The organism is Streptococcus cristatus, from assembly GCF_003943505.1.
Classification (GTDB): Bacteria; Bacillota; Bacilli; order Lactobacillales; family Streptococcaceae; genus Streptococcus; species Streptococcus cristatus_E.
In genome coordinates this window covers 1-166,424 of the sequence record NZ_RJPS01000006.1, presented here as the reverse complement: position 1 = coordinate 166,424, position 166,424 = coordinate 1, and the positions used below count along the sequence as shown (strand labels likewise).

The following is a 166,424-nucleotide window of genomic DNA, read 5'->3' as shown; positions in this document are numbered from 1 at the left end:
GGACTAATACTAATAGCTCGAGGACTTATCCAATTTTCATTGAGCGCAGCGTTTTTTAAGTATTGTGAGCTTTGAGTAGTTATTCAATTTTGAGTTGACAAGGCAATAAGATATTGTAAGTTAATTCAGCAAGTTAAGTGACGATAGCCTAGGAGATACACCTGTACCCATGCCGAACACAGAAGTTAAGCCCTAGAACGCCGGAAGTAGTTGGGGGTTGCCCCCTGTGAGATATGGTAGTCGCTTAGCTATTATCCGCCATAGCTCAGTTGGTAGTAGCGCATGACTGTTAATCATGATGTCGTAGGTTCGAGTCCTACTGGCGGAGTAAATGAGCATATGAGAAAAGAGCAGTTAGCTCTTTTTTCTTTCTCTCTATCGATGCTTTTGCATTGTTTTAGAATCAGGGTGTTACTATAGTTGGAGCTTGACTCTTTTCTTTTTTGTGGTATAATTAACCGGTAAAGTTTCAACTGGTTAAGAAAGGGAGCGAAGAATGAATCATTTAGCAGAAAAAATTAATCATTTTTTGAATGAGGTCATATTGACAGCTGAGAATCAACATGAAATTTTGATCGGTTCTTGTACGAGTCATGTACGGCTAACGAATACGCAGGAGCATATTTTGATGCTCTTGTCTCAGGAATCTTTGACAAATTCTGATTTAGCAAAAAAACTGAATGTGAGTCAAGCTGCTGTGACTAAGGCTGTGAAATCTTTGGTTCGGCAAGAGATGCTGCAAGCTTTTAAAGATAAGAGAGATGCACGGGTTACCTTTTACCGTTTGACTGACTTAGCGCAGCCGATTGCGGAAGAGCATCAGCACCATCATGTGCACACCTTAGACACCTACCAGAAATTGGCAGAACAATTTTCTTCTGATGAGCAGGAGGTAATTGTGAAATTTTTGGATGGTTTGATTGGAGAAATTGGGAAATGAGATATATCACAGTGGAAAATCTGTCCTTTTACTATGACAAGGAGCCTGTGTTGGAGCATATACACTATTTTCTGGATAGTGGCGAGTTTGTAACCTTGACGGGGGAGAATGGGGCTGCTAAGACGACACTTGTCAAGGCTAGTCTGGGAATTTTGCAGCCTAAGCATGGTGAGGTTAAGATTTCCAAGACCAATGAGCGAGGTAAGAAACTGCGGATTGCTTATCTTCCTCAGCAGATTGCTAGTTTTAATGCAGGTTTTCCTAGCACGGTTTACGAGTTTGTTAAGTCGGGACGTTATCCACGTAAGGGCTGGTTTCGTCGTTTGAATGAACACGATGAGGAGCATATCAAGGCTAGCCTTGAGTCGGTTGGAATGTGGGAACATCGAGATAAGCGGATTGGTTCACTTTCGGGTGGCCAGAAGCAGCGGGCTGTAATTGCGCGGATGTTTGCTTCAGATCCGGATATTTTTGTACTAGATGAGCCGACAACAGGGATGGATGCCGGAAGTAAGGATGAATTTTACAAGCTCATGCACCATAGTGCTCATAAGCATGGGAAAGCTGTCTTGATGATTACGCACGATCCGGAGGAAGTCCGCAAATATGCTGACCGCAACATTCATCTGGTCCGTAATCAGGACTCGCCTTGGCGCTGCTTCAATGTGCATGAAAGCGACAGCGGGCAGGAGGTGGGCCATGCTTAATTTATTTTCCTATGATTTTATGCAGCGAGCCTTTCTGGCAGTGATTGCCATGAGTCTCTTCTCACCGATTTTGGGAACTTTTTTGATTTTACGGCGCCAGAGTCTCATGAGTGACACCCTTAGTCACGTTTCACTGGCAGGTGTGGCCTTTGGCCTAGTTCTAGGTTTGTCACCGACCTTCACAACAGTGGTGGTGGTTATAATCGCAGCAGTCTTTTTAGAGTACTTGCGGACTATCTATAAAAATTTCATGGAAATCGGGACGGCCATTCTCATGTCAACTGGCTTAGCTATTTCCTTGATTGTTATGAGTAAGGGAAAGAGTTCCAGCGCCATGAGTCTGGACCAGTATCTATTTGGTTCCATTGTGACTATCAGTAGGGAGCAGGTGATTTCTCTTTTTGTCATTGCGGCAGTGGTACTCGTCCTGACCTTCCTCTTCATTCGCCCCATGTATATCTTGACCTTTGATGAGGATACGGCCTTTGTGGACGGGCTGCCAGTGCGGACCATGTCTATTCTCTTTAATATTGTGACGGGTGTTGCGATTGCCCTCATGATTCCAGCTGCGGGAGCCTTGCTGGTTTCGACCATTATGGTCTTGCCGGCCAGTATTGCCCTGCGGATTGGGAAAAATTTCAAGTCAGTTATTCTACTGGCAAACGTCATCGGCTTCTTTGGTATGATTGCCGGACTTTATATTTCTTACTATGCAGAGACACCAGCGAGCGCCAGCATTACGATTATCTTCGTCAGCTTGTTCTTACTGGTCAATCTGGTCAAAAAATTTATGAAATAGGAGCATAAAATGAAAAAAATTAGTTTACTATTAGCAGGCTTACTGAGTATTTTCTTAGTAGCTTGTTCCAATCAAAAAAATGCAGATGGCAAGCTCAATATTGTCACGACTTTTTATCCGGTTTACGAGTTTACTAAGCAGGTGACTGGAGACGGAGCTAATGTTGAACTTCTAATCGGGGCTGGTACAGAGCCGCATGATTATGAGCCTTCAGCTAAGGCAGTTGCGACGATTCAGGATGCAGATGCCTTTGTCTATGAAAATGAAAATATGGAGACTTGGGTTCCTGATTTGCTAAAAACCTTGAAAAATAAGGAAGAAAAGGTTATCAAAGCGACTGGAAATATGCTTTTGCTGCCTGGTGGTGAAGAGGAAGAAGACCACGACCATGGTGAGGAGGGGCATCATCATGAATACGACCCCCATGTTTGGCTGTCTCCGAAGCGAGCTATTAAAATGGTGGAGCACATTCGAGATAGTCTGAGCAAGGCCTATCCTGACAAGAAAGCTGCTTTTGAAAAAAATGCAGCGGCTTATATCAAGAAGCTGGAAGCCTTGGACAAAGAGTTTGAAGATGGTTTAGCCAACGCCAAGCAAAAGAGCTTTGTTACTCAACACGCTGCCTTTAACTATCTAGCATTGGACTATGGCTTGAAGCAGGTGCCAATTTCTGGACTTTCACCAGACAGTGAGCCATCCGCTTCACGCTTGGCTGAATTGACGGAGTACATCAAGAAGAATAAAATCAAATATATCTACTTTGAAGAGAATGCTTCTCAAGCATTGGCTTCTACTTTGGCTAAGGAAACAGGAGTAGAATTAGATGTCTTGAATCCACTGGAAAGCTTGACCGAAGAGCAGACCAAGGATGGGGCAGACTATATTTCGATCATGCAGGCTAATCTAAAGGCTCTTAAGAAAACGACGGACCAAGAGGGAGCAGAGATTGCAGCTGAGAAAGAAGAAGATACTAAGACTGTTCAAAATGGCTACTTTGAAGACAGTGCCGTCAAGGATCGGACTTTGTCTGACTATGCTGGCGAGTGGCAGTCTGTTTACCCTTATCTGCAGGACGGTACCTTGGATCAAGTCTTTGACTACAAGGCTAAGCTGACTGGTAAGATGACGGCAACTGAATACAAGGACTACTATGACAAGGGCTACAAGACAGATGTTTCCAATATCAATATCACAGACAAGACCATGGAATTTGTGGTAGATGGAAAATCCAAGAAATATACTTATAAATACGTTGGTAAGCACACTCTGACCTACTCTAAGGGAAATCGTGGAGTACGATTTATGTTTGAAGCGACAGACGCAGATGCAGGTCAGTACAAGTATGTTCAGTTTAGTGATCACAATATTGCACCGACTAAGGCAGCTCATTTCCACATCTTCTATGGTGGTGAGAGCCAGGAAGCACTCTTTAATGAGTTAGAAAATTGGCCGACCTACTATCCAAGTAAGTTGACAGGTCAAGAAATTGCCCAAGAGATGTTGGCGCACTAATAGAATAAAGTAAGAAGACGGGACTATCCCGCCTTCTTTTTTACATTTTGAAAATTAGCGATAAAAATACTTGACAAATTACGATTACAAATGTAAACTAATAATAAGTTGGATTACAAATGTAAATATTAAGGAAGTGTTAAACAATGGAACAGCAAAATATGAGCCAAGCAGAATGGCAAGTGATGCGTGTGCTGTGGGCCTATCCCCATAGTCGCAGTACAGAGATTATAGCGCGGTTGGAAGCCGATTTTTCCTGGAAACCGGCGACAATCAAGACTCTTTTGAATCGTCTGAAAACCAAAGAATTTATCGCTATGGAAAAAATCGAGGGCAAGTTTTACTACGATGCTCGGATTTTAGAAGCAGACCATCTAGAAAGTACATGGCAGGCTCTTTTTGACAATATCTGTAATACTAAACACGGAGATCTTTTGATTTCAATGATTGAGGGCAATCAGTTTAGTCAGGGGGACTTGGAGCGGCTCAGTCATGTTATAGACAAAAAAAGAGCTTCGGCTCCGCTAGAAATTAAATGTCACTGCCCACAAGGCCAGTGTCGCTGCGGGCACGGAAAGGAGGCGCATTGATGAGTGAGAAAAAAGAATACAAGCTATCAGGTATGACCTGTGCTGCCTGTGCTATGACGGTAGAGATGGCGGTCAAGGACTTGGAAACGGTTGAGGAGGTCAGTGTCAATCTGGCAACAGAACGTCTCAGTTTGCTTCCTAAGGCGGGATTTGACAGTCAGCAAGTGCTGGATGCTGTAGCCGAGGCTGGTTATCAGGCAGAAGAAAAAGGGAAAGACCGACCGTCCGATGTGAGCGAAGAGGCTGCAATGAAAGCGCAGGAATTGCAAAAAAAGAAACAGCAATTACTGATTCTTTTGCTTACGGCTCTGCCCTTGCTTTATATCTCTATGGGCAGTATGATTGGCCTTCCTCTGCCTAACTTCTTGGAACATGTGGCGCATCCCTTGGTCTTCGTTCTGTCACAACTGCTTTTGACTCTGCCTGCTGTGTGGATCGGTCGTGGCTTTTATCAGAGAGGATTTCGCAATCTTATCAAGCGACATCCCAATATGGATAGTTTGATTGCGGTGGGGACCAGCGCAGCATTTTTCTACAGCCTCTACTCGGTCAGTCAGGTTTTTCTAGGTCATCATGCCTTTGTTCATCAGCTTTATTTTGAGTCTGTTGCAGTGATTATTGCCTTAGTTCTTCTGGGTAAATATCTGGAAAGTTCAGCCAAGGGAAGAACGTCTCAGGCGATTCAGTCTCTGCTTGAGCTAGTACCTAGTCAGGCGACAGTGATTCGCTATGGAGAGGCTGTGACCATTGATACAGAGGACATCCGAGTTGGAGATATTATCCGTATCAAGCCAGGAGAGCGTATGCCGGTAGATGGTCTTGTGACGGAGGGGCAGACCTTTGTGGATGAGTCCATGATGACAGGTGAAAGTGTCCCGATTGAAAAGAAGGTCGGCGATACTATTACCAGTGCAACAATCAATCAAAATGGTAGTATTGACTACCAAGCAACTAGGGTGGGTTCGGATACGACCTTAGCCCAGATTGTTAGATTGGTGGAAGAAGCGCAGGGGTCTAAGGCACCGATTGCGGCCTTAGCCGATAGAATTTCGCTCTATTTTGTCCCAATCGTGCTGGGCTTGGCTACTTTGTCCGCGCTGGGCTGGTATTTTCTAGCTGGTGAGAGTCTTAGCTTTTCCCTGTCAATCTTTATCGCAGTGCTGGTCATTGCCTGCCCTTGTGCGCTGGGGTTAGCCACTCCGACAGCTATTATGGTTGGGACTGGCAAAGGGGCTGAAAATGGAATTCTGATTAAGTCTGGTCAAGCTTTGGAGGCTGCTTATCAACTGGATACTATTGTTCTTGATAAGACGGGGACGATTACAGTTGGTAAGCCCAGTCTGACGGATCTGCTGCCCTTGAGTGATTTGAATCGGTCTGACTTGTTACGACTAATAGCCAGTGCTGAGCAGCATTCTGAACATCCTTTGGCTCAGGCTATCTTGGAAGCAGCTGAAGAGGAGGAGTTTGACTTGCTGCCTGTCAGTCATTTTGAGGCCATTGTTGGACGAGGTTTGTCAGCTCAGGTTGAGGGCAGATGGCTTCTGGTGGGAAATGAGTCATTGATGAAAGAAAAGAACATTGACAGCAGTGCCTTTCAAGAACAGTTGTTGGAGCTATCCCAGGAAGGAAAAACAGCCATGTTTGTCGCAGTAGATGGACAGCTGGCTGGTATTTTAGCGGTAGCAGATGAGATGAAGTCCAGCAGCCTGAAGGCGGTGCAGGAGCTCCAGTCTATGGGACTAGAAGTCATCATGCTGACAGGGGATCGTGAAGAAACCGCGGCAGCCATTGCTCAGAAAGCTGGAATCAAAAAAGTTATCGCAGGAGTATTGCCAGATGGTAAGGCGGCAGCTATCAAGAACTTACAAGAAGCTGGGAAAAAACTGGCTATGGTAGGGGACGGTATCAATGATGCACCAGCTCTGGTCCAGGCAGATGTGGGAATTGCCATCGGATCAGGAGCTGATGTGGCTATTGAGTCGGCAGATGTAGTGCTCATGCATAGTGATTTGCAGGATGTAGTCAAGGCCATCAAGCTCAGTCAGGCGACCATCCGCAATATTAAGGAAAATCTCTTCTGGGCCTTTGCCTACAATACACTAGGTATCCCGATTGCTATGGGGCTATTGCATCTTTTCGGCGGTCCCTTGCTCAATCCGATGTTGGCTGGTCTGGCTATGAGTTTGAGCTCAGTATCGGTTGTCGTCAATGCTCTGCGTCTAGGACGTTTTAAAATGAACTAAATATATGGAGGAATAAAACTATGAAACAAACAGTCCAATTAGAAAACTTATCTTGTCAAAATTGTGTCAAACACGTCACCCAGCATTTCCTGTCTATGGAGGGAGTGTCAGATGTGACAGTAGATTTGGACAAGCAGACTGCGGAAATTATTACAGAGAGCCCCCTGACTGTAGAGGATTATCAGGCGGCTTTGAGCAAAACCATCTATAAGGTCTTAGCGGTGCAGGATAACTGAGCTAACTTGTAAAATAGACCGAAAAAGTCTATAATACTAGTAATCATTTAATGGATAAGGAGAAAGCCATGAAGCAGAAAATAGTCTATCCTTTGTTATGTTGTCTCGCTCTATCGACTTTGGCAGCCTGCTCTAGTAAGTCAGTTAATTCTACTCAGACAAGTTCGAGTACTACTCAGGAATCTTCTCAAGTAGCTTCTAGCCAGAGTGTTGTAGAATCGTCTTCTTCTGCAACAAGCAGTCAAAGCTCAGCAGAAGTTAGTCCAGAAAAGACGCAAGAGGAGAAAAAAGCAATGGATATTTCGGCCTTGGCCAATGGAGACTACTCTAGTGTAAAAGGAACCTGGCAGAATGCTGCTGGTCACCAGCTGGTGTTCAATGATAAAGGGTTAGTTTCTGATAGCTATGAGCTGTATGGAGCATCGTTAACGGATTATGGAACAGCTTCTGGCGGTGTATACGGCGGTGAAACTGGTGGTTTCTTGCTAGAATTCATTCCAAAAGGTATCAAGCTTGCGAATAAAGAAAATTTCCAAGATAGCTCAGATGCCAGCCAAGATCGTCTGTGGACGGGAGTTGGGATGAATAGCTTTGATGAACAAGGTCAATTTTATTATCGTGTTACTAACTAGTCGTGTAGGATAGAAATTTTCTATCCTCTTTTTTTATTTTGAAAGAAGGATTTTTCAAGAAATGATAAAAAATTGTGCAAACGTTTGAATAAATGCTTGAAATAATAATTAAAAAAGGATATAATATTTTTATGAAAGCGCTTTGAAATTTTTAGGGGTTTCAAAGGCAATTATTTTCACATAAAGTAAAGGGGAACTTATGGTTGAATTAAATCTAAAAAATATTTATAAGAAGTATCCAAATAGTGAGCACTATTCTGTTGAAGACTTTAATTTGGACATTAAGGACAAGGAATTTATCGTTTTCGTCGGTCCGTCAGGATGCGGTAAATCCACAACGCTTCGTATGATTGCGGGACTTGAGGATATCACAGAAGGAACAGCGTCAATCGACGGTAAAGTGGTCAATGACGTGGCACCGAAAGACCGTGATATTGCCATGGTCTTCCAGAACTATGCCCTCTATCCACACATGACAGTCTATGACAATATGGCTTTCGGATTGAAATTGCGTAAGTACAGCAAGGAAGATATTGATAAACGGGTGCAAGAAGCGGCTGAAATCCTTGGTTTGAAGGAATTCTTGGATCGTAAGCCAGCGGACTTGTCAGGTGGTCAACGTCAGCGTGTTGCTATGGGTCGGGCTATCGTGCGTGATGCAAAGGTTTTCCTAATGGACGAGCCTTTGTCAAACTTAGATGCGAAGCTGCGTGTGTCCATGCGTGCTGAGATTGCCAAAATCCACCGCCGTATCGGAGCAACAACCATTTACGTTACCCACGACCAGACAGAGGCCATGACGCTTGCAGACCGGATTGTTATCATGTCAGCAACCAAGAATCCTGCTGGCACTGGAACCATTGGTCGAGTGGAGCAAATCGGTAGTCCACAGGAAGTTTATAGAAATCCAGTTAACAAGTTTGTGGCAGGCTTCATCGGTAGCCCGGCGATGAACTTTATCACTGTGACACTCGAGGGAAATCAAATTGTTGCCAATGGCTTGCGTTTGACAGTGCCAGAAGGAACACTGAAGGTGCTGCGTGAGAAGGGCTATGACGGTAAGAAATTGATCTTCGGTATTCGTCCAGAAGACATCAATACAGAGCCTGCTTTCTTAGAGACCTTCCCAGACTCTGTGGTTCATGCGACCATCTCTGTCTCTGAGCTTTTGGGATCTGAGTCTCACCTTTACTGCCAAGTTGGCGACAGCGAGTTCATCGCACGTGTAGATGCTCGTGACCACTTGGAGACAGGTGCTGGTATTGACCTTGGCTTTGACTTGAACAAGGCGCATTTCTTTGATTTCGAAACAGAGAAAACAGTTTATTAAAATATGAGTTTAAAAAAGATAGTCAGCAAGCTAAACGGAATACATTTGGTCTGCGGACTATCTTTTCTTTATTTTGCTTTTCCGATAAGAATGGTAGCTGCAATGGTCACTTGGGTGAGGTCAGTCCAGTCGATATGGTCTTGCTTGACATGAAAGAGCAGGGGTGTCATTGCTAAAAGAGCTGCTCGGCTTTCGGCAGTCAAGGACTGGCTGGACTCGACAGTAATCTCGGAGATTATATCGAAGTGCTCTTGGAAATGCTGAATGACTTCTTGGTTAGAGTAATCCTTGTTGCTGAGCTGTCTAGCGGCTTTTTGGCGAATTTCCTGAAGGTGGCGCTCGGTGGGGATGACCTTGATGAGGAGGGCATTGTCAGACATGACTCTCCGAAATTCCTGATAATTGGCTGGAGAAAAGATGTCTAAAATGATGTCCATGCTGGCATCTTGTAGCGGTAGCTTGGCCAAATCACCGACGAACCAATTGACTGCGAAACTGCCGTCGCTCTTGGCTGCTAGCTGGATAGAATCTTTTGAAATATCGAAGGCATAGAAGGTTTTTTGGGGATGAATTTCTTGGAGTTTGCGAGAATAGAAGCCCTCGCCACAGCCAATATCTAAGACTGTTTTGGCAGTTTCTGAGCTAGCAAGTAAGTTCGAGACAGCTTCTAAGATAGCTTGGTAGAATCCAGCTTCTAAAATCAACTGCCGATTCTGAAAGCTTATCTTATCGTAGTCTTTGGGCTGCTTGATTTGAGGTGCTAGATTGACATAGCCAAACTTGGCCAAGTCATAAGAATGCCGATGGGGGCATTTGAGGCTATTTTCCATCAGCTGTAGTTCTTCCTTGCAGATGGGACAGGCAAAGGCGGTCGCTGTGGCAAAGCGAGCGAGTTTTGGTTTCAAGTTTGTATTCATAGTTTTAAGTCTAGCAAAAGTGAATCTTGAAATCAAGATTTGCTTCAATTTTCTTGATACAAAATGAAGAAATATAAAGGGATACCCTGTAGGAGTATTTATGATTGCTTTTGAACTTAATTTTATATATAATGATTACAAAGGAGGAAATAAATATGTTAAAAGAAGTATTAACCGTCGCAAAAGTTGCGAAAAAATCATCTCTCTTCTTAGGAGGGGTAGCATTTGGGACACTTGGCTTGAAGGTCTTGGCAAGTAAAGAAGCTAAAAAAGCCTATTCTAAGGCCTTGGCTAAAGGTTACAAATTGAAAGATGGACTGGATGCATCTGTTTCTGTTGTAAAACAACACGGTGATGATGTTTTACAAGACGCTAAATATTTATACGAACAGGAAAAGAAAGAAGAACAACTAGATAGCCTGACAGGTGAATAATATGTCTTTTAAAGTGCTACATAGAGGATACCAACATATCCGATTATCATCCTCTTTTTCACTGACCTTGGATATTCAAGATTATCTTCGTTCCTTGGCTAGAGATGAAAAAGGGATCGACTCTATTCAGTTTTATATAGATCAGCAGCACTTTACTCTACGTATGAAAGAGGGCTTCTCTGTATTAGAAAATGCAGAGGCCTTTTTAAAAAGAATTGATAAGGGGAAAGTTTCGGACTTGATGACTCTTCCCATTCGTAGAGAAGAGAGTGCTTATTCTATTGTTTCAGGTGCAGCGGTTAAGCGTGTACTTTTTCGTAGTTTTGTGCCGTATCCTATTCGCTATATATGGACTTGTTATCAGGCTTTTGGCTATATTAGAGAAGCCTATCAAACACTAGCGCGTAAGGAACTAACGATGGAAGTCTTGGACTGTTCGGCGATTTTATTGTCCTTGTTTATGAACCAATCCAAGACAGCTAGCAATATCATGTTTATGCTTGATTTGGGGAATCATTTAGATCAGTGGTCCTTGAAAAAAACTGCAACAGATTTAGAACAGAGTCTTCTTGCAAAAGAAAGTGATGTCTTCTTAGTGCAGGGTGACATGGTCATCAGCATCAAGAGCTCTGATGTTCAAGTAGACGATGTATTAGTTGTCTCCCAAGGGAATGAAATCTTGTTTGATGGCCAAGTGGTTTCAGGATTAGGAATGGTCAATGAAAGTTCCTTGACCGGCGAGAGCTTTCCAGTTGAAAAAAGAGAAGCCGATCTCGTTTGTGCTAATACTGTCTTAGAGACTGGCGAATTGCTCATTCGTGTAACGGACAACCAAATGAATAGTCGGATTTTGCAACTGATTGAGTTGATGAAGAAATCCGAAGAGAACAAGAAGACCAAACAACGCTATTTCATCAAGATGGCGGACAAGGTTGTCAAATATAACTTTTTAGGTGCTGCCTTGACTTATCTGTTAACAGGTTCGTTCTCAAAAGCCATTTCTTTTCTATTGGTGGATTTTTCATGCGCTTTGAAAATCTCCACGCCTGTAGCCTACCTGACAGCTATCAAGGAGGGATTGAACCGTGAAATGGTTATTAAGGATGGGGATGTTCTAGAAAAATATCTAGAAGTTGATACTTTCCTCTTTGACAAGACAGGCACCATCACAACTAGCTATCCTCTAGTTGAAAAGGTTCTACCTTTTGGTGATTATAACGAGGAAGATGTTTTAAGAATTAGTGCTTGTCTAGAGGAGCATATCTATCATCCAATCGCTAATGCAATTGTCAAGCAAGCTGAAATAGAAGGAATTGAACATGAGGAAATGCATGGGAAACTCCAATATATCGCAAGCAAGGGAATTAAATCTCAAATTGATGGTGAATCGGTTGTCATCGGAAATTTTGTCCTGATGCAAGACGAGCAAATCAATATTAGTCCTGAACAAAATGCCCTGATCGAAGAATATAAGAATCACTACAATCTACTGTTCTTGGGCTATCGCAATGATCTTATTGGGATGTTCTGTATCCATACTCCTTTGAGAAAAGAAGCAAAAGTTGCCTTAGAAAAGCTCAAAGCTCAAGGAAAGAAACTGATTTTAGCAACAGGTGATACCTTGGTTAGAACGGAAGAACTTGTAAAAGATTTGCCGTTTGATCAAGTTTATACAGATTTGAAACCTAATGGAAAATTTGAATTGGTGCAGGAGTTACAGCAATCTGGTCATACTGTCTTAATGGTCGGAGACGGCCTGAATGACTCGGCAGCTCTAACCCTTGCGGATATTGGTGTTGTGATGAATGAAAGTGCAGATATTTCTAAGCAAATGAGCGATATATTATTATTAGATAATCGCTTGGATTTTTTTGAAGAATTAGACTCTCTTTCATCGTCTTTGCAAAAACTGATTCAGAAGAATATCCAAGAAACTGTCGTCGTAAACAGTAGTCTGATTGGCTTTGGTTTATTTAACTGGCTTAGTCCTTCCAATCTTTCTATCTTACATAACCTCACAACTTTGCGAATTGTACTTCGTAGTCTTTCTGTTAAGAATAGATATGTAAGAAGATTTTAATCAACCATAAGCAAAAGGAGTTATCTCAGGGAAGAGTAACTCCTTTTGTTTGTGTGGATAAGTTTTGAATGTTTTAGTATGTAAGGACGAAGTATTTCTTCTTACCACGGCGGATAACGGTGAGTTCATTTTCAAGTTTGTCTGCGTCACCCAAAACATAGTCCAGGTTTTGAATGCGTTCGCCGTTGACATAGATAGCTCCGTTTTGAACATCTTCGCGGGCTTGGCGTTTTGAGTTGACCACACCAGCTGACACGAGGATTTCGATAATGTTAAGATTTTCGTCAGCTTGTACTTGGTAGTTTGGCACGCCACGAAGTCCTTGTTTGAGTTCTTTGACAGAAAGGTTTTTGATGTTTCCAGCAAAGAGTTGCTCGGTAATATTGAGGGCTTCCTTATAGGCTTCTTCACCGTGGACAAGAGTCACGACTTCACGAGCGAGGATTTTTTGAGCCAAGCGTTCGTGTGGAGCTGCTTCGAATTGTTTGCGGATGTCTTCAATCTCATCCATCGACAAGAAAGTAAAGATTTTCAAGAAGCGAACGGCGTCAGCATCCATGACATTCATCCAGAATTGGTACATTTCGTATGGAGAAGTTTTGTCAGCATTGAGCCAAACAGCATTTCCTTCTGATTTACCAAATTTCTTACCAGTCGCATCGGTGATAAGGGGAACGGTGATAACGTGACCAGTCTTGTCGGCCTTACGACGAAGCAATTCAGTACCAGCAGTCATATTGCCCCACTGGTCAGAACCACCGATTTGCAGGGTTACGTTATGTTCTTTGTTAAGAACAAAGAAGTCGTAACCTTGCATGATTTGGTAAGCAAACTCTGTGTAAGAAATCCCTGTTTCAATCCGTTTTTTTACGGATTCCTTGCTCATCATGTAGTTGACAGTGAAGTATTTACCAACATCACGGAGGAAGTCAATGAAGCTGATGCTGCCAAACCAGTCGTAGTTGTTGACCATGACAGCCTTGTTTTCGCCGTTTTCAAAGTCAAGAAAGCGTGACAGTTGCCCTTGGATAGACTGAACCCAGCCATCAACGGTTTCCTTGGTTTGCAGGCTACGCTCTGCATCTTTAAAGGATGGGTCGCCAATCAAACCTGTTGCACCACCGACGAGGGCATAAGGCTTATGCCCAGCTAACTGTAAGCGGCGGCTGGTCAAAATAGCTACTAAGTGACCTAAGTGAAGACTGTCCGCTGTTGGATCGTATCCAGTATAATAAGAGACCTGCCCTTCTTCTAAGGCTTTACGCAAAGCTTCTTCATCAGTCGTTTGAAAAATCAAACCACGCTCTTTTAGCTCATCAAAAATGTGCATAGTTGTCTCTCCTTTTCTAAGATAGCAAAGGATTTTGCCCTTGCTCAAGTATTTTTTTGTTTTATCCCTCTATTGTATCATAAACGCGACAAATAGCAATGAGTAGCCAGAAAATAATTCCTGTAAAAGCGCTAGAATTAGCTCTTTCTTGATATAATCTGCTGATGTTTGTTATAATAGTTGATAAGGAGAATCTATGTTGAAACCATTTATAAAAAAGTTAAGGCAGTTTGGTAAGGGGGAACCCTCACCTGCTAAGAAGTCTAAGCCAAAAGGAGAGACATGGTCGGTACTGGATATTGTTTCCGTTATTTTCCGGACAGTAAAACTACTCTTAAATGTCGCTTTTGTATTTATCTTTTTTGGAATAGTATTGGGGGCTGGACTCGGATTGGGCTATGCCGCCAGCCTTTTTAGTGATGTCTCCGTGCCGAAGCAGGAGGAGCTGGTAAGTCAGGTCAATAAGATTTCTGGGATTTCGAAGCTGACCTATGCTAACGGAGAGTTGATTTCTGAAATCGATAATGATTTGTTGCGGATCCCAGTTGCCAGCGATGCGATTTCTGATAATGTCAAAAATGCTATCATTGCGACGGAAGATGAGAATTTTGAAACTCACAATGGTGTTGTGCCCAAGGCGGTTCTGCGGGCAACCTTGGGTTCTGTAGTTGGAGTTGGTTCATCCAGCGGGGGCTCTACCTTAACTCAGCAGTTGATCAAGCAGCAGGTTGTGGGAGATGCTCCGACTTTCAAGCGGAAGGCGGTAGAGATTGTTGATGCTTTGGCTCTGGAACGCTATATATCCAAGGATGAGATTCTGACTGCTTATTTGAATGTGGCACCTTTTGGTCGGAATAACAAAGGACAAAATATTGCTGGAGTGGAAGAAGCAGCCCAAGGGATTTTTGGTGTATCAGCCAAAGATTTGACTATTCCACAGGCTGCCTTTATTGCAGGACTGCCTCAGAGTCCGATTGTCTATTCGCCTTATGCCTCTGATGGTAGCATGAAGAGTCCAGATGACATGGCTTTAGGTCTAGAGCGGGCTCGGCATGTTTTATATAATATGTACCGCACAGGCCGACTGAGCGAGGCCGACTATCAGCAATATAAAGACCATGATCTGACGCAGGATTTCAAGCAGACGGAGAGTCTGCAAAAGAGCTCACATAGTTACCTCTACCATACAGCCTTTTCAGAAGCGCAGACGGCCATGTATCAGTACTTGATCCAGCGGGATAATGTATCCCAGCAAGAATTAAAAAATAATGCAACGGTTGAAGCTTATCAGGAGTTGGCTCGAAAAGAGCTGAGCGAGGGTGGCTATACGGTTACGACAACCATCAATCATTCTATTCATCAGGCGATGCAGAACGCTGTTGCCAACTACGGTGGTCTCTTGGATGATGGGACAGGAATGGTCGAGGTTGGGAATGTCCTTCAGGACAATAAAACAGGAGCTATCATTGGTTTTGTCGGTGGTAGAGACTATAGTTCCAACCAAAACAACCATGCTTTTGACACGGAAAGATCTCCGGGTTCGACTATCAAGCCGATTTTAGCTTATGGGATTGCCATTGACCAAGGTCTGATGGGAAGTGCAAGTGTCCTTTCCAATTATCCGACGAATTTCTCTAGTGGTGAGCCGATTATGCACGTGGACAGTCGCGGGACAGGCATGATGGATCTGCAGGAAGCCCTCAATACTTCTTGGAATATTCCAGCTTATTGGACCTATCGTGCACTTCGCGAGAAGGGTGTGAATGTCCGAGATTATATGGAAAAAATGGGCTATCATATTGACAACTATGACATTGAAAGTCTACCAATGGGTGGGGGGATCGAGGTTTCGGTTGCCCAGCATACCAACGGCTTCCAGACCTTGGCTAATAATGGCTCTTACCAAGAAAAATATATGATTGAAAAGATCACAGCTCCAGACGGTAAGATAGTTTATGAGCATAAGGCCAAACCAGTTCAGGTTTACTCACCTGCTGCTGCGACGATTATGCAGCACCTGATGCGAGGCGTGCTCAATTCTGGCGCAACTACGACCTTTAAATCAAGAATTAGCCAAGTCAATGGCACTTTGGCAGGTGCAGATTGGATTGGCAAGACTGGTACAACCAACAGCAATGGTGATATGTGGCTCATGCTTTCCACTCCTCGGATGACCCTTGGAGGTTGGATCGGTCATGATGACAATACCTCTATGGCTGCCTTAACAGGCTACAATAATAATGCAGCCTATATGGCTTATCTGGCCAATGCCATTTATGAAGTGGATCCAGAGGCCTGGGGAATCGGAGAGAAGTTCAATCTTGATTCGAGCGTTATCAAGTCTGATGTTCTCAAGTCTACTGGAGAAAGACCAGGAACCGTCACAATCAATGGTCGCTCCATCAATCTAAGCGGTCCGACCGTTCCTAGCTACTGGGCTAAGAATGGCGCGCCTACGACGAGCTACCGCTTTAGTATTGGTGCATCAGATGCGGATTATCAGAGAGCTTGGGGAGCAATTTTGGGAATCTATACCTCTAATTTTAGCTCTAATTCCAACTCCAGTTCCAATAATGGGACTAATTCTAGCAGTAACCGGCAGGGAAACTAGGACATCAAGAACGGCTTTTCAACTTTTCAGAAAGCAGAGGAAAGCCTTGCAATTTCTAGATAAATACGGTATAATAGTATCAATAATTTGTCGTGTGCTTTAATTGAAATATTGTCCGATTAAAGCTTGCAGCAGTTAAATCAAACTTTTTATAAGTCAGATTTAGCTGCTCTTTTTGTGTCTATTTTTCAGAATTCTAAGATTTGTAACGCAAATTTAAAGATTCTAAAAACTTAGCAAAAGGGACTGATTGTAGCTGTTTTGACGAGAGTCAATGGCGTAGAAAGGGGTCTCCCCTTGGTAAGAGTGAAGAAGAGTGTGATATGAGAGGTAGGTGGTTATTATTTCAATAATCGGTAAATCTCAATTCTCTCCGATTCCTCCCTCTGTACTTTATAAAAAAGGAGTTAGAAACTTGGCAGGACATGACGTTCAATACGGGAAACATCGGACCCGTCGTAGTTTTTCAAGAATTAAAGAAGTTCTTGATTTACCAAACTTGATTGAAATTCAAACAGACTCGTTTAAAGATTTCTTGGACCATGGGTTGAAGGAAGTCTTTGAGGATGTGCTTCCTATTTCAAACTTTACCGACACCATGGAATTGGAATTTGTCGGCTATGAAATCCGTGAGCCTAAATATACGCTGGAAGAAGCTCGTATCCACGATGCTAGCTACTCAGCGCCAATCTTTGTGACCTTCCGCCTGATTAACAAGGAAACTGGTGAAATCAAGACGCAGGAAGTCTTCTTTGGTGACTTCCCAATCATGACTGAAATGGGAACCTTCATCATCAACGGTGGTGAGCGGATTATCGTGTCTCAGTTGGTGCGTTCGCCAGGGGTTTACTTCAACGATAAAGTTGATAAAAATGGTAAAGTTGGCTACGGTTCAACTGTTATTCCTAACCGCGGAGCTTGGTTGGAGTTAGAAACAGACTCAAAAGATATCGCCTATACTCGTATTGACCGGACTCGTAAAATTCCGTTTACTACTTTGGTGCGTGCGCTTGGTTTCTCAGGTGATGATGAGATCTTGGACATCTTTGGTGACAGCGACTTGGTGCGCAACACCATCGAAAAAGACATCCACAAGAACCCAATGGACTCTCGTACGGATGAAGCTCTGAAAGAAATCTACGAGCGTCTTCGTCCAGGTGAGCCTAAGACGGCTGAAAGCTCACGTAGCTTGCTTGTGGCACGTTTCTTTGATCCACATCGTTATGATTTGGCAGCAGTTGGTCGTTACAAGATTAACAAGAAGCTCAACATCAAGAACCGCCTGCTCAATCAAACATTAGCAGAACATCTAGTAGATGCTGAAACTGGTGAAATCCTTGTCGAAGCTGGTACGGTTATGACTCGCAGTGTGATCGACAGCATTTCAGAGCAGTTGGACAATGGTTTGAACAAAATCACTTATATTCCAAACGACTCAGCTGTCTTGACAGAGCCTGTAGAATTGCAGAAGTTCAAGGTCGTCGCACCAAGCGATCCAGATCGTGTTGTGACCATCATTGGCAATGCGAACCCATCTGACAAGGTTCGGACTGTAACACCAGCTGATATCTTGGCTGAAATGAGCTATTTTCTCAACTTGGCAGAAGGTGTCGGCCGTGTGGATGATATTGACCACTTAGGGAACCGTCGTATTCGTGCGGTTGGTGAACTTTTGGCCAACCAAGTTCGACTTGGCCTTTCTCGGATGGAGCGTAATGTTCGTGAACGGATGTCTGTTCAGGACAATGAAGTGCTGACTCCACAACAAATCATCAACATCCGTCCAGTAACTGCTGCTATTAAAGAATTCTTTGGTTCTTCTCAGTTGTCTCAGTTCATGGACCAACACAATCCGCTGTCTGAGCTTTCTCACAAGCGTCGTCTCTCTGCCTTAGGACCTGGTGGTTTGACACGTGACCGCGCTGGTTATGAAGTGCGAGACGTGCACTATACTCACTATGGTCGTATGTGTCCGATTGAAACGCCTGAAGGACCAAACATCGGTTTGATCAATAACTTGTCTTCTTACGGGCACCTTAACAAATACGGATTTATTCAAACACCTTACCGTAAGGTAGACCGTGAAGCTGGTGTGGTAACCAACGAAATCGTTTGGCTGACAGCTGACGAGGAAGATGAATTTATCGTAGCTCAGGCCAACTCTAAGCTGAATGAAAAAGGTGGCTTTGCTGAGCCTATCGTTATGGGACGCCACCAAGGTAATAACCAAGAATTCCCTTCAGACCAAGTAGACTACATGGATGTATCGCCTAAGCAGGTAGTTGCCGTGGCGACAGCGTGTATTCCTTTCTTGGAAAATGACGACTCCAACCGTGCCCTCATGGGTGCCAACATGCAACGTCAGGCTGTGCCTTTGATTGATCCAAAAGCGCCTTACGTTGGTACTGGTATGGAATACCAAGCAGCCCACGACTCTGGAGCAGCTGTTATTGCTCAGTATGATGGGAAAGTTACCTATGCGGATGCGGATAAGGTAGAAGTTCGTCGTGAAGACGGTTCACTAGATGTGTACCACATTCAAAAATTCCGCCGTTCTAACTCAGGAACTGCCTACAACCAACGCACTCTTGTAAAAGTTGGCGATGTTGTTGAAAAAGGTGATTTTATCGCAGACGGACCTTCTATGGAAAATGGAGAAATGGCGCTGGGACAAAACCCAATCGTTGCCTACATGACATGGGAAGGTTACAACTTCGAGGATGCGGTTATCATGAGTGAGCGTCTGGTGAAAGACGATGTCTATACATCTGTCCACCTCGAAGAATACGAATCAGAAACACGTGATACAAAGCTTGGGCCTGAAGAAATCACTCGTGAAATTCCAAACGTTGGTGAAGATGCCCTTAAAGACCTTGACGAAATGGGTATTATCCGTATCGGTGCGGAAGTTAAGGAAGGCGACATCCTTGTAGGTAAAGTAACCCCTAAGGGTGAAAAAGACCTTTCAGCTGAAGAACGTCTCTTGCATGCTATCTTTGGTGATAAGTCTCGTGAAGTACGTGACACTTCTCTTCGTGTACCACACGGTGCCGATGGTGTTGTTCGTGATGTCAAGATCTTTACCCGTGCTAACGGTGATGAGCTACAATCAGGTGTTAACATGTTGGTGCGTGTCTACATCGCTCAAAAACGTAAGATCAAGGTCGGAGATAAGATGGCCGGACGTCACGGAAACAAAGGGGTTGTATCCCGTATCGTTCCTGTGGAAGACATGCCATACTTGCCAGACGGAACCCCAGTTGATATCATGTTGAACCCACTTGGGGTGCCATCCCGTATGAATATCGGTCAGGTTATGGAACTCCACCTTGGTATGGCAGCTCGTAACTTGGGCATCCACATTGCGACACCGGTCTTTGACGGAGCAAGCTCAGAAGATCTCTGGTCTACAGTTCGTGAAGCTGGTATGGATAGCGATGCTAAGACAATTCTTTATGATGGTCGTACTGGTGAGCCATTTGACAACCGCGTTTCTGTCGGTGTCATGTACATGATCAAGCTCCACCACATGGTTGACGATAAGCTCCACGCCCGTTCAGTTGGTCCATACTCAACCGTTACCCAACAGCCACTCGGAGGTAAAGCTCAGTTTGGTGGACAACGTTTCGGGGAAATGGAAGTTTGGGCCCTAGAGGCTTACGGTGCGTCAAATGTACTTCAAGAAATCTTGACTTACAAGTCTGACGATATCAACGGACGTTTGAAAGCTTATGAAGCGATTACTAAAGGGAAACCAATTCCAAAACCAGGTGTTCCAGAATCCTTCCGAGTTCTTGTGAAAGAATTGCAATCTCTTGGTCTTGACATGCGTGTCCTTGACGAAGATGACCAAGAAGTGGAACTTCGTGACTTGGATGAAGACATGGATGAAGATGTGATCCATGTGGACGATCTGGAAAAAGCACGTCAAAAACAGGCTCAAGAAGCTAAAGCAGCTTTTGATGCTGAAGGAAATGAAGAAAAATAATTCGTCGCTGATTAGATAAATAAGAAAGGTAAGAAATAGTGGTTGATGTAAATCGATTTAAAAGTATGCAAATCACCCTAGCTTCTCCAAGTAAGGTCCGCTCGTGGTCTTACGGAGAAGTGAAGAAGCCTGAGACAATCAATTACCGGACCTTGAAGCCAGAACGTGAAGGCCTCTTTGACGAGGTGATCTTCGGGCCAACCAAGGATTGGGAGTGTGCCTGCGGTAAATACAAACGGATTCGTTACAAAGGGATTATTTGTGACCGCTGTGGTGTTGAAGTAACACGGACTAAGGTTCGTCGTGAGCGTATGGGGCACATCGAGCTTAAAGCACCGGTTTCTCACATTTGGTACTTCAAGGGAATCCCAAGCCGTATGGGCTTGACTCTGGATATGAGTCCGCGCGCCCTAGAAGAAGTCATTTATTTTGCGGCTTATGTGGTGATTGATCCTAAGGAAACACCACTGGAGCACAAGTCTATCATGACTGAGCGCGAGTATCGTGAGCGCCTCCGTGAATATGGTGCAGGTTCATTCGTTGCCAAGATGGGAGCAGAAGCGATCCAAGACTTGCTGAAACAAGTGGATTTGGAAACAGAAATTGCGGCTCTTAAAGAAGAATTGAAAACAGCTTCTGGTCAAAAACGAATCAAGGCTATTCGTCGTTTGGACGTTTTGGATGCCTTCTATCGTTCTGGCAATAAGCCAGAATGGATGATTCTCAACATCCTGCCAGTCATTCCACCAGATCTACGTCCAATGCTTCAATTGGATGGTGGCCGCTTTGCCTCATCTGACTTGAACGACCTCTACCGCCGCGTTATCAACCGGAACAACCGTTTAGCTCGTTTGCTCGAGTTGAATGCACCAGGTATCATCGTTCAAAATGAGAAGCGGATGCTGCAAGAAGCGGTGGATGCTTTGATTGACAACGGTCGTCGTGGTCGTCCGATCACAGGTCCAGGTAGCCGTCCACTTAAGTCTTTGAGTCACATGCTCAAAGGGAAACAAGGACGTTTCCGTCAAAACTTGCTGGGTAAACGGGTTGACTTCTCAGGCCGTTCCGTTATCGCTGTTGGTCCGACATTGAAGATGTATCAATGTGGTGTGCCACGTGAAATGGCGATCGAGCTCTTCAAGCCGTTTGTCATGCGGGAAATTGTTGCCCGTGACTATGCACAGAATGTGAAAGCTGCTAAACGCATGGTAGAGCGTGGCGATGAGCGTATCTGGGATGTCTTGGAAGATGTTATCAAAGAACACCCGGTGCTCCTTAACCGCGCACCGACCCTTCACCGTTTGGGTATTCAAGCCTTTGAGCCAGTTCTGATTGACGGTAAAGCTCTTCGCTTGCACCCATTGGTCTGTGAAGCCTACAATGCCGACTTTGACGGTGACCAAATGGCCATTCACGTTCCATTGTCTGAAGAAGCTCAAGCTGAAGCTCGTATCCTCATGCTGGCTGCTGAGCACATCTTGAATCCGAAAGACGGAAAACCGGTTGTAACACCATCTCAGGATATGGTCTTGGGTAACTACTACCTGACCATGGAAGAAGCAGGTCGTGAAGGCGAAGGCATGGTCTTTAAAGACCGTGATGAAGCCGTGATGGCCTTGCGTAATGGCTATGTCCACTTGCACACTCGTGTGGGTATCGCGACAGATAGTCTCAATAAGCCATGGACAGAAGATCAAAAACACAAGATCCTCATGACTACAGTAGGTAAGATTCTCTTCAACGATATCATGCCAGAAGAGCTGCCTTACCTACAAGAGCCAACGAATGCTAACTTGACAGAAGGTGTTCCAGCTAAATACTTCTTGGAGCCTGGTAAAGACATTAAGTCTGCCATTGAAGCTCTAGAGTTAAATATTCCGTTCAAGAAGAAAAATCTAGGAAATATCATCGCTGAAATCTTCAAACGCTTCCGCACTACAGAAACATCTGCCCTGCTGGACCGCTTGAAAGACCTAGGTTACCACCATTCTACTCTGGCTGGTTTGACAGTGGGTATTGCCGACATTCCAGTCGTAGAAGACAAGGCAGAGATTATCGAAGAGTCTCACAAGCGCGTGGACCAAATCACCAAGCAATTCCGTCGCGGTATGATTACCGATGATGAGCGCTATAATGCAGTTACTGCTGAGTGGCGGGCAGCTCGTGAGAAATTGGAAAAACGTTTGGTTGCCAACCAGGATCCGAAGAACCCTATCGTTATGATGATGGACTCTGGAGCCCGGGGTAACATCTCTAACTTCTCCCAGTTGGCCGGTATGCGTGGTCTGATGGCTGCGCCAAATGGACGTATCATGGAATTGCCAATTTTGTCTAACTTCCGTGAAGGTCTGTCCGTTCTGGAAATGTTCTTCTCTACTCACGGTGCCCGTAAGGGTATGACGGATACGGCCCTCAAGACAGCCGACTCAGGTTACTTGACTCGCCGTCTGGTTGACGTTGCTCAAGATGTGATTATCCGTGAGGACGACTGTGGTACAGACCGCGGCTTGCTCATCACTTCTATCACAGAAGGCAAGGAAATGATCGAGTCTCTGGAAGAGCGTCTCAATGGTCGTTACACTAAGAAGACGGTTAAACATCCAGAAACTGGCGCAGTTATCATCGGTCCAAATGAATTGATTACAGAAGACAAGGCGCGTGAGATTGTCAATGCTGGTGTGGAAGAAGTTACTATCCGTTCCGTATTTACATGTAACACTCGCCACGGTGTCTGCCGTCATTGTTACGGTATCAACTTGGCGACTGGTGATGCTGTTGAAGTCGGTGAAGCAGTCGGAACTATCGCTGCCCAATCTATCGGGGAACCTGGTACACAGCTGACCATGCGTACCTTCCACACGGGTGGGGTTGCCTCTAATACCGATATCACTCAGGGTCTTCCTCGTGTCCAAGAAATCTTTGAAGCCCGCAATCCGAAAGGGGAAGCGGTCATCACTGAAGTCAAGGGTGAAGTTACTGCCATCGAAGAAGATGCATCTACTCGTACTAAGAAAGTCTTTGTTACAGGTGCAACTGGTGAAGGCGAATACGTAGTGCCATTTACAGCCCGCATGAAGGTAGAAGTGGGCGATCAAGTTTCCCGCGGTGCTGCCTTGACCGAAGGTTCTATCCAGCCTAAGCACTTGCTGGCTGTCCGCGATGTCTTGTCTGTTGAAACTTACCTGCTTGCTGAAGTACAAAAAGTTTACCGCAGCCAAGGGGTAGAAATCGGCGACAAACACATCGAAGTAATGGTTCGTCAGATGATTCGCAAGGTGCGCGTCATGGATCCAGGTGACACAGATCTTCTTATGGGAACTCTCATGGATATCACAGACTTTACAGATGCTAACCGTGATGTGGTTATCTCAGGCGGTGTGCCTGCGACAGCTCGTCCAGTCCTCATGGGAATCACCAAGGCTTCCCTTGAGACAAACAGCTTCTTGTCTGCAGCTTCCTTCCAGGAAACAACTCGTGTCCTGACAGATGCTGCGATCCGTGGTAAGAAAGACCATCTCCTTGGCCTTAAGGAAAATGTTATCATCGGTAAGATTATCCCAGCTGGTACTGGTATGGCTCGTTACCGTAACTTGGAACCACAAGCAATCAATGAAGTTGAAATCATTGACGAAGTTGTGGAAACAGCAGAGACTGAAGAAGTTGAAACAAGCGTAGAATCATAAAAACTTGCTTGAGTTTACATATAAAAGTCTATCAGGAAGAGAATCTTGTATTCTCTTCTTTTTTGTTAGCTTGCACGGAGGGGCGCAGTTAGAATATAACTGGAGGTTTCAGATATCCATTTTGTTGCCATATCGAATCAAAAGCTTAGGAAAGGAGCTTCCTAGTAAGCATGATGGCGTATTTTTTGATTTTATATGGCTCTTAGCTGTACAGGAAGGGAAAAATTCGATATACTAAGTAAAAGGAGGAAGAAATGAAAATTTTTTTGCAAAAAGTGGAATATAGTTTACTGGCTTTGTTTTTAGCCGTACAGACTCAAGTTCCTTTTGTACTGATCCAGTTTTACAAAGGTCGAGATCAAAGTTTTTCAATGGGATACACCTTGCTTATCCTGATGATTTATTTGCTGATCATTTTTTATGCCCTGCGAATGGCTAAAAAAGAAGGCTTACTGACCCTTGATTTTAGTTTTTTTAATTTAAAATCAGTGATCTGGCTAGTATTATCCTATCTGATAACTTTCGGAGTTAGTATTTTTGCTGCGATTATTATGGTTCTAGAGGGCCAACTTTCAGGAACGACAGCCAATCAAACTGCTTTGCAAAACTTGTTTCAGAGTACGCCCGTTGTTTTGCTTATTGTGGGAGCTGTTTTTTCAGCGCCAATTTTGGAAGAGATTCTTTTCCGTGGTTTGATTCCCCAAAAGCTATTTCCCCAGCATGAGTTGATTGGTTTGGTGGTTGGTTCTATCCTTTTTGGTTTTTTCCATGGTCCGACCAATATCGGTAGTTTTGTCCTTTATGCTGGTATGGGGGCGTTCTAGCTTTGGTGGTTCACCAGACTAAGCGTTTGGAAATGGGAATTTTAGCCCATATGTTGCGTAATGGAATTGCTATTCTGGTGATGATTGCCGCACAAGGCTAAGCATAGGTGATTAATGGATGAAGAGGTCAGCTTGACCTCTTTTTTGACATTTCAGGGATAAAAAGTGACTTTTTAGGGCATAGAGCCAACAGGGCGAATCTTTTGCTTTATAATGAGAATTGTATCTTAGCTTTAGGGAGTGAAAAATATGCGTCTCAAATTTCAAAAATCTATCCAAATCTTATTAGTAGTTATGCTACTTCAATCGGGTTTGTTGCTTTTGCTTCAGCCAATGACCAACCGCTTGGTTTTATCAAGGCCTAGTCTGCTCTTTATCTCTCTGTTTTTGATCATTCTTTTTGGGTACGCCTCTTACTTTTCTCGTGAGTGGCGGGATTTTNAGATAGAGCTACGGGCTTCCAAGCGGTTTCAGCACTTACGTTGCCTTTATTTTTTAATGATTGCAAGCAATGCAGCGAGTCTTGTTCTCCTTTGTGGGCAGTCGAGTTCGGAGCTAACGCCTTTGCAGCAGCTTATCTCAAACAGTTTTTCCGCTTCCTCCTTGCTATTGATTGGCATGGATTTATTTGGTATATCATCACAGGCTAAGCAAAACAGGCAGATGAAATACAGGAAGAGTTGGCGTATTGCCTTTGGAATCGCTCTCTTTGCTTTTCTGAGAAATCCTGAAGAATTATCCTGTTTTTTGATTTATCTAAGCTTAGGCATGGCTTTTGTCCAGCTCTTAAAAGCTTGGGTTGGATCTCTAGAATTGTCCTTACTGGCTCATCTTCTTCGGAATTTGATTCTGATCCTCCTTTTGCCCTTCTGTTTGTAAAAAGTGTTTTCTTAAATAGGGGAATTGTGGTAAAATGGTAAATGAAACAAGGGGCAGATGAGGTCTTCTTGTGAAGTCGAGTGCAGTTCATAGGACTGGATGCTGCATCTGCTGTTGGCTTTGCGGTACACTAGATGAGTGTGCCTTTTTTGTTGAAAGGCAGAAGTAGCAAGAGGAAAGGAAATACGATGAATCTAAGACAGCTTGCCCCAGAGGGTAAGACAGCCCTTTGCGGGATTCTCAATGTTACCCCAGATTCCTTTTCGGATGGGGGCAGATATGACACGGTGGAAAAGGCTCTGGAGCAGGCGCGCAAGATGATAGCTCAGGGAGCTCACCTGCTGGATATCGGTGGAGAGTCGACTCGTCCGGGCAGCCATTTTGTGGACATTGAGGCGGAAATAGGGCGTGTGGTGCCGGTCATTGAGGCTCTTCGTCGGGAAAGTGATATCCTCATTTCTGTGGATACTTGGAAAGCACCAGTTGCCGAAGCAGCTTTGGCCGCTGGAGCCAATATCATCAATGATATCACGGGACTCTTAGGTGATGAGAGAATGGCAGTTGTGGCTGCCAAGACTGGAGCACCAGTTATCGCCATGTTCAACCCAGTCATGGCTCGGCCCCAACATGCTAGCTCGAAAATCTTTCCGACTTTCGGCTTTGGACCTACTTTTACCGAGTCAGAATTAGCAAATTTTGAGCAGCTGGATATTCAGGCGCTCATGTGGGCATTTTTTGAAAAAACACTGGCAAGAGCTGAGCAAGCTGGGTTGGAGCGGGAGCAAATCATGCTGGATCCAGGGATTGGTTTTGGCTTGACCAAGCGGGAAAATCTCTTGCTCTTACAGGAACTGAATAGTATTCATCGGTCTGGCTTTCCCATTTTTCTGGGGGTTTCTCGCAAGCGCTTTTTGGTCAATATCTTGGAGGAAAGTGGTTTTGAGACCGACCCAGAGACGGAAGCTGGTTTTCAAAACAGAGACATGGCTTCAGCTCATTTGACCAGCATTGCAGCTAGTCAGGGTGTCGAGGCTGTCCGAGTGCATGATGTGGAGGTCCACCGAATGGCAGCCGAGATTGGCGATGCTATTCGACTGGCTCAGAAAATGGAAGATCTAAATTTACGGCAGTATAAGTGAGTATGATGAAAGAAGAATTGCCAGATTTAAGCTGGCTGGAAGCCTATCGGACGGATAGTCCTAATTTTGGCTTGGAGCGGATAGAGCGGATGCTGGCGCTGCGGGGAAATCCTCATTTGCAGCTGTCAGTGATTCATATAGGAGGGACCAACGGGAAGGGCTCAACCATTGCCCACCTGCGTCACCTATTGGAAATGCGAGGTCTGCGTGTGGGAACCTTTACCTCCCCCTATCTGATCAGCTACAATGAACAAATCGCCATCAATGGTCGTCCAATTCCCAATCAAGATTTGGAACGGCTCCTAGATACTTATCGAGCTCTCTTTGAGGAGCAAGCGAATGATGAGGTTTTGCAGGGGGTGACGGAGTTTGAGATCATGACGGCTTTGGCCTATGATTATTTGGCTCAGGAGCGGGTCGATGTGGCCATTATGGAGGTCGGCATGGGCGGCCTCTTGGATAGTACCAATGTCTGCCGCCCTGATTTGACAGCCATTACGACCATTGGCTTAGATCATGTGGCTCTGCTGGGACATTCTCTGGCAGCAATTGCCGAGCAGAAAGCTGGGATTATCAAGCCAAATGTGCCCTTGGTGACTGGGCGGATTGAGCCAGAAGCTCTGGCGGTCATAGAGGGTAAGGCTCATCAAATGCAAGCGCCTCACTATGTTTATGGGCAGTCTTATCAAGTTCAGAGCTTGGGCGGGACTGACTCAGGAGAGCATTTTAGCTTTTCCAATGCCCATCGGGAGGTGGAACATTACCAGACGCCTCTGTTGGGGCAGCATCAGGTAGATAATGCTGGTTTGGCGATTGAGCTCTGTGACCTCTATTGTCAGAGCAAGCAACTACCGCTGTTAACAAAAGAGCAAATAGCCGCCGCTTTAGTAGCTACAAACTGGCCGGGTCGGATGGAGCAGATTTCGCACCAGCCTCGTATTTTGCTTGATGGCGCCCACAATCCTCACGCTATGGATAGATTGACGGGGACTTTGAACCAACATTATCCAGACTTGGATAAGAAAATCCTTTTTAGCTGTATCCAGACCAAGTCTCTGGAGGAAATGGTAGATCAACTCAAGCAAGTACCTAAGAGTCAGCTGATTTTGACCAGTTTTGCAGATCCACGGAGCTTTTCCAAAGAAAAAATGGAGGCGCTGTCTTGCGAGCAGGGCTTGAACTATGCTGATTGGCAGGACTTTTTAGAGGCTTATTTGAAAGCTGAGCATAGGGACGATGAGCTCTTGCTGATTACGGGCTCCCTTTATTTCCTGGCTCAGGTTAGAGCCTATATCATTGACAAAGAAAAAGAATCTAGGAGTGAATATGGACACGAAGAAAATTGAAGCAGCTGTTGCCCAGATTATTGAGGCGGTTGGAGAAGACGGAAGCCGTGAGGGCTTGCAGGAGACACCTCACCGCATTGCCAAGATGTACCAGGAAATTTTTGCTGGGCTGGGCGAGACGGCTGAGGAGCATCTATCCAAGTCTTTTGAAATCATTGACAATAATATGGTGGTGGAGAAGGATATTTTCTTCCATTCCATGTGTGAGCATCACTTCCTGCCATTTTACGGGAAGGTTCACATCGCCTATGTGCCAAATGGTCGGGTAGCAGGTCTGTCCAAGCTGGCCCGGACGGTTGAGGTTTATGCCAAGAAACCGCAGATTCAAGAGCGATTGACCGTAGAGATTGCTGAGGCCTTGATGGACTATCTGGGTGCTCAAGGAGCCTTGGTCTGGGTGGAAGCTGAGCATATGTGTATGAATATGCGCGGAGTCAGAAAGCCTGGCACTGCAACGGTTACTACGGCGGCGCGTGGTGTTTTAGCGACGGACAAGGATCTAAAAAATGAAGCTTACAAACTGATGGGACATTAAGGACTTGACAATAAGGAGAGGAGAGTCATGGATCAGCTACGGATTAAGGATTTGGAAGTGTACGCCTATCATGGTGTTTTTGGAGCAGAGAAGGAACTGGGCCAGCGTTTTGTGCTGGATCTGATTTTGGACTATGATATGACTCGGGCTGCCAAAACAGGCGACCTGACAGCTTCTATCCACTATGGAGAATTGGCTCAGGATCTGACCCACTGGTGTCAGGAAAGCAAGGAAGACTTGATTGAGACGCTGGCTTACAAACTGATTGATCGGATTTTTCTGAATCATCCTTTGGTACAGAAAGTCAGCTTGGAGGTCAAAAAGCCTTGGGCGCCAGTGCCGCTGCCTCTAGAGACCTGCTCAGTCAAGCTAGTGCGTCAAAAGCGGAAAGCCTTTATCGCTCTGGGCAGCAATCAAGGCAGCCCATCTGCCAATCTGGGTGCGGCTTTGGAAAAAATAGCAGAGCAAAATATAAGAGTTTTGCAGGCATCAAGCCGTATCGAGACAGAGCCTTGGGGCGGCGTTGAGCAGGATCCGTTTCTCAATCAAGTTGTTGAAGTTGAAACCTGGCTCAATCCTGAGGAATTAATGCAGACGCTGCTAGCTATTGAAGCGGATTTAGGTCGCGTGCGGGAAATCAAATGGGGGCCTCGTGTGATTGATCTGGATATTCTTTACATAGGACAGGAGGAGGTATACAGTCCAAACTTGATTGTTCCTCATCCTTATGTGGCTGAGCGAGCTTTTGTCTTGCAATCTCTGGTGGAAATCGCTCCACACTTTGTCGATCCGGTGCAGAAAAAAAGCATCCGCCAACTCTGGGATGCAGTCGAAAAATGAGAAAAGAAACTTGTCGCAAGGCAAGTTTTTTTCATTATCTGAACTTTCTCTGAACTTGCCCCTGTATACTAAAGAAAAAGCAAAAGGAGTTCAGTATGGAACATATGGTGAAAATAGAAGGAGTCTGCAAAAAGCATGGCAGCAAGCAGATTTTAGAAGATATTTCTTTTACAGCTAGAAGCGGTCGGATTACAGCCTTTCTGGGTCCAAATGGTGCTGGTAAAAGCTCGACCTTGAGGATTCTCTTGGGGTTAGATTGGGCGACAGCAGGAACTGCGACTTTTGATGGGCAAGCCTATCAGTCAATGACTTATCCGCTCAGAACGGTAGGTGCAGCCTTTGACGGCATTGGCGGTCTGCCAAATCGAAAGGTCTATGACCACTTGAGGATTATTGCGGCTAGCAATGCTATTTCCAAGTCTCGGATCGATGAGGTTTTGGAGATGACTGGAATCGCTCATAAGAGGAAGGACCTTTTGTCAAGCCTGTCTCTGGGGGAAGGTCAACGCTTGGGTTTGGCAGCAGCTTTGCTGGGTGATCCTCAGTTTCTTATATTAGATGAGCCGACTAATGGACTAGATCCAAGTGGGATTAAGTGGTTTAGAAAGTTCATCCGTCAGCAGGCTGATTTAGGGAAAACGGTACTTCTATCCTCTCATATTCTGTCAGAGGTGCAAATGGTGACAGATGATGTTGTCTTGATTCATCATGGGCGAATTATTGAGCAGGGACCATTGGAAGAGGTGCTGCAAGATTCAGACAGTCTAGAAGATCTCTTCTTTGATTTGACAGAGGAGGTTTAAAATGAAAGAAACGATGTCCTTATTGCATTCAGAATGGTTGAAAATTCGCTCAACCAAGGCTTTCAGAGTGAGTATAGCCTTCATGCTGCTCTTGGTGCCTGCCGTATCCTGGCTGGAGGGCCGACAGTATTTATCTGTCGGCTTAGATGCCACACCTGAGACGGTTCCCGGCCTGGCAGAAGCCATTGATCCGCTGGAATATCTGGGTCTCAACGGGGCCTCTATGGCGGGCATGGTTTTGGTCATTTTAGCTGGAATTTTGGGGGCTATGGAATTTCAGTCTCATAGCTTGAGAACTAGCCTCTTGACCTGTAATAACCGCCTGAAGCTGCTTGTGGGGAAACTTATGACCTTTGCTTGCTTTTCTCTTGCCAGTAGCTTTTTATCAATCTACTGTAGTTATATGGTCATGCATCTGGCTTTAGGAAAGGAAGGGCTTGATCCGATTCTGCTCAATCAGGCAGCTTGGAGTTTGATTTTGTGGAAAATCTTATCTCTGACCTTATTGGGAATCCTTTCATTTTTGTTAGGTTTATTGGCTCGGACCATGCTAGTTCCTCTGCTTTTTCTCGTGCCACAGATATATAATCTGGGAAATTACCTGGCAGCTCACACGAGTTGGGGAGCTTATCTGCCACAGCCAGCAGGAGAGTTGTTTGCTGCAACGCCAACTTCCCAATATGTCAACAATCCCTTGCAAGGGCTGTTGATACTTGGCGCATGGATACTAATCATCGGCGGCATGACTTCTCTGCGCTTTTTGAAGACAGATTTAGGAGGGCGCTACTGATGATAAAAGCTCTGCTTAGAAGTGAATGGATTAAGTTCCGTTCTTACTATCTCGCTCTTGGTGCAGCCTTGGTAGCTCTGGTAGCTGTTCCATTTTTTCTAATGAATCTTGACTATAGTCAGACAGCAGTTGGCCAGACGAAAGCTCTGAGCGAGACTTTGCATTCCCTCTATCTGGCGCAGCCTGTCATCGTCATCTTTACTTCGCTCTATTTTGCTCAGGAGTTTGTCAAGTCTGGGATGAGAACGAATTTTCTAACCGTATCAAATAGAAGGGCTTGGTTGGTTGGGAAAATCCTTTTTCTGTTCTTGCTGCTCTTGGTTCTCTATAGTGTTATGATAGGCGGCTGTTTCTTTGTGATGCTGGCTCGATTTGACCTAGATTTTAGCTGGATTTTACTGGGGAAATTCCTTTATTACAGCTCTTTTGGTCTTCTCAGCAATCTTTTTCTGGCTTTTTTAACTGCCGGCCTAGCTCTGCTATTTCAATCTTGGGTTGTGCCGGTGTCGGTGCTCTTTCCTCTCTTGATTGGTCTCAGTCGTTTATTGGTAACTTTTATCAAGGAAGCAAGATACCTGCCCGATCTAGCTACCCTAAATCTTTTTGAGTATGAAGGGCTTCAGCATTCAATAGATTTATCAGGTCTGGGGATACAGCTGTTCTGGCTAGCTTTGGTTTGGAGTTCTGCTATATTCTTAAGCTTGAAACGAGATGTTCGCTAGAGGTATGCTATAATGGAAATCATGAGACAGTATCGTATTTTGGTGGTTGATGACGACCAGAGCATTTTGAAGCTGGTGAAAAACGTCCTAGAGATCGACGCTTATGATGTGACGACGCTTGATCGGATAGAAGAGCTAGAGCTGCTGCATTTTGTCGGATATGACTTGATTCTACTGGATGTGATGATGGAGCCTGTTAATGGTTTTGAGCTGTGTTCCTACATTCGTCCTCATCTTTCGTGTCCAATCATCTTTCTGACGGCCAAGGAGTTGGAGGCGGACAAAGTGGAAGGGCTCTTTCGTGGTGCAGATGACTATATTGTCAAGCCTTTTGGGACCAAAGAATTGCTGGCGCGTGTCAGAGCTCATCTTCGGCGGGAGGAGAGGCGGGAGGAGCGATATTCTGAAATTGCTTCTTGTCAATTTTATCCAGAGCGCTATGAAGTTGCCTGTTTTGGTAAAGTCTTGAAATTTTCAGAGCGAGAGTTTAAGTTACTGCATTTACTTGCTAGCAATCCCAAGCAGACCTTTTCAGCTGAACGCCTGCATACCTTGCTTTACCCAGAAAGCTCAGAAACACAGCTTCGCTCCATCTCAGAATACGTGTATCAGATTCGTCAAAAATGCAAACAAGAAGGGCTGCAAGCAATCGCAACAGTGAGAGGAGTAGGCTATAGATGGCAATTAGAACCCGAAATTTCAAAAGCCTAGTCTGGACAACCAGTTTAAAAATCGTCTTTTTTCATGTTTTGATTTTTGTGCTTATAGGCTATGAATTTACGCAAGGAAGTAATCACGTTCTTTTCACCTTGTTCTTTTGGGCAGGGAGCTTGCTACTGATTACTTTTTATCATATTTTGAAATTGCTCCGAAAAATCGACAGAGAAATAAAAATGCTAACGAGCGAGAAGCTTTTAGAAGAAAATCAAAGCCAGCTTTTTCGGATCGAGGAAATGCTCGAAGTTTATAGCGATTTACGAAGCAGCCACCAAGAAAATGCTCGTCTTCTAGAAAAAGAGCAGCAGCATAATCAGGAGTTGATTTTACAGCTATCAGCGACATCGCACGATTTGAAGACGCCCCTAACTGTGATTAAGGGGAATGCTGAGCTCTTGGAATTGGCGCAGTTGAGCCAGCCGCAGGCAGACTATGCTGCTGAGATTTTGCAGGCCAGCCACAAGATGGAAGAGTATTGTGGTTCTTTGATTGATTACGCTAAGACTTTTCAGATTGATTCTAATCAGTTTAGTCAGCTTTCCTTGGAGGACTTTTTGGCCTCTCTACAGGACGACTGGGCACTATTCAGCAAACAGGAAAGCTATCGTTTTTATCTCCAAGAAGATTGTGATCTTAGTCTGATTTTGTCGATTCACTTGGACTATCTCAAACGGGCTTTGCTCAATATTTTACTGAATGCGCTTGAACATGCAGACCAGGGTCAAAAGAAAGTGAAGCTAACGGTATCAGTGCAGCAGGATCAGTTGGTTTTTGCTATCTGGAACAACGGCCCTTCATTTTCAGAGGAGATGCTGCTGGGAGCGGAACAGCTCTTCTACCAGAGTGATCAAAGTCGCAATTCAGCTAATCCCCATCATGGAATCGGCTTAGCCTTTTCTAAGCAGGTCGCTCTCTTGCATGGTGGTCGTCTGACCCTGCTCAATCCAGACCAAGGAGGAGCTTGTGTCGAATTGACTGTAGCTTTAAAAGGCAAATAACAAAGGAAATCAATAAAAATACTAAACGGACTGAAATGTTTAAAGTTTCAGTCCGTTTTTGCCGCTTTCTTCTTGACAAAAGATGTAAAGGAAGCTATACTACACTTGAAAAGTAAAGTTTGTTTTACATTGTGGAAAGGAGGCGGCCTTGGAAAATCGAATTCAAGAATTGCGGAAAAGAAAAAAACTCAGCCAGGAGGAGCTGGCTGAGAAGCTAGACGTCACGAGACAAACGATTATTTCTTTGGAAAAGGGCCGCTACAATGCCTCGCTGCTTTTGGCTCATAGAATTGCATCCTTTTTCAATTTAAGGATTGAAGAAGTGTTTCTCTTTGAGGAGGATGAAGCATGAAATGGACTTATTTGTCTAAATGGCTATTGGCTATTTTGGTGGTGGTTGGCTTATCTTATCTGCATTTGCAAGCCAATTTTATCCCTAAGGAAATCCTGCCTTTTGTGGGAATGTTCCTGATTGTGGTGATGTTGAAAATTTTTCAAGCGTATGAAAAATAGGAGGATGATATGGAAGCATTAACTAAACAAGAATTTCGGAAAAAAATTCAAAAGAAAGTGATCATAGGTCGCATCCTAATCCTAGTCCTCTGGCTGGGACTGGGATGGAGCTACATTCATTCTCTGGATGATTTACAGGAAGGCATCATGGTGGGTCTGCTTTTAGGGATTTCTTTGATGGTTCTGCGTTATAATCTTGCCTTGAAACAGGAGGAAGTCTTTAATAGGCTCTACATTCAGGTGACGGATGAGCGCAATCGGATGATTGACGAAAAGACTCGCACCCTGCTTTTTGATATCCTTTTACTGTTAGCAGCAGGGCTAAGCCTTCTGTCTATGATTTTTCCTATCATTTTAAATCTCAATCAGTTTCTGACTTTGACTATTATTCTGATTTTGGCTCTTTACTATCTCTTGCATTTTCTCCTGTCCAAGCGTTATTAAAAAGAGGCTGGGACAAAAGTCCTAGCCTCTCAATTGTCTTTGGATCGTCGAGCAAGACGCAGTGGTTGAGTGGGCTCTATTACGCTGATTTCATCAGCTTTTACAGCCCTACCCAACTGTGCGGAGGTGGGACGACGAAATCGAATTCTAACGAATTACCGATTTCTGTCCCACTCTCTCTCAACAAGCTTTTAACAGAGCTTGTTTTTATTTTCTATAAAGTCGATCATACTGATGAACAGGATCCATGGTTACATGGATGCCGAGTTTGCGTAGGACATTTTTGTCTTCATCTGTCAGCATTACGGTTGAATGAGCTTCGCTGCCCTTGAGATTTCCAAGCTCTTGCATGGCTTGTGCAGCGTCTTGATTTTCCATGGCTGTGATCGCCAGAGCCATCAAAATTTCATTTGAGTGAAGGCGCGGATTGCGGCTGCCCAAATGATTGATTTTCAGACCTTGGATTGGTTTAACGTACTCGGGCTCAATCAGCTTGGTTTCTTTGGCAATGTTGGCTAACTTCTTAATGGCATTAATCAATACAGCAGCCGTAGGGCCAAAGAGCTCAGAGGTCTTACCGGTTACGATTTCGCCGTTTGGCAATTCCAAAGCCAGAGCTGGTTCGCCAGTGCTTTCAGCCTTGGCACGCGCAGCAACGGTTACTTTACGATCCAGCGGTGTGATGCCCAAGTCATTCATCAAGAGTTCGATTTTCTTGATAGCAGATTCAGAGACCCGCTCTGCCTTGAAGTCCAGAATAGTTTGGTAGTAGCGACGGATGATTTCCTGTTGAGAAGCCTCGATAGCCGCATCATTATCTACAATGGCAAAGCCGACCATGTTGACGCCCATGTCTGTTGGAGAAGCATAAGGTGATTTGCCTAGGATGCGCTCCAGCATACGCTTGAGGACTGGGAAAATTTCGATATCACGGTTGTAGTTGACAGTGGTTTCGCCGTAGGTTTGCAGGTGGAAAGGGTCAATCATGTTGACATCGTCCAAGTCCGCTGTTGCTGCCTCATAAGCTAGATTGACCGGATGGTGCAGGGGCAGATTCCAAACTGGGAAGGTCTCAAACTTGGCATAGCCTGACTTGATGCCATTGATTTGGTCGTGGTACATATTGGACAAGCAAGTAGCTAATTTACCAGAACCAGGACCAGGTGCGGTCACTACGACTAGATTACGACTGGTCTTGATGTAGTCGTTCTTGCCCATTCCCTCAGGTGAGATGATATGGTCCATATCAGTAGGATAGCCCTTGATTGGATAGTGGATATAGGAGTCAATCCCGTTCTTTTCTAGCTGAGCGCGGAAGAGATCAGCTGCTGGCTGACCAGAATATTGGGTAATGACTACGGATCCTACATAAATATCCAGCTCGTTAAAGGTATCGATTAGGCGCAGCACTTCTTGGTCATAGGAAATGCCCAAGTCCCCACGTGCTTTAGAGTGCTCAATATTATTGGCATTGATAGCAATGACAATCTCTACTTGGTCCTTGAGCTCTTTGAGCAGTCTAATTTTATTGTCCGGCTCATATCCTGGTAGGACACGGGCAGCATGGAAGTCTTCCAGCATTTTACCGCCGAATTCCATGTACAATTTGCCCTCAAATTGATTAATGCGCTCCAAGATATGGTCGCGCTGCAGGTTTAAGTATTTCTCTGAATCAAAAGCAATTTTTTTCATGTATAGTTTCACCTCTGCTAAGCATTATAACAAAATTTTCTTCAAATTGGAAAATTAAAAGAAAGTATATTAGATAAAATAGATAGCAGCCCGAATGAAGAACGGGCTGCTTTTCGAAATTAGTAGTTGGTAATCGTGTCCACGGTTGAGCGATCCAGCTTTTTGACCAGCGCTTGCAGGAAGGCTTGGGCTTGCAGGAAATCGTCCATGGCATAGAGAGTTTGGTGGGAATGAATGTAGCGAGCACAGACGCCAATGGTGGTAGATGGTACGCCACCGCTTTGGAGATGGGCAGCACCAGCATCCGTTCCGCCCTTGCCGCAGTAGTATTGATACTTGATGCCAGCTTCTTCTGCGGTTGTTAGGAGGAAGTCCTTCATGGCTGGTAGCATGAGATGACCGGGGTCAAAGAAACGAATCAACGTTCCATCACCGATGGCACCTTGGCCGCCATAGATGTCACCTGCTGGGGAGCAGTCCACAGCTAGGAAGACCTCAGGGGCAAATTTTGTCGTTGAAGCATGGGCACCACGCAGGCCAACCTCTTCTTGAACATTGGCGCCGACATAGAGTTGGTTGCCTAGTTCTTGACCAGACAAGGCTTGAGCCAATTCGCTGACCATAAGGACGCCGTAGCGGTTATCCCAGGCTTTAGAGATGACATTTTTACCGTTAGCTGTGAGAATAGCAGAGCTGTCTGGCACGATCGTGTCTCCTGGCCGGATGCCGTAGCTTTCAGCTTCTGCCTTGTCCGCAAAGCCGCCGTCAAAGACAATGTCCGCAATCTGTGGCATGACTGGTCCTCCAGCACCGCGTGTCAGATGAGGAGGGACAGAGCCTGAGATGACAGGGATTTCCCGACCTTGACGGGTGAAGAGTTTGAAGCGTTGACTGCTCACGACCAACGGATTCCAGCCACCGATTTCCACTACACGGAAAGTCCCGTCGGGCTTGATCTCGCTGACCATGAAGCCAACCTCGTCCATGTGAGCCGCAACCAGAACTCGGGGAGCATTTTCAGCTTGGGAATGCCGAACCCCAAAGATGCCGCCTAGACCGTCGGTAACAACCTCATCAACGTGAGGAGTGATTTTTTCTCGCAGATAGCTGCGGACAGGTGCCTCGTGACCAGAGATTGCTGAAAGCTCGGTCACTTCCTTGATTTTTGAAAATAAGTCAGACATAAATTTACCTTCTTTCTGCCTCTATTTTATCACTTTTTTAGAGGGAATAACAGGATGAACTAAAAGAAGCTTAGAAATCTGTAATATTGTTTGTCGCCTCTGCGCTTTTGTGTTAAAATATTCTACATGAAAGCTAAAAAAATCATTTTAACCACAACAGCTCTTTTGGGAGCAGGAGCCGTGGCCTTTGGAGCTGCCAAGCTTGTGCAGGAGCAGAAAAGACTGCGTAATAGAGAAGAAATTGTTCAAATCGTGCGGGAGTTTTTTTCCAGCCGAGGACCGATTGCAACGGTTTATGTGGAACTTTATGAATCAACTGACAGCCGTACAGTTGGAGGGGTTGTCCTAGAAGACGACCGTCATTTCACCTTCGTCTATGAGAATGGTCAGTTGACCTACGAGGAAGAGTGATGATTCGGCCGCAAAGTATGGAGGAGCTGGCTTCTTATGTGGATCATAAGGGGAAGACTGTCTTCTTTTTCACAGCAGATTGGTGCGGAGACTGTCGCTTTATCAGGCCTTTTCTGCCAGAGATAGAAGCTGAAAATCCTGACTTTACCTTTGTCGAGGTGGATCGGGATCAGTATATGGCTGTAGCCCAAAAATGGGATGTTTATGGGATACCTAGTCTGGTTGTTGTGGAAGATGGACGAGAGCTTGGTCGCTATGTTAATCGCGACCGTAAGACCAAGAGTCAAATCAATGATTTTTTAGCGAGTTTATAAGAAGATTTAAAAGTATTTTTGGAGGAAGAAATGATTTTTACATACAACAAAGAGCATGTCGGAGATGTCCTCATGGTGATCGCTGCCGATGATCAGGGAGCTAAGCTAAGCGCTGAGCGCAAAGGAAATGTAGCGCGTGTTTACCGCGAAGATAATGGACAGACAGTAGCTTGGAACATTTTTGAACTGTCAGACCTTTTTGAAATTGCAGAGCGCGGACAAGTTGAGCTGACGGATGAGCAAGTTGCGGCTCTCAACCAAGAATTGACCAAAGAAGGCTTCCCAGCTGAGCTGGTTAAGGACTCAGAACCTAAGTTTGTTGTGGGAGAAATCCTTGAGATGGTAGCCCACCCTGACAGTGACCACCTCAATATTTGTCAGGTGCAGGTGGCAGCCGACAAGATAGTTCAAATCGTGGCTGGTGCTCCGAATGCACATGTCGGCCTCAAGACGATTGTGGCCTTGCCTGGTGCTATGATGCCGAAGGGCAATCTCATCTTTCCAGGAGAACTCCGTGGCGAAAAGAGTTTTGGTATGATGTGCAGCCCACGGGAGCTACAGTTGCCAAATGCGCCACAAAAACGTGGTATCATTGAATTGGCGGATAGCGAAACGGTCGGAACGGCCTTTGATCCAGCTAAACACTGGCAGTCTTAAGACTTACTAAAGGAAATCGTGATTTTCACGATTTTTTTGTCTTTTCTCGCGAATAAATAGATAGGAGGAAAGAATATGTATAATAAAGTCATCATCATTGGCCGGCTGACGGCTACACCTGAACTGCACAAGACTGCAAACGACAAGTCGGTCGCGCGTGCGACAGTGGCTGTGAATCGCCGGTATAAGAGCCAAAATGGAGAGCGTGAAGCGGATTTTATCAACCTTGTTGTCTGGGGGCGCTTGGCTGAAACCTTGGCAAGTTACGCTAGTAAGGGGAGTCTGATTTCTCTGGATGGAGAATTGCGGAGCCGCCGCTATGAAAAGGATGGAACCACTCATTATGTGACAGAAGTTCTTTGCAGTGGTTTTCAGCTTTTAGAAAGCCGAGCTCAGAGAGCACTCCGTGAGAATAATACTGGAGCCGATCTGGCAGATTTGGTACTGGAAGAAGAAGAGCTCCCTTTTTAAGAACGAACTGACTGATCTGAGAGTTCCTTGATAAAAAAGAAAGTTAGGAAAGTATTCCTAGCTTTTTTGATTAAAGAGTAGGTGGAGAAATGGACAACTGAAGCAGATCATTTGCTTCATCAAGCCTGAAAAAGTATTTTTATAAAGGGATTTTCATTGTTTTCCTTTCTTAAATTTGGTATAATAAAGGTGAATCCAGAGGCAGGCTAGAAAGGAAAAAATCGGGAACGAAACAGCCGCTAATGGTCGCTTTGCACATTGCAGTTTGAAATAAGGAGAGGAGGTTTATCATGTCTTTGTCTACCTTATTTGAAGTATCAATAGCTATTTTGGGTGTGGTCTCTGCTGGTTACCTCATCTATGCCTATTATGAGTTTCTAAAAGATATAGCTCATATGGAGAAAGTACATCATTTTCATCACGGAGGTTGAGACAAAAGTGTCTCGACCTCGCTTTTTATTAGAAAGAGATCCTTGACGCTGTAGCCGCTTGCTCAATAGCCATGGATTGTTGTGCAGCTTTGCAGGGCTGGGACTGTTTATCGCTCTAGGAAAGTTTTTAATACTGAGCTCAGCAACAGGGAGCCAAGCTGGATGTTTGAAACTTTAGTGCTATCCTAGAGCCTCCCTGATATTCTAGTCCTCTTGGTTTTCATATTGATTTAAAAATGTTAAAATAGTAGGCAAGAAAGCGGAGAGAATGCATGCCAAAAGAAGAAAATTTAACGGGTAATCAGGTTGTAGCCCTAACAAAAAAATATTTAGCTGCAGAGGATGTGGCTTTTGTTCAAAAAGCGTTGATCTATGCGATGGAATGCCATAGCGGGCAAACTCGTAAGTCGGGAGAGCCCTATATCGTCCATCCGATTCAAGTGGCAGGAATTTTAGCTAAGCTCAAGCTGGATGCTGTTTCAGTAGCCTGTGGTTTTTTGCATGATGTTGTAGAGGATACGGCGGCGACCTTGGACGATCTGGAGCGGGAATTCGGCCATGATGTGCGCGTGATTGTGGATGGTGTAACCAAGCTTGGGAAAGTCAAATACAAGTCTCACGAAGAACAGTTGGCGGAAAATCATCGCAAGATGCTCATGGCCATGTCAGAAGACCTTCGGGTTATCTTGGTCAAGCTGGCTGACCGTCTGCATAATATGCGTACTCTGAATCATTTACGGCCAGACAAACAAGAGCGGATCTCGCAGGAAACTATGGAAATCTATGCTCCTCTGGCTCATCGTTTGGGGATTTCCAGTGTCAAATGGGAATTGGAAGACTTGTCTTTCCGTTATCTCAATCCAACGGAGTTTTATAAAATCTCCCACATGATGAAGGAGAAGCGTCGAGAGCGGGAGGCTCTGGTAGAGGAAGTTGTCCACAAGATTGAAACCTACGCGGGAGAGCGCAATCTTCATGGGAAGATCTATGGTCGTCCCAAGCATATTTACTCCATCTACCGTAAAATGCAGGACAAGAAGAAGCGGTTTGATGAGATCTACGATCTGATTGCCATTCGTTGCATTTTGAGCACTCACAGTGATGTCTATGCCATGCTGGGCTACATCCATGAGCTTTGGAAACCCATGCCTGGGCGTTTCAAGGATTATATTGCCAACCGCAAGGCTAACGGCTACCAGTCCATCCATACGACCGTTTACGGACCTAAAGGTCCGATTGAGTTTCAGATTCGGACCAAGGAAATGCACGAAGTGGCAGAATACGGGGTTGCTGCTCACTGGGCCTATAAAAAAGGAATGAAGGGTCAGGTTGACAGCAAGGAATCTGCCATCGGGATGAATTGGATCAAGGAACTGATGGAGTTGCAGAACCAGTCTGGTGATGCTAAGGAATTTGTTGATTCGGTTAAGGAAAGCTATCTGGCGGAGGAAATCTATGTCTTCACACCGGATGGAGCAGTGCGTTCTTTGCCTAAGGACTCAGGTCCCATTGATTTTGCCTATGAGATCCATACCAAGGTCGGGGAGAAGGCGACAGGAGCCAAGGTTAATGGTCGCATGGTGCCGCTCAATACCAAGCTGAAGACTGGGGATCAGGTGGAAATCATCACCAATGCTAACTCCTTCGGACCAAGCCGCGACTGGCTCAATATCGTCAAGACCAGCAAGGCCAGAAATAAAATCCGTCAGTTCTTTAAAAATCAAGACAAGGAGCTGTCTATCTCTAAAGGACGGGAGCTCTTGCAGGCTCAATTCCAGGAAAATGGCTATGTAGCCAACAAGTACATGGACAAGAAGCACATGGAAGAAGTGCTGCAAAAGACCAGCTACAAGACTGAAGAAGCGCTTTTTGCGGCGATTGGCTTTGGTGAGATTGGGGCCATTAGTATTTTCAACCGTCTGACAGAAAAAGAGCGCCGTGAGGAAGAGCGAGCTAAGGCTAGAGCAGAAGCAGAGGAATTGGTCAAGGGCGGCGAAGTCAAGGTCGAGAACAAAAAAGACACCCTCAAGGTCAAGCATGAAGGCGGCGTGGTCATTCAGGGGGCGTCTGGTCTCCTCATTCGGATTGCTAAATGCTGTAATCCTGTACCGGGTGACGATATTGTCGGCTATATTACTAAGGGGCGCGGTGTGGCCATCCACCGGCAGGACTGCATGAATCTCAAGGCTCAGGAAAATTACGAGCAGCGCTTGCTTGATGTGGAATGGGAAGAAAATAACTCGACCAAAGAGTACACGGCCCACATTGATATTTATGGTCTCAATCGGTCTGGCCTCCTTAACGATGTACTGCAGGTGCTGTCCAATACCACCAAAAATATCTCAACGGTTAATGCCCAGCCAACTAAGGATATGAAATTTGCTAATATCCATGTTTCTTTTGGTATTGCTAATCTGTCCATGCTGACGACAGTGGTGGACAAGATCAAGAGTGTGCCAGAGGTCTACTCGGTCAAACGGACCAATGGCTAAGTTGGAGCTTGTCAGAGTGGATGTTCGTCAGAAAATAAAGGAAAAAATATGAAAATCGTCATTCAGTGCGTCAAACATGCCCAGGTCAGTATCGACCAACAACTGTACAGTAGGATTGAACAGGGTCTCCTGCTCTTAGTAGGTGTCGGGCCTGATGATAGTCAGGAAGATATGGACTATGCAGTCAGGAAAATTGTCAATATGCGGATTTTTTCAGATGCTGAGGATAAGATGAATCTTTCTGTTCAAGATATCGGAGGGGAAATTCTTTCCATTTCCCAATTTACACTCCATGCAGATACCAAAAAGGGCAATCGGCCAGCCTTTACAGGTGCAGCTAAGCCGGATATGGCTAGTCCCTTCTATGACAAGTTTAACCAGCTATTAGCTGAGCAAGTACCAGTCAAGACGGGCGTATTCGGAGCAGATATGCAGGTGGAATTGGTAAATGATGGACCAGTAACCATTCTGCTAGACACTAAAAATCGATGAAAGAATTGCGCGCCTTCTAAAGGTCAGTAGTTTAAGGCTAGGCAAAAAATAGCTTACTTCTTTCCTAGAGACAAGGAGCATTTCATAGGCTTCATAAGTAACTTTTAATAAACCAGATGCTGGTTTCTTTAAAAGTTCTTATGAGGCTTTTTGTGTGGTTTAAAAAAGATATTATTCTTAGGCGGCTTTGGAATTGACAAAGCGGAATGGCAGACAGGCGTTACTCCTTGTCAGATGCGACAGATGTGTAGGGCTTATTGAGAAAGAGCTTTACGACTTATGGTATAATGATATATAAAAGTTTGAGGAATCTCTTGATTTTTTAGACTGATCTTCATAAAAAGAATAGGAAATAAGTATGCGCTCGATTCTTGCCTTATATATTACCCTGATGCCGGTCATTCTGGCTGGGGTTCTCAATATGATCTTTTGTAAGTCTTCACTTCTAGAGGCGGCATACCGACCCATGGATGCTGGACTGGTTTTAAAGGATGGGAAGAGGCTGTTTGGGGCTAACAAGACCTGGAAAGGTTTCTTTGGCATGATTGTCTGGGGAGCTTTGGCTCAGATACTTTGGGGCTTGCTCTTGAAGAGTATTCCCACCCTAGAGAAGCTGCACTTGGTCTATGCCTTCTACGAAAATACCGTGCTGTTTAATCTGGTACTTGGGGCTCTTTTGGGGCTGGCCTATGTTTTGTTTGAGCTGCCCAATAGCTTTATCAAACGCCGTTTGAAAATCAAAGAGGGCAAGACGGCGGAAAATGGCTGGAAATGGACATTTATCTGGATTGACCAGATTGATTCCCTGATTGGCTGTATTATTTTCTTGCTTTTCTATATCCCTCTGTCTTGGCAACAGATGCTGGGCATTCTAATCCTAGGGGCGGGCACGCATCTAGGAGTCAATCGTCTGCTCTACTGGGCTAAGCTTAGAAAAAATCGTATGTGAAATGGGAGTTTTTGATGAAAGAACTATGGTTGGAAAAAGAGCCTTCGGCCGTCTATGGCGGTAAAATCAATCAGTTAATAAACCTCTGTCAGTTGGGACTTTCGGTTCCTAAGGGTTTGATTTTGCCCGCGGATCAAGTAATGGCTTGGCTAAGAGCGGCTCTGCCAGAATACTCAAAAGAGGGACTTAAAGAATTCATTGAACTGGGCAAGGAGGAAATTGCAGAGCTCTTGCAGCAATGTCCCTTGGACCCAACTTGGCAGGAGGAGTTGGCAAACTTTTGTCAAGAAAACGAAACCTATATCGTTCGCAGCAGTGCCCTTTTAGAAGACGGACAGGACATGTCGTTTGCCGGTCAATATGACTCGATTGGCAATTGCCGAACACTGTCAGAAATTGAGCAGGGCATTCGTTCTTGTCTGCTTTCTCTCTTTAATCCAGAAGCCTTGGCTTACTGGCAGCGTCAGGGTCTGGCTGAGAAGGATTTTGCTATGGCGGTACTTATTCAGGAGCAGATAGAGCCTGATTTCAGCGGTGTCTGCTTTTCTCTAGATGTGGCGACTAATCAGGACCAGACCATGCTGTTGGAATATGTAAAAGGATCGGCTGAGAGCTTGGTTAGCGGTCAAGTCAATCCTGAGCAGCTGGCTCTTTCTTGGTACAAGCCGGACTGGAGCCAGTTTGAAGAGCTTGAAGTCCCTCTGGCAGTCTTGCAGAAACTTCATGCGCAGGTTTTGGAGATTGTGGCGTATTTTGGCCGGCCCATGGATATCGAGTGGTGTGCTGTCCAAGAGCAAGTCTATCTACTACAGGCTCGGCCCATTACAACAGTACCAACTAAAATCGACAGTGGCCGCTGGACGACAGCAAATTTTCGGGACGGTGGCGTCGCGGCCCAGCCCTGTCCAAATCTGATGTGGAGCCTTTATCGTCATTCTTGGCAAAAGGCACTCTCCAGCTTTTTGCTGGCTATTGGACTAGAGCCTGAAGGAGTGATGCCGCCACTGATGCGCCTGCACTATGCTCGGCCTTTCTGGAACTTAGGCGTAGTCAAGCAAGGTATGGAGCAGATTCCAGGCTATATTGAGCGAGACTTTGATGATGAGCTGGGAGTCAATAAAGACTACCAAGGTCAAGGTTTTACCAGCAAATTAAGTCCAGCCTTGCTCTTGAATTTCCTGCGGGTGGCTTGGAAAACGCAAAAAGTAACCAAGGATTTTCTTCGTCAGGCGCCAGACAAGCTGCAAGAGCTGTGCCAGCAATTTACCCGCATGAATCAAGAAATACGAGAACTGAACGACCAAAGCCCGCTGCAGCAGGTCGAGAGTCTTTGGCAGTTAGTGCTAAATCAGGCTTATTTAGACAGTGAGGGAACTTATTTCTGGCAGGCCTACATCAATACGGTCCAGCTGTCTATGAAAAAGACCAGTCTCCTCAAATGGCTGACTGTGGATGAATTTTTCCAACTAATAGCTAAGTTAGGAAATGTTTCTCATACCAAGCCTTTGGCTCGAATGCTGGAAGCTGCGGATCTTATTTTGGCAGAGGAGAAACTGACAGGCGATTGGTTGAAGCTATCGTTGGAAGAGTTGCAGGAACTGGCTGCACAATATCCTGAGCGAGCAGATTTCATCAAGATTCAGGATTTCCAAAAGGATTTAGGCTATCACTCGGCACGAGAGCTGGACTTGCGAGTAGCTAGTTATGAAGAAGATGCTCATCAGGTTATGACAGCTGTCCAGCAGTTGGTTGCTGATTCAGCGTATTACCAAGCGGCCAAAGCTTCGTTCAGTCCTGTCTCAGAGTCTGAGCTGGATCTGGCTCATCTATCTCGAGCCAAGCAGAAAAAGATAGAAAAAATCAGTCAAGACCTTCGGAACTTGCTCTGGTGGCGAGAGGAGTTCAAGGATATTTCCACGCGCTATTACCACCTCATTCGTCAGATTAGTCTTAAACTCGGCCGATCCTATGAAAAGCGAGGCTTTCTGAAAGATTCTCAAGATGTTTTTTACATTAAGAAAGAGAGTCTGATTTCCTTTATGGAGGGGCAACAGACTGCTGACCAGCTGCAAGAAGAGGCGGCAGATAATCGGCATTATTGCCAGTCCTATCGGAATTTTGAGCCAGTGGGTGATTTGACCGACAAAGAGATGAGCTTGGAAGAGGTAGCTCATGCCAGTCGGGCTCTGCTGACAGGAATGCCAGCCAGCAGCGGTCAGGTGACCGGTCGGGTTCGAGTCCTCTTGGATTTGGCTGATATTGAGACGATTGAGCCGGGAGAAATCCTTGTCACTCGCTATACAGATACGGGCTGGAGTTATGTTTTCGGTATTCTAGGCGGTCTTGTGACAGAGTATGGCGGGGTTCTTTGCCATGCCTCCATTGTCGCTCGGGAATGCGGGATTCCAGCTCTGGTTTGCGCTAAGAATGCAACTCGGCTGTTAGAAACTGGCATGCTGGTAACCTTAGATGGAAGAAGAGGAGAAATAAGAATTCATGAAGAAGAATGAACCTTTGTTTATCGGTGAATACGACAAATCTGTTATCCTGACCTATATGGGCGCTGCTTTTGCACTGTTGGCAGTCTATGCCGTCATTCAGTCCCAGCTGCGACTAGCCATGATGGCCTTTATCGTTAGCGGTATCTGTGACCTCTTTGATGGTGTGGTTGCGCGGCGGATGAAGCGGACTGAAAGTCAGAAGCGCTTCGGCATTGAGATTGATTCGCTCTGTGACATGATTAGCTTTGCGGCACTTCCAGCTGTGCTCCTCATGACTCAGCTACCTTTGGGAGCAGCTAATATTATTTTGGCTGTCCTCTATGTCTTAGCTGCGGTTACGCGCTTGGCTCATTTTAATCGCTTGGCTAAGCATGATGAGGGATCGGGTTCATATTTTACCGGCTTGCCCGTGACTTACAGCGCCCTCTTTTTCCCGTTGACCTATCTGGTCTGTCAATGGCTGGCGCCTGCTCTCTTTGCTTGGGTATGGCTGGGCCTGTCTCTTTTGCTGCCCTTCCTATTTGTCTACAACTGCCGGATTCCCAAGCCAAATAAACTGGCTTATCTGGTCTTTGCGATTCTAGCTGTTGCAAGTCTGATTGGTCTGGGGGTTCTCCCGCATGGTTAAGGTCTATCAAAGAAGGACTGGCCAAGTAGTTGAACCGACAGAATACAAGGCGGGTCTGTTAGACAAGCTTTATGGGACTACTTGGGGTCGCTTCTTGTTGCCTATCTTGACCCGACCTAGCCTGTCTTATCTTCTGACTTTGAAAGACTACACTCCTTGTTCTCGCAAGAAAATAGCAGCTTTTGTAGAAAATTATCAGCTGAATCTGGCTGACTATGAAGATGGCGCCTATCCTAGCTTCGCGGCTTTCTTCCAGCGAAAAATCAAGCCCGATCTGCGTCCAGTCTGTCCTGACAGTCAAGTACTGGCTGTGGCGGATGCCAAGCTAGAGGCTTTTACCATTAGTCAGGACTTGCAGCTGACGATAAAGGGGCAGACATACAGGTTAGCTGACTTACTGCTGGATGATGACTTAGCTCAGCTGTTTATTGGTGGAACAGTGCTAGTTTATCGCTTGGGAGTGGAAGACCTGCACCGCTATCTGGCTGCTGAATCCGGCAGAATTACCCAAAGACGAAAAATCAAGGGCCGCCTGCATACGGTCAGGCAGGTAGCCCAGAAGCGGCGCTTGATTTACAAGGAAAATAAAAGAGAATACTGTCTTTTAGATACCGATCTAGGACCTGTCCTGCAGATGGAAGTAGGGGCTCTCTTGGTCGGAAGAATATACAATCACAGTCAGGACAGTTTGGTCAGAGGACAGGAGAAGGGCTGCTTTGGTCTGGGTGGATCAACCATTCTTGTCCTCTATCCAGCAGGCACGATTCGCTTGGATCAGGATATCCTGACTTACTCAGACCTCGGAATAGAAACCCAGATTCAAATGGGTGAAAAGATTGGAGAGAAGCTATGTTTAAACGATTAGCTATTTATTATAAGGAAATGTTTCCTTTGCTGCCACGTTTTTTTGTGGCTGCCATCATGTTTTTTGAGATTTATTTTGTCCTTCTGCTCAATGACGGAGTGACCACCTTTCACTTTGACCATCAGGAGTTGATCGGAATTTTTACCATTTTCGTCTTTCTGATGATTCTGCGAATCGCAGATGATTTCAAGGACTACGAGACCGATAGACGGCTCTTTCCTCATCGGGCTCTGCCATCTGGCCGGGTGAAAAAGAAGGACTTGGCTATTGCTCTCAGCTTTATCGTAGCTGTGTCTGTACTTCTCAATGTTCTCTTTATGAACAATATCGGCTGGTTCCTCTTTCTCTATATCTACGGAACCCTCATGTCCTTCTGGTTCTTCAAACGTGACAAGATTCAAAATTCTCTGCCACTGGCTCTAGTAACCCATAATCCAGTCATGATGATTTTGAATCTCTATACGATTTCTTTCGTCTGCTACAAGTACAATCTGCCTCTCTTGTCCCTGCCGACCGTCTTGCTGGCCTTTACTATGTATTTCCCAAGTCTGATCTGGGAAGTCTGCCGCAAGATTCGGGCACCAAAAGACGAGACAGAGTATGTGACCTATTCTAAGCTTTTTGGCTACAAAAAAGCCACTCGCTTTATCGAGGTGGTGACTCTGCTGGATATCTTGACCAATTTTGTCCTCCTCTGGAATATTTCCCATGTCGGAGTGATAGTCTTGGTGCTGAATGTCATCTGGATGACCGTCCAGTTTGAGCAGTTTATCAAGGATCCGACTCGCTTTAATATCCGGGAGCGGGTGGAGCGTTATACTTATATCACGGAGACGACCATGGTTCTGTCCGTTGCTGTTTATCTCTTGATGGGGGTACTTTAATGAAAAGAATCAAGCAGACAGGGCTTGACCAGGTTGGAGGCAAGGCCTATCATTTGCTGAAAATGCAGGCTGCTGGTTTGCCGGTTCCTGACTTTGCTGTGTTTGCTTTTGACTTTTTTCAAACATCTGCAAGCTCTGTTGACTTGGAGCGGATGGAAGCAGCCTATCGGTCTGGAGAGTTGGACTTGTCCCAGCTCAGCCAGCAGCTGCAGGACTGGGCCAGAGAGCAGTTTAGTCAAGAAGATCTGACGGCAGCAGAAAACTGGATTCATCAAGAGTTTTCTCAGACAGACTGTTGCTTTGCAGTCCGCTCATCAGCTACCATTGAGGATGGGAAGGATTCATCCTTTGCCGGTCAGTTTGAGAGTCAGCTCAATGTAAAGCCAGAGGGACTTAAAGAAGCCATCCAAGCGACCTTACTTTCTCTTTATCAGGAGTCAGCTCTTAGTTATCTGTTTGAGCAGGGGCTATCGTTGAAGCAGGCACAGATGATTTGTATTATCCAGGTTATGCAGGAGGGAGACTTGTCTGGGATTTACTTCACAGCTAATCCCAAGGGCATTCTGAACGAGCACATCATTGTCATCGGTCGAGGCTTGGGCAACAAGGTTGTCGAGGATAAGATTCCTACAACAATGGTGACCCTCCATCCCAAGGACCAGCTCTTTTATACAGAGCAGACTGAGGATTCACCAGACTTATCACAGGAACAACTTGAGGAGTTACAAGGCTTGGCGAGTCAGGTGAGTCAGCTTTTCGGACCTTATATGGATATGGAGTTTACCTTCGCAAATGGTCAGCTCTATCTCTTGCAGGCACGACCTATTACCACCTTACCAGAGGGAGGGCAGATTATTCTGGATAACAGCAACATTGTCGAGAGCTATCCGGGCGTTTCTAGTCCTTTGACCATTAGCTTTATTCAAGAGGCTTATGCCAGCATTTTCCGAAGTCTGGCTCAGCGCTTGGTTGGCAAGGATGCTCCAGAGTTGGCTGCCTATGAAGCCACTTTTCAAAATATGCTGCAGCCGGTCAATAGCCGAGTCTATTACCAGATTCAGAGCTGGTATCAGCTCTTGCAGCTTCTGCCTTTTTCAAAGAAAATCATTCCAATCTGGCAGGATATGCTGGGAGTGCGAGAGACAGAGGTGCCTCAGATGCCGGTGCACCTGTCTGCTTTCAAACGCCTGCAAATCATGTTTCGGATAATTCGAGAGTTTTGGACGGCCCCCAAGCAAATGCGGCAATTGGAAGAACAGTTTGCCCAGATTCAGCTAGAATACGAAGCGAGATTTTCTACTGACGCAGATGCAGAGACCTTGATTACCTTGGTCAGCAAGCTAAAAGAGGATATTCTGGCTCACTGGGACATTACGCTGGTCAATGACCTCTATGCTTTTGTTTATACTGGTCTCCTGAAGAAATCGCGTCGCGGTGGAGCAGTTCAGGCTGAGATTGCGGGAATTGAGCAGATTGAAAGTATGCGGCCGGCTTTGGCTCTGCAGGCTTTAACAGCTCAGCTGAAAGCAGAAGAAAATGCAGAGATTAGACAAGCCATGGCAAGTGAAAGTCTCGCAGTCTTTCTGACTCGCCAGCATCCTTTGGTTCAAGAAATTACTCATTTTATCCATGAATTTGGTGATCGGGCTCCGGAAGAGTTGAAGTTAGAAACTCCCACCTTTCGAACGCACCCAGAGCGTCTGCTCAAGCTCCTGCTGCAAATGTGCCAGCAAGAGGAGAAGAAGTTGGCTCCTCAGAAACTTGAAGAAGAGGTGCAAAAATCAGGCTGGTGGACGAATTTTCTTCGCCAGCGAGCCATGACTGGTGTTAAATATCGGGAAAGCTCCCGCTTAAACCGCACACGGATCTACGGCATGATGCGGCAGATTTTCCGAACACTTGGGCAGCAATTAGCCGAGCAAGGGCTGCTAGCTACGCCTGACGATGTTTTTTACCTGACAAAAGAAGAGTTGTTTGAGCTGACCAGAAAGCCCAGAGACGTTAGTGACCTGATAACCGAGCGTCGGGAGAAATTGGAGGCGGATAAGGAACTCCCAACTTTTAGTCGCTATGTTTTTGTTGGACAGGTCTTTGAGAAATACCTGAAGCCGCAAAACCGCACCAGCAGTCATAATACGGGTAATCAAGTCTTACAAGGGATTGGCTGCTCACCTGGCTGCGTTAAGGCTCAGGTTTTGGTCGTAGAAGATGTGCAGGAAATTGAGTCTGCTCATGACCGAATTATTGTGACCAAGATGACCGATCCGGGCTGGGTCTATCTTCTGACCCAAGCCAAGGGTGTCATTGCCGAGCAGGGGTCTTTGCTCTCCCACACGGCCATTATTTCCCGCGAGTTAGGTATTCCTTCCATTGTCAATGTCAGAGGCGCCTGCAGCCAGCTGCGAAACGGTGATTGGATTGAGATGGATGGCCTTACTGGCAAGATTCGACTAATCAAGGAGGAAGGTTATGCTTGAAATTAAACCAGTCAAACCCAATACTGCAGAGCTGGACGATTTTCTAGCTCTTCCCAAGCGGATTTACCAGCCAGACCACCTCATGCAGTCGGAAGAGGAAGAGCTGGCTTTGATTGAGGGCAGTCACCCGCTGAGTTCTGATTTAGAAACCTATGCTTTTATTGGCTATGAAGACAGTCTGCCTTGTATTCGAGGCCTTCTGACCTTCTATCCAGATGATGAGGCTGCTTACTTGGGATTTTTTGAGTCAATCAATGACCAGCAGATTTCATCTGCTTTTATCGAGCATTTAGCTGGATTTGCCCGCAGTCTCGGAGCTAGCAGGATTATCGGTCCCGTACAGGCAAGTTTTTGGCTGGGCTATCGAATGCAACTGACTGGAACAGAGGAGCTCCCTTTTACTGGGGAACCTCATAATCCAGACTATTATCCCCAGCTGTGGCAGGCTGCTGGTTTTGAGCTCAAGGAGCGCTATCTGTCCAATTTTTATCCCAAGGTCAGCAATCAAATTCATCAGGACAAGCTAGCTCATCGCTTTGAGTCTTTTGAAGAAGCGGGATTCACTATTTGCTCTCCAAAGAAGCAGGAGTGGGATCAAGCTTCGCTGCAGGTTTTTGAGCTCCTCAATCGCCTCTATCAAAATTTTCCAATTTATCGGTCTATTTCCAGTCAGCAGTTCAGTCAGATTTTTCAAAAATACCAGTATATTCTTGATTTTTCTATGGTTAAGCTGGCCTATAAAGAGGGCAAGCTTGCTGGTTTTCTGATTGCCATGCCAGACTATGGCTCTTTGGTTTATCAAAAGCTGACTCCTCTCAACCTAGCCAAGCTTTTTTGGACCAAGCGCTTTGCCAAACGTTATACGATTATGTATCTGGGAGTGGATGAAGAGTTCCTGGGCTTGGGCTCTGCCTTGGCCTATCCGATTTTTAAAGAAGCACAGAAGCGACAGGCTTCAGCTATTGGAGCCCTGATTCACCAAAATACCATCACGCGCCATTATGCGGCAGAATTGCAAGGGGACAAGCATGAGTACGGCCTCTTTGAGTTGGATTTGGGGCTTAGATAATCTGTAAACAGTAGGTTCTCACCCAGGGAATCTGCTTTTTACTTTTCGCTAAAATGGAGCCCTTTTCGATAGCTGAAAGAAAAGTATTTTATAAGGCTAAGGGATTGCAATTTTGAGTAAAATTCAGTAAAATTTTTATTAGCTTATTATATGAAGAAAAGGGAATTTTATGAAAAAAAGAGTCACTGGTGACATATACCAGCGCTATTCTTTTAGAAAGCTGTCTGTAGGTCTAGTTTCCGCTACTATCGGAAGCTTCTTTTTGTGTACCACAATGGGAGGAGCTGTCAGCTCTGTTGAGGCAGCGGAAGTGTCTGCCAATCAGCCTACCCTCGTTCAGTATCACTATGTGGTGGAGAGCGATCTGACTGAGGCTGAAAAAGCTGCTATCGTGAAGGAACTACCCAAATTTGCGGAAGAAAATTCGGACGCTTATTATTTGGTTTACCGTCCGACAAGGCAGGAAAGCTTGTTAGGAAAGCTCCCTAAGACAGGCGAGTCAGGCCTTTTGGGAGCGGATTTTGCAGCTACAGGACTGGCCTTGGTTGTTTTAGTGCTGGCGCGAGGGAAAAATGGCAAGAGATATCTGTCTTCTATTTTGCTTGTGACAGGCTTGGGTTCTGTGCTTTTGCCAGTGTCTGTTTTGGCAGTCAGTAGTACGGATTTGGCTGCCTATAATCAAAGTCTGACTTTGGCCGTTGGCGATCAGTTGCCAGAACCTTTGAAAATTGCTGGCTACCAGTATATTGGTTACCTTAAAAAAGAAGCGCAGCATCAACTGGCTCAAAGAGGAAATTCTCAGCTTCCAGCTCCGCAAAAGGAAGCCTCATCCAGTCAGCCTGATCAACAGTTGAAAGATTTAGCAGGTCGCCCTAAGCATACTGAAGCTCCGAAAGAGGCGCAGCCTGCTGGCGGAGACCATCTCTCCGAGAAGGAGGAAATTGCTGCTAAAGAAGGACAATTTGCTCGTCAAACGCCAGTTCATGAGCGACCAGAACTGCAATTTACAAGTCAAGCAGCGACCCAGACCCAAGAAATTCCCTATAAAACGGAGTATCAGTATTCAGATGACTTAGCCGAAGGACAATCTCGAGTGATCCGCGCGGGCATTCCAGGGATTCGCAAGATCGTAACACGTTACTATAGTGTTGAAGGAAAAATCGTAGAGAGCAAGCAGATTTCCGATCAAGTAACCACTGAGCCTGTTTCAGAAGTTGTTTTAGTCGGGACTGCAGCAGATAAGGCTGTTCCTAAAGAAGCTCCAATCCATGAAGTTCCCGAGCTCACTAGTTATGGCACCGTTCCAGATAGCGCTCCTGTGCACGAGAAGCCTGAGTTAACTGGTTATGGTACAGTACCTGATAATGCTCCCGTTCACGAGAAACCAGTGTTGTCTGCCTATGGCACCGTTCCAAATAGCGCTCCTGTGCATGAGAAACCTGAGCTCACTGATTATGGCACCGTTCCAGACAGCGCTCCCGAGCACGAAGTTCCTGAGTTCACTGCGTATGGTGCGGTACCTGATAATGCCCCCGTGCATGAGAAGCCTGAATTGTCTGGCTATGGCACGGTCCCAGATAGTGCTCCTGTGCATGAGAAACCTGAGCTCACTGATTATGGCACCGTTCCAGATAGCGCTCCCGAGCACGAAGTTCCCGAGCTCACTAATTATGGCACAGTCCCTGCTAGCGCCCCCGTGCATGAAGTCCCCGAGTTAACGGAGTATGGTACAGTTCCCGATACCGCTCCTGTGCACGAGAAGCCTGCGTTAACTGGTCATGGTACGGTACCCGATACCGCTCCTGTGCAAGAGGTTCCCGAGCTTACTAGTTATGGCACCGTTCCAAATAGTGCTCCCGTGCATGAAGTCCCCGAGTTAACTGACTATGGCACAGTCCCTACTAGCGCCCCCGTGCACGAGAAACCCGAGTTGCCTGGCTATGGCACGGTTCCGGATAGCGCTCCTGTACACGAAGTTCCTGAGCTCACTAATTATGGCGCCGTTCCTGATAATGCTCCTGTACACGAAGTTCCCGAGTTCACTGGCTATGGCACCGTTCCCGACACTGCTCCCGTGCACGAGGTTCCTGAATTAACTGATTATGGTACAGTTCCAGATAGCGCTCCTGTGCACGAGGTTCCTGAGCTAACTGATTATGGCACTGTTCCGGATAGCGCTCCGGTTCATGAGGTACCCGAGTTGCCTGGATATGGCACGGTTCCGGATAGCGCTCCTGTACACGAAGTTCCTGAGCTCACTAATTATGGCGCCGTTCCTGATAATGCTCCTGTACACGAAGTTCCCGAGTTAACTGCGTATGGCACGGTCCCAGATAGTGCTCCTGTGCATGAGAAACCTGAGCTCACTGCGTATGGCACCGTTCCAGATAGCGCTCCCGAGCACGAAGTTTCCGAGCTCACTAATTATGGCACCGTTCCTGATAATGCTCCTGTGCAAGAGGTTTCCGAGCTCACTAGTTATGGCACCGTTCCCGATAATGCCCCCGTGCATGAAGTCCCCGAGTTAACGGAGTATGGTACAGTTCCCGATACCGCTCCTGTGCACGAGAAGCCAGAGTTAACTGGTCATGGTACGGTACCCGATACCGCTCCTGTGCAAGAGGTTCCCGAGCTTACTAGTTATGGCACAGTCCCTGCTAGCTCCCCCGTGCATGAAGTCCCCGAGCTCACTAATTATGGTACCGTTCCTGCTAGTGCCCCCGTGCAAGAGGTTCCCGAGTTAACTAGCTATGGCGTTGTTCCAGATCGTGCTCCCGTGCATGAAGTTCCAGCGTTGCCTGGTTATGGCATGGTTCCCGATACTGCTCCTGTGCATGAGAAACCTGAGTTAACTAGCTATGGCGTTGTTCCAGATCGTGCCCCCGTGCACGAGAAACCTGAGCTCACTGATTATGGCACTGTTCCTGCTAATGCTCCTGTGCACGAAGTTCCCGAGTTAAATGAGTATGGTATAGTTCCCGCTAGCGCTCCCGTACAAGAGAAATCGGAGTTAACTAGCTATGGCACGGTTCCAGATACCGCTCCTGTGCACGAGGTTCCTGAGTTGCCTGGTTATGGTACAGTCCCAGATAGCGCTCCCGTTCATGAAGTTCCCGAGTTAACTGGTTATGGTACAGTCCCTACTAGCGCTCCCGTGCACGAGGTTCCCGAGCTAACTGCCTATGGTACAGTTCCAGATAACGCTCCCGTGCATAAGGTTCCCGAGTTGTCTGGTTATGGCACGGTTCCAGATACTGCCCCCGTACATGAAGTCCCAGCGTTGTCTGGTTATGGCACGGTACCTGCTAGCGCTCCCGTGCATGAGCAACCAGAGCTGTCTGCCTATGGCACCGTTCCAGATACAGCCCCCGTGCACGAGCAACCCGAGTTGTCTGCCTATGGCACGGTTCCAGATAGCGCTCCTGTGCATGAAGTTCTCGAGTTAGAGTTGGTTACAAAGGATGAAACTCGTGTGGAGAAGATTGCTTTTAACATCGAGGAACAATATACTGATGAGTTACCTCAGAACGCTCGTCAAATCGTCACTCCAGGAGTGCAGGGTGAGCGTACCATCAAGACTCGAGTTTATACTTCCAACGGTCAGGAAATTGCCCGTCAAGAATTGTCCAATGAGGAAACGCTAGTCCCAGTTACGCAAGTTGTCAAAATTGGCACAGGCAAGCCACATATGGTACCGAGCACTGCGCCGCAAGAGCCCGCTTTACCAGAGTACCCACTGACCTATAAGGATGAAACGCGAGTGGAGAAAATTGATTTCACCACGCGAGAGGAAGAAACGGATGAGCTAGTCCAAGGCACTCGTCAAATCGTCACTCCAGGAGTGCAGGGTGAGCGTACCATCAAGACTCGAGTTTATACCTCCAACGGTCAGGAAATTGACCGCCAAGAAGTGTCCAACGAGGAAACTTTAGCTCCGGTCACACAGCTTGTCAAAATTGGTACAGCCAAGCCATATATGGTACCGAGCACTGCTCCGCAAGAATCTGCCCTTCCAGAGTATCCGCTGACCTATAAGGATGAAACGCGAGTAGAGAAAATCGACTTCACCACACGTGAAGACGAGACGGATGAGCTTGTGCAAGGTGCTCGCCAAATCGTCACTCCAGGTGTTCATGGCGAACGTACCATCAAGACTCGTATCTATACCTCTAACGGCCAAGAACTTGCCCGCCAAGAATTGTCCAACGAGGAAACTCTAGCTCCAGCCACACAGGTTGTCAAAATTGGCGCAGGCAAGCCACATATGGTACCGAGCACTGCGCCGCAAGCATCTGCCCTTCCAGAATATCCGCTGACTTATAAGGATGAAACGCGAGTAGAGAAAATCGATTTCACTACGCGAGAGGAAGAAACGGATGAGCTTGTCCAAGGCGCTCGTCAAGTCGCCACTCCAGGAGTGCAGGGCGAACGTACCATCAAGACTCGAGTTTATACTTCCAACGGCCAAGAACTTGCTCGCCAAGAATTATCCAACGAGGAAACTCTAGATCCAGTCACACAAGTTGTCAAAATTGGCACCGCCAAGCCACATATGGTACCGAGCACTGCGCCGCAAGCATCTGCCCTACCAGAGTACCCGCTGACTTATAAGGATGAAACGCGAGTAGAGAAAATCGACTTCACCACGCGAGAGGAAGAAACGGATGAACTTGTCCAAGGTGCTCGTCAAATCGTCACTCCAGGTGTTCAGGGTGAACGTACGATCAAGACTCGTATCTATAGTTCCAACGGTCAAGAACTTGCCCGTCAGGAGTTGTCCAACGAGGAAACTTTAGCTCCAGTCATGCAGGTTGTCAAAGTCGGCACGGCCAAGCCACATATGGTACCGAGCACTGCGCCGCAAGCATCTGCCCTCCCAGAGTATCCGCTGACCTATAAGGATGAAACGCAAGTAGAGAAAATCGACTTTACCACACGTGAAGAAGAGACGGATGAGCTTGTACAAGGTGCCCGCCACATCGTCACTCCAGGAGTGCAAGGCGAACGGACCATCAAGACTCGAGTTTATACTTCTAACGGTCAGGAAATTGACCGTCAAGAGTTGTCCAATGAGGAAACGCGGGCAGCAGTTGCTCAGCTTGTCAAAGTTGGCACAATAAAACCGCACATGGTACCAAGCGATGCACCGCAAGTGGAAGCCTTGAAAGAGTTCGATCTGATTTCGCTTCACAATCTACTGACAGAAGCGGAGCAAATCAAGGCTCAGGCTCGTTATTTCAACGATAGTCAAAGTCGCCAAGCAGCTTATGATACTGCTTTGGCGGCAGGTCATACGCTTCTCAATCAGTCACAAGCCAGCCAAGCGGAAGTCGACCAGCTGGTGGACCAAATCAATCAAGCCAAGGCTCAGTTACAGGGTCTTGAAGTAGACAAAACACGCTTGCAAAATGAACATGCTTTGGGCAGAACTGTGCAGGCGACTGTCCAATATAAGAATGCGGATGCAGATAAGAAAACAGCTTATACAAACGAATTGACCAAGGCAGAAGGAATTCTGAATAATCAAACCGCCACACAAGTGCAGCTCAATCAAGCTTTTGCCAGCCTGACAGCAAGCAAGGCCGCTCTAAATGGTGTGCCTAAGGTCAAGCCGACAGTTTCGATTTTAAGTCTGACAGAAAATCCAGAGGACAAGTCGGTTACGGTTCAATATAGCTTGGAAGACAAGACAAAATCCTTCCGTTCAGCGACTGCTGAATTGTACAAGGGAGATCAGCTTGTTCGCACTCTTCCGATTGACAATGTGGCAGGAAGTCTGAAAATCGATGATTTGGACTATTATACAGGCTATACCCTGAAAACCAAGCTGACTTATGAGCTGGATGCTGGCAGCCTGACTGATCTTGAAAAAGATACCCGCAACTTTGAGTTGCAATACAAAAAGATTGCCTTCCGCGATATTGATTCGGCTGAGTTTTACAGAAAAGAAAAGGACCAGTTCAAGCGTGTCGTTTCCATGAGTGCTATACCTACGGACCTGTCTAACTACTTTGTTAAAGTCAAATCAAGTGAAGCTAAGGACATGCTCCTTCCGGTTCACAGCATGGCAGAAGGTCAGAAAGATGGCAAGGCTGTCTATAAGGTAAGGGTTTCTCTGCCTGAGCTGGTGCAAGAGGGCGAAACAGGCTACAAGTCTGGCTATGACTTCTATATCAGCAGGGCAGTCCCTAGTCAGCAAAATGTCTACACGAGCTTTGCTGGTTTGGTAGACGCCATGAAGAAAAATATGGCTGGCAACTATGTTCTGGGAGCCGATTTGGATGCTAGCGAGGTCAGTCTGGCTCCTGCGGATTATGTCTATCTCCGAGGAAACTTCACAGGCAGTCTGACTGGTAATCACAATGGCAAGCAGTATGCGATTTATAATCTAGCCAAGCCTTTGTTTGAAAACCTTAAGAGCGGTTCTTCTATTTCTAATCTGGACCTGAAAGAGGTCAATATTGTCGGAACCTATGACTCTGCTGCCTTGGCTCGCAGTGCAGATAATGCGCAAATCACAGATGTTTCTGCTCAGGGTAGAGTGTCAGTAGTGGGCAATGCTTCGCAAGTAGCTGGTTTGGTCGTTGTTGCAAGCAATAGCCAAATCACCAACAGCTCCTTTACTGGAACTATCCAGACCAATGACAAGCAGTACAAGGCCTATAATGTCGGCGGTTTGGTTGCCAACCTCAAGGGAGGAAATTCCTTGCTGAGTCAGAGCAGGGCAGATGTGACCATTCTAGCAGGTGCTCGAACAAACGAACAGCGCTTCGGCGGTTTGGTCGGTCGCTTGGAAGACAATGCGCGCATCAGCCGTTCTTATGTGACTGGAAAGATCCAAAATTCTACCAAGAACGGTCAAATTGGTGGAGTAGTCGGCTCCAATTACTTCAATGGCTTGATTGACAATGTTATCAGCAATGTCAGCGGTACAAATGTTTACAGCATTTCTGGCGATCAAGATTACAAGAATGATCGCATCAGAGAAGCCTATGCCGTTGAAGGAAACGAAACTTTAGGAAATGATCAGTTTGTCACGTCTACTCTAAGCTTGGACGAGGCAGAAGAGAAGCTGGTGAGCCTAGATATTAGGACCACGCTAGAAGACAGCAATCTCAATCTCCATACTGTTGACTACAGCAAGGAAAAAAATGCTCGTGAAGACCGTCTGATAGCCTATGCCAATATGGAAAAACTCCTGCCATTCTACAATAAGGAAACCATCGTTGCCTACGGAAATAAACTTCCAGATCATCACAAGCTCAATAGAGATTATCTGCTAGATGTGGTTCCGATGAAGGGTGACCAGATGATCACTGATATCCATAGCAACAAGACAGTGATTAACCGCCTGATGTTGCACTTTGAGGATAAGTCGGTTGACTACCTAAATCTGACCTATAAGGGAGACTTCAAACATCAAGCTATCGCAGAATACACTGTAAATGGCTTAGACCTCCTTTATACACCAGAAGCCTTCCTATCAGACTATAGCAGGATTCTCAATCAAGTGCTGCCAGAGTTGAACAAGGTTGTCCTTGATTCGCCAGCTATGCGGACTGTTTTAGGCGTAAATGCTGACACTTCTTTGGATGAGCTCTATCTGGATACGGCTTTTGACCAAGTCAAGACCAAGCTGTCACAAGAGTTACGCAAGGTACTGGCTATGGACAAGTCTATTAATACGGAAGGCAATGTTGTAGCAGACTATATAGCTCAGCAAATTAAAGACAATAAAGAAGCCTTCTTACTTGGTCTAACCTATCTCAACCGTTGGTATAATATCAACTATGACAAGACCAATGTCAAGGATTTGTCAGCCTATAAATTTGACTTCTTTGGAAATCATAATGCTTCAACCTTAGATACCATTATTTCACTTGGTAAGTCAGGCATGAACAATCTTAAAGCTAAGAACAACTATATGGCTTATGATGCCTCGCTTTCTGAAGCGACTGGTAAACGAGGGCTCTTCAATTATCTAGAAGGTTATCGTCAGCTCTTCCTGCCGGACAAGTCCAATAATGAATGGCTCAAGACCAATACAAAAGCCTACATCGTTGAGGCTAAGTCGGATATAGCAGAAGCGAGACAGCTTCAGGATGCAGCCGAGGACAAGAGTAAGTATTCTGTCGGCGTTTACGACAAGATTACTGCTGATAACTGGGAACATAAGGGCATGCTTCTGCCACTCTTGACCATGACTGAGAAGGGTGTCTATGTCATTTCCAATATGTCCACCGTCTCTATGGGAGCTTATGATCGCTACCGTGATCAGGTTGATGGCAAGGTACGGACAGATGCAGAATTGGCTGAGTATGTCGAAGACCGAGTGAGAAAGTCAGCTGAATGGCAGCGTGACCACTATGACTTCTGGTATAAGATTCTAAGCGATGAAAGCAAGGACAAGCTCTTCCGTTCTGTTCTGGTTTATGATGGTTTCTTATTGAAAGATAAGACTGGGCAAACTTACTGGGCTTCGGCTAATGACAAGAGATCACTGGCTATGCAGGAATTCTTTGGACCGGCTGGCAAGTGGTACCCAAGCAAGGGCTACAATGCCTATGCTACGGGAAGTGTCACTCACTTTGATAGGGCACGCTTACTAGAAGACTATGGGAACTCTGTCTATACCCATGAGATGACGCATAACTCCGATGGATCTATCTACTTTGAAGGTTATGGTCGCCGCGAAGGACTGGGAGCTGAGCTTTATGCGCGTGGTCTCTTGCAGTCCACGCCAAGTCCAAATGAGCCTACCATTACCCTCAATACCCTCTTCAAGACGGACAAGGATTCTAAGACACGGATGCATACCTACAACTTCAAGGAACGTGTCCAAAATGCAGCAGATTTGCAGCACTATGTCCATGGTATGTTTGACATGATCTACACCCTAGATTACCTAGAGGGGACTTCGATGGTCAAGCAGAGCGATGCAGCCAAGCTCCAGTGGTTCAGAAAGATGGAGAATTATTATATCACAGATAAATATGGTAAGCAGACCCATGCTGGTAACCAGACGCGCAGCTTTACTGCTGAGGAAATCAAGCAGCTGACCAGCTTTGAGTCCCTGATTGACAATGACGTCATCACCCGTCGGGAGAATAAGGATAGCGGCCAGTATCCGCGTAATGGCTACCTCAGTCTCAGCCTCTTCTCGCCAATCTACTCAGCCTTAAGCAATCCAAATGGGGCGCCAGGCGATGTCATGTTCCGTCGCACAGCCTATGAATTGCTGGCAGCTAAGGGCTACCATGAAGGTTTTGTCCCTTATGTTTCAGGGAAATTCTCCGAAGAGGCTGCTGCAGAAGGTAAGACAACTTGGGATGGCTGGCTCAGGAGAGACGTTGGTCTGGTGACAGACCAGAAGGTCTTGGAAAATGTATTCAAGGGTGAGTATGCTTCATGGGCAGCCTTCAAGAAGGCCATGTACCAAGAGCGGATTGACCAGCTAACCAAGCTCAAACCAATCACCATCGAGTACGAACTCAGAAATCCAAACAGTACCAAGCAAGTAACCATTCGCTCTTATGCAGAGATGCAGAAGCTGATGGACGAAGCGGTCGCAGAGGATGTGCGCAACATTACCAATGCGACAAATCGTGTTGAAGCTAGCTGGGTCAACCTGCTCAAGAAGAAGATTTACAATGCCTATCTTCGTGAGACAGACGACTTCAGGCAGTCAATCTTTAACAAATAAGCCTTAGGTCGCTTGTCGAAAATAGAAAAAAGCTCATGAATCAGCTGAAAAACTGACTTCATGGGTTTTTTATCTGTTGAAATTCTAAATAGATGCTTCAATCAAGTGCTTAAGATTGTCTAGGAGGCTATCCAAGGCTAGGACCGCTTTCTGTTGCTGGTCTGGCTGGTAGAGATGTTGGAAGTAGTCTTGGATATTGGCTTCAAAATCCTGAGGCAGGCGAGCGCAATTTTCTTTGGCATACTGGAGCATGCGCTTTTCGCCTGGATGGAGCTGCTCATTGAGGGCAAAGAGGGCATCAAAGTAGGAGGCGAAAAACTCGCTACTGCGATGATTGATACTGAGCAGGTCTTGGCGCTTGAGAGCTTTTTTGATCTGTCTTGAAAAAGCTGGCATAGCTTGGTCAAGGAGCAGGAGCTGCTTACTGATAATATTCTTTTTCAGTTTAGCTGGATAGGGTAGGCTGTACTTGCTCTGGAGGGCAGCATAGCGGCCGTCTCGATCGTAGAGAATCTTGCTGTGGATCAGATTGTACCACATACAGGTAGTGTAAGAATTCTGGGCTTGGTGCTCTAAAACGACAGTCCGCAGGTCTTGGTCAAAGTCGTCCAGCGAGCGGTAAATCAGCTCAATCTCGATACCATTATTGAGGACGCAGTCGTCTTCCAGTTCCCAAAATTGATTGCCAATTTCCATATAGGAGCAGTACTTGCTGAGGATTTCCTGGCGGATGGCTGGCTCGAGAGGAGCACTCAGGTAAACATAGACATCATAGTCTGAGTCTTGGTCAAAATGTTGGCCGGCCCGTGAGCCTCCGAGAGCCAGTGCTTCCACTTGCTCCAGTTGAGCCAATTCTTTAAAGAGATTTTGTGGCATAATCTTGTCCTTCTTATATTTTTCGACATCATTCTAGCAAAAAGTGAAAAGGTTTGCAAGGGGGGAAATAGGATCTTTTCTTTCTTTTAAAAAAACTTGATGAAGTGGAAGTGTCTAGAGTATTATTTTGATCAGAAAAGCCTTGGTCTTTCTAGGAGGTTTGTGATGTGATTTGGTTGTTTTCTATACATCTTTCTATTGATTTAATTTATTCTTTTCAGTAAGGTAGATAGGATTTTTTCATTGAAAAGACTCCATAATTCCTGCCAAAACAATTATAGAGCATATGACATCGGATACGAAAAAATAGGAGGTCGGGATGTCCCAGCCTCCTATTCTTCCTTCATCTGTTCAAAGATATAGAGAAAAAATTCTTTTGAAACTTCGAAATGTCCATATCTTATCTGAGAAGCGTATTGACGCCACTGAGGATGTTGCCGAACTTGCTCAATTGGGCAGTCTTTGACTGGCTGGTAGTAGCTGACATCTCGTCGAAATGGGACAAAGCCTTCAAACATCTCTACTTGATAAGCTGTGTCATCTAGAATTTTGCCAATTGCTGTAAAGGCCTGCAGCTTTTCCTGACCATTCAGCTGATACTTTGGGCTGTAGTACAGAAGATAGTCCCCCTTTTTCATTCGGTTTAATGGTGCTTTCTTTCCATGGCAGACTTGGCAAAAGCCTCCCTCTACACCTCTTAGGACGTGTTCTTTTGATACGACACCAATCCAAAATCTAGTCATTTTCTGCCTCCAGTGCTATTAAAAGTTGATTGAATACTTCCGTTTTGTTTTCTAATTTTCCAAAGAATGCCTGATCAATGCTTTCTACTAGAGGAAGGGCTTGGTTGACCTTTTGAAGCCCCGTATCCGTTAGAAGTATGATGTTGGCACGGCTGTCCTTGGGATGGACTTCCCGCATGATCAAACCTTTCTTGACCAAGAGGCGGATGATTTGGGATACGGTCATAACATCCATGTCAGAAAATCGGGCAATATCGGTCTGACTCACCCATTCTTGCTGACGCAGAAGCGCTGCAAGAGTGGTCAGAACGACAAACTGAGGATGGGTCAAATCGATCGTTTTCAGTTCGTTTTTTATCAGCCCATGCCACTTGTGGTAGGCACGGATAAAGAGCAGACCGGTTGATCTTTTGTATTCATCCCTATAGATGGAGTTAAACTGAGATTTTTCCATTAGCTTTTCCTCTGGATATTTTGTAAGTATGCTTATTATAATCTGACATCTTATTTTTGTCAATAAAAACCCAGTTTAGACTAAAAAGTCCGAACTGGGTTCTGTTTATAGTTTTTCTACATAAATCTGTTGGGCAATCATAGGGCTAACTTGGATTGCTTGGCCGTCTACTTCTAGTTGATAGAGCTGGCTGTAGTCGTCATACTGGAGGAAACGGATTTCTTGGTTTATGTTCAGATTGTGCTTTTCCAAATAAGCCAAAAGCTCAAAGTCGTCGTGGACACGGCGGATGAGGTAGCTACCAGGCTCCTGAGCGGAGGCCAAAGTTTGATGGTATTTTTCTTTTAGCAGCTGGTGTTTGGCTGGGATTGTGCCACCGTGAGGGCAGGTCTCAGGGAAATCCAGCATTTTTTCCAAGCCTGCGACAAAGCGTTCAGAAACGGTATGTTCCAGAATTTCGGCTTCCTGATGGATTTCGTCCGTGGTGTAGCCCAGCTTTTGGACCAAGAACACCTCAATCAATCGGTGCTTGCGGTAGAGGTCAGAGACCAGTTGCAGGCCTAGGTCGGTTAGCAGATAGCCCGCCTTTTTGTCCTTGATTAGAAGTTCTTCAGCCAGCATTTTCTTCATCATCTCCGTCACGGCTGGCGGAGAAACCTGCATGTGCTGGGCGATTTCTTTATTGGTGATTTTTTCCTGGCGCGTGCCAATTTCGTAAATACATTTTAAATAGTCTTCTTTATTTGGCGTCATCTTTTGTCCTCGTTGTTTTCCTAAGACTAGTATAGCAAAAAATGCTGAAAGAATACAATTCGAGGCCGAAAGTTCCTTTGTACGTTGACTTTTACATGAAATTTTGGCATATTTAGAGATAAATAGGAGAGGTCTCAAGGCTGCATGAACCTGCTAGCGGAGTACTAAACGGTGCTGAAGAAATTTCAACGGTGCTGAAGAAATTTCATATGATGGATGTGGATGGTGATGGAAGTAGAAATCGAGCAATACTGCCTAGAATTACAAGCACTCGGCTGGTCTCAAGCTGCCCTTGATACAGTTTTTCTGACAGAAATAGCGTCATTACTGTATGAATCTGATCGCCAGAGTCTTTTTGAGGAGGCCCTTATATTTGGCAGTCCGCTCTTTCAGAAGCTATGGTCTTTTGAATGTCGAGCAGTCCAGCCCCAGCAAGCTGAGAAGTTGTTAGAGCTAGCTATGTTCTATATGGACATGCCTGACGAATTGAGAGGAGAAGCAGCAGAAATCGACAAACTGCTCTCGCGTATGCATCCAGACTTATCGCCACATGCTTCCTTTTGGCATCAGTTTTCTCAAACGATTCGGCAGGCTTTTTCTCCAGCAGACTTTATTGCAGACAGTGGCAATCAAAGGTTAAAAGGTCAGTTGCACCAGTTTCGCTACCTTATTTCCAGTCAGCAAGCCCAGTGGGTCAGACAGCATTTTCGTAAGCCGGGGATGACAGACGGCCAGGCTCTTGTAGCCTATTTTCAGGCGTATCCAGATCTAGACTGCCAGCTCTGGGAATCTTCGCGGTTGCACAATAAAGCCTTTGTCTCTAAAGGTAAGGTGATCTATCCAGACCAGCAGCCCTATCAGGCCAATATCAAGATTCTCCATCGTTTCCATACCGAGTTTATTCTGGATAGGGAAGGGCGATTCCTTAATGTTTTGGATCCGGAAAGTAGCAGTCAAAATGGGCTAGTCAATGGAGCTAGTTTTAATTATGGGAAGAAACCTTCGTTTTTCAATCACAGTTCTCATTATTACTACGATGTCAAAAGTCCAGCCCAGTGGGATCCCCAGTTTCGCAGACTGGCGATCCGAAATGGCGGGCAAGCCTTCAAAGCCCCTCAGAATAATCGCGGTTTGGCTGGTTACCACACGGCTAAGAGTTGTTATGCGATTGCGGGGAAGAGCGCTAAAAGTCAAGTTGATGCCCAAGTAAAAAACTTTGAAAAATCATTAGTCGAAAAGTTAAAAGGGAAAGATTATCTCAAATATTTATGGAATAAAGTAAAAAATAAATATCTGAGATTATAGAAATGAGGTGGAAAGATGCCAATTAAAATGATCGCTACGGATATGGACGGCACCCTTTTGGATCCGAAAGGAGAGCTGGATTTGCCACGCCTGACAGCAGTTTTAGACCAGCTGGAAGAGCGGGACATCAAGTTTGTCATTGCGACGGGCAATGAAATCCAACGAATGCGCTTATTGTTGGGCGATTTGACAGAGCGTATGACCCTGATTGTCGCCAACGGCGCTAGAATCTTTGAAAAGAATGAAATGTTGCTGGGCACTTTCTGGCAGCCTGATTTGATTGCGGATACGCTGGCTTATTTTCAGGGTCAAGAACGAGAGGTGCATCTGGTGGTCACTTCTACTAAAGGCGGCTTTGTTCAGGACGGTACGGATTTTCCGATGATTAGCAAGATTATGACAGAAGAAATGGCGGTTCATTTCTACAAACGAATGAATTTCGTGCCTAATCTGCAAGATCATCCGTTGGAAGAAGTGCTGAAGATGAGCATTATGGTAGATGAAGCGCAAGCGGCAGAGATTACGCAGCAGATCAATACAGCATTTGCTGGAAGATTGAGTGCTGTGACCAGCGGTTATGGCGCGATTGATATTATCCAAGAAGGTCTTCATAAGGCTTGGGGACTTCGTCAGCTCATGGATCGGTGGCAAATCAAAAGCAAGGAAATCATGGCTTTTGGCGACAGTGAAAACGACTTGGAAATGCTGGAACTAGCGGATTTCTCCTATGCTATGGAAAATGGGGACGAGAAGATTAAGCGCATTGCCAGTCGCTTGGCACCAGCCAATTCAGAGGCCGGTGTTTTGCAAGTGATTGAGCAATACTTAGAAAAAGGAGTCTAAATGGCAGTTCAACTATTAGAACAGTGGCTTTTAAATGAGCAGGCAAAGATCCAGAAAAATTATCGGGATCTGAATCAGCTTGCAGTAAACGAGCCAGCGATTATTTTTATCGGTGATTCGATTGTGGAATATTTCCCACTGCATGAGCTATTGCAAAGTCCTAAAACCTTAGTCAATCGTGGTATTCGTGGCTACAAGACTGATTTGCTTTTAGAAAACTTGGATGCCCATCTCTTTGGGCAGGCTCTGGACAAGGTCTTTCTCCTAATTGGAACCAACGACATTGGCAAGGAGATGGCTCAGGCTGAAACGCTGGCCAATCTGGAAGCGGTTATTCAGGAAATTTCCCGCGACTATCCTCTGGCTCAGATCCAGTTGCTGTCCGTCCTGCCTGTGAATGAGCAGGAGCAGTACAAAGGGACAGTTTATATCCGAACGAACAAGAAAATCCAAGCCCTTAATCGTGCCTACCAAGAATTGGCCCAAGCCTACTACCAGGTCAGCTATGTCGATGTGTATTCGTCTTTATTGGATGAAGTGGGGCAGTTAGCAGAAGCCTATACGACAGATGGCCTCCATCTAAGTGTGGCCGGGTATCGCATCCTAGCCCAAGCTCTGCAGGAAACGTTATAGAGATAAAAATAGGGAGTGAAAAAAGCCCAACCAGACAAATCTTCAAAGGAAGATTTGTTTTTTTTTTTAACTTTTGGTTGACAAATGTAAATCTTAGGAGTAGAATAACATCACAAGGTTTACAAATGTAGATTTAGAAAGGAGAGGTCATGCAAATTTCCAATGCGGAATGGCGCATCATGAAGATTATCTGGATGGAAGGCAAGCAGACCAGCACGGATTTGATCGCAGTCTTGTCCGAGCGCTTTGACTGGTCGAAGTCGACGATCAAGACTCTCTTGACCCGCTTGGTGGAGAAAGGATGTTTGACTAGAGAAAAATCAGGCAAAGCCTTTGTTTACTCGGCTTTGTTGAAGCAGGACCAGAGTTTAGACTTGGTCGTTGAGGATGTGAAAGACAAGGTTTGCTCCAAAAGGATTGTCCAGGTGCTTGAAAACTTGATTCAGGCGAGTGACTTTACGCTTGCAGATCTTAATCAGCTGCAGCAGGTCCTGGAAGAAAAGAAAGCAGAGGCTGTCGAAACAGTCCCTTGCAATTGTATGTAATAGAAAGAAGGAAATTCCATGTTTGGATTGTTGATTAGTATTGTTTGTTTACTTGTGGTTGCTTTTATTGCTTGGTGGTTCTTTGCAGAGCATGAAAAGGTAAGCGGCCACGCTCGTCAGAAATCAGGTTATCAAGAAATTGAAGTCGAAGTCATGGGGGGCTATTCGCCTGAAACCATTGTCCTGAAAAAGAATGTTCCAGCCCGGATCATCTTTCATCGCAAGGATCCATCTTCATGTCTGGCTCAAGTGATCTTTCCAGATTTTGGCGTTCATGAAGATTTGCCTTTAGGTGAAAAACATGTCATTGAAATTACGCCAGAAAAAGCGGGCGAATATGGGTATTCATGTGGAATGAACATGATGCATGGTCACATGATTGTGGAATAAAGGAGTAGGTATGGTAGAAAAACAAAAAGCAGTTGTGGAAAACGGAGTGCAAAAGATCCGTATTACAGCAGAAAAAGGCTATAGTCCAAAGGAATTTCAACTTCAAAAAGGGATCCCTGCTGAAATCACCTTCCATCGGGTCAATCCTTCCGGCTGTTACAAGGAAATTCTGTTTGAAGATCAGGGGATTTTAGAGCCTTTGGAAGTCGGTGTGGATAAGGTGATATCCTTTACCCCGACAGAAACAGGGGACTTCGAGTTTTCATGTGGAATGAAGATGCAAAAGGGTTCTTACACGGTTGTGGAAAAACGCCGTCGTGTCTTAAGTTTACTGGGTCGCTTTTGGATTACTAGTATCTTTACTCTTCCCTTATTGATCTTGATGATCGGGATGATGGCAGGATTTGTATCCCATCCAGTCAGTCGCTGGGGGACTTTTCTAGCGACAACGCCGATCATGTTGGTAGCAGGAGTTCCTTTTATCAAGAGTGCCTGGGCCTCATTTAAGAAGCACCATTCCAATATGGATACCTTGGTAGCTCTTGGAACCCTGGTAGCCTATGTCTATAGTGTATTTGCCCTTTTTACTGGTCAGCCAGTATACTTTGAGGCTGCGGGTTTTATCATCTTCTTTATCCTCTTAGGGCAAATCTTTGAAGAACGGATGCGTAACAATGCCTCCGAGGCTGTGGAAAAGTTGTTGGATTTGCAGGCAAAAACGGCTCAAGTTCTCCGTGATGGGAACTATGTCGAGGTGGCGGCAGAAGATATCCAAATTGATGACTTGATTCGGGTCCGTCCTGGGGAAAAGATCGCGGTTGATGGGACGATTGTAGAAGGAAGTACGACCATTGATGAGTCGATGGTGACAGGTGAAAGCTTGCCTGTGGAAAAATCAGTTGGTGATGCAGTTATCGGCTCCACTATCAACAGCAATGGGACCATTCTCTTTAAGGCTGAAAAAGTCGGTAGTGAGACCCTCTTATCTCAAATTGTGGACTTTGTCAAAATGGCCCAATCCAGTCGTGCTCCTATTCAAGATTTGACGGATAAGATTTCAGGTATCTTTGTTCCAGTGGTGACGATTTTGGCCATTACGACTTTCTGGGTTTGGTCCGTGCTTCTGGGCGCGTCGCTTCAAGAGGCCATGCTCTATGCAGTCTCTGTCCTCATTATTGCCTGTCCTTGTGCCCTTGGTTTAGCAACCCCAACAGCCCTGATGGTCGGAACCGGCCGTAGTGCCAAGATGGGGGTTCTGATTAAAAATGGAACAGTTCTTCAAGAAGTGCAAAAGATTCAAACCGTTGTGTTTGATAAGACAGGGACTATTACCATTGGCCAACCACTTGTAACCGATGTTGTAGGAGATGAAGCGCGTGTCTTGACACTGGCTGCTAGTCTTGAAACTTTTTCAGAACATCCACTAGCCCAAGCGGTGTTATCCCAAGCAGAAGAAAAAGGTTTGGTGTTATCCCCTGTGGAAAACTTCCAAGCGATTGAAGGAAAAGGGGTCCAAGGTCAGATCGACCAGCAGTTGGTGACCTTGGGAAATGGCAAACTTCATGACGGGACAGCGATGGATCCGGAGCTTGAAAAACGGATGGTAGAGTTGCAAGAGCAGGCCAAAACAGTGATCAGTTTGTCTGTGGATGGGCAAGTGATTGGCTTGATTGCCATTCAAGATGCTCCGAAGGCCAGCTCAAAAGAAGCGATCAAAAAGCTCAAAGAACGGGGCTTGAAAACGGTCATGTTAACGGGGGATAATGAACGGGTGGCCCAAGCTATTGCTAAGCAAGTGGGAATTGACACCGTCATTGCTGATGTCCTTCCTCAAGAAAAAGCTAGCGCCATCCAAAAACTGCAAGAAGCTAGCAAGGTCGCCTTTGTTGGAGATGGGATTAATGATGCTCCAGCTCTCTCGATCGCGGATGTGGGGATCGCTATGGGATCTGGAACGGATATTGCGATCGAGTCCGGTGGCATCGTGCTCACGCAAAATGATTTACTTGGCGTTGTGCGCGCCTTTGACATGAGCCAAAAGACCTTCCGCAGGATCTTACTCAATCTCTTCTGGGCCTCTATCTACAATATCCTTGGGATTCCAATTGCTGCTGGAGTCTTTGTAGGACTGGGATTGACCCTCAATCCAGAACTAGCAGGTCTTGCTATGGCCCTTAGTTCTTTGTCTGTTTTGACTAGCTCGCTGCTTCTCAATGTTGAGAAAATTGATTAAATGAAATAAAAAGTGATACAGAATTTTGTATCGCTTTTTGTTTAATTTCCTACAGCTACAAGTCTTAGAGGTGCATGCAAATTATAATAAAATATCCTATTCTACTATAGTTTGTGAAATTTTCTCAAAAAGAGCATCTGTTATGTAATAGGGATTGAGTATCTCTGAGCAGATTCTTATACATGTGAATCTCTTTGTGATAAATTAATACTGTAATCGTTTTGTAAATCGTTTTCATGAGAAATGTCAGAAAAAACTCATTTTCAAAACGAAACCTGATCGCAAAGATGGAGTAGAAGCGCTATGCTACATTTTTAAAGGATCAATATAGATTTAAAGGAGAGTTATCATTATGACTCAAGGGAAAATTACTGCATCTGCAGCAATGCTCAACGTATTGAAGACATGGGGCGTAGATACTATCTACGGTATCCCATCAGGAACACTCAGCTCACTCATGGATGCTTTGGCTGAAGACAAAGATATCCGCTTCTTGCAAGTTCGCCACGAAGAAACAGGTGCTCTTGCAGCGGTGATGCAAGCTAAATTCGGCGGCTCAATCGGAGTTGCAGTTGGTTCAGGTGGTCCAGGTGCAACTCACTTGATTAACGGTGTTTACGATGCAGCTATGGACAACACTCCATTCCTTGCTATCCTTGGATCACGTCCAGTCAACGAACTCAACATGGATGCCTTCCAAGAATTGAACCAAAACCCAATGTACAACGGTATCGCTGTTTACAACAAACGTGTAGCTTACGCTGAGCAATTGCCAAAAGTGATTGACGAAGCTTGCCGTGCTGCAGTTTCTAAAAAAGGTCCAGCTGTTGTTGAAATCCCAGTAAACTTCGGTTTCCAAGAAATCGACGAAAATTCATACTACGGTTCAGGTTCATACGAACGTTCATTTATCGCTCCTGCTTTGAACGAAGTTGAAATCGACAAAGCGGTTGAAATCTTGAACAATGCGGAACGCCCTGTGATCTACGCTGGTTACGGTGGTGTCAAAGCTGGTGAAGTGATTACAGAATTGTCACGTAAAATCAAAGCACCAATCATCACAACTGGTAAAAACTTTGAAGCTTTCGAATGGAACTACGAAGGGTTGACAGGTTCTGCTTACCGTGTTGGTTGGAAACCAGCCAACGAAGTGGTCTTTGAAGCAGACACAGTTCTTTTCCTTGGTTCAAACTTCCCATTTGCTGAAGTTTACGAAGCATTCAAAAACACTGAAAAATTCATCCAAGTGGATATCGACCCTTACAAACTTGGTAAACGTCACGCCCTTGATGCTTCAATCCTTGGTGATGCAGGTCAAGCAGCTAAAGCTATCCTTGATAAAGTAAACCCAGTTGAGTCTACTCCATGGTGGCGTGCAAACGCGAAGAACAACCAAAACTGGCGCGATTACATGAACAAACTCGAAGGTAAAACTGAGGGTGAATTGCAATTGTATCAAGTTTACAATGCAATCAACAAACATGCTGATCAAGACGCTATCTACTCAATCGATGTAGGTGACACTACTCAAACATCTACTCGTCACCTTCACATGACACCTAAGAACATGTGGCGTACATCTCCACTCTTTGCGACAATGGGTATTGCCCTTCCTGGTGGTATCGCTGCTAAGAAAGACAATCCAGATCGCCAAGTATGGAACATCATGGGTGACGGTGCATTCAACATGTGCTACCCAGACGTGATCACAAACGTTCAATACGACCTTCCAGTTATCAACGTTGTCTTCTCAAATGGTAAATATGCCTTCATCAAGGACAAATACGAAGACACAAACAAACACTTGTTTGGTTGTGACTTCCCTAATGCTGACTATGCGAAAATCGCTGAAGCTCAAGGAGCTGTTGGATTTACAGTTGACCGTATCGAAGACATCGATGCAGTTGTTGCAGAAGCCGTGAAACTCAACAAAGAAGGTAAAACTGTTGTCATCGATGCTCACATTACTCAACACCGTCCACTTCCAGTAGAAGTACTTGAATTGGATCCAAAACTTCACTCAGAAGAAGCAATCAAAGCCTTCAAGGAAAAATACGAAGCAGAAGAACTCGTACCATTCCGTCTCTTCTTGGAAGAAGAAGGGTTGCAATCACGCGCAATTAAATAATTCCTTTGTGGAACTTAAAAAGATCGGAGCAGTCCGGTCTTTTTCTTTGTCCTCTTACTTATCACAAGATTGTGATAGTTTACATCTTCATAACAAAGGGATAAAAGGGCTTGATTGTTTTGGACTATCATTATAAAATATAACCGAAAAATGAAAGAGGTATCGAAAATGTCTGAAAAACAAATGAAAATTTTGGGATGGGTTGCAACCTTTATGTCCGTAATGATGTATGTGTCCTATTTTCCACAAATCATGAACAACCTAGCGGGGCAAAAAGGGAATTTTATCCAGCCGCTCGTTGCAGCAATCAACTGTAGCCTTTGGGTCTACTACGGACTTTTCAAAAAAGAAAGAGATATTCCGCTTGCAGCAGCAAATGCACCGGGAATCATTTTTGGACTGGTGACGGCCATCACGGCTTTGATTTAAAAAGTCGCAAATAGTTAGTATTCTTGTATCCTTTTTTATATTTTGTTAAAATAGAAGCCTAACGAAGGTTTAGGAGTGAGTGAATCAAGGTGTCGACGAGTTTCTTTTTATTATTTGGCTGTATGATGCTAGCGTTTGCTGCCTTTACCTATTTTATGTACAGTAAGTTGGTTTTTAGTGGTTATTTAGATGATAAAAAATGTACTGAAAAGACTGAAGGAAAAATCATAAGATACTCAAATGTTCTTTATAATAATGTTAGTCTCCCAGTTGTAGAATATACTGTTGACGGGAATCAGTACAAGGTAGTAGGGCCAAGATTTCTTTCTAGCGTATCAAAAACGGTTGCTACACCGCTTAACTCTGTTGTTTCTGAAGTAAAGTTGGAAGGTTTCGATAATGGAGAAATTCCACAAGTGTTAAGGTATCAGGTACGGCGAAATAGTTTCATTTCTGTAACAAAATCACCACTTATGGAGCGCTTCCCAATCGGTGGAAAGGTCACTGTTTACTATGATCCGAACAAACCTAAACTTTCTTACGTGGAAAGGCCATTAAAGCCAGGTCGCTTTTTATGGCTGACTAAATTATCAGTCTATCTTCTTATCCTAATGATGCTTGCTTCAGCCGTCTTCATCATGTTTATTCTTCCAAATCTTGTCAAATAGAAGTTGATTGCTTTGTTCTCAAGCTCAGCTTTTCATCATGAGAGTGGGACAGAAATCATTAATTCGTTAGAATTCGATTTCGTCGTCCCACCTCCGCACAGTTGAGTAGTGCTGTAGAAGCTGATGAAATCAGCGTAATAGAGCCCACTCAACCACTGCGTCTGCTCGACAATCCAAAGACAATTGAGAGGCTAGGACTTTTGTCCCGGCCTCTTTTTGCTGAAGAAATCTTTGAAGACGATCTCTTTAAAAAACCGAACCCTGAAAATTTGTCGAATAAAACAAAATAGTAGAATAGTATCATTATTTAGCAGTATTTCACAAGTAAAGGTCTGGATATTGGAGTATAATATAAGTAAATGAAGTAGTAAAATAAGAAAGTGGGTAGAGATATGACCGAAAAACTGACTTTTCCTGATGGTTTCTTGTGGGGCGGAGCGACAGCTGCCAACCAGTGTGAGGGCGCTTATGATGCAGATGGTCGTGGGCTGGCTAATGTAGATGTGGTGCCGATTGGTGAGGATCGTCTGGCCATCATCACGGGTAAGAAAAAGATGTTTGACTTTGAGGAAGGCTATTTCTACCCAGCCAAGGAAGCCATTGATATGTACCATCGCTTCAAGGAGGACATTGCCCTCTTTGGTGAGATGGGCTTTAAGACCTATCGACTGTCCATTGCTTGGAGCCGGATTTTCCCTAAAGGGGATGAGCTGGAGCCCAATGAAACTGGCCTGAAGTTTTACGAAGACCTCTTTAAGGAATGCCACAAGTACGGCATTGAGCCCTTGGTGACCATTACCCACTTTGACTGCCCTATGCACTTGATTGAGCAATATGGTGGTTGGCGGAATCGTCTTATGCTGGAATTTTACGAGCGTCTCTGCCGCACTCTCTTTACACGCTACAAGGGCTTGGTCAAATACTGGCTGACCTTCAATGAGATTAACATGATCCTCCATGCACCCTTTATGGGGGCGGGGCTCTGCTTTGAAGAAGGCGAAAATGAGGAGCAGGTCAAGTATCAAGCAGCCCATCATGAGTTGATCGCGTCAGCCATTGCCACCAAGCTGGCTCATGAGATTGATCCAGAAAATAAGGTCGGCTGTATGCTGGCGGCGGGGCAAAATTATCCTAATACCTGTCATCCACGCGATGTGTGGGCTGGTATGGAGGAAGACAGGAAAAACTATTTCTTCATCGACGTACAGGCGCGTGGCGAATATCCTAACTATGCTAAGAAAGCTTGGGAGCGCGAGGGCATCACTGTCGAAATGACAGAAGAAGACCTGCAGCTGCTCAAGGAACATACGGTGGACTTCATTTCCTTCTCTTACTACTCTAGCCGGGTAGCTTCGGGCGATCCTAAGGTCAATGAGCTGACGGAGGGAAATATCTTTGCTTCTCTCAAGAACCCTTATTTGGAAAGCTCTGAGTGGGGCTGGCAGATTGATCCTCTGGGCTTGCGCATTACGCTAAATACCATCTGGGATCGTTATCAAAAGCCTATGTTTATCGTGGAAAATGGTCTGGGTGCAGTAGATACTCCAGATGAAAATGGCTATGTGGCTGATGATTACCGGATTGACTATCTGGCGGCCCATGTCAAGGCTATGCGGGAAGCTATCAATGAAGACGGCGTAGTTCTGTGGGGCTACACGACCTGGGGCTGTATCGACCTAGTATCCGCTGGCACTGGTGAGATGAAGAAGCGCTATGGCTTTATCTATGTGGACCGGGACAATGAAGGCAAGGGAACACTCAAACGCTCCAAGAAGAAATCCTTTGACTGGTATAAGGAAGTCATCGCGACTAACGGAGCATCTGTCAAATAAGATCAAGGAGGCTGGGACAAAAGTCCTAGCCTCTCAATTGTCTTTGGATTTTCGAGCAAGACGCAGTGGTTGAGTGGGCTCTACTAGGCTGATTTCATCAGCTTTTATAGCCCTACTCAACTGTGCGGAGGTGGGACGACGAAATCGAATTCTAACCAATTACCGATTTCTGTCCCACTCTCTTTCTTTTGTATCGTTTATATTTGATTGACTTGCTGGCTCATCCTTGCTACACTAGTTTTATCAAGCTATTGGAGAATGAGAATGGCCAATCTTTTACTAATTGAAGACAACAATGATATTCATGAGATTTTGAAAAATCTCTTTACGCAGGAGCATGTCGTGTTTTCAGCTTATTCTGGAACCGAGGGACTGCGGATTTTTGCGGAAGAAGAGATTCATCTAGTCCTGCTAGATATTATGCTGCCGGGAAAAAATGGCGATGAGGTGCTGAGGGAAATTCGCAAGACCAGTCAGGTGCCAGTAGTCATGCTGACCGCTCTGGGTGAAAAGAGTCTCGTAAGCCAGTATCTGCTGGACGGTGCCAATGATTACATTGTCAAGCCTTTTAATCTAGACGAAGTGGCGGCGCGTGTCACTGTCCAACTGCGAGGCAGTCAGCAGTCCCAGCCTAAGCCTGCTGGGGAGACCACAATCAAAAATATCCGCCTTCTGCCAGATACCTTTGAAATTGCTTCTGGTGACCAGTCCATGCGGCTAGGGAAGAAGGAATTTCAGATCTTCCAGACCTTGCTGGCTCATCCTAAAAAGATTTTTACCAAGGAGGAGCTGTATGAGTCGGTCTGGGAGGAGACCTATCTGCCAGGCGATAATACGCTCAATGCCCATCTCAGCAATCTTCGTAAGAAATTAGCCCAGTTGGATAGTTCGACAGACTATATCGAGACCATTTGGGGTCTGGGCGTGCGGCTCAAGGAGGATTAGCTATGTGGTGGATTGCATGTGTATTGATAATCCTGTTCTTACTAGTCTTTCTCGTTCGCTATCATCTGACGATTCGTAGTCTGACCAGCCAGATCCGTGACAAACATCGTACAGGAAGTCAGGTTCGCTTGACCTTGAGAGATCAAGCTCCTAGTCTAGTGGCTCTGACTGACGAGGTGGAGCAGCTTTTTCAGGAAATTGATAAGATGTCCTTTGTAACCCAGCAGGAAAAGAAAACCTTGGACATGGCTATTAGTAATATTGCTCACGATATCCGAACGCCACTGACCATTGCTAGTGGCTACACGCAACAGCTACTCAAAGACGCTGATAAGGAGCAGATGGATCAACAGCTACAAAAGATTGCAGATAATCTAAGTATGGTATCCAGACGCTTGGAGGCTCTGATGGAATACCGTCGCTTGATGGAGGGAGCCATTCGACCGAAGTTGCAGCGGGTAGACCTATCCCAGCTGGTCACCCAGCAGCTCTTTGCTTACTACGATGCCTTTCAGCAAGCAGAGATTGATTTAGATGTGGATCTCTCTGAAAATCTGCTTCTGGAAACGGACAGTGACATCTTTGATCGAATTGCCCAGAACATGCTCAGCAATGTCCTCAAACATGGTCGAGAAGCAGCCAGCATCAGTCTGAAAAATGAAGGGCAAAAGGTTATTTTCCAGGTCAAAAATAAGGTTCAGAAGCCTATTTTGCATCTGGATAAACTGACCAATCGCTTCTATTCTGAAAATCTTTCCAGTAGTGAGGAGTCGTCTGGGCTGGGCCTTTATATCACCCAGCAGCTGGTCGAAATCTTGGGTGGTGATTTGACCATTCAAGCAGAGGACGATTGGTTTGAATTGATTGTGGCCTTATAAAAAAGAATCAGCTAGTCAGAAGATTAGCTGATTCTTTGGTTTTAGAGATCTTTTTTCTTAAAAATGAGGAGGCTGTTGCCTAGGAAGAAGACTGCTATGCCAATTGCTACTAAACTAGCTTGTAAAACAACAGCAGGATCCGTAGCCATCTCTATTCCAAATCGTAAGGTTAAATAGCGGTACAACTCTATATGGGGATAGAGTAAGACTGGAAAGGCAAGCAGGGCGCTTCCGATAAAATAGGTAACAAAGACCGCAGCAATGGAATGGCTGATATAAAGGACGAAAGACACAATACTAATCCAAGCGATGGTTATCATGAGCTGGACGAGAATAGTTATGAAAAATTGACCAAAGAAACCTGCCGGAGCTGTCCCAATTCCGTTGATAGAGCTAGCGATGATGAAGGATAGCCCTAGCAAGAGGATGAATTGGAAGATGGCGACAACAAAGGAGACCAAAGTTTTAGATAAGAAGAACTCTGTACGTGAAATACCGTGAGCGAGGCTGTTTTTATAAAGCTTACGGGACAAGTCCACACCTAATAAGAGGCAGACGACAATGAGAGTGAAAAATATAACATTGTCAGAATTTCCAGAGAAATGGGCAAGAGCCTTGATACCCGTCATTTTTACTGGTGCTTGCAGAGCGACGTTATGTCCATCCGTCTCAATGGATGTTCCAAATCTGCTGGTAACCTTATAGAGGACGCCGATCAGGATATTGGCTAGTAAAACGAACTCAGTAATCCAAAAGCCCTTGGAGTGGAAGAGACGGTAAAAGTCAGCGCGAATGGTTTGAATCATGATAGACCTCCCTGGTTTTGATCAAGTAAATCTGTAAAGAAATTTTCGAGATTTTGCCGTGCATAGTAGATTTCTTGAATGACTAAGTCAGCTGTGGCTAGCTCTTTTACGATATTGTTGATGTTGTGCGAATGGGTAAAGACATGGATCTCATTGAGAGCATTGACCACCTTGATTCGGTAGCCTAATTGGTCTTGGAGCAGCTGGCTGGCTTCCTCCAAATGATCCGTTTTCAAGACGATATAATCTTCACTTTGCTCTTCAAATTCAGCCTTGGAAATTTCCTTGATCATATGACCTTGGTCGATGATGCCAAAGCGCGTAGCGACTAGATAGAGCTCGGATAGGATATGGCTGGAAATAACAAAGGTCATGCCCAGCTCTTCATTGAGCTTTTGGACAAGCTGGCGGAATTCCTTGATACCGACAGGATCTAGTCCGTTGATAGGCTCATCTAAAATCATCAGATCTGGCTTGGATAGGAGGGCGATAGCGATGCCCAAACGTTGCTTCATCCCAAGGGAGAAGTCACGAAATTTCTTTTTGCCAGTGTCAGTCAGGTCTACATAGTTGAGCGTTTCTTGGATGGCCTTATCGGCATTAGGTATCTGGCGGAGTTTGCAGTAGTAGCTGAGATTTTCGTAGGCGGTCAAGTGGTTGTGGGCAACGGGCGTTTCAATGACCGAGCCGACCCGCTTGAGGGCTTGTGTCCATTCGGCCTGGTTGCTGGAACCAAAGAGAGACACGGTTCCGTTGCTGGCATGCATCAGCTGGGTCATGATTTTGATCAGAGTGGTTTTACCAGCCCCGTTTTTACCGATGAGACCGTAGATATCTCCTTTTTTGATGGTCAGATTGACATCGCTCAGAGCTTGCTGCTGGCCGAACTTTTTGCTGACCCCTTGTAAAACTAAAATATTTTCCATGGTTTTACTTCTCCTTTTTGAATTATCTTTGGAAATCCTTTCCTCACTACCTAGTATATCGGACACTTATTAAGTATTCATCAAGCATTTCTAAAATATTTCTAAAATCTTGAAATAGCAGGCATACTTCTTGTCTCAGTGGACTGCAACCTATAGAAAAGAGAGTGGGACAGAAATCGGTAATTGGTTAGAATTCGATTTCGTCGTCCCACCTCCGCACAGTTGAGTAGGGCTGTAAAAGCTGATGAAATCAGCGTAGTAGAGCCCAGTCAACCACTGTGTCTTGCTCGACAATCCAAAGACAATTGAGAGGCTAGGACTTTTGTCCCAGCCTCAATCATCTATTTCCAATTCATATAGGCCTCGTAGCGCGTTGCAGGCGTAGATTTTTTCTGCTGATTGTAAGTCGTCTAGGCTGAGAATCTTTTCTGTGGCCTGACCTGTTGTCAAGAGATGCTGGCGGTAGATGCCATTCAAAAGGCCTAGCTCGACTGGTGGCGTGTAGAGGTGACCATCCAGCTGGAGAACTAGGTTGCCGATGGAGCTTTCTAGTAGCTGCCCTTGGGCATTGTAGTAGATTTGCTCTTGCTGGCCTAGGTCCAAATGTGGCCGATAGCTGGTTTTAAAGTAGGTAAAAGGTCGTTGCAAGTTGGCATTTTGTGGAACGAGAATAGCCTTGCAGAAAGCTTCTGGGAGTGCTTGCAGCTTTTCTAGCTGGCAGGTCACTTTTCCAGATTTGGCGATGGAAATCCGCAGGCGGTAGTCCGTACTTGGATCCAGTTTTGCTAGACTTTGGTTCAATTCTGCCTTCAGTTTTTCCTCATCAAATGGATAAGCAAAGTAACGGGCAGATTCTCGTAGACGCTTCAGATGTTGGGCTTGGAAGGTCAGGCGACCTTGCTCAATCTTCCCTGTCGTAATCAGGTCAAACTGCGGATTTTTCCGATAAAGAACAGCGGATTTTTGCTGGGTTTCGATATACTCGGATTCCCATGTGCTATCCCAAGTGATGCCACCGCCAACACCATAGATAGCCTTGCCAGCTTCTAGCTGAATGGTGCGGATGGCCACATTGAAAATCCGTCTCTGGTCTGGCAAACAGATACCAACTGTACCGCAGTAGACACCGCGGGCGGCTTTTTCTGTCGCCTTGATGATAGCCATGGTCGAAATCTTTGGAGCGCCTGTGATAGAGCCGCACGGAAAGAGAGCATCAAAAATTTCTCCTAGGCCAATCTCAGGTCGCAGCTGGCTTTTGATGGTAGAGGTCATTTGCCAGACTGTAGAGTACTGCTCGACCTGACACAGTTGCTCGACTCGCTCGCTGCCAATCTCTGAAATGCGGTTCATGTCGTTGCGTAGCAGATCAACGATCATCATATTTTCCGCTCGATTTTTAGGATCCTGACGCAGCCAGTCCGCCTGCTCCAAGTCTGCAGTGACTGTCAGACCGCGATTGGTAGTGCCTTTCATCGGCCGTGTTGTCAGCTCACCCCGGTGCTCCTCGAAAAAGAGCTCAGGACTGATGGATAAGATTGCCTGATTATCGTGCTCTATATAGGCATTATAGGCTGCGTTTTGCTCAACGACCAGACGATTGTAAATAGCCCAGCTGTCCTGCGGATTAAGCTCTGCGCCCAGCTGCACCGTGTAGTTGACCTGATAAGTATCGCCTTGACGGATATGATGGTGAATGGTTCCGATGGCCTTTTCATACTCTTGCTCAGTCGTCAGGCTCTGCCATTGCGCCGGCATTTCGACCTCGTCGTAAGCCAAAGGGAATGGGACTGCATCAGCTCTGTCATGAATGGTAAAGTAAATCAGGTACTCGCCCAGCAGAGGGGCTTTGTGGACCTGGAGTTTTTCCTCAAAAGCAGGAGCGGCTTCGTAGCTGACATAGCCAACTGCATAAAATCCCTTTTTCTGCCAGTCTTCGACCTCTTGCAGAATCTCTCTGACTTCGGCCAACTCGCGTGTTTTGAGCTCTTTGACGGGCTGGCTGAAAATCAAGCGCCGACCCAGTTCTTTAAAATCAATAATCGTTTTCTTGTGCATGAGTTTATTGTATCATAAGATAATTTGAATGAAAACGGATTTATCGGATGAGACACTCATTCTTTTACAATAGTTGACAGATTAGAGAGTGGCTCGGTATACTATTTTAAAAAAGAAAGAGTGAGATGCTTATGAAATCAAACAAATTGCTGTGGATAAATGGAATTGTTGGCATTTTAGGAGGCCTTCAGATCATTTACGCTTCTTTAAATAGATGGCACTGGGAAATTATTTATTCGGTTCCCACACTAGTTGAAAACGCTGGCTGGGGCGATATGATTACATTGACCAGCTGGCTGCTTTTGGGACTTTCTATAGTCGGAATGTATCACTATAGCAACGACCCAAGAGTCAATAAGACGAGTCATGAGCTTCTATTCTGCGCCTCTGTCATGGGATTTATTCCTTTTCTAGCTATATTTGCAGGCCTTCTATCCATAGGAGCTGGGGTTCTCTATCTTCAAGATTTTTAAAAATTTAAGAGTGATGGCAAAGTTGACTGACCCATGTTTCCTCCTGCTCGAAAGGCCTTGAAAATTATGATAAAATAAGGAAATGACAAAACTGTAAAGGAAGCTTTATGAAAAAAATAAATGAATCCTATAAACTCATCGTCTTTGCGGCGCTTGCTCTGGCTCTGGTTCTCTATATTGGGAACATCTGGTCTGGTCTGCAGAGTCTGACTTCGGTTTTTTCGCCTATTATACTGGGTGGAGTCCTAGCCTTTATCTTTAATGTTCCGATGAAAAAGCTAGAAGACTTCTTGGACAAATGCCGAGTCCCTCAGAAGTTGCAGCGCGGTTTGGCCTTGGCTTTAGAGGTGCTGATTTTAGCTCTCATTATGACGGGGATTGTCTCTATCGTCGTGCCAACTCTGACCACAGCGGTCAATCAGCTGAGTGAAACAATCGGCAAGGTAGCACCTCAGGTAGCTAAGTGGCTGCAGCAGTCTGGCTTGCTTTCCTCTAGCCAGCTGAAAGATTTGACCAAGCAACTGCAAAACAGCGATATTGTCAACCGAGCCATCTCTCTTCTGGGCAGTCTGACAGGCAATATCTCTGCTATTTTTGGTAATTTCTTCTCTGTCATCATGTCTATCTTTCTTATGTTTGCCTTCTTGAGCAGCAAGGAGCATTTGCAGACAATTACTAGCCGTCTCTTACAGGTTCTGCTTCCTGAGAAGGCTGTGAAGCGCCTATCCTATGTCGGTTCTGTCATTGTTGAGACCTATGATAAGTTCCTGATGGGGCAGATGATTGAGGCCGTCATTGTCGGTGTCTTGGTCTTTATCGCCTACTCTTTGACAGGTCTGCCTTATGCAGCCCTGACAGGGGTTTTGGCTGGAGTGCTCTCTTTCATTCCCTACATAGGGCCTTTCTCTGCTTGTGCTTTGGGTGCTATCTTTATCTTCACCGACAGCCCTTGGAAAGCCCTTCTTTCTATCGCAGTCTTTCAGATTGTGCAGCTGATTGAGGGCAATATCATCTATCCGCGCGTGGTCGGCCAGTCCGTTGGTCTCCCAACTCTCTTTACCCTTGCCGCAGCCCTGATTGGGGGTAATCTCTTTGGCTTGGTAGGCATGATTTTCTTCACGCCTATCTTTGCAGTTATCTACCGCTTGGTCAGAGAGTTTGTTGTGGAGAAGGAGGAGAGGAATGAAAGTGGAGAAGTTGCCTAATTATTTAGACGATAAATGTGCAAAATAGGAGCTTAATTATGAAATGGAGTAAAACAAAGAGTCTTATTACACTGCTAGTATTAGCAGGTTTATCTTTGGTATCTTGGACTTTCTACCTCTACTGCAATAAACAATATTACGGACAATTCCATAAGTATACGGGTAAAGCAAAGATTGATGATTATGAAATGATTGCGGATGGTGCAGGTGTCATTGTCCATTGGGTTTCAACAACCCCAGAAGAAGACAAAAAAATGGAAGAGTTTGGGAGTTACGGATTTGTACAAAATACTCGTGTAGGTTCTCGATATATATTGCGTCAGAATATGAAATTAAAAGATACTCCTTATTATTTACAGGAGCGGCCAATTGATGGAGCTTACTGGACTTTGAGTATTTACCAAGTTAAGGGCATGAAGCTTGAGGAGGAGACGGAGTTGGATCTTTACAAGGTGGTAGAAGATTACAATGTGGATTATATACCAGCAGAGCTAGGGGATATTTATACTTGGAAAGGACAAGAGTATTTAAAGATTCAGATACGGGATTTAAAGAATTATCAAAATACTAAACCACTTTTTCTTAATTTGCGCAATAAGAAGATTGAAGAAAATGAAATTCTAGCTCATGACTTTAACAGAAAGTTGGGAGTAACAATATCAACATCTTGGGATGATAAAGCTAATGGTATTAAAACTGTTTCTGTTGGCGAGGAGTTCTCAATAGATAAAGCTTTTTTGGAACAGACTCAGTTTGAGAAGAGTTCAAAGCCCCATAAGCTCTTAGAAAAAGGAAATACGATTGTATTTATTTTAAATTCTAAAAATAGCGCAGTGCAATTTGAGCGTGAGGCCACCGTCTATAGCTTATTTATGCCGGCCACAGTGAATGTATATGAAGCTGTAACCATTCCCTCAGAACTTTCTATTGACAGTCAAAAACATATCGTCAACTCCAAAGAAGAGTTTGACAGATACTATGATATTGAAAAGGCTAGAAAGCTGTATCATGAAATAGAATAAGTAAGACAAGATATTATGGGAACCAACGAGATTTTATTCTCGTTGGTTTTTCTTTTTACAAGGTCATAATTTCTACCTATAGCAAACAATAATTTTGTTCAATAGCAGTTGAAAAATAAGGTTTTCTGACCTAGAAGATGACGAGGTATAGTTTTAAACTATATCAAAGTCTGGGAAATTCCAATTATACAGAGGGCGAATTTTCTGTTAAGATAGTTTCAACAACAATTTTTGGAGGACGTTTATGTCAACGACTATCATTGGTTTCCCTCGTTTGGGTGAATTCCGCGAATTAAAATTTACAACTGAAAAATACTTTAGAAATGAAATCTCAGCAGACGAACTTTTGGCAGCAGCGAAAGACTTGCGTGCGAAACACTGGAACATTGTCAAAGAAAAAGGCATCACTGAAATCCCATCAAATGACTTCTCTCACTATGACAACTTCCTAGATGCAGCCTTCCTCTTCAACGTGGTGCCTGCTTCAGTTCAAAACTTGGACTTGACTGACCTTGAGCGCTACTTTGCTTTAGCGCGTGGTTACCAAGGAGAAAAAGGGGATGTGCGTGCCCTTCCGATGAAGAAATGGTTCAACACCAACTACCACTACATCGTTCCTAAATTTGAAAAAGACACTCAAGTCAAACTTGCAGGTCACAAGATCTTTGATGAGTTCCAAGAAGCAAAAGAACTTGGATTGAACACTCGTCCTGTTCTTGTAGGTCCATTCACCTTCCTTCAATTGTCAGACTTTGAAGAAGGCGTGAAAGCAGAAGACTTCGTAGACAGCTTTGTAGCTGCTTACCAAGAAGTTTTTGCTAAATTAGCTGAACTTGGTGCGACTCGCATCCAACTCGACGAAGCTGCTCTTGTTAAAGACTTGACAGCTGAAGAAAAAGCTCTCTTCTTGAACATTTACAATAAGCTTTTGGCTGATAAAAAAGGCCTTGAAGTCTTGCTTCAAACTTACTTTGGTGATGTTCGTGACGTTTACACTGACCTTGTGAACTTGCCAGTAGATGCGATTGGTTTGGACTTCGTTGAAGGTAAGAAAACTCTTGAACTCGTTAAAGGTGGTTTCCCAGCTGACAAGACTCTTTATGCAGGTATTGTCAATGGTAAGAATATCTGGCGTAACAACTACGAAAAGAGCTTGGCTGTTCTTGAGCAAGTCCCAGCTGAAAACATCGTATTGACAAGCTCATGCTCACTTCTTCATGTGCCATTTACAACTGCTAATGAAGAATTTGAACCAGCAATCTTGAACCACTTTGCCTTTGCAGTTGAAAAATTGGAAGAACTTCGTGATTTGGATGCTATCCGCAATGGTCAAGGTGCAGAAGCACTTGCAGCTAATAAAGAACTCTTTGCGACTGAACGTGTTGGTGAAAATGCAGAACTTCGTGCACGCATCGCTGGATTGACAGACGCAGACTACACTCGTTTGCCAGCTTTTGCTGAACGTGAAGCCATCCAAGAAGATGCCTTCAAACTTCCAGCTCTTCCAACAACAACGATCGGTTCATTCCCTCAAACTAAGGAAGTCCGTGCCAAACGCTTGGCCTTCCGTAAGGGTGAGTTATCAGCAGAAGACTATGACAAGTTCTTGGCAGAGCAAATCGACGAATGGATTAAATGGCAAGAAGAAGTTGGATTTGACGTGCTGGTGCACGGTGAGTTCGAGCGTAATGACATGGTTGAGTACTTCGGTCAAAACTTGTCAGGTTACCTCTTCTCTAAAAACGGTTGGGTACAATCATACGGTATGCGTGGGGTGAAACCACCAATCATCTGGGGTGATGTGACTCGTCTCAACCCAATCACTGTGAAATGGTCTAGCTACGCACAAAGCCGTACTGACAAACCTGTTAAAGGGATGTTGACTGGACCTGTTACCATTCTTAACTGGTCATTCCCACGTGAAGACATCTCTATCAAGGATTCTACTCTTCAAATCGCTCTTGCGATCAAGGATGAAGTTCTTGACCTTGAAGCTGCTGGCGTGAAGATCATCCAAATCGACGAGGCCGCTCTCCGTGAGAAATTGCCACTTCGTCGTAGCGACTGGTATGAAGACTACCTTGACTGGGCTATTCCTGCCTTCCGCTTGGTACACTCTACAGTTGCGCCAGATACGCAAATCCACACTCACATGTGTTACTCAGAATTTACCGATATCATCCCAGCTATCGACAACATGGATGCGGACGTGATTTCCTTTGAAGCCAGCCGTTCAAACCTTGAAATCTTGGACGAACTCAAAGCGAAAAACTTCCAAACAGAAGTGGGACCTGGGGTTTACGATATCCACTCTCCTCGTGTGCCAAATGAAGGCGAAATCGACCACACGATCGATGCTATTCTTGCCAAAGTTCCAAGCAAGAAAGTTTGGATCAACCCTGACTGTGGTTTGAAAACACGTGGTATTCCAGAAACAAAAGAAAGCTTGATCCGCCTTGTAGAAGCGGCCAAAGCAGCTAGACAAAAACTGAATTAATATTATTTCTACATTTAAACTCAGCTCTGATAAACCTGCAACAAAGCTGTTTGCAGGTTTGTTATAGGATGCTAGTTAGTAGATTGAAAGGAATTTTATCTCTATGGTGAATCGCCAAACTCCTAGTCTCTCATTTGAAGTATTTCCTCCTAATCCGGCAGTAGGCAATGATAAGATTTTTCAGGCGTTGAGGGAGATGCAAGATCTGGCTCCCCACTTTATCAGTGTGACTGCCAGCAATAATAAATTTGATATTGAGGAGACAACGGTTCGTTTGGCTGAGTTCATCTCCAATGACCTTGAGATTCCGACGATTGCCCATTTGCCAGCTGTTTATCTAACCCAGGAAATGGTATCCAATATCTTGCAGGCTTTGGATCGTGTTGGGGTCAATCAGATTTTGGCTTTGCGAGGCGATATTTTTCCAGATGTGGCTCCTAAGGATGATTTTAAATATGCGACTGATTTGATTGAGTATATCAAGACAGAAGCACCACATTTTGACATCATCGGTGCTTGCTATCCAGAGGGTCACCCAGACTCACCAAACCAGATCTCAGATATTCAGAATCTCAAGAAGAAAGTGGATGCAGGCTGCTCTAGTCTTGTCACTCAGCTCTTCTTTGACAATGAACGCTTCTATGATTTCCAAGATAAGTGTACCTTGGCTGGGATCGATGTTCCGATTCATGCAGGGATCATGCCTATTCTTAACCGAAACCAAGCGCTTCGCCTTTTGAAAACGTGTGAGAATATTCATCTTCCGCGCAAATTCAAGGCTATTCTGGATAAGTATGAACATGATCCAGAATCCCTGCGGACAGCTGGTTTAGCCTATGCGGTGGATCAAATTGTCGATTTGGTGACCCATGATGTAGCAGGGATCCATCTCTATACGATGAATAACGCGGCAACAGCTTACCATATCTATAAGGCGACCCATGCGCTTTTTAACCATACCCCATCCGTTCAATCTTTTTAAGATGAATGAAGAGACCGCTAATCAGATTCATTTGCTGTTTAGTGGTTTTTGTTTATAGATTTTGATCATTTAGAAGCTGATAAATGATAGAGTCGTTTTTTCTTGCTTGCTAAAATGTCTTATTTTGTTTATATTAGTTTTATAAGCTTTCTTGGAGGCGTTTACATGACCGAAGATCGTTTGAAGTTAAAATTGCTGGGAAGCCCGAGTGTCTTTCTCAATCAAGAGGAGGTCTTTTTTCCTTTTGCCAAAATCAATGCTCTGCTCTATTATCTCCATATCAATGGAGCAGTCAATCGGGAGGAGATTGCGGGGATCCTCTGGGAAAATAAGGACAATCAGACCGCCAAAAAGAATCTGCGGAATACCATTTATCAGGCTAACAAGCTATTGGGGGGAGAATGGATTATTGCTCCTAACCGGACTGTGCTGTCGCTTAATCCCGAGTGTGCGATTGAAAGTGATGTAGAAATTTTCACGGACCATCCAGCGGAGCGTCTGTCGCTCTATCAGGGTGATTTTCTGCAGGGCTTCTATCTCAAGGACAGTGAAGCCTTTGACTATTGGGGGTCCAAAATGCGGACGCGATATGAGCAGCTCTATATCCAGGCTTGCTACCAAAAGTTGGAAAAAGATCCGTCGAATTTGGAGGAATCAGAGCGAAATCTGCATCGTATGATCAGCATCGATGAGTTTGATGAAAAGAATTATCATTTGCTGATGAAGCTCTATCAGGAGAATGATCGACCTGGTAAGGTAATTGAGACTTATTATAAATTGGTCAATCTCTTGGACAAGGAATTGGGGATTAGTCCGAATGAAGCAATCCAACAGCTGTACCATGAAGTGATGGCCAAGGATCGCAGTGAGCGTAAAATCAAGCAATTTTTACGTAATACAGCCCACTTCTTTGGCCGAGTGGATGAAATCAAGCATTTGGAATCTTATTTTTCTAAGATTTTAGAGAGGCAAGAACCTCGTGCGCTGCTCTTAGTCGGTGGTACTGGTATCGGTAAACGGACAGTGACTCGACAGGTACTGGCTAATCAGACTAAGTATTTCCAGATTGTTATGGCAGAGTGCTTCAAGGAAGAAATGACGGTCGGATTGCAGCCTTGGCGTAGTCTGCTAGATGGCTTGGGTGACCTAGTTATTCAGCATCAGATCCTTTCGACTAGCCAGTGGCAGGTTATTTTGGATAGTTATTTTCCGATGATGGCAGGTGAAGCTTCGGATTTTGAGCTGAATACGGATCGTCTGGCTCGGTTTGTGCTGGATATTTTGCAAAAGATTTCTAAGAAAAAGGCCCTGGTGATCTTAGTTGAGGACTGTCACTGGATGGATGAGGCTAGTGTGGCTGTTTTAGAGCAGGTTATGAACCATTTGAGGGATTATCCAGTAGCCTTTGTGTTGACCAAGCATCTGAGTACGCCACCCTATCTTGGCCGCTTTTTCAATCACTTGTTGCTTCGTAGCCAGTTAGACTGCATTGAGTTGCAGCCACTGGATTTTAAAGCAAGTGTGGCTTATTTACAGGCCCAGACTGGACAGTTGGCCATATCTGAAGAACGGCTTGAGGCTATTTATCGGGTCAGTCAGGGCATTCCTTTCTTTCTGTCGGAGTATGCGGAACAGCTTCTTCGGGGTGAGAAATTCCAACCATTGACCTCAGCTATTAAAGCAAAGCTATCTCTGAAATTAGGCTATTTGAGCAGCCAGGAGGAGGAATTGGTTGACTATCTGGCTTGCTTTAGTTCCCCTGCTTCGGTAGCATTCTTAGCTAAGTTACTAGGCCTATCTGTGGAAGAAGTGGTCGAAATTGCTGAAGGATTTGGGCAAAAACAGCTTTTAATAGAAGAGGAGCAGGAGGAATTGGTTTTACGGTTCAGCCAGGAGCTTTTGCGGATTTATGCTTATGAGCGCTTGCCGCTTGCCAAGAAGCGGATGCTGCATCACCAGATTGCCCAAGGCATGGAAGACCAGCTGGGAGACTCTCTCTATCATGCTCGGTTGCTCAATGAAATCGCCTATCACTACAAGCTGTCCAAGCAGCCGATTAAGTCTCTGGAGTATGAGTTGCATTATCTCGAGGCTACCTTGCAGTTTCATCATGAGCTCTTTCCGATTTATTCGCGGGAGTTTGGCTTTATCGAAAAGACGGATGATAGCAATCAATCAGCGGTTTTGGACCAATTTGATCGTATCCGTCGGGAAATAGAAGGATTAGAGAGAAAACACCAGAATCACAAAGATTTTCAGCTATTGGTTCTCCGCTTTCTCTATCTGGAAGGGCGCTATGCTATCCGGACGGGGAATTACCAGCAGGGAATGGACAACATCCAGCAGGTGATTGCTTCTGCTAAAGAGCTGCAGCAGATGGAGTTTCTCCTAGAAGGCTATCGGCAGATGATTTACTATTGCATCCAGACGGAGAATATTCCTGAGATGCGCTACTATACGGAGTTAGCCCTGGATGCTTCAGTTCAGGCCAATAATCACGAAGCTATTGCAATGAATCTTCGACTCAAGGGACTTTATCATCTCATGATTGGAGATGAGGAGCAATCACTCCGCCATCTTTACCAGTCTATCGATTGCTTTAGTTTGACGGCTTCGTTGCGCTCAAAGTATTCGATTCAGATTGCGGCGGCTCTAGATTATCTGGCAGAGATTGAGCAGATTCGTGGGAATTTCACGACAGCGCTGGCTCATCAGAAAGAGGCGATTGAGTTGACGGAAAATAAAACAGCAGAGCCTTCGATTTTTGCTTTCTACATAGGCTTGGGACTGACTTATTATCAGCTGAAAGATTATGAGCAGGCGGAGCGAATCTTGCTGAAAGCGAAAGCAGCCTTGAAGTCGCTCAGCTTTCCTTGGAAGGAGACCCAGCTGGAAGTTTATTTGGCTTTGATTGGCTGCGAGAAGGGAGATTATCAGCCGGTGCTTGATCTGCTGCGGAAAAAGGATAGTCTCATTAGTCGCTATGGCAATCCGCGAGACAAGGGCTTGATCTACTATCTGATGGCTGTGATCAAGTATCGCCAGCTGGCTGGCAGCTTGCAAGAAGCTGGTTTTGAAAATTTACTAGATCAGGACTTTGAAACTTATTATGAAACAGCCAAAAGTCAGCTCAATCCCTACCGGGATCGTCATCAACTAAAGGAATTAGAAAACTTACGCCAAGGGCTATCTTAGGCATTAAACTCACAATAAAAGAGGATGAAAGCAATGTTCATCCTCTTTTGATGTTTGTAATGAAGTTTTTAAATCCCCATTAGTCATGTACTTGTGCCCAGACTTGGGTCAGGTAAAAGACAAAACTTGCCGCTAGGTTGGCCGTGTGGTTATCTATATCGTGAGGGGGAGAGACTTCGACGATATCAAAGCCGATCAACTTGCCTGATGCTGCGATATGCTGGAAGACCAGTACAGCCAGATTGGGATCTACCCCCAGTGACTGGATGGCACTGACACCAGGAGCGGCGCCAGCTGCAAAGCAGTCAATATCAATGGTTAAATAGACCTGCTCTTTATCGGCTAGAAAAGCATCAACTACCTTGCAGACTTCCTTGTGACCCATTTGGTAAATGTCCATTCCAGTTAGGAACTGGATAGCCTTGGATTTGGCTACAAAGTCAAAGAGAAAGAGATTATTATTGTGCTCCTGAATCCCTAGGATGAGGTAGTTAAAGATCTGTTTCTGAGCTAAGGTATCATCAAACATTTGACGAAAACCGGTACCGGAGTTGGGGCCCGTCTGATCGTAGGGGCGTAGGTCAAAATGGGCATCCATATTGATCACAGCTAAGTTTTGATCAGGATTTAGTGACGACTTGAGACCTAGATAGTTGCCGTAGGCGGTTTCGTGGCCGCCACCTAGGACAATGGGCCGGAGATTGAGCTCTCGCAGGCGTTTGACTGCTCGAGCCAAGCTTTGTTGCAGCTGCTCCAGAGAGCGGTTAGGCCCGTCAATATCGCCAACATCAAAGACGCGGACGTTTCTGCCAAGATGCCAAGGAAGCTTGGCCAGCTGAGTTCGGATAGCTTGTGGTCCTTCGACAGCCCCCACTCGACCGTGGTTGATATAGACCCCTTTATCACTCTTGAAGCCAATCAAGGCAAAGTTGACGCCGTCAAAGGGTTTTAAGTTAGGGTCATTTAAGTCCAAAAACTCAATAACCATACCCCATTTGGCAGCATATAAATCATCATCCAGTCTCTTATGATAATAGCTGTTATCTAGCTGATAGTAATCTTCTAACATGATTTTGTCCTTTTCCATAACGATACTTGCGACTTTATTATAAGAGTTTCCGCTAAGCCTGTCAATGGCTTTTGGCGGGAAAAGAAGCCCAGCTGAACGAGAGCGGGCTTCTTAGGTTAGCTTTTTTACAGAGTCATCAGCTTTAGAACTGAATGCTCAAGTCTACAGCCTTTTCAACGGCTGCTAGGAATTCTTCGTTTTCAATCAGCTCAGAAGCTTTGTTGAGCTCTTCATAGATTTCGATGTCCTTGTCAAACTCGATAAAGCGGACATGCTGACGGAAGAGGTCGTAGGCTGGCTTGGTTCCTTTACCAAGTTCATGGTTTTCTGGTTTCAGATCCAGAGCTTGGCAGGCTGCCATGATTTCTGTTGCCACGATGCGGCGAGAATTCTTGAGAATTTCAGCTGCCTTGCGTGCTGCAGTAGTTCCCATGCTGACAAAGTCTTCTTGATTTTCACAAGATGGGATAGAGTCTACGCTGGCTGGATGAGCTAGGACTTTGTTTTCAGAAGCAAGCGAAGCACAAGCATACTGGGTAATCATAAAGCCAGAGTTGAGTCCTGGATGTTTGACCAAGAAGGATGGGAGCTTGCTCAGTTGGCTGTTGACCAGACGTTCTACACGACGCTCGGATACATTACCGATTTCAGAAATAGCGATACCGAGGAAGTCAAATGGCTGAGCCATTGGTTCACCGTGGAAGTTACCGCCTGAGATAACATGGCCTTCTTTGGTGATGATAGGGTTGTCTGTAACAGAGTTGATTTCAATCTCAACCTTGGCCTTGACATAAGCGATAGAGTCCTTGCTGGCACCATGAATCTGTGGAATACAACGCAGGGTGTAAGGGTCTTGGACCCGTTGTTGAGTAGCTACGGTTGTGTTGCCACTGCCTTCTAGAAGGTTGCGGATATTGCGGGCTGTAGCCAGCTGTCCGCTTTGAGGACGAATGGTATGCAGGTCTTCTTCGAAAGGACTGGTAATACCATTGTGGACCTCCATGGAAAGGGCACCAGCGACATCTGACAATTTAAGCAGCTGGATGGCATCGTAGGTAGCCAGAGCTCCGATACCTGTCAGGACAGTCGTTCCGTTAATCAGTGCCAGCCCTTCCTTGGCTGCTAGAGCAATTTTCTCGATGCCGGCCTTGTCCAAAGCTTCTTGTCCAGAGAGCAATTGGCCTTGATAGTATGCGTGGCCCAGTCCCAGCATAGGCAGAACCATGTGAGCCAGCGGTGCTAAGTCACCAGAAGCTCCCAAAGAGCCTTTTTCCGGAATGTAAGGCACGACGCCTTTATTGAGCAATTCTAGAAGTTTTTCGACGGTAGAGAGACGGATACCAGAATAGCCCTTGACCAGAGAATTAATCCGGATTAACATGATAGCACGAACTGCATCTTCAGGAAGAGGATCGCCAAATCCTGAAGCATGGGTGCGAATCAAGTTTTCCTGCAGTTGAGTTGTATCTTCTGGCGAGATGCTGACATTGCAGAGGGAGCCAAAGCCAGTCGTAACACCGTAGACTACCCGCTTTTCGCGGACGATGTCATCTACGATTTTACGGGAAGCTTCTACAGCTTTCTTAGATTCTTGGTCGATTTCACAGGTGGCTCCATGACGAGCTACTGCAATGACATCTTCTAAAGTAAGGTGTTCGCCATCCAAATTGATTACATGTGTCATAAGATTCATTCTCCTTTTTGTTCAAGAACTTTATTTTTACAAATCAGTACTATATAGATATAGTAGACTGCGCTGGCGACAAGGACACCGATGAGACCATAGACATAGTTCATTGGATTTTCACCCCAAATCATGACGAGGCTGACTAGAACTGCCAAAATTGGAATGACTGGACCAAATGGAACGCGGAAGACCACCTTTTTATCTGGATATTTCTTTCTCAAAACCAATACGGCTAGAGCAGTTGGGATGTATTGGAAGAAGCGGAAGACTACGCTGAGAGCCGCTAATACTTCAAATGTTCCTGTAAAGAGTAGGGCGATGGACAAAAGTCCAGAGATAATAATGGCAATTACAGGGGCGTTTTTAGCATTGGTTTCAGCGATTTTTTTAGGTAACAAGCCTTCATCTGCAATGGCTGCACCATAACGTGGGACCATGATAGATTCCCCGATGTTAAGTCCAGCAATAGAGATCAGCGCTCCGATAGAAACAATCCATGCTCCAGCAGGGCCAATCATTTCGACAAAGGCGTCTTGCACAGAGGCATCTGTTTGTAGGATTCGGCTACCTAGCATGGCGATAGTTCCTGCGATAATCAGCATATAGAGAACAGATACAATACTGATAGAGCCCAAAATAGCCCTAGGCACATTCTTTTCTGGGTTGCGCATTTCACCAGCAACGATAGACATGGTTTCAAAACCGATGAAACCGTAGAAGATATAGATAGCTGTACTAGAGATGGCTTTCATGATATCCACGCCAGGTTCTAGCTGAAGAAACGGAGTGAAGTTTCCTTTGTCAATTCCTCCTTTGATGAAGAAAATCGCACATAGACTGAAAGCGACAATTGGGATGAGCTTGGCTACGGTTGCGGTCAAGGTGAACATTTTGGAGGTCTTAAGACCTGAGATATTCATCAGACTGAGTAGGATAATCAGGCTCACACTGAGTAAAAGTTCATAGGGGGCAAAGGATTTAAAAGTAATGACAAAAAGTCTCGCAAATCCTGCTGCCATTGCTGACCAAGCGATGATGGTAACCGCCCAGCCTAGGAAGCCAACATTAAATCCGACAAAGTCTCCAAAGGCTGCTTTGGAATATTGGAAGGCTCCGCCATTTTTATTAAAATAACCAGCAGTTTCTGCCAAGCAGACGGCTAAGAGAATAACGAGGAGGGCAGTTCCCAGCATGACAGCTAGAGAAGCAGGGCCCAGTCCTTTATAAATTTTTTGAGGTAGGAGGAAAATTCCTGAACCGATAACAGCATTGATACCATAGAGAGTAGCGCCAGAAAAGCTGAATTTCGCATTTTCTCGCTCTTGTTCTTGTGCAGTGAGTTTAGTCGCATTCATAATAATGTTTCTCCTTTAGAGATATGGGATCCTTTCCAAGTAAAGATAGAACGATGATAGGACATCCTTGTATCTTTACTTAGTAGGGATATGGGTCAAACCAGCCCATATAGCAAGGGGCGTTCCCTGTGGCTGGTTACTCGAAAACATTATTTGCAGCTCAGTTTCCTGAGCCTCTTTTTCCACTATCAGAAGTTGCCCTGTCTCTAGGTTAAGCGATGGCAGGCCTGTTCCTGTCACCATCAAATCACTCAAGGCATAGATAAATTGAATTGCTTCATCTTGACTAAGCTCTTCTCTATCTGAGATGGCAAGCATCTGTCCCTGATAATGGTCGCTGTAGATTAAGTTAAAGTCGGTACAAGTCCCACGACTTGTGATAGAATCACTCCCTTCGAAAAAATAGGGGGTAAAGGGAGCTAGAACCGTTTCCTCCTGCCGGCTGGCATTGTGGAGATGAAGTGTCTGGTCCAGGCTCATGAGAATGCGGTGAAAGCCGCTGAGGTCAGAAAACTGACTTTCAGCCAACTCCACAGTCGCTGTTGAGAGCCGATAGTCAAATTCCCGCTTGCCATAGTGGCCAGTTGGCGGGGAAAGATAAAGTTGCTTCGTCTTTCCCCCTGACCAATCGGAAACTTGAAAATCGTTTGATTTTAGAAGGGTTACATTTGTCATTTTTGGTATTTATTAGAACAAACCGCTGATATTGCCGTCTTTGTCAACATCAATCTTTTCGCTGGCTGGCACTTTAGGCAATCCTGGCATGGTCATGATTGCACCAGTTAGAGCAACGATGAAGCCTGCGCCAGCAGAAACTTTAAGCTGGCTGATCGTCACGACAAAGTCTTTAGGAGCCCCCAGTTTCTTAGCGTCGTCTGAGAAAGAATACTGCGTCTTAGCCATGCAGATAGGATAGTTGGAGAAGCCTAGCTCTTCCAGTTGTTTGAGCTCACGCTTAGCAGCAGGAGTCAGGCGAACGCCCTTACCTCCATAAACCTTAGTAACAATTTTGTTGAGCTTGGTTTCAATGGAGTCCTCTTCATTATATACAAATTGGAAGTGATTGTCTCCTTCGGTCAGTTCAACGACTTTTTCAGCCAACTCTTTACCGCCGGCTCCGCCATTCGCCCAGACATCAGAAATCACTACGTCAACCCCGCGTTTTTGGCAGGCGTCATAAACTGCTTGCAATTCTGCTTCGGTATCCAGCGGGAATTTATTGATGGCAACGACTGCTGGCAGGCCATAAACATCTTGAATGTTTTCCAGATGTTTTTCCAAGTTTGGCAGTCCATCTACAACAGCTTGGACATTTTCTTCAGCCAAGTCACTCTTAGCCACACCACCGTGCATCTTGAGAGCGCGGATAGTAGCAACCAGAACTACAGCTGATGGGCGAAGACCAGATGTACGGCATTTGATATCGATGAATTTTTCAGCACCGAGGTCAGCACCGAAACCAGCTTCTGTGACTGCATAGTCGGCATATTTGAGAGCTAGCTTGGTAGCTAGGATACTGTTACAGCCATGGGCAATATTGGCGAAAGGTCCGCCGTGAATCAAGGCTGGCGTGTGTTCCAGGGTTTGAACCAAGTTTGGATGGATGGCGTCTTTGAGGACAGCCGCCATAGCGCCACCAGCTTTCAGATCCTTAGCAGTTACTGGCTTACCTTCAAAGCTGTAGCCAATGATAATCTTTTCCAAACGGTTCTTGAGGTCAGTGATATTTTCGGACAGACAGAGAATAGCCATAACCTCAGAAGCAACTGTAATGTCAAAACCGTCTTCACGCGGAACACCGTTGACCTTGCCCTGCAAGCCATCCACAATGTGGCGCAACTGCCGGTCATTCATATCCACTGCCCGCTTCCAAGTGATGCGGCGAGAGTCGATGCCTAAGGCATTGCCATGGTGGATGTGGTTGTCAATGAGGGCTGCCAGCAGGTTGTTGGCAACACCGATGGCATGAAAGTCACCAGTGAAGTGGAGGTTGATGTCTTCCATGGGCACAACTTGAGCGTGCCCACCGCCAGCAGCTCCACCTTTGATACCAAAGACAGGTCCGAGTGAAGGTTCCCGCAGAGCGATAACGGCTTTTTTACCGATAGCAGCCAAAGCATCGACTAATCCGACAGAAGTCGTGGTCTTACCTTCTCCAGCTGGTGTCGGAGAAATAGCTGTCACGAGAATCAGTTTGCCGTCTGGCTTGTCTTTGAGGGCTTCCAGCTGGCCGGCACTTATTTTTGCCTTGTAATTTCCATAAAGAGACAAGGCGTCTTCAGCAATTCCTAGCTTTTCTGCCACCTCTTTGATGGGCTTCATTTGAACCGAATTCGCAATTTCAATATCTGATAAAACCATATTGTTACCTCTTGAGAAGAGGAAGTCCATTCACAGGAAAGAGTGAGCTTCTCTTCCGTTTATCTATTAGACAACTTTCAAAATTTCTTGATAAATTTCATCTGCTAGAGCGCAGCCTTTTTGTAGGAGCTCTTCACCCTTGCTGCGGTAATCTGCGACGAATGCTTCATCCTTGACGCCTGACAGGTTGATGAGGACATTGAGCCAAGCACCTTGCAGGCCAGCCTTAAGGTTGAGAGCTGCTACCCCCAAGTCGCTGGCAGCATTGGTATTGGACTTGCCGACAGCCTTTTGAGTTGTTTTCAGTGCAGCCAAGATGTCTTCCATCATGCCATAAGGTGACTTGGTCGCTTCCTTGAGGGCTTGCTGCATAGCTTCTCGACGAGCAGCCTTGTCCTCCTCTGTTTCCTTAGGCATATCAAAGACGGCGGAGACTAGATTGAAGGCTTCAGTGTCCTTGTCAATAGCTGCGAGCAAGCTTTCTTGCAAGTGGGCGCTTTCTGCGTGTACTTGAGCAATTTCTGCTTCAAATTCTGCGTATTTTTTCTTGCCAAGGGTCAATTCACAGACCATCTTAGTCAGGGAAATACCGTTGGCTGCTGAAAGAGCAGCGGCAGAGCCGCCTCCTGGTGCAGGAGCATCTGAGCCTAGGACTTGGGCAAATGCTGTCAAGCTTAAATCTACTAATTTCATAGGTTTTTGTCCTCCTAGCCCAGCAAATGGTTTTCCAGAACTTGCTTGCCGTAGTCAAAGTCTTCGATTTGCAGATAGTATTCTGCTGCGTCAATCAAAGCCTTGGCTGGAGCCAAACCGATGACTTCTGAGCCGAGGATTCCAACTCCATAGCGTTTGGCTTCAAAGCGAACAGTTTCAAAGACACGATAGAGTGGGAATTTTTCCAGATTGACCATGTTAATAGAAACCTGAGCAATGTTGCGGTCTTCCAGCATAACGCCGATAGCTTTACAGTACTTGTAACCACCGCTTGAACCACGGATAACTTTAGCAATGTTATTGGCAATTTCCAAATTGTCTGTATCCAAGTTGATGTTGTAGGCGATGAGCGGCATTCTGGCACCGACAGCAGTGACACCAGCAGTTGGGTGAATCTTTCTTTCACCGTAGTCAGGAGCCCAGTCAGCTTCCAAGAGTTTTTCTGGCATGCCTTCGAACTGCCCTTTACGAACCTTAGCCAAGTTCTTGCGCTCAGGACGAGTCGCTGCATCTTCATAGAGGAAGATTGGAATACCGAGCTCACGGTTGATCCGCTCAGATACAGTCTTCGCAATTTCTACGCATTCCTCACTTGTGATGTCCTTGATCGGTACAAAAGGCAGGACATCAGTTGCGCCCATACGAGGGTGTTCACCCTGGTGCTTGGTCAAGTCAATATTTTCAGAAGCGTATTTAACTAAACGGAAGGCAACTTCCTGAATGTTTTGATCATCACCGACCAAGGTAAAGACACTGCGGTTGTGGCTGGCATCAGAAGAGTGGTCCAAAAGTGTCACTCCTGGCACGCTCTTAGCTGTTTCCACTAGACCGTCGATGACCGCTTGGTTGCGGCCTTCAGAAAAGTTAGGAATACATTCAACAATTTTTGCCATAAGATATTACCTCGTGATATCAATAATTTTAATTTATAATATGAACTTAATGAAGCAGAACCTCCTCCTGAGCTAGGCTGATACCCAGCTCAGGTCGGAAGTTGGGGGACAAGTTTTTCCTATTCGAACAATTTCTTAACAGATTCTTTGACCAAATCTTCGTCAGTTAAGTACGGAATGGTAATGTGGTCTGTTCCTTGGTGGAGGCGGTTGTACTCGATAGCTGTCTCAATAGCATGCTCATTACGTGCCCAGTTACGACGTGCAACTCCGCCGATTGTATCCCAAGCGATAGCAGATTTGATGATTTCATCAATGCGTTCGCTACCGTCCAGTACCAAGCCAAAGCCACCGTTGATTGCTTTACCGATACCAGTTCCGCCACCGTTGTGGAGAGCTACCAGACTCATACCCCGAGCTGCGTTACCAGCATAACATTGCACAGCCATGTCGCAGGTAACATTAGAACCATCCTTAATATTAGAAGTTTCACGGAATGGAGAATCGGTACCAGATACGTCGTGGTGGTCACGGCCGATCATGACAGGACCAATCTTGCCTTCGCGTACTAATTCATTGAACTTGAGGGCGATATTGACACGACCCATACAGTCTTGGTAGAGAATCCGAGCCTGAGTTCCAACAACCAGCTGGTTCTTTTCTGCATCTCGGATCCAGTTGTAGTTGTCGCGGTCTTGGTAGCGGCGGTTAGGGTCGATCACTTCCATAGCTGCATGGTCAGTAGCGACTAGGTCTTCGTGCTTACCGCTCAGACATACCCAACGGAAAGGACCATAACCATAGTCAAAGAGCATTGGCCCCATGATATCTTCTACATAAGATGGCCAGATAAAGCCGTCTTTGTCATCAAAGCCATTCTTAGAAATTTCCTTGATGCCAGAGTCATAGACGGCCTTCATAAAGGCGTTACCGTAGTCAAAGAAGTAGGTGCCGTTGTTAGTCAAGGTCTTGATTGCCTTGAAGTGACGTTCCAAGGTTTGGTCAACCAACTTAGTAAAGGTTTCCTTGTCTTCAGCTAGGAGGCGTGTCCGCTCTTCAAAGCTGATACCAGCTGGACAGTAGCCGCCGTCGTAAACATTGTGGCAAGAAGTTTGGTCAGACAGCAAATCTACATGGATATTGTTCTCGTTGACGTATTCCAAGAGGTCTACGATGTTACCATGATAGGCGATAGAAGTTGATTCACCAGCTTCCAGAGCTTTCTGAGCTAGCTCGATAGCTTCTTTCGGACTTTCAGCCAATTGGCTAATCCAGCCTTGGGAGTGACGAGTTTCAATCCGAGATTGGTCTACTTCAGCTATGATTGCTACCGCTTTAGCAATTTCAGCTGCTTTCCCTTGAGCTCCACTCATGCCGCCCAGACCAGAAGAGATGAAGAGTTTACCAGTCAGGTCGCCATCATCAGCTACACCCAGTTTCAAGCGTCCAGCATTGAGGAGGGTGTTGAAAGTACCATGGACGATACCTTGAGGGCCAATGTACATCCAGCCGCCAGCTGTCATTTGACCGTAGTTGGTCACGCCCATTTCTTCCGCAATTTCCCAGTCCTTCATATTGTCGTATTCACCAACCAAGAGACCATTGGTGATGATAACGCGAGGTGCTTCTGGTTTAGATTTGAAAAGTCCGAGCGGGTGGCCAGATTCCACGACCAAGGTTTGATGGTCTGTCATGACTTCCAAGTATTTCTTGATCAGGTTGTACTGCATCCAGTTGGCGCAGACAGATCCAGTTTCTCCGTAAGTAACCAATTCATAAGGATAAAGGGCGATTTCAAAGCTCAGGTTGTTGTCAATCATGACCTGCATAGCCTTAGCTGCGGTACAGTTTCCTTTATACTCGTCAATTGGTTTGCCGTAAATGCGTTCTTTTGGACGCCAGCGGTAGCCATAAATCCGTCCGCGAGTTTTCAGTTCTTCCAAGAATTCTGGAATCACTTCCTCATGGAATCTCTTTGGAATATAGCGAAGGGCATTTTTAAGAGCAATTTCGGTTTGAGCTTGAGTCAAACGGAAGCCCCGGTCGGGTGCTCGACGGATGCCTTCTTGGAAAACCGTTTTTTCAGGTAATACATCGTCTAATTTGACGGTCATTGCTGCTGCAATATCTTGTTCGCTGTAGAATGACATGTTTATTTCCTCCTTGTAAAATAACTTAAGATTTGACCTTATTTTATAACAGCGCCGTCAGTACAAAGTCAAGAAAATATTTCTAAAGATAAAAAATATCAATATATACAATATATAATGGTTTTTGACTATAATTTGACGATAGTGTATTATGATGAAAAGCAAATAAGTTGGAAAATGAAATGGAGGAACAAGCATGACTGCTGATTTACTATTAACTCACTTTAATCAAGTCTTCTGTCCCAAGGATCTCGGTCATCCCCTTTTTGGTGAGGAGATGAAGGAAGCTCAGGTCTTGGAGGACGGCTACATTGCAGTCAAAGACGGCAAAATCCTAGCAGTTGGCAGTGGAGAGCCGGATGCCAGTCTGGTTGGACCTGATACTAAGATTCAGTCTTATGAGGGCAAGATTGCCACACCTGGCTTGATCGACTGTCACACTCACTTGGTCTACGGTGGCAGCCGAGAGCATGAATTTGCTAAGAAATTAGCCGGTGTCCCTTATCTGGAAATTCTTGCCCAAGGTGGCGGTATTCTTAGCACAGTTCGGGCGACAAGAGAAGCTTCTTTTGCCACTCTCTATGATAAGTCCAAGAGACTGCTGGACTACATGCTGCTACATGGGGTGACGACTGTCGAGGCCAAGAGTGGCTACGGTCTGGACTGGGAAACTGAGAAGCGCCAGCTGGATGTCGTTGGGGCTTTGGACCGTGATCATGACATTGACCTCGTTTCTACCTTTATGGCTGCCCACGCCGTTCCGCCAGAATACAAGGGACGCTCTCAGGAATATCTGGAGCTCATCGTCGAGGAAATGCTGCCTCGGGTAAAAGCAGAAAATCTAGCTGAGTTCTGTGATATTTTCTGTGAAAAAGGCGTCTTTACAGCTGACGAGTCGCGCTACCTGCTTTCTAAGGCTAAGAAAATGGGCTTCAAGCTTCGTATCCATGCGGATGAAATCGAATCGATCGGTGGAGTAGATGTAGCAGCTGAGCTAGGAGCAACGAGTGCAGAGCACTTGATGGTAGCGACCGATGAAGGTATTCGCAAGATGGCGGAAGCTAAAGTTATCGGTAATCTCCTGCCGGCAACTACCTTCAGTCTGATGGAAGATACTTATGCACCAGCCCGCAAGATGTTGGAAGCTGGGATGGCTATCACTCTGACTACCGACAGCAATCCAGGCTCCTGTCCGACAGCTAACCTGCAGTTCGTTATGCAGCTGGGCTGCTTTATGATGCGTCTGACGCCAGTAGAAGTACTCAACGCTGTAACTATCAATGCGGCCTATTCAGTTAACCGTCAAGATAAGATTGGTAGCTTTGACACTGGCAAGCAGGCGGACATTACTATCCTAGACGCTAAGAATATCGACTATCCACTTTATTTCTTTGCGACTAACCTTACCCATCAGGTTTATAAGGCAGGCAAGTTGGTTGTTGATCAAGGAAGAATCGTCTAATTTTACAAGTTGGTCTCATTTCCACTTGATGGCAAAGATTTTCTTAGAAGTTCTATCGTTGATCATAGAAAAAGCAGATTTGTGTTCAATAAAGGTCGTGGCTTAAATACCACGACCTTTATTTTTTTATGAGATTAAGACATTGAGCTGGTCTCTTTCTTTACCCACACACTGCGCGTAAAGACCATGGAGAGTAGAGCTAGAGCCGCAAAGCCTGCTCCTACGTACCAGTAGGGCATATCTAGCGTCGTTGAGCGTCCAGAGAGATTGACAATACCACGGAAGAGCATACCGGCTGTCATAGTGGCTACAGCTGAGTTCCAGAGGTTGAGGCTGAGCCGAGAGAGATTGGGAATCATTTTCATGAAGAGCAGGAGGAGGATGCCGCCTGCTAGAGGAAGGGCAAAGAGATAGTGCATGTGGACAGATGTTTCCCCGAAGCTGAAGGATTCATAGATTCTGCTGAAAGCAAAGAAGAAAAGCGTTAGCAGCATGTAGGAAAGAGCTATTTTTTTGAAACGTTTTTTGCTGGGATTAGTAACCGATGTAGACAATGTCACTCACCGCCCTTTCTGAAATATTTCCGTTGGTGGTAGGTTTGTTGATGACCTGACCGTTTAAGTACATAGTGGACGAGCCGCCGCCGTCAAGGTTGTAGGCAGTCTTGACGCCATAAGATTTCATGACTTCAGCCATTTCATAGAGGGAAAGTCCCTGACTTTCTGAAGTTCGTCCGTCTGAAACGATGATGATATAGTGGTTTTCGTCAATGATACCGATAGCTGTCCGTGGATTGGAAGCCATAGACTGGCCAACTTCGGACTTGGTATTCACGACAATTTCGCCATTTTCTACAAGAGCTGGGCCGAAGGCTAGGAGATTGACCACACCGTCTTTGACCAGCTGGTCGGCAGAGATTTCATTTTCATAAATGATTTTAAAGGAGCCGTCTTTGTAAATAGCTAAATCGCCATTGCTGGAGTCTTCGCGGACAGTATCGCGGTAAACGACGCCATTGCGGATGACATAGCCAGTTGTGTTGGCTCCATAGTAGTCGCCGTTAACCGCTAGGATAGCATTGTTGTTGGCGGCCGTTTCTGAAGTTTTGGCTGTGACGTTGGTTCCGTAGGTGTTGTTGGCGAGAGCGGTTTTCAAATATTCAGCGGAGCTGACGGTCACATCGGCAACGTAGACTTGAGTATTATTGACGGTCTTTTCAGTCAGCGTGACCGAGATGTTATCGTCTGAATAGCTGGTATCTGTCACTGTTGCTGTTTCGGCAGCCTCGGCATTGGACGTCGAAGCGGTATTGGAGACTGTGGAAATAGTCTCTGCGATGACAAAGGTTTTCAGCATGGAGTAGCTGAAGGAAGCTGTCAGAAGCAGCCCGAAAATCGAGGCGTAGGCATAGCCTTTCTTTAAAAATTTCATGATGCGGTGTGTGTCCTTTCCTTAAAAATAAATCTCTTCTGTACCATCCAAGAGACGGTGAAGAGCAACAATCCGACGATGATTTTGACAATCAGAAGATTAATACCAAAGACAGCGTAGAAGAGGCGAATCAGCAGTGTATCTAGGATAAAGAGCACCATAGCTAGACTGAAATAGCCAGTTCCTGTCTTGAGAATGCTGTCGTCGTTCTTAAAGACCAGTTTTTTATTGGTCGAGTAGTTGAAGACCGAGCTGGTCACGCGGGCACTTCCGTTAGCTAGGAGAATTCTCAGGCTGGTCGGCACAGCAGCTAAAAACAAGAGAGCCAGTGCGTAGACGATATAGTCGACGACGAAGCTGCTGAGAGAGGTCAGGGCAAATTTAAAGATATTTTTATAAATCATGAGGCCATCTCTAACAGGTCGGAAGTGCGATCCTTCATTATCATTGATATAGACCGTCTCAATGGGCACCTCCAAAATGGGATATTCCTTACTGGCCTCTAGGAGCATGTTCATTTCGTACTCATAGCGCTGACCTTCTATCTTCAGCATAAAGGGAATCATGTTAGTCGTAAAGGCTCGTAAACCAGTCTGCGTATCGGAGACCCCCATCCCAGTCTGGAGCTTGAAGAGAGACCGAGTCAGGCTGTTGCCGAAGCGGCTACGCAGAGGCACCTTGCCAGTAAAGGCGCGTGCGCCCAAAATCAGCTGGTTGGGATTTTCAGCAGCCTTGGTTGCTACACGGAAAATATCCCATACCTTGTGTTGGCCATCCGCATCTGCTGTGATGACCGTTCCGTATTGACCCAGAGACTGGATGTAGGTGAAAGCAGTTTTCAGCGCCTGCCCCTTGCCTTGATTGTTCTCGTGATGGAGGACAGTCGCATATTGTTCAGCCTTCTCAAAGACTGTCTGGCGCTTGGCTGAGCTACCGTCATCGATGACAATGATATGAAAATCGCTCTTACTCTGAATTTTTTGAATCAGTTTAATCAAATTATAATCGGGCTCGTAAGCCGGAATCACTAGATAGTCCATATCCATACCTCTTTCTTAGATGATGTGTAGAAAGTATACAGATTGCGGCTTAAAGCTAGCTGATATCAGTTATCTTTAAGAAAAGATTAAATCTTCTTTAAGGAAAGGGCAGGGAAAGTGTCTCGTAGGACAAAATAAAAAACTGAGAGTGGGACAGAAATCGGTAATTCGTTAGAATTCGATTTCGTCGTCCCACCTCCGCACAGTTGAGTAGGGCTGTAAAAGCTGATGAAATCAGCATAGTAGGCCCACTCAACCACTGCATCTTGCTCGACAATCCAAAGACAATTGAGAGGCTAGGACTTTTGTCCCAGCCTCAGCGCTTTGTTTAATAACGTTTTTCCTTGGGCCAGGTGCTCATTTCAGCAACAGCTGTAAAAAGCACGTCTGTGGATGAGTTGAGGGCAGTTTCGCAAGAGTCTTGGATGACGCCGATGACAAAACCAACGCTGACGACTTGCATAGCCAGATCATTTGGAATACCAAAGAGGCTACAAGCCACAGGAATCAGGAGAAGCGAGCCTCCAGCCACTCCAGAAGCCCCGCAGGCGGAAATAGCCGCAACGATGCTGAGCACCAAGGCTGTTCCGAAGTCTACCTGAATGCCAAGAGTATTGGCTGCTGCAAGGGTAAGCGTATTGATTGTCACCGCTACTCCTGCCATGTTGATAGTGGAACCGAGAGGGATAGAGACCGAGTAGGTTTCAGGATTGAGGCCTAAATCTCGACACAGTTTCATATTAACAGGGATATTGGCAGCCGAACTGCGAGTGAAAAAGGCAGTGACACCACTGACTTTTAAGCAGCGCCAAACCAGTGGATAAGGATTTTTCCGAAGCATAATGAAGACAATCAAGGGATTGACGACCAGCGCAACAAGAGCCATAGAACCCAGTAATAGGAGAAGCAGCATGCCGTAGCTTTTGAGTGTTTCAAATCCTTTGCCAGAAATGGTCGTGTAGACCAGTCCTAAAATACCAAAGGGGGCTAGATTGATAATCCATTCGACAATCTTCGAAGTGATATCTGCCAGTGTTCTTAAGAGTTCTTTACTTTGCTGACTGGCTTCTCGCATTGCCACACCAAAGACGACTGCCCAAGACAGAATCCCGATATAATTGGCCTTGATCAGGGCGTTGATTGGATTATCAACAAGGTTGAGGAGGAGATTGCTCAAAACCTGGCCGATGCCTTCTGGGGGACGGACCTCCGAGCTGGCTGCAGTCAGCTCGATGCGATAGCTTTTAAGCCACCGACAAAGATTTGGCCGAGGAGGCTAATGGCGCTGGCTTGTGGGAAGATGAGGGCCAGCAGGGCGCCTGTGACAATCCCGATAGAAATCCGTTTGATAAGATTGGCGCGATTCCAAGCAGAAAGAATTCGATGAAACATAGGAGAACCCTTTCTAAAATAAACTGCTTTCCATTATACGCTAGAGGTCGTATAAAATGAATGTTTTTTAGTATTCGCTATGCGGAATAAGGCTGCTTTGATGCCTATCTGTCGCCCTTTGTGGTATAATGAATAAGATTTTTGTATCTCATAGGAGGAAAGAATGACAGCTAATGGGAATGTCTTTACGCGCTATTTCCAGCAATTTGACTGGTCAGCTATTTTGGATGATGTGTTTTCGAAATTCGTCTCCTTGGTCTTTTTGTGTTTACTATTTTGGGTAGCTAAGAAAATTCTACATCTCTTTGTGACTAGACTGATTGCGCCATCTTTGAAATTATCTCGGCAGGATGAGGCTCGGCAAAAGACCATTACACGTCTGATTGAGAATTTGCTCAATTATGCCCTTTATTTTCTTTTGTTCTACTGGATTTTATCTATTTTGGGCATGCCGGTCTCAAGTCTTTTGGCTGGGGCAGGGATTGCTGGTGTAGCCATTGGGATGGGGGCGCAGGGCTTTCTGTCCGACTTGGTCAATGGTTTCTTTATTCTCTTAGAGCGTCAGTTGGATGTAGGGGACAATGTTCGCTTGACCAATGGTGCTATCAAGATTGCAGGTATAGTTGTCAGTGTCGGGATTCGGACTACGCAGGTACGCGATGCGGACGGAACTCTTCACTTTGTGCCTAATCGAAATATCACCGTTGTCAGCAATCTTTCTCGTGGCGATATGCGGGTTTTGATTGATATTCCTATCTATGCCGAGACGGATTTAGATGAGATTTATCGGATTATTGCTGCTGTCAATCAGGAAGCTGTGCCAGAGCATCCAGAGATCATGAAGGAGCCTGATATTCTAGGCCCGCAGATGGCCGCTAATGGCCAGTTTAATTTTCGGGTCAGCTTGACAGTAGAGGGTGGTATGCAGACCAGTATCTACCATATTTTTTACAGGCTCTACCATGAAGCTCTGCTAAAAGAAGGAGTGGCTCTGCCAACATTTGCCCCTGTCGCAGGAAATAATGGTAAAGCTTAGTAGTAGTCGGGGAAACAAAGACAAGCAACATCTATCGGAAATAAGGTTTCTAATCACTAAAAGAGGCTGGGACGAAAGTCCTAGCCTCTCAATTGTCTTTGGATTGTCGAGCAAGACGCAGTGGTTGAGTGGGCTCTACTAGGCTGATTTCATCAGCTTTTACAGCCCTACTCAACTGTGCGGAGGTGGGACGACGAAATCGAATTCTAACGAATTACCGTTTTCTGTCCCACTCTCTTTTTCATTTCAGCTTATCCTAGGTCTAACCTGCCTAAATATGACATGCTATGGCAAGTATTGTATAATAGGAAGAGGAGAAGGAGCAAGCATGCAGAATAATCGACTATTTCAGATATTGTACTATATTTTGGAGAGAGGGAAAGTGACTGCAACGGATCTAGCGGAGAAATTTGAAGTTTCGGTTCGGACTATTTATCGAGATGTGGACTCTCTAAGCAGCGCTGGGATTCCGATTTATACCACGCAAGGCAAGGGTGGCGGCATAGAAATCGCAGAGGATTTTGTCTTGCGGAAGTCCTTACTGACAGCGGAGGAGAAAGAGCAGATCATGGCTGCCCTGCAAGGTCTGGATAGTACCAGTCAGCTTTACCAGAGTGACCTGCTTACAAAGCTTTCGGCGCTATTTCAAGTCAAAAAATCCAACTGGATCGAAATCGATTTTAATCACTGGCAAAATGATAAAGTATATGAAGATACCTTTCATCAATTAAAGACTGCAATTCTAGGCAAGCACCTTGTTTCTTTTTCTTACTTGGCTAGTGATGGTCAGGAGACAAGCCGTCGAGTCAAGCCTGTCCGTTTGTTCTTTAAAAGTCAGAATTGGTATCTTTATGCTTTTTGCCTCTTGCGACAGGAATTCAGGTATTTTAAGCTATCTCGACTGAAAAATATGGAGAAGCTGGAGGAAAGGTTTGAGGACAGCTTTGAAGATGTCGTCTTGGAAAAAGAACTAGCCTACGAAAATACCATTAAGCTGGCAGTCAAGTTTGATCGCAAAGTGGCCTTCAGGGTTTATGATGAACTAAGCGGAGACATTCGGACAGATGCCGAAGGAAATTTATATACAGAAATCGAAATTCCCAATGACCAGCGTCTATATAGTTACATCCTGTCCTTTGGAGACGCTGTGGAGGTCTTAAATCCGCCCGAAATCCGAGTGAAAATGAAAGAAATGATTCATCAGCTGGCAGAAAAATATAAAACCTGACATAGGGTGTCAGGTATCTTCTTGTATACTAATAGATAAGAAGAGAAAAGGAGGCAGCAAGATGAAATATGAATGGAGAAAGAGCGAGAAAGGCCCTTATGGAGCCAAGCAAAAGCCAGAGCTGGTAGAGGTGCCAAGTCAACAATTCATTGTGATCGAAGGAGCGGGTGACCCCAATGCAGCGGATTTTTCCGAGCGGGTATCTGCCCTTTATTCACTGGCCTATTCCATAAAAATGCTCTTTAAATCCATGATGAAAGATGAGGCGGAGGACAAGGTGACGGATTTTACGGTTTATCCTTTGGAAGGGATTTGGGAAAAAGCTGCTGGGGAAGGCTTCGATAAAAGTCAACTTCGCTATCAGCTCATGATTCAGCAGCCCACTGTCATCACTCAGGACATGTTTGCGGCGGCGCTTGAGAATGTCCATAAGAAAAAGCCCAATCCCCTCTACGACGACATCCGTTTGCAGAGATTGCCAGAGGAGCGAGCCATTCAGGTCTTACACATAGGAAGTTATGACAGTGAGCCGGCCTCTTTTGAGAAAATGGACGAGCTGGCAAGCAGCTTGAGACTGGAGAGATGCGACCAAGTTCACAGGGAGATTTACTTGAGCAACAAAAATAGGACAGCTGAAGAAAAGTTGAAAACCATCTTAAGGTATTCCGTCAGATAGGAGGAATTTGTCATGCCAAGACCTGCAACAAAAAACGATTTGCTGGCTGCAGCTACAGAAAATTTCGAAAAACTCAATCTGCTCATTTCGAACATGACAGCAGAAGAGTTGGCGAGGCCCTTTGATTTTTCAAAGGATGAGAAAAAGAAAGGAGCTCACTGGAAGCGTGATCGGAATCTGAGAGATGTCTTAATCCATCTTTATGAGTGGCACCAGCTGCTACTTAACTGGGTGCAGGCCAATCAAAGGGGAGAAGAGAAGTCCTTCCTGCCTGCTCCCTACAATTGGAGAACCTATGGTGATATGAATGTCGCATTTTGGGAAAAGCACCAGCAGACCTCTCTTGAGGAGGCGAGTTCTTTACTGGCTAGTTCGCATAGAGCTGTCCTAGACCTAGCCGCAACCTTAACCAATGAAGAATTGTTTTCCAAGGGAGTTTATAAATGGACGGGCGGAACGACCTTGGGTTCTTACTTTGTCAGCGCCACATCTAGCCACTATGATTGGGCTATGAAAAAGCTTAAAGCTCACCAAAAGAATTGTAAAATGAATCCTATCTAATTAAAGATTTCTAGGACTTGAGACTGATTTTTAGCACTCTTGCAAAAAGAGTGCTAATTTTTTGAGTTTTTATCTTGACTTTCATTTTCAAGAGTGTATAATAGAATCATGGTTTAGCACTCGAGGTGTTAGAGTGCTAAATATAAAAAATAAAATCTCGCCAGTGGCTGGAATTTTCTAAAGAGAGGTGAGGTCCTTGGTAACAGAACGCCAAAATGAGATTTTAAATCTAATTATTGATATCTTTACCAAGACGCAGGAGCCTGTTGGTTCTAAAGCCTTGCAAGAGTCTATCCAGTCTTCGAGTGCCACCATCCGAAATGACATGGCAGCCTTGGAAAAGGAAGGACTGCTGGAAAAGGCCCATACATCAAGTGGTCGCAAGCCTAGTGTCGCTGGTTTCCAGTATTTCGTCCGACATTCCTTGGCCTTTGACCAGCTGGCGGAAAATGAGCTCTACGAGGTCGTCAAGGCCTTCGATCAAGAGTTTTTCAAGCTGGAGGATATCCTGCAGCGGGCGGCAAATGTGTTGGCAGAGTTGAGTGATTGCACGGTTGTAGCCCTTGATGTCGAGCCGAGTCGGCAGCGACTGACAGCTTTTGATATCGTGGTTCTCAGTCAGCATGCAGCCTTAGCGGTCTTTACTCTGGATGAGTCCAATACCCTGACCAGTCAATTCATGATTCCTAGGAATTTTCTCCAGGAAGACCTACTGCGTTTGAGGGATATGATTCAGGAGCGCTTTCTGGGACAGACGGTCTTAGATATTCACTATAAGATTCGGACGGAGATCCCGCAGATTATCCAGCGTTACTTTACGACGACGGACAATGTTCTCGATCTTTTTGAGCATATTTTTGCTCAGATGTTTTCGGAAAAAGTAGCTGTCGCTGGTAAGGTTCAGTTGCTACGTTTTGCGGATCTTGAGGCCTATCAGTTCTTTGATGATCGGCAGAAGGTCGCCTTTGAAATCCGTGATAGTCTAGCTGAGGATCAGATGCAAAATGTCCGAGTTGCAGCTAGTCAAGAGGACTGTCTGGCCAATCTAACCTTGATTTCCAGCAAGTTCCTGATTCCCTATCGGGGCTTTGGTATGCTGGCAGTGGTCGGTCCAGTCAATCTGGATTACCAAAAGGTGGTTAGTCAACTCAATGTTGTCAATCGAGTCCTAACTATGAAACTCATCGATTTCTACAGATATTTGAGTAGCAATCATTATGAGGTGAGTTAAACATGAAATTACATAAATTCCTAAAAAGGAGGCGAAAAATGTCTGAGGAAATAAAAAACGAAGAAGTAAAAGAAGAGGAAGTGGTAGAAACTGCTGAAGAGGCTGTAGAAACTGCTCCTGAAAAATCAGAATTAGAATTAGCCAATGAGCGGGCAGAAGATTTTGAAAATAAATATCTTCGCGCTCATGCAGAAATGCAAAACATCCAACGTCGTGCCAATGAGGAACGCCAACTCTTGCAACGCTATCGTAGCCAAGACTTAGGAAAGGCTATCCTTCCTTCACTCGACAACCTGGAGCGTGCGCTTGATGTTGAAGGTTTGACAGACGATGTTAAAAAAGGTCTGGAAATGGTACAAGAAAGCTTGATTCATGCCCTTAAAGAAGAAGGAATTGAAGAAGTTCCAACAGACGGTGAGTTTGATCACAACTTCCATATGGCTATTCAGACGGTGCCGGCAGATGATGATTACCCAGCTGGAAGCATCGCACAAGTCTTCCAAAAGGGCTATAAACTCCATGAACGTCTCCTAAGACCAGCTATGGTAGTGGTAGCAGAATAAAAAGATCTCGTCCGAAACGACGGTAAACTATGAAGAAAGAAAATATATTTTCGCTCTACTAAACCGTGAGCGAAGTGAACAATTGGCGACACTCTTCACCGTGGTGCTCTCTGCGCAAACTTTAATAAAGAGATTGACATAGTCAAGCTCTGATGGCGCCGCCACTTAAGAAGAGTATCAAAAAAGAATTCTTAAATAAAGGGGAAAAAATAATGAGCAAAATTATCGGTATTGACTTAGGTACAACAAACTCAGCAGTTGCAGTTCTTGAAGGAACTGAAAGCAAAATTATCGCAAATCCAGAAGGAAATCGCACAACTCCGTCTGTCGTATCATTTAAAAATGGTGAAATCATCGTTGGTGACGCTGCAAAACGTCAAGCAGTTACAAACCCAGATACAGTGATCTCTATCAAATCTAAGATGGGTACTTCTGAAAAAGTTTCTGCAAACGGTAAAGAATACACTCCACAAGAAATCTCAGCTATGATTCTTCAATACTTGAAAGGTTACGCTGAAGAATACCTTGGTGAAAAAGTAACCAAGGCTGTTATCACAGTTCCAGCCTACTTTAACGATGCCCAACGTCAAGCAACTAAAGACGCTGGTAAAATCGCTGGCCTTGAAGTAGAACGTATCGTTAACGAACCAACTGCAGCAGCACTTGCTTACGGTTTGGACAAGACTGACAAAGAAGAAAAAATCTTGGTATTCGACCTTGGTGGTGGTACATTCGACGTGTCTATCCTTGAATTGGGTGATGGGGTCTTCGACGTATTGGCAACTGCAGGGGACAACAAACTCGGTGGTGACGACTTTGACCAAAAGATTATCGATCACTTGGTAGCAGAATTCAAGAAAGAAAATGGTATCGACTTGTCAAACGACAAGATGGCTCTTCAACGTTTGAAAGATGCAGCTGAAAAAGCTAAGAAAGACCTTTCGGGTGTGACTTCAACACAAATCAGCTTGCCATTTATCACTGCGGGTGAAGCTGGCCCTCTTCACTTGGAAATGACCTTGACTCGTGCCAAATTTGACGATTTGACTCGTGACCTTGTAGAACGTACAAAAGTTCCAGTTCGTCAAGCCCTTTCAGATGCAGGTTTGAGCTTGTCAGATATTGATGAAGTGATCCTTGTTGGTGGTTCAACTCGTATTCCAGCTGTTGTAGAAGCTGTTAAAGCTGAAACTGGTAAAGAGCCAAACAAATCAGTGAACCCTGACGAAGTAGTTGCTATGGGTGCTGCGATCCAAGGTGGTGTGATCACTGGTGATGTGAAAGACGTTGTCCTTCTTGACGTAACGCCATTATCACTTGGTATCGAAACAATGGGTGGCGTCTTCACAAAACTGATCGATCGCAATACTACGATTCCAACATCTAAATCACAAGTCTTCTCAACAGCAGCAGACAACCAACCAGCCGTTGATATCCACGTTCTTCAAGGTGAACGCCCAATGGCAGCAGATAACAAGACTCTTGGACGCTTCCAATTGACAGACATTCCAGCCGCTCCTCGTGGAATTCCTCAAATCGAAGTAACATTTGATATCGACAAGAATGGTATTGTATCTGTCAAGGCTAAAGATCTTGGAACTCAAAAAGAACAAACAATTGTTATCCAATCAAACTCAGGTTTGACTGATGAAGAAATCGACCGCATGATGAAAGATGCAGAAGCTAACGCTGAAGCAGATAAGAAACGTAAAGAAGAAGTTGACCTTCGTAATGAAGTAGACCAAGCAATCTTCGCGACTGAAAAGACTATCAAGGAAACTGAAGGCAAAGGCTTTGATGCAGAACGTGATGCTGCTCAAGCTGCCCTTGATGACCTTAAGAAAGCCCAAGAAGACAACAACTTGGACGACATGAAAGCAAAACTCGAAGCTCTTAACGAAAAAGCGCAAGCATTGGCTGTTAAACTCTACGAACAAGCCGCTGCAGCGCAACAAGCTCAAGCACAAGCAGGAGCAGAAGGCGCACAAGCAACAGGAAATGCAGGCGATGATGTCGTAGACGGAGAGTTTACGGAAAAATAGGCGGTGAGACAGAACTAAAAATTGAAAGTTTTTAGTTCGTAGTCGAACCCCCGCGAGGATGATTAGGATTTTTGGGAGTCTGAGAGACGAACCCAAAATCCAATCAGCTACCGCGTCAAAAATTTTTCGAAAAATATTGTTTTGAAAATTTCAAGTCGTAATGATAAGAAGAAATCCAGAGGTTGCAACCCAGCCTCTGTTTTTCGGTAAAATAGAGGGTGTCGCTTATGAAAAAAGTACTTTGTGTCATTTATCCTAATTTTTCTCTTTATGAGATAGCCTCTTTAACTAGTACTTTAGCTTTATCTTTTGACATCACGATTGATTATGTAGCTTCAGGTCATTCGATAGTTGTCTCTGAGGAGGGTTTGTCTTGTAAACCTACGAAAACATTGGAGCAAATACGTATAGAAGATTATTCTTGTATTATTTTGCCAGGAATGGTAAACATAGGACCTGCTCTACAGGATGAAAAATTAAATTCGTTTTTGAAGGGACTCGGTAAGCAGGATATCTTAATTGCAGCCATTTCTTCAGCGCCTATTTTGTTGGCAAAGGCAGGTTTATTGAACGATACGAAATTTACAGGTGGGATTTGGCAAAACTTCTTTGACTATTTTGAATTTCTTCCACGTGAGAATTTCCAACCCAAACTGGTTGTGCAAGATAAAAATATCATTACGGCTATAGGCTTTGCACATCAAGAGTTTGCAAGAAGAGTGATTCTTAGTCTAGGTTTGGCAGAAAATACTGACAACTATTTTAAAGAACAGAACGAATATTCAGAAGAGGACTTGATTTTTACTCTATCGGACAAAGAGTTTGATGAAGTGAAGCAGAGTATAGAAAATACCCTCTAATGATTTACTTATAAATTATAGAAAGGAACAAGGGTGTTCGTAATTGAACCCGAGCGGAAAGCTTGGAAATTAGATAAACCTCTTAAGAAATCAGGATTTCTTGTCGGTTTCCTAAATTTCAGTCGCTTTCTGTTCGCTCTTGGTATCTTAAATGAATAATACTGAATTTTATGATCGTTTAGGTGTCTCTAAGAATGCTTCTCAGGATGAGATCAAGAGAGCCTATCGGAAATTATCTAAAAAATATCACCCAGATATCAATAAGGAGCCTGGGGCGGAAGATAAATATAAGGAAGTCCAGGAGGCTTATGAAACGCTGAGCGATGAGCAAAAGCGGGCAGCCTATGACCAATATGGCGCTGCGGGTGCCAATGGTGGCTTTGGCGGCGGTGCAGGCGGCTTCGGTGGCTTTGATGGCTCTGGTTTTGGTGGCTTCGAAGATATCTTTTCTAGCTTCTTTGGCGGTGGCGCGACTCGTAATCCAAACGCTCCACGCCAAGGGGATGATCTCCAGTATCGGGTAAATCTCCGCTTTGAAGAGGCTATTTTCGGGGCCGAAAAAGAAGTGAAATACAATCGTGAGGCGAGTTGCCATACTTGTCACGGTTCAGGTGCTAAGCCAGGAACTAGCCCGGTAACTTGTGGCCGCTGTCATGGTTCTGGTGTCATCAATGTTGATACTCAGACACCGCTGGGCATGATGCGTCGACAAGTGACTTGTGATGTCTGTCATGGTCGCGGACAAGAAATCAAAAGTCCATGTGAAACCTGCCATGGAACAGGGCATGAAAAGCAAGCGCATAGCGTTCATGTAAAAATCCCTGCTGGTGTGGAAACAGGTCAACGAGTTCGCTTGGCGGGTCAAGGTGAGGCAGGCTTTAATGGTGGTCCTTACGGCGACTTGTATGTAGTGGTGAACGTTGAGCCAAGCGATAAGTTTGAGCGAGACGGCTCTACTATTTACTATAAGCTCAACCTCAACTTTGTGCAAGCAGCGCTGGGTGATAGCGTGGAAATTCCGACTGTCCATGGAAATGTTGAATTGACAATTCCGGAAGGAACCCAGACTGGCAAACGTTTCCGTCTGCGTGGTAAGGGAGCTCCGAGTCTGCGTGGTGGCAGTGTAGGAGACCAGTATGTCACTGTCAATGTCGTGACACCAACTGGCCTCAACGACCGTCAAAAAGCAGCTCTCAAGGACTTTGCGGCAGCTGGGAATATCACAGTAAACCCTAAGAAAAAAGGCTTTTTCGATAAAATGAAAGACGCCTTTGAAGGAGAATAAAGAAGGAAAAGGCAGAGTTGATATTCTGCTTTTTCGTTAGGAGCAAGAAATGACAGAATTTCAAGACTTTATCGAGCAAGTTTTCAAGGAGCAATATGAGGCTTCTTTTGGGCCAGCTAGGCTTGAAAAACTTGAGCCTCAGGATTATTATCTGACACGGGAGGAAGAAGGGCACTTAATCGCCTTGCTCCATGCCCAGCAGGTGTTGGAAAACATCCATATCAAAGCCTTAGTGGTAGATAAGGAACACCAGAAAAAGGGCTTGGGAGCTAGTCTGCTGGCAGAATTAGAAGAAAAGGCTGAGAAAACGGGAGTCAGCAGCATCACCTTGTCCACCAAATCTTATCGAGCCAAGGATTTTTACGTCAAGCAAGGCTATGAAATCTACGCCAGTCTGGAAGATGTACCTCAAAAAGGTGTGACCAAATATCATTTCATCAAGTGGTTAAAGTGAGCTATTCTCAAATAGATAGAAGTCAATTGCCAATTACCATTAAAGTTTACAAAAAATAAGCTTTGCTAGNCTAGCAAAGCTTATTTTTTAGTTGTCTTCATCTGGTGTAAGCACCATCGGAATGATAATCGGTTCGCGCTCGGTGCTTTCGTAGAGGAAAGGCCGCAAGGCGTTGACGATAGCGCCGCTGACAGATTGGACGCTGGCATCTTTATTCTTAAGGGCAATGCGAATAGCATTGAAGAGGATGCGCTGGCTTTGGCGAATGAGATCACCTGATTCGCGCATGTAGATAAAGCCACGGCTGAGAATATCTGGGCCAGCCAAAATCATCTGGGACTCGAAGTCAACCGTTGCGACAGCCAGTACCACACCGTCTTCTGACAGGTCTTTACGATCGCGCAGGACAGCGGCTCCGATTTCACCAATGCGGTTCCCATCAACATAAATATCCTGAGCGTTGAAGCTGCCGGCAATACGAGCTGAGTCAGCTGTCAGAGCCAGCACATCACCATTGCTCATGATGAAGATATTGTCTTTTGGTACTCCAGTATCAACGGCTAGACCTGCATGGACTTTCTGCATACGGTATTCACCATGGACTGGCATGAAATATTTAGGCTTGATCAAGCGGAGCATGAGTTTCTGCTCTTGCTGACCACCGTGTCCAGAGGTGTGGATGTTGTTAATCTTACCGTGAATCACTTCTACACCAGCTTCGGAAATGATGTTAATCAGCTTGTTCACGCTGGTCGTATTACCAGGGATAGGGCTAGATGAGAAGATGACTGTATCTCCAGGCTGGAGCTGAACCTGACGGTGGGTACCATTGGCAATCCGAGACAGGGCTGCCATCGGCTCACCCTGACTTCCGGTACACATAATCAGCACTTCGCCAGCTGGATAGTCCTTGAGTTCATTTGGCTCGATAAAGGTATCTTTGGGAACCTTGATGTAGCCCAGCTCAATCCCGTTGACAATAGCCTTTTCCATAGAGCGGCCAAAGACCGCAATCTTACGTCCAGTCTTGACAGCAGCCTCAGCAGCTTGCTGGAGGCGGAAGATGTTTGAAGCAAAGGAAGCGAAAATAATCCGTCCATGAATGCCTTCGATGATCTTCATGATAGACTGCCCAACTACTTTTTCGGAATTGGTGAAGGTCGGAACTTCAGCATTGGTCGAGTCAGACAGGAGGCAGAGGACGCCTTCCTCGCCCAGAGCGGCCATGCGGTGCAAATCAGCTGGCTCACCGACTGGTGTAAAGTCAAATTTGAAGTCACCGGTACAGACAATCTTGCCTTGTGGCGTATGAATGACAATCCCCAAAGGTTCTGGAATAGAGTGGGTTGTGCGGAAGAAGGTCGCCTTCAGATTTTTAAAGGTCAACTCTGTATTTTGATTGATTTCATAGAGCTTGGCATCACGCAAAAGTCCATGCTCTTCTAGCTTGCCCCGAATGAGAGCCAGAGCCAAAGGGCCAGCATAGATGGGAACATTGGCTTGCTTGAGCAGGAAAGGAATGCCGCCGATATGGTCCTCGTGCCCGTGGGTGATGAGGACAGCTTTCACGCGGTCAATATTTTCTACGATATAAGAGTAGTCGGGAATGACATAGTCAATTCCTAACAGGTCGTCTTCTGGGAACTTGATGCCGGCATCCACGATAATGATTTCATCTTGATACTCAATTCCGTAGGTGTTTTTACCGATTTCGCCCAGACCGCCGATGGCGAAAACACCAACTTCTTCTTTCTTTAAGTTATATGCCATAGGTTACAACTCCGTCAATTCGAAGGCGCCTGACTCTTTTTCGTACTCCAAATGTTTGTCAGACAAGAGTTCGATAAATTCAATATTGTAAGGAGTCTTTTCTTCGACCAATTTGCGGGCTTTGATGCGACCTTCTAATTCATCGGTTGCTTCTATATCTAAGTAAAGGGCACGTGTTTGTTCACGGCGTGGGCTGCGTTCTTTTGTTTCTTGATAAAAAATTTTGTAAATCATTTTATTTCCTTCCATTTTTCACGATCAAGCTACAGAAAACGACAGCTAATCAGCTGTTTTCTTTTATTCAGTTTTATGAGTAGTAGATTGACCTTGATTCGATATAATTCTAACCAATTATATCATAAAACCAGCTTTTAGTAAAAGACATAGCCGAGAAAATCTTGTGGAGATTTTCAGAAAAGCCTTTGAGGACAATCTGGGTCATCAAATGACTGCCTCTCTCTACCCTTGTCGCTGCTTTTGTAGTATAATAAAAAGCAAACACTCGAGTAAGGAAGAAAATGATGAACATTTTAGCGATGGATACGTCAAATAAGGCTCTGTCTCTAGCGATTTTAGAGAATGAGGAGCTCTTGGGGCAGGTGACGCTCAATATCAAGAAAAATCATAGCATTACCCTTATGCCGGCTATCGATTTTCTGATGAATAGTCTGGATATGAAGCCGACGGATTTAGATCGGATCGTGGTGGCGCAGGGGCCGGGCAGCTACACAGGTCTGAGAATTGCGGTGGCGACAGCCAAGACTCTGGCGCATACCCTCAAGATTGAGCTGGTCGGTGTGTCTAGTCTGCTGGCTTTAGTCCCAGAGCAGGTGGAAGGCTTGGTCATTCCCATCATGGATGCCCGCCGCAATAATGTCTATGCTGGCTTTTACCGGTCTGGTCAGGCTGTGCGGTCGGAGGCTCATCTGCCTTTGGCAGAGGTGTTGGAAATAGCTGGCGCTGCTAACCAGCCAGTCACCTTTGTCGGAGAAACGACAGCTTTTGCGGAGCAAATTGAAGCGGCTCTTCCTCAGGCTGCCATTCTGCCGACCTTACCAGATGCAGCAGCTCTTGGTCGTCTCGGTTTAGAGCTGCCAGCCCAGTCCATTCATGACTTTGTTCCTAACTATCTAAAGCGGGTAGAAGCCGAGGAAAATTGGCTCAAGAACCATCAGGCGTCCAGCGATTCTTACATTCAGCGCCTATGATTGAGATGAGAAAATGGAGCGCCAGCTCGGATGTGGACACGGCAGTTTTGGCAGAAGAGCTTGAACAGCTCTTACTTGCAGTCTATGAGGTCAGCCCTTGGACGGCGGATCAAGTGGCAGAGGTTCTGCGCTCGGATGTGAATAGTTGTGCGCTAGCAGAAGATGGAAGTCAACTTGTCGGCTTTTTAGTCTGGCAGGAGACAGACTTTGAAGCAGAAGTCCTGCAGATTGCTGTATTGCCTAGCTATCAGGGGCAGAAAATAGCGACAGCCTTGTTTGACTTTTTGCCAGCAGACAAAGAAATCTTCCTTGAAGTGAGGGAGTCGAACAGGCCAGCTCTGCTATTTTACAAAAAAGAAAGATTTGAAGAAATCGCACATCGGAAGGCCTACTACCATGCTCCGGTGGAAGATGCGATTGTCATGAAAAGAGAGATCCATGGAAGATAGATATATTTTAGCTTTTGAGACGTCTTGTGACGAGACCAGTGTGGCGGTTCTGAAGAATGAAACTGAGCTTTTGAGCAATGTCATTGCCAGCCAGATCGAGAGCCACAAGCGTTTTGGCGGAGTGGTACCGGAAGTTGCCAGCCGCCACCATGTGGAGGTCATTACGGTTTGCATTGAGGAGGCCTTGGCAGAAGCAGGGATTAGCGAGGAGCAAGTCACAGCAGTGGCCGTTACCTATGGTCCTGGTCTGGTTGGGGCGCTTTTGGTCGGCTTGGCAGCGGCCAAGTCCTTTGCTTGGGCTCATCATATTCCCTTGATTCCGGTCAATCATATGGCTGGACACCTGATGGCAGCCCAGAGCGTGGAGCCCTTGGAATTTCCCTTGCTGGCTCTCTTGGTCAGTGGCGGTCATACTGAATTGGTCTATGTCAGTCAGGCTGGTGATTATAAGATTGTGGGGGAAACTCGTGATGATGCGGTCGGTGAAGCCTATGACAAGGTCGGTCGAGTCATGGGGCTGACCTATCCAGCAGGTCGAGAGATTGATCAGTTAGCTCATGAGGGACAGGATATTTACGATTTTCCGCGGGCCATGATCAAGGAAGACAATCTGGAATTTTCTTTTTCCGGTCTCAAGTCAGCCTTTATCAACCTGCATCACAATGCCCAGCAAAAAGGAGAAGCCTTGTCTAATCAAGACCTGTCGGCTAGCTTTCAGGCGGCGGTCATGGATATTCTCATGGCCAAGACTAAGAATGCGCTGGAAAAATATCCAGTCAAGACTCTGGTCGTGGCGGGCGGTGTTGCGGCCAATCAAGGCCTGAGAGAACGCTTGGCAGCTGAGATTCAGGATGTTAAGGTGATTATTCCGCCTCTGCGCCTCTGCGGTGACAATGCTGGTATGATTGCCTATGCCAGCGTCAGTGAGTGGAATAAGAAGAATTTTGCCAGTTTGGGCCTCAATGCGAAACCAAGTCTGGCTTTTGAAACAATGGAGTAAAGGAGAAGAATGCGCGGACAGACATTTAAACAAGGGGCACAAGCAGCAGTGCCAACGGCTCTGGGCTATATTGGGATTGGCCTAGCCTGCGGCATCATGGCGGCGCCTTATATGAATCCCTTGGAGATGGGGCTGATGAGTATTTTGGTTTATGCTGGCAGTGCCCAGTTTGCCATGATTGGCTTATATGCCCAGCAGGCGCCGGTCTTGGCTATCGCACTGACCGTTTTTCTGATAAATATTCGGCATCTTTTGCTCTGTCTGCATGCCTCAACCCTTTTTCGTAAGTCTAGCTTAGCTCAGAATATTGTCATTGGCTCTTTTTTGACAGATGAATCTTATGGAGTCTTGATGGGAGAGCAGGTGTATACAGAAGAGATTGCTGCTAGCTGGATGATGGGTAACAATTTCATGAGTTATACTTCTTGGATTTTGGGTACAATTTTGGGAACAGCTCTAGGTGGCCTTCTGCCCAATCCTGAGAGTTTTGGCCTGGACTTCGCCCTAGTAGCTATGTTTATTGGCATTTTCTCTTCTCAGTTTACAATCATGCTGCGACGGGTCAAGATAAAGAAGCTCTTTTTGGTCTTAGGTGTGGTGGGCATTGCCTACTTAGTCCTAACTATGCTACTTCAAAATTCGCTGGCTGTGCTTTTTGCAACCTTGCTAGGGTGTACAGTGGGGGTGATTTTAGATGATAAGTAAGTATATTTTGCTGGTTATTCTTTTGTCAGCTCTAGTCACTTGGATTCCACGGGTTTTGCCCTTTATCCTAGTCAAGTACAAGGGACTTCCGCCTATTGTTGAGCGCTTTCTGAAATTTTTGCCAGTGTCTATTATCTTTGCCTTGATTTTGTCCAGCGTTACTAGTTCCCAGTCTGGGCATCTCCCTAACTTTAAATGGCTGGATTTAATGGCTGTTTTTCCAACTAGCTATGTGGCTTTTAAGTATAAGAACTTGATTGCAACTGTTCTATTTGGTGTAGTCTTGGTGGCCTTGCTGCGCTATTTGGCCGGATCTCTTGGGCTATAAAGAAGGTAAAAGACAGATTGAATCAGTCGATTCGGTCTGTTTTTTTGCTAAATTCTAAGAATTATCTGAAAATATAATCTTTTATGCTATAATAGAACCAATCAAAATTATGGAGGTTCTTAAATGGCAGAAGCAGGTCATAAATTTTTAGCAAAATTAGGAAAGAAACGTCTTCGTCCCGGTGGCAAGTTGGCAACGGACTGGCTGATTGAGCAGGGACAGTTTTCCAGCGATAAGAAGGTTCTAGAAGTCGCCTGCAATATGGGAACCACAACGATCGAGCTGGCTAAAAAATATGGCTGCCAGATTACTGCAGTTGATTTAGATAAGGCTGCACTGGCTCAGGCTAAGCTTAATGGAAACAAGGCTGGTGTTGGTGAGCTCGTCACATTTGAGCTGGCGAATGCTATGAAGCTGCCTTATGATGACAATTCTTTTGATATTGTTATCAATGAAGCCATGCTGACCATGCAGACGGATAAGGGAAAGGCCAAATGTATGGATGAGTACTACCGGATGCTGAAGCCAGGCGGAGTGCTCCTCACACATGACGTCATGCTCAAGCAAAGAGATGAGAATGTCCGAGAAGAGCTATCTCGTGCGATTAACGTCAATGTTGGTCCGCTGACAGAAGGCTCTTGGATTCAGCTGGCGCGTTCTCACGCCTTTGACCGTGTAGACACCTTTGTCGGCGAAATGACCTTGATGAGCCTTCGAGGGATGATATATGACGAAGGGCTGGGTGGCACTCTGAAAATCTGCCTCAATGCCCTTAAAAAAGAAAACTACAGTCAATTTATGAAGATGTTTAAGATGTTCCAAAAGAATCAAGAAAAACTGGGCTTTATCGCCATGGTTTCTCACAAATAACTGCTAGATACTTTTGAAAATTTAAAGTGACTTAAAAAATTTCATAAAAAGCTTGACTCTGCCCTAAGGTCAGGGCTTATACTATAAGGGCAAGGAGGTTTTTTTATGTATCATATCAAAGAAGCTGCGCAGCTTTCAGGTGTCTCTGTCAAAACCCTGCATCACTACGACAAAATCGGACTTTTGGTTCCTACCAAATCAGAAAACGGCTATCGAACTTACAGCCAAGCTGATTTAGAGCGCCTGCAGGTTATCCTATACTATAAGTATCTGGGCTTTTCCTTGGAGAAAATAGCAGAGCTGCTGAGTCAGGATGATCAGGCCTTATTGCCGCATTTGGTGAGGCAGTTGGAATATTTGCAGCAGGAAAGAGACCGCTTGGATACCTTGATTTCCACCTTGCAAAAAACCATCCAAGAGGAAAAAGGAGAAAGAAAGATGACAATGAAAGAAAAATTCGCAGGCTTTACCTACGAAGACAATCAAAAATACCACCAAAAGGCTGTAGAAGAATATGGTCAAGAAGTCATGTCGGAAGCACTGGCTCGTCAAAATGGACGGGAAGAAGAATCTGCCGCAGCCTTCAATCAAGTTTTTCAAAGTCTGGCAGAGAATATGCAGCAAGGCTTGCCAGTTGACGTAGCAGAAAATCAAGAGCAGGCAGCGCAACTCTTGCAAGCTATCCGTACTTACGGATTTGACTGCTCTATAGAAGTCTTCGGTCATATCGGTAAAGGCTATGTCTATAACCCAGAGTTTAAGGAAAATATCGACAAATTCGGTCCAGGCACAGCTCAGTACACAGCAGATGTGATTGCAGCTTACGTTCGGGCAAATGTAGAAAGATGAGGCTGGGACAAGAGTCCTAGCCTCTCAATTGTCTTTGGATTTTCGAGCAAGACGCAGTGGTTGAGTGGGCTCTACTACGCTGATTTCATCAGCTTTTACAGCCCTACTCAACTGTGCGGAGGTGAGACGACGAAATCGAATTCTAACGAATTACCGATTTCTGTCCTACTCTCATTTTTTACTTCAAGTCATAAAGCCAGTCGTCACCGTCTTTATAGTAAAAGAATTCACTTAAATCGTCTTCTAGAAAAACACGCAGCATATCTGACATATCCTCAGTTGCAAGTTTCATATGAGAGAGATTTTCCAAATCTTCCCACCAAACCTTTCCTTCATCAGAAGATTGCAGCACACCGGAATAGTGCTTTGTTTTGTAGAGCAGGACGACATAACGAAAATCCTTGTCATCATACCAATCCTTGATGCCGCAAAGTTGAGGTTTGGATATGGTCAGACCAGTCTCTTCTTTGACTTCTCTGATAACGGCCTCGGTAAAAGACTCTCCGCGCTCTACATGCCCGCCAGGAAAAGTGATGCCAGGCCAGTCAGACTTCACTCGGTCCTGAACAAGAACTTTTTCTCCGTCATAAATCATGCACATGTTGACGAATTCGACTGTTTCGCATCTGTTCATCTTGTTCTCCTATTTTGTTAGTAACTTTTCTACGACGTTTAACTTTCGCATGGTCAAATCCACGCCAAACAATTTTTCAAGATAGTTGGTATTGAGCTTTTTTTGTTTTGCAGTTTTAGGGAGATAGAGGTAGAGACAGTGATCACCTACACAGATTTCTTCCTCGCCATAGTCAGCTTTCAATTTTTCTAGTGGTAGACTTTGGATAAAACCTTGATAAAGAATCACATGCACACGATCATGAAGATAGTCTTCTTTAAATGGATTCTCATGAACAATCTTTTCAAAATCGTTCTTATTCTTGATAACCATTTTTAAGTCGGCCCCAATTTTTTCCTTTATCAGAGTATGAACGCGTTCCCGTATTTCTTCTAAACCCAAGTCACTTTCAAGAATGATATTCCCACTTTGAATATAGGTTCGGACGTGTTGAAACCCAGCTTCTGTCAAAATATCTACCAAATATGACATTTTCGGGATAGCATTTTTTCCATTAGGAGTAACACCTCTTAGTAAAATAATATGTTCCAAAGGACTTCCTTTCTTATTTGGTACTTATTGGATTTGAGCCTGCCACCCAGCCGGTGCAAAGGGCGGAAGTGATATTGAAGCCACCCGTATGGGCATTGATGTCCAGTACCTCGCCAGCAAAGTGGAGTCTAGGTACTAGCTTACTTTCCAGAGTTTTAGGATTGATTTCCTTGAGGCTGACGCCTCCTTTGGTAACAAAGGACTTGGCAAGGGACATTTTGCCAGTCACAGGGATTTCGAGTACTTTGATAGACTGGAGAAGTTGTTCTCGTTCCTTTTCAGTTAGTTGTTTGACTTTTTCAGGATAGCCTTGCACAAAAAAATCTGCCAAGCGTTCTGGTAGCAAGGTTTTCAAAGTATTTTTCAAGGATTTTTCCCGATTTTCTTCTAGAAAGTCCGCTAAATCCTGCTGACTCATCTGAGGCAAGACATCTAGATAGATGGTTTCACCGCCCTTGACAAAGCTAGACAAGCGCAGAGATGCCGGACCGGATAGGCCAAAGTGGGTAAAGAGCAGATCGTGGGTGATGACATGTTTGCCGTAGCTGAGGGTCACATCGTCCAGCGAAATCCCCTGAAGCGCTTTGTGAGGAAAGTCAGTCAGAAGCGGACTTTCAGCAGCCTCAAGTTCGGTCACAGTATGCTTAAAATGGCGGGCAATATCGTGACCGAAGCCTGTCGATCCAGTTGAAGGGTAGGACTTGCCGCCAGTCGTTACAATCAATTTCTGGCAGGTCCAAGTCTGGTCACTGGATCTGACAGTGAAAAGATCATCAGTTTTTTTGGCAGAGACGATTTCGGTATTGGTGACGACAGTGCCGCCCAGCTCTGCAATTTTCTTTTCCAAAGCTTCGATAATAGTGCGGGACTTGTCTGTCGCTGGGAAAACACGTCCGTGGTCTTCAACCTTGAGTTTGACGCCATTCTCGCTAAAAAAGTTGATGATATCATGGTTGTCAAACTGGGAAAAGACGCTATAAAGGAAGCGCCCGTTGCCAGGAATGCCAGCCATGAGGTCATCTAGGTTTCCGTTGTTGGTCACATTGCAACGCCCGCCGCCCGTACCGGCTAGTTTCTTGCCCAGTCGTTTATTTTTCTCAAGGAGCAGGGTCTTCTGCCCGTAGAAAGAACTGGAAATGGCAGCCATCATGCCGGCCGGTCCTCCGCCGATGATGATTGTGTCGAAATGGTTCATATATCTTTTCCTTTCGTGAAATAGGAATTTTATGTGCTAGTTAAGCTTGTGCAAGGTAATTTTACCTTCTCGGCTATACAGTGGACATGCCTTGGTCAGATTTTTAAACAGTTCTTCAGCTAACACTAGGTAGAAAATTAATCGGATTTTAGGCTCATTTTTTAAGGAAGATCTTTTCCAGAGGCCCAATAGATTTCGTACCATTCTTTTCTAGTCAGTTCAATATCTGCGGCCTTAGCTGATTCGATGATGCGGCTAGCCTTGGTCGTGCCGATGACCGCTTGCATGTGAGCTGGATAGCGTAGTACCCAAGCAATAGCCACTGCGGATGGTGATATTTGGTATTTGTTGGCCAGTCGGTTCAGGACGGCATTGAGTTTGGGATATTTATCCGAACCGACAAAAACGCCTTCAAAATAGCCGTGCTGGAGGACAGACCAGGCTTGAATCACGATGCCGTTGAGGCGGCAGTATTCGAAAATGCTACCGTCGCGCATATTTGCGGCTGTTCCCTCCATGTTGACGTGGAAGCTGGACTCAAAGGCAGGTGAAAAAGCTGCGCTCAATTGGAGCTGATTTGCCACCAAGGGTTGCTTGACCTCTTTTTTGAGAAGTTCCATTATCATAGGATTCTGGTTGGACACTCCAAAATCAAGAACCTTTCCTTGAGATTTGAGCAGATCGAAAGCTTCAGCGATTTCACTAGGCTCCATCAGAGCATCAGGTCGATGCAGGAGCAGAGAGTCCAGATGGTCTACACCTAGACGCTGTAAAATACCATCCGTTGCTTCGAGGATATGGTCTTTGGAAAAGTCGAAGTAGGTGAATTCTTCTATGCGGATTCCCACTTTGGACTGAATCCACATCTTAGCCCGCAGGTCAGGCCGATTTTTGAGCACTTGTCCCAGAATTTCTTCGCACTTGCCTCCACCGTAGATATCGGCTAAGTCAAAAGCATTAATTCCGACTGACAAGGCTGTTTCGACCAGTTCTTCCACCTCTTTGGGGGTCATTTGGGCAATTCGCATCAGCCCTATAATAATCTGGGAAATTTCTCGCTTGCTTTCTCCAAATTCAAGGTATTTCATAAGCTCTTCTCCTCGTATCATTTTAATCTCAGTATAAGCTAAAGCCGCTCCAAAGTCAAAAAGCGACTAGCTAGATCGAGCCTTGGAGCAAATGTGTAGAAAATTTTTGTTTTGGCTAGTGAAATTTGGCTGACTTTGTTGGAAAAGTAGAAGATTTGACAAAAACTTGCCTTCCTGATAAAATAAGAATGTCTTAAAGACAAATAACTTCTTCTTGGTTGCAGGAATTGCCAAGCCTGCCACTCGGATGAAGCGTAAAGAAAAGGAGCTTATCATGGCAATCTCAAAAGAGAAAAAAAATGAAATCATTGCACAATATGCACGTCACGAAGGTGATACAGGTTCAGTAGAGGTTCAAGTTGCTGTCCTTACTTGGGAAATCAACCACCTTAACGAACACATCAAACAACACAAAAAAGACCACGCTACTTACCGTGGTTTGATGAAGAAAATCGGTCGCCGTCGTAACTTGCTTGCATACTTGCGTAAAAACGACGTTAACCGTTACCGTGAGTTGATCAACTCTCTAGGACTTCGTCGTTAATCTTGCGTCTAAAACGTTTCTATACTTCGTTGGCTTCGGCTCGATGTACCATTAGTACAATCTTCGCCTAGTCGCCTAGTCTATAAACGTTTTATCCAGCAAGAATAAAGCTCTCTGATCTCAGAGGGCTTTTTATGTTGTCACCTTACCTCGATATACTCAAGTATGATCTTCGGTTACGGTTCCTAGCACTGTAAGGTGAAATAAACCAGCTCTTCTCCCTTCGGGGAGATTTTTTGTTTCACTAATATTTTAGGTCGAGTTCAGATTAGCTTTCTTCTTTGTCAAACTATACCAATTTTATGTTGACAAATATCAAATCGGTGTGTATAATGTCTTTGTCTCTCGATAAAAAGATAAATAAGACTATACCAATTTTCGATAAAGGAGGAACTAGCTTTTTGCCAGTAAAAGGCTAGAAATAAATCTATGTGTGGAATCGTCGGAGTTGTGGGAAACCGCAATGCAACAGATATTTTGATGCAAGGACTTGAAAAGTTAGAATACCGAGGCTATGATTCGGCTGGAATTTTTGTGACAACAGGAGAAAAATCTAGTCTGGTCAAGTCTGTTGGTCGGATTGCAGATCTTCGTGCTAAGATTGGCATGGATGTAGCAGGTTCAACAGGTATTGGTCATACCCGCTGGGCAACCCACGGAAAACCAAGTGAGAATAACGCCCATCCTCACACTTCTCAGACAGGCCGTTTTGTTTTGGTTCACAACGGTGTGATTGAAAATTACCTGGATATCAAAAATAACTATCTTGCTGGCCATGATTTTAAAGGGCAGACAGATACAGAAATTACAGTTCATTTGATTGGGAAATTCGCGGAAGAAGACGGTCTATCTGTTCTTGACGCTTTCCGCAAGGCTCTTCACATTATCGAAGGTTCCTACGCTTTTGCCTTAGTAGATGCCCAAGATCCTTCTATGATCTATGTTGCCAAAAACAAATCTCCGCTTTTGATCGGCTTGGGCGAAGGCTACAATATGGTCTGCTCCGATGCTATGGCTATGATTCGTGAGACCAGCGAATATATGGAAATCCATGATAAAGAGTTGGTTATCGTGACGGCTAATGGCGTAGAAGTGCAAGACTACGAAGGCAATGTTCTTGAACGTGGTAGCTATACTGCTGAGCTGGACTTGTCCGATATCGGCAAAGGCACTTATCCTTACTACATGCTGAAGGAAATTGATGAGCAGCCGACCGTGATGCGTAAGCTGATCAGCACTTATGCGGATGAAAATAATAAGATGCTGATTGATCCTGCCATCATCAAGACAGTCCAAGAAGCGGATCGCATTTATATCATTGCTGCTGGAACTTCTTATCATGCTGGTTACGCTTCTAAACGAATGCTGGAAGAGTTGACGGATACGCCAGTTGAGCTGGGCATTTCTTCAGAATGGGGCTATGCTATGCCTCTTCTGAGCAAGAAGCCACTTTTCATCTTTATCAGCCAATCTGGTGAGACAGCTGATAGTCGTCAAGTCTTGGTCAAGGCCAATGAATTGGGCATTCCTAGCTTGACAGTAACCAATGTGCCAGGTTCAACCTTGTCTCGTGAAGCCAAGCATACCTTGCTTCTCCATGCTGGACCAGAAATTGCCGTGGCTTCAACCAAGGCCTACACTGCACAAATCGCTGCCCTAGCTTTCTTGGCCAAGGCGGTTGGTGATGCCAATGGCAACGAAAAAGCCAAGAATTTTGATTTGGTTCATGAGCTGTCTATCGTAGCTCAGTCTATCGAGTCTACTCTTTCTGAAAAAGAACTGATCGAAAGCAAGGTTCGTGACTTGTTGGAAGAAACTCGCAGCGCCTTTTATATCGGTCGTGGTCAGGATTATTATGTGGCGATGGAAGCCAGCCTTAAGCTTAAGGAGATTTCCTACATTCAGTGTGAAGGCTTTGCGGCAGGAGAGCTTAAGCATGGTACTATTTCTCTGATTGAAGAGGGAACCCCTGTTCTAGCTTTGCTTTCAGACGAGGTTTTGGCTAGCCATACTCGCGGAAATGTTTCTGAAGTTGTGGCGCGTGGAGCCAAGGTGTTGACCATTGCGGAGGAAAATGTGGCTAAGGATGGAGACGATATTGTCCTGAGCCAAGTTCACCCTTACCTGTCACCAATCTCTATGGTAGTACCGACTCAATTGATTGCCTATTTTGCAACTCTGCACCGCGGTTTGGATGTAGATAAACCGCGCAATCTCGCTAAATCTGTAACGGTAGAATAACCATCTTAATGAATCTCGATAAGAATACCAAGCCTCAGATTTTTCTGGGGCTTTTGGTGTGGTATTTTGGTGATGGTGCTCTTTGGAAGTCTCTTTCTATCATGATAAAACCATGTTATTCTATGCAGATGGACAATAGGTTGAGCATCATTTTTGTATATATCACTAATTAGCGATAAAATATTTTTATCTTAAATGTCAGGAGGACAAAACATGGTGGAATTAGGTATTTCTACTTTTGGAGAGACAACGCTGCTAGAGGGGACTGGGCAGATCTATACTCATGATGAACGCATTCGGCAACTGATAGCAGAGATTGAGCTGGCAGACAAGGTGGGACTGGACGTGTATGGCATTGGAGAGCATCATCGAGAGGACTTTGCCGTCTCTGCACCGGAGATTGTGCTGGCGGCTGGTGCGGTCAAGACAGAGAAGATTCGCTTGACCAGTGCTGTCAGTGTCTTGTCGAGCTTGGATCCTATCCGAGTCTACCAGCAGTATGCGACGATTGATGCTTTGTCAAATGGCAGAGCAGAGGTCATGGCTGGCCGTGGATCTTTTATCGAGTCCTTTCCGCTCTTTGGCTATGACTTGAAGGATTATGAAGAGCTTTTTGATGAAAAATTGGATCTGCTCCTCTATGCCAGTGCCGAGACGCGGTTAAATTGGAAGGGAAAGCTGACGCAAACTATTGATAATCGGGAAGTCTACCCACGGGCTGTGCAAGAAACATTGCCAGTTTGGGTAGCGACGGGAGGCAATGTCGAGTCCACCATTAAGGTCGCCCAGAAAGGCCTGCCAATTGCGTATGCCATTATCGGTGGACAGCCTAAGCGCTTCAAGCCCTTGCTGGATGCGTATCGCCGGATTGGACGGGAAAGTGGCCACTCAGATGAAAAGTTGAAGATCGCTGCCCACTCTTGGGGCTGGGTCATGGAGGACAATGAGGAGGCAGTCCGGACTTACTTCCATCCGACCAAGCAGGTAGTGGACGCTATCTCTAAAGACCGCCCTCACTGGCGGGAGATGACCTATGAGCAATATCTAGATCAGGTAGGGCCAGAGGGGGCCATGTTTGTCGGTAGCCCTGAAAAGGTCGCTCAGAAATTGATCAAGATGATAGAGGAGCTGGGATTGGACCGCTTCATGCTGCATCTGCCGTTGGGATCGCTTCCGCATGAGCAGGTTCTCCAGTCTATCGAACTCTTTGGCACCAAGGTTGCACCGCTTGTGCGGGAGTATTTTGCGGCTAAGGGTAAGTAAGATCGAAGTAGAGGTCTTTTGATAAAGATTGTTTATCTATCCCATAGAAAATATATATCTTGACTTTCTAAAAATGGTGAGGAAACAGTTTTTTCATCGAAAGCTGAAAAACCTTGGTAAGTCTAGTTCGAGCTAGCTTTTTTAATTTACTCTTATAAATATTTTTAATCGGGCTGATAGGAAATATATATTTGGAAAGCTTACTTTTCAGTGATATGATAATAGCAATCAAATTGAAAAGGAGCAAGATATGTCTAAAAGAGAGTTGGTTTTAAAAGCCTTTAAGGGGGAAAAAGTTGATCGAGTGCCAGTTGGTTTCTGGCATCATTTTACCAGCGAGGATGAGTGGCTGGCTGGTTTTGGCAATCAGACTATTATTGAGAAAAATCTGGCAGGCCATGAAACATTTCTAACAGAAGTCAAGCCAGACTTTGTCAAACTGATGAGCGATGGTTATTTTGCCTATCCGAACGAGCGCTTGAAAAAAGTTCAATCCATCAAGGACTTGGCAGATATCGAGCCTTTAGGCGCCGACCATCCTTGGATTAGTGAGCAGGTGGAGCTGGTTCAGAAGATTAGGGCTAGCTTCACAGAGGACTTGGTCGCTATTTACAATATTTTTGCGCCGGTAACCTACTTTAAATGGCTGGTTGGCAAGGTTGCTGGAGGAGATGACATCATTGCAGATTTTCTAGCAGAGGATGCGGAAGTGACAAAGCGGGTGCTGGATGTGATTGCTCAAGATATCGCGGCTCTGACAGAACGCATTATCAAGGAAGCTGATGCGGATGGAATTTACCTCAGCGTTCAGAGTATTCAGGATGCGAGAGTGTCGGTCGAAGATTACAAGGCTTACATTGCTCCTAGTGAATTAGCGGTGCTGGAAGCAGCCAATGCGGCTGGCGGAGTGAATATTCTGCATATTTGTGGCTACGAAGGCGCACGAAACGACGTTCATCTTTTCACAGATTATCCAGCTCAGGTCATCAACTGGGCAGTTGGACCAGAAGGTATCAGTTTGGCAGAAGGTCGCAAATTATTCAGTGGTCGCACTGTTCTCGGTGGCTTTGAAAATGGCAAGACTGGTTTGCTCTACACAGGTAGCCAAGAAGCTATTCAAAATGAAACCAAGCGCTTGATAGCAGAGGCTGGCAAGGATGCTTTGATTATCGGGGCTGACTGCACCATCCCAAGCGATATTGATCCAGAGCGGATTGAGTGGGTTCGCCAAGCAGCGAGTTTAGCATAAAAAGGAGACGAAAGAATGAGCAAGAAAAAATGGATTATCGGTGGAGTAGCTGTGATTGCTATTGTCGCTGCGACTTATTTGGGACGGACCTTGACGGGGGCTTCATCCAGCAAGACGAGCAGCTCTGCATCAGGCAGTGACAAGGTCACGACTTTAAAAGTAGCTCATACGCAAAACTACGTTCCTTACGACTTTTTGGACGAAAAAGGCCAGTCAGATGGGTATGAAGTAGCAGTACTCAAGGCCATTGATGAAAAATTGCCAGATTATCAGTTCGAATATACTGGCACCAGTGACGAAGATCTTTTGATTGGTTTGGAATCTGGGAAATATGATATCGGAACCAAGGGAGCTTGGTACACTGAAGAGCGGGCGAAGAAGTTCATCATTCCAGAAAGTCCTATCGGAGCTAGTATCATCGGCTTCACCATTCGAAAAGCAGATGCAAATAAATTTAAAAATATTGATGATTTTGCCAAAGAAAAAGGGAAATTGGTGCCGATTTCACCACAGAATGCTCAATGGACAGTGATTGAAGAGTACAACAAAAAGCACAGCGCTAGCCCAATTGAGTTGACCGCAGCAGAGTCTTTTCAGATAGCGGATGCCTATGCTTGGGTCTTGGAAGGTCGCTATGATTCCTTCTTTGATATCAAATTGTCCTTTGAAAAAGCTGTCACAGACAAGGCAGGTTCCTACCATCAGTATGCGGATCAGCTGAGTTGGTTCCCTTACAAGGGTATCCCTACCTATCCACTCATTCATAAAGATAAAAAGAATGAGGAGTTTGCCAAAGCCTATGAAAAGGCTATTAAAGAGCTGGAGAAAGATGGGACACTCTCTAAATTATCGGAAAAATACTTTGGTGAAGATGTCTTTTCTTATGTAGATAAAGACTAAAAGCTGGAGAAAGGAGACCGTATGGTCGCTTATGATTTGTCCCGTGTTTTTGGCCTACTGCCTGGTTTGTTACAGGCCTTGCCGACTACTTTATGGATTATGTTCGTGACGGTTTTAATTGGCTCCTTGCTAGGCGGCCTGTTGGCCTGGGCTCAAGTTGCGGAGGAGCCGACTTTTGCTGGTCTGGCTAGAGGGTATATATTTATCCTTAGGTGTACACCGCCTATTGTCTTGCTCTTCTTGGTCTTCTATGGCATTCCAGAGTTTTTAAAGTGGTGGCTGGGACTGGATATCAACAATTGGTCACGGACCGTATTTGTCATCATCACCATGATTTTGCTCTTTGCGGCCATGATTGCAGAAGTCTTCAAGGCAGCCTATCTTGCTGTTCCCAAGGGACAGACCGAGGCAGGACTCAGTATTGGCTTGACACCAGTGCAGACTTTTCTTCGGATTATTCTGCCACAGGCTTTTCGCATCGCCCTGCCCAATTTGACTACCGCCTTTCTTAATCTCATGCGGGATGCTGCGCTGGCCTATACGATTGGAGCAGTTGATGTCATGGGAGCGGGGCAAAATCTTATCAGTCGTAATCTAGGCAATTATTCCCTTGAAACCTATACAGCGGTGGCCTTGATTTACTGGGGGATTGCTCTAGTGGTTTCGCTGGCTTCCCAGTTTCTGGAAAAAAGTCTGACAGTCAAGGAGAGGTAGAGCATGGATTTGAATTATATTGTAAATACCTTTCTGGTTACTTTGAAAGGCATACCGGTAACCCTGATCATTATGGTAGTGGCTATTCTGCTCAGCTTTCTTCCGGCTCTGCTTCTAGCTCTGGGACAGATTTATAAAGTTCGAGGTGTGCGGACCTTTTCGGTGATTTATCTGGCCTTCATTCGGGCAACGCCGCCCATTTTGCTCATTCTCTTTTTCTACAGTCTTTTTCCTAGCTTACTGAATCAAATTTTTAAAAGTCTGGGCAGTCAGGTAGACGTCTTTAAGTTTAATCCGCTTTACTATGCTTTCATCATCTATAGCTTAATGACAACAGGGAGTTTATCGGAAATCCTGCGCTCTGCCATTTTGACGGTGGATAAAGGACAGTTGGAGGCGGCTCAGGCGATTGGGTTAACCAATTTTCAAGCTTATCGGAGGATTGTTTTTCCCCAGGCATTGCGCTCTGCCCTGCCCAATCTGGCCAATCTGGTTATCAATCTAGTCAAGGGAACTTCGCTGGTGTTTGTCATGACGGTCAAGGATATCACAGCTTTGGCTAAGATAGAGGCATCCCATTCTTACCAGTATTCAGACTCTTACTTGGTGATTTTTGTTATTTATCTCATTATTTGTGGCTTGATTCAGTGGATGTTTAGGGGCTTGGAAAAGCGCTACGCTCTTGCTTAGGAAGGAAAGATTATGTTAGAAGTAAAACATATCTCCAAACGATTTGGAGAGCACCAGGTGCTGGCAGATGTCAGTCTCAAGGTCAATCAAGGTGACGTTGTAGTTATTCTGGGTCCCTCAGGCTCTGGGAAAACAACATTTCTGCGCTGTCTGAATCACTTAGAAAAAGCGGATAGTGGTCAGTTGACTTTGGCTAGTAAGGACTATGATTTGGCCAAACTCAGCAAAAAGGAGATTTTGGAAATACGCAGAAAGACGGCCTTTGTCTTCCAGCATTATAACCTCTTTGCCAATAAAACTGCCCTTGAAAATATCTTAGAGGGCTTAGTGATCGCTCGTAAGATACCGAGGGAAGAAGCGCTTGAGATTGCGGAAGAGTCCTTGAAGCACGTGGGACTTTTAGCCTACAAAGACTACTATCCTTCTCAGCTATCAGGCGGTCAGCAGCAACGGATTGGGATTGCCCGCGCCATTGCTGTCAAGCCAGATGTCATCCTGCTGGATGAGCCAACTTCGGCTCTAGATCCGGAACTGGTCGGCGAAGTGCTCAGTGTCATGAAACAGCTGGCTCAGGAGGGAGTGACCATGGTCGTTGTGACCCACGAGATGAGCTTTGCCCGCGATGTGGCCAATCATGTCATCTTTATGGACGGAGGTCACATCATCGAAGAAAATCCTCCGCAGGAATTCTTCACCAGTCCCAAAGAAGAGCGAACTAAGCAGTTTCTATCTCGCATTCTGTCGGATGCCAGCTATAGTGTAGAATATATGATTTAACTTGTATCAAAATAGAGAAGCTTTCTTCATATTTTTATGTGGAGGAAGTTTTTTGATTTTAAAAAAATTATGTAATTTTTTTGCTCAAACCTATTGACAAGAGGTAAAAAAGGATGTATAATTACAACTGTAAACAAAAAAGTTTACGTGAATTTAATCAGAAGATATGAATACAGCCGGAAGGCAATTATTTTTGGGAGGATTAAAAGTTATGTAAAATCATCTTCTTCTGAAAGAAATCTAATTCACTCATAAAAACAAAGACTAAATTAGTCTTGATTTTTGGGAATCGAATAAGTTATGTAAAATAACAGATAGGAGAAAATCTTCCAAATGAATATTTATAGTAGATAAGGACAAGATTTCTTATCTGAAATTTTGGAAAACAAAAAATTATGTAAAACGAAATATGAAAAAAGTGAGGCAATGCTATGAACAACAACTACAACAATTTTAACAATATGGACGACCTTTTCAACCAACTCATGGGGCGCATGGGTGGCTACAACAGCGAACACCGTCGCTACCTGATCAATGGTAGAGAGGTCACACCAGAAGAGTTTGCTCAGTATCGGGCTACTGGCAAGCTCCCTGGTCAAGGAACAGGTGAACAGACTGGTCAGACTGTTGCTCAAGGACCTAAGCAAGATGGCATTCTGGCTAAGCTAGGTCGCAATCTGACCCAGGAAGCTCGTGATGGTAAGTTGGATCCAGTCATTGGGCGCAATAAGGAAATCCAAGAAACAGCTGAAATTCTTTCTCGTCGGACTAAGAATAATCCGGTTCTGGTCGGAGATGCTGGAGTTGGTAAGACAGCTGTCGTAGAAGGATTGGCTCAGGCTATCGTCAATGGTGACGTGCCAGCGGCCATCAAGAACAAGGAAATTATTTCTGTTGATATTTCTGGCTTAGAAGCTGGTACCCAGTATCGTGGTAGCTTTGAAGAAAATATCCAAAACTTAGTCAATGAAGTCAAGGAAGCCGGCAATGTTATCCTCTTCTTTGATGAAATCCATCAAATCCTAGGAGCAGGTTCTACTGGCGGAGACAGCGGGTCTAAGGGCTTGGCAGATATTCTCAAACCAGCGCTTTCTCGTGGTGAATTGACCGTTATCGGGGCGACTACTCAGGATGAGTACCGCAATACCATTCTCAAAAATGCAGCTTTAGCTCGTCGTTTCAATGAAGTTAAGGTCAATGCACCGTCTGCCGAAGATACCTATCAGATTCTTCGAGGTATTCGGGACTTATACGAAAAGCACCACAATGTCATCCTGCCGGATGAAGTGCTGAAAGCGGCTGTAGATTATTCTGTTCAGTATATTCCACAACGGAGCTTGCCAGATAAGGCCATTGACCTGGTCGATGTGACTGCTGCCCATTTGGCTGCTCAACATCCAGTAACCGATGTGCACACGGTTGAGCGGGAAATCGCAGAGCAAAAAGACAAGCAGGAAGCGGCTGTTGAAAAAGAAGATTATGAAGCAGCTCTGAATGCCAAGACCCGCATTGAAGAGCTGGAAAAGAAAATTCAAAACCACACCGAGGACATGAAGGTGACGGCAACAGTCAACGATGTAGCAGAGTCTGTTGAGCGGATGACGGGAGTACCGGTATCTCAAATGGGCGCTAGCGACATTGAGCGCCTTAAGGGCATGAATGATCGTCTTAAAGCCAAGGTTATTGGCCAAGACAAGGCTGTAGAAGCTGTGGCTAGGGCTATCCGCCGAAACCGTGCAGGCTTTGATGAAGGCAACCGTCCAATCGGAAGCTTCCTCTTCGTTGGTCCGACAGGGGTTGGTAAGACTGAGTTGGCTAAGCAACTAGCTCTGGATATGTTCGGTACCAAGGAAGCCATCATCCGTCTGGATATGTCTGAATACTCTGACCGCACAGCGGTTTCCAAGCTGATTGGTACGACTGCTGGTTATGTCGGCTATGATGATAACAACAATACTCTGACAGAGCGCGTGCGCCGCAATCCTTATTCTATCATTCTCTTGGATGAGATTGAAAAGGCGGATCCACAAGTGATTACCCTTCTCCTTCAAGTTCTGGATGATGGTCGCTTGACGGATGGTCAAGGAAACACAGTCAACTTCAAGAACACGGTCATCATTGCGACTTCCAATGCAGGCTTTGGCTATGAAGCAGGTCTGGAAGAGGATGCAGAAAAGCCTGAGCTGATGGATCGACTCAAACATTATTTCCGCCCAGAGTTCCTCAATCGTTTTAATGCGGTGATTGAGTTCTCTCATCTCAAGAAAGAAGATCTGATGGAAATTGTGAATCTCATGCTGGTTGAAGTAAATCAAACCTTGAGCAAGAAGGAAATTGATCTGGCAGTATCTGATGCAGCTAAGGAATTCCTACGTGATGCTGGTTATGACCAAGTCATGGGCGTTCGTCCGCTCCGTCGTGTCATTGAGCAACAAATTCGTGACAAGGTGACTGACTTCCACTTGGATAATCTAGATGCTAAGCACTTAACTGCAGATATGGAAGATGGAACTTTGGTGATTCGTGAAAAATCAGCAGAATAAGGACCGAGCAATCTCAAAATGCCAAAAAGAGGCTGGGACAAAAGTCCTAGCCTCTCAATTGTCTTTGGATTGTCGAGCAAGACGCAGTGGTTGAGTGAGCTCTACTACGCTGATTTCATCAGCTTTTACAGCCCTACTTAACTGTGCGGAGGTGGGACGACGAAATCGAATTCTAACGAATTACCGATTTCTGTCCCAGCCTCTTTTTTAGTCAATCCTGTCAAAGTCTTAGCTTTGTTAGCAGGAGCATTTTTGGTCTTGGTGTTCAGATAAAAAAACTCCAATCAGCTGACTGGAGATTTTCTTACTTTCTTCGATATTGACTTGGTGTCATTTGATAGTATTTTTTAAATTGCCGATTGAAATTAGAAAGGTTATTAAAACCAGACTGGCTCGAGATTTCTAGAACCGACAGAGTGGAGTGCTGGAGGAGCTCGGCAGCCTTGCGCAGGCGGAATTGAATCAGATATTCAATGCAAGAAACGCCCAGATGTTTTTTGAAGAAATTCATGAAGTGCGTCGGACTGTAGCCGCAAATACTAGACAGCTGATCAATAGAAAGTTCTTCCTGATAATGCTCATTGATATAGTCGATGATAGACCGGATTTTCTCTTCCTTGCGGTAGCCCTCGGCAGACAGCTCCTTGGAGACGATATAGTCGTTCTCAAAGAGCAAGTAGAAGAGCTGGTTAAGCTGGGCCTTGAGTTGGAATTCATAGTATTTCTTTTGGCAATAACCAGTTTCCATAGCGGCCAGCAGGCATTGACGAATTTCATCATAGGCTTGGTCAGTCGGTTTGATGACGTGGATAAAGTCCAGTTGTCCGTTGTAGAGAGGCTGGAGGTAGTGGATACTAGCATGATCCATGGCCGAATAGCCCATTAAATCCAAATGAAAGTTAATGGCATCCATATAGTGGCGCTGCTGCTCAATCGGATGAATGGAGTGGAGGGCATTGGGACGAATCAGGACAATATCGCCCTTGTTACTATTAAAATAATGATAGTCGATATGAAATTGGGCGCTTCCTTCGTGGACATAAATGATTTCAACATCTGTGTGCCAGTGGAAAAGGATGTCAGGCTGGCCGTTTTCCGTAATCGTCCGCGTCAGAGAATAGGGGGTCCCTTGATTCTTATATTCAGTAGTTTTGTGCAATTGGCCCAAATCCATCATGGTACCCTCCTTCGTAGAATACTATCATTTCTTAAAGAAATTAGGTTGGAAAATATGTTTGCCAACTATTATAATATAATTAAAAAGAAAATGAAAGTAGGAAAATAAAGAGAAGAAAATTTTCTGAAAGTCTAGTTTGGACCGGCAGCTTGAACGAACCATTTAAGAATATTTGGCTACCATCCAGCTCCTTATAGAATAAGAAAAGTGTGGAATCCATGGCTTTTTCGAGCTCATGTTGTTTCCACACTTTTTGTGCTGTGTTATCTAGCAGCCTTTTGTTCTTTATGTCTGTGAAGGATAAAAGAGTTTGAAAAACTCAGGCTTGCTAGTACAAAAAGAAGAAGGGTTGTTGCTGGATAGCTAAGGGAGATATGATTGGTTTTGATGATAAAGAGAAGGGCAAAGGCAAGAATGGCAAAGAAGATGCTGAGGCTCCAAGTCATTCGGCGACTGAATAAGTGCTGCTCAAAGAGCAGAGGAATGAGGAGACAGCCTAGAAGAAGGCTCGTTGGGAAAACAACATACTCGGCAGAAAAAATCGTCAAAATGCTCAGGGTGACAAAAAGGCAGCTAAGTACATGATGGGTATAGTTGAGCCAATTTATTTTCATTGGAAAACCTCCTTTTGATAATGATTTTTTGGATACGGTTGATGGTGTAAATACCACACTTTTACACCTTTATTATAAGTCTTTAAAAGCAAAAAGCAAGCGTTTACAATCGTATTTACTCAGTCCATCAATCTTTTTCATTACTCTGAATTATCAGATATTTTCAAGCTTTCTGGGACTTCTTTTTCTTTCAAAAAATAGATTTTTTCGGTATAATAGTCAAAGATAGTCAATGTTAGAGAAGACTTGAATGCTTATTTTTAGATATAACAGATAGAAAGGTATATCATGGGCATCAAAAATACCTCGGATAGTATAGAAGAATACATCAAAAGAATTTTGGCGCAGGCGGGCATGGTCGAGCTGAAGCGCAGTGAGTTAGCTGATATTTTTCAGGTGGTTCCGAGTCAGATCAATTATGTGATTAAGACACGCTTTACGGAGAGTCGGGGCTATATCGTCGAAAGCAAGCGCGGTGGCGGTGGCTATATCAGGATTGGTAAGATTGAATTTTCTGATCGGCACCAGATGCTGTCTGATTTGTTGACCAATGTCGGTGAGTCGCTCAGCCAGCCAGTTTTTTCAGATATTTTGCAGCTGCTCTTTGCTGAAAAAATTATCAGCCAGCGTGAGGGAGATCTGCTCCTAGCGAGTGCCAGCGATGCTATCTTAGGAGCAGAGGCTCCGAGGATTCGAGCTAGGATGTTACGGAAAATTTTGCAGCAATTAGATAGAAAAGGAAATTAAGAATATGAATTATTCAAAAGCTTTAGTAGAAAGCTTAGAGGCGGCTCAACTTTTAGCCGGTCATTTTGCTACTGATTATTTAGAATCGTGGCAAGTGTTGATGGCTCTGGCTAATAATCCCTACAGCGTGGCAGGCTCGGCTCTAAATGAATTCCCTATTGAAGTGGATAAACTGGAAGAAGCAGCCTTTGACATTACTGGAAAAGAGTATCAAAAACAAGGCGGTTTTGACTCATTGCCTTTCTCTCACCGTTTGGAGGAGCTCTTTGCTCAAGCAGGGCAGATTGCAGAAGCCGTCCATGCTAAAAGCCTAGGGACAGAACATCTTCTCTTAACCATGCTATTTGACCGTGGGACCTTGGCAGCTCGTGTGCTAGAAGCTGCAGGTTTTAGCTATGATGATAAAAGTTCAGCTCCTCGATTCAGTGATTTGCGAAAGATTTTAGAGCAGCGTGCTGGCTGGGGCAGAGAGGAAATCAAGTCGATCCGTTCACTGAATAAAAACACGGCCTCTGCCAAGCAAACCATGGCAAATATGATGGGCATGCCTCCTTCAACCAGCGGTGGTCTGGAAGACTATACTCGGGATTTGACAGAACTGGCCCGGGCTGGTCGTCTGGAACCAGTTATCGGGCGGGATGAGGAAATTTCTCGGATGCTTCAGATCCTCAGCCGCAAGACAAAGAATAATCCAGTACTAGTTGGTGATGCGGGGGTTGGTAAAACTGCTTTGGCACTAGGATTGGCTCAACGCGTGGCAGCTGGTCAGGTTCCAGCAGAACTTGCCAAGATGCGCGTCTTGGAATTAGATTTGATGAATGTCGTTGCTGGGACTCGTTTCCGCGGAGACTTTGAAGAGCGGATGAACAACATTATCAATGACATCGAAGAAGACGGTTATGTCATCCTCTTTATCGATGAGCTGCATACCATTATGGGCTCTGGTAGCGGGATTGACTCGACTTTGGATGCGGCCAATATCCTGAAACCTGCTCTGGCTCGGGGAACCTTGCGGACAGTTGGTGCTACGACGCAGGAAGAGTATCAGAAACATATCGAAAAAGATGCGGCTCTGTCTCGGCGTTTTGCCAAAGTAACCATTGAAGAGCCTACCGTGGCCGACAGCATTGCTATTTTACAAGGCTTAAGAAAGAGCTATGAAGATCACCACAAGGTGCAGATTAGTGATCAGGCCATTGAAACAGCGGTCAAGTATGCTCATCGCTATCTGACCAGCAAGCATTTGCCAGACTCTGCTATTGACCTTTTGGATGAGGCCAGTGCAACTGTGCAGAATAAAGGACCGCAGAATTATAAACAGTCGGATTTGACGGCTGTGGATCAGGCTTTGATGGCTGGAAAGTTGAAAAAAGTCGGTCAGCTACTGGCAAAAGAGCAGGAGCCAACTGTTTACAAGTTGAAGGTGGAAGAAGGGGATATCCTAGAGACTCTCAGTCGCTTGTCTGGTATTCCTGTGCAGAGATTGACTCAGACAGATGCTAAAAAATATCTCAATTTGGAAAAAGAACTGCACAAGCGGGTCATCGGACAGGATGCGGCAGTTTCGGCTGTCAGCCGAGCTATTCGTCGCAATCAATCAGGCATTCGCACTGGCAAACGCCCAATTGGTTCCTTTATGTTCTTAGGGCCAACGGGTGTCGGGAAGACAGAGCTGGCTAAGGCCTTGGCAGAAGTTCTCTTTGATGATGAATCAGCCCTGATTCGCTTCGACATGAGTGAATATATGGAGAAATTCGCAGCGAGTCGTCTCAACGGGGCGCCCCCAGGCTATGTAGGCTATGAGGAAGGCGGCGAGTTGACGGAGAAGGTGCGCAACCGTCCATATTCTGTTCTTCTCTTTGACGAAGTAGAAAAGGCTCATCCAGATATTTTCAATGTCCTCTTGCAGGTCTTGGATGACGGCCAGTTGACCGATAGCAAGGGCCGCAAGGTGGACTTCTCCAATACCATCATTATCATGACCAGCAATCTGGGGGCAACGGCTCTGCGGGATGATAAGACGGTTGGTTTTGGCGCGCGAGATATCCGCTTTGATCAGGCCAATATGGAAAAACGCATTCTGGAAGAATTGAAAAAGACCTACCGCCCTGAATTTATCAACCGGATTGACGAAAAGGTGGTCTTCCACAGTCTGTCTGCTGAGGATATGCAGGAAGTGGTCAAGATTATGGTGCAACCGTTGATTAGGAGTCTGGCAGAGCAAGGCATCGTGCTTAAATTCCAAGCTAGTGCTCTGAAATTGCTGGCTCAGGAAGGTTATGATCCAGAAATGGGCGCGCGGCCACTGCGCCGCACCCTGCAGACGCAGGTGGAGGACAAGCTGTCTGAGTTGCTCCTGACTGGAGATTTAGCAGCTGGTCAAACGCTTAAAGTTGGCGTCAAAGGCGGTCAACTCAAATTTGAAATGGCTTAGGGAGGATGTGTGCAATGGAAATTCGTGTGATGACAGAAAAGGATTATGCCTCTGTTTACCAGCTGTGGCTCTCTTGCGCTGGTATGGGGCTCAATAACTTAGATGACTCTGAAGAAGGGATTGCCCGCTTTTTGAAGCGCAATCCTGAGACCTGTCTGGTTGCCTTGGAAGGGGAGAGCTTTATAGGTGCTATTCTAGTTGGCACAGATGGACGTAGAGCGTACATTTATCATACAGCTGTCCATCCATATTTTCGTAGAAAAGGAGTAGGCAGAGCTCTGGTCGAACAGGCCTTGTCAGCAGTGAAAAGACTTGGTATCCATAAAGTATCGCTGGTCGTTTTTGAAAGAAATGAACTGGGCAACCGTTTTTGGCAGGAGCTGGGATTTTCAGTTAGAAATGATCTGCTTTACCGAGATCAAGGACTAACGGAGATGATTCGACAGGATACATAAAAAGCTGATTTACTTAGCATTCTTGCTAGGCTAATCAGAACCGTGTTATCATACTGAAGAATATCGTTTAGAAAGGCAGAAACTGTGTCTCTTCGTTATCTTGCTCGAATCGCTCTTCTGGCGGCTGTCTGCGTCGTGCTTCGTTATGCCTTTGCTGGCCTGCCCAATATCAAGCCGATTACAGCGCTGTATTTTCTCTTGGTAGATTTTGAGGACTTGAAGGGCTCTCTTCTAGTCATGTCTATCAGTATCTTTGTATCTTCATTCCTCTTCGGAATGGGGCCGTGGGTACTTTTCCAAATCTTATCCTTTGTGGTGGTCATTTGTCTATGGTATTTGCTCTATAGGCGACTAGGTTTGTTTGGCCAGAGTATGTTGGCCTTGCTTTTAGCCTTTAGCTATGGTCTTGTGATTGATGGTATCACAGCTTTGCTTTATCAAATGCCTTGGTGGACCTATGTGGCAGCGGGAGCAGGCTTCAATCTAGCTCATGCCTGCTCAACCATGCTCTTTTATCCTATTTTGTATTTTATTTTAAGGAGACTTTATCATGAAAAAAATCTTTAGCTTACTTACGCTTGCCTTTGCTCTCTTTTTAGTGGGCTGTAGCAATAATCAAACAAAAACTGATACCAGCCCTAGTTCGGCTGCTTCTTCCGTCAAAAAGGAACTGAAAATCAGCATCAGTATTGCACCAGAAGGTCAGGAGAAGAGCGAGAAAACGGTGGCTGTTGAAGAAGGAAAAACAGCGATGGATGCTTTGAAGAAGGCCTATAAGGTCGAAGAAAAAGAAGGTTTTATCACTTCGATTGACGGACATGCTCAGGATGAAGCAAAAGGTCTCTACTGGATGTTTAAGGTCAATGGAGAAATGGCTCCTAAGGGCGCCAATCAAATCACGCTCAAGGATGGAGACAAGCTAGAATTCTATCAAGAAGTCTATCAGCAATAAATCTTGTAGAAAAAGAATCTGATGCTTAAGACATTAGATTCTTTTTTTGTACCCTCGATACAGTTTTAAAGTGTCTGAAAAATAGATTTTTTATAAAATTTTATAAAAAACTATTGACAAATCAAAAATATAGTTTATAATAAAATCATAGAAAGAATAAATTATAAAAAACAATAAAAAGGTGGAATCATGAAAAAACAAATTGCAATCGTCTTTGGAACCTTTGCTCCCTTGCATCAGGGGCATATTGATTTGATTCAGAAGGCGAAGCGTTCTTATGACAAAGTGCGCGTGGTGGTTTCTGGCTATCAGGGAGACCGTGGCGAGGAAGTAGGTCTATCTCTGCAGAAGCGATTCCGTTATACTCGTGAGACCTTCGCAGATGATGAACTGACCCAGGTTTATAGACTAGACGAAACGTCTTTCCCTCGCTATCCTCTGGGTTGGGCTCAGTGGTTGCCCGCTTTATTGGACTTGGTGGGTTATGATTCAGAAGGCGAGGAGTTGATTTTCTTTGTCGGAGAATCAGACTATCAAGCGGAGCTGACAAAGCGTGGCTTCAAAACTTCTTTTGAGGAGCGGCAATTTGGGATTTCAGCTACGATGATTCGGGAAAATCCTAGCCTTTATTGGAAATATATCGCCCAACCTTTCCGCCGTCACTTTACCAAGAAAGTGCTGATTATGGGCAGCGCCAGCAATGGTAAAACGACTTTGGCCAAGGATTTGGCTCGCTTCTATGATGCTCCAGTTAGTCTAGAATATGCTCGAGAATACCAGATTCAAAATAACGTGCGAGACGATGAGCTGACCCCTAAGGACTACTATTATCTGCTCTTGGGACAATATGCTCAGACTTCCCGCTTGATTGACAGCAGCGCCAACCGTGGTCTGGTCGTGGCCGATACAAATTCGCTAGTAACCAAGGCTTACTATGATTACTATCTGAAAGAAAGTCCGGTTCAGGACGAGGAAACAGATACCTTTGATAATCTCTTTGCTAGCATTTTGGCCAAGGAAAAATGGGATTTGATTCTCTTTGCTGAGCCGATCGGAGCCTATGTCAACGATGGCTTTCGTGATATGAGCATGGCAGACGAGGCTATCCGCAGTGATTTTTCTAGCTATTTGAAAAAGCTGAAAGAGGAGTGTTTAGCTCATATTCCGACGGTCTATCTGGCTGGCAGTTATTTGGACAATTATCAGGCGGCCAAAGAAGCGATTAACAAGATTTATCAAGCAGATTAAAAAAGAAAGTGGTAAAATAGAATGGTAGTAAAAAATCAAAAACTCTCACCTGCAGCTCTCTCCGCAGGACTAAAACAAAAATCTCAAACCTTTGCTCGGAATTTCCAGAATGTCTGTGCAGCAGCAAAAGAACAGGGCTTAGCGGTATCGCCAAATTGCTCTGGCAGGATTTATTTGGCGGGCGCAGCTTGACTCAATGGCTCTACTTGATTGCTCTTTCCAGTCTGCCTTTCATTCTGGAGTTTACCAGTGGGCAGGAGCAGCATGATTGGTTGGGACTCTTTGCTTCCTGGACAGGCATCGTCTGTGTCATCCTAGTAGCTGAGGGGCGGGCCAGCAATTACCTCTTTGGAGCTGTTAATTCGGCTATTTATCTCATCTTGTCCTTCCAGGCTAGCTTTTATGGAGAAGTATTGACAACAATCTACTTCTTTATCATGCAGCCAATCGGTCTCTACACTTGGTTGTCCAACCGAGTCAATGAACAAGATAAAGCAGAGCCCTCTCATTTTGAGGCTAAGAAGTTAGACTGGCGTGGCTGGCTTAAATATTTGGCCTTGACTGCCTTGATTTGGATTGGTATGGGTTTTGCTTATAAGAGTATTCACAGTCACCGGCCTTTCCGTGATAGCGTGACAGATGCGACCAATGGCATCGGCCAGCTTCTCATGACGGGTCTCTATCGCGAGCAGTGGATTTTCTGGATTGCGACCAATCTCTTCAGTATCTACCTCTGGTGGGGCAGCAACCTCCATATCCAAGCTATGTACTGGGTCTATACGCTCAATAGTATCGTCGGATGGTATCAGTGGACCAAGGCAGTGAAGAAAGCTTAGAGCAAGATTTGGAGGATTTTTGATAGAAAATATAGCTTAGGAAAGGAAGAGAAATTCATGACCAAACAGGATATCCCAGCGGGAATGTCAGAAAAAGAGTACTATGAAACCATGGCGGATGAATCCGCCTTTTTGGCATGGTACAAGACACAGGATTTGCCCAAGTATGAGACACCCAGCGTAACAGCGGATATGGTGGCTTACTGCTTCGTAGACGGCCAGCTGAAACTCTTGGTTATTAAGCGCAAGGCTCATCCTTACCAGAATAAATATGCTCTGGTCGGAGGTTTTGTGGACAAAGATGAGGATGCCTATCAAGCCTGCATTCGCGAGGTCAAGGAAGAAGTGGACCTCGAGATACCGCTGGAAAAGGTGGAGCAGCTGATGACAGTCTCCACTCCAGGACGCGATCCGCGTGGTTGGGTCATTACCATTGCCCATCTGGTCTATCTGCCGGCAATCGCTATCAACCAAGTCAAGGCTGGTGATGATGCCAAGGAAGTCACCTTCCTTAATGTGGACTTTAAGACAAGGAGTTTTAGAGATGGCGAGCGGCTTCTAACAGCAGAGGACTTTGCCTTTGACCACTACCAAATCCTGCTGGAGTCTATCAAGCGGATTCAGGGGCGACTGGACTGGAATCCAACTTTTCTCCATCTGCTGGAATCACCCTTTACTGTCTATGAAGGAACCGAGCTGGTCAATCTCATCACGCCTAGACGCCCCATCGTCAGCAATAATTTTCTCGTAAAATTTGGAGAATATTTGGAAGAGGCCGGTGTCAAGCGCGTGCCTAAGAAGAAACCGAGAAAAGTTTATAAACTGAAGACAGAAAAAACAAGTTAAAAGAAAATTGATGATATAGTTTACTTGCAGGACAAAAATGTTCTGCTTTTTTTATTTTTATTACGAATATAAAAGTAGCTACATATCTGCTGAGGAAGAGAGGAGGCCTAAGTTCCGGATGCTATTTGCTTCAAAATTTTTTGAAAAATTCCATTTATCTAGTTGACATACTTTATTACGAGTGTTACAATAATATTACAAAAAGATTTCCAAATGTTACGAAGGAGAAGAAAAAATGAAAACTAAGACTTATATAAAATTGATGGCTGCTACTGTTCTAGCTTCTAGCTTACTTTTAGGGGCTTGTGGTCACAAAGAAGAAACCAAGACTAGCGCAAGTGCTAATAAGACAGTACAAACTTCTTCTAGCTCTAAAGTTGCTTCATCTAGCAAAACTAGTAGCGCTCCAAAAGCCAGCAGCAATGCTTCTTCAAATAAAACAGTAGGGCAAGCAGAACAAGTACAGAAAGCTGTGGAATCCGTTCAACCTTCACAAAATCAAACTCAACAAGGAGTGGATCAGCAAGTTCAAGCTCAACAAAATACACAGGCTCAACCAAGCCAATCTCAACAAGCTCCTAGTCAACAAACTATGCCGACTCAACCAACTAAACCAAATCAAGCAACTCAGCCAGCTCAAAATCCAGCCACTGATCGTCAGCTTCAAAATAAGCAGGCAGAAACAAATGCTCGTTATAAAGGTGTTTTAAATATGGTGGATGGCGATTTCTCTGCGGCTGCTGGTAGTTGGACGGATGCAGGAGGCAGTACAGTGACTGTTTCAGCAGGCGGACAGTTTAGTGTCAAGTCAGCGAATGGCACCGTCAATACTTACCATGTTGCTTCATATGCCTATACTTTGGATGATGGTCGCTATACAGCCCAGCTGGGTTCTGCTGAACCATCTGCCCCTAAATTGGGCATCCAAATCACCACTGGCGCTGACGGTAAAGTAGCTAGTGTTCAATTGATCAAATAAGAAAAAAGAAATAAAAAAGGAGGCACCTTTGTAGATGCTTCCTTTTTTTATTTCTTTAATGTTGGAGTTGCAAGAGTTCCTCGATCTCTGCCAATGTGCTGGCCTGTGAAATGGCACCGCGAAGTTTAGCTGCACCAGATGTTCCACGAAGGTAGTGGGGTGCTAGACCACGGAATTCGCGGACAGCAATGTGTTCACCTTTGAGGTTAATTAAGCGTTTGAGGTGCTCATAAGCAATCTTCATCTTGTCTTCGAAGGTCAAGTCTGGCAGGATTTCACCCGTTTCAAAATAGTGGTTGATTTGATTGAAGAGGTAGGGATTTCCCATAGCTGCACGGCCAATCATGACAGCGTCAGCACCAACCTCTTCGATACGTTGTTTGGCTTCTTGCACGCTGCGGATATCACCGTTAGCGATGAAAGGAATCTTGGTCAGGGCTTGGGCTACGTCGTGCAAGGTCTCGAGGTCTGCGTGACCTGTATACATTTGTTCACGGGTGCGGCCGTGCATAGCCAGGGCGGAGACTCCGGCGGCTTCGGCTGCCAGAGCATTTTCTACAGCCAGTGAGCTGTCGGACCAACCTGTCCGCATCTTGACTGTCAGAGGGATATCCAAAACGGACTGGACCTTGTTGATAATTTTATAGATTTTCTCAGGATCCTTGAGCCACATAGCGCCAGCTTCGTTTTTGACGATTTTGTTGACTGGGCAGCCCATGTTGATATCGACGATATCCGTCTTGGTATTTTCTTGGATAAATTCTGCTGCGCGTGCTAGGCTATCTTCGTCGCTACCAAAGAGTTGGATAGAAACGGGGTTTTCGCCTTCATCGATGTGAAGCATGTGCAGGGTTTTTTCGTTGTTATACTGGATGCCCTTGTCAGAGACCATTTCCATCACGACCAGGCCTGCTCCTAGCTCTTTGGCAATGGTCCGGAAAGCAGAGTTGGTTACACCGGCCATGGGTGCTAGAACTGTGCGGTTGGGAATTTTAACATTTCCAATCATAAAAGGGGTATTAAGATTTGTCACGAATCAGTTCCTCCAAGTCATTTTGGTCAAAGTGGTAGGCTGTCTGGCAGAATTGACAGATGATTTCAGCCCCGTGGTCTTGGTCACGCATCTCTTCTAAGTCAGCCTTTGGCAGGGTAGCCAAGGCATTCAAGAAGCGCTCTTTGCTACAATCACACTGGAAGCGAATTTCTTCTTCAGACAGGCGTTTGTAGGGCTCATCTCCATAGATGGCAGCCAGTAGAGCTTCTATATGGTCATCGGATTCTAACAGCTTAGAGATGGCTGGCATTTCTTGAATCCGCTTCTCGAAGCGGGCGATATCAGCATCCTTAGCACCGGGCAGAGCTTGCACCAAGAAACCACCAGCAACCTTGACTTTATCATGCTCATCCAAGAGAACATTGAGGCCAACGGCAGAAGGAGTTTGCTGGCTTTCAGTCAGATAGAAGGCCAGGTCTTCGCCGATTTCACCAGAAATGAGTGGCGTCATGGAATTGTAGGGATTGCCAGTGCCGTAGTCCGTGATAACCAAAAATTGACCAGAGCCGACAAAAGGGCCGACCAGAACTTCGCCAGTGGCTGTCTTTTTGATATCTACACCGGGATTTTGCACATAGCCTTTGACATTGCCCTCAGTATCCGCCACGGTGATGATTGCGCCTAGCGAGCTGCTACCAAGAATCTTGACGGTGATCTTGGTCTGGCCTTTTTCATTTGCTGCCAAAACCTGGCTGGCAATCAGTGTGCGGCCGAGTGCCACGGTAGAACTTGCTTGAGTCTGATGTTTTTCTTGAGCGGTCCGAACCGTCTCTGTGCTATCCAGTACATAAGCACGGAAAGAACCGTTTTCTGAGATTGTTTTGATAATTTTGTCCATACCTTTTATTTTAACATAAAAATAAAAACAAACGTAGCCTTTGTGCTTGTTTTTCTTTCAGATTTCTTCTTGCCTTGTACTTTGCTCAAGTTAAACAAAAAGGAGAAGATTGATCAATCAGGATTCAAAGGCATCCATCTATGATCTAGCAGTGTCGGATGCGTTTGATTTGACAAATGTAATATATTTAGTTACAATTAAATCATAAATTACGAATGGAATCAAAAAGGAGAGTTTATGATTGAAATTATCTATCTAGATGCAGCTAAGTCAGAACGGAAGATGACTTTCGAGTCTTATGAAGACTTTGAACGTTCTCAACATGCCTGCCTGATCGGTGTCGCGGATTACTACACTGTCCAAAAATTAACTTACAATGGTCATGATTTGGACTACCATGGGACTTATGGAGATGTTTTCTTCTATCTCATGAAACAAGATTTAAGCCAATATAACTAAAAAGGAGAAATACAATGGCAAAAGCAATTACAGATGCAACATTTGAACAAGAAACAAAAGACGGTTTGGTCTTGGTAGACTTCTGGGCAACTTGGTGTGGCCCATGTCGTATGCAAGGTCCAATCTTGGATAAATTGTCTGAAGAACTTTCAGAAGATGTCCTGAAAATCGTTAAAATGGACGTAGATGAAAACCCAAATACAGCTCGTGCCTTTGGAATCATGTCCATCCCAACCCTTCTTTTCAAAAAAGACGGCCAAGTGGTTAAGCAAGTCGCTGGTGTTCACACTGCAGAACAAATCAAGGCGATTGTTGCGGAATTGAGTTAAAAGCAAAACACTCCCCATTCGAAACGGGGAGTGTTTTTCATAGAAAAAGCCCTGTTCCTTAAACTGAGGACAGGACTCTTTTTGTTTCTTATTCTTCTGTGCCAAGGCAGTTTTTAGCAACAAGAGCTGCAAGAACACCACCAACGATTGGAGCAAGGATGAAAATCCAAACTTGTCGAAGGGCTGCACCACCTACCAAGACAGCTGGTGCCAAGCTACGAGCTGGGTTTACTGAAAGTCCAGTGATGTTTAATCCCACAAGGATCATAGCTGTCAATGACAAACCAATGACCAAACCAGCAATCGCGCCATTACCTTTGCTTGCTGAAGTGACAGTCATGATAACTAGGACAAACAAGAAAGTTGCAATGACTTCAAACAAGAAACCACCAAAGACAGTTACACCGTTTGCCAAGGCATTTTCACCAAGACTAGCAGTTGACTTTCCTGAGTTAGCCAAGAGGAAGAAGACCGCACCTGACGCAAGGAAAGCTCCAACCACTTGTCCAAGGATGTAGTTTACAAGCTCTGAAGATGACAAGCGTTTGTTTACAAACATAGCGATTGAAACAGCTGGGTTCAAGTGCGCACCTGAAACAGTTCCGATTGAGAAAGCTGCAACCACGATTGCCAAACCAAAGGCAAAAGCAATTCCAAGGTGTCCAAGACCCTCTGTACCATTTCCAAAAACAACGGCTCCTGTTCCGATGAACACAAGCATGAAAGTACCGATTAATTCAGCGACAAATTTTTTCATTTTCTATCTCCTTTTTTTAAAATTATGTATTAGTCTATCAAAAGAAGGAAAGGGTTTCAAGAAAATTGACTGGAAATTTACTGGTTTACTTTACTGTCTTTTAATTGAGGGATTCGATAAAAAAAACATTCCCTCTATAGGACTTATCAGTTGCCTATCTCATTAGCATTTAGCAACTTAATATAATCCAGACCCCAGTTTTCGACAGCATCTAAAACAACTCTGAATTCCTGCCCCATTTCGGTTAAGCTGTACTCAACTCGTGGGGGAACTTCCGCATAGACCTTTCGTTGAACAATCTTATCCTTTTCTAATTGACGGAGATGACGTGTCAAAATAGTTTGAGTAATCCCAGGCAATAATCTCTGCAATTCTTTAAATCGTTTGGTACCCGTACTCAACTGATAAATGATTACCAGTGCCCATTTCCCTGTTAAAACCCTTTGCGTTGTCGCAAATGGACAAATACCATACTCACTCACTTTATTTGGCATAAAATATCTTCTTTCTATTTTTTTAAAAAAATTTATCTTTTAGTATCAACAATAGTACTACTTTTGATACTAGCTATCGAAAAAGTATCTACTTGTTTTTTCGATTGTAACTGTTACAATTATATCATAAAAAAGATATGGAGAATATATATGTCAACAAACTTAGAAATTTTCAATGCTTATTACCAAGCTTTAATTGCTGGTGACTTTCCTGGTGTCTTTGAAACGATGGCAGATGATATTGTCTGGCATCAACCTGGTAATCATAGTATATCTGGTTCAGTTGTTGGTAAGGACAAGCTAGGATCTCACCTAGCTACATTTGCTGAGAAAACTAATGGAACCTTTAAGGTGATAACAAATTGGGTTTCTGACAATAAGGATTTAATCGCAGCTAATGTTACTTTTCTCGGAACACGTGCTGATGGTACTGAACTCAATATGAACGGGATTGACCTCTTCCGTATTGAAGACGGAAAAATCAAGGAAGTTTGGCTCTTCTCTTCAGATCAAGCTGAAGAAGATAGCTTTTGGGGATAATTTAAGAGGCCTGAACAAAAAATTTTGATTTTAGAATTCTTTATTATAAATTTTTAAAATCGATAGATTAGAAAAAAAGCGAACAAGACAGTATTCTGAGTGTCAGATAACTCGTTTTGTTCGTTTTTTATATTTAAGGTTAGACTTTTGTCCCAGACTCTTTTAATTTACTCTCCCAACTCAGCACTGTATGCAATAATCTGATCAACCGTATCAGACAAGAATTGGATGGTATCACGGAGTGGTTTATCCATTGAGATATCGGCTTCGATAATCATAGCTGACTCAAGCGGAGTCTTGCTGCTGCCAGATTTGAGCAGTTCTAGCCAGTCACGGGCAGCATTTTTGTCATTTTTCAGGTGTAGGTAGCTGGTGTCTCTCACGCCCCTAGCTTGCCTCATTAGTCCTCTATCGATTTAAGAAAAATGATATATTCCAGTTTTTTTGTTGGAAAATATAGTTTTTAGGTTATAATAGGAAGAAGGTAAATTACAAGGTATAGAAAGGGCACTGTTTATGCTTGAGTCATTATCGCAGTTTGGCTTTATTTTGATGGTTTTTACTCCGTTTATTGCGGTGCCAATTTTCTGTTTCTTTGTGGGCTGGATGATTCCTAGGTCGCAAATAACGGAAAAAAGCATCATGGTTGTACTAAGCTTTGTCCTTTTTTGCTTGGTTTTGATTTCATATTATGCCCCTCAACTGTTGGGAATGTTTTTTTGGGGCCTTATCTGGTTCTTTATTGGCCTCCTACGTGCTAAAAATTATAGCAAGTCACAGTTCTGGATAAGGTGGCTTATATTTAGTGTCTGTTTCACAATCTATATTTTGGTTTATCTATATTTCTTCAAACTTTTTTAAAAATTTAGCTTCAAATGTCATTTTAGGGACAGATTTATTGAATTATGTAAAAACAGACTGAGACAAAAATGTCTCAGTCTGTTTTTTATTCCTCCAACTCTTTACTGTAGGCAATAATCTGCTCAACAGTATCAGATAGAAATTGAATCGTGTCGCAGAGTGGTTTGTCTGTCGAAATATCTGCTCCAATAATCATAGCTGACTCAAGCGGCGTTTTGCTACCGCCAGATTTGAGCAGTTCAAGCCAGTCACGGGCACCATTTTCGTCATTTTTCAGATGTAGGTAGCCAGCGGTAGAGATGACCAAGCCTGCGGAGTAAGTGTAGCTGTACAGCCCCATGTAGTAGTGGGCTTGGCGAATCCAAGTCAGAGCAGCGTCGTCGTCAATCTCAACGGCATCGCCCCAGAAGTCCGTCAAGACTTCTTTCATGATAGCGTTGAGTTTGCTTGCGCCGAAGGTTCCGCCTTCTTCAATCAAAGTATAGACTTTGCGTTGGAAGGCAGCTTCCAGCAAGTGAGTGATGAAGTTGTGGAAGTAAGTATCCGTCAGACGGTGAGCCAGGGCAAAGCGTTTCTGGCGTGGGTTATCAAACTGGCGCTCCAGATAATCACTGAGCAGGAGCTCGTTAAAGGTAGACGGTGCTTCCACATAGTAGGTGGACATGTGGGCGTTGAAATAGCTTTGGTGATTGTCAGAGAAGATGAACTGACCAGAGTGGCCAATCTCATGAATCAGAGTATAGACATCGCTCATGCGACCAGTCCAGCTCATGAGGACATAAGGGTGAACCCGATAAGGGTCAGCAGCATAGCCTCCAGAATCCTTTCCAGCATTGGCCGCAAAGTCTACCCAGCGTTCTTCCTTATAGCGGGCGATTTCTTGACAATACTCTTGTCCAAGTGGCTCGACTGACTTCATGACGAGGTCATAGGCATCATCAATGCTGACTTCAGGATTGAGCTCGCTGTCCAAGTCCAGCTTCCAGTCGGCAAAGGTCATTTTTTCAAGTCCGTTTACCTTAGCGACATGCTTGAGGTATTTCTGAGCTACTGGGGCAAACTCGCTCATAATCAAGTCGATCTGCCGGTCAAACATAGATCGATCAACTTCTTGCTCAGCCAGTAAGTAGTCAAAGACAGAGTCATGGCCCTTCATGTCAGCCAGTAGTTTTTCAGACTTGACCTGAGCCAGATAGGCAGCGGCAGCAGTGTTTTGGTGCTGACGAAGGCCTTCAGAGAAAGAACGGAAAGCTTTTTCGCGAATTTCTGCATTTTCATGGTTTTGGTAGAAATTCTCATAGGTGACAAAGCTGTTTTTGTATACTTTGCCGTCCACTTCAAAGTCAGCCATAGCAAAGTCGCCAGCCCGCATCTTAGTGTAAATATCCTGTGGACTGTAAAAGACCTCTCCCAGATTGGTCAAGGCTTTTTCGACATCCGCTCCCAGATAGTGGGCTTTTTTGATTTTAGCCTGGCGAATGGCTGAAGTCAGATGGGGCTCTTGACCTAATCTCTCTAAGACAGCTTCATCTGCACCGACCAGGGCGTCGTCAAAGAAGCTGAGCGCGACATTGGCCTCGGTCTCAAACTCCATGGCTGCTTGGGCAATCTGCGCAAAGCTCTCGTCGCTAAAGTCAGTGGTCTGTGGCATAAATCCGTAGTTGCCGATGTGGCTGATTTGGATATAAATCTGCTCTAACTCAGCAAAGGCCCGCTCAAAATCTTCGAAAGTGCTGAGCTTGCCTTGGTAATCACGGACGAATTTCTGGATATCCTCTCTGGCCTTTTCGATGGCCCGCAGGAAGTCCTCTTGGTCTTGGTAAAGGGCCGTTAGGTCCCAGAGTTCATTTTCTGGAAATTCAGAACGATGTTTTTGTTCCATAGTTTACTCCTTTTGATTAAATAACTATATTCAGTATAGCAAAAAATCCTTCAGAATGCCGTGCTCATAGGAAAAAATTAGGGAAATATGATTTTAGCTGTCTGCTTATAAAAAAGAAAACTAGATTTTCAGTACTTTTATAGAAAAAAGCCATTTTCAGCCTTTTTCTTTTGGCTGAAATTGTGGTAAAATAGGGTCTATACGTGCTTGATACAAAGATGAGGATATAAGAAGCTACTAAGGCCATGATATTAAAGTCAAAGTGCTAACCTAACACCTCATATGAGTTGATTAAGGTCTTAGTATCTTGATCTTTGTAGCCAAGGCGTATGAAAAAATTTGAGCATGTGCTCGGCAAGGAGTCTTTATGACAAAACAAGTTTTTAAAACCGTTTTTGCAGGTCGTGAGCTGGTAGTTGAAACCGGTCAGGTTGCAAAGCAGGCAAATGGCAGCGCCGTTGTTCGATATGGAGAAAGTACCGTTTTAACTGCAGCAACCATGTCCAAAAAGATGGCTACTGGGGATTTCTTCCCACTTCAAGTCAACTACGAAGAAAAAATGTATGCGGCTGGGAAGTTTCCTGGTGGCTTTATGAAACGTGAAGGACGTCCTTCGACGGATGCGACTTTGACGGCTCGTTTGATTGACCGTCCGATTCGTCCAATGTTTGCGGAAGGCTTCCGCAATGAAGTTCAGGTTATCAATACTGTTCTTTCTTATGACGAAGATGCTTCACCTCAAATGGCAGCGATGTTCGGTAGCTCTTTGGCTCTTTCTATCTCAGATATTCCTTTTAATGGCCCTATCGCAGGAGTTCAAGTCGGCTATGTAGATGGTAAATTCATCATCAACCCGAGCAAGGAACAAAAAGAAGTTTCACTTTTGGAACTGACAGTGGCTGGTACCAAAGAGGCTATCAACATGGTAGAGTCTGGAGCCAAGGAACTGTCTGAAGCTATCATGCTGGAAGCTCTTCTCAAAGGGCACGAAGCGGTCAAAGAATTGATTGCCTTCCAGGAAGAAATTGTCGCAGCAGTCGGCAAGGAAAAAGCAGAAGTAGAATTGCTGCACGTTGATGAGGAGCTGCAAGCAGAGATTATCGCAGCCTACAACAGCGACTTGCAAAAGGCTGTTCAGGTAGAAGAAAAGCTGGCGCGTGAAGCCGCAACTCAGGCTGTCAAAGACCAAGTCACAGCAGTCTACGAAGAAAAATATGCAGACCACGAAGAATTCGATCGTATTATGCGTGATGTGGCTGAAATCTTGGAGCAAATGGAGCATGCAGAAGTGCGTCGTTTGATTACCGAAGATAAGGTTCGTCCTGATGGTCGTAAGGTTGATGAAATCCGTCCGCTGGATGCGGAAGTGGATTACCTGCCGCGCGTGCATGGTTCTGGTCTCTTTACTCGCGGGCAAACCCAAGCCTTGTCTGTTCTGACTCTGGCACCAATGGGCGAAACGCAGATTGTGGACGGTTTGGATCCAGAATACAAGAAACGTTTCATGCACCACTATAACTTCCCGCAATATTCTGTCGGAGAAACAGGCCGTTACGGTGCGCCAGGCCGTCGTGAAATTGGACACGGTGCTCTTGGGGAACGTGCCTTGGAGCAAGTCTTACCTAGCTTGGAAGAGTTTCCTTACGCTATCCGTCTGGTAGCAGAAGTCTTGGAATCAAACGGTTCTTCCTCACAGGCTTCTATCTGTGCGGGCACTCTAGCTCTGATGGCTGGAGGTGTGCCGATTAAGGCACCGGTTGCCGGAATTGCCATGGGCTTGATTTCAGATGGCAGCAACTATACGGTTCTGACAGACATTCAAGGTTTGGAAGACCATTTTGGCGACATGGACTTTAAGGTGGCTGGTACTCGTGAAGGGATTACTGCCCTGCAGATGGATATCAAGATTGAAGGAATTACAGCAGAGATCCTGACAGAAGCTCTGGCTCAGGCTAAGAAAGCCCGCTTTGAAATTCTGGACTTGATTGAAGCGACGATCCCAGCTCCACGTCCTGAGTTGGCTCCAACTGCTCCGAAAATCGATACCATCAAGATTGATGTGGACAAGATCAAGATTGTCATCGGTAAAGGTGGAGAAACCATCGATAAGATCATCGCTGAGACTGGCGTTAAAATTGATATTGATGAAGAGGGCAATGTATCCATCTACTCTAGCGACCAAGACGCGATCAATCGTGCTAAGGAAATCATTGCTGGTTTGGTTCGCGAAGCAAAAGTGGATGAAGTTTACCATGCCAAGGTTGTTCGGATTGAGAAATTCGGTGCCTTTGTCAACCTCTTTGACAAGACAGATGCACTCGTTCACATTTCTGAAATGGCTTGGACTCGAACCAACAACGTTGAAGACTTGGTACAAATTGGTGATTTTGTCGATGTTAAGGTCATTAAAATTGACGAAAAAGGCCGCGTAGATGCGTCTATGAAAGCTCTCTTGCCACGTCCGCCTAAGCCTGACAAGCCAAAGAGAGACCACGATAAACATCAGGAAAAAGGGCATTTTCAAAAGAAACATGAAGACGCCCCAAAAACTAAATCGGAAGAATAATGAAAAGGGAGTGATCAGGCTCGATTACCTTACAAATTTCTTTGTGTAGGGCCTGCTCCCTTATTTTACCTAATGAAAGGAGAAGAAGATGGGCTGGTGGAAAGAAGCCATTGAGATTGTAAAAGAAAATGATCCGGCTGCTCGTACTTCGCTGGAGGTCATCCTAACTTATCCAGGTGTCAAGGCCTTGGCAGCCCACCGTCTTTCTCATTTCCTCTGGAAGAAAGGCTTTAAGCTACTGGCACGCATGCACAGCCAATTTTGGCGTTTTTGGACTCAGATTGAGATTCATCCGGGTGCTCAGATTGAGTCAGGTGTTTTCATTGACCATGGTGGTGGATTGGTTATCGGTGAAACGGCCATCGTGGAAAAGGGTGCGCTCCTGTATCACGGAGTGACCTTAGGCGGAACTGGTAAGGATACAGGGCAACGGCATCCGACTGTCCGTCGAGGAGCGCTCATTTCTGCTCATGCTCAAGTTATTGGCCCAGTGGAAATTGGCGAAAATGCCAAAGTTGGAGCGGGGGCAGTTGTCGTGGCGGATGTGCCTAGTGACGTGACCGTAGTTGGAATTCCTGCCAAGATTGTGCGTGTTCATGGTCAGAAAGACGAGCCGACCATCCACGAGGTGGAAGAACAGCGAGAATATTATTTGGACAAGCTGGAGCATGCCCGCGAAGCCAGCCACCATTCGTCGGAGCTCTAAGAAAGGCCAATTTTGGACAGCTAACAAGATACTTTAGGAGGTCTTGCCAAGGAGTAATTTGGCAAACTGTAACTCAATGGACTCACTATAAGTGAAGCTGAAAAGATGAGACCAAACTTTGCCGTCAAAGAAAAAGACGAGGATGGCTTTGCTGAAGCCTTAAAGAAAGAGAAGTTATGCTATTAGAGGAATTCGAAGATGTAGCTGGGGTTATTGAACCAACAGATAGGCAGATTATTGACAAAGGTGAGGTATGTGAAACCATCATCCTGTCCTTTAATGGAGAAATTCTGAAACGTTTGATTGAGTCAGAAGAAGTCTATCCAGGAGGCTATTTAAAAAATCTTAACGGTCAATTTCCTTGGTATGTATATAATTATGATGGAAATCAAGTTGCGGTCATGACTGCGCTTATTGGAGCTCCATCAGTGATTGGCCAACTGGAGGAGTTGGCGGCTAGAGGCTTCAAGAATTTCATCCTTCTAGGTTCTTGTGGTGTTTTGGATTACTCAATTGAGGCGGATAAAATCATCCTGCCTGCGGCTGCATTGCGAGATGAAGGGACTAGCTATCACTATGCCCCACCGGGTGATGAAGTCGCCTATGACGAATCCCTGTTGATTAAGCTGGAAGCCATCTTTGATAAGCACAATATCGAGCATATCCGCACTAAGTCTTGGACGACTGATGCCTTTTATCGAGAAACGCCTGATAAGGTCAAGCGTCGCTTGGCTGCTGGAGCCAAAGTGGTGGACATGGAAGCTTCAGCTATCATGGCTTGGAGTCAATTTCGCAAGAGTAAAGTCTATCAGTTCTTCTACACAGCTGACTATGTGGATCATCATAACCGAACCTGGGATGCCCGCCATGAAGAGCGGACAGCTGATGCCATGACTTTTTTCACTATCGCTTTGACAATAGCAAAGGAACTAGAAAGGTAACTACAAGAATGGCAGTATATTTTTACGGCTGTATCACCATGGATGGCTACTTGGCAGACAGCCAGCACAGGATAGACTGGCTGCATCAGCTTGGTTCTGTAGAGGATACAGGCTATGATGACTTTTACAGGCAAATGGATATCACCATCATGGGCAAGCGGACCTTTGAGGAAATCCAAGATTTGCAAGATGTAGAAAGTTTTTATCAAGCTACGGAAAACTATGTCTTTACGCATGATAGGCACCTGCCTGTCAGCAATTACCAGCCAGTAGCTGGGGATGTGGTGGACTTTGTTCACCAGATTGACAAAGGTAAAAATGTCTTTGTGATTGGTGGTAATTCCTTGGTAGGACCGCTCTTGGATGCGAATCTTTTCGACCACCTCATTATTCAGATAGCGCCCCTTATCCTAGGAAAGGGGGTTCCCCTCTTTACCCAAGAGGAAGGGCAGCGCTTTTACCAACTGGATAGCCTCAGACAATTTGGCCCTTTTGCAGAGCTGGTTTTCAGCCGAAAAAGTCAGAAATAGAGAAGGGAGTGGACCGCATGATTAAAATTTACGACACCATGACCCGCAGCCTACGTGAATTTGTGCCCATTGAAGAGGGCAAGGTTCGCATGTATGTCTGCGGTCCGACGGTTTATAACTATATCCATGTCGGCAATGCCCGCTCAACAGTAGCTTTTGACACAGTTCGTCGCTATTTTGAGTATCGGGGATTTGAGGTCAATTATATTTCCAATTTTACAGATGTAGATGATAAGATTATCCATCGAGCCAAGGAAGAAGGCATCACACCAAGAGAAGTGGCTGACAAGTATATCGCTGCCTTTCGTGAGGATGTGACGGCTTTGGGTGTCAAGCCGGCTACTCAGCATCCACGCGTGATTGACTTTATGGGAGACATCATCCGCTTCGTGGAGGACTTGATTGCTAAAGGCTTTGCCTATGAGAGTCAAGGGGATGTTTATTTCCGTGTGGAAAAGTCTCACAATTATGCCAAATTAGCCAATAAAACCTTGGAAGATTTGGAGCTGGGTGCTTCAGGTCGAACAGATGAAGAAACGGCTCGTAAGGAAAATCCAGTAGATTTCGCCCTCTGGAAAGCTGCCAAGTCAGGCGAGATTTCTTGGGACAGTCCTTGGGGACCTGGTCGTCCGGGCTGGCATATCGAGTGTTCGGTCATGTCGACAGAGATTTTGGGTGACACCATTGATATTCACGGTGGTGGAGCAGACTTGGAGTTTCCTCACCATACCAATGAAATCGCTCAGTCAGAAGCCAAGACCGGTCAGACTTTTGCCAACTACTGGATGCACAATGGCTTTGTCAACATCGATGACGTCAAGATGTCCAAATCTCTAGGCAATTTCATTACTGTTCACGATGCCCTCAAGAACATTGATGGTCAGGTGCTGCGTTTCTTCTTTGCTACCCAGCATTATCGCAAGCCTATCAATTTCACAGAAAAGGCTGTTCATGATGCAGCAATCAATCTCAAGTATTTGAAGAATACCTATGAGCAACCTTTCACTGGTCAGGCGGATTCTGCTCAGCTTCAAGCCTTTCTAGACAAGTTCACCGCTGCTATGGACGATGATTTCAATGCGGCTAACGGTATCACGGTTGTCTTCGAGCTCGCCAAGTGGATCAACTCTGGCAACTACACCGCTGAAGTCAAGGAAGCCTTTGCCAAGCTCTTAGAAGTTTTTGGTATCGTTTTTGTAGAAGAAGTCTTGGATGCGGACATTGAGCGCTTGATTGAGGAACGCCAAGAAGCGCGTGCTAATCGAGACTTTGCGACTGCAGACCGTATTCGGGATGAATTGGCCGCTCAGGGTATTAAGCTTTTGGATACTAAGGATGGAGTGAGGTGGACCCGTGACTGATGTCAACCTGATTAACGGCATTGCCCTCGCTTTTGAGGGTGATGCTGTCTACTCCATGTATATCCGGAGGCACCTGATTTTTCAAGGTCTGACCAAGCCCAATCAGCTGCACAGGGAAGCGACTAAGTACGTTTCTGCCAAGGCTCAGGCCAACCTCATCTCTCTCATGCTGGAAGAAGGGATTCTGACGGAGAAGGAAGAGGATATCTACAAGCGCGGCCGCAATGCCAACAGCCACACCAAGGCTAAGAATACGGACATCGTCACCTACCGGATGTCGACCGGCTTTGAGGCAGTCATGGGCTATCTGCATATGACCGAAGCCGTTGAGCGACTGGAAGAGCTGATTGACTGGTGTATTCGGAAGATTGAGGCCTCGTTTTGATGCACTGCTATCTTGTTTATTCTGAGATAGAATTCTTTTACTAACAACCACTAGGATTTAAGAAATTTTTATATCAAAGACGAGTTTTATATAAAGCTCGTTTTTTGATACTCCCATATAAACAAGCATGCTGTTTCCAGAAAAAAACTGGAAAATTTTGTAGAAGATTAAATTTAAAACTTTAAATATATTATTGGATAAAAAGTAGGAGGTTGAAATTTATTTTCAGAAAAGTATTGACATGTTTTCTGAAAAAGAGTAGAATGGCTCATGTTTTTAAAGGAGGAACTTATGTTTTCCAAGCTAAAAGGTTTTTTTATTGGACGCCCATTAAAATCTGGAAAAGAGGGCGAAGATGGCCATTTATTGACTAAGATGCAAGCTTTAGCCATGCTCTCCAGTGACGCTTTATCTTCGATTGCTTATGGACCGGAGCAGGTTGTTTTGGTCTTGACTTCTGTTTCTATAGGTGCTATTTGGTGGTCGCTTCCCATAGGAATTGTCGTATTGGTTTTATTAGCGAGTTTAACGATTTCTTACCGTCAGGTTATCCATGCTTACCCTCAAGGAGGAGGAGCTTATATGGTGACGACAGAAAATCTATCTCCAACAGCAGGTTTGATCGCTGGCGGAAGCTTGCTGGTAGATTACATGTTGACAGTAGCCGTTTCAGTCGCTTCTGGAGCGGACGCAATTACCTCTGCAATTCCCGTCTTACATCCCTACAATTTACATATTTCCATTTTCTTAGTTCTCTTGTTGATGCTAATGAATCTCCGAGGATTAAAAGAATCGGCCACTTCCTTGATGATTCCTGTCTATCTTTTTATTGTTAGCACCTTATTGTTGATTGGTTTTGGTTTTGTGCAAATCCTGACAGGAATTTTAGACTATCATGCAACTGCAAGCATTGGTAGTCCGATTACTGGAGTCAGTTTAATCTTGCTGCTTCGAGCTTTCACCAGTGGCTCTGCTTCCTTGACTGGAGTGGAAGCTATTTCCAATTCGGTCCCCTTTTTTAAGAAACCGAAGGCCCATAATGCCGCAGCCACCCTCTCGATTATGGCTTTAATTCTAGGTATCATGTTTGCGGGCATTACCTTCTTGAATTATTGGATCGGCATCGTGCCTGTCAAAGGTGTAACGACCCTGGCTCAGATGGCGCAAGCGATTTTGGGGACTTCTCCTCTTGGTCGTATTTTGTTCTATGTTTTCCAATTGTCAACTGCTTTGATCTTAGCAGTGGCAGCCAATACAGGCTTTTCAGCCTTTCCTATGCTCTCCTACAATATGGCTAAGAACAAATACATGCCTCATATGTACATGGAAAAAGGAGATCGGCTCAGCTATTCTAATGGTATTTTCACTTTGGCTTTTGGTGCCATTGCTCTTTTGTTCATCTTTAAGGGAAATACAGAACGCTTGATTCCCCTGTACACCATTGGTGTGTTCGTGCCCTTTGCTCTCTCCCAGACCGGTATGGTTGTCCATTGGAAGAAAAAATATGGAAAGAATTTCTTGAAGCATTCAATTGCAAATATCCTTGGTGCGATCATTTGTTACGGGATTGTCCTTATCTTGCTCTTGTTCCGTCTTCAAGATATTTGGCCTTTCTTCCCTATTATTATTGTCTTGACTTGGCTATTTTTATCTATCAAGCAGCACTATAATAGAGTTGCTAAACAGTTGAGATTGCATGACCATATTGAGCGTCAGAGCTACACTGGTAATACAGTAATTGTCCTAGTCGGGAATGTTACCCGAGTCAGTGTAGGAGCGATGAGCTATGCTCGCAGTATCGGAGATGAAGTCGTGGCAATGCACGTTTCAACAGCAGAAACTGCTGAAAAAGATGCTGAAGTCGCCGAGGAATTTGCTGACTACTTCCCTGATATTCGCTTTGAGACAGTTACGACTAGCTACCGCAATATCATTAGTCCGACAGTTCAGTATGTGATTAAAGTGGCCAAGCGAGCCAAAAAAGAAGGTCGGACAGTGACGGTCCTAGTACCTCAATTTATACCTAAAAAGAGATGGCAAAATGTCTTGCATAACCAGATGAGCTTGAAATTGAAATACTATCTGAAATGGTATGAGGATGTCGTGGTTGCAAGTTATTCTTATCACTTAAAAGAATGAGCGAATGCCTTTACTGAATGAGAAAAAGGAGTTGAAGATTTTTCAACTCCTTTTATTATTTATCGGAAATAGCATAAAGTTAATTTGTCTGTACTTTTTGGTAATTTTGATAAAATTCTACTTTAATCTCAATAAAAGTTTCCAAGTCTCGTAAAAGTTGCAGAAGTGTAGCTCGGGTTTCAAATTCTTGCCGAGTCTTAGGAAGCGGGCGTTCGCGAAAAACAGCCAAACAGGCTTCGATTTCTTCAACTAGTTCGTGAGCGGGATTTTCTTGACTAAGTTGCTGGGCTGTCTTGGAGAAAAGACGTGCTAAAATCAAGCTCTCGCTAGCTGCCAACTGACAGTTGTTGATATTTCCTGCCATGTCTTTTAGAATGCGATTCTGCGCCTGCCGCATTTCAAAATAATGAATGTGGTAGTTGGTCTGATGAAAGAGGTGGTTGGAATGGTCCAGATAGACCAGTGCTAAGGCTTCTTGAAGGATAGTATCTAGTTCCTTGATTAGAGTTGCATCGTTTCGACCGTCTCCAGCTTTTAAGAAATATTCAAAACGCAGTAGAATTTTCTTCAGTTGCTCTTCAACTTGAATATGATAGTTATCAATATCTTGCTGGTTTGAAGCCATATATAAATTAGCCAGAAGAGCGAATCCCGTTCCGATGAGGAAGACAGCCATTTCATTGGCTAAAAGAGACCAAGAAACAGAATGGGCCAGCAGTAGATGAGTGACCAAAACTGTGCTGGGGGTGATGCCTATTTCCCAGCCAAAGAGATAAGCTAAGGGAACGTAGAGCAGGATATAAATCCCTAAGCTCCAAAGGTTAAATCCTAGAAGGATGAAAGATAAGCTCCCGATGGCTAGTGCTAAAATAGTAGACAAGAGGCGGTTACGGGCTAGTTTGATAGTGCTTCTGCGGGTGTCGGAAACGCTGAGAATAGCAATAATCCCGGCTGATATAGCATTGCTTAAACCTAAAAAAGCAGCTAGAGCCGCAGCAAGACATGTTGCAAGAGCTAGTTTGATGGTGCGTTGGAGGAGAGGCATAAGCTTCTTTCTATTCATAAAGTTTTTTCTATTATATCATGATTAGTCGTAGACATGTGAACACAATATGTCAATGTTTAAAAATTGCAGAAAGGTGCTGCTCCACAGATGCTACGATTATGGTAGAATGACTGGAGTTGAAAAGTCGGATAGTCTAGGTGAAATTTTTTTGACTAGACGACAAATTTATCGTACAATAGAAAGTAGCGAAAAAATGCCTGGCTAAATGCCTGTGTAATCTTAAGGAGAATAACTTTGGAATTAGAAGTATTTGCAGGACAAGAAAAAAGTGAGCTTTCGATGATTGAGGTAGCACGTGCCATCTTAGAATTGCGCGGGCGTGACCATGAAATGTATTTCGATGAGCTTGTCAATGAAATTCAAAATTATTTGGAAAAATCAAATGGAGAAATCCGAGAAGCACTACCACTATTTTATACAGAATTGAATGTAGATGGCAGCTTCATCCCACTTGGCGATAATAAATGGGGCCTTCGTTCTTGGTATGCGATTGACGAAGTCGATGAAGAAATCATTGCTTTGGAAGAAACGGATGAGGAAGACGAGCCTAAGAAACGCAAGAAAAAACGCGTTAATGCCTTTATGGATGGCGACGAAGATGCGATTGATTACAGCGATGATGATCCTGAAGATGAGGACTCTTATGAAGAGGATCCAGCTCTTTCATCTAACATGTTCCAAAAAGTCCCTGAGATGTCGAAAAATTTTGCGTTAGGAACCAGTTGGGGCAAAAAATAGACAGGATAGGGATAGGAGGCCTGAGGGAAGAGTTTTTCTTGTAGAATCATATTATCAAAGAAAAAGGAGATAACATGAACTTCAAGGAACGCTATGAGAAAGTGCAGTGGATTGTCCGGCGCTGTGCACGGGATTATTATGTACATTTATGGGAGAGTAGTGACTGGGAACAAGAAGGTATGCTGGTTTATCACCAGCTAGAAGAAAGTCATCCAGATATCAGTCAAGATGAAAGCCGCCTCTATCGTTACTTCAAGACAAAATTTCGGAATCATATTCATGACATTCTTCGAAAGCAAGAGAGCCAAAAACGCCGATTTGACCGTCAGTCTTATGAAGAAGTTGGAACCATTAGTCATAGACTGAGTAAGCGCGAACTAGGCTTAGATGATTTAGTCGCTCTTCGAAGTTCGTTAGCATCCTACACTTCTCAGTTAGATAAAGAACAACTAGAGTTATACCACCGCTTACTAGGCGACGAACGGTTTAAGGGACGTAAGAGTCTGTTGCGCGACTTGGGGGCATACTTATCAGATTTTTCTGAGATAATTATTTAGGAATAGAGTAAAAGGGAGAGTTTATCTTTCCCTTTTAGTTATTGATTTATCAGTGATTTTGATGGTGGTAGGAAATAAATTTGTAAAAAAGATAAAAAAATTCAAAAAAAGTGTTGACAAGTGAATGGATAGGTGATATACTGATATAGTTGTCGCTTGAGAGAGCGATAAAGACCTTTGAAAACTGAACAAGACGAACCAATGTGCAGGGCGCTACAACACAAGTTGTAGTACTGAACAAAGAAAAAAACAATAAATCTGTCAGTGACAGAAA

The 166,424-nt window shown here is 45.0% G+C and carries 142 protein-coding genes, 1 tRNA gene, 1 rRNA gene and 5 pseudogenes; 111 read left to right on the top strand and 38 right to left on the bottom strand.

Annotated elements, in window-relative coordinates; translation table 11 throughout:
• The first annotated feature begins 133 nt into the window (after positions 1–133).
• The 11 genes from rrf (at position 134) to D8792_RS06990 (ending at position 8,992) form a co-directional block, all read left to right on the top strand.
• Positions 134–249, top strand: a 5S ribosomal RNA gene (gene rrf, locus D8792_RS07040).
• A gap of 5 nt (positions 250–254) precedes the next feature.
• Positions 255–328: transfer RNA gene (locus tag D8792_RS07035), tRNA-Asn, on the top strand.
• Between the two features lie 168 nt (positions 329–496).
• Positions 497–940 (top strand): zinc-dependent MarR family transcriptional regulator, encoded by a 444-nt coding sequence (locus D8792_RS07030; protein WP_125373464.1) that lies wholly within the window; start codon positions 497–499, stop codon positions 938–940.
• Positions 937–1,647 carry a metal ABC transporter ATP-binding protein gene (locus tag D8792_RS07025; RefSeq protein ID WP_125373463.1) on the top strand — a complete coding sequence of 237 codons (711 nt, stop codon included), beginning with the start codon at positions 937–939 and terminating at the stop codon, positions 1,645–1,647. Before D8792_RS07030 ends, D8792_RS07025 begins: the two co-directional genes overlap by 4 nt.
• On the top strand, positions 1,640–2,446 hold the full coding sequence (locus tag D8792_RS07020) for a metal ABC transporter permease (RefSeq protein WP_125373462.1): 807 nt from the start codon (positions 1,640–1,642) through the stop codon (positions 2,444–2,446). Before D8792_RS07025 ends, D8792_RS07020 begins: the two co-directional genes overlap by 8 nt.
• 9 nt (positions 2,447–2,455) lie before the next feature.
• Positions 2,456–3,958: a zinc ABC transporter substrate-binding protein AdcA gene (locus D8792_RS07015; RefSeq protein ID WP_125373461.1), complete on the top strand. Its 1,503-nt coding sequence runs from the start codon at positions 2,456–2,458 to the stop codon at positions 3,956–3,958.
• 146 nt (positions 3,959–4,104) lie between these two features.
• Positions 4,105–4,548, top strand: coding sequence for a CopY/TcrY family copper transport repressor (locus D8792_RS07010; RefSeq protein ID WP_125373460.1), 444 nt, complete (start codon positions 4,105–4,107; stop codon positions 4,546–4,548).
• Positions 4,548–6,794 (top strand): heavy metal translocating P-type ATPase, encoded by a 2,247-nt coding sequence (locus tag D8792_RS07005; RefSeq protein WP_125373459.1) that lies wholly within the window; start codon positions 4,548–4,550, stop codon positions 6,792–6,794. Before D8792_RS07010 ends, D8792_RS07005 begins: the two co-directional genes overlap by 1 nt.
• 20 nt (positions 6,795–6,814) lie before the next feature.
• Positions 6,815–7,030, top strand: a complete 216-nt coding sequence (locus tag D8792_RS07000) for a heavy-metal-associated domain-containing protein (RefSeq protein ID WP_048765493.1) — start codon at positions 6,815–6,817, stop codon at positions 7,028–7,030.
• 68 nt (positions 7,031–7,098) lie between these two features.
• Positions 7,099–7,662 (top strand): DUF6287 domain-containing protein, encoded by a 564-nt coding sequence (locus tag D8792_RS06995; protein WP_185758421.1) that lies wholly within the window; start codon positions 7,099–7,101, stop codon positions 7,660–7,662.
• Between the two features lie 199 nt (positions 7,663–7,861).
• Positions 7,862–8,992, top strand: a complete 1,131-nt coding sequence (locus D8792_RS06990; protein WP_125373457.1) for an ABC transporter ATP-binding protein — start codon at positions 7,862–7,864, stop codon at positions 8,990–8,992.
• A gap of 68 nt (positions 8,993–9,060) precedes the next feature.
• On the opposite strand, the gene D8792_RS06985 is transcribed toward D8792_RS06990, so the two are convergent.
• The gene (locus D8792_RS06985) at positions 9,061–9,909 is read right to left on the bottom strand and encodes a putative RNA methyltransferase (protein ID WP_125373456.1); all 849 of its coding nucleotides are present in this window, start codon (positions 9,907–9,909) and stop codon (positions 9,061–9,063) included.
• A 155-nt stretch (positions 9,910–10,064) separates the two neighbouring features.
• Between D8792_RS06985 and D8792_RS06980 the strand changes: the two genes are divergently transcribed.
• Both D8792_RS06980 and D8792_RS06975 read left to right on the top strand, forming a co-directional pair.
• The gene (locus D8792_RS06980) at positions 10,065–10,343 is read left to right on the top strand and encodes a DUF6110 family protein (RefSeq protein WP_000910912.1); all 279 of its coding nucleotides are present in this window, start codon (positions 10,065–10,067) and stop codon (positions 10,341–10,343) included.
• A 1-nt stretch (position 10,344) separates the two neighbouring features.
• Complete coding sequence (locus D8792_RS06975) at positions 10,345–12,423, top strand: heavy metal translocating P-type ATPase (RefSeq protein ID WP_185758420.1); 2,079 nt, start codon at positions 10,345–10,347, stop codon at positions 12,421–12,423.
• Positions 12,424–12,496: 73 nt separating this feature from the next.
• Here D8792_RS06975 and tyrS read toward each other — a convergent pair whose 3' ends face one another.
• Positions 12,497–13,753, bottom strand: coding sequence for a tyrosine--tRNA ligase (gene tyrS / locus D8792_RS06970; protein WP_125373454.1), 1,257 nt, complete (start codon positions 13,751–13,753; stop codon positions 12,497–12,499).
• A gap of 199 nt (positions 13,754–13,952) precedes the next feature.
• Between tyrS and pbp1b the strand changes: the two genes are divergently transcribed.
• The 16 genes and pseudogenes from pbp1b to D8792_RS06885 all read left to right on the top strand — a co-directional run bounded on the left by pbp1b (position 13,953) and on the right by D8792_RS06885 (position 34,585).
• Entirely contained in the window at positions 13,953–16,364 is a 2,412-nt protein-coding gene (gene pbp1b, locus D8792_RS06965) for a penicillin-binding protein PBP1B (RefSeq protein WP_125373468.1), read from the top strand.
• Positions 16,365–16,779: 415 nt separating this feature from the next.
• Positions 16,780–20,352: a DNA-directed RNA polymerase subunit beta gene (rpoB, locus tag D8792_RS06960; RefSeq protein ID WP_125373453.1), complete on the top strand. Its 3,573-nt coding sequence runs from the start codon at positions 16,780–16,782 to the stop codon at positions 20,350–20,352.
• Positions 20,353–20,390: 38 nt separating this feature from the next.
• Positions 20,391–24,035: a DNA-directed RNA polymerase subunit beta' gene (rpoC, locus tag D8792_RS06955; RefSeq protein WP_125373452.1), complete on the top strand. Its 3,645-nt coding sequence runs from the start codon at positions 20,391–20,393 to the stop codon at positions 24,033–24,035.
• Positions 24,036–24,289: 254 nt separating this feature from the next.
• Positions 24,290–24,960 (top strand): annotated as a pseudogene (locus D8792_RS06950) (CPBP family intramembrane glutamic endopeptidase).
• A gap of 966 nt (positions 24,961–25,926) precedes the next feature.
• Entirely contained in the window at positions 25,927–26,877 is a 951-nt protein-coding gene (gene folP / locus D8792_RS06940) for a dihydropteroate synthase (RefSeq protein WP_185758419.1), read from the top strand.
• A gap of 2 nt (positions 26,878–26,879) precedes the next feature.
• Positions 26,880–28,223, top strand: a complete 1,344-nt coding sequence (locus tag D8792_RS06935; RefSeq protein ID WP_125373449.1) for a bifunctional folylpolyglutamate synthase/dihydrofolate synthase — start codon at positions 26,880–26,882, stop codon at positions 28,221–28,223.
• A complete protein-coding gene (gene folE, locus D8792_RS06930) occupies positions 28,204–28,758 on the top strand; it encodes a GTP cyclohydrolase I FolE (protein ID WP_125373448.1) in 555 nt (184 codons plus the stop codon). Before D8792_RS06935 ends, folE begins: the two co-directional genes overlap by 20 nt.
• A 27-nt stretch (positions 28,759–28,785) precedes the next feature.
• Positions 28,786–29,598 carry a 2-amino-4-hydroxy-6-hydroxymethyldihydropteridine diphosphokinase gene (gene folK / locus D8792_RS06925; protein ID WP_125373447.1) on the top strand — a complete coding sequence of 271 codons (813 nt, stop codon included), beginning with the start codon at positions 28,786–28,788 and terminating at the stop codon, positions 29,596–29,598.
• Positions 29,599–29,693: 95 nt separating this feature from the next.
• Positions 29,694–30,401 (top strand): ABC transporter ATP-binding protein, encoded by a 708-nt coding sequence (locus D8792_RS06920; RefSeq protein WP_125373446.1) that lies wholly within the window; start codon positions 29,694–29,696, stop codon positions 30,399–30,401.
• 1 nt (position 30,402) lies between these two features.
• Positions 30,403–31,191 (top strand): lantibiotic ABC transporter permease, encoded by a 789-nt coding sequence (locus D8792_RS06915; RefSeq protein WP_125373445.1) that lies wholly within the window; start codon positions 30,403–30,405, stop codon positions 31,189–31,191.
• Positions 31,191–31,913, top strand: a complete 723-nt coding sequence (locus D8792_RS06910) for a lantibiotic ABC transporter permease (RefSeq protein ID WP_125373444.1) — start codon at positions 31,191–31,193, stop codon at positions 31,911–31,913. Before D8792_RS06915 ends, D8792_RS06910 begins: the two co-directional genes overlap by 1 nt.
• 12 nt (positions 31,914–31,925) lie before the next feature.
• Positions 31,926–32,624: a response regulator transcription factor gene (locus D8792_RS06905; protein ID WP_125373443.1), complete on the top strand. Its 699-nt coding sequence runs from the start codon at positions 31,926–31,928 to the stop codon at positions 32,622–32,624.
• Positions 32,591–33,628 (top strand): sensor histidine kinase, encoded by a 1,038-nt coding sequence (locus D8792_RS06900; RefSeq protein WP_125373442.1) that lies wholly within the window; start codon positions 32,591–32,593, stop codon positions 33,626–33,628. The genes D8792_RS06905 and D8792_RS06900 overlap by 34 nt, the downstream gene beginning before the upstream one ends.
• Before the next feature lie 148 nt (positions 33,629–33,776).
• On the top strand, positions 33,777–33,980 hold the full coding sequence (relB, locus tag D8792_RS06895) for a type II toxin-antitoxin system RelB family anti-toxin (protein ID WP_125373441.1): 204 nt from the start codon (positions 33,777–33,779) through the stop codon (positions 33,978–33,980).
• Positions 33,977–34,141 carry a hypothetical protein gene (locus D8792_RS06890; RefSeq protein ID WP_125373440.1) on the top strand — a complete coding sequence of 55 codons (165 nt, stop codon included), beginning with the start codon at positions 33,977–33,979 and terminating at the stop codon, positions 34,139–34,141. Before relB ends, D8792_RS06890 begins: the two co-directional genes overlap by 4 nt.
• Before the next feature lie 9 nt (positions 34,142–34,150).
• Positions 34,151–34,585, top strand: a complete 435-nt coding sequence (locus D8792_RS06885) for a hypothetical protein (protein ID WP_125373439.1) — start codon at positions 34,151–34,153, stop codon at positions 34,583–34,585.
• Between the two features lie 207 nt (positions 34,586–34,792).
• On the opposite strand, the gene D8792_RS06880 is transcribed toward D8792_RS06885, so the two are convergent.
• Together D8792_RS06880 and pepA are read right to left on the bottom strand one after the other, a co-directional pair.
• The gene (locus tag D8792_RS06880) at positions 34,793–36,277 is read right to left on the bottom strand and encodes a DUF1846 domain-containing protein (RefSeq protein WP_005591255.1); all 1,485 of its coding nucleotides are present in this window, start codon (positions 36,275–36,277) and stop codon (positions 34,793–34,795) included.
• 119 nt (positions 36,278–36,396) lie between these two features.
• Entirely contained in the window at positions 36,397–37,461 is a 1,065-nt protein-coding gene (gene pepA, locus D8792_RS06875) for a glutamyl aminopeptidase (protein WP_125373438.1), read from the bottom strand.
• 126 nt (positions 37,462–37,587) lie between these two features.
• Between pepA and D8792_RS06870 the strand changes: the two genes are divergently transcribed.
• The 15 genes from D8792_RS06870 (at position 37,588) to D8792_RS06800 (ending at position 61,805) form a co-directional block, all read left to right on the top strand.
• Complete coding sequence (locus D8792_RS06870) at positions 37,588–37,872, top strand: DUF4651 domain-containing protein (RefSeq protein WP_015604288.1); 285 nt, start codon at positions 37,588–37,590, stop codon at positions 37,870–37,872.
• Positions 37,872–38,186, top strand: coding sequence for a thioredoxin family protein (locus D8792_RS06865; RefSeq protein ID WP_125373437.1), 315 nt, complete (start codon positions 37,872–37,874; stop codon positions 38,184–38,186). Before D8792_RS06870 ends, D8792_RS06865 begins: the two co-directional genes overlap by 1 nt.
• Positions 38,187–38,216: 30 nt before the next feature.
• On the top strand, positions 38,217–38,843 hold the full coding sequence (gene ytpR, locus D8792_RS06860; RefSeq protein WP_125373436.1) for a YtpR family tRNA-binding protein: 627 nt from the start codon (positions 38,217–38,219) through the stop codon (positions 38,841–38,843).
• Positions 38,844–38,918: 75 nt separating this feature from the next.
• Complete coding sequence (locus D8792_RS06855) at positions 38,919–39,314, top strand: single-stranded DNA-binding protein (RefSeq protein ID WP_015604291.1); 396 nt, start codon at positions 38,919–38,921, stop codon at positions 39,312–39,314.
• A gap of 290 nt (positions 39,315–39,604) precedes the next feature.
• Entirely contained in the window at positions 39,605–39,745 is a 141-nt protein-coding gene (locus D8792_RS11440; protein WP_166492642.1) for a hypothetical protein, read from the top strand.
• 272 nt (positions 39,746–40,017) lie between these two features.
• Positions 40,018–42,237 carry a RelA/SpoT family protein gene (locus D8792_RS06850; protein WP_125373435.1) on the top strand — a complete coding sequence of 740 codons (2,220 nt, stop codon included), beginning with the start codon at positions 40,018–40,020 and terminating at the stop codon, positions 42,235–42,237.
• Positions 42,238–42,285: 48 nt separating this feature from the next.
• Entirely contained in the window at positions 42,286–42,729 is a 444-nt protein-coding gene (dtd, locus tag D8792_RS06845) for a D-aminoacyl-tRNA deacylase (protein WP_125373434.1), read from the top strand.
• 358 nt (positions 42,730–43,087) lie between these two features.
• Positions 43,088–43,678 carry a CDP-archaeol synthase gene (locus D8792_RS06840; protein ID WP_125373433.1) on the top strand — a complete coding sequence of 197 codons (591 nt, stop codon included), beginning with the start codon at positions 43,088–43,090 and terminating at the stop codon, positions 43,676–43,678.
• Positions 43,679–43,692: 14 nt separating this feature from the next.
• A complete protein-coding gene (locus tag D8792_RS06835; RefSeq protein ID WP_125373432.1) occupies positions 43,693–46,188 on the top strand; it encodes a PEP/pyruvate-binding domain-containing protein in 2,496 nt (831 codons plus the stop codon).
• Positions 46,175–46,807 (top strand): CDP-alcohol phosphatidyltransferase family protein, encoded by a 633-nt coding sequence (locus D8792_RS06830; protein ID WP_125373431.1) that lies wholly within the window; start codon positions 46,175–46,177, stop codon positions 46,805–46,807. The genes D8792_RS06835 and D8792_RS06830 overlap by 14 nt, the downstream gene beginning before the upstream one ends.
• Positions 46,800–47,672, top strand: a complete 873-nt coding sequence (locus tag D8792_RS06825; protein WP_125373430.1) for a phosphatidylserine decarboxylase — start codon at positions 46,800–46,802, stop codon at positions 47,670–47,672. The genes D8792_RS06830 and D8792_RS06825 overlap by 8 nt, the downstream gene beginning before the upstream one ends.
• Positions 47,657–48,556, top strand: a complete 900-nt coding sequence (locus D8792_RS06820; RefSeq protein WP_125373429.1) for a UbiA family prenyltransferase — start codon at positions 47,657–47,659, stop codon at positions 48,554–48,556. Before D8792_RS06825 ends, D8792_RS06820 begins: the two co-directional genes overlap by 16 nt.
• Complete coding sequence (locus D8792_RS06815; protein ID WP_125373428.1) at positions 48,556–51,033, top strand: phosphoenolpyruvate synthase; 2,478 nt, start codon at positions 48,556–48,558, stop codon at positions 51,031–51,033. The genes D8792_RS06820 and D8792_RS06815 overlap by 1 nt, the downstream gene beginning before the upstream one ends.
• Positions 51,026–52,102, top strand: a complete 1,077-nt coding sequence (locus D8792_RS06810; protein WP_125373427.1) for a hypothetical protein — start codon at positions 51,026–51,028, stop codon at positions 52,100–52,102. Before D8792_RS06815 ends, D8792_RS06810 begins: the two co-directional genes overlap by 8 nt.
• A 169-nt stretch (positions 52,103–52,271) precedes the next feature.
• Positions 52,272–61,805, top strand: coding sequence for an SIALI-17 repeat-containing surface protein (locus tag D8792_RS06800; RefSeq protein WP_260470245.1), 9,534 nt, complete (start codon positions 52,272–52,274; stop codon positions 61,803–61,805).
• 84 nt (positions 61,806–61,889) lie between these two features.
• On the opposite strand, the gene D8792_RS06795 is transcribed toward D8792_RS06800, so the two are convergent.
• From D8792_RS06795 to D8792_RS06780, 4 genes are all read right to left on the bottom strand, one after another.
• Positions 61,890–62,681 (bottom strand): nucleotidyltransferase domain-containing protein, encoded by a 792-nt coding sequence (locus tag D8792_RS06795; protein ID WP_125373426.1) that lies wholly within the window; start codon positions 62,679–62,681, stop codon positions 61,890–61,892.
• A 332-nt stretch (positions 62,682–63,013) separates the two neighbouring features.
• Positions 63,014–63,424, bottom strand: coding sequence for an EVE domain-containing protein (locus D8792_RS06790; protein WP_125373425.1), 411 nt, complete (start codon positions 63,422–63,424; stop codon positions 63,014–63,016).
• Positions 63,417–63,878, bottom strand: coding sequence for a MarR family winged helix-turn-helix transcriptional regulator (locus tag D8792_RS06785; RefSeq protein WP_125373424.1), 462 nt, complete (start codon positions 63,876–63,878; stop codon positions 63,417–63,419). The genes D8792_RS06790 and D8792_RS06785 overlap by 8 nt, the downstream gene beginning before the upstream one ends.
• Positions 63,879–63,983: 105 nt before the next feature.
• On the bottom strand, positions 63,984–64,631 hold the full coding sequence (locus D8792_RS06780) for a metal-dependent transcriptional regulator (protein ID WP_125373423.1): 648 nt from the start codon (positions 64,629–64,631) through the stop codon (positions 63,984–63,986).
• Between the two features lie 222 nt (positions 64,632–64,853).
• Here D8792_RS06780 and D8792_RS06775 point away from each other — a divergent pair, with 222 nt between their 5' ends.
• From D8792_RS06775 to D8792_RS06710, 12 genes are all read left to right on the top strand, one after another.
• Complete coding sequence (locus D8792_RS06775; RefSeq protein ID WP_260470244.1) at positions 64,854–65,936, top strand: DUF3114 domain-containing protein; 1,083 nt, start codon at positions 64,854–64,856, stop codon at positions 65,934–65,936.
• Positions 65,937–65,951: 15 nt separating this feature from the next.
• Entirely contained in the window at positions 65,952–66,779 is an 828-nt protein-coding gene (locus tag D8792_RS06770; protein WP_125373421.1) for a Cof-type HAD-IIB family hydrolase, read from the top strand.
• Positions 66,780–67,412 carry an SGNH/GDSL hydrolase family protein gene (locus D8792_RS06765; RefSeq protein ID WP_125373420.1) on the top strand — a complete coding sequence of 211 codons (633 nt, stop codon included), beginning with the start codon at positions 66,780–66,782 and terminating at the stop codon, positions 67,410–67,412.
• A gap of 149 nt (positions 67,413–67,561) precedes the next feature.
• On the top strand, positions 67,562–67,957 hold the full coding sequence (locus tag D8792_RS06760; RefSeq protein WP_045498041.1) for a CopY/TcrY family copper transport repressor: 396 nt from the start codon (positions 67,562–67,564) through the stop codon (positions 67,955–67,957).
• An 18-nt stretch (positions 67,958–67,975) separates the two neighbouring features.
• Positions 67,976–68,347, top strand: coding sequence for a cupredoxin domain-containing protein (locus D8792_RS06755; protein ID WP_045498039.1), 372 nt, complete (start codon positions 67,976–67,978; stop codon positions 68,345–68,347).
• Between the two features lie 10 nt (positions 68,348–68,357).
• The gene (locus D8792_RS06750; RefSeq protein WP_125373419.1) at positions 68,358–70,580 is read left to right on the top strand and encodes a heavy metal translocating P-type ATPase; all 2,223 of its coding nucleotides are present in this window, start codon (positions 68,358–68,360) and stop codon (positions 70,578–70,580) included.
• A gap of 352 nt (positions 70,581–70,932) precedes the next feature.
• Positions 70,933–72,708, top strand: a complete 1,776-nt coding sequence (gene spxB, locus D8792_RS06745; protein WP_125373418.1) for a pyruvate oxidase — start codon at positions 70,933–70,935, stop codon at positions 72,706–72,708.
• Positions 72,709–72,876: 168 nt separating this feature from the next.
• Positions 72,877–73,137, top strand: a complete 261-nt coding sequence (locus D8792_RS06740) for a SemiSWEET family transporter (protein ID WP_001291471.1) — start codon at positions 72,877–72,879, stop codon at positions 73,135–73,137.
• 89 nt (positions 73,138–73,226) lie between these two features.
• The gene (locus D8792_RS06735) at positions 73,227–73,805 is read left to right on the top strand and encodes a DUF3592 domain-containing protein (RefSeq protein ID WP_125373417.1); all 579 of its coding nucleotides are present in this window, start codon (positions 73,227–73,229) and stop codon (positions 73,803–73,805) included.
• Between the two features lie 392 nt (positions 73,806–74,197).
• A complete protein-coding gene (locus D8792_RS06725) occupies positions 74,198–75,637 on the top strand; it encodes a 6-phospho-beta-glucosidase (RefSeq protein WP_125373416.1) in 1,440 nt (479 codons plus the stop codon).
• A 264-nt stretch (positions 75,638–75,901) separates the two neighbouring features.
• Positions 75,902–76,582 (top strand): response regulator transcription factor, encoded by a 681-nt coding sequence (locus tag D8792_RS06715; RefSeq protein ID WP_125373415.1) that lies wholly within the window; start codon positions 75,902–75,904, stop codon positions 76,580–76,582.
• 2 nt (positions 76,583–76,584) lie between these two features.
• The gene (locus tag D8792_RS06710; protein WP_125373414.1) at positions 76,585–77,460 is read left to right on the top strand and encodes a sensor histidine kinase; all 876 of its coding nucleotides are present in this window, start codon (positions 76,585–76,587) and stop codon (positions 77,458–77,460) included.
• A gap of 41 nt (positions 77,461–77,501) precedes the next feature.
• On the opposite strand, the gene D8792_RS06705 is transcribed toward D8792_RS06710, so the two are convergent.
• From D8792_RS06705 to pabB, 3 genes are all read right to left on the bottom strand, one after another.
• A complete protein-coding gene (locus D8792_RS06705; RefSeq protein ID WP_125373413.1) occupies positions 77,502–78,266 on the bottom strand; it encodes an ABC-2 transporter permease family protein in 765 nt (254 codons plus the stop codon).
• Entirely contained in the window at positions 78,263–79,192 is a 930-nt protein-coding gene (locus tag D8792_RS06700; protein ID WP_125373412.1) for an ATP-binding cassette domain-containing protein, read from the bottom strand. The genes D8792_RS06705 and D8792_RS06700 overlap by 4 nt, the downstream gene beginning before the upstream one ends.
• 333 nt (positions 79,193–79,525) lie before the next feature.
• Entirely contained in the window at positions 79,526–81,247 is a 1,722-nt protein-coding gene (gene pabB / locus D8792_RS06690; protein WP_125373411.1) for an aminodeoxychorismate synthase component I, read from the bottom strand.
• Between the two features lie 131 nt (positions 81,248–81,378).
• Here pabB and D8792_RS06685 point away from each other — a divergent pair, with 131 nt between their 5' ends.
• The 6 genes from D8792_RS06685 to D8792_RS06660 all read left to right on the top strand — a co-directional run bounded on the left by D8792_RS06685 (position 81,379) and on the right by D8792_RS06660 (position 90,621).
• The gene (locus D8792_RS06685; protein WP_185758417.1) at positions 81,379–81,720 is read left to right on the top strand and encodes an insulin activator factor; all 342 of its coding nucleotides are present in this window, start codon (positions 81,379–81,381) and stop codon (positions 81,718–81,720) included.
• 107 nt (positions 81,721–81,827) lie between these two features.
• Complete coding sequence (locus D8792_RS06680; RefSeq protein ID WP_125373409.1) at positions 81,828–82,925, top strand: AI-2E family transporter; 1,098 nt, start codon at positions 81,828–81,830, stop codon at positions 82,923–82,925.
• 38 nt (positions 82,926–82,963) lie between these two features.
• On the top strand, positions 82,964–83,947 hold the full coding sequence (locus D8792_RS06675; protein WP_125373408.1) for a hypothetical protein: 984 nt from the start codon (positions 82,964–82,966) through the stop codon (positions 83,945–83,947).
• A gap of 244 nt (positions 83,948–84,191) precedes the next feature.
• Positions 84,192–86,444 (top strand): 5-methyltetrahydropteroyltriglutamate--homocysteine S-methyltransferase, encoded by a 2,253-nt coding sequence (gene metE / locus D8792_RS06670; RefSeq protein WP_125373407.1) that lies wholly within the window; start codon positions 84,192–84,194, stop codon positions 86,442–86,444.
• A 103-nt stretch (positions 86,445–86,547) separates the two neighbouring features.
• Entirely contained in the window at positions 86,548–87,426 is an 879-nt protein-coding gene (gene metF, locus D8792_RS06665; RefSeq protein ID WP_125373406.1) for a methylenetetrahydrofolate reductase [NAD(P)H], read from the top strand.
• Between the two features lie 165 nt (positions 87,427–87,591).
• Complete coding sequence (locus tag D8792_RS06660) at positions 87,592–90,621, top strand: ATP-binding protein (RefSeq protein ID WP_125373405.1); 3,030 nt, start codon at positions 87,592–87,594, stop codon at positions 90,619–90,621.
• A gap of 79 nt (positions 90,622–90,700) precedes the next feature.
• Here the strand turns inward: D8792_RS06660 and hutG are convergent, their stop codons facing one another.
• From hutG to hutU, 8 genes are all read right to left on the bottom strand, one after another.
• The gene (hutG, locus tag D8792_RS06655) at positions 90,701–91,690 is read right to left on the bottom strand and encodes a formimidoylglutamase (RefSeq protein WP_125373404.1); all 990 of its coding nucleotides are present in this window, start codon (positions 91,688–91,690) and stop codon (positions 90,701–90,703) included.
• A 142-nt stretch (positions 91,691–91,832) separates the two neighbouring features.
• Positions 91,833–93,374: a histidine ammonia-lyase gene (gene hutH, locus D8792_RS06650; RefSeq protein WP_185758415.1), complete on the bottom strand. Its 1,542-nt coding sequence runs from the start codon at positions 93,372–93,374 to the stop codon at positions 91,833–91,835.
• Between the two features lie 5 nt (positions 93,375–93,379).
• A complete protein-coding gene (locus D8792_RS06645) occupies positions 93,380–94,732 on the bottom strand; it encodes an APC family permease (protein ID WP_125373402.1) in 1,353 nt (450 codons plus the stop codon).
• 75 nt (positions 94,733–94,807) lie between these two features.
• On the bottom strand, positions 94,808–95,407 hold the full coding sequence (locus D8792_RS06640) for a HutD/Ves family protein (RefSeq protein ID WP_125373401.1): 600 nt from the start codon (positions 95,405–95,407) through the stop codon (positions 94,808–94,810).
• Between the two features lie 12 nt (positions 95,408–95,419).
• Complete coding sequence (locus D8792_RS06635) at positions 95,420–97,093, bottom strand: formate--tetrahydrofolate ligase (RefSeq protein WP_125373400.1); 1,674 nt, start codon at positions 97,091–97,093, stop codon at positions 95,420–95,422.
• A 66-nt stretch (positions 97,094–97,159) separates the two neighbouring features.
• Positions 97,160–97,786, bottom strand: coding sequence for a cyclodeaminase/cyclohydrolase family protein (locus D8792_RS06630; RefSeq protein WP_125373399.1), 627 nt, complete (start codon positions 97,784–97,786; stop codon positions 97,160–97,162).
• A 14-nt stretch (positions 97,787–97,800) separates the two neighbouring features.
• Positions 97,801–98,700: a glutamate formimidoyltransferase gene (ftcD, locus tag D8792_RS06625; RefSeq protein ID WP_125373398.1), complete on the bottom strand. Its 900-nt coding sequence runs from the start codon at positions 98,698–98,700 to the stop codon at positions 97,801–97,803.
• A 119-nt stretch (positions 98,701–98,819) separates the two neighbouring features.
• The gene (gene hutU, locus D8792_RS06620; protein WP_125373397.1) at positions 98,820–100,850 is read right to left on the bottom strand and encodes a urocanate hydratase; all 2,031 of its coding nucleotides are present in this window, start codon (positions 100,848–100,850) and stop codon (positions 98,820–98,822) included.
• Between the two features lie 196 nt (positions 100,851–101,046).
• Between hutU and hutI the strand changes: the two genes are divergently transcribed.
• Entirely contained in the window at positions 101,047–102,312 is a 1,266-nt protein-coding gene (gene hutI, locus D8792_RS06615; RefSeq protein ID WP_125373396.1) for an imidazolonepropionase, read from the top strand.
• A 134-nt stretch (positions 102,313–102,446) separates the two neighbouring features.
• Here the strand turns inward: hutI and D8792_RS06610 are convergent, their stop codons facing one another.
• The 4 genes and pseudogenes from D8792_RS06610 to sstT form a co-directional block, all read right to left on the bottom strand.
• Positions 102,447–102,866, bottom strand: coding sequence for a hypothetical protein (locus D8792_RS06610; protein ID WP_185758423.1), 420 nt, complete (start codon positions 102,864–102,866; stop codon positions 102,447–102,449).
• The gene (locus D8792_RS06605) at positions 102,847–103,743 is read right to left on the bottom strand and encodes a phosphodiester glycosidase family protein (protein ID WP_125373394.1); all 897 of its coding nucleotides are present in this window, start codon (positions 103,741–103,743) and stop codon (positions 102,847–102,849) included. Before D8792_RS06605 ends, D8792_RS06610 begins: the two co-directional genes overlap by 20 nt.
• On the bottom strand, positions 103,740–104,789 hold the full coding sequence (locus D8792_RS06600) for a bifunctional glycosyltransferase family 2/GtrA family protein (RefSeq protein WP_125373393.1): 1,050 nt from the start codon (positions 104,787–104,789) through the stop codon (positions 103,740–103,742). The genes D8792_RS06605 and D8792_RS06600 overlap by 4 nt, the downstream gene beginning before the upstream one ends.
• A 322-nt stretch (positions 104,790–105,111) precedes the next feature.
• Positions 105,112–106,175, bottom strand: a pseudogene (sstT, locus tag D8792_RS06590) (serine/threonine transporter SstT).
• A gap of 163 nt (positions 106,176–106,338) precedes the next feature.
• On the opposite strand from sstT, the gene D8792_RS06585 reads away from it, so the two are divergent.
• The 10 genes from D8792_RS06585 to D8792_RS06535 all read left to right on the top strand — a co-directional run bounded on the left by D8792_RS06585 (position 106,339) and on the right by D8792_RS06535 (position 116,111).
• The gene (locus D8792_RS06585; protein WP_125373392.1) at positions 106,339–107,211 is read left to right on the top strand and encodes a mechanosensitive ion channel family protein; all 873 of its coding nucleotides are present in this window, start codon (positions 106,339–106,341) and stop codon (positions 107,209–107,211) included.
• A 328-nt stretch (positions 107,212–107,539) separates the two neighbouring features.
• Complete coding sequence (locus D8792_RS06575; protein WP_125373391.1) at positions 107,540–108,439, top strand: helix-turn-helix transcriptional regulator; 900 nt, start codon at positions 107,540–107,542, stop codon at positions 108,437–108,439.
• A gap of 61 nt (positions 108,440–108,500) precedes the next feature.
• Positions 108,501–109,115 (top strand): GyrI-like domain-containing protein, encoded by a 615-nt coding sequence (locus tag D8792_RS06570; RefSeq protein WP_125373390.1) that lies wholly within the window; start codon positions 108,501–108,503, stop codon positions 109,113–109,115.
• A 12-nt stretch (positions 109,116–109,127) separates the two neighbouring features.
• On the top strand, positions 109,128–109,676 hold the full coding sequence (locus tag D8792_RS06565; protein WP_125373389.1) for a ClbS/DfsB family four-helix bundle protein: 549 nt from the start codon (positions 109,128–109,130) through the stop codon (positions 109,674–109,676).
• A gap of 196 nt (positions 109,677–109,872) precedes the next feature.
• Complete coding sequence (gene hrcA, locus D8792_RS06560; RefSeq protein WP_125373388.1) at positions 109,873–110,907, top strand: heat-inducible transcriptional repressor HrcA; 1,035 nt, start codon at positions 109,873–109,875, stop codon at positions 110,905–110,907.
• Positions 110,908–110,945: 38 nt separating this feature from the next.
• Positions 110,946–111,470: a nucleotide exchange factor GrpE gene (gene grpE / locus D8792_RS06555; protein ID WP_125373387.1), complete on the top strand. Its 525-nt coding sequence runs from the start codon at positions 110,946–110,948 to the stop codon at positions 111,468–111,470.
• 212 nt (positions 111,471–111,682) lie between these two features.
• Positions 111,683–113,512 carry a molecular chaperone DnaK gene (gene dnaK / locus D8792_RS06550; RefSeq protein WP_125373386.1) on the top strand — a complete coding sequence of 610 codons (1,830 nt, stop codon included), beginning with the start codon at positions 111,683–111,685 and terminating at the stop codon, positions 113,510–113,512.
• 227 nt (positions 113,513–113,739) lie between these two features.
• Positions 113,740–114,372 (top strand): DJ-1/PfpI family protein, encoded by a 633-nt coding sequence (locus D8792_RS06545; protein WP_062006241.1) that lies wholly within the window; start codon positions 113,740–113,742, stop codon positions 114,370–114,372.
• 151 nt (positions 114,373–114,523) lie between these two features.
• Positions 114,524–115,657 carry a molecular chaperone DnaJ gene (gene dnaJ, locus D8792_RS06540; RefSeq protein ID WP_125373385.1) on the top strand — a complete coding sequence of 378 codons (1,134 nt, stop codon included), beginning with the start codon at positions 114,524–114,526 and terminating at the stop codon, positions 115,655–115,657.
• Positions 115,658–115,706: 49 nt separating this feature from the next.
• Positions 115,707–116,111 (top strand): GNAT family N-acetyltransferase, encoded by a 405-nt coding sequence (locus D8792_RS06535; RefSeq protein ID WP_125373384.1) that lies wholly within the window; start codon positions 115,707–115,709, stop codon positions 116,109–116,111.
• Between the two features lie 87 nt (positions 116,112–116,198).
• Here the strand turns inward: D8792_RS06535 and rnjA are convergent, their stop codons facing one another.
• Both rnjA and rpoY read right to left on the bottom strand, forming a co-directional pair.
• Positions 116,199–117,881, bottom strand: coding sequence for a ribonuclease J1 (rnjA, locus tag D8792_RS06530; RefSeq protein WP_125371596.1), 1,683 nt, complete (start codon positions 117,879–117,881; stop codon positions 116,199–116,201).
• Between the two features lie 3 nt (positions 117,882–117,884).
• Positions 117,885–118,115, bottom strand: coding sequence for a DNA-directed RNA polymerase subunit epsilon (rpoY, locus tag D8792_RS06525; protein ID WP_005592042.1), 231 nt, complete (start codon positions 118,113–118,115; stop codon positions 117,885–117,887).
• Between the two features lie 287 nt (positions 118,116–118,402).
• On the opposite strand from rpoY, the gene tsaB reads away from it, so the two are divergent.
• The 7 genes from tsaB to D8792_RS06490 all read left to right on the top strand — a co-directional run bounded on the left by tsaB (position 118,403) and on the right by D8792_RS06490 (position 123,290).
• Positions 118,403–119,089: a tRNA (adenosine(37)-N6)-threonylcarbamoyltransferase complex dimerization subunit type 1 TsaB gene (gene tsaB / locus D8792_RS06520; protein ID WP_125373467.1), complete on the top strand. Its 687-nt coding sequence runs from the start codon at positions 118,403–118,405 to the stop codon at positions 119,087–119,089.
• A complete protein-coding gene (gene rimI, locus D8792_RS06515) occupies positions 119,086–119,538 on the top strand; it encodes a ribosomal protein S18-alanine N-acetyltransferase (RefSeq protein ID WP_125373466.1) in 453 nt (150 codons plus the stop codon). The genes tsaB and rimI overlap by 4 nt, the downstream gene beginning before the upstream one ends.
• Entirely contained in the window at positions 119,528–120,538 is a 1,011-nt protein-coding gene (tsaD, locus tag D8792_RS06510) for a tRNA (adenosine(37)-N6)-threonylcarbamoyltransferase complex transferase subunit TsaD (protein WP_125373383.1), read from the top strand. Before rimI ends, tsaD begins: the two co-directional genes overlap by 11 nt.
• Before the next feature lie 9 nt (positions 120,539–120,547).
• Positions 120,548–121,243, top strand: a complete 696-nt coding sequence (locus D8792_RS06505) for an AzlC family ABC transporter permease (protein ID WP_125373382.1) — start codon at positions 120,548–120,550, stop codon at positions 121,241–121,243.
• Positions 121,233–121,571 carry a branched-chain amino acid transport AzlD family protein gene (locus D8792_RS06500; RefSeq protein ID WP_125373381.1) on the top strand — a complete coding sequence of 113 codons (339 nt, stop codon included), beginning with the start codon at positions 121,233–121,235 and terminating at the stop codon, positions 121,569–121,571. The genes D8792_RS06505 and D8792_RS06500 overlap by 11 nt, the downstream gene beginning before the upstream one ends.
• Before the next feature lie 123 nt (positions 121,572–121,694).
• Complete coding sequence (locus D8792_RS06495; RefSeq protein WP_125373380.1) at positions 121,695–122,441, top strand: class I SAM-dependent methyltransferase; 747 nt, start codon at positions 121,695–121,697, stop codon at positions 122,439–122,441.
• Between the two features lie 105 nt (positions 122,442–122,546).
• Positions 122,547–123,290, top strand: a complete 744-nt coding sequence (locus D8792_RS06490) for a MerR family transcriptional regulator (RefSeq protein WP_125373379.1) — start codon at positions 122,547–122,549, stop codon at positions 123,288–123,290.
• Between the two features lie 178 nt (positions 123,291–123,468).
• Here D8792_RS06490 and D8792_RS06480 read toward each other — a convergent pair whose 3' ends face one another.
• The 4 genes from D8792_RS06480 to D8792_RS06465 all read right to left on the bottom strand — a co-directional run bounded on the left by D8792_RS06480 (position 123,469) and on the right by D8792_RS06465 (position 126,738).
• Entirely contained in the window at positions 123,469–123,924 is a 456-nt protein-coding gene (locus D8792_RS06480) for an 8-oxo-dGTP diphosphatase (protein WP_125373378.1), read from the bottom strand.
• 9 nt (positions 123,925–123,933) lie between these two features.
• The gene (locus D8792_RS06475; protein WP_125373377.1) at positions 123,934–124,455 is read right to left on the bottom strand and encodes a DUF1697 domain-containing protein; all 522 of its coding nucleotides are present in this window, start codon (positions 124,453–124,455) and stop codon (positions 123,934–123,936) included.
• Positions 124,456–124,468: 13 nt separating this feature from the next.
• Positions 124,469–125,650, bottom strand: a complete 1,182-nt coding sequence (gene aao / locus D8792_RS06470) for an aminoacetone oxidase (protein ID WP_125373376.1) — start codon at positions 125,648–125,650, stop codon at positions 124,469–124,471.
• Between the two features lie 161 nt (positions 125,651–125,811).
• Complete coding sequence (locus tag D8792_RS06465) at positions 125,812–126,738, bottom strand: aldo/keto reductase (protein WP_125373375.1); 927 nt, start codon at positions 126,736–126,738, stop codon at positions 125,812–125,814.
• A 274-nt stretch (positions 126,739–127,012) separates the two neighbouring features.
• On the opposite strand from D8792_RS06465, the gene rpsO reads away from it, so the two are divergent.
• The 9 genes from rpsO (at position 127,013) to D8792_RS06410 (ending at position 137,659) form a co-directional block, all read left to right on the top strand.
• A complete protein-coding gene (gene rpsO, locus D8792_RS06455) occupies positions 127,013–127,282 on the top strand; it encodes a 30S ribosomal protein S15 (RefSeq protein WP_001018251.1) in 270 nt (89 codons plus the stop codon).
• Positions 127,283–127,711: 429 nt separating this feature from the next.
• Complete coding sequence (glmS, locus tag D8792_RS06450) at positions 127,712–129,523, top strand: glutamine--fructose-6-phosphate transaminase (isomerizing) (protein ID WP_125373373.1); 1,812 nt, start codon at positions 127,712–127,714, stop codon at positions 129,521–129,523.
• Between the two features lie 213 nt (positions 129,524–129,736).
• Complete coding sequence (locus D8792_RS06445) at positions 129,737–130,786, top strand: LLM class flavin-dependent oxidoreductase (protein ID WP_125373372.1); 1,050 nt, start codon at positions 129,737–129,739, stop codon at positions 130,784–130,786.
• Positions 130,787–131,036: 250 nt separating this feature from the next.
• Positions 131,037–132,035, top strand: coding sequence for a uroporphyrinogen decarboxylase family protein (locus D8792_RS06435; protein WP_125373371.1), 999 nt, complete (start codon positions 131,037–131,039; stop codon positions 132,033–132,035).
• 15 nt (positions 132,036–132,050) lie between these two features.
• Positions 132,051–132,935, top strand: coding sequence for a transporter substrate-binding domain-containing protein (locus D8792_RS06430; protein WP_125373370.1), 885 nt, complete (start codon positions 132,051–132,053; stop codon positions 132,933–132,935).
• A gap of 21 nt (positions 132,936–132,956) precedes the next feature.
• Entirely contained in the window at positions 132,957–133,649 is a 693-nt protein-coding gene (locus D8792_RS06425) for an amino acid ABC transporter permease (protein ID WP_125373369.1), read from the top strand.
• 3 nt (positions 133,650–133,652) lie between these two features.
• The gene (locus D8792_RS06420; protein ID WP_125373368.1) at positions 133,653–134,339 is read left to right on the top strand and encodes an amino acid ABC transporter permease; all 687 of its coding nucleotides are present in this window, start codon (positions 133,653–133,655) and stop codon (positions 134,337–134,339) included.
• A 12-nt stretch (positions 134,340–134,351) separates the two neighbouring features.
• Positions 134,352–135,116: an amino acid ABC transporter ATP-binding protein gene (locus D8792_RS06415; protein ID WP_125373367.1), complete on the top strand. Its 765-nt coding sequence runs from the start codon at positions 134,352–134,354 to the stop codon at positions 135,114–135,116.
• Positions 135,117–135,547: 431 nt separating this feature from the next.
• The gene (locus tag D8792_RS06410) at positions 135,548–137,659 is read left to right on the top strand and encodes an ATP-dependent Clp protease ATP-binding subunit (RefSeq protein ID WP_125373366.1); all 2,112 of its coding nucleotides are present in this window, start codon (positions 135,548–135,550) and stop codon (positions 137,657–137,659) included.
• 304 nt (positions 137,660–137,963) lie between these two features.
• Here D8792_RS06410 and D8792_RS06400 read toward each other — a convergent pair whose 3' ends face one another.
• On the bottom strand, positions 137,964–138,836 hold the full coding sequence (locus D8792_RS06400) for an AraC family transcriptional regulator (protein ID WP_125373365.1): 873 nt from the start codon (positions 138,834–138,836) through the stop codon (positions 137,964–137,966).
• A gap of 263 nt (positions 138,837–139,099) precedes the next feature.
• Complete coding sequence (locus D8792_RS06395) at positions 139,100–139,450, bottom strand: hypothetical protein (protein ID WP_125373364.1); 351 nt, start codon at positions 139,448–139,450, stop codon at positions 139,100–139,102.
• A gap of 288 nt (positions 139,451–139,738) precedes the next feature.
• On the opposite strand from D8792_RS06395, the gene D8792_RS06390 reads away from it, so the two are divergent.
• The 9 genes and pseudogenes from D8792_RS06390 (at position 139,739) to D8792_RS06350 (ending at position 147,947) form a co-directional block, all read left to right on the top strand.
• Positions 139,739–140,197, top strand: coding sequence for a CtsR family transcriptional regulator (locus D8792_RS06390; RefSeq protein ID WP_125373363.1), 459 nt, complete (start codon positions 139,739–139,741; stop codon positions 140,195–140,197).
• Positions 140,198–140,201: 4 nt separating this feature from the next.
• The gene (locus tag D8792_RS06385) at positions 140,202–142,631 is read left to right on the top strand and encodes an ATP-dependent Clp protease ATP-binding subunit (RefSeq protein ID WP_125373362.1); all 2,430 of its coding nucleotides are present in this window, start codon (positions 140,202–140,204) and stop codon (positions 142,629–142,631) included.
• A 14-nt stretch (positions 142,632–142,645) separates the two neighbouring features.
• The gene (locus tag D8792_RS06380; protein WP_005591148.1) at positions 142,646–143,086 is read left to right on the top strand and encodes a GNAT family N-acetyltransferase; all 441 of its coding nucleotides are present in this window, start codon (positions 142,646–142,648) and stop codon (positions 143,084–143,086) included.
• 84 nt (positions 143,087–143,170) lie between these two features.
• Positions 143,171–143,653 carry an ECF transporter S component gene (locus tag D8792_RS06375; RefSeq protein WP_125373361.1) on the top strand — a complete coding sequence of 161 codons (483 nt, stop codon included), beginning with the start codon at positions 143,171–143,173 and terminating at the stop codon, positions 143,651–143,653.
• On the top strand, positions 143,637–144,038 hold the full coding sequence (locus D8792_RS06370; protein WP_125373360.1) for a DUF4430 domain-containing protein: 402 nt from the start codon (positions 143,637–143,639) through the stop codon (positions 144,036–144,038). Before D8792_RS06375 ends, D8792_RS06370 begins: the two co-directional genes overlap by 17 nt.
• Before the next feature lie 189 nt (positions 144,039–144,227).
• Positions 144,228–145,286, top strand: coding sequence for an AAA family ATPase (locus D8792_RS06365; RefSeq protein ID WP_125373359.1), 1,059 nt, complete (start codon positions 144,228–144,230; stop codon positions 145,284–145,286).
• A 21-nt stretch (positions 145,287–145,307) separates the two neighbouring features.
• Positions 145,308–146,122, top strand: a pseudogene (gene pnuC, locus D8792_RS06360) (nicotinamide riboside transporter PnuC).
• Between the two features lie 57 nt (positions 146,123–146,179).
• Complete coding sequence (locus D8792_RS06355; protein ID WP_125373358.1) at positions 146,180–146,968, top strand: NUDIX domain-containing protein; 789 nt, start codon at positions 146,180–146,182, stop codon at positions 146,966–146,968.
• A gap of 235 nt (positions 146,969–147,203) precedes the next feature.
• Positions 147,204–147,947 carry a hypothetical protein gene (locus D8792_RS06350; protein WP_125373357.1) on the top strand — a complete coding sequence of 248 codons (744 nt, stop codon included), beginning with the start codon at positions 147,204–147,206 and terminating at the stop codon, positions 147,945–147,947.
• A gap of 55 nt (positions 147,948–148,002) precedes the next feature.
• Here D8792_RS06350 and dusB read toward each other — a convergent pair whose 3' ends face one another.
• Positions 148,003–148,980 carry a tRNA dihydrouridine synthase DusB gene (dusB, locus tag D8792_RS06345; protein ID WP_125373356.1) on the bottom strand — a complete coding sequence of 326 codons (978 nt, stop codon included), beginning with the start codon at positions 148,978–148,980 and terminating at the stop codon, positions 148,003–148,005.
• Positions 148,967–149,839 (bottom strand): Hsp33 family molecular chaperone HslO, encoded by an 873-nt coding sequence (gene hslO / locus D8792_RS06340; RefSeq protein ID WP_125373355.1) that lies wholly within the window; start codon positions 149,837–149,839, stop codon positions 148,967–148,969. Before hslO ends, dusB begins: the two co-directional genes overlap by 14 nt.
• Positions 149,840–150,076: 237 nt before the next feature.
• On the opposite strand from hslO, the gene D8792_RS06335 reads away from it, so the two are divergent.
• Together D8792_RS06335 and trxA are read left to right on the top strand one after the other, a co-directional pair.
• On the top strand, positions 150,077–150,298 hold the full coding sequence (locus D8792_RS06335) for a DUF4649 family protein (protein WP_125373354.1): 222 nt from the start codon (positions 150,077–150,079) through the stop codon (positions 150,296–150,298).
• Positions 150,299–150,312: 14 nt separating this feature from the next.
• Complete coding sequence (gene trxA, locus D8792_RS06330) at positions 150,313–150,627, top strand: thioredoxin (RefSeq protein WP_001029581.1); 315 nt, start codon at positions 150,313–150,315, stop codon at positions 150,625–150,627.
• Between the two features lie 88 nt (positions 150,628–150,715).
• On the opposite strand, the gene D8792_RS06325 is transcribed toward trxA, so the two are convergent.
• Positions 150,716–151,384 carry an MIP/aquaporin family protein gene (locus D8792_RS06325; protein WP_125373353.1) on the bottom strand — a complete coding sequence of 223 codons (669 nt, stop codon included), beginning with the start codon at positions 151,382–151,384 and terminating at the stop codon, positions 150,716–150,718.
• Between the two features lie 146 nt (positions 151,385–151,530).
• The gene (locus tag D8792_RS06315) at positions 151,531–151,878 is read right to left on the bottom strand and encodes a winged helix-turn-helix transcriptional regulator (protein ID WP_001133065.1); all 348 of its coding nucleotides are present in this window, start codon (positions 151,876–151,878) and stop codon (positions 151,531–151,533) included.
• A gap of 150 nt (positions 151,879–152,028) precedes the next feature.
• Here D8792_RS06315 and D8792_RS06310 point away from each other — a divergent pair, with 150 nt between their 5' ends.
• The gene (locus D8792_RS06310) at positions 152,029–152,418 is read left to right on the top strand and encodes a nuclear transport factor 2 family protein (protein WP_125373351.1); all 390 of its coding nucleotides are present in this window, start codon (positions 152,029–152,031) and stop codon (positions 152,416–152,418) included.
• Positions 152,419–152,585: 167 nt separating this feature from the next.
• On the opposite strand, the pseudogene D8792_RS06305 reads toward D8792_RS06310, so the two are convergent.
• Positions 152,586–152,789 (bottom strand): annotated as a pseudogene (locus D8792_RS06305) (oligoendopeptidase F); the annotation flags it as partial.
• Between the two features lie 145 nt (positions 152,790–152,934).
• Here D8792_RS06305 and D8792_RS11720 point away from each other — a divergent pair.
• Positions 152,935–153,279 carry a hypothetical protein gene (locus D8792_RS11720; RefSeq protein ID WP_125373350.1) on the top strand — a complete coding sequence of 115 codons (345 nt, stop codon included), beginning with the start codon at positions 152,935–152,937 and terminating at the stop codon, positions 153,277–153,279.
• Positions 153,280–153,364: 85 nt separating this feature from the next.
• On the opposite strand, the gene pepF is transcribed toward D8792_RS11720, so the two are convergent.
• Complete coding sequence (gene pepF, locus D8792_RS06295) at positions 153,365–155,161, bottom strand: oligoendopeptidase F (protein ID WP_125373349.1); 1,797 nt, start codon at positions 155,159–155,161, stop codon at positions 153,365–153,367.
• Between the two features lie 367 nt (positions 155,162–155,528).
• Between pepF and pnp the strand changes: the two genes are divergently transcribed.
• The 7 genes from pnp to kimA all read left to right on the top strand — a co-directional run bounded on the left by pnp (position 155,529) and on the right by kimA (position 163,789).
• Positions 155,529–157,727, top strand: a complete 2,199-nt coding sequence (gene pnp, locus D8792_RS06290; RefSeq protein WP_125373348.1) for a polyribonucleotide nucleotidyltransferase — start codon at positions 155,529–155,531, stop codon at positions 157,725–157,727.
• A gap of 88 nt (positions 157,728–157,815) precedes the next feature.
• Positions 157,816–158,433, top strand: a complete 618-nt coding sequence (cysE, locus tag D8792_RS06285; protein WP_125373347.1) for a serine O-acetyltransferase — start codon at positions 157,816–157,818, stop codon at positions 158,431–158,433.
• Positions 158,434–158,609: 176 nt separating this feature from the next.
• Entirely contained in the window at positions 158,610–159,374 is a 765-nt protein-coding gene (locus tag D8792_RS06280; RefSeq protein WP_125373346.1) for a nucleoside phosphorylase, read from the top strand.
• Between the two features lie 8 nt (positions 159,375–159,382).
• Positions 159,383–159,904, top strand: coding sequence for a dihydrofolate reductase family protein (locus D8792_RS06275; protein ID WP_125373345.1), 522 nt, complete (start codon positions 159,383–159,385; stop codon positions 159,902–159,904).
• Between the two features lie 17 nt (positions 159,905–159,921).
• On the top strand, positions 159,922–161,265 hold the full coding sequence (cysS, locus tag D8792_RS06270) for a cysteine--tRNA ligase (RefSeq protein ID WP_125373344.1): 1,344 nt from the start codon (positions 159,922–159,924) through the stop codon (positions 161,263–161,265).
• Entirely contained in the window at positions 161,258–161,650 is a 393-nt protein-coding gene (locus D8792_RS06265; RefSeq protein ID WP_125373343.1) for a Mini-ribonuclease 3, read from the top strand. Before cysS ends, D8792_RS06265 begins: the two co-directional genes overlap by 8 nt.
• Positions 161,651–161,941: 291 nt before the next feature.
• Positions 161,942–163,789, top strand: a complete 1,848-nt coding sequence (gene kimA, locus D8792_RS06260) for a potassium transporter KimA (protein ID WP_125373342.1) — start codon at positions 161,942–161,944, stop codon at positions 163,787–163,789.
• 79 nt (positions 163,790–163,868) lie between these two features.
• On the opposite strand, the gene D8792_RS06255 is transcribed toward kimA, so the two are convergent.
• On the bottom strand, positions 163,869–164,834 hold the full coding sequence (locus D8792_RS06255) for an aromatic acid exporter family protein (protein ID WP_125373465.1): 966 nt from the start codon (positions 164,832–164,834) through the stop codon (positions 163,869–163,871).
• A 255-nt stretch (positions 164,835–165,089) separates the two neighbouring features.
• Here D8792_RS06255 and rpoE point away from each other — a divergent pair.
• Both rpoE and D8792_RS06245 read left to right on the top strand, forming a co-directional pair.
• Positions 165,090–165,560 (top strand): annotated as a pseudogene (gene rpoE, locus D8792_RS06250) (DNA-directed RNA polymerase subunit delta); the annotation flags it as partial.
• 107 nt (positions 165,561–165,667) lie between these two features.
• Complete coding sequence (locus D8792_RS06245) at positions 165,668–166,150, top strand: sigma-70 RNA polymerase sigma factor region 4 domain-containing protein (RefSeq protein ID WP_125373341.1); 483 nt, start codon at positions 165,668–165,670, stop codon at positions 166,148–166,150.
• Positions 166,151–166,424 lie beyond the last annotated feature (274 nt).

Coding starts and splice junctions, on each gene's coding strand:
- D8792_RS06790 (WP_125373425.1), bottom strand. CDS start 63,424: ATGACTAGATTTTGGATTGGTGTCGTATCAAAAGAACACGTCCTAAGA.
- D8792_RS06755 (WP_045498039.1), top strand. CDS start 67,976: ATGTTTGGATTGTTGATTAGTATTGTTTGTTTACTTGTGGTTGCTTTT.
- D8792_RS06785 (WP_125373424.1), bottom strand. CDS start 63,878: ATGGAAAAATCTCAGTTTAACTCCATCTATAGGGATGAATACAAAAGA.
- D8792_RS06675 (WP_125373408.1), top strand. CDS start 82,964: ATGAAATGGAGTAAAACAAAGAGTCTTATTACACTGCTAGTATTAGCA.
- ytpR (WP_125373436.1), top strand. CDS start 38,217: ATGATTTTTACATACAACAAAGAGCATGTCGGAGATGTCCTCATGGTG.
- D8792_RS06980 (WP_000910912.1), top strand. CDS start 10,065: ATGTTAAAAGAAGTATTAACCGTCGCAAAAGTTGCGAAAAAATCATCT.
- pepF (WP_125373349.1), bottom strand. CDS start 155,161: ATGGAACAAAAACATCGTTCTGAATTTCCAGAAAATGAACTCTGGGAC.
- tsaB (WP_125373467.1), top strand. CDS start 118,403: ATGAACATTTTAGCGATGGATACGTCAAATAAGGCTCTGTCTCTAGCG.
- D8792_RS06635 (WP_125373400.1), bottom strand. CDS start 97,093: ATGGTTTTATCAGATATTGAAATTGCGAATTCGGTTCAAATGAAGCCC.
- D8792_RS06880 (WP_005591255.1), bottom strand. CDS start 36,277: ATGAAAAAAATTGCTTTTGATTCAGAGAAATACTTAAACCTGCAGCGC.
- tyrS (WP_125373454.1), bottom strand. CDS start 13,753: ATGCACATTTTTGATGAGCTAAAAGAGCGTGGTTTGATTTTTCAAACG.
- D8792_RS06495 (WP_125373380.1), top strand. CDS start 121,695: ATGGCAGAAGCAGGTCATAAATTTTTAGCAAAATTAGGAAAGAAACGT.
- D8792_RS06350 (WP_125373357.1), top strand. CDS start 147,204: ATGAAAACTAAGACTTATATAAAATTGATGGCTGCTACTGTTCTAGCT.
- D8792_RS06385 (WP_125373362.1), top strand. CDS start 140,202: ATGAATTATTCAAAAGCTTTAGTAGAAAGCTTAGAGGCGGCTCAACTT.
- D8792_RS06435 (WP_125373371.1), top strand. CDS start 131,037: ATGTCTAAAAGAGAGTTGGTTTTAAAAGCCTTTAAGGGGGAAAAAGTT.
- D8792_RS06825 (WP_125373430.1), top strand. CDS start 46,800: ATGGTTAAGGTCTATCAAAGAAGGACTGGCCAAGTAGTTGAACCGACA.
- D8792_RS06480 (WP_125373378.1), bottom strand. CDS start 123,924: ATGAACAGATGCGAAACAGTCGAATTCGTCAACATGTGCATGATTTAT.
- D8792_RS06830 (WP_125373431.1), top strand. CDS start 46,175: ATGAAGAAGAATGAACCTTTGTTTATCGGTGAATACGACAAATCTGTT.
- glmS (WP_125373373.1), top strand. CDS start 127,712: ATGTGTGGAATCGTCGGAGTTGTGGGAAACCGCAATGCAACAGATATT.
- hutU (WP_125373397.1), bottom strand. CDS start 100,850: ATGTCATTCTACAGCGAACAAGATATTGCAGCAGCAATGACCGTCAAA.
- metE (WP_125373407.1), top strand. CDS start 84,192: ATGTCAACGACTATCATTGGTTTCCCTCGTTTGGGTGAATTCCGCGAA.
- D8792_RS06355 (WP_125373358.1), top strand. CDS start 146,180: ATGACCAAACAGGATATCCCAGCGGGAATGTCAGAAAAAGAGTACTAT.
- D8792_RS06710 (WP_125373414.1), top strand. CDS start 76,585: ATGTGGTGGATTGCATGTGTATTGATAATCCTGTTCTTACTAGTCTTT.
- D8792_RS06700 (WP_125373412.1), bottom strand. CDS start 79,192: ATGGAAAATATTTTAGTTTTACAAGGGGTCAGCAAAAAGTTCGGCCAG.
- D8792_RS06705 (WP_125373413.1), bottom strand. CDS start 78,266: ATGATTCAAACCATTCGCGCTGACTTTTACCGTCTCTTCCACTCCAAG.
- trxA (WP_001029581.1), top strand. CDS start 150,313: ATGGCAAAAGCAATTACAGATGCAACATTTGAACAAGAAACAAAAGAC.
- D8792_RS06850 (WP_125373435.1), top strand. CDS start 40,018: ATGCCAAAAGAAGAAAATTTAACGGGTAATCAGGTTGTAGCCCTAACA.
- D8792_RS07025 (WP_125373463.1), top strand. CDS start 937: ATGAGATATATCACAGTGGAAAATCTGTCCTTTTACTATGACAAGGAG.
- hutI (WP_125373396.1), top strand. CDS start 101,047: ATGACTGCTGATTTACTATTAACTCACTTTAATCAAGTCTTCTGTCCC.
- grpE (WP_125373387.1), top strand. CDS start 110,946: ATGTCTGAGGAAATAAAAAACGAAGAAGTAAAAGAAGAGGAAGTGGTA.
- D8792_RS06605 (WP_125373394.1), bottom strand. CDS start 103,743: ATGAAATTTTTAAAGAAAGGCTATGCCTACGCCTCGATTTTCGGGCTG.
- D8792_RS06715 (WP_125373415.1), top strand. CDS start 75,902: ATGGCCAATCTTTTACTAATTGAAGACAACAATGATATTCATGAGATT.
- D8792_RS06280 (WP_125373346.1), top strand. CDS start 158,610: ATGCTATTAGAGGAATTCGAAGATGTAGCTGGGGTTATTGAACCAACA.
- folK (WP_125373447.1), top strand. CDS start 28,786: ATGGATCAGCTACGGATTAAGGATTTGGAAGTGTACGCCTATCATGGT.
- hutH (WP_185758415.1), bottom strand. CDS start 93,374: ATGACACATGTAATCAATTTGGATGGCGAACACCTTACTTTAGAAGAT.
- D8792_RS06365 (WP_125373359.1), top strand. CDS start 144,228: ATGAAAAAACAAATTGCAATCGTCTTTGGAACCTTTGCTCCCTTGCAT.
- D8792_RS06725 (WP_125373416.1), top strand. CDS start 74,198: ATGACCGAAAAACTGACTTTTCCTGATGGTTTCTTGTGGGGCGGAGCG.
- D8792_RS06905 (WP_125373443.1), top strand. CDS start 31,926: ATGGAAATCATGAGACAGTATCGTATTTTGGTGGTTGATGACGACCAG.
- D8792_RS06910 (WP_125373444.1), top strand. CDS start 31,191: ATGATAAAAGCTCTGCTTAGAAGTGAATGGATTAAGTTCCGTTCTTAC.
- D8792_RS06570 (WP_125373390.1), top strand. CDS start 108,501: ATGAAATATGAATGGAGAAAGAGCGAGAAAGGCCCTTATGGAGCCAAG.
- D8792_RS07010 (WP_125373460.1), top strand. CDS start 4,105: ATGGAACAGCAAAATATGAGCCAAGCAGAATGGCAAGTGATGCGTGTG.
- metF (WP_125373406.1), top strand. CDS start 86,548: ATGGTGAATCGCCAAACTCCTAGTCTCTCATTTGAAGTATTTCCTCCT.
- D8792_RS06490 (WP_125373379.1), top strand. CDS start 122,547: ATGTATCATATCAAAGAAGCTGCGCAGCTTTCAGGTGTCTCTGTCAAA.
- D8792_RS06645 (WP_125373402.1), bottom strand. CDS start 94,732: ATGAATGCGACTAAACTCACTGCACAAGAACAAGAGCGAGAAAATGCG.
- dtd (WP_125373434.1), top strand. CDS start 42,286: ATGAAAATCGTCATTCAGTGCGTCAAACATGCCCAGGTCAGTATCGAC.
- D8792_RS06685 (WP_185758417.1), top strand. CDS start 81,379: ATGAAATCAAACAAATTGCTGTGGATAAATGGAATTGTTGGCATTTTA.
- rnjA (WP_125371596.1), bottom strand. CDS start 117,881: ATGGCATATAACTTAAAGAAAGAAGAAGTTGGTGTTTTCGCCATCGGC.
- D8792_RS07020 (WP_125373462.1), top strand. CDS start 1,640: ATGCTTAATTTATTTTCCTATGATTTTATGCAGCGAGCCTTTCTGGCA.
- D8792_RS11440 (WP_166492642.1), top strand. CDS start 39,605: ATGTCTTTGTCTACCTTATTTGAAGTATCAATAGCTATTTTGGGTGTG.
- D8792_RS06390 (WP_125373363.1), top strand. CDS start 139,739: ATGGGCATCAAAAATACCTCGGATAGTATAGAAGAATACATCAAAAGA.
- D8792_RS06425 (WP_125373369.1), top strand. CDS start 132,957: ATGGTCGCTTATGATTTGTCCCGTGTTTTTGGCCTACTGCCTGGTTTG.
- D8792_RS06750 (WP_125373419.1), top strand. CDS start 68,358: ATGGTAGAAAAACAAAAAGCAGTTGTGGAAAACGGAGTGCAAAAGATC.
- ftcD (WP_125373398.1), bottom strand. CDS start 98,700: ATGGCAAAAATTGTTGAATGTATTCCTAACTTTTCTGAAGGCCGCAAC.
- D8792_RS06935 (WP_125373449.1), top strand. CDS start 26,880: ATGATGAAAGAAGAATTGCCAGATTTAAGCTGGCTGGAAGCCTATCGG.
- hslO (WP_125373355.1), bottom strand. CDS start 149,839: ATGGACAAAATTATCAAAACAATCTCAGAAAACGGTTCTTTCCGTGCT.
- D8792_RS06310 (WP_125373351.1), top strand. CDS start 152,029: ATGTCAACAAACTTAGAAATTTTCAATGCTTATTACCAAGCTTTAATT.
- rimI (WP_125373466.1), top strand. CDS start 119,086: ATGATTGAGATGAGAAAATGGAGCGCCAGCTCGGATGTGGACACGGCA.
- D8792_RS06990 (WP_125373457.1), top strand. CDS start 7,862: ATGGTTGAATTAAATCTAAAAAATATTTATAAGAAGTATCCAAATAGT.
- D8792_RS06505 (WP_125373382.1), top strand. CDS start 120,548: ATGCGCGGACAGACATTTAAACAAGGGGCACAAGCAGCAGTGCCAACG.
- D8792_RS06765 (WP_125373420.1), top strand. CDS start 66,780: ATGGCAGTTCAACTATTAGAACAGTGGCTTTTAAATGAGCAGGCAAAG.
- D8792_RS06900 (WP_125373442.1), top strand. CDS start 32,591: ATGGCAATTAGAACCCGAAATTTCAAAAGCCTAGTCTGGACAACCAGT.
- D8792_RS06315 (WP_001133065.1), bottom strand. CDS start 151,878: ATGCCAAATAAAGTGAGTGAGTATGGTATTTGTCCATTTGCGACAACG.
- D8792_RS07030 (WP_125373464.1), top strand. CDS start 497: ATGAATCATTTAGCAGAAAAAATTAATCATTTTTTGAATGAGGTCATA.
- rpoY (WP_005592042.1), bottom strand. CDS start 118,115: ATGATTTACAAAATTTTTTATCAAGAAACAAAAGAACGCAGCCCACGC.
- cysS (WP_125373344.1), top strand. CDS start 159,922: ATGATTAAAATTTACGACACCATGACCCGCAGCCTACGTGAATTTGTG.
- D8792_RS06985 (WP_125373456.1), bottom strand. CDS start 9,909: ATGAATACAAACTTGAAACCAAAACTCGCTCGCTTTGCCACAGCGACC.
- D8792_RS06400 (WP_125373365.1), bottom strand. CDS start 138,836: ATGATGGATTTGGGCCAATTGCACAAAACTACTGAATATAAGAATCAA.
- rpsO (WP_001018251.1), top strand. CDS start 127,013: ATGGCAATCTCAAAAGAGAAAAAAAATGAAATCATTGCACAATATGCA.
- D8792_RS06565 (WP_125373389.1), top strand. CDS start 109,128: ATGCCAAGACCTGCAACAAAAAACGATTTGCTGGCTGCAGCTACAGAA.
- D8792_RS06890 (WP_125373440.1), top strand. CDS start 33,977: ATGAAATGGACTTATTTGTCTAAATGGCTATTGGCTATTTTGGTGGTG.
- D8792_RS06585 (WP_125373392.1), top strand. CDS start 106,339: ATGACAGCTAATGGGAATGTCTTTACGCGCTATTTCCAGCAATTTGAC.
- hutG (WP_125373404.1), bottom strand. CDS start 91,690: ATGTTAGAAGATTACTATCAGCTAGATAACAGCTATTATCATAAGAGA.
- D8792_RS06420 (WP_125373368.1), top strand. CDS start 133,653: ATGGATTTGAATTATATTGTAAATACCTTTCTGGTTACTTTGAAAGGC.
- D8792_RS06660 (WP_125373405.1), top strand. CDS start 87,592: ATGACCGAAGATCGTTTGAAGTTAAAATTGCTGGGAAGCCCGAGTGTC.
- D8792_RS06370 (WP_125373360.1), top strand. CDS start 143,637: ATGAAAAAAATCTTTAGCTTACTTACGCTTGCCTTTGCTCTCTTTTTA.
- D8792_RS07015 (WP_125373461.1), top strand. CDS start 2,456: ATGAAAAAAATTAGTTTACTATTAGCAGGCTTACTGAGTATTTTCTTA.
- D8792_RS07005 (WP_125373459.1), top strand. CDS start 4,548: ATGAGTGAGAAAAAAGAATACAAGCTATCAGGTATGACCTGTGCTGCC.
- D8792_RS06335 (WP_125373354.1), top strand. CDS start 150,077: ATGATTGAAATTATCTATCTAGATGCAGCTAAGTCAGAACGGAAGATG.
- pabB (WP_125373411.1), bottom strand. CDS start 81,247: ATGCACAAGAAAACGATTATTGATTTTAAAGAACTGGGTCGGCGCTTG.
- D8792_RS06445 (WP_125373372.1), top strand. CDS start 129,737: ATGGTGGAATTAGGTATTTCTACTTTTGGAGAGACAACGCTGCTAGAG.
- dnaK (WP_125373386.1), top strand. CDS start 111,683: ATGAGCAAAATTATCGGTATTGACTTAGGTACAACAAACTCAGCAGTT.
- D8792_RS06640 (WP_125373401.1), bottom strand. CDS start 95,407: ATGACAAATGTAACCCTTCTAAAATCAAACGATTTTCAAGTTTCCGAT.
- tsaD (WP_125373383.1), top strand. CDS start 119,528: ATGGAAGATAGATATATTTTAGCTTTTGAGACGTCTTGTGACGAGACC.
- D8792_RS06430 (WP_125373370.1), top strand. CDS start 132,051: ATGAGCAAGAAAAAATGGATTATCGGTGGAGTAGCTGTGATTGCTATT.
- D8792_RS06325 (WP_125373353.1), bottom strand. CDS start 151,384: ATGAAAAAATTTGTCGCTGAATTAATCGGTACTTTCATGCTTGTGTTC.
- D8792_RS06855 (WP_015604291.1), top strand. CDS start 38,919: ATGTATAATAAAGTCATCATCATTGGCCGGCTGACGGCTACACCTGAA.
- D8792_RS06885 (WP_125373439.1), top strand. CDS start 34,151: ATGGAAGCATTAACTAAACAAGAATTTCGGAAAAAAATTCAAAAGAAA.
- D8792_RS07000 (WP_048765493.1), top strand. CDS start 6,815: ATGAAACAAACAGTCCAATTAGAAAACTTATCTTGTCAAAATTGTGTC.
- D8792_RS06275 (WP_125373345.1), top strand. CDS start 159,383: ATGGCAGTATATTTTTACGGCTGTATCACCATGGATGGCTACTTGGCA.
- D8792_RS06600 (WP_125373393.1), bottom strand. CDS start 104,789: ATGGATATGGACTATCTAGTGATTCCGGCTTACGAGCCCGATTATAAT.
- D8792_RS06775 (WP_260470244.1), top strand. CDS start 64,854: ATGGTGATGGAAGTAGAAATCGAGCAATACTGCCTAGAATTACAAGCA.
- D8792_RS06975 (WP_185758420.1), top strand. CDS start 10,345: ATGTCTTTTAAAGTGCTACATAGAGGATACCAACATATCCGATTATCA.
- D8792_RS06255 (WP_125373465.1), bottom strand. CDS start 164,834: ATGCCTCTCCTCCAACGCACCATCAAACTAGCTCTTGCAACATGTCTT.
- D8792_RS06740 (WP_001291471.1), top strand. CDS start 72,877: ATGTCTGAAAAACAAATGAAAATTTTGGGATGGGTTGCAACCTTTATG.
- D8792_RS06815 (WP_125373428.1), top strand. CDS start 48,556: ATGAAAAGAATCAAGCAGACAGGGCTTGACCAGGTTGGAGGCAAGGCC.
- D8792_RS06395 (WP_125373364.1), bottom strand. CDS start 139,450: ATGAAAATAAATTGGCTCAACTATACCCATCATGTACTTAGCTGCCTT.
- D8792_RS06865 (WP_125373437.1), top strand. CDS start 37,872: ATGATTCGGCCGCAAAGTATGGAGGAGCTGGCTTCTTATGTGGATCAT.
- D8792_RS06415 (WP_125373367.1), top strand. CDS start 134,352: ATGTTAGAAGTAAAACATATCTCCAAACGATTTGGAGAGCACCAGGTG.
- D8792_RS06760 (WP_045498041.1), top strand. CDS start 67,562: ATGCAAATTTCCAATGCGGAATGGCGCATCATGAAGATTATCTGGATG.
- D8792_RS06915 (WP_125373445.1), top strand. CDS start 30,403: ATGAAAGAAACGATGTCCTTATTGCATTCAGAATGGTTGAAAATTCGC.
- pepA (WP_125373438.1), bottom strand. CDS start 37,461: ATGTCTGACTTATTTTCAAAAATCAAGGAAGTGACCGAGCTTTCAGCA.
- D8792_RS06575 (WP_125373391.1), top strand. CDS start 107,540: ATGCAGAATAATCGACTATTTCAGATATTGTACTATATTTTGGAGAGA.
- D8792_RS06545 (WP_062006241.1), top strand. CDS start 113,740: ATGAAAAAAGTACTTTGTGTCATTTATCCTAATTTTTCTCTTTATGAG.
- D8792_RS06995 (WP_185758421.1), top strand. CDS start 7,099: ATGAAGCAGAAAATAGTCTATCCTTTGTTATGTTGTCTCGCTCTATCG.
- D8792_RS06500 (WP_125373381.1), top strand. CDS start 121,233: ATGATAAGTAAGTATATTTTGCTGGTTATTCTTTTGTCAGCTCTAGTC.
- dnaJ (WP_125373385.1), top strand. CDS start 114,524: ATGAATAATACTGAATTTTATGATCGTTTAGGTGTCTCTAAGAATGCT.
- D8792_RS06835 (WP_125373432.1), top strand. CDS start 43,693: ATGAAAGAACTATGGTTGGAAAAAGAGCCTTCGGCCGTCTATGGCGGT.
- D8792_RS06820 (WP_125373429.1), top strand. CDS start 47,657: ATGTTTAAACGATTAGCTATTTATTATAAGGAAATGTTTCCTTTGCTG.
- D8792_RS06465 (WP_125373375.1), bottom strand. CDS start 126,738: ATGAAATACCTTGAATTTGGAGAAAGCAAGCGAGAAATTTCCCAGATT.
- D8792_RS06780 (WP_125373423.1), bottom strand. CDS start 64,631: ATGACGCCAAATAAAGAAGACTATTTAAAATGTATTTACGAAATTGGC.
- D8792_RS06810 (WP_125373427.1), top strand. CDS start 51,026: ATGCTTGAAATTAAACCAGTCAAACCCAATACTGCAGAGCTGGACGAT.
- D8792_RS06795 (WP_125373426.1), bottom strand. CDS start 62,681: ATGCCACAAAATCTCTTTAAAGAATTGGCTCAACTGGAGCAAGTGGAA.
- kimA (WP_125373342.1), top strand. CDS start 161,942: ATGTTTTCCAAGCTAAAAGGTTTTTTTATTGGACGCCCATTAAAATCT.
- pnp (WP_125373348.1), top strand. CDS start 155,529: ATGACAAAACAAGTTTTTAAAACCGTTTTTGCAGGTCGTGAGCTGGTA.
- folE (WP_125373448.1), top strand. CDS start 28,204: ATGGACACGAAGAAAATTGAAGCAGCTGTTGCCCAGATTATTGAGGCG.
- D8792_RS11720 (WP_125373350.1), top strand. CDS start 152,935: ATGCTTGAGTCATTATCGCAGTTTGGCTTTATTTTGATGGTTTTTACT.
- D8792_RS06680 (WP_125373409.1), top strand. CDS start 81,828: ATGAAAAAAATAAATGAATCCTATAAACTCATCGTCTTTGCGGCGCTT.
- D8792_RS06630 (WP_125373399.1), bottom strand. CDS start 97,786: ATGAAATTAGTAGATTTAAGCTTGACAGCATTTGCCCAAGTCCTAGGC.
- spxB (WP_125373418.1), top strand. CDS start 70,933: ATGACTCAAGGGAAAATTACTGCATCTGCAGCAATGCTCAACGTATTG.
- cysE (WP_125373347.1), top strand. CDS start 157,816: ATGGGCTGGTGGAAAGAAGCCATTGAGATTGTAAAAGAAAATGATCCG.
- D8792_RS06840 (WP_125373433.1), top strand. CDS start 43,088: ATGCGCTCGATTCTTGCCTTATATATTACCCTGATGCCGGTCATTCTG.
- D8792_RS06535 (WP_125373384.1), top strand. CDS start 115,707: ATGACAGAATTTCAAGACTTTATCGAGCAAGTTTTCAAGGAGCAATAT.
- aao (WP_125373376.1), bottom strand. CDS start 125,650: ATGAACCATTTCGACACAATCATCATCGGCGGAGGACCGGCCGGCATG.
- D8792_RS06245 (WP_125373341.1), top strand. CDS start 165,668: ATGAACTTCAAGGAACGCTATGAGAAAGTGCAGTGGATTGTCCGGCGC.
- D8792_RS06770 (WP_125373421.1), top strand. CDS start 65,952: ATGCCAATTAAAATGATCGCTACGGATATGGACGGCACCCTTTTGGAT.
- folP (WP_185758419.1), top strand. CDS start 25,927: ATGAATCTAAGACAGCTTGCCCCAGAGGGTAAGACAGCCCTTTGCGGG.
- D8792_RS06920 (WP_125373446.1), top strand. CDS start 29,694: ATGGAACATATGGTGAAAATAGAAGGAGTCTGCAAAAAGCATGGCAGC.
- D8792_RS06800 (WP_260470245.1), top strand. CDS start 52,272: ATGAAAAAAAGAGTCACTGGTGACATATACCAGCGCTATTCTTTTAGA.
- D8792_RS06380 (WP_005591148.1), top strand. CDS start 142,646: ATGGAAATTCGTGTGATGACAGAAAAGGATTATGCCTCTGTTTACCAG.
- D8792_RS06870 (WP_015604288.1), top strand. CDS start 37,588: ATGAAAGCTAAAAAAATCATTTTAACCACAACAGCTCTTTTGGGAGCA.
- D8792_RS06410 (WP_125373366.1), top strand. CDS start 135,548: ATGAACAACAACTACAACAATTTTAACAATATGGACGACCTTTTCAAC.